Genomic DNA, 230686 nt, shown 5'->3' on the forward strand with positions numbered 1-230686 from the left:
CTGACCCCATGCCGAACTCAGAAGTGAAACGCCGTAGCGCCGATGGTAGTGTGGGGTCTCCCCATGCGAGAGTAGGACACTGCCAGGCATCAAATAAAGCAACAAGCCCTACGTGAAAGCGTAGGGCTTTTTGTTTTGTCTGCGATAAATATTTGCCTAAATTCTGATCAGTTTTTATCCCAATCTTCAATACGCATCACATAAATCACGCTATATTCTTCGCCCGCTATTTGTTTTAGTTGTTAACCATGCAATAACAATTAAGTTACATTTAATCGGCGGGATGCTGACCTACGATTTATTAGGCTCGGAGAATATAAAATGACAGAAACAACCTCGGTTATTGTGGATGGGGAGGGCGCTGATCTGGTTGTCCAAGATAAAAAGAAGCGCATTTTCGCCATTGTTGGGGCATCGTCGGGAAACCTGGTGGAATGGTTTGATTTTTACGTCTATTCCTTTTGTTCTATTTACTTTGCCGCATCTTTTTTCCCAGCAGGTAATAGCACGACCCAATTACTGCAAACCGCCGGCGTATTTGCTGCTGGTTTCTTTATGCGCCCTATCGGTGGTTGGTTATTCGGTTATATCGCCGACAAGCATGGCCGTAAAAACTCGATGTTGATTTCAGTCTGCATGATGTGTGCAGGATCGCTGGTGATCGCCTGTTTACCGACTTATGAATCCATCGGTAGCTGGGCGCCCGCACTGCTGTTGATCGCACGATTATTCCAGGGATTGTCCGTCGGCGGTGAGTACGGTACCAGTGCCACCTATATGAGTGAGGTGGCAATAAAGGGGCGACGTGGATTCTATGCTTCTTTCCAATATGTGACGCTGATTGGTGGCCAATTACTGGCGCTGCTGGTTCTGGTTGCGTTACAACAAATCCTCTCTGCTGACGAACTCAAGGCGTGGGGGTGGCGTATTCCTTTTGCCATTGGGGCCGTATTGGCCGTGGTGGCGTTGTATCTGCGTCGCTCACTGAATGAAACCTCCGATGCCAAAACGCGTAATCTTAAAGACGCCGGTTCACTGAAAGGATTGTGGAAAAACCGCAAAGCCTTCCTGATGGTACTGGGCTTTACTGCCGGTGGCTCGTTGAGCTTTTATACCTTTACCACCTACATGCAGAAGTATTTGGTTAACACCTCTGGAATGGATGCCAAGTTGGCCAGTGGCATCATGACTGCGGCGCTATTTATCTACATGCTGTTGCAACCGTTGGTCGGGGCATTATCGGACAAGATTGGCCGCCGCAGCTCAATGCTGATCTTCGCCTCGTTTGCGACCTTATTGACGGTGCCGATCCTGCTGACGTTGAAAAATGTCACTAATCCTTATGCCGCCTTCGGTCTGATTGTCCTGGCGCTGTTTATTGTGAGTTTCTATACCTCGATCAGCGGGCTGCTGAAAGCTGAAATGTTCCCGCCGGAAGTGCGGGCATTAGGGGTTGGACTATCCTACGCGGTCGCTAACGCAATGTTTGGTGGGTCAGCAGAATATGTGGCGTTGTCGCTGAAATCCTTCGGCGCGGAAAATGCCTTCTTCTGGTATGTTTCCGGCATGTGTCTACTGGCGTTGATCGTGTCACTTCGCTTGCATCGCAAAGGAAAAGAAATCCAACTGTGAATCAGCGAGTGGCGTGATACAGGCTATAACCGGTCGCGGCGCCCGCGACATCCCAGGCAAAGTCCTTCCAGCTCCAACCGGTGCCGCCTTCACGACTGTCATAGAGTTCTTTGGCGGCACCGAGCCCAATTGAGAACATCAGGCCGAAACTACGGCTACGGGCTTCACTCCAGTTTTGATGATCGCCATACGCAGCACCGGCGGCAGCAAAGGCAGCAGAAGCAACAAAATGCTGCGCTTTGTCCTTACCGGTCCAACTGTCATTGGCCAAATGGGTGCAGCCGCTGGTGAAAAGTAAAAAGGGGAGTACGGCCAGGCTGCGGAGTGGGCGCATAATGAAAACATCCTGTTGTCATGGCATATAAAAAACCCCGACATTGGCCGGGGTCTGCGATAGCTGAATTATAGCGGGATTACAGTATACGGCTAATCAATCTGTCGATGCGGATACGGCGCAGACGACGGATCAGTTTGCGCACTTTAACCGGATACTGCTGAATGCTTTGTAATTCCAGATAGTGCCCCACCACGGTGGTGTGGGTACGGATGCATTCTAACTCTTTGTGTCGCTGCTCACGTAACTCTTGCTTAGGATCGTGAATGAGAATGGCATTCTCCAGATCCAATCGCCACGCCCGCGGGTTAAGGTTATTACCGGTAATCAACTGCCATTCATCATCTACCCACATGCCTTTCAGGTGATAGCTGTTATCGCCGTCTTTCCACAAACGAACAATCAGCTGACCGGTATCGACATAACGCTGCAGGCGACTCAGAAAGCGTCGCAGGTTGATTTCATACAGGTAAGGTAACGCACCGATAATTTTGAACGGCTGATCTTCCGGAATATAGAAGTCATTCGCGGTTTTATCGCCAACAATGATTTCTACCTGTTTGCCTTCGCGCAGCAGAGAAATGATATTGCGTACCAGTAACGCCGGGAGGTTGAAGTAAGGCGTACACAGCGTCAGTTTTTGATCGGCGCAGGACATCAGATGGTGAATCGTTTTATTCAATACGCTTTGCTTGCCCAGCCCAACCAGCGGCGTTACTGCAAGCTCGTCGTTACCTGCCTTATTGCGAAACTGATAGCCGGCGCGGCGCAGGCCAAAGCGGAAAAGGCGAGTTTCGTTTTTGATCTCAGGGCTTTTCGGACGATCGTCACGATCCAATCGTTGTACTGCACCAGCGGACAATAGGTGCTGTTTGATGTAATCGATCAGAGTATTCGCCAATTCGCCGTTGGTGATCAGCTGGTAACGGTCGTAACGGTATTTCTCATGCTGATGTAAGTAAACGTCGTTGATGCTGGCACCGCTATAAATCACGGTATCGTCAATCACAAAGCCTTTCAGGTGCAACACGCCCAAGGCTTCACGGGTATTGACGGGCACGCCATATATCGGCACGGACAGCCCCGGGTGCTGGTTTGCCATGGCGCAGTACCAGTCAGCGTTTGTATTGGCAGCCGCGGCGCCGATGCGCCCACGCTGGGCACGATGCCAGTCAACCAGAATGCAAATCTCCAATTCCGGGCATCGCTGCTTCGCCTGATAAAGGGCATTGAGGATATCGCGTCCGGCGTCGTCGTGCTCCAGATACAAAGCGACCAGATAAATGCGTTTGGTAGCGTGAGCGATTAAGTCCAGCAGCGTAGCGCGGTAATCAGACGGTGTGTACAAGGTACGTACATCAGCTACCGTCTGAGGGAATTTGGGCAGTTGTGCAAGGTGTTGTTGATGTTTGCTACGTTTAAATTTTGACAACATCACAGTGCGCTTCTTCTCTCATGATTAGATGGCCTGAACGCCAAATACGGAAAAACAATAAATCGAATAATCGGGCGATAATACCACTAGTTGCCCCGATTGTGCGTATGTTTTGGCGTTAAGTGGTGGATTCGTAGCGCATTGCGACATAGGTCACTGCGCATCCTCCGCTTGCAACGGCAGGGTCAAATTGACGATGCCATCCTCAAGTTGCACATCGATGCTAAAGCCCAGTCGCTGTGCCAGCCCGATCATTCCGCGGTTGTTTGGCATGGTGATCCCGGTCAGACGGGCCAGCCCGTGGGCGCGAGCATAGGCGATCATTTTCTCAAGCAGTTGGCGCCCCAAACCGAGTCCTTTCAGATCGGACCGTACCAATACGGCGAACTCCGCATCGATATTGTCTGGGTCGGACAGGGCGCGCGTGACACCAATGATATGTTCATCGCGCACGGCAACAAAAGCCATCTCCCGATCGTAGTCGATCTGCGTCATGTTAGCCAAATCGTCATGGGTAAACTCGTTGATCTCGCTGAAGTAGCGATAATAGAGATCTTCTTTGGTCACACGATCGATAAAGTGTTTCAACGCCGGTTCATCCTCCGGCAAGATCGGCCTGAACAGACAGTGTGAACCGTCTTTCAATTCGATGGTTTCTTCCAGCTCGTGTGGATAAGGACGAATGGCCAGACGTGCCTGTGGATCGCCGGTAAAGGGCGCAAGTTGCATGGAGACATCGAGAAGGGTGAACTCGCTGCCGGAGGCCAATACCGGGTGGATGTCCAGCCGAGTAATTTCCGGGCAATCGAGGATCAGGTTGGACACCTGCACCAACAAGCGACTCAACCCTGGAATATCCAGCGGTCTCAGGGCACTGCGTCCGCGGATTTTGCCCCCTTTCACGGCCTGCAACACCAGATAGCGTGCCAGTGCCATATTTAATGGGGGGAGAGCTACAGAAACCTGATTTTCCTGCCGCCATTCAATCCCGCCCTCGCCAAGCATAATCAGTGGGCCAAAAATGGCATCTTGTTCTACAGCAATGCGCAGTTCCTGTGCCCCGGCGCGGTTGGCCATACTCTGTACCAACAGGCCGTGAATGCGGGCCTGCGGATAGGTGCGCTTCACGCGATCGAGAATGGCTTCTGCAGCCCGCTGTACTTCGGTCGCGGTGCGTAAGTAAAGCATGACGCCCTGAACTTCAGACTTATGGGGAATATCGGGTGAACGCAGTTTGAGCGCTACCGGGTAACCAATCTGTTCGGCAATATGCACTGCCTCGGCGCTGTCTTCGGCAATCCAGGTGGGTAAGGTTGTCAGATCATAGGCTTGCAGAATCGATTGTACTTCGTGGGTATCAAGCTGCGTTGCGCCTTCAGACAACGCCTGTTGAATCAGCCGGTGAGCATCTGCGGTATTGGCCGTCAGGCCTATTGGCAATGCCGGGGTCTCTTTTAGCTGTTTCTGATTACGGCGATATTCCACCATGTGCATAAATGCGGTTACCGCACCTTCCGGGGTACGGTAGGTTGGAATACCGGCTTCGGTAAATAGCCGCCGGGCTTCCTGCGACGAATACTCACCACACCAGTTGGTAAGGAGTGTCATTCGTTTGCCGCGGGGGTGTTGGCGAATGGCTTCAATAATGCGTTCAGCGGTGATCGTACCTGGAGCCGCAGCGCTTGGCGCGTGGATCAGCAGTAAAGCGTCGTAGTCATGGCTGTCGAGCAGTGTTTTCACCGCAGCCAAATAACGTTGCGGTGTTGCGTCGTCGCGCAGGTCAATCGGGTTACCGGCAGGGATAAATTCGGGTAGCGCGTCGGTAAGCTGCGCCAGGGTCTCGTCTCCCAACAGTGCCAGCTTACCGTTGCGCCCCAATAATTCATCCAATGCCATCGCAGCAGGTGCGGCCCCGTTACTGACAATCATCAGCCGTTCTCCGCGCAGCGGGTGCATATGGCTCAGGGTTTCTACCGCGGAGAACAGCTCATGGGTATCCTGCACGCGCAATAACCCGGCACGTTGAATGGCCGCATCGTAGGCGGCATCTAACCCTTGCTGGCTGTTGAGCAATAACTGGGCTTGCTGGCTGCGACCACTTTTGACGACCAGAATCGGCTTGTTGCGGGAAGCACTGCGGGATGCAGATAAAAAGCGACGTGCATCGCTGATGTTTTCCAGATACAGCAAGATAGCGCTGGTTTTACTATCGCGAGCCAGAAAGTCCAGCAGGTCGTCGACGTCAATATCCAGGCTGTCGCCCAGCGCAATAAAATAGGAAAAACCGACTTCGCGCTGCTGTGCCCAGTCGAGGATAGTATTGGCCACTGCGGCGGACTGGGAAATGAACGCCAGCTTGCCCTTGAGGATCGGGACCGGCGAGAAACTGGCATTGATACCTTGCCAAGGGGCCAGCAGACCCAGACTGTTTGGTCCTAGCAGGCGCATTGAATAACGCTGCGCATAAGCCTTTAACTCGGCGAACTGCTCTGGAGGAGAAGAGAGAACAATGGCGGTTTTGCATCCGCGCTCACCCAGAGCCTGAATTAGTACGAGGTTGCGTCGTGCATGGGTGCAAAGTATTGCCAGATCGGGGCTGATAGGCAGGCTGGCAACGTCCGGGTACGCCATTACCCCGCAGACGGCCTTGTAGCTTGGCGTGACGGGCATTACGGGCCCGTTGAATCCCCCCGCCAACAGGTTGCTCATCATCAGATTGCCGGCACGGCCAGGTTGTTGTGAAGCGCCGAGAACGGCAATCGATTTGGGACGTAAAAGCGCTTCTAACCCTCGCTGGCTCATGCACGACTCCTTGATGTCCTTCAAAATAACAGGGGGCGTTGGCTGCCGTTGCTGACTTGGCTGCTTTGTAAACTAAACGTCCTGGGGCATGTTCAGTTGTCAGCGGCCTGCATTTCGAATTATTGGCTATAGCTACGTTACTGCCTGATTCTAGACGTTTTGAGACGGCTTTGCTGTGACCGGTGCCTCCGGGCGCGTAGGTTTCCCTGCCAGATACTGTTGGCGGAAATAGCGAAAATGCTCGGCCAGCCCGTCTGCGGCGGCCGCATCACCGGCCTGTTGCAGCAGGGCAGTCGCGACTTCTGCCGTGCAGTGTTGCTCAGTACGGCTGGCTTCGCGCAGTTGGTAGTTCGACGCGGCGGTCACGTTGAGTGAGAACACCGGGAACTGATTGAGGTACGGGCTTTTACGGAACATTTTGCTCGCCTCGGTCCAGGTACCGTCCAGCATAATAAACAGCGGCGGTTTGCCACCGGCAGGCAGTTCGCTGAATACCGGGCGTTCAGGCGCGACATAAGACGCGGGAAACACCACATAAGGCTGGCGCCCGGGATCGTTAATGGCCGTCAACAGGGCTGGGTCAACCTCGGTGCGCGACCAAAGGAACGCCTGCGTTTCTGGCAGTATATCGGCGATCAAGCGGCCGGTATTGCTCGGCTTCAACGGCTCTGCACCAAACATGATTAAGCAGAAACGGCTGGTGGCGGGCTGTGGCTGAATAGTGTCGCACAGGCAGTTTTTTTGCGGCAGCAGGCAACCCTGACAACGCGATATGCGGTTGCCGCGCGCCAGAAAGGGGCGAGTAGAGCGTTCCAGGCGAAACTGGCGCAGGCGAAGTACGGCGTTGTCGGTCATAAGTATTCCGGCGAAAACCGCCATTGTAACGCAGAAAAAAGCCCGACGGGAGCGTTCGGGCTGGATTGCGTCACGGCGATGTCATCCACAATGGGCAACACCGCCTATACTTTCTGCGTTAAACTAGTTCATTGAGCCAGTTATCAAATGGCGCCTTTGGCATGGCGCCGTTGAGCATGTCGACCATTTTTCCTTTACGGAATAGCATGATGGTCGGAATGCTGCGGATGCGGAAGCGAGCGCTCAATTCTGGCTCTGCCTCGGTGTTCACTTTTACGAAGCGAACTTTGCCCGCGCGTTCTTCGGCAACGTCTTCGAAGATCGGCGCAAAATTGACGCAAGGGCCGCACCACGGTGCCCAAAAGTCGACCACGACCGGCAGATCATCCTGCAGCAGCGGGTCCAGTGTCGCGGCGGTGGCATTGATCACCTCACCGTCAAATAGCGCATGGCCGCAGCGGCCGCATTTCGCACCGTCAGCCACGCGTTCTTCAGGGACGCGGTTGGTGGCATTACAAGCTGGACAGACTGTATTCATGATGACCTCGGATACTGAGAAAGCATGACAAACCGCATTCGGGTTGCGGATATGTTTCTTTAATGCTGCTTATTATCGTTAAAAGTGCGGCAAGGAACAAAGAGGTTTGTTCAATGAATACGATAGTTGTTAGCTTTTAGCGCAAGTAGGTGGCTTAGCACCCCAACATCAGGTAATCTTCGCGCCCTGCGCGTTGGTGGAGAAGAAAATGAACGATTCATTTAGTGGCAAGAACGGTAAAGTTAAAGTGATGTACGTCCGCAGCGACGATGACAGCAGCAGCGACGACCGTAACAAGAATAAGCGTCCGGCCGGCAAAGGCCGTCCGGCAGACGGTGCGCGCTCTTCGGGCCGTACCGGTCAGGACAAACCACGTGGCAACAATGATCGCCGTGGCTCTGGTACTGATTCCCGCCGCAGTGAAAGCGATCGTCCTCGCCGTCCAGCGCGTACTGAAGACCGTGGCGGTTATGATTCGCCATGGAAAACCGTGTCACGTGGCCCGGAAGAAGAGCCGGCGTTCGATCACGGCGGTATCAGCGGTAAAAGCTTTATCGATCCGGAGCAGCTGCGTCGTCAACGTGCGGAAGAAACCCGTGTTTACGGTGAGAACGCCTGCCAGGCCCTGTTTGCCAGCCGCCCAGACGCCATCGTCCGTGCGTGGTTCGTGCAGTCGGTCACGCCACGTTTTCGTGAAGCCCTGCGTTGGATGGCGGCGAACCGTAAAGCCTATCACGTCGTAGATGAAGAAGAGCTGGCTAAAGCGTCCGGCACTGAACACCATGGCGGCGTGTGCTTCCTGATCAAAAAGCGTCAGGGGCTGGATGCGCAAACCTATTTGAAAGAAGCACCGGCGAAAGATTGCGTGCTGGCATTGGAAGAAGTGGGCAACCCGCATAACCTGGGGGCTATCGTCCGTTCTTGCGCTCACTTTGGCGTTAACGGCGTGTTGCTGCAGGATCCTGCGTTGCTGGAGTCTGGTGCTGCGGTGCGTACGGCAGAGGGTGGGGCAGAGCACATCAAAGCGATTAGCGCTGATGACTTCCTGTCGGTGCTGGATACCTTCCGCAAAGCGGGTTATGCCATTGTGACCACCTCGAGCCACAAAGGTACCCCACTGGCGCAGGCTAAACTGCCGGCCAAAATGGTACTGGTACTGGGGCAAGAGCGTGACGGTCTGAGCGACAGCGCCTGGCAACAGGGGGATATGAACGTGTCTATCGGCGGTACCGGCAAGGTAGAAAGCCTGAACGTATCGGTCGCGACCGGTATTTTGCTGGCTGACTGGTGGCGTCAAAACCAGGCCTAATATACCCGTCGCCTTTCAAGCTGCAGCGTTGTTAGCTGCACTAACTCACCCCAGTGACTGACTAGAGTAAGCGCCTGGGGATGAGTGAGTGGGTCGCCTAGCTGCAACTTGAAATTCATAGGGTATACATAATGTTATAAAAAAACGGGCGCCCTGGGGCGCCCGTTTTGCTTTCTACTGTTTAGTGAGCGCCGCCGCCCCCGCCGCCAGAACTGAATGGCGGTTTCGCCACCCACACCAGTACCAGCAGGATCAGGAACACCCCAGCAGCCAACCAGAAAATCTCGTTGGCAGAGATGATCAACCCTTGCGCGGTGATCTCGTTGGCAATATAGGCCGACGCCTGCTGCTTGCTCATACCGATCTGTTCCAACTGTCGATACATTTCCTGCGACTGCGGACTGTATGGATTCACAAACTCCGTCAGCTGCGCGTGATGTTGCGATTCGCGCTGGGTCCACAGCGTGGTGGTGATCGACGTACCGATCGACCCCGCCAACGTACGGGTAAAGTTCGACAGGCTCGATGCCGCTGCCATACGTTCCGGCGGCAAGCCGGACAGCGTGATGGTGGTTAACGGCATAAAGAAGCAGGCGATGGCAAAGCCCTGGACAAACTGCGGCCAGGCCGAGGCACCAAAGTCCATTCCCGGCTCAAACGTATAAGCACGCCAGTAAAAGCACACGGCATACATAATGAAGCTAAAGGTCACCAGCCTGCGCATATCGAGTCGGTTGCCGAATTTACCGATGATCGGTGACAGCAATACCGGTATCAACCCGATCGGTGCCGAAGCCAATCCTGCCCAGGTGGCGGTATAGCCATACACCTCCTGTAGCAGCTGCGGCAACAGGACGATAGCGCCGAAGTAGAGCATGTAGGCCAGACTGATGCACAGACAGCCGATGGTAAAGTTGCGTGACTTGAACAGCGACAAGTCTACCACCGGGTGGTCGTCCGTCAGTTCCCAGACCACCAGGAACAGCAGCGCCACCACCGCCACCACCGTCAGCACAATAATCTCGGTCGAGTTGAACCAGTCCAGCTCCTTACCCTGATCGAGCATCACCTGCAGCGAACCAATGCCGACAATCAGCAGCACCAGGCCAACGGTATCGATCGGTTTGATCTCGGTCTTGGTTTCTCTGCCGCGCAACGTCGACAGGGCCGCCATGATCACGAAACCGCCAATCGGAATGTTGATGAAGAAGATCCAGCCCCAGTGATAGTTATCACTGATATAACCCCCGAGGATAGGCCCGAATATTGGCGCGACGATCACCGTCATCGACCAGAGCGCCAGGGCCATCGCTCGCTTGGCGGGCGGATAGTTGTTCAGCAACAGGCTTTGTGACAGCGGGATCAATGGCCCTGCGACCACCCCCTGGATCACGCGGAAGAAGATCAGCATGCCCAGGCTGTTGGAAATGCCACACAGCCAGGAAGCGAGCACGAACAATGCGGTGGACCAAAGGAACAACCGCACTTCACCGACGCGCTTTGCCAGCCAGCCGGTGATCGGGATGGAAATGGCGTTTGCCACGCCAAACGAGGTGATCACCCAGGTGCCCTGCGAGTTGGAAGACCCGAGGTTACCCGCAATTGTTGGGATCGCCACGTTGGCAATGGTAGAGTCCAGCACCTGCATAAAGGTCGCCATGGCGAGCGCGACCGTCATCCAGGCGAGCTGAGCGCCTTCAAGCGGTTTCTGTGCCAAGGTAGCCTCCCGCGCGCTTAGCCGGCATTCGCATGGATCACGTCAGCGATCATCTGGTTAACGGGTGCCAGATTCAACGCCAGTGCGTCGGTCTGGTACAGCGGTTTGTCTCGCACCACATCAGACAGCACGCGGCCATCCAGATTGGTGGTATCGACTTTTACCAGTGTGGATAAGCCAATGCGTAACGGATGATCGGCGATTTGTTTTGCGTCCAGCTCAATACGCACTGGCAGACGCTGAACCACTTTGATCCAGTTACCGGTAGCATTTTGTGCAGGCAGCAGCGAGAAGGCGCTACCGGTGCCCATATCGATACCGACGACTTTGCCGTTATACACCACATCGTCACCGTAAATATCACTGACTACGGTAGCCGACTGCCCAATACGCATATTGGCAATTTGGGTTTCTTTAAAGTTGGCATCAACCCAGATGTGATCGGCTGGCACCACGGCCATTAGCGGGGAGCCGGCGGCGATTTGCGCGCCAACCTGTACGCTACGACGGGACACATAGCCGGTGATCGGGCTGATGATTTGAGTACGTTGCAATGCCAGCCAAGCGTCGCGTACTTGCGCGGCGGACTGTTGGATCGCGGGCTGCTGTTCCAGTGGGGTATTGAGCACCATCGCCTGATTGGCGTTGTATTGCTGTACGGCCACTTCTAACGCGGCCTTGGCACTGTCGACCGCATCACGTGCATGTTGCAGTTCTTCACGGCCAATGGCGTCAACGCTACCCAGCACCACACGGCGCTTTAAATCACTCTCAGCTTTGCTCAAGTCAGATTTGCGCAGGGCAATATTGGCCTGATATTGCTTACTGTTAATGATGAGCTGGTGGGTTTGACGCACGCTGTTAGCCAAGCCGGTTTTGGCGCGTTCAAGCGCTTGCTCGGCATCGGTTGGATCGAGCGTGACCAGTACATCACCCTGTTTTACGTAATCTGTATTGTCGAAGTTGACGCGGTTAACGCTACCGTTCACCTGGGCCATGATCTGCACCTGGTTACCGGACACATAGGCGTCGTCCGTTTCCTGATGATGACGCAGCACCAGGAACCAATACACTAAATATGCCACCCCAATAACAACAAAAATAACCGTTAGCAACAGCAGCCAGAATTTACGCTGCTTCTTCTTACCGACCGGTTGCTGCGGGTTTTGAGTTTCCGCGCTTACACTCATGGTGTTCTCCAAGCTCTCTTTACCCTTCAGACTGAAGCGGCATCGGTATTGGCTCTGCTCACTCGCCCGATGCACTTACAGGAGTAAGTTCATGGGGCTCGTTTCCTTGCCGTCTCGATGCCGCGCCAATTATTTTGGGTCGTTTTATTATGCTTTTGAATCCGCTACGGCCGGAGCTTGATAGCCACCGCCCAGCGCACGGATCAGTCCTATCTTCGCCTGCAACAAGTTGCTGCTGGCATTCAGTTCCGCCTGCTGCTGCTGCAAGAGCTGCGTTTGGCTGGTTAACAACTGGTCGCGCCCGATAATCCCTGCCTGGTATCGAGCGTTAGCGACGTGGTACACCTGCTGCATCGATTGGGACGCGGATGCCGCCTGCAGCTGCTGTTGCGCAGTGCTTTGTTGGACGGTGATGGCATCAGCAGTTTCCTGCACGGCATTCAGGATAGTTTGGTTATAGGACTCGACGGCCTGGTCATACAGTGCAGACTCCTCACCCAGCTTGCTGCGCAGTGCGCCGGCGTGGAAGATCGGTAATGAAATCGCCGGCACCACATTCCAGGCTTGGCTGGCCGCTTCAAACAGGTTCGGGCTGGTGCCACTGGTATTGGTCGTGGTCAGGCCGGCAAAGGCTGAAATGGTTAGGCTAGGGTAAAATTCCTTACGTGCGGCGCTGACGCGTTGGCTGTAGGACTCCACCAACTGGCGCTGTGCGGCGATGTCCGGGCGTTTACCCAGCAAATCGGCAGTGAGCTCACCTTTTGGCGCCATCAAATTACTGGCAGGCAACGCGACTGGACGCAGGTGCTGCATCGCATTCGGGCCCTGGCCAGCCAGTGCGGCCAATTGGTGTCTAAGTTGTTCAATTTGCGACTGCAGTTGAAGGATCTGCTGTTTGGCGCCGTCAGCTTGTGCCTGGGTTTGTTGTGGAACATCAACACCCGTAATGCCGGCTTTATATTGCTGCTGGCGCAGGTCTGCCAGGCGTTGGTTGTTATCCACTTCCTGTTGCAGCAGTTTTTCCAGTGCAAAATTGCTTTGAAGCTGGTAATACGCCGAGGCCACGGAACTGGTCAGCGTCAGTGCCGCCTGTTCCTGTTCGGCGCGTGCCGCATCAACCTGTGCCTTGGCGGCGTTAACCTGATTGCGGTATTTGCCCCACCAGTCAAACTCATAAGCCAGATTCAGGCCCAAAGAGTTAGAGGTTTCATAGATCGGTTGGTGCGGGTAGCCCAGCCCCAGGTTAACGTTCTGTGGAATTTTCTGGCGGTTGCTGCTGGCGTTCAGATCCAGATTGGGGCCATTGGCGGCACTGGCTTCGCCTACGACACTTTGTGCTTCGCGCACGCGACCCGCCGCTTGTCTCAGCGTCGGCGAGCTTTGCAGCGTCTGGGTCATCAGGCTATCGAGCTGCGGGTCATTAAGCGAACGCCACCATTGCGGGCTGACATTCAGCGAACTGACTTTTGGCTGTGACAGTTGCAGGCTCTGCGGATCCATCAGGGTGGATTGCGGGGCAATATTATCGGTAGATGCACACCCGGCCAGCAGCAATACAGCGAACAGCGGGGTGAATCTCCAGTTAAATGGGGATCGCATAGTATGTTACCTGAACAGAAGTTATTGGGATAACTGTCCTGAAACTTCCATCTGGTCCAGACGCGTTAACAGTTTGCGCGTCAGCTTTTCAAGCTGCTGCTGTTCGTCATCGTTCAGCGTGGACCACAGGAAATGCAGACATTTGTGCTGCGGTGGCAGCAACTGGTTGAGAAATTCCTCTCCCTGCGGCGTCATGTGCAAATGCAGGCAACGACGATCATTGTCACTTTCACGGCGCTCAATCCAACCGCGCTTTTCTAACTCATCGGCAATACGTGTGGCATTAGTACGCGACGAACCTAGGGCAGAGCTTAGCTCAGAAGGCTGAATGCTGTGACTTTCCTGTGCATCCAGAGTAATCAGCGCCATAAACAATGTTTCGTTAATCCCTTGTGCTTTGAGCATTTTATTGCGGTTTTCCAGCAGCTTACTTTGCATGTGCATGCACAGCCGGGTCAGCAATATCTCCTGATAAGGGAAATCTTTCTGACGTTTTGCGCGGAAATTAAGCATTTGTTCAATGGGAGTAAACGAGCTTTCCATAATTTGGGGCCTCATTAATTTCGTTCGAGATAGTAACGATAGTGATTAATAATGTAAATGTTCAGCCGTGCGAATAATTTAGCAATTCGTGTCATTTGTAAGTTGTTTGTCAATGACCCATTTTTGAGTAAGTGCTCAGAATGGGGATGACGGACAAAATCAAAGGCTGGCTGGGCCGAGAATCATAAACATTTTTAATGTGATGCCAAAGGCGACTGCGCCGATCAACGTCGACAAAATGATGCTCTTGCTGCGGTAGAAGCACAAACCCAGTGCGGCGAACCCGACCAGTGTTGGCCACAGCTTGTCGGGTTCACGCATCACCACCGGCGTGCTGGATACCACCAGCAACGCACAGATAGAGGCGATGCCGATACTGTCGAGCAGCAGGGCCGTTTTACCTCGCTTGATGCCGGGTTGGGCACGCGCTGGCGCCAGGCGTAATGGTAAGTAGCGGAACAGGTAATTAGCGCAACCCACAACCAGGCCAATGATCAGCACATCAGTGTTCATTGATAACCTCCTGTGTGGTGGGTTGGAACAGCGCGGCGATACAACCGGCACTGATACCCGCTAAAATGGCTACCGGGATGGAAAATAGCACTACGCCGAGCAGTGCACCGGCCAGAGCCGCGGCGATAGTCAGGCTTTGCGGGCGTTTGAATGCAGCAAGCAGGAAACTGAGGAACAGCGCCGGCAGCATAAAGGAGAGTGACGCCTCGATGACGGGATATTGCTCAAGAGGCCCGTTGCCGAAGAGTGCGCCAATCGCGGTGCCTGCGACCCACGACAGCCAGGAGCACAGCGAGATGCCGAGCATCCAGTTTTCGCTCCAACTGCGGTTATTGCGCATTAACTTGGCCGTAGCCGCGGCGAACACTTCATCGGTCAGGCCGAAGGCCCACAGTGCCGTTTTACCGCGCGACATGCGCGAAACGATGCGGTGTCGCAGGGCTGGGCCATACAGCAAATGCCGTATGTCCATGGCCATCACGGTTAGCGCGGAAACCCACAGTGACATACCGGCACTCAACAAGGCAGTGATCACAAACTGACTCGCCCCCGCATAGATAATGCAGGAAAAGAAGATGCTCTCTAGCGGGGAGAATCCCAGCTTAACGGCGCTCAGGCCGAATGCGAAAGCCACCGGCACATAGCCGATGACAATAGGTAAACTGTCGACGATGCCGTGGGTAAAGGTAGAGCTGACGGCAGGAGGATTGAGGTTTTCTGCAGCTTGGCTTTGCATTTTTATGAGTGTCGCAGGATATAGAGATCAATAGTTCATCTGCAGAACATTACCAGAGAGTGAGTAATGTTTATACCCTGCGGCGCTAATAAATTCCTGATATTACTATTCGCTTGCTAATCAGATTGTCGCTGGGCCTTGTGGGTCATGGTGCTTACCGTGCCACCAGGTCAGCAGGTTGAGGAGACATAAAACGCCCCCAGCAGCGGCGACGCCGGTCCAGCCTGCATGTTGGTAAGCGGTGGCTGACAGCAGTGAACCGAGTGCGCCACCGATAAAATAGCTGGTCATGTAGCCTGCCGTCAGGCGATTACGCGCTTCCGGCATGATGCGGTAAATCACGCTTTGATTGGTGACGTGTACGGCTTGCACCGCCAGGTCAAGGATCAGGATGCCGGCGATCAATGCCCATAGCGATTGTTTAGCGAAAGCGATGGGTATCCATGACAGTAACAACAGCACCAGGCCAACGGTGGTGGTTAAACCGGCTTTGCCTTGGTCCGCCATGTGCCCGGCACGTGAGGCGGCTAACGCTCCCGCAGCACCGACTAACCCGAACAGGCCGATGACGCCTTCGGAATAGCCAAAGGGCGGCGCGGCCAGCAGAAAGGCCATGGACGTCCACAGCACGCTAAAGTTGGCGAACGAGAGCGCACCCAGCACCGCACGGGTCCGCAGCAGTGGAGTCCCGCAGAACAGGGTGAAAATTGATTTCAGTAACTGGGGGTAATTCAGCCCTGAGTGCTGTTTATAACGTGGTAGTGCACGCCAGAGGATCAGCGCCATCAGGATCATTAACACACTGGCCACCCAGTAAATGGTGCGCCAACCGCCGAACGACGCAAGTGCCCCGGCGACGGTTCGTGCCAACAGAATACCGAGCAGTAAGCCACTCATGATAATGCCAACGGTTTTACCGCGTTTTTCCGGGTGTGCCAACGTAGCCGCCAACGGCACCAGGATTTGCGCCACCACCGAGAACAGCCCGGTGAGTGCCGTGCCGAGGATCATCATCGGCAAGGTTGAGGAACTGGCCGTGATCAGCATGCCCCCTGCTGCCAGCAGCGTCATAAAGACAATCAACCCGCGGCGTTCAAACATATCGCCGAGCGGCACCAGCAATAGCAGGCCTACGGCGTAGCCCAATTGAGCGGCGGTGACGATAAAACCGGCCTGATTCACTGACAGATCAAAGTTCTGGGCGATGGTTTCCAGCAATGGTTGCGCGTAATAGTTACTGGCGACCGCCAGACCGGTGGCGATGGCAATCAGTACGGTTAACGCTGGGCTTAGACCCGGCTGTGCGTGTTTTTGATTCATAGTTTTTAATCATAAGAAGAAGTGGGGCGAGTATCGTTCAGGACAGCGCGTTAAACCAATGTATAATTTTCATTTGATTAATCTCATTTTGCGATAGATGCCATGAACCTGAAACAAATCCGCTTTGCACTTGCGGTGGCTGAAGAACAGAGCTTTACGCGGGCGGCGCAGCGCTGCCATACGGTACAGTCTGCCCTTAGCCACCAGATTGCCAAACTGGAGGAAGAGCTAGGATGCACATTGTTTGAGCGTACCTCACGCCGGGTAAAATTGACGACTGCCGGGCAGGCATTTATTCAACCTGCACAACGATTACTGGCGGCGAAACAGGCGCTGGTGGAGGAGGTGGTCGCGGCCAGTGGCACAGTGTCCGGTACCCTGACTATTGGCACCATTTCAACCATAAACGCGATTGATCTCACCGAGAAACTGGGTAATTTCCATCGCCATTATCCGGCGGTGAACATCCGGTTGTATGTGGGAATGAGCGAGGAATTGCTGGAGGATGTTCGCCAACAAAAAACCGACGTGGCGTTTGTCGGCATTTGGCCGGGGGATATCGATATGCTGCCGGTATCTCATCGGCAGCTTACCGATGAGCCGCTGGTGGCACTGGTGGCGACACAACATCCGTTAGCCAACCGCCAGCGAGTCAATCTGCAAACCTTGTCGGAAGTGCCGCTGGTGGACTTTTACAGCGGTACAGGGGCTAGGCGCCAAACCGATCGCGCGTTTCAGGCTGCGGGGATTAAGCGGCACGTCAGTTTTGAAATTGATCATATTGAATGGCTGGAAAATTTGGTCCGGCGCGGGCTAGCGACGGGTATCGTACCGATTTCGACGGCACAGCGTTTGAGTTCGCTGGTGTCAATTCCAATCGAGGATGGCCCACGGCGGCAGGTGTACTGCGTATGGCCGCAGTTGCTGTCCAGAACCGCCGAGCGTTTTTTGCAGTTTAGTGGGATAGATATTGTTGAATAAAGAGAGCAGGGGTGCAGTTGCCTGCACCCCTGTGTGATTATTTCTTCGCGGCCTCGGCGGCCGTTTTCACCCAGCCGTCAAAGGTGGCCTGATGCGCCTTGATCCAGCCATTAACGTGACGCTGGATATCGGCTTCAGATGCCTGACCCTCATGCATACGCAGGTTTTGCGCATTCACATCGGCAATGGGCAGCTTCATGATAGCGAACAGCTTGGCGGCAGCCGGGTTGGCTTCGGCCCACTGCTTGTTGGCGGCGATACGCATGGTGTTCACCGGGAAACCATAGTTAGCACCGTTTGGCAGCTTGGTATCCCTGTTTTTCATTTCGCCCGGCATGGCGGAAAACGGCACCTGCAACCAGACGACGTCGCGCCCCGGAACCAACACATCGCTCACCCAGTATGGCGTCCAGGTGTAGTACAACACCGGTTTGCCTTCTTTGTAGCGGGTAATGGTATCGGCAATCATTGCCGCGTAGTTGCCCTGGTTGTGCTCGACGGTCTTATCCAGACCGTAGGCCTTGATGTGGTGGTTAATGGCGGCTTCACAGCCCCAGCCCGGCGTACAACCGGTCAGATCCGCTTTGCCATCCCCGTTGGTGTCGAACAGTTTGGCGATCTTCGGATCTTTCAGCTGTTCAATGTTGGTGATGTGGTATTTATCGGCGGTTTTTTTGTCGATCAGGTAACCCTGTGCTGCCCCGTTGACGTATACCCCCTCGCGGTAAAACTTGGCGTCGCCACCGGCGGCTTTGTACTGATCGGCGTGCAGCGGATCCCAATTGACCGCAAGGAACGTCGCGTCACCGGAGGCGATTGACGTGTAGGCGACGTTATAATCCACTTCGCGCGTGTCTTTCACGTCGTAGCCCAGTTTTTCCAACGCTTTACTGACCAGCAGCGTCTGGAAGGTTTCTTCGGAAATGGTGCTCTGCACCGGTTGCACCCTGATGCCTTTACCTGGCAAGTCCGCGGCAAAAACCGTCTGTGAGCTAATCAGTGTGGTAAGGGCAACGGCCCAGATTCCTGTAGTGCGCATAGTGAAATACCTTTTTATGTTATGAAGCCGGGATTTCCGGCACGTCGGGATTATTTCGCTGCCGCAGCAGCCGTATTGACCCAGCCATCGAAGGTGGCCTGATGGGCTTTAATCCAGCCGTCTACGTGGCGCTGTATATCGCCGGCACTGTTCTCACCGTTATGCATACGCAGATTCTGTGCGTTCACATCTGACAATGGCAGTTTCATGACGGCGAACAGCTTGGCAGCTGCCGGGTTGGCCTGCGCCCATTGTTTGTTGGCGACAATGTGTTCGTTATTGACGAAGAAACCGTAATTTTTACCGTTCGGTAATGCGGTCTCTTTATCTTTCAATGACCCAGGGCTGGCGGAGAATGGAACGGTGAGCCAGACGACGTCGCGGCCGGGCACGAGCTCGTCGCTGACCCAATAGGGTGTCCAGGTAAAATACAGCACCGGTTTGCCCTGTTTATAGCGGGTCAGGGTATCGGCGATGATGGCGGCGTAGTTACCCTGGTTTTGAGTGACGGTGCTACTCAGGCCATAGGCCTTGATGTGGGTGTCGATCACATTGCTGCATGCCCAGCCCGGTTCGCAGCCAGCCAGATCGGCTTTGCCGTCACCGTCAGCGTCAAACAGCTTGGCCAGCTTGGGATCTTTTAGCTGGGCAATATCACTGATGTGGTATTTGTCCGCGGTTTTTTTATCGATCAGATAGCCTTGTGCCGCATTCGTGATATAGGCACCCTGGCGATAGAACGTCTTATCGCCGCCGGCGCTTTGGTACATGTCTGTTTGCAACGGATCCCAATTCACTGCCATATAGGTGGCGTCACCGGAAGCGATGGAGGTATAGGCGACGTTATAGTCCACCTCGGCGGTAGGCTTGACGTCATAGCCCAGCTTGGTCAACGCGCGGTTAACCAGTTCTGTCTGGAAGCTTTCTTCCGCAATGGGGCTTTGCACGGGGTTAACCGTGACGCCTTTGCCGGGAAGTTCGACGGCGAACGCCTGTGTGCTTAGCCATGAAGTCAGGGCAATAGCCCAAATTCCTGTCGAGCGCATAGTGGTTCCTTCGATTTTATGGGGACTGCCGATACCCCCGGCCAACGCCGGGGGAAGGTCATTAAGGCTTTTTGATGAATGGACGGGCGACTAACCCAATCGGGCCGTGAGCATACCAACGACCGATGCCTTTGCTGCGACGATCGCGCCCCAGAGACTGTGTGAGGCGGTCCAGAATAATCGCCAGGATTACGATACCGACCCCCCCAACGGCGGCCAGACCCATATCGAGGCGGCCAATGCCACGCAGTACCATTTGACCCAGCCCCCCGACGGCGATCATCGAGGCAATAACCACCATCGACAACGCCAGCATCAGCGTCTGGTTTACGCCAGCCATGATGGTCGGCATAGCCAGTGGCAACTGCACTTTAAACAGCAGTTGGCGTGGGCTGGCACCGAAGGATTCGGCGGCTTCGATCAGATCTTCTGGCACCTGCTTGATGCCAAGAATGGTCAAACGCACGATCGGCGGCAGAGCAAAGATGATCGTGACCACCACCCCGGGCACGTTGCCGATACCGAACAGCATGACGATGGGCACCAGATAGACGAAGGCGGGTGTGGTCTGCATGGCATCGAGCAGTGGCCGAATAACTTTGCCGGCATGTTTGCTGCGTGCCAACCAGATACCTAGCGGCAAGCCGATGACGATACAGAAGAACAGGGCCGTCAGTACCAGCGCCAGCGTTACCATGGCTTGTGACCAGGCGCCAATTGCACCAATGGCAATCAGCGAGACCAGCGTCGCAGCCCCCATGCCGAGGCTGGAAAGCTGCCAGGCAATCAATGAAAACAGCAGAATGGCGATCGGTGCCGGCATGCCAAGTAGCAATTGTTGGAAGCCACTGAGGATAACGTCGACGGGAACGCGGATCCCCTGAAACAATGGGCGAAAGTGCAGTACGAGCCAATCGATGCCATGCGTTACCCAGGAGTCAAATGGCACCCAGGTCTTGTGGAACGGGTCCAGCAAGTTGAAATGCTCAGGCTGTGCCGGTGCGCTGTTAAGCCAGTCAGCGCCCTGTGCAGCCTGATTAGCGGCGTCATGGGCGGCGGGTGGTGGTGCGCTGGACCAGGCATCACCCGCAGGCGCCGTTGAACTTGCAGCGTCAGTTGCCGGTAGGGTGCTGGGGTCGGTAGGCGCGGTAGCCCAGGGATCCTGTGTCGTATCACTCATTCGTTGGGCCCTCTTTATCTAAAGCCTGCAACAGCATGGCTTTGGAAATAATTCCGATATAGTTATTGTCTTCGCAGACCACGGGGACAGCACAAGGCGCCAGGGCGACCAATGAAATCAGTTCGCTCAGTGGCATATCGGCTGGCACTGGGGCCGGAGCTTCCAGCAGGGCGTCGTCCAACGTTTGATTGGCGGCGAGCGCGTGCTTGAGCGAATCTATCGACACAACGCCGATAAATTTCTTTCCACGTTCAACAACATAACCGTAATCGCGGTCTTCATCGCGCAGCAGCTGCAATGCCGAACGCGGACCAAAACCGGGGGTTTTACGAATAAGCGCGACGGGGCGACGCTTGGCAATATCCTTGGCGCTGAAGACATGGCTGATATCGACGCCGCGGAAGAATGTACGGACATAATCGTTGGCCGGATTATTTAATATTTCCTCCGGCGTACCGACTTGAATCACTTCTCCACCTTGCATAATGGCAATGCGATCGCCAATACGCATTGCCTCATCCAAATCGTGGGAAATAAAGACGATGGTGCGTTGATGTTGAGCCTGTAATTTGACAAGCTCATCCTGCATCTCCGTACGGATTAATGGATCCAGTGCCGAGAAGGCTTCATCCATCAATAATATGTCAGGATTATTCGCCATGGCACGGGCTAATCCCACGCGCTGACGCATCCCGCCGGAAAGTTCATCGGGATAGGAATGCGCATAATTCTCCAGACCGACCTGACGCAGGGCCTCCAGCGCTTTTTCCTGGCGCTCCTGCGGCGGAATACCGGCTAACTCCATACCGAATGCAGTGTTATTCAAGACATTCATATGTGGCATTAAAGCGAATGATTGAAACACCATGCTGATCTTATTTCGACGGACGGTGCGCAGTGCGCTGTCGGATATTTTCGATATATCCTCGCCGTCAATCAGCACCTGCCCGCGGGTGGGTTCTATCAGACGATTGAGAAGGCGTACCAGGGTAGATTTTCCGGAACCGGAAAGCCCCATGATGACAAATATCTCGCCTTCTTCAATGGCCAGAGAGGCGTCTTTTACGCCTAATGATAACCCAGTTTTTTCAAGCAATTGGTCTTTTGTCAGGCCTTTATCAATCAGTTTGAAAGCGCGATCCGGATGTTCGCCAAATATCTTATATAGGTTCTTTACTTCGAGTTTAATTGCCATGCAATTTGCTGTTTCCTCTGATGAATTATCAAACGATAAAAATATCCCAATAGAAAATAATAGTCCTCTATACCCTAACACAGTGAATATCTGAGACAACCCTCAATGTCCGATGAATAGGATATTAGCGATTTACATCAGGTTTTCGATTGGTTATGGTAGTGCGGTGAATATTCAATTATCAACACCTAATATTCCCCGTAACAGGTTGGTTTTAGGTAAAAATAATCCGTTCTGATTATCGCTATTATTTTCCGGTCAAGTTGTCTTCTTGGACAATAAAAAACCCGACCATAGGTCGGGTAAAAGTCATCAGTATTTCATCAGTTTTCAACGACAGGTGCCGATATCGAGGGGGATATCGTCGCAGGCATATTATCCCGTCATTATGACAGCCAGATGTCAGTTTAGGCTTTGCGATACAATCGACGCGGGTGGCCGATATTGCCGTACATCATCTCAACGCGTACAAACTGGGTGGCGACGCAGTATTCCAGATAACGTCGGGCCGTCGTTTTGCTAATACCGACTTTCTCGACAACATCTTCCACCGCGTGGGCAACCTCTGGTTGGTTGATAAACAGCGATTGAACCAGCTCTAACGTGTTGGTTTCGATGCCTTTGGCGCTGGGCTCGCTGGAAAACTGTTTGGATTGCAGGTTATAGAGTGCATCGACGTTGCTTTGGTCGATCACTTTGAACGTCCGCTGGGTTTGCACAAACTGCATAAAGCGTTCCAGCGAGTTGCGTAGGCGCTTGTAGGACACGGGTTTAATGATGTAATCGAAAGCGCCGTTACGGATCGCCTGGCTGCACGTGTTCATGTCACTGGCGGCGGTAATAAAGATCACGGAGCAACCGGGGTTTTTTACCCTGGCCTCTTCCATAAGCTCAATTCCCTGGCCATCCGGCAGAAAGTTATCCAGTAAGATCAGGCGTGGCTGGTGTGCATTGACTTTGGCTCTGGCCTCGGCCAGCGTGGCGGCATAGGCCACCACGCGCAGGGCAAAGTTCTGCTCAATGAACTCGGCGTGCAGCGTGGCCAACTGTGGCTCATCTTCCACGATCAAAACGTCCAGTGCTTCAGGTTGCATTATTCGGGTGCTCAAGATTGTTTAGGGATAAACAAAGAAAAAATAGCGCCGTGTGGCTCGTTGTCCGATACTTCTATGCTGCCATGCGCTTGGGCCACATGGCTGGCAACCAAATGCAAGCCGATGCCGTGGTCACCTTTGTCATCTTTAGTAGTGATGCCTTGCTCAAACAGCGTATCACGGATCTCCGCTGCAATGCCGGTACCGCGATCGGCCACTTCAATCACCAGTTCATTGCTGTTATCACTGATATAGAGTTCTACGGCTTCATGTGGCGGGTCACAACGCAGAGTCGCATCAACCGCATTATCCAGCAAATTCCCGATGATCGACATCAGTTCGGTTTCATTCAGCGCGGCCGGGATTTGCCGCAGCTGACAGGCGGGATCGAATCGCAGCTCAACGCCTTTTTCCTTCGCGCTGGCGTATTTACCCAACAGCAGACCACAGAGCGCCGCAGAGCTGAAACGCTGCGAGATAAAATCGAGAATCTCTTGTGCGCCTTCTGACTGCGCCTCCACATAGCGAATCGCCTCGTCGTAGCGTTGCATATGCAACAGCCCTGCAAGGGTGGCAGTCCAGTTGAGTTGTTCATGGCGCATGATCCGCAAGTTGTCGGCGTAACGTTTAACCTGGCTGAGTTGGCTGCTCAGGGTATTGATGTCGTTCTTGTCGCGGAAGCTGATCACCCAGCCCTGCAGCTCTTCTTCCTGCATGATGCGGACGCGGCTGGCGATGACCCGTACATGGTTGAAACGGCAGACTTCATCGTGGGTATCCTGATCTAACTGCGCAGCGCTGAAAAAGTCAGGTTGAGATTGAATCACCTCACCGATTTCACGTCCCATCAGGGCACTGGCGGGTTGCCGCAAATCCAGTAACTCCCGCGCTGCGTGGTTGATGGTGATGATGCGAAGTTGGGGATCGACGGCAATAACGCCCTCATAAATCGCCTCCAGCAAGGCTTTTTGCTGGCGCACCAATAATGCAATTTCTTTCGGCTCCAACCAGAACATCTGACGTTTTAAATTCTTGGATAACAGCCATGAAAATACAAATAGCGCAATTAAGAGCAATACAATCGATCCTACGATTTGCGTTAGCGTTCTCGCATTCAGGTTGTCGATATGTGATTTAAGGTAGCCGACCGAAACAATACCGATGACATTATTATTTTCATCCATAATGGGTGCTTTGCTGCGCAGTGAAACACCAATGCCGCCTTTGCGGATAGAAATAATGCTTTTCCCTTCCAATACTTCTTTGTTATCACCGCCGACCATGGGCGTTCCAACAATATTGGGGTACTCGGAATGATAAAGATGCCGGGTTTGTTTATCGCCGATAACGATATAGCTGGCATCGCTGCTGGCGCGTATTTTCTTCATCAAGGCGGCAATGTTCACCGGATCATGGTTTTCGACCGCGGTGACCAACGACGGGATCAGGGCAATCTCCCGCGCCTGTACCTGTGCGCGGGCACCGAGGTCTCGGTGTAGCTGGGCATCGAGCTGATAGTAGGTGTAAGCACCAATAAATGTCAGCAGTAGGCAGGAGAAGGCAACCAGGCATAGAAAGAGTTTGATTTGAAATGAGAGTTTTATGCGCATGGCCTGGGGTTCACCCTGAGAGATCCTGAGTGCTTACCCTATCATGAGCCGCCGTTAATGTAATATTGCGCCGGATCAACTTGTGATCGCAGCCACGGGATTATCCTTATCTGGCAGACCGCGGGGCAGTTACAATAAAATGGACAATCCTTGAAGTAAAAATAACATTAACACCATTAAAACCACGCCATATTTTACATAATAACAATTAACACCATAGAAACCATAACCACCATTAAAAACCCTTTTTAATTTTGAACAAAATCACAGCAGATAATCCGTGCGTTTCTCTATGATGGCCGAACAAACTAATAAGAGGCCAGATTATGAGCACAACAGATGATTCTTTCCTCGCTGCCAAAGATAAAACCGCTGAAATACCGTTGCGGGAGAAATGGTGGCAGATACTGGACAATTACAAGGTAGGGATTATTCCGTTGCCGTTCTTTGTTCTGGCCGGCGTACTTATTTTATTGGATTGTCTGGAAGGGAAATTACCCAGCGATATTGTGGTGATGGTTGCCACACTGGCCTTCTTTGGTTTTGCCTGTGGCGAGTTTGGCAAGCGCTTGCCGCTGATCGGTAAAATGGGGGCAGCAGCGATTTGCGCCACCTTTATCCCTTCTGCATTGGTGCACTATGGGCTGTTGCCGGATGTGGTGGTGGAGTCGACCACCAAATTCTATAAGTCGACCAATATCCTTTATCTCTACATCTGCTGCATCATTGTCGGCAGTATTATGAGCATGAACCGACAGGTATTGATCCAGGGCTTCCTGCGTATTTTCGCGCCAATGCTGTGCGGTGAAATTGTCGGCATGTTGGTGGGGATGGCCGTCGGTATGGCATTGGGACTGGAACCGTTCCAGATCTTCTTCTTTCTGATCTTGCCTATCATGGCCGGTGGTGTCGGTGAGGGCGCTATCCCGCTGTCGATGGGTTACGCGGCAATCCTGCATATGGATCAGGGCGTGGCGCTGGGCCGTATTCTGCCGATCGTGATGCTTGGCGGCCTGACGGCGATTGTACTTGCCGGTTTGCTGAACCAACTGGGCAAACGCTACCCGCACTTGACCGGTGAAGGCAGCTTGATGCCGAACAAACAAGGCAATAGCGAAGTGAGCGCGGTGGAAAAATTCAGTGGCAAGGTGGATGTCAGCACCATTGCTTGCGGCGCCTTGCTGGCTATCTTGTTGTACATGGTTGGGATGTTGCTGCACCGCTTGATTGGCCTGCCTGCACCGGTAGGTATGTTGTTTGCCGCGGTGGCGGTGAAGCTGGCACACGGCGTGTCTCCGCGTATTCAGGAAGGTTCTCAAGTGGTTTATAAGTTCTTCCGCACCGCGGTGACTTACCCGATTCTGTTTGCCGTCGGTGTGGCAATCACCCCATGGCAAGAGCTGGTTAATGCCTTCACTCTCCAAAACCTGGTGGTGATTGTGAGCACCGTTAGTGCGTTGGTGGCGACCGGGTTCTTTGTGGGTAAGAAAATTGGTATGCACCCGATCGATGTGGCAATTGTGTCCTGCTGCCAGAGCGGGCAGGGCGGTACCGGTGATGTTGCCATACTTACCGCGGGCAATCGCATGTCGCTGATGCCGTTTGCCCAAATCGCTACCCGTATTGGCGGTGCGATTAACGTCTCCCTCTCATTGTTAGTGCTGGCTAAATTCTTCGTATAACGTAAAAAAGACCTTAGTTTTCTTTGCCTTTCCCCGCCCCCGCGGGGATTTTTTTGCCTGTGTCATGGCCCCGCGGGCAGGTTCAGCGTTTTGCGTTAATACTTAGCGCTGCTGAATTTACAATTAAGGAGTTGTTATGCACTGGAAACACTACCTGTTGGGAGCGGCGTTGGCCGTCATGTCACTGCAGGTTTCGGCCGCTGCGCCGCAGGTGAAAAGCCCCGCGCCAGGCTTCTATCGCATTATGCTGGGCAGTTATGAAATTACCGTATTGTCCGATGGCATCATTCGTTTGCCAGCGGATAAATTGCTGTTGAATAGCTCGCCAAAACAGATTGAAACCGCGTTAGCCGAGCATCACCAGAGCCTGCCTGTCGCCACTTCGGTGAATGCCTATTTGGTCAACACCGGCAGTAAGTTGATTCTGATTGATACCGGTGCCGGCACGTTGCTGGGGGATGGATTGGGCAAATTGGTCGCCAACCTGAAGGCTGCCGGCTATCAGCCGCAGCAGGTGGACGAAATCTATCTGACCCATATGCACCCGGACCATCTCGGTGGCCTCACGCAAAATGGCGTGGCGATGTTCCCGAATGCGGTGGTGCGAGCCAGTCAGCAGGATGTCGATTTTTGGCTGAGCGAGAGCCGATTGAAGCAGGCGAAGACCGAAGACAAGGCGTCGTTCGAAAGAGCGATGGCGGCGATAAAACCTTATCAGGCTGCCGGGCACTTTACACCGTTCAACGGCGACGGTGAGCTGTCTCCGGGGATCAGGGCATTTGCAGCTCACGGCCACACGCCGGGTCACAGCATTTATCAGGTCGATAGCAAAGGAAAAAGTCTGCTGGTGATTGGCGATCTGATCCATGTGGCGGCAGTGCAGCTCCCTCATCCGCGCGTGGCCATTCGCTTTGACAGCGATGCAAAGGCCGCGGTGGCTGAGCGCCTGCGCGTCTTCGGTGATAGCGCCCAGCAGCGTGTGCTGGTGGGCGGGGCGCATCTGTCGTTTCCGGGGTTAGGCTATCTCAATAAACAAGGCGACGGATACGACTGGGTGCCGCTGGACTATGGTGCTCTGTAACTTGCTGGCCGCCTTAACGGGCGGCTTTTTAGCCATTGCGCGCGGCAAATACCTTGCTGAACCAGTCGATAAATACCCGGACCCGAGGCGAAAGTTGACGGTTACGGGGATACAGCAGTGAAACCGGCATCGGCGTGGAAGGGAACTGCGGCAATAGCGGCAACAGGCTGCCCTCGACAAGGCTGTCGCGCAGGTGATAGCGCGGTACCTGAATAATGCCCAACCCCCTGTGTGCCGCTGCGACCAGACTTTCTGCTGCACTCACCGATACAGTGCAGGGCAGTGTTACCTGGCGGGGGTGTCCAGCGACAGTAAACTCCAGGGGCATGATTGTGCCGCTGGCCGAAGAACGGAAACCGACCATTCGGTGCCCGTCAAGTTGGTCGAGGCTCAGTGGCGTACCGAAGCGTTGCAGATAGTCAGGCGCCGCGCAGGTAACCTCTTCCAGCTCACCCAAACGACGAGCCACCATATCACTGTCTTTTAGCCTGCCGACGCGCACCACGCAGTCGATGCCCTCCCGTACCGGATCAACCAGCCTGTCACCTTCGCTCATGAAAAATTCGATGTCTGGGTATTGCGCCAGAAAATCGGGTAGGTCCGGCAAGAGAAAATGACGCGCTAACGTGCCGTGGACATCGATGCGCAGTAACCCGCGCGGCTTGGCGCCGGCAAAAGCCATCTCGGCATCTTCTATATCCGCCAGAATGGTCAGGCAACGCTGATAGTAGGCTTCCCCGTCCAGCGTCGGGCTGACATGGCGGGTGGTGCGTTGCAGCAAACGCACTTGCAGCCGGGCCTCCAGTTGTTTGATGGCATCGGTCACCGTCGAGCGCGGCAGGCCCAGATCCTGCGCAGCCTGCGTAAAGCTACGTTGTTCCACCACGCGGGTGAACAGGCGCATGGCATCAATTCTGTCCATGAGTATTGTTCGTTAAAATCGGATAGTGATAACGAAGAGTAGGGGATTATTCGCCATAGCGAAAGGTGCATGATGATCCGACGCCGGCAAGCCGCAGGCGTATACCTGACGAGGATAGATAAGATGAACACCACTTCACAACGCGTCGCCATCGTAACCGGCGCATCACGTGGCATCGGCGCAGCCATTGCCGAACGCCTGGCTGCCGATGGTTTTACCGTGATCGTCAACTATTCGGGTAATCAGACCTTGGCGGATCAACTGGTGCGTAACATTGAACACAACGGCGGGCGGGCGCTGAGCGCCAAAGCCGACGTCAGTGATGCCACGGCCGTTGCCCAACTGTTTGATCGTGCGGAGCAGGCGTTTGGCGGCGTCGATATCCTGGTGAATAACGCCGGGGTGATTGCATTGGCGCCGGTTGCTGAAATGAGCGACGCCGAGGCTGACAGGCTGATTGATATCAATCTGAAGGGGACGTTCAATACCCTGCGAGAAGCCGCGAAACGGCTGCGTGATAACGGCCGTATCATCAACTTTTCTTCCAGTGTGGTTGGGCTGTTGCAGCCAAGCTATGGCATGTACGCTGCCACTAAGGCCGCGGTTGAGGCATTGACCAGCGTGCTGGCGAAAGAGCTTCGCGGCCGTAATATCACGGTGAATGCCATCGCGCCGGGGCCAACGGCCACCGGATTATTCCTGGACGGGAAAACGCCGGAGCTGATCGCGCGCCTGGCGAACATGGCACCGCTAGAGCGCCTGGGCCAGCCGCAGGATATTGCGGCGGCGGTCTCCTTCCTGGCCGGTGCCGACGGCGCCTGGATCAACGGTCAAACCCTGCGTGCCAATGGCGGTATCATCTGATCGCGTCGGGGCGGTTTCTCTGACGGCAGGATCGGGTATCCTGTTGTCAGACATCCACCGGAGGAAAGCGTCCCATGGTAGGCCGCAGCAGAAGAAGAAAAACCCGCAGTCAAATAGACGACGGTGTCCGTTCGCCCTGTAATAACGTTTGCCAGATCGACACCGATAAATCGTGGTGCCGTGGGTGTTGGCGCACGTTGGATGAAATCGCCGCTTGGTCGAGCGCAGATGACGAGGAAAAACGGGCTATCTGGCAGCGCATCCGACAGCGTGCCGGAAATATCTAAACACCAGGGGCGCGGCATGCTGCGCCCGTTCACCGGCTATCGTTATAGGGCGAAGTTATTCGCCCCTGCATTATGCTTAGAAATCCCAGTCGTCATCTTCGGTATTGACCGCTTTGCCAATCACGTAAGACGAGCCAGAGCCGGAAAAGAAGTCGTGGTTCTCGTCGGCATTCGGTGACAGCGCCGACAAAATAGCCGGATTGACCTCAGCCATTGATGGCGGAAACAACGCTTCGTAACCCAGGTTCATCAATGCCTTGTTGGCGTTATAGTGCAGGAAGGTTTTCACGTCCTCGCTCCAACCGACGCCGTCGTATAACTCCTCGGTGTAACGCACTTCGTTGTCATACAGATCCTGCATGAGATCGAACGCGAAGTTTTTCACCTGTTGACGGCGTGCCGCGTCCACGTTCTCCAATCCCTTCTGGAACTTATAACCAATGTAATAGCCGTGTACCGCTTCGTCACGAATGATCAGACGGATCAAATCGGCGGTGTTGGTCAGTTTGGCACGGCTTGACCAGTACATCGGCAGATAGAAACCCGAATAGAACAGGAATGACTCGAGGAACACGCTGGCGACCTTTTTCATCAGCGGATCGTCACTGCGGTAGTGGGCCAGAATGATGCTGGCCTTTTTCTGCAACGCGCGATTCTCCTCACTCCAGCGGTAGGCATCGTCAACGTCTGGCGTTTGGCACAGCGTGGAGAAAATCGAGCTGTACGAACGTGCGTGCACCGCCTCCATAAAACTGATGTTGGAGTACACCGCTTCTTCGTGCGGCGTGATGGCATCGGCAATCAGTGCCGGTGCCCCGACGGTGTTTTGAATGGTGTCCAGCAGCGTCAGCCCGGTGAACACCCGAATGGTCAGTTGCTGCTCCTTTGGTGTCAGCGTTGCCCACGACGGAATGTCGTTCGACAACGGCACTTTTTCTGGCAGCCAGAAATTGGAGGTCAGGCGGTTCCACACCTCCAGGTCCTTATCGTCTTCAATGATGTTCCAGTTGATTGCGCGTACCAAGGGTGACGGTTTAACGGTATTCATAAGTTGCCTCACAGCGCACAGGACACGCAGCCCTGCACCTCGGTGCCTTCCAGCGCCATCTGGCGCAGACGGATGTAATAGATGGTTTTGATACCTTTACGCCAGGCGTAAATCTGTGCACGGTTGATGTCGCGCGTGCTGGCGGTATCACGGAAGAACAGCGTCAGCGACAGCCCTTGATCGACGTGCTGGCTGGCAGCGGCGTAGGTATCAATGATCTTTTCTGGCCCAATGTCATAGGCATCCTGGTAATACTCCAGATTGTCGTTGGTCATATAAGGCGCGGGATAATACACACGACCGATTTTGCCCTCCTTGCGGATCTCGATGCGCGACACGATCGGATGGATGCTGGAGGTGGAGTTATTGATGTAGGAGATGGAGCCGGTCGGTGGCACCGCCTGTAGGTTTTGGTTGTACAGCCCGTGCATCATCACCGACTGGCGCAATGCCAACCATTCTTCGCGACCGGGAATGGCAATATTGGCGTCGGCGAACAAGGCACGTACCCGCTCAGTCTGTGGCAGCCATTCTTGTTCGGTGTATTTGCTGAAATATTCGCCGGAGGCGTAGGTGGAGTCCTCAAAACCGACGAATGCGCTGCCACGCGCGATCGCTAGCTGGTTAGAGGCACGAATGGCGTGGTAAGCAACGGTGTAGAAATAGATATTGGTGAAATCGATGCCTTCTTCAGATCCATAGAAGATGCGTTCACGTGCCAAATAACCATGCAGGTTCATCTGGCCCAGGCCGATAGCGTGGGAGCAGCGGTTACCCTCGGCAATTGACGGTACAGAACGAATGTCGCTCATGTCGGCCACCGCCGTCAATGCGCGGATCGCGGTGTCGATTGCTTTGCCGAAGTCTGGCGCATCCATAGTTTTGGCGATGTTCAGCGAGCCAAGGTTGCAGGAAATATCCTTGCCTACCTGGTCATAGCTCAGATCGTCGTGATAAGTGCTGGCGCGGTTAACCTGTAAAATCTCCGAACACAGGTTGCTCATATTGATGCGCCCGGCGATCGGGTTTTCGCGGTTGACCGTATCTTCAAACATCATATACGGATAACCGGATTCGAACTGGATCTCCGCCAGCACCTGGAAAAACTCGCGCGCATTGATGCGTGATTTGCGGATGCGTTTGTCATCCACCATCTCGCGGTATTTTTCGCTGACGCTGATTTCCGAGAAAGGTACGCCGTACACCTGTTCGACGTCATACGGCGAGAACAGGTACATCTCTTCGTTATTCTTCGCCAGTTCGAAAGTGATATCCGGGATCACCACCCCTAGCGACAGCGTTTTGATGCGGATTTTCTCGTCGGCGTTTTCACGCTTTGTATCGAGGAACCGTAAAATATCCGGATGATGAGCGTTGAGATAGACCGCACCCGCCCCTTGGCGTGCGCCCAGTTGATTGGCATAAGAGAAGGCGTCTTCCAGCATTTTCATGATCGGTATCACGCCGGAAGACTGGTTTTCAATGCGCTTGATGGGGGCACCGACCTCCCGGATATTGGTCAGCAAAAATGCCACGCCGCCACCGCGTTTCGACAGTTGCAGTGCAGAATTTACCGCCCGGCCGATCGACTCCATGTTGTCTTCAATCCGCAGCAGAAAGCAGGACACCAGCTCACCACGCTGCTGTTTGCCGCAGTTGAGAAAGGTCGGGGTTGCAGGCTGAAAACGCCCGGAAATCATCTCCTCCACCAGATCTTGCGCCAGCGTGGTATCACCTGCCGCCAACGTCAGCGCCACCATACACACCCGGTCTTCATAGCGTTCCAGATAGCGTTTGCCGTCAAACGTTTTCAGCGTGTAGCTGGTGTAGTACTTGAAGGCACCGAGGAACGTCTCGAAGCGAAATTTTTTCGCGTAAGCTTGCTGGAACAGCTGCTTGATAAAAGCGAAGTCGTATTGTGCCAGTACGCTCTGCTCGTAATAGCCTTCTTCTACCAGATAGCGCAGCTTCTCTTCCAGGTTGTGGAAGAACACGGTGTTCTGATTCACGTGTTGCAGGAAATAGTGCCGCGCCGCCAGCCTGTCCTTATCAAACTGGATATGGCCTTCAGCATCATAAAGATTGAGCATCGCGTTGAGCGAATGGTAATCCAGCGCGCTCGTGGCGGGTCTGGTCAGTTCTGTCGTTGCCAAAATGCGGTTACTCCCTGTCGAACGTTTGCAACGTCTTGTGTGGTGCCGAGCAGCTCAAAACGATAGAGAAAAGGCACCTGACATTTCTTGGCGATGATGTCGCCGGCAATGCCGTACGCTGCGCCGAAGTTGGTATTCCCGGCGGCAATCACGCCGCGCAGAAACGCGCGATTCTGTGGAACGTTGAGAAAGCGGATCACCTGGATTGGCACGGCTCCCACGGCGCTACCGCCGCCATAGCTGGGCACAATCAGAATATAAGGTGTTTCCATTAGCAGTTTGCTGCGGGCGCCGGCGATCGGTATGCGCATCGCCGGTAATCCCAACTTTTCAACGAACCTGTGGGTGTTCTCCGAACTGCTGGAGAAGTAGACCAGCGGGTTCATGGTTGACCTCAGGATGCAAGGGCGTGAGCCAGCGCGCCAATTTTATCGGGCCGGAAACCGGACCAATGATCGTCACCGGCAATAATCACCGGAACCTGCTGGTAGCCAAGGGATTTCACATGGCTCAGCGCCTGTTGATCCTGGGTGAGGTCGATCACCTGATAACCAATCCCTTGCTTATCAAATGCGCGATAGGTGGCGTTGCACTGGACACAGTCCGGTTTACTGTAAATAATAATGCTCATGATTCGCATTTACCTTTTGTATTGAAGGAAAGGCGGACAGGTCAGATAACGGAGCATTGAACGGCGTTTCTGACGGGGTTACCGACCGCGACATGTTCCCTGCGGTTGATGGAATAAATACTATATGTTGATATTTAATTTATCAACCACGCTATATATGGTGTTTTGGTGAATTTTGCGCGGAGGCCGCAGCGGGGCTGGAAATGCGGTGAGGAAAATTTTTTTGCGGGCGGTTATCGGTGAAAATCCCCTCTCGCAGCAAGAGGGGAAAGCGCATTTTTATCACTGGCGCATGCTGACGGCCAGGCGGTTAAAGGCATTCATGATGCTGATGGCGAAGGTCAAATCGGCAATTTCTGCGTCGCTGAAATGCGCTTTTAGCGCTTCAAACGCGCTGTCTGGCGCGCCGGTTTCGGCGATCAGCGTGACAGACTCTGCCCATTCCAGTGCCGCACGTTCGCGTGCGCTGAATTCATGGCTGACACGCCAGCCTGCCAAGGTATCCAGTTTAGCGTTGCTAACACCACTTTCACGCAGGGCCTTGCTGTGCATATCCAGGCAGTAGGCACAGCCGTTGATCTGCGATACACGCATGAACATCAGTTCAATTGTTGCCTTGTCCAGGGCACCCTTTTCCAGGGCCATAAGGGCGTTCACCATGCCTTTGTACGGTGCAGGAGAGAGTTCGGAATAGTTCAAACGTTGCTTAATCATGGTCAACCTCGGTTAGCGAGTAGCAGAATCTTGACGCTACTTTAAGGGCAATATGGACTATGCTATAGGGCCATAAAATGATTATTTAATCAGGCCATGATGCGTCAGTTTCTTTCCTCCCTGCGGCTGGACAGCCAGCTTGCCGATCCTTTGTACCGGCAGATTTATCTGCGAATTAAAGACGCCATTACGCAGGGTACCTTGCAAGCCGGCAGCCGATTGCCCTCGGTGCGTGGGCTGGCGAGCGATCTCAGTGTGGCACGCGCCACGGTGGAAAACGCGTATGGTCAGCTGATCGCTGAGGGGGTTGTGCAAAGTCGGGGGCAGGCGGGTACTTATGTTTCGCCACAGGTGCAGAACTTGCCTGTGCGGGCAGCATCGACGGCGGAGCCTTTACCGGCGGTGACGGCGAATCCGTTGCATCCCAATGGGGCTACTCAGCCGTTTCAGCTGGGGTTGCCGGCGCTGGATGTTTTTCCGCGTGCGCTATGGCAGCGGATTGTTGGTCGCCAATTACGGACGAGCCCGCTGGCTTCGCTGGCGCATCCGTCAACTCAGGGTTTGCCTGAACTCCGCGCGGCGATTGTCAATTATTTGCAACTTTCACGTGGCATCAACTGCCGTCCAGAGCAGGTCTTTATCTGCGCCGGGTATCAGGCATTGCTGGATCTGGTGATCGGTACCTTGCTTAAGCCGGGCAATGAGGTGTGGTTGGAAGATCCGGGCTACCCGGTGACGCTGCCGCTGTTCCAGGCCGCGGGTATGCGGCCGGTAGCGGTACCGGTTGATGAAGAGGGAATGGACATTGCCGCCGGCATGGCGAAGGCGCCTTTGGCAAGCATGGCAGTATTGACGCCGACTCACCAAAGCCCACTAGGGGTATCACTCAGCCTGGCGCGGCGTATGGCCTTGCTTGAGTGGGCACAGCAGCAGGCGGCATGGATCCTTGAAGACGATTACGACAGCGAAGTTCGCTATCATGGCCGTCCGCTACCGCCATTGAAAAGCCTCGATCGCCAGGGGCGAGTGCTCTACGCCGGAACCTTCAGCAAAACGCTGTTCCCGGCGCTGCGCATGGCTTATTTGGTCGTGCCCGTTGGGCTGGTGGAGGTTTTTGGCCACGGCAGCCGGCTGCGGGGCTGCGGTTGCCCGCCACTGATGCAGGCCAGCGTGGCAGACTTTATTCATCAGGGGCATTTTTATCGCCACCTGAAACGGATGCGGCCAATCTATCGCCAGCGACGTGCGTGGTTGGTGCAGGCGCTCGAGCAACAATTGGCTGAGCACTTGGCGGTGGTCTCGCAAGCGGGTGGCATTCAGTTGCTGGCACGGTTAGCGGAGCATGGGCAGGACCGGCGTTTGGCGGAGGAGGCCTGGCGGCGCGGATTGTCGGTACAGGCGTTATCGGACTGGCAAATCACAGGACCAACAAGCTCTGGCCTGCTCATGGGCTTTGCCAATTTTACTCAGCAGGGTGAAGCCGAACAGGCGGTGGCCAGGTTGGCTGAATTGTTCAACAGTGGACATTAAACGGCCCGCGGTTTCCCGCGGGCCAGACGCACATCTGTTTTATCTTTATGACTGCAGGGGGTGTTAACGCCGGGCCAGCAGAACGCCAAGGACGATGCCAACCGCGGCCCCGATTCCTACGCCCTGCCAAGGTTTTTCGCGCACGTAGCTATCGGCGTGTTCGACGGCATCGCGAGCATGCTGTGTCAGATTAGTGGAACCATTGAAGCGTGCCCGGGCATCACGTAATACACCTTTTGCCTTACTGTGCAGCTCTTTCAGTTCCTCTTTGGTCTTGTCACCGGACTCCCGTAACACTTCGTCCAGCGTATCGGCCAGAAGGGTAACGTCTTGATCGATGTCGCGTTCTACTTTTTCTGATCTCTTAAACATTCGATTCTCCGTTTCGACACATGTCTATTAAGTGTAGACCATTTTTCAAACTGTGTTGGCGATCACGGAAAAAACTGTCATTAAGCGCTGTTTTCGCGGCGGATAGCGACGCAATAGAAGCCATCAGCAACCGGCGGCAATAAAGTCGCCGTTGGCGCTCACCGGGATGACTGAATTGAACAGCACCAATGCGAACAGGATCAGCAATATCCCCCCTAAAATAACGGCCAGTCGTGATACCTGCGCCAGGCGTTTACCTGTCAAATGGTCGTTGGCAGCGATAAATTTTTCACGTGCATGGTGTACCAGGGTGGCGAGAATCATGATCGACAGCGCCGTTCCCAGCGCCATGCTGAGTGCGGAAATCACGCCCCAGGTGAACATGCCAACGGCGTTGGCAAACACCAAGATGAGGATCGCACCGCTGCAGGGGCGGATACCGATAGAAACGATAAGCCACAGTGCATTGCGCCAGCTCCCCGTCAGGGCTGTTGCATCAGGCAGATGCCGATGGCCGCAGCCACAATCGTCTTCTGGGCTGTGCTGTGTGGTTGTTGTTAACGGCCTCAGTGCCTTGAACGCCAGTCGCTTGCGCTGGGGTAGCCCCACGGCGCGCAGGATCACCACCAGGCCGAACGCGGCGATAAACAGTGCGCTGCCTTTTTCCAGCCAGTAACGGCTCAGGCTCAGATCGCCCATCGACAAATTCAGCGCGATTGCCAGCACCAGCACGAAAAGGATCGCCACAACGCCTTGCATCAGGCTACCGAGCAAAGTGATCAGCCGGCTGGCGTTCAATTGTCTACGGTGGGTCGCCAGATAGGTGGTGATAACAAACTTGCCGTGGCCCGGGCCGACGGAATGCAGGAAACCATAGATAAAGCTGCACAACGCCAGCATCACACCACCGCTGTACTGATGATTGCGCTGTTGCAATAAGTACAGCACCAGATAACGGTGCATATAGATCTGGGCATTGATGCAGTATTGGACGAACTCCGCCCAGTGGCGGGCGAACAGATAGAGCATAACCAGCAGCAACAGAACACCGGCGCCCAGACCGGCAACGTTTGCCGGTGTGACTTTCATCGTTGAGGTTTTCATGGCGCTGCCAGCCTGTAGCAAAAGGGGATCTTCAGCTTCCAGCATAGACTTGTGTACAGGGTTCACAAGCGCTGTACATTTGGTTACTCGGCGAAACCAATCACTCACGGAAGCGGTTCATCGATTCCTCTAGTATCTGCTTCAACGGCCCAACGGGGCTTACTGAAAAAACACTCTGAGGAATTAAAGATGAAAAAAGTATTAGCCCTGATCGTTGCTGCTACCATGGGTCTGTCTTCTGTTGCTTTCGCTGCTGATGCAGTAGCTCCAGCAGCAGCACCTGCTGCAACTGCAACCACGACTACCGCTGCGCCAGCTGCTGCTGAGAAGGCTCCTGCTAAAGCGACTCATCATAAGAAGACGCACCATAAAGCAACCAAGAAAGCCCCAGCACAGAAGGCTCAGGCCGCTAAAAAGCACCACAAAGCGACCAAGAAAGCCCCAGCACAGAAAGCTCAGGCTGCTAAAAAACACCACAAAGTGAGCCACAAAGCCCCAGCACAGAAAGCTCAGGCTGCTAAAACTCACCACAAAGTAAGCAAAAAAGCGCCAGCTCAAAAAGCCCAGGCTGCTAAAAAACACCACAAAAAAGCGCCAGTGCAGAAAGCTCAGGCCGCTAAAAAGCACCACAAAGCGGCTAAAAAATCAGCAACTCCAGCTGCTTAATTGAGTGACAAATGCGGGGCCTGAGGGTGCCGCATCACCCAGACGCGATGCAAACACCCGGTTTTTCCGGGTGTTTTCTTTTGAGGGCTAGCTCATGATGATCAATCGTTATTTGTTCGAAGTGATTTTCAGCGCCGTCACCTTATGCGGACTGATTGTTGCCTGGGAACTGTTCCTGGCAGACGGCTTTCTCTGACGCCTGATTATTGGGTCAGTGTGGTTTCGTGCAGATGCCGCCAACCCAGCCCAGTCTGGGTCTGCGTAAACACCACGGTAGAGTTACGCAGCGTTGCCCCTTGTCCTGGCAGCATTTGCTTTTCGCGATAGCTAACCACCGCCCCCGTTGGCCATTCGGCCACTAACGTCATTTCTTCTATTGTGATAACCAGCCCCGGTTTAACGGCACGATTGGCATGGAAGAATGCGCTAAGCGCAGCGAAATCCAGCCGGTTCCCGTTCAGCGCGATCATGCTGAATGCGGGATCAAAACGCGCCAGCAGCGTCTGTTCTTCCCCTGTACCTTTTTCCAGCCAGTTTTCAATGGCGACATGAGCGTCGATCACTTCGGTAAAATATTGATTCATGAGAGATCCTGTTGAGTCTTAAGGTGGCGCACAATTGCGCGGTTAGCGATGCGCAGGCATAGCAGTAGTGGAATTAACGTGCTGGCGGCGGCCAGGTAGAAACAGCTTTTATAGGCAACGGCCGGGGGAAAATGCTCAAGCAACAGGTTCAGCACTAAGCTGAGCAGGGCGACGCCCAGGCAAAAGCTGAGCTGCCGATTGATGTTCCATAGCGCACTGGCGTCTGCCAATTGTTCATCGGCAATATGCAGAAAGGCGCTGCTCTGCGCTGTGCTGCTGCACAGGCTGCCGCCAAACCCCATAAGGGCGAAAGCCGCTACCTGCAACCCATACTCCCCGGCGTGCGCAATCTGCGATAGCGCCAAAATACCCAGCCCTTGCAGCAGACAGCCGACGATAAACAGGGGGCGTGGGCCAACGCGATTAAATTTTTTGCCGGTTAGTGTGATGGCCAGGAATGAGGCCAAAGACCAAGGTACCATCAGGCTGCCGACTTGCGCGGCACGCATTCCGAGTTGATTTTGCAAATACAACATGGCAACCAGGCTGACTCCGATAAAGACACCCGGTATGCATTGGTAAATGATCATCGAGGTGCGCAGCAGCGGCTCTTGCACCAGTCGCAGGTTCAACAAGGGCTGCGTGATACGCAAACTGCGCCGCAGGTAATAGGTCAGCGTTAATGCCCCTGCGGCCAGCAATAAGAAGCCCTGTAGCAGGCCGCCGGTTTCACCCAGCCGCGTGAGGCCAAGCAGAATCAGTGTCAGGGCCGTGCAGGCGCAGAGCAGCCCGTTAACGTCGAGTGGCCTGGGTTGGGCGTCTGGTGCTTGCGGACGTAACCACAGTGCTGCCAGCAAGAGCGCCAGCGCTGCCAATGGCAAGTTAGCGAAAAAGACCCAGCGCCAGTCAAGCCGATCAACAATGAGTCCACCCAGTGCAGGTGATAACGCGGGTGCCAGCAAGCCGACCAGCATAATGGCGGCGGAAAGCCCCGCACGTTCATGGCTTCTGTACAGTTGATAGGTCAATGTTTGGCCTATCGGGATCAGCAAACCGCCCCCCATGCCTTGCAACACACGCCAGCCAATCAGTTCCCCGATTGAACCCGCATTACCGGCTGCGGCCGTCGCCAGCATAAACAGTGTCAGAGAAACCAAAAATACGCGTTTCCCACCAATGCGTTGCGCCAGCCAGGCGCTGAGTGGGATCACCAGCGTCAGGCCGAGAATATAACCATTGCTGACCCACGCCAATTCACCGACTGAGGCATGAAAGGTATGCCCGATAGACGGGTAAGCGACGTTAGCGATAAACATGTTGATCAGATCGACGAAAAAACCGAGCAGATAGACGATTGCGACTTTGATGCGATAGGGCATGGTGCCTCCGGTTGAAGGCGAGCAGTGTAGCGGGCGGGAAAGTGCGGATAAATCGGCTGCGAGCGATTACACTGTCAAAATAATTTTGACAATAAAGGGCGGTAACATGCTTAACCTGCAGCGTTTGGCTATCTTTGTGGCGGTGGTGGACGCCGGCAGTTTTACCGCTGCTGCGGTAGCGCTCGGGCAAACCAAGGCGGTGGTGAGTTTCAACGTCAAACAGTTGGAAAGTGAGCTAGGCGTATCCTTACTGGTGCGTAGCACCCGGCGGCTGGCACTTACCGATGCGGGTGAACGCTTTTATCAGCGCTGCCTGCGCTTGTTGCAAGATGCCGAGAATGTGTTGGACGACGTACGCCGCGATCACCACGGGTTAAGCGGTGTCTTACGCATCACAACCACGCCTGAATACGGGGCTCAGATCGTGGTACCGGCATTGGCGGCATTTTCCCGCCTGCATCCGCGTTTGCGCATTCAACACGTATCCTCTTCTTATCATGCCGATTTGATTTCAGAGCGCTTTGACGTGGCTATCCGCCTGGGGCAACTGGCAGATTCTAGCCACCGGGCGGCTCTGCTGGACAGTTTTGCCATCTTGCCGGTCGCGTCGCCGGACTATCTGGCGCGACATCCTGTTGAGTCATTAACCCAATTGGCGCAGGCGCAGTGGATCGCCCACAGTCGCCTCAGCTCGCCCTTGAGCTGGCAGGTTGTGACGCCAGAACGGCAAGCGGTGTTGTTCAAAGTTGAAGACACTGCCACGCTAATGGGCGACAGCGCTTCTGCGCTGCTGGCGTTTTCCCTGCATGGCGCTGGAGTGGCACTGCTGCCGGCGTGGCTGGTACAGCCGGCAATAGCATCAGGAAAACTGTGTCATCTGTTGCCAGATCACAGCTTCCCTGAACAGAGTATTTATGCCCTGTACCCCAATACCCGCCATGTGCCGGAAAAGGTACGGGCGTTTATTGATTTTCTGCGTGAACAGGTAACCAGGGGTGAATAAAGCTCAGAATGCTAGCCACCGTTTGCTGGTGTACCCATTCGCGTTGCGCGTTGGAAGAAGCGCATAACACCTCCGCATCTTTCTCTTCTTCTGCCAGGATTTGACGTCCATTGGGCTGGCAAAGCGGAGTAAAATCGAAATGATTGCCTCTGGGCAACCGTAGTGCGTGAATCGGTTGCTGCCCCGCCTCTTTGGCCAGCGCGGCACCGCCAAGGCCGGGGATCTGGCCGTCTGGCTCGAAACGCTGAGGTTCGACGATCAATAAAGGGGCGCTGAGCTGATGCAGGCTGGCAGGCAGCAGATAAGGCACCATACCGGGATCGAGGGCGACGGCAAAGCGGATGCGCGGGTCGGTATAGTCTGCATCAAATTGCTGGGTGGAGAGGGTCCCCAGATCAACCTTGGCCCGAGTATAAAACTGGCAGTTGGGCGAGCGTGGCGCTTGCTGGCAACCGCGAATGAAATCGGTGAGCCGGACTCGACCACCGATGATGGCAATCGCACTGTAACCGCCCTTCGAGTGGCCGATAACACCAATGGCTTTATGATTAATGGCCTTAGCCCAGTGGGGATCTGCCGTGATGGCGCTAATCAAGGCAGAAATATCGTCGGTCTGTAACCACAGCTTGGCGGAGCGTGCGGGGATTGAGTCACCGGTGGTGCTACCGGGATGATTAGCCGCCACCACGACCACGCCTTGCTGGACAAGAGCGGCTGCCAGCCAGGCCTGGCTGCTGTTATTACCACCGCTACCGTGACTGATCACGATCAGCGGAAAGCGCCCATTGGCTATAGGTGCATCAGGCTGGCTTTGAATGCCGGTAAAGACCGGATTCGCACCGATGAGCTGGGGGGAACCTGTCTCGGTGGTGGGGTAGTAAATTCGGCTGGTCAACGTACGTGGACCGTCCTGAAAGACGTCATCCCGGGTGGCAACCTGGTAAGGGGCGGCGCTCGCGGCACCACATAAGACCCACAATAACAACAATGCTCTTTTCATTTTCACTCCTCAATGTATCAACGTCGAGAGAGTGACATTGGCGGGGCAGTCCGGCGACCTCGATCGCGATCCGGGTCGTTAAATGATTGTTTTAACAGTACACTGCCGGTTCTGTGTAAAGACAACAAGATGCTGACGATGCCGCTTATTCCGCTCACTTTTCTGTTTGGTTTATTGTGCCTGGGGCTGCTGTATCGGCTGGGGCGACCACATGCGCAACGCTGGGTCTTTCAGTTATTGCTGCTGTTGTGTGCTTGGCAAAGTGTGCTGGTGGGCATCCGTTACGGCTACGGCCTGGCTCAATTAAATGGGTTGCAACCTTTCAGCGCAGTGGCGATCCCCACGCTAACGTATTTGGCTTTTTTGGCCAGTACCCAAGGCAGGCTAAGGCGGCGAGAACTGTGGCACCTGATGCCACTGTGCCTGACGTTGTTGGCGAGTTTGGCCGCGCCTTTTTGGTTGGATACGTTGATCGTTGGCACTGACCTGGGCTATGGCGTGGCGCTGCTGTATGCGCTGCGGCGTGGTGAGAACAGCCTGCAGCAGGTGGCGCTGGCGGACAGTTGGCTCAGTTATCGGTTGTGGCGCGGTTTGGGCATGTTACTGATCGCGGTAGCGATAGCCGATCTGGTGATCACACTCGATTTTTCACTGTTTGATGGGCGACATGCCGGTTGGATGGCCACCCTCGTTAATGTGCTGGTGGCATTGAGCCTCTGCCTGGTGTTGGCCCGCAGCCGACCCTCGGAAAGCCCGGTGGATGTACTTCCAGAGCCCACGGAAGATGCCGCAGAGGATGAAGAACGGCTGGCCGAGTGGTTTGCGCAGGTACAGCAACGGCTGCGACAGGATGACCTTTATCTGGAACCAGAACTGAATCTGGCGCGGCTGGCGCGAAAAGTTGGCTTACCGGCACGCCGTGTGTCACAAGCCATCAATCGGCATGCGGGCATGAATGTGTCGCAATATGTTAATCAACTGCGTATTTGCCAAGCGGCGCAGTGGTTGCTTGCCGATGACCGTTCGATCACCGAGATCATGCAGGCGGCGGGCTTTACCACCAAGTCGAACTTTAACCGTGAGTTTTTACGCATTTATGGCGTCAATCCGAGCGAATGGCGCAGGCAACAAACGCGTAGTTAAATAATAATTCGTTATAACTCTCACATTTATCATCGGATCCCATCGGGGTATGCTGAACGCTGTTGCCTACCCCGTTCGATGCGAGCCACCGTTGATGACCGCAATCAGTTCCAAAGAAAACAATCTCCAACTGAATAAACGTATTTTGTCGGTCGTGATGTTCACCTTCGTTTGCTACCTGACCATTGGCCTGCCGTTGGCGGTGTTGCCTGGGTTTGTACATAACGATTTGGGGTACAACTCGGTGTTGGCCGGTCTGATCATCAGCGCCCAATATTTCGCTACCTTGTTTAGTCGACCGCATGCCGGACGCTATGCCGATCAGCTTGGGCCGAAAAAAGTGGTGTTGTTCGGGCTGGCTTGCTGCGGGGTGAGCGGTCTGTTTTATGCCCTGGCTTTTTGGTTCGGTGGGGTGCCGTTGTTGAGTTTAATCCTGCTGTGCGTCGGCAGGGTATTTCTCGGTGTCGGCGAAAGCTTTGCCAGTACGGGGTCTACGCTGTGGGGGATTGGCCTGGTGGGGCCGCTGCATACCGCTCGGGTTATCTCGTGGAATGGGGTGGCAACGTACGGTGCGATGGCGGCTGGGGCGCCGCTCGGTGTTTACCTCAACCAGCACTGGGGATTGGCCGGGGTAGCGGCGTTAATCGTGTTGGCGGTGGCGGTTTCACTGTGGCTGGCGAGCGCTAAACCCACCGTTTCAATCACTGCCGGTAAACGCATTGCCTTTAGCGCGGTGTTGGGGCGTATTTGGACCTACGGCGTGGGGCTGGCGATGGGCACCGTGGGGTTTGGGGTTATCGCCACCTTTATTACCCTCTACTATGCTGATAAAGGTTGGAGCGGTGCCGCGTTCTCGCTGACGTTGTTCAGTGGTGCTTTTGTCGGCATTCGTTTGATTTTCAGTAATACCATCAATCGTCACGGTGGGTTAACGGTGACGTTGGTGTCATTCCTGATTGAGATTGCCGGGCTGCTGCTGATTTGGCTGGCGACGGATCCGCTGATGGTGCAGGCCGGCGCGTTGCTGGCAGGAGCCGGTTTTTCTCTGGTTTTCCCCGCGTTGGGCGTGGAGGCGGTGAAGCAAGTGCCACAGCAAAATCAGGGCACCGCACTGGGTACTTACTCCGCGTTTCTTGATTTGGCGCTGGGGATCACCGGGCCATTGGCGGGGTTGTTGATGAGCCATTCGGGGGTGCCATCAATCTATCTGGCGGCTGCGTTGATGGTGTTTACGGGCGCTCTGCTGACGCTGCGTTTGCTGCTGCTAAACCGGCAAAATATATAGTTAAGGATTATTCCTAAACCCACATTCATACCGAAAAATTTATTGTTTCATCTCATGATTGCGGTAAGGTCGCTCAGCGGTCCAGAACGAGAGGAGAAATCGATGTATTTACGGCCGGATGAAGTGGCTAGAGTGTTGGAGAATACTGGCTTTGAGCGTGATTATGTCACCGACCAGTCTTATGGTTACCGCAAGGGTGAGCACTACGTGTATGTGAATCGTGAAGCGCGGATGGGCAGAACCGCGTTGGTGATCCACCCTGCACTGAAAGAGAAAAGCGTGCATTTCGCCACGCCGACCTCGCCGGTGCGCACCAGCGATCAGTACCTTGAGTTTCCCCTGGATTTAAGCAGTGATGCCCCGAGTGCGCGCTACGGCATTCCACACGGCTTCAGCTCGCGTGATGCGCTTTCGCGCTATATCTACAGCATGTTTCAGTAATGCCTCCCCCGCCTGCGGGGGACACTTTCACCCATTCGCGATAGCGTCCTGATTAAAACGCTCGTTGTACGCGCGGCGAAACTGCGCCAATTCGAAGGCGTCTATATCCAGTTCGGCAAAGTAAAACAGGGCGGCTTCAGTGTGTTCGGCATGCAGCTCTGGCGATAGTCCTGCCCGCATCAGCGTTTCCCGCCACAGGGCAATCTGGTGGTCATCCGCCTGTTTGATAAAGGTCAGATAGATAAACAGCAAATAGGCTGCCTGGTGCATCTCTTCGGTGTAGCCGTTGTTTAAAACGCGGATAAAGGTTTGGCTGTTACGGCTGCCCATCTCCTGAATCATCGATTCAACCAACATCGGTTTTACTTTCAGCAAGTGGGCCAGAGAGTCGATGGCTTTGCGCGTATCGGAAGTCAAAATGCGGTAACCAATAATAAATACAACGATCAGGGCTGCGATGATGATCCAGGTCATTTATGATTTATTACACTCTCAGAACGCCAGTATTTGGCAGGAGGCGCTGTGCGACAGCGCCCGGTGTCAACGCTGTTCGCCGCTGAAATTGTCGGCTGCCCGCTGTTGATTGCGCAGGTGGTGGTTGAAGGTGGCTGCATCCTTGGCCAGTGCATCCAGATGGGCGCCCAGCATTTTGATTTGCTTGACCAACGCGTGCTGCTCCGGCACGGAGCTGGCGGTGCTCAGCTTGCGCACCAGCTGCTCATTTTGCATACGTAATGCAACTTCGCGTTGTTTAGCTTCTTCCAGCAACTGCTGCAGTGCCTGATAGCTGTGCTGCCATTCACGGTGCTGCCTTTCGAAGCTGGCCTGCAACTCGCTCATGGCATTTTGAAACTGGGTTTCCAGCTCGCGCATTTTCATGGGATCGATCCTTTGCGGCACTCAATAATGGTTTAGCAGTATAACGAAAACTGCACAGAACCTCACCCGTTGACGACAATTGCGGAAAATTCCCGGCTTGCAACTGGGGTGAGGCGTTTTACAATCAGGGTCATCCCAAGCGTTGAAGGCTTAGGTCCAAGAGTGGCAGTGAGATGAGCAAACAAGACAAAGACTTTTTTGAACAGGCGATGGCGGATGTGACGCCGTTATCCAGCACTTCCCAGACGCTATACCTTAAGCCGCTGGAGAAGACGGACAAAAGTGTGCGTCGTGAAGAGCAGGCGCTGCGACAGGAAAACTTTCTCAGCACCGGCTTTCTCGAACTGATCCCCTGCGAGCTGCCGTTGGAATACAAAGGCGAGGGCATTCAGCAAGGCGTATTGGATAAGCTAAGCCATGGCCGCTACCCACCGCAGGCCAGCCTTAATCTACTGAAACAGCCGGTAGAGGCGTGCCGAGAAGCCCTGTTCCGTTTTATTTTGCAGGCGGAAAAGCAAAACCTGCGTTCGTTGCTGATTGTTCATGGTCGTGGGCGGGGGAATGAGAGCCACGCCAACATAATCCGCAGTTTTATCGCCAAATGGTTGGCGCAGTTTGAACAGGTACAGGCTTTTTGCCGAGCGCTACCGCGTGATGGGGGCGACGGGGCTTGTTATGTCACATTGCGCAAGTCAGCGCAGGCCAGGCTTGATAACTTCGAACGTCATGCCAAACGCAGCCGCTAGCGTGGGAGTTGAGGAGGAGGCAGGAACAACCGGCAGCGTTGCGGCTGCCGGCTGAAGAAAATTATTTACCAAAGAACTTATAATCCAGTGAATAACGCCCGGCACCGGTGACGGCCAGTAACAACAGCCCGCCGATTATGCTGATATTTTTGAAGAAGTTTATTTCATTGCCCATCATTTCCATGCCGGTCATTTTCCAGAACGGGTGACCGATAAATGCGGTACCGAGGACATAGACAGCAAAAATAACCGCGATAGGACGGGTAAATAACCCGAGAATAAGTGCGATGCCAAAAAAGAATTCAACGACTACAGCGATAATGGCCGCCAAATAAGGCATTGGTGTGCCATACCCTTCCATTGACGTAACGCTTGCACCAAAGTTGGTTAACTTCATCCAGCCGAAAATAATAAACAAAATCATCAATAATATTCGGGATAGCAGAATAACGCCGTCTTTTGAACTTTCACCCATTTTGAACTCCTTAGCCACTGTCAAAATTATGTCGTGTTACTGATTAAATAGTAGACTAATATCAGATTTGTTCTAGACCCGTCATCTTTCAAGTTGCAGCGTTGTTACCTGCACTCGCTTACCCCAGTTACTTACTCAAGTAAGCGCCTGGGGATGAGCGAGCTGGCCGCCTAGCTGCAGCTTGAAATCTATAGGGTATAAATTTATGTATTTTTAAGATGGGATAAATTTATGGATTTTGAAATTCTGGCAGATGAGAAACGTTTCTATATAAACGATTCGCAGGGAAAAATGATCGCAGAGATATCCTTTGTGCCGAGTGGGGATAAATTAACGATTATCGATCACACCTGGGTGGACGAGGTGTTGAAGGGCCAGGGCGTGGGTAAAAAGCTGGTGGCATTGGTGGTGGCGAAAATGCGCGCGGAAAACCGTAAAATTATTCCGTTGTGCCCGTTTGCCAAACACGAGTTCGATACGACCCCCGAATACCAGGATATCCGCGCGTAACGGCCTTGCTGGTGTAAACCTGTCTTGAGCGTTGTGGTGGTTGGCAGAATAATCGTTATATATTATGTTATATAGCGATTATTAAAACAGGGAGATAACACGATAATGCCGGGACTATTGATGTTCTATGTGGGCGGCACGGCGCCGGGCGCCAATATCGAACTGCACGATGTGCAGTTTGTCGCAGCAGACCAGCCTGAAGAGGCTCACCCTTTACTGCGAGAAAAATGGTTTGGGGATAAGAGCAAGGTGCATATTGATGGCTATGCGCGTATTGAATGGGCGGATGGCTACGACGTAATGTTGCATCCAGCCCCCTTTAACGGTCCCGAGAAGCTGTTCTTTGTCAATGTGGGGGGCTACCGCAGTGACGAGCTGGCTGAGTTGCATCAGTTTGGCTTGTTTGTGGCACACAATGCCGATGAGGCCAAAGAAAAAGCCAAGCAGGTGCTGCTGACCGGCAGTTTCCAACAGCATAAGGATGATTTGGCGGACGTCGACGACTGCCTGCTGCTGCACTCACTGCAGGGGTACCATGTTCATCTGCAGGCCAATGCGCAAGGGGAACCGGCACGGCCGCTGTGGCAGGGATATTTGCCAATAGGCGCATAATGCCACCTGGGGAGGATCTCATGGGGGAGGTGACCTCCCCATATTGGATAGAGTAAGCATTTATGCGGTGCCGGGTAATTATGTGGGCTTATGTGCGGCGAGAATAAAGAGCATCGGGCGCTCTTTCTCTTCGTCGAGCGCCGGGTTTTCTGCTATTTGCTGCGCCGAAGGGCCCCATTCATTGAGGTAGGTGACGACAAAACCTTGTTGTACCAGCAGATTAATGTAGCTGCCGAGCATACGATGCTGTTTGATCACACCTTCCGCCAGCCAGTTTGAGATCCGTTGGCCCTCTTTCTGATAACCATTGACCGGCCAGGATTTCTGCCCGTTCTGATCCACCAACCAGCCCTGATGCTGCGGCGCAGTATAAATGGGGTGTTCGGCGGTGAAGACAAACTGACCACCGGGCACCAGTGCCTGATAGACCGTAGCAAACAACCGGGCCAGATCGTCTATGTAATGCAGCGTCAGTGAGCTGTAGGCAAAATCGTAGGAAGCAGGGGGAAGTTGAAGCTGCTCCAGATCCTGCTGGCAGTATTCAATGCCGTCATCCTGTGTCAATGTCCGTGCCTGGTTAAGCATTTTTTCCGATAGGTCCAAGCCCAGGACGCTGGCAGCGTTCTGTTCACGGGCACTGCGGCAAAACCAGCCATAACCACAGCCCAGATCGACCACTTTCTTTCCGTGTAAATCCGGCAATATGCTGCGGATGGTCGGCCACTCCGGCGCACCGTCCAAGCCGTTCACGGAACGGTTAAGCTGTGCATATCCATCGAAAAATGCCTGATTATCATAAATATTTTGAGCCATTACGATTCCTGTATTGGGGTTGTGTCTCCGCCATGGTATGCGCTGATGGCGTTGTTTTCCAATATAAACGGGTGTTAAAACAGAGGCATTGCTGCATAATTTTAAACCGACCAGATAATGAAAAATAACAGGTGTTGAGATGGACATTATTTCGGTGCGTCAGTCACCCGAATTTAAACAACAGGCTATTCGCTACTTCCAGCAACAGTGGGCGTCGGAGGAGACCTTGATAATGTATGAGGATGCTATCTCCCGCTGTATTGGTGCAGCCAACCCGTTACCTCAGTGGTATTTGTTAATGGAAAAGACTGAGATCCTTGGCTGTGCGGGGCTGATCACCAATGATTTTATCAGCCGGGGCGAACTCTATCCTTGGCTATGTGCGCTGTATGTGGAGGACGCGCACCGTGGGTGCGGTTATGGCACATTGTTGATTAATCATGTGGCCGCGGAGACGCGCAGACTGGGGTTTCCACAGTTACATTTATGCACCGATCTGGAAGGTTATTACGAAAAGCAGGGTTTTGCCTTTAACGGGCTGGGTTATCACCCCTGGGGGGAGGCGTCGAGGGTGTATACGCGGACGCTGTGAGGATAGGGCCACCTTTATTGAATAGCAGGGTTTTCATCAGGGTGTCTGGTCATGGTGGTGACAGCTTTCTTAGATCAAACGGTGCTCGTGTAGTTTGATGGTGTCCATGATGCTGTCCATCAATACTTGTACCCGATGAGGCAACACACCCCGTTGGCGGTAAATGAGATAAGCCTGCATATCGATGCACCGCTTACGTTCAATACAAGGTAGCAATGAACCGGACTCCAATGCCGAGGCCACTGAGTAATAAGGGGCATAAATAATGCCCAATCCCTGCTTGGCTAACTCAATGGCCGGCAAAATATTGTCACAGATGCTGGCACCGTTGACCGTCACTTGCACTAACTGACCTTGTGAATCATAGCTGCTCCAGGTGTTGCGGCTTCCGCCTAACACCCGCAAAGTAATACAGCGATGCTGCGTCAGTTCCATCGGCTCGGTAAGCGGTGAATGAGCAATGTAATCCGGTGATGAAAACAACCCGACGCGAAAACGGGTCAATGGCCGGGCAATCAGGTTCTCGTTTTGCGGCTGGAATAGGCTAATTAACAGATCACAGTCGCTGTCGAAAACGGCGCCATATTTCTTCTCACGTTCATCCGGATTACGAGTCACTAAATCAACGATCAGTTCTGGAGATTCACGTAACAGGGGCGGCAATAGATAACGCGTCAGGAATGAATGAATGCCAATGGGCGCCCCAAGCGTCACCGTGCCGTTCAGGCTGCGTTTATAGGTGCCGGACATGTCGAGCAAGTCGTTATGCTCATCGAGTAAAAAGGCGGCGCGACGTAAAAACTGCTCACCGAACTCGGTTAAAGACAGCGTTCGCGGGCTGCGCAAAAAGATTTCCAGACCAAGCCGCCGCTCAAGTGCCGTCAGCGTGCGTGACACATTGGATTGCGGCATATCCAACAGCTGTGCCGCCTTGCTGACGCTGGCGGTTTCGGCGATTAAGCGAACAATCCTGAGTTCGTCTATCTTGAAGTCTTTTGCTTTCACGCGGTGAACCATTCTTGGTTTGTATATCAAAAATGATATACATTTTTGCCGGTATTGTCATATGACTTATCACTGAGCGGCGGGTATTCTTTTGGTCAATTATTTGCTATGCATTAAAATTGACATGGAAGATTATTATGAAAATAACCTGCGCGATAATTTTACCCGTGACGTTAACGTTGACCGCCTGTTCATCATCGGTCACTGAAAAAGAGAAATACTCAACGTTTCTGCCGAATTATAATGATATTACCAAGAGCCAATCGGCGTCTGGCAAGGATGTATTATATTGGAAGGATAGCAACGTTGATTTTTCCAAATATAAATATCTGGTTTACCAGCCGATGATCTACTTTCCACGACCAAAACCTAGCGAGATGGTGAGCCAGCAGGCGCTTGATAATATCCTCCGATACACCAACAGACAGTTCAAGCAGGCAATGGGCTCTCACTTCATTTTAGAGGATGTACCGCGCGAAAATACGCTGATTTTCCGTGGGGCGATCACGGCGATAGACACGCAGAAGAAGGGGCTACAGGTGTATGAGGTACTGCCGATTACGCTGCTGGTTGCCGCAACGCAAAGCGTGACTGGCCACCGTACCATGGAAAGCGCCGTTTATATGGAAGGTGAGTTTATTGACGCCTCAACCCACCAGCCGGTAATCAAAGTGGTGAGGAAGGCGTCCGGAGAAAATCTGAATAATGAAAAGTCGCAGTTAAAAGTGGCCGATGTTAAAAATGCCATAGATACCATTGCCAATGATATTAAATCCTATAAGACGTCATAGACGTCGGTAATTAGTTTAGCCTTATTAACCAGGGTTTCGCATGTTTCTAGATTACTTCGCTTTAGGCGTATTGATCGCCGTGTTTTTAATTCTGTTTTACGGTGTGATCATTATTCACGATATTCCTTATCTGCTGGCCAAAAAACGCCAGCACCCGCATCAGGATGCCATTCATGTGGCGGGCTGGGTAAGCCTGTTTACCCTACATGCCATTTGGCCACTGTTATGGATTTGGGCGACCTTATACCGGCCGGAACGGGGCTGGGGAATGGGGGATAAGGTTGAACAACCTGACGCTTTGCAGGCGCGAATTAACAAGCTTGAAAGCGAGTTGCAACGTATGCAGATGCAAGTGGCGGATCAATGTTTGTCGTCTACGAAAGGTTGAGAAAACAGTATGGATCTCTTAATTATTCTCAGCTACGTCGCGCTGAGCTACGGCGTATTCAAACTGTTCCGTATTCCTGTCAATAAGTGGACGGTACCGACCGCAGTGCTTGGCGGTATTTTTATTGTGGGTGTCTTAATCTTGGGCATGAACTATAACCATCCTTATACCTACCGGGCACAGAAGATTGCGATTTCTGTCCCGATCGTCCCGCAGGTTTCGGGAATGATTGTTGAAGTCACCGATAAAACCAACGTGTTATTGCGTAAAGGGGAGGTTCTGTTTCGTCTTGATGATACCCGCTACCGCGCCCGACTGAACAAGCTGCAGGCAGAACTTGCTGGCGCACAAGCGGATGTACGAGTACGTCAGGCAACATTGAATGAGTCCGCAGCAAATGTTCAGCGTGTGAATGCTGAGTACGAGCGTGCTCGCAAGGATTATCAGCGCTATGCCAAGGGCGCGACCATGACGGTCAATCCTTTTTCTGAGCAAGACATTAGCCATGCACAACAACAATATCAGGCACAATCTGCCGCATTGCAGGCCGCCAAGGCCCAGCATCAACAGGCGCGGGAACAACTTTCAGGCCACTACAAGGGCGAAGATACCCACATCGCCAGCCTGAAATCGCAGATTGCAGAGGCAACGTATAATCTGGAACAAGCCACGGTACATGCGCCAAGCGACGGTTATGTGACGCAAGTGTTGGCCAGACCGGGCACTACGGCGGTACGGCTGCCTTTCAAGCCAGTGATGATTTTTATTCCACAGCAAAAGCGGCAAGTGGTGGCGGTATTCCGTCAGAACTCGATCCTGCGTTTAACCGAGGGCGATAAGGCCGAGGTGGTATTCAACGGTTTGCCAGGCAAGGTTTATGGTGGTTTGGTGACGCGGGTACTGCCCGTCGTGCCTGACGGCAGCTATCAGGCCAGCGGTGCATTGCAGGGATTAAATGTCGGTGCAATGCAGGAAGGGGTTTACGTGATGATCGATCTGGCACCTAGCCCAGAACTCGACAAACTCCCCGACGGTGTGACGGCACAGACTGCGGTCTATACCGAGCACTTTGAGCATCTTTCCATCATGCGTAAGGTTCTGTTACGCATGACCAGTTGGCTGCATTATCTGTATTTGGATCACTAGCGGTGAGTTGTTTGGCGGGTTAGCGCTGCCGATAAGAAAACCCGCAACCTGGGTCGCGGGTTTTTCGTTATTGTCACCCGATCTATCATCACTTTCAGTGGTGCAGCATATCGTCGACGACCTGTTCCGTTGTCAGTTGGAAGGGGTAGTAAGTCGGCCAGTTATCCATTTCCGCCAGCAATGCTTCCTGGGATGTATTTCCCATAAATATGTGGAAATGGGCCGATTTGCGTGGCGCGATGGTGTGATCGCTGAATTGAACATATTTCGGCGCTTGGCTACCGGCATCTTTACATTCAAACAGGTAGCGAACCCCTTTTTTGCCCGAGGTGTAAGTCAGGATTTTATAGCCGGCATAGTCGTACTTGCAGGAGCTCTCTTCGTTGCCTTTATGGAAGGCCATAACGCCGTTTTCAATCCCAATAGTGTCTATATCGCCAGCGTACCCTTTGCGGTAATACGCTTTGATCTGTTCGAAGGTTTTACCCGGTTCTTTTTCTGCCTTCTTCTTGAACACCGGATCAAGGTCCCCATTTTGCAAATAAGGATAAACCGACTGCCATACGCCATCCCAATCCGACAGGTTTCTATCCTTCACGTTCTTATCATCGAAAACACCGACAGCGGCCTTTTGCTCGATGTCCGTCAAAGGTTTGCCATGCGAATGATGGCCATGGGCTGACACGTAGCCACACACCAAGAACGCACCCAGCGCCAATGAAAGTTTACCAAGATAACGTCCCAAAATATCACTCTCCTTAGGATTGCAAAAAAACAAAACGTTACAATATAACATAACAATTATTGATTCAATGCGATCTTCAGTTACCTGAGGCATCCCTCCACAAAGACGCGTTTCCCAACGAACCCATCATCAGTATTTTCCGAGGGGCGATTTTAGAATCCGGCATCAGCAGGTAACGCCTCATTGCGTTGATTTCTGGCAAGAGTCATGGGGGGATGGCCCATTTCAATTATCATTATTGTCAGTAACGGGGCTAAAATGAAGGTGTCTATGAATACCCTTCATAAGTTCTCTTTGGGGGGCGATGCTTGAACAAGGAAATAACAATGCTCAAAGAAAACTTCAATGAACTCCAAATCTTTCTTGTGGTGGCAAGAGAGCGAAGTTTTACCAAAGCTGCTGGTAAGCTTGGTGTTTCCCAGTCAGCCCTTAGCCATGCCATGAAAGCTCTGGAAGAACGACTGAATCTCCGTCTTTTAACCCGAACCACGCGAAGCGTTGCCCCCACAGAAGCCGGCGAGAGAATTATTGCCTGCCTTGAACCTCGTATTGCCGATCTTGAGCAGGAGCTGGAGTCGCTTGTGCAACTGAATGGCAGAGCCTCCGGCAACATCCGTTTATCTGCGGGAGAACACGCTGCGCGGAGTCTGGTATGGCCGAAGCTAAAACCTTTTCTCAAGGAATATCCGGAAATCAATGTCGAGTTGTTGGTCGATAACGGCTTCGTCAATATCGTCGATGGCCGCTTTGATGCCGGGATCCGCCTGGGCGAAAGCGTGGATAAAGACATGATCGCTGTGAAGATTGGTCCGGATATGCGAATGGCCGTGGTGGGCGCACCGTCATATTTTGCAGCTAACCCTGCGCCTGAGACGCCGCATGAGCTACAAAATCATCGCTGCATCAATATGCGCTTGCCGACTGCCGGCGGCCTTTATCACTGGGAGTTTGAGAGGGAAGGGAAGCCGCTGCGTGTGAGAGTTGAAGGACAGGTAACGTTTAATCTGCTGGCGGAAAGGATCGATGCGGTGTTATCGGGTTTTGGCATCGCCTGTGTTCCCGAGGATGTGGTTCAGGATCATGTAAAGTCAGGAGAACTTATTCAGGTTCTGCAGGACTGGTGCCCTTCTTTCCCCGGGTACTACCTTTATTACCCCAGCCGCAAACAGCACCCACCTGCTTTTGCGCTGATGATCGATGCGCTTCGGTACTCGCAATAGCGGCTCCGCAATGTGCAGCGGACCCGCCTGAGTTTTAACGAAGCGCCATGTAACCGAATCCAGAGATACCCGGATAACATTTTTGCATTTAATAAGCGCTTCTTTTGTCCTGGCTTAAACGTCGAGTTTGCGGCCAGTCAGCCATTCAACCATGGCTGGATCGCGATGAGAAAAGAATGCGCTGGTGGCTGTATCAAGAGCGGCAATCTGCAGCATATCTGCAGAGTTGAGTTCAAAATCGAGAATATTGATGTTCTCTTCCATGCGTTCTTTTCGCACTGATTTTGCCAGCGAAACGATGCCGCGCTGGTATATCCACCGCAGAACAACCTGACCTACACTTTTTCCGTATTTTTGACCAATCGCCGTTAACACGGGGTGTTGGAACAGACCATTTTTACCCTCCGCAAAGGGTGCCCAGGCCTCCGGCTGAATGCCACGGCTTTGCATCCAGGGAGCGGCATGCAATTGTTGGTTGAAGGGGTTTACTTCAATCTGGTTGACCGCAGGGACCACTTTGTTAAAGGCGATAAGATCGGCGAGCCTGTCAGGGTGGAAGTTACTGACGCCTATTGCACGAATTTTGCCTGCCTGTTGGAGTTCTTCCATTGCACGCCAGGCACCATGCACATCACCGTATGGCTGGTGAATCAGGCACAGGTCAACATAGTCCAGCTGCAGTCGGTTCAGAGAACGTTCGAACTGCGCTTTAGCACCTTCGTAATGGGTACCCTGTAGCCAAAGTTTAGTGGTAACAAAGAGTTCGTTACGTGCGATCCCGCTCTGTTTCAGTGCGTTGCCGACCTGGGTTTCATTCTGGTAAGACGCGGCGGTATCGATCAGGCGGTATCCTGTATCGATGGCGTCAATAACGGCTCTTTCGCATTCGGCGGCATCAGACATCTGAAACACGCCAAAACCCAGCAGGGGCATTTCAATGCCGTTATTCAGTTTTACAGTTTGCATGACGTTATCCTTCAGCTGTTGTGTAGGAAAGCATAACGCAAAGCGGTTTATTCGATTAGAGGGGGTAATTAACTAGGGTTTATTAGACATATTCATTAATTATGCCAACGCCTGGTGCCAATCGCGGAGGTTGCAATGTGGTTCATTGGCGGGCTCAGAACGTGAGAAATATCATCACAAGGCGTGGCTAAGCAGATCCCTTATATTTGAGCTCATCAATGAATAAGGAGAAGGCAGAGCCAGGATGGCGCCGGTGTGGATAGTACAGGTGGTATCCAGGCAAATCAGGGGTAAATTTCTCCAGAACGCGAATCAGTTTTTTTTCTTCAATGGCATTCTGTACCTGGTCATAAGGTAGGTAGGCCAGCCCGTGTCCGTTAAGCACGGCATCAACAATCAAATCTAGCGTATTTAGCAGTAGTTGACCTTCCATGTGAACCCGGACTTCTCGCCCCCCGCGGATGAGTCGCCAGCGGTTTGCTGTACCTGATGTCGGAAGATACAGGTTGATAGCCTGGTGATCGACCAAGTGCGCGACAGATGTTGGGGTTCCCCGTCGCGCAAGATAATCTGGTGCACCCACTATCGCCATTGGAATATCAGGCCCAATACGCACTGCAATCATATCTTTGTCCATTTCGCCACCCAGGCGTACACCGGCGTCAAAACGTTCAGATACCACGTCAGTCAGGCCATAATCGATGATGAGTTGTACATTGATTTCGGGGTGAGATTTCAACAAATTGTGCATGGCAGGCAGCAGTATGGTCTTTGCTGCATGTTCAACCGTTGTGATACGTATCGTGCCGGAAGGTCGGTCGCGTAAATCCCCCAGAGAGGCCACGGCAGAATCAAGATCATGCAGCATGGGGCCCAGTACGGACAACAGTTGCTCTCCGGCCTCGGTAGTTACAACGCTGCGGGTCGTTCGCGTCAAAAGACGAAACCCCAGTCGTTCTTCAATGCGCCGGACAATCTGGCTTAATGCCGACTGCGCCATATTCAGACGAGACGCGGCCCGGGTAAAACTGCGTTCTTCAGCGACGACCACAAATGCCACCAGATCCGCTATCTCATCACGCTTCATCTCTGCCTTTATTTTCGTTAATTAATCATTTAAATGATAGGTCCTATCGTGATTTTGGGTCTAATCATCTTAATGGTCAATGACTATAGTGATATCACCAGGCGTTACTGCTAACCGAAGCCCTATGAGGAACCGGATGATGAACCAGAAAATCAGCTTCACTAATACCAATATCCCGACTATTTCTTTATCTGCTGTGATCTATTTCCCCCCAGCATTTGATGAGAACCGTGAGTATCCGGCTATCGTCGTTTCCCACCCGGGTGGCGGTGTTAAAGAACAAACTGCCGGAACCTATGCTGAAAAGCTGGCAGAAAATGGATTTGTGACCATTGCCTACGACGCATCCTACCAGGGGGAAAGTGGCGGTGAGCCGCGTCAGTTAGAAAATCCGTATATTCGTACCGAAGACATTAGCGCTGTGATTGATTATCTGACCACGCTGCCGTATGTCGACAATGCGCGAGTGGGGGCAATGGGGATTTGTGCTGGTGCGGGTTATACCGCAAATGCTGCAATTCAGGATCGCCGCATAAAAGCGATAGGTACCGTAAGTGCGGTAAATATTGGCTCGATGTTCCGTAACGGCTGGGAAAACAATGTGAAATCCATTGACGCATTGCCGTACGTAGAGGCGGGCTCAAACGCCCGTACCGGTGATATTACCAGTGGTAACTATACCACCATGCCACTGGCACCGATGAAAGAGTCCGATGCCCCAAACGAAGAATTACGCCAAGCCTGGGAATATTACCATACGCAACGCGCGCAATATCCAACCGCTCCTGGGTTCGCCACGCTGCGCAGCCTGAACCAGATTATTACCTATGATGCCTATTCTATGGCCGAAGTTTATCTGACCCAGCCGATACAGGTTGTGGCGGGCAGCATGGCTGGGAGTAAATGGATGAGTGACGATTTGTATGACCGTGCCTCAAGCACCGACAAGCGCTATCACATTGTAGAAGGCGCTAACCACATGGAACTGTATGACGGTAAAGAGTACGTCGCTGAAGCGGTTTCGGTATTAGCCCCATTCTTTAAAGGAACACTGTAATGAAACATGTGCATATTCAGAATACCGACATGGCCTGGCACATTGCAGCCGATATTCAGTTCCCACTGGATTTTGATGAGTCCAGACAATACCCGACGATTATCAGCGTCCATCCTTTTGGCAGTTGTAAGGAGCAGACATCCGGCAATGTTTACGGCAAAGCGCTGGCTGAAGCGGGTTACGTCGTTATCGCCTATGACGCCAGTTTCCAGGGGGAGTCTGGTGGTACTCCACGTTGGGTAGAAGATCCGACCCAGCGTGTAGAGGATATTAGCCGAGTGATTGATTACGCCGTCACTCTGCCCTACGTCAATGCTGAACTTATCGGCGTGTTGGGTATCTGCGGCGGTGGCGGCTATGCCATCAATGCCACCCTGACAGAAAAACGAATCAAGGCCGTAGTGAGCATTACCGGCGTTAATATCGGCCGACTTTTCCGCGAAGGTTTCAGTAATTACGACCCGATTGGCGCTCTGAATGCGATGGCTGCACAGCGCACAATCGAAGCACTGGGGGGCGAGCTTCACATTAACGAACTGCTACCTGCCAGCCTTGATATGGCGAAAGCCCATGGGCTGACCGAGCGTGATGTCTATGAGGCCACTGACTACTACAAGACATCTCGCGGTCAACAACCCGGTGGCGCAACGCGAATGCTGTTTTCGCATGCTCAGAAAACGCTGGCCTGGGATGCCTTTGCGTATGCTGAGGTGTTACTGACGCAGCCAGTGATGGTCGTTGTCGGAGAGAAAGTCGGTGCCTTTGGCGCCTATCGCGATGGCATGGAGATTTATGGACGAGCAACAATCTCGAAGCAGCGCGAACTGGTTTCCTTGCCTGATTTCTCACATTACGAGCTGTATGACAAACCTGAAGCCGTTCGTGAAGCACTGGCCAGGGTGCTGCCGTTTTTTGCCGCACACCTGGGATAAGACCAGACGCCTCTATGAGTAGGCCGCTGACTAATAGGTGGCGCCAGTGGCCGGGTTGTTCGCGACCCTGGAAATATTCGACACCCGCACCCGGCAAACCGCCGGGTGATCATGGGCGACGTGTTGAACCCGTCGGTTCTCGAACAGGCCCTGTAGGGGCAGGATCTTGTCTATGCCAACTTGGCGGGGGAGGGCCAGGATCTGATCTTCAGGCGAAGGCCGTGATAGAGGCTCCGGGCTAGATTAAACCTTATCTACCGAACAACGCTGCCAATCTGCCTATTTAAGACCCTGGAGCACTCGCGTGGCCAGAATGGCAACGGCCAATGCCAGAATGACGGCGCCAAAGAACTTATTAATATAGATACCGATTGCCGGGCTGGTTTTTATTTTCAGTGCAATTTTACCTGCCAGAAATACCAGGGGAATTTCAATGAGGAACATAATGACGATGAGCTCAATGCCCAATATCAGCATCTGCATACCCGGCATGCCCGCTTCAACCCGAATGAACTGCGGGATAAATGCCAATGTAAAGATGATGGCCTTAGGGTTCAGCAAGTTGGTCAGTAATCCTTGCGAATAAAGTTTATGCAGGCTTTTCCGCTCGCTGTTGTTTTGAAGGCTGATCGCGTTTTTGTTGTTAAAGATGCCAAAGCCTACCCACATAATATAGAGCGCGCCGCCGACGACAAAAAAACCATATAACACAGGCGAAGAGGCGATCAGCGCCGTAACGCCGGCAATCGCAAGGCCGATGTGACACGTCACCCCAGTGACAGCGCCAAATACGGTGATTAGCCCCGCTTTCGTTCCCTGGCTGATGGCGTTAGACAATGCGCAAAGCATGTCGGCACCCGGAATAAGCGTTAGCGCGGCAGCCGAAAGAGCAAATAAACCCAGCGTGGTAAGATCGATGAACATGTTTTCTTCTCGTCGTCAAAAAGGCATATTCTTAGCGCCTCTTCGTCAGCGAGATAGAACGATATTGCTCAAATGCGCCGATCGCGGTAGCTACGCGGCGTGACGCCGTACGTCGACTTAAATATTCTGCCCATGTGCGACTGATCGGCAAATCCGCAAGCGATAGCGATTTCCGCGATATCTCCGCCCCTGGAAAGCAAGGCCTTAGCCTGTTGCAATCTAAGCTGCCGCTGATAGCGACTCGGCGATAAACCAAATTTTGCCGAGAACTGGCGGCAAAGGTGGAACTTCGATATGCCGACTGCCTGCGCCAGCATATCCAGACGTACTTCCTGCGCATTATGATCGTGCAGATACTCTTTTGCCCTTCGCAAACCTGGCGTGATGTCGCCAGCCTCAGTCAATGACTGCCACGGGGAAAACACCTGGAGCAGCTCCGCCACACAGTGGCTCCAGGCCACTTCACGATCAAAATGGCTAGATTGCATGTCAGTTAATACCGTAGCGGTTTCACACAATTTTTTGGCTAACACCGCATGTTCGATGTGCTTTCCCTTGATCGCCGGTAATTGCATTGCCATGCTCTCCGCTGCGCCGAGCAGCATCTCGTGGCTGGGATAAAACATAAAATAGTGGCAACCCTCTACACCCAGAGTGGTCCCGGCATGCATCTGCCCTGGGGAGATGACGCTGATTTGCCCACGGCAGACGATACCCTCGGCGTCGCCTTTGGCACTGTTGTTATTGGCGCCGCGCAGGACAACGCCAATCGACCAGGTATCATGCCAGTGCACGTCAAATCGGTGGTCCGAAAAATCTGCAATGAGCAGCTCAAGCCCGCCCAACGCGTCAAAACGATGCATGAATGCCGAATTCCCCATAGCCTTTCTACCTGCTTAATCGCTGCCACCGGTGACCAAAATAACACACAACACGCAGCGTGAAAGCCAGCGGTTCAACATTGAAAATGTGTCCTTTGCATCATAAAAAAGGGGCCATTCGGCCCCATAACATCATGTTCGCATTCATTCTTTATTAACTATCGGGCAGATTAATGTTGATTCATTGCGCCGTAGTTTAAAGGGTGCCAGCCATAGCCATCACCGCTTTTACTGATGTAGCCCAGGCCAGGGAAGGACAGATGCGCGCCCGCGACAAGTGCTCTTTGCTGAGCAAGACTGTCAAACAGCCTCTTGCGCTGTGCAACGGCGGCAGGGACATCAATATCATAGGCGATAGCGACATTCGGGTCAGGGAATTGTACGGAAGCGACGTGGATCATATCGCCCAGTATCACCATCTTTTTCCCTTTGCTTTCGACGGCAAACACGCTGTGTCCTGGCGTGTGCCCACGCGTATCGATAGCCGAAATACCCGGTGTTAATTCCTTGTCGCCTTCGAACGTCTTCAGTTTTCCCGCCGTTTCGTAAGGCTTTAATGAAACGGATGCGGCATCAAAGAAGCGCTTATCTTTCTCTTCCGCCTGTTGTTTTTTCTCTTCGCTAAGCCAAAAAGCGACTTCTTCTTTCTCCACTCTGACGATGGCGTTCGGGAAAGCGATTTTATTCTGCGCCATCAGTCCCCCCACATGATCGGGGTGTAAATGGGTTAAATAAATCTCATCCACCTGTTCCGCCTTATAGCCCGAAGCATTTAAATTTTTCATCATCTTGCCCAGCGTTTCGCCATGCAGCATGCCGGTGCCAACGTCGATTAAAATCAACTTGCCTCCGGTGTTAATCAGATAGGCATTCACCGATGTCGGCAAGGGTAACGACAGGTTATTGAGCGCCATCGCCTTTTCGAGCTGCTTCAACTGAGTGTTGATCAATATTTTATCTGCGGGCATCGGGCTTATTCCGTCAGACAACGCCGTCACTTCGAAGTCGCCAAGCATTATCCTGTAGAACCCGGGATTTTCTATTTTAGAAAAAGGCGCCATGGCGGTTGAAGCAGCGGAAAAAACGGCGAGAAACGCGCCAATGAGTATATTGCGACGCATAGAAGACCTCGTTAATGTAAGAAAAAATACCTAAGAACCCCTATGAAATAGGGGTAATGAACGTTGAATCTTCCTACCGATGATTTAGAACTCTTGCACTGTCGGCCTGATAACAATTTCACTTACGTCCACGTCTGAAGGCTGCTCGATCGCATACGCTATGGCACGCGCGATTGCATCGGCAGAAATCGCCTGGCTCTGATAGAGCTCGACAACGGCCTTCGAGCTTTCTGCGTGCGAGCTGCCCATCTTCAATTCAGTATCGATCAGGCCGGGAGAGATGGTGGTGGTTCTGATCTTCCCGCCGACTTCATGGCGTAAACCTTCGGTTATGGCGCTTACCGCGAATTTTGTGCCGCTATAGACCGTCCCTCCGGGACTGAATACCTTCTTGCCGGCGATGGACGAAATTGTGATGTAATGACCGAATTGCTGTTTTTCGAACAGAGGCAGCGTCGCGGCGATGCCGTAAAGCACCCCTTTCACATTGATATCAATCATTCGCTCCCACTCATCAACCTTCACGGCATTGAGCGGGGCGATCGACATTAGCCCTGCGTTGTTGACCAATACATCAATCTTGCCAAATTGCTTTACGGCCTGGGCGATCATCGCTTCGACATCCAGGCGGTTTGTCACATCCACCTGCAGCGCTAATGCGCTCCCTCCGGCATCAACGATTTGCTGGACCAACGCATCAAGACGCGCTTTTCTGCGTGCCGCAACGACCACCGTGGCCCCCTTTGCAGCCAGGTGCTTTGCGGTTGCTTCACCAAGCCCACTGCTGGCGCCGGTGATCACGACGACTTTACCTGCAATACTGTTCATCTTTCTTTCCTCCTGTATTTGTCTGTGCGAATACTTTATCCGCAGTTTAAAATCAGTAAATGGAAGTGTTATGCTTTTAGAATTCCATTTTTTGGAATAAAGAGGTGATGGTGCAAAACAGACAAGAAGCATTACGTATTTTCTGCTGTGCCGCAGAGGAGATGAACTTTAAACACACGGCGACCAGGCTTGGTATTTCCCCGCAAAAAGTCACAAGAGCCATCAAAGAGTTAGAGTCGTTGCTCGGGGAGCAGCTATTTCACCGCAGCACCCGAAGCGTAAAACTCACGGATTTTGGCCTCGGTTTTTTTGAGCAGGCAAAAATAGCCATGGAACAGATGAACAGGCTGTTTCAGGAAAAAAAGAAGAGTACAGAAGATATCAATGGCGTTGTACGCATCACGGCACCACATACCTATGGCAGTGAAATCATCATGCCAATATTGGCGGAGATTACACGTTTGTATCCCGCAATTACGCTCGAACTCCACCTGTCAAATATACACAGCGACCTGGTTGATGAAAAAATCGATATCGGCATACGCATAGGCTTTTTGCATGACCAAACCTGCATCGTTCGCCAACCCTGTACCATGCCTTTCCATCTGGTTGCATCACCGAAGCTGCTTGAACATATGCCGCCGCCTGCCAACGTTGATGATCTTGTCCGCCTGCCGATTGTGGCGCTGCTTAACCGTAAAACCGGGCGCTACTGGCCATGGGAGTTTAGTCAAAAACGCAATTTCTATCCGAAATCCGCCGCATTTGTCACTGACACACCCGATATTGAACGCAAAGCGGTACTCGCCGGTTTAGGGTTTGCCCAACTGGCGGGGTATTTGGTAGAAGACCACATCGCGTCAGGTGAGCTGGTCTCCGTTCTCCGTGACGATGCACCGCCTCCGTGGCCGGTCAATCTCTACCACACACATCAGACCCCTTATCCAATGAGAGTGCGTTTGGTTTTTGATTATCTTTTCAAAAAATTGAGTCAGGGCTAGATGCGCCAAGGTTATCGAACCTCGCGAACCAGGCACGGATTACCCAACCGGCCTGGGCCGGTTCTCGAAGTGCTTCTGACGGTAATATCTGCCTTGCTACAAGAGGGCTGAACGTTCATTCATTTCACGCTATGGCTGACTCTGGATAAGGCCTATTATTATACGGTCTCTATACCGATGGTTACGAATGCTGGGGTTGCGGTATTACAATGCAACCAGCGGCATGGGAAAAAGATAAGAAGGTCAGGGCATATTTTAAAAAGAAGCGCCACACCAAGCATCTTCCTGATTGTGATGCAGATGCTGAAAACGCCGTTGTTCGTCAAGGACAGAAGAAGAGCGTTCGCCACATACTGGACAGTGCCCCAGGCTTATCACCTTCAGGTTTGAAACTCATAGATAAGCGGCCCACTATCGACCTCGATTTAACTGGTGGAGCAAGCAAGCCAAGTTCTACACGTCCGGCATCTTCATCGCCGAGTGAAGGCAATGCTCCCACGAGAGAATCACGTCGTCAGGTTAATTCAATTCGTCAGATTTGCCGCGCATTTATCCGTTTTCCTCATGACCGCGATATGTCACTTAGTGTGCCCGGCGTTGCTGGACATAACTACATGACTATCTTCAAAAAAATCAAACCTCCGATACAACCCTATCCTGACGCAAAGATTTTTTATGCTCAGCTTTTGTGGCAGAGATTAAGCTACGATGACGAAATGCTCATTATTCCTTTGTCCGGTGAATGGGAAGGCGGCAAACCATCGAGAATTTACCAGACCCATATTGAATGGGCGCACTGGTCTAAAGCTAAACGCACCGTGCTTCGTAAGGAACTGGAGGCCGCTCAAGCAGAAGCGAAAGAGGCCAAAGATAAGGGGCAGCAGGATAAAGCATGGGTCTTTTTCATGGGTGAACAAGACGTTGATAATCAGGAGATCTTTTATGTGATCGACTACAGATTAATCTGTTCTATTATGGGGTATATCACTTATTCCTGAAGAGAAAATCTGCTTCGTAAGTGATTGTCGGAAAACAAGCTAACCAACATTAGAATGCAAGACTCCGACATTAGCTGTCGAAATAGAAAGTCAGGATTGAGTTGAGGTCACCTATATACGCTTGAGGTTTTATTGTTATTTTTGACAACTTAATACGCAGGAAGCAGAGCATATGCTAGTTAAAAATATTGAAATAGAAAATTTCCGGCTTCTAAAAAATGTATCTCTTGGGCTTGAAGAAAAAATTACACTAATCGTCGGTCGTAATAACAGTGGTAAAACTTCAATTGCTGAATTATTTCGTAGACTTTTATCTGATAAAGGCCCTTCGTTCAGGCTTGAAGATTTTTCGCTTGGAAGTCATGAGGGCTTTTGGTCTGCATTTGAGGCACTGCGAGCAGGAGAATCACGTGAGGATATTTATCATCATTTGCCGTCAATTATAATTAAGCTTGATGTGGAGTATGACGTTGAGTCCCCGGACTTAGGGCCAATAAGTGACTGCATAATCGACCTTAACCCTGATTGTAACTTTGTACGCATGGTTCTCACTTTTGGGCCTAACTCGGTAGCCACTGAATCACTTTTTGCTGACCTTACTGTACTTCCTGAGGGAATGAATATTGAGCGTACAGCTCTATTCCGCGCAGTTGAGACGCGTTTACCCCAGTCGTATGAATGCAAGCTTGAGGCTGTTGATCCAAATGATTCAACCAACCGTAAAAATCTTGACCTAAAAACGATTAAGTTTTTGATAAATGGTGGATTTATTAATGCTCAGCGTGGTCTGGATGATGATACTCACCGTGAACGCGATGTACTAGGAAAGATTATTGAAGTTCTTTTTCAATCAGCTTTAACTGATCCGATAGATAGTAATAAACGTACAACTGCGGCACAACTCAAAACGGCTGTTGAGCAGATTCAGACAGAGCTTCATGCTGGCTTCAATGAAAAACTGACCTCCCTATTACCCACATTTGATTTATTCGGATATCCTGGCTTAGCTGATCCTGGGCTTGTAACTGAGACCAGCTTTGATGTCGATAAGTTGCTAAATAATCACACGAAAGTCCGCTATGTCGGTGTTAATGGGATTACTCTGCCTGAGACTTATAATGGGCTCGGAATGCGTAATCTCGTTTATATTTTGCTCCAACTCCTGCGTTTTTTCCGTGAATATCAGGCAACTCCAACCGCTGCGGGAGTGCATCTCATCTTTGTTGAGGAGCCAGAAGCCCATATGCATCCACAGATGCAAGAAGTCTTTATTCGCCAACTGAGCAAAATAACAAAAGCTTTCGAAACACAGCTCAATGAGAACAGACCCTGGCCGGTTCAGTTTGTCATTAGCACCCATTCGCCACATATGGCGAATGAAGCACGTTTTGAGTCAATGCGATATTTTCTTACTCGGGAAGGCAATGATGGTTTCCGACAGTCGGTAGTCAAAGATTTGCGTAAGGGGATGGGGGATGCACCTGTTCCTGAACGTGATTTTTTATATCAATATTTGACTTTGACTAGATGCGACTTGTTCTTTGCAGATAAAGCCGTCTTGATTGAGGGCACTTCTGAACGACTGCTATTACCTGCGATGATTCGTAAAACTGATGCTGCAGCTCCAGGTGAACCACAACTTGGTAGCCAGTATCTGACAGTTATGGAGGTTGGAGGGGCTTACGCACACCGATTTTTTGACCTCTTGTCATTTCTCGAATTACGAACGCTGATAATTACCGATATTGATTCGGTGAAGCGTAATGCAGACAACAAACGCGTTGCAACACCTGTTGCAAATGGTGAATTCACGAGTAACGGCTGCATCAAAGCTTGGTTTTCCAATAATGAAATTACACCGACTCAATTATTAGCTCAGTCTCATGTGGATAAGATTGTTGATAGCCGTCGCCTTGCATATCAGGTACCTGAAATGGATGGTGGGCCATGTGCGCGCAGCTTCGAAGATGCTTTTATCTTAGCTAATTTCGAAAGCTTCGCACTTGGTGACGGTGATCGCGCAACACTTGCTTACGACCATGCTTCTGACCAAAAAAAATCAACTTTTGCATTGACCTATGCAATTGAAAATACCATGTGGAATGTGCCGCGTTATATTTCAGAAGGTTTAAGATGGCTTGCTGAAGGCAATCCAGTTGTAGTGATACCACAAGTTACACCATCAGATATTGTCGCTGCTGTAACTGGGATTGAGATGAGTGGTGAGGGGGCTTAATGACTACTGAAATTCATGAAAGCCCAGCAGATACTGCGGGACGGTTGGCATTAGAACGCATGTTTGATTGCCTTGAACAAGATCGAAGTTTTCGTCTTGAGGCTGGTGCAGGTGCAGGCAAGACATTCTCTTTGGAAAAAGCCCTCCGTTGGCTAATCGATAAACGCGGTAGCGAGTTGATTCGTAAGCGTCAACAAGTTGGCTGCATTACATACACGAATGTTGCTAAAGACGAAATTATCTCGCGAATTAAATCGCACCCAGCAGTATGCCCTGAGACCGTACATGGATTTTGCTGGTCAATCTTGAAAGATTTTCAGGCAATGCTGCGTGAGTTTGTTCCTCTTCTCCCTAGCTGGGCTGAGCGCCTTGAGCAAGTAAATGGCATCGGTGTTCGGCGAGTTCATTATGAATTGGGGTATCCGAGTGTTTCTGACCATCAAGTCTCGATCCGCCATGAAGATGTGTTGGCTTTGATGATTAAAGCAATGGATTTACCAAAATTCCGTACTGTTCTTTGTGCTCGTTACCCAATTTTGTTAATCGACGAATACCAAGATACTGATGCTGCATTTATTACTGCTTTGAAAGATTGGTTCCTGGATCACCCTGAAGGGCCAGTCATTGGTCTTTTTGGTGATCATTGGCAGAAAATTTATGGAGAAGGTTGTGGTTTAGTCGAGCATGCTTCTCTTGTAATCATTGATAAAAATGCCAATTTTCGATCGGTTGATCCGATTGTGCGTGTGTTAAATCGCATGCGTCCAGCTTTACCTCAGATGGTTAGTGATCCTGACGCGCCTGGCGAGGCCCGTGTATTCCATACTAATCAGTGGGTAGGCCAGCGGCGTACTGGGAGAGGTGGTGGTCACTGGACAGGCGATACGACTCCCGAAGCAGCCAAAGCGTACTTTAACTACGTTAAATCTCATCTCATTTCTGATGGCTGGGCCTTTTCGATCGAAAATACTAAAATTCTCATGCTTAGCCACAGTGTGCTGGCCCGCGAACAAGGTTATGCCTCTATTCCAACTATTTACGGTCAATACAACGATCCATGGCTCAAGAAGGAAGATCCGCATATCAAGTTTTTGACCGATCAGCTCGAGCCTGCCTGCTCGGCTTTTGTTGATCGCCGCTATAGTGACATGTTTGAGTCTTTTGGGACCAGCATGCCCCATATTCGCAGGCATCAAGACAAGATCGCTTGGACTGAATCCATGAATTCTTTAATTGAGCTCAGGTTGAGAGGATCAATTGGTGAGGTTGTGGATTTTATCGCGGCACAGCCACACATGCGGTTACCTCGAGCGGTTGAAGAACGTGAGCTTAAGCTGGCGGAGATCGGTGCCGAACCAGTAGATGAAGAACCCCGCCGAGTGACGCAATTACGCAAATTGCGGAATGTTTCCTATACCGAAATTATTGCGCTGGACTGCTTTATTGATGGCAACACCCCATTTGCAACTAAACATGGTGTAAAGGGCGCGGAGTTTGAAAACGTGCTCGTCATTATTGGACGTGGTTGGAATAAATACAACTTCGTACAAATGTTAGAATGGATTGATGCAGGGCCACCGGCGGATAAGGTAGAGTTTTTTGAGAACAACCGTAATCTTTTTTATGTTGCTTGCTCGCGTCCTAAAAGACGTCTTGCGGTTCTATTTACTCAAGAGCTAAGTGCCAACGCTACGGTTAAGCTGACAGAATGGTTTGGTAGAGAAAATATTGTGGCGCTTCCCGCTAATCCAGAGTTGCAAGAGTTGCATTAGCTAGTCTTCTCAATGAGAGGACTATTATCGGTGATCCTGAGATATTTTTTCATCACGATTTTTTCGTGAAGGCACCCGCTGTGTTGGCTTATGGATTAAAACCTAGTTTTAAGTCATGATTTAAAACACCTTTGTAAGTTAATCTGAAGACACTCACCATCGTTGGGAACTCTGCTATGGCTGGCGTTAACAAAACTCATCTGACCGAAACTGACATCATCACAAAATTCATCCTGCCTGCGATTCAAGAGGCGGGTTGGGATGTGATGACGCAGATACGCCAGGAGGTAAAACTCCGCGATGGCAAGGTTGTAGTGCGAGGAAAGCTAGCGGCACGCCTGACGGTGAAGTCTGCTGATATCGTGCTCTACCATAAGCCGGGTTTACCGCTTGCGGTTGTAGAAGCAAAAGCGAATAAGCATGAGATCGGCAAGGGTATGCAGCAAGGGCTGGATTATGCTCGTTTGCTTGATGTGCCTTTTGTGTTTGCTTCCAACGGCGACGGTTTTATTTTTCACGACAAAACCAATCCCTCACAACTCGAATCAGAAATTTCACTTGCCGATTTCCCGACACCACAGCAGCTTTGGGAAAAATATTGCGTCTGGAAAGGATTTACCGCTGAGCAGCTACCGGTCATTAGTCAGGATTATTACGATGACAGCACCGGTAAATCCCCGCGTTATTATCAGCTTCAGGCGATTAACAAAACCATAGCCGCCGTCTCTGCCGGACAAAAGCGGGTACTGCTGGTGATGGCGACCGGTACCGGTAAAACCTACACCGCATTTCAAATCATCTGGCGTTTATGGAAGGCAAAAAATAAGAAACGCATTTTGTTCCTTGCCGACCGCAATATCCTCGTCGACCAATCCAAAAATAATGATTTCCAGCCTTTTGGTACCGCGATGGCAAAAGTCACGGGAAGAAATATCGACCCGGCGTATGAAATTCAGCTGGCGCTTTATCAGGCTATTACCGGGCCGGAAGAACATCAGAAAGCTTATAAACAGGTCGCTCCTGATTTCTTCGATTTGATTGTCATCGACGAATGCCATCGCGGTAGCGCATCGGAAGACAGCGCCTGGCGCGAAATTCTTGATTATTTCAGCAGCGCCACGCAGATCGGCCTGACGGCAACCCCTAAAGAAACTGACGAAGTGTCCAATACCGATTACTTCGGTGAGCCGGTTTATACCTATTCGCTGAAAGAAGGGATCGAAGACGGTTTTCTCGCGCCTTATAAAGTGGTGCGCGTGGATATCGACGTCGATTTGCAAGGCTGGCGTCCTACTATCGGGCAGATGGATAAAAACGGTGAGCTGGTGGATGACCGCATCTATAACCAGAAAGATTTTGACCGCACGCTGGTGATTGATGAACGCACGCAACTGGTGGCACAGACCATCACCGATTATTTAAAACGCACTAATCCGATGGATAAAACCATCGTCTTCTGCAACGACATCGATCATGCAGAACGCATGTGCAGGGCGCTGGTGAATCTGAATCCAGAGCAGGTCGCCAAGAATGAAAAGTATGTGATGAAAATTACCGGTGACGACGATAGCTTCAAGCGAGCTGCGCAGTTGTTCTTGTTGATGCTCCTGAGGATCGATCTGTTTCGTCAGAAGAGAACGAGACTCTGCACGATAGTTTCGGGCATCAGCGAGGGTAACTGACGGGTAGGGGCCAATACTCTTCTTTGCACGTTTCTTGGTGACAGGACGAATGTAGCGAAACTGCCATATTTTGCTGCCGGTGGATTTGATGAGTAGCTCAAGGCCATCGCCATCATAGAGAACGTAGTCCGCTTCCTTGGGTTTGGCGGATTCGATTTCCTTGACGGATAAAGGTTTGGTTTGTCTTGCCATTGCCGGGTTTCCATAGTTTTAGGCACCTCAAAAACAAAAATGCTTTATGAGGTGCCTAACAAGGTGCCTAAAAGGTTCGGATTTAATTAGTTTGCGTCAGACTCAGCAGGACAAATTGCAGGCACAAAAAAGCCCGCAGGGCTTGCGCCGTGCGGGCTCTTTAGACTTAATCGGATGACTCTGGTAATCATCGATTGAAGATTTTGGTGGAGCTGGGGGAATCTGAATAAATTGATTAGTTTATTGTATTTATTGATAAAAATAGAATTCAGACTTGTTGCGTATACCTAAGCGTATACCAATGGATGGAAGTGATACTTGACTCGGTCAAATTACAACCAGTTGATATTCTTGGAAATCAGCGTTGTTTACCCCATGCCTGTTGGATTAGTCCTATGTCGGGTTTAAAGCGCGACATGCGTCGAATGCCAACTACAGGAACATCTAGCTGCTTAAATCGAGCTGTAAAACTAAAGGTGGAGAGATAGCTCTTCTGACTGACATATTCAGGCTTTGAGCCCTTACCGAAGGTTGTCAGCAACAATCTTGCCGCTGAGGGATTAGTTCAGGCCTGAACTGACAGTTTCCGCGGATAGAACACGATCTTATCTGACAGTCGGGCTTTGAGCGAAAAGCTGACATTAACGCTGAATTAATGAACAACCGCAATTGGTAACATTTTTTTGTGCTAGCGTGTCTTAATTAGAAAGTATACAGGCTTATATTGGCTACCATACATCCTGTCAGGTTGAGTTTCTTTTGCATATCGAAAAAAATCTTCAAAAGACTCTAAATTGAAAATAGCACTTTTCCTTACAAGAGTTAGAATGTCTTCTTTTTCTAGCAAATATCCATTTTTTTTCAGCTTACTTATTGGATTTAAATACTCATTATAGTTAGCTTGGCCAAGATTTATCCATGCGTGAGTATTACAACTCGATAAATCCCATATATTTACAGCTATAGGGCAACCAGCTATTACTGGAACTCCTTTTTCCTTGCCTGCTTTATTGAAATCTTCTAGTTCCGTATTAATGGTAACATATACTTCACAATCACCAGGTTCATTAATTTTCGGTCTGCGAGGAAACATTACTAGCACATGAAACTGGTCATCTTTATGAAGATGTTTTGAGATATTACTAAGCTCTCTAGATATCCACGGAAACACTGGAGCAATATGATTATACTGTTCCAGTAAAATCGTCTTTAATGCTGGTACTAAATAGTACTCAGCGCTGTGTTCACTAATGTAACTAGTCGCCATACATCTCCTTGCACACTAAGGTTCCACTCATCGGTGTTTCAGGATTGAAGCAAGTGAAATTTCCGAGAGCAGTTGCTTGTTAATTTTTACACACCGACATATCTTTTTGTTTTAAAATACATTTTACCCAATGGAGTATCCCATAAATCTATATGATACCCCAAACTAAGAGACTCGATATCAATCACTTGCTGCCGATCTTGAGGACTTATTTTGTAACCGATGTCAGACAAATATTGATACATCAATTGCATTCCTTCTTGAGATGTTCTTGCATTTTTAAAGAAATAAGCATCTTTTATACTCTTACCATCTCCAATTGGAATAGCTTTTTTTACAGCGAAGATACCACCTAGTGTCGCCTTTCGCATCATGCATAATTCAACATAATGTTCTAATTGCCATGTTACAGTTGGATTTATGATTTTTTTAACATTTAAATGTCCAAGAACCGAACAAATAATATTTAGCATGTTTTCAACATTTTTGTCCTCTAGCCTTCTAGCAGCAATTATTCCATTACCAAGATCGCCTGAAGAAACTAAAAGATTGCTACCGTAATTGGGGTGTACAAACTCGCATAAGTAATCATATACTTCGAGTGCATCTGTAATCTCAGCACTAAGTGATTTGATTGCCTCATTTACATGGATTGCTTTAGCACCATCTTCCGCATACGATTTACCTTGCCCTGCGTAAGTGCGTTGTAAAATTTTTTCGCACTTCCCTATAATTTCACTTATCTTTTCCAGCACACCCTGATCTTTTAAACTTTCAAGAAAATTTTCAATTGAATTTATACAGTAATGATACACAGCCATTTGTTCGATAATTGCTCTTGTATTATTGGCAAGCGTGAGAGGATTACTCGTCTCGATACTACTCAGGATCCCCTTAGCTAGAAGGTAAATTTTGTAGTCAAACAACTCGATTAAATAAAAAGTATTTTTTGATATTATATAAAGCCGCTCGGATATTACATTCAAAGGTGGGGTAAGTTTTTTAAACTGAAGTTTTAATCGCTTAGTCTGCGCACCAAACCTCTTATCGTGATCTCTCAGACTATCATTATTTTCAATATCTTCAATGAAACTCTTCAGAAGATCCTCTGCTGTTTCAATTATTTTCATCGCAAATACTCAGCTCTATTGCCTAAGCAATACAATCGATTAGGTCATTAAGGCAAGTCGATCATTAATCCGCCTACCTCCCTATTTTTTACGTATATCAACTTAACGTTGATATGCCTATATTTCAACAAGTTCCTCTGAAATCGATACATAGTCCGTGAACTGGTGCCGGGGCGGAGGTAGCGGAAGCGCCACAATTTCTTGCCGGTGGTTTTGACTAACAGGAACAGGCCGTCACCGTCGTGTAGGGTGAGGTCTTTCTCGATTGCTTTGGCTTTTTGTACTTCGGTATGTGTGAGGGGGCGTGTAGTCCGCGCCATGTAAGGATTCTTCCATAATTGGTATACGTTTATGGCATACATTTTAACGTATACCTAAACGTATACCAATAAATCCCGGATTTAGCTGGATGTTCTCGGACTACTACAGATACAAAAAAGCCCGCAAACCTAGGTGGGATGCGGGCTTTTCGTACTTCTCCGGACTTATCTGGTAATACCCGGATCATCATTTGGTGGAGCTGGGGGGATTTGAACCCCCGTCCGAAATTACTACACCGTCGGCACTACATGCTTAGTCCAATCTTTACATTCGCCGGTCAGCTGCGGATGGACACGCCACTAACAAACTAGCCTGATTGGATTTAACGCTTCAGCCCCAGGCAGGACATCTGCGCGATCTCTTTTGGGTTTGACCTCTCTTGATCCCCGTCCTAAGAGCGGAGGCTAGGGAGAGAGGGCTCTGAGCAGGGTATTAAGCTGCTAGTGCGTAGTTTTCGTCGTTTGCGACTATTTTTTTGCGGCTTTTTACGAGGCCAACCGCCCCTCGGCATGCTCCTAGGGCTTCGCAAATCCCGTCGAATCCAGAATCAGCCCCAAGTAACTTTGTGCAGTATACCAGAAGTTTAGCCCGTTAAGCCAGAGGCTTATCGGTTTGCGTGCTTCATGATACGGGCTTTCGCCGTCTGCCATTCACGATCTTTGATGTCATCGCGCTTATCGTGTTCTTTCTTGCCTTTGGCTACGCCGATTTTGACTTTGACCCAGGCATTTTTCCAATACATGGACAAGGCAACCACGGTATAACCTTCGCGGTTAACACGGCCGAATAATGAATCCAGCTCGCGTTTGTTCAACAGCAGTTTACGGGTACGCGTCGGATCGCAAACCACATGCGACGAAGCCACGCTAAGCGGCGTGATAGTGGCGCCAAACAGATAGGCTTCACCATCGCGGAATGTTACGTAGCTGTCGCTGAGGTTGGCTTTGCCGGCACGCAGCGATTTTACTTCCCACCCTTGCAGGGACAGGCCCGCTTCGATTTCTTCTTCAATGAAGTATTCGAAACGCGCTCGCTTGTTTTGCGCAATGGTGGCAGAACCGGGTTTGTGTGCTTTTTTCTTTGTCATAGTGTGTTCATTATACTGGATGCGCCAGCGAAAGAAATCCTTTACCGCTCAGCACCTGCGCAATTTTTCGCATTTTTGGCCCCTTCGTTGCATAGCAGATTTTTTGTTTGCTGATAGATAAATGATATGATTTGTATGTTTTGTGTCTCACAGGAAATGATATGCCCCAGATCAGTCGGTCTGCGTTGGTGCCGTTCAGCGCCGAGCAGATGTATCAGTTGGTAAACGATGTTCACTCTTATCCCGATTTTCTGCCTGGTTGTACCGGTAGCCGGGTGATTGACGCGTCCAACAATGAAATGACCGCCGCAGTGGATGTTGCCAAAGCCGGTATCAGCAAAACGTTTACTACGCGTAATACGCTGCTGGATAACCAGAGCATCAATATGCAACTGGTGGATGGTCCCTTCCGTAAGCTGATGGGGGGCTGGCATTTTACGCCGCTCAGCCCGGAAGCCTGCAAGGTTGAGCTGCACCTCGATTTCGAATTTACCAACAAGCTGATCGAGTTGGCATTCGGAAAGGTGTTTAAAGAGCTGGCCGGCAATATGGTGCAAGCATTCACCCAGCGGGCAAAAGAGGTTTACAGTGTCAGATATACGGGTTGAGGTGGTTTACGCCCTGCCGGAACGCCAATATCTGCGCAATGTCACGCTGGCAGAAGGCAGCAGCGTTGAACAGGCGATAATTGCCTCTGGGCTGCTTGAACTGCGTAGTGACATTGACCTGCAAAGTAACAAGGTGGGCATCTATAGCCGACCAGCCAAGTTGGGTGATGTGCTCAACGATGGCGACCGGGTGGAGATTTACCGCCCCTTGATTGCCGATCCTAAAGAACTGCGCCGCCAACGGGCAGAAAAGGCAAAAAAATAAGGCGCTGAATGCGCCTTATTTTTTATCAGAATGTTATCTTCCGAGTTGCAGCCTGTGACTGTCATGAAGAACGTGACGCATCCCTCATGGGCCGGACGATAATTCCCCCGCTGATTATTTGGTCAACGCAGGTTTGTTCTGAATATCGGTCAACACGCCAGCGCTGTTGAAGGTCAACGTCAGGGTCTGCTGAGTGATATCTTCATGGCCTGGTTGCTGACGGAACACATAGAACCATGTCTGAGTACCGAACGGGTCCTGCAGCATTGGGGTACCCAATGTGTAAGCGACCTGTTGCTGGGTCATACCTTTCTGAATTTTAGCTACGTCGGTTGACGTCAGGTAGTTCCCTTGGTTGATGTCAGGCCGGTAAACCACCTTCTCAAAAGTAGAACAGCCTGCAGTCAGCATCACAAGAACTACAGCGGCGGCAGTCAGCGTTTTACAGCGCATAGTAATCACATTCCTTTAGGGCATAGGTTGCCGATGATAATAGACCTTGGTGCTGTTGGAAACCCTTATACCCTTCATCTTTCAAGTTGTCGCTGTGTTGGCTGCCCTCGTTCACCCCAGTCACTTAGTTAACTAAGCTCCCGGGGATTCCCTTGGTTGCCGCCTTGCTACAACGTGAAATCTATTGGGTATACCCGTGATCCTTCAAGTTGTCGCGGTGTTGGCTACCCTCGTTTATCCCAGCCACTGAGGTGACTAAGCTTCCTGGGATTCCCTTGGTTGCCGCCTTGCTACAACGTGAAATCTATTGGGTATACCCGTGATCCTTCAAATTGTCGCGGTGTTGGCTACCCTCGTTGACCTCAGTCACTGAGGGTGACTAAGTTCCCGGAGGGGCTTAATTGTGACGTTGCTACAATTTGAGGTCTGTCGGGCAAACAGCGCCAAAGTCAGACCTCAATAAAGTAAAAAAGTTGAGCTTTTTTATGCAGCAAGCAGTTCTTTTGCATTTGCCAGCGTGTTCCGGGTGACTTCACTGCCACCAAGAAGGCGTGCCAATTCCTGTAAACGGGCTCGTTTATCCAATGGCGACATCTGTGTTTCGGTTTCTGTGCCGTCGGTCTGCTTGCTGACAAATAGGTGCTGATGACCGCAGCCTGCGACTTGCGGCAGGTGAGTGACGCACATCACCTGCGTGGATTCGCCTAACTGGCGAAGCAGGCGGCCAACAATGGCGGCGGTTGGGCCACTGATACCGACGTCCACTTCGTCGAAAATCAGTGCCGGCGTTTCCATTTTGCGCGCCGTGATAACTTGGATCGCCAATGCGATACGGGATAATTCGCCACCAGAGGCTACTTTCGCTAATGCCTGTAGCGGTTGGCCTGGGTTGGTGGACACACAAAACTCGGTGCGCGTTGCACCTTCCGCACTCAAATATTGCGGCTCAAAGCGCACATCAATATTGAATTTACCGTGCGGCATAGAGAGCGCCTGCATGCTGTCAGTAATCAACGTGGTCAGTTCGGCGGCATAATGCTGGCGCTTTTGGTGCAATTGCTCTGCCAACAGCAGGGCGTGCTGATGGTGCTGCGTGACTGCTTCGTTCAGGTGTTCGTGATCGTTTTCTTGCTGTGATAGCCGTTGTTGCTCATCCAGCATCTGTTGGTGCAATTGAGGCAGCTCTTCTGGTGCCACGTGATGCTTACGTGACAGATTAATTTGCCGTGACAGGCGTTGCTCCAGTTCTTGCAGGCGGTTCGGATCCAAATCCATGCGATCGGCATAATGGCGCAGTTCATCACTGGCCTCACTGATTTGGATTGAAGCCTCTTCCAGCATGTCCAGCAGACCGCTTAGCTTTTCATCCATCCCGATCAACTCAACCAGCAAATGTTTGGCGGTATAAAGCTGGCTCAGCATGTTGTTTTCTTCGTCATCGGCCAGTAATTGCAGCGTTTGCTGGCTGATCGTCAACAACTGGCCGCTATTGGCCAGGCGTTTGAACTCAGAATCGATTTGTTCAAATTCGCCCGCCTGCGGTGCAAACTCGTTCAGCTCTTTTAATTGGTATTGCAGCAGCTGTTTACGTGCATCACGCTCGATGGATTGTTGCTGATGGTGAGCCAGTTCTCGGCAGCTTTGGTGCCACCGCTGATAAGCCTGCTGCATCTGGATCAGCAGAGCAGGTTCGTCGGCATAGGCGTCGAGCAGTTGTTTTTGATGCTCGGGCTTGAGCAGTAATTGGTGAGCATGCTGGCCGTGGATTTGAATCAAACGCTGACCGAGTTCGCGCAGTTGCGAAAGGGGGACGGCAGTGCCATTGATAAAACCGCGTGAGCGGCCATCTGCATTGATCACCCGGCGCAGCAGGCACTCATTACTGTCGTCTAATTGATTTTGCTCTAGCCATTGGCGGGCAGACGGGGTGTCTGCCAGCGAAAAGCGAGCACAGATATCGGCACGGGCGGCTCCCAAGCGAACGACGTTACCGTCGGCACGGTTACCGAGGCATAGCCCCAGCGCGTCGATGGCGATCGATTTACCGGCGCCGGTTTCACCGGTAATCGCAGTCATACCCGGTTGAAAATCTATTTCCAACTCACGAACGATAGCAAAATTGCTGATGGTCAATTGCGCCAGCATGGGAACCTTCCTGTGTATAAACACATAACTGTAGTTTCATACAGTATAAACTGGTTTTATATACAGTAAAGAGGCTGGCGCAATTTTTAGAATAATTTTTTTGACCAACCGAGCTTGGTGCTTAACGTATTGAAATAGCTGTAGTCCTTCGGATGAATAAGATTCAAATGGAAATCACTACGGCGTATCAAAACCTCTTCACCTTCCTGAATAGGCAGCGCGATTTGACTGTCGCAGCTGATTTCCAGATCGCTACCAATTTGTGAAAACTTCAATCGGATAGTGCTGTTGCCGTTGATCACCAGCGGGCGGGCCGAAAGGGTGTGCGGGAACATCGGCACCAGCGCAATGGCCTCCAGCGACGGCGTCAGGATCGGCCCACCGGCGGAAAGCGAGTAGGCGGTCGAACCGGTCGGCGTAGCGATAATCAGGCCATCGGAACGTTGCGAGAAGGCAAAGCGATCGTCGATATACACTTCGAACTCAATCATGTGCGCCACTTTGCCGGGGTGCAGTACCACTTCGTTGATGGCGGTGCTGATACGGCACTGTTGGTTCTCTTTGTGCACGATGGTTTCCAGCAGGAAGCGCTGTTCATCGATGTACTCGCCTTCCAGCACGTCGGCCAGTTGCTGCAATGCGTTATCGGGATCGAGATCGGTCAGGAAACCGAGATTGCCGCGGTTAACACCGATCACTTTAATATCGTAACGGGCCAATACGCGCGCAGCGCCAAGCATATTGCCGTCACCGCCAACGACCACGGCCAAATCGGCCTTTTGGCCAATATCGGCCAGGCTACCGGTTACGGCGTCTTTTAGCCCCAAATCCTGGGCAATCTGCCGTTCAACCATCACTGAATAGCCTCGGGCAACCAGCCAGTGAAATAACATCTCATGCGTTGCCAGCGCCGAAGGGTGACGCGGGTGGCCAACAATGCCAATACAGCCGAATTTTTTATTCATTGTTGTGATTTTCCTCACCGGGACCAGTTTATGCCCCACATTGTGACCGGTTGACTTGAAACCCCGGTTTTGATCCCCATAATAAGCCAAGTTGCGAGATTAATGCTAAAACGCGGAGATATTCATGAGTAGTAAAGAACAGAAGACGCCAAACGAGCAAGTCTCGGAAGAAATGGAACAGCAGGAAGCCCTGCCGGAAGCGGCTGAGGGCGTCGATCTGCGGGATGAGCGCATTGCTGAGCTGGAAGCTCAACTGGCCGAATCCCAGCAGCATGAACGCGACAGCCTGCTGCGTGCCAAAGCGGAGATGGAAAATGTTCGTCGCCGTACTGAACTGGATATCGAAAAAGCGCACAAATTTGCGCTGGAGAAATTCTCCGGCGATCTGTTGCCAGTGCTTGATAACCTGGAACGCGCGCTGGAAATGGCGGATAAAAACAATCCGGAACTGACAGCGATGATCGAAGGTATCGAACTGACGCTGAAGTCCCTGCAGGACGTCGTGCGTAAGTACGGGATCGAAATTGTTGGTGACATTAACGTGCCGTTCAACCCGGACGTGCACCAGGCCATGAGCCTGATGGAATCAGCCGATCACCAGCCAAACCATGTCATGATGGTGATGCAGAAAGGCTATACGCTGAATGGCCGTCTGTTGCGCCCAGCGATGGTTGCGGTTTCCAAAGCCAAGGCTTAAGCGAAATTAAGTAAAGAAAAGGCACCCTCGGGTGCCTTTTGTGCATCTGGTGTTATGCCTGTGGCAGTCGGGGCATCCAGTCGATAGGTTTTAACCCCTGCTGCTCCAACAATTGGTTGGTTTGCGAAAAGTGGTGACAGCCGAGAAAACCGCGATGGGCGGACAGGGGTGAAGGGTGTGGCGCTTTCAACACATGGTGGCGGTTACGATCGATAAAGTTGCCTTTCTTCTGGGCATGCGAACCCCACAGCAGGAATATCACGCCTTCGCGGTTTTCGTTCAACGCCGCAATCACTCTGTCGGTAAAGGTTTCCCAACCAAGCTTGGCGTGGGAGTGCGCCTGGCCACCTTCCACGGTTAATACCGTATTCAGCAGCAGCACTCCCTGTTCCGCCCAGCTTTGCAGGCAGCCATGATTAGGGCGTTCAAAACCAGGGATATCCGTCGCCAGTTCTTTATACATGTTCACTAACGAAGGGGGGGCGGGAACGCCGGGCAGTACGGAGAAAGACAAGCCGTGCGCCTGATTCGGGCCGTGGTAGGGATCCTGACCGAGAATCACCACCTTCACGTCCGCCAGTTCGGTAAAACGGAACGCGTTGAACACATCTTTTTGCGGTGGGTAAATGGTCTTACCGGCCTGACGTTCAGCAGCAACAAAGGCAAGCGTTTCATGAAAATAGGGCTGCTCTTTCTCCTTGCCGATGACGTCATGCCAGGTGAGGGAGGTGGACATAAACGCTCTCCTTTGTTTTCGTTAACAATTCACTGGGCATAGCTTACCGTTTAGCTTCACACAGTGAAACCCGCTTTTATTTTTACGTTACTGTGGTGAATGCAAAAATTTTTGAAAATTTACAAAAATAATTGCGGTGCGCTTTATGGGGAAAATTGACATAAAACATAAACTTGCCCACTTGTGCCCTGTGGGTGCCCCGTAAAAATTGACTTAAATCAAAGAATTGCCCACTCCAGGCTGGTATACAGAACAACAAGACAACAATGGTTTTACCAAATGGCCGAAACCAACATTGGGTTTTTTCGACGTAGAATTTTTCGCCCTTGTACGGAGGCAACAAAATGATTACTGGTATTCAAATTACTAAAGCAAACGACCAGGCGCTGGTGAACTCTTTCTGGCTGCTGGACGATGAAACATCAGAAGCTCGCTGTGTTTGCGCCAAAGCGAACTATGCGGAAGACCAGGTTGTACCGGTCAGCGAACTGGGCCAGATCGAGTACCGTGAAGTGCCGCTGGAAATGCAATCTACCGTGCGCGTAGAAGGCGGTCAGCACCTGAACGTAAACGTACTGCGCCGCGAAACGCTGGAAGATGCGGTGAAGCACCCAGAAAAATACCCGCAATTGACCATTCGTGTGTCTGGCTATGCGGTGCGTTTCAACTCGTTGACGCCAGAACAGCAGCGTGACGTGATTACACGTACCTTTACAGAAAGCCTGTAATTACCCGTATTGTTGACAAGGGAGCTTCGGCTCCCTTTTTTATGTGGTGGTCGAAACCGGACAGAAAGTGAATCCGGATCACATTCCTTGCAAAGATAACCGCCTGCATTACAGAACTGCTCCGACCTGCCGATAGCTACAACAGCACACATAAGGTGCGCTAATTAATAAGTCTATCGACAAGGAGTCGGCATGAGTATGTCTTTGAGCTTTACCTCTGCGGTCAGTCCCTCGGCTATTCAGCTCCCGCCAACACGCACGGCACAGGAACCGCTGAATGCTCCCCAACCTGTTGAATCCACCCCGGTAAACGCCCCCGCGACCACAGTGTCGTCGCACACTGTAAATGCACAGAATCTACTGAATACGCTGGTGAGCGACATGTCGGTAACGGCGCCGGCTGCAGCGCATTCGGGCGTGACGCGTGGTCAGCAATCGCAACAAGGGGATTACACGCTAGCGCTGTTGGCCAAAGACGTTTACAGCACCACTAGCCAGGGTGTTGACGGGTTCAGCCGCTTGAGTGACAGCGCCTTGCTCGGCGCGGGTATTGATCCTGCCAGCCTGCATGACACAGCATCGGGTTTTCAGGCTGGGATCTACAGTGACAATCAACAGTACGTATTGGCCTTTGCGGGCACCAATGATATGCGCGACTGGCTAAGCAATGTACGCCAAGCGACGGGGTATGATGATGTGCAGTACAATCAGGCCGTCGCGGTCGCTAAGAGTGCCAAGGCGGCGTTTGGCGATGCGTTGGTCATTGCCGGCCATTCACTGGGTGGTGGCCTTGCGGCAACGGCGGCGCTGGCGACGGGCACGGTGGCGGTTACCTTTAACGCTGCGGGAGTGTCCGATTACACGTTGAACCGTATGGGGATTGATCCAGCTGCAGCAAAACAGGATGCGCAAGCCGGCGGGATCCGTCGTTATAGCGAACAATATGACATGCTGACCGGGGCACAGGAATCCACTTCGCTAATCCCTGATGCCATAGGACATAAAATCACGCTGGCCAATAACGACACCTTAAGCGGTATTGACGACTGGAGACCGAGCAAACATGTCGATCGCAGCCTGACGGCGCACGGTATCGACAAGGTCATCAGTTCGATGGCGGAGCAAAAGCCATGGGAGACCAAAGCCAATGCCTGACGGGCGGCGGGCATGGTGGCAGGCGGTGATGATTGCCATACTGGCGCTGATCGCGATTGTCGGTTTACTGATGATGGCTAAGGGACAACAGATGAATCAGGATATGACCCCGTTCAACGGGCACAGCAATGCGGCATTGGCTCAGGCCGTTGCACGTGGCGATGTAAAGGGTATTGCTGAACAGGCAACGCAGGCGCGTTTGCATGAGCAGGGCGATCATCAGGTCACCCTGTTGCAGTGGGCAATACTGTCACAACAACCGCAAAGCCTAAGCGCGTTGTTGGCGCTGGGGGCAGATGCTTCTACCCCGGGTTTGGATGGAAACAGCGCATTGCATACGGCTGCGGCAGTGCAAGACCCACAGTATCTGCGCTTGCTGTTGGCTTGTGGTGTGCCGGTTAACCTACGTCATGCGGTAACCGGGGCCACGCCATTGGCCGTTGCGGTATTGGCGGGAAGGGAGGAGCAACTGCGACTGTTGCTGGTGTCCGGTGCGGATGTCACGCTAAGCGATCGGCTAGGGGATACCCCTTTGCACGTAGCGGCAAAAATCAATGCACCGCAATTGGCGCTGATGCTGTTGCAGGCAGGGGCGGATGCCAAAGCCCGTAATCAGCAAGGGATGACTTTCCAGTTCTATTTCTCGCAGACGCCGACGGCATTGCAGAATGAGGAAATGCGCGATCGTTATCATCAACTGAATACGTGGCTGAAAGCCCATCAGCAGGCAACGCATTATACGCAGCTATAAACGGGCATAAAAAAACCGCCTTCAGATAACTGGAGGCGGTTTTTATTTACAGCGACGGCATTACTTCGCGCCGTTGTCTTCAGGTTTGGCCTTTGGCTGGCGGCGTTTGCCGACGTTTTTCGCATCGCGATGACGCACTTTTACCTTGGCTTTTTCTTTGTTCTTCTCTTTGTCGGCGGCACGTTTGGCAATTACCTTCTTCGACGGCTTGCCGTTGCTTTTCTCGCTTGGCACTTTGGTCGACGGTCGCAGCTCTTCGATGACCCGTGCTTTCAATGGCTCGTTCAGGTAACGCCCGACTTTGCCCAGCAGCAGGTGGTCATGTGCTTCAACCAGCGAGATTGCCGTCCCCTTGCGCCCAGCACGACCGGTTCGGCCAATGCGGTGCAGGTAGGTGTCTGCGGTGCGCGGCATATCGAAGTTGAACACGTGGGTGATATCCAGGATATCCAGACCACGGGCAGCAACGTCGGTCGCAACCAGCACGTTGACGCGGCCATCCATCATGCGTTTTACCGCTTCGTTACGCTTGGCCTGCACCATTTCGCCTTCGAGGTAGCAGGTATTGATACCCGCCTCGCGCAGCCAGGCCGCCAGCTCATGTACACGTTCACGTTTACGCACGAAGATGACGGATTTCTGTACGTCCGGTTGTTGCAGCAAATGCACCAACAGGGCGGTTTTATGCTGCACGTCGTCGGCACGGTAGTACCACTGCAGGATCTTTTTGCGTTCGCGGCGTGATGGATCCGCTTCGACTTCTACCGGCTCTTTCAGAATGCGCTCGGCGAATTCGCGGATAGCATCGCCTTCCAACGTTGCGGAGAACAGCAACGTCTGGTTACGCCAGCGCGTCTCGGCAGAGATCGTTTCGATGTCCTGTGCGAAGCCCATGTCAAGCATGCGGTCGGCTTCATCGAGGATCAGTGTCTCTACTGCGCGGCAGTCAAAGTTTTCTTCTTTAATGTATTGCAGCAGACGACCAGTGGTGGCGACGACCACGTCCTGGTTTTCGCTGAAGACTTCCGCGTGGTTCATGTACGCGACGCCGCCAGTAATGGTGGCGATATCCAGCGAAGTATGAGCAGCCAGTTCACGTGCCTGATCGGCTACCTGCATCGCCAGCTCGCGCGTCGGGGTGAGGATCAGTACGCGCGGTGGCCCGGACTTCTTGCGTGGGAAGTCGAGCAGATGCTGCAATACCGGCAGCAAAAATGCGGCGGTCTTGCCGGTGCCGGTTGGCGCCGAACCCAATACGTCGCGCCCATCCATCGCAGGCGGGATCGCCTCGGCTTGAATGGCGGTTGGGCGTTCGTAGCCTTTATCGCGCAGGGCGTTTATCAGGCGTTCATCGAGTTCGAGCTCGGAAAAATTGGTTACTGTCATGGTCTACCTCTACTTGGGGCGCCGATTATAGACGGGTTGGCCGCTTTCTTCACCTATTTAAGCGGAAAGCATCTCTTTTCCCAAAAATCAGATTGCCTTATGCTACGCCAGTTTTGTATCCAGGTGGTTATTGTGAGCACTCAATCGAAAGCGAATTTTACGCCACGTCGCGGTGGTTTTACCTTTAAACAATTTTTTGTTGCTCACGATCGCTGCGCAATGAAAGTGGGCACGGACGGTGTGCTGCTGGGGGCATGGGCGCCGTTGGCACAGGCACAGCGAGTGCTGGATATCGGCAGTGGCAGCGGATTAATTGCGCTGATGCTGGCGCAACGTTCAAGCGACAGCGTGCTGATCGACGCGGTCGAGCTTGATGAGGCGGCAGCGGGTCAGGCACGTGATAACGTTTTGGCATCACCGTGGTCGCCGCGTATTGAGGTGCATGCGCAAGACATTCACGATTTCGCGCAGCATCATGCCGGTGAATACGATTTGATCGTCAGCAATCCGCCGTATTTTGAGCCGGCGGTCGCCTGCCGCGATCAGGCACGCCACAATGCACGTTATACGGAAACCCTGACCCACGATGCCTTGTTGGCCAGTGCAGAACAGTTGCTCGCGCCGAGCGGGGCTTTTTGCGTGGTGTTGCCGCATGATATTGGTGAAGCTTTCGAAACCAATGCGCATGAGCGAGGTTGGTACACAGCGCAGCGGCTGAATGTCAGCGATCGCGCAGATACGCCGTTGCACCGGGTATTGTTGGCCCTGACGCGTCAGCCGACGGATGCAAATGTAGAGCAGAAGCTGGCAATTAAACTGGCTGATGGCAGCTATACGGATGATTTTCGCCGTCTGATAACTGATTTTTATCTGTTTTACTGAAATGAAAAAGGCGCCATTTCGGGCGCCTTGGTAAAACTTTTAGGGTTGCAGGATGGTCGGTAGCGCTTCCGGCAGCAGATCCGGGTAGTCCAGCGTATAGTGCAGCCCGCGGCTTTCTTTGCGTTCCATAGCGCTGCGGACGATCAATTCCGCCACCTGCACCAAATTCCGCAGTTCCAGCAAATTGTTGGAGATACGGAAGTTTGCGTAGTACTCGTCAATTTCCGCCTGCAGCGTATTGATACGGCGCAGTGCGCGCTCCAGGCGTTTGGTCGTGCGCACAATCCCCACGTAGTCCCACATAAACAGCCGCAGCTCATGCCAGTTGTGTTGGATCACGACCCGTTCATCGGCATCGTCTACGCGGCTTTCATCCCACTGGGGGAGTTGCTTCGCCAACGTGATAAACGGCAGACGCATCTTGATGTCCTCCGCCGCGGACCAACCATAGACCAGGCATTCCAGCAAGGAGTTGGACGCCATACGGTTAGCACCGTGCAGACCGGTGTAGCTGACTTCTCCAATGGCGTACAACCCGTCGAGATCGGTACGGCCGTGCTGATCAACCATAACGCCGCCACAGGTGTAGTGCGCTGCAGGGACGATGGGGATCGGTTGTGTGGTGAGATCGAAACCCAGCGTCAGCAGTTTTTCATGGATCATTGGGAAATGCTGAGTAATGAATTCAGCCGGTTTATGGCTGATGTCCAAATACATGCAGTCGGCACCCAGACGTTTCATCTCGTGATCGATGGCGCGCGCAACGATGTCACGCGGTCCCAGTTCGCCCCGTGGGTCAAAATCGGGCATGAAGCGGCTGCCGTCCGGGCGCTTGAGGTAGGCACCTTCACCGCGCAATGCTTCGGTCAGCAGGAAGTTGCGTGCCTGCGGATGGAACAGGCAGGTTGGGTGGAACTGGTTAAATTCCAGGTTGGCGACCCGGCAACCAGCTCGCCAGGCCATGGCAATGCCGTCGCCAGAAGAAATATCCGGGTTGGTGGTGTACTGGTACACCTTGGCGGCACCGCCGGTAGCCAGCACGACCGTCTTGGCGCGGTAGGTTTCTACCTGTTCCAATTCACGGTTCCAGACATAGGCACCGACAACCCGGCGCGTGCCTGGTAGGCCAATTTTGTTTGATGTGATCAGATCAACCGCATTGCGGCGTTCCATCACGCAAATATTCGGGTGGTTGCTTGCTTTCCCTACCAGGGTGGTCTCTACTTCTTTACCTGTGGCGTCGGCGGCATGCAGAATACGGCGGTGGCTATGTCCACCTTCTCGTGTCAGGTGGTAATGTTCTTCGCCCTGAGCGTTGATTTCAGTGTCGAACAAGACGCCCTGATCGATCAACCATTGCACGCAGTGGCGCGCATTGCCGGCGATAAACTCAACGGCGTCTTTGTCACACAGGCCGGCTCCGGCAATCAAAGTGTCATCAACGTGTGAGGCAATGCTGTCCGTTTCATCGAAAACCGCGGCGATCCCGCCTTGGGCATAAAATGTGGCGCCTTCGTTGAGAGGCCCCTTGCTGAGTACGGTAACCTTGCAATGCTGCGCCAGACGCAACGCCAATGACAGGCCTGCAGCGCCGCTGCCGACAATCAGTACATCGCTAACATGTTCAGATGATGGTTGCATAACGTATGATGTGTGCAGAAGAAGAGTGAAATTCATGTTAGCCTAATTGTCCGGGCAAAAGCCACGGATGGGTGACATCAACATAAAAAACAATGGCAATACGGAACTTCGTGTTCTGTATGAACTCCAAGCGAGTGCTTGCTCAGGAAAATCATGTATGGCTGGCAGTACAATTTTACGCGTGGAGACGGATTTGGGGAGAGTTTACCTCGGATGAGCGAGCAGTTAACGGATCAAGTTCTGGTTGAGCGGGTCCAAAAGGGCGATCAGAAGTCGTTTAACTTACTGGTAATTCGTTACCAGCACAAAGTTGCGAGCCTCGTTTCCCGGTATGTGCCACAAGGCGATGTGCCTGATGTGGTGCAGGAGTCGTTTATTAAAGCCTATCGCGCACTGGAATCGTTCCGTGGGGATAGCGCTTTCTATACCTGGTTGTATCGAATTGCTGTGAATACGGCAAAGAATTATTTGGTTGCTCAAGGTCGTCGTCCGCCATCGAGCGATGTGGATGCCAACGACGCCGAAAATTACGAAAGTGCGGGCGCACTAAAAGAAATTTCGAACCCTGAGAACTTAATGTTGTCAGAAGAGCTGAGACAGATAGTTTTCCGTACCATTGAGTCTCTCCCTGAGGATCTTCGCATGGCGATTACCCTGAGGGAGCTGGATGGTCTAAGCTACGAAGAGATAGCTGCCATCATGGATTGCCCGGTCGGAACCGTACGTTCGCGTATTTTCCGCGCCAGGGAGGCTATCGATAATAAAGTTCAACCGCTGATTCAACGTTAGCAATGGCGGACACAGGAAGGGTACTTAGACATGCAGAAAGAAAAGCTTTCCGCTCTGATGGATGGAGAATCGCTCGACAATGAGCTGCTGAGTTCATTGTCTAAAGACAGAGCGCTTCAACAAAGCTGGCAGAGCTATCACCTGATACGTGACACACTACGGGGTGATATCGGACAAGTGATGCATTTCGATATCGCAGATCGTGTAGCTGCTGCGTTAGAGAAAGAACCGGCACGCCTGGTTCCTTCTGCAGTTCCGGAATCTCAGCCGCAGCCACATACCTGGCAGAAAATGCCGTTCTGGGACAAAGTCCGTCCTTGGGCCAGCCAGATCACACAGATTGGCATGGCGGCCTGCGTGTCGCTGGCAGTGATTGTAGGCGTACAGCAATACAATCAACCGGCTGCACAATCTGGTGCCGCTGAATCACCGGCATTCAATACCCTGCCGATCATGGGGCAGGCGTCACCGGTTAGCCTTGGCGTACCGGCAGACAGTTTCTCAACCGGCAGCGGTCAACAGCAGCAGGTGCAGGAACAACGTAAACGCATTAACGCTATGCTGCAAGATTATGAGTTGCAACGCCGTTTGCATTCCGATCAGCTGCAGCTTGAGCAAAGCACACCACAACAGGCTGCCGTCCAGGTTCCTGGAACCCAGTCTTTAGGAATGCAACAGCAGTAATGAAGCAACTTTGGTTCTCCGTCTGTCTATTGACGGGCAGCCTGCTCTACTCAAACATCGCCCCGGCGCAGCCCACTGCGTCCGGGGCGTTGTTACAACAGATGAGCAGTGCTAGCCGTTCGCTCAATTATGAACTCGCCTATATCAGCATTAGCAAGCAGGGGATCGAGTCGCTGCGTTATCGTCATGCGGTGATCGACCAGCAGCCTCTTGGTCAATTGCTGCATATGGATGGCCCACGTCGCGAAGTGCTGCAACGCGGTGGTGGGATCAGCTATTTTGAACCCGGTCTGGAACCCTTTACGTTATCTGGCGATCATATCGTCGATGCGTTACCGGCCATTGTTTATGCTGATTTCAACCGTCTGGCGAAATACTACGACTTCATCTCCGTTGGCAGCACGCGTATTTCCGATCGTCCTTGTGAAGTCCTCCGCGTGGTTGCACGCGATGGTTCTCGCTATAGCTATATTGTCTGGATGGACGAAGATACCAAGCTGCCGCTGCGGGTGGATCTGATCGATCGCGACGGCGAAACGCTGGAGCAATATCGGGTGATTTCGTTCGTGGTTGGGCCGCAAGTGCAAAGCGCCATGCAGGGGCTGATCAAGGCTAACCTGCCGCCGTTGCTGTCACTCCCGGCTGTAGAGAATATCAAGTTGGGGTGGAGTACGGGCTGGCTACCGGCCGGGGTTGATGAGGTCGCGCGCAACCGCCGTAAATTGCCTAATGTGTCGGAACCTGTTGAGTCGCGGCTATATAGCGATGGCTTGTTCAGTTTCTCGGTCAATGTCAGTCCCGCGGGCAGCGGTGCTGGCCAGCAGTATTATCGCCAGGGCCGGCGGACTATCCAGACCGAAGTGCGCAGCGGCAACGAGATCACCATCGTTGGCGAACTGCCGCCAGCGACGGCCAAACGTATTGCTGACAGTATTTCCTTCAAGGTATCACCATAATGATGAAAGAGTGGGCCACGGTGGTTTCGTGGCAGCAGGGTGTGGCGCTGCTGCGTTGTGAGCCGAAAGCAGGATGTGGCAGTTGCACCGCCCGCTCAGGTTGTGGCGCACGTGCATTGAATGAACTGGTGCCGGAAACCGAACACCAACTGCAAGTGCGTATCGAGCAACCACTCGAGCCGGGTCAGCGGGTTGAGGTGGGCATTGCCGAAGGCAGTCTGTTACGTTCGGCAATGCTGGTTTATTTGACGCCGTTGCTGGGTATGATGCTCGGCGGCAGTGTGCTGCAATATTGGTTGGGTACCGATGCTTCAGCCGCGCTTGGCGCACTGCTTGGTGGCGGCGCGGCCTTTATGTTGGCGCGCAGCCTGGCGCATCGCCTCGGCGAGCAAGCCAATTACCAACCCATCGTTCTGCAAATTGGTTTACCGCCTGGGGCTATGCGCCTGCAAACGGACAACGAACCTCTGCGTTAAAACGGCTGCCGCGTCATCGCCGGGTTATGGTAGGCGGGGATGCGGTTGTAGATCATGTGCTCCAACAGTGCCATAAACAGATCGGCACTGATCAGCGAAAAATAACCTATTGTAAACAATGTATTGCCCTGGTTATCCAGCAGGTGAATGGTGCCGCGTTGCGGGTTATTTTCCATTTCGCGTATCTGTTCTATCGGAATTGCCCCCTGTGAGGTGATCAGCGCTGTCGCACTTAGCCGTAGCGTTTGAGCTGATTGCCCTTTCCGGTAACCAGGAAACATATGGTTCAACCAACGCGCCCCGCAGCGGAGGTAGTGAAAGGACAGCACCTCCCCTTGGTAGAGGGCATTTAACGCCTGTGGCCCGCGTTGCTGGATCTGCTGATTGATAATAGTATCCGCCAGCCGCCAGGAATGAGACAGATTGCTGAAGACCGGGCACCAAGGCTGATCGGCTGAGGTGCGAAATGCCATCACATCGAACAATCCGCCAAACAGACGCCCCCCTCGGAAACGATAAATATCCTCAATTTTTTCAAAGGGGATAAACCGTTCTTTGTGGCTATGGTCGTTAATCACCCGAACACCTTGTTCGTACAGGCGATAGGTTAGCGCTGGCCGCAGATAGTGGCGCAGCGCCAGCAAAATACAGCCGAGTAAAATAGTGGCTGCGCCGGTTTGCAGTAAGGTCAGAACCGCATTTTCATCCATATTGCTCAGCAGGGGCAGCAATATCAGCGCCGCCCCTGTGGTTAATAGCAGCGCTGCGGCTGCCAGAATGCCCCAATTGACCTTTGAAAAATCGTGCCGGCTCAGCATTTGCCCTTTATCGATCATTGTGCACCTTCCAATCAACATGCAGAGATATGCTGGTGAACCCCGCTGGGCGTGCCGATGTAGTGCCCTGAATTATGTTTTATCGCGGTGTTCACCCCCATTTCTATAGAAGCCGTTGAGAAGCGTATATGGGTTTTTTCCTAAACCCCTCGGGTCAAATTACAATTCTAAGATATTGATACGGATATTATTTTATCCAGAATTAGGAGCGGGTTTATTGCGTTATTTGCGGTTATGTATTAACGCGGGATCCTGACGATAGCCCCTGAGGGAAGGGAGGCGGTATGGGCTGCTGAAACTTAGCGTTATAACGGCGTTGGGTTTTGTTAACATCCGCTTTCATAACCCGGAGCGCTCTGTAACATTAAAGTCTACATAATAGAATGCCTTCACTGCACCGATCGCTAGGTTTTCAGTGTTGTGACATGTAGAATGCAGCGATTCAGGCGCAAGACGGCCGAACCCATTCACTGTCGCTTTAGGTCCATGCGGGTTTCTATAGGCGAGTAATTCAGAAATACCAAGGCAGAAAAACTTTTATAATGAAGCATATACGAAATTTCTCCATTATTGCCCACATTGACCACGGTAAGTCGACGCTGTCCGACCGTATTATCCAAATTTGCGGTGGCTTGACTGAACGTGAAATGGCTGCGCAGGTGCTCGATTCTATGGATCTGGAGCGTGAGCGTGGCATTACCATTAAAGCCCAAAGCGTGACGCTGGACTATAAAGCGCTAGACGGCCAAACCTATCAGCTCAACTTTATCGACACGCCAGGGCACGTTGACTTCTCCTATGAAGTTTCTCGTTCACTGGCCGCTTGTGAAGGTGCACTGCTGGTGGTTGATGCCGGGCAGGGCGTAGAAGCTCAGACGTTGGCTAACTGCTACACCGCGCTGGATATGAATCTGGAAGTGGTGCCGGTACTGAACAAGATTGACTTGCCGGCTGCCGATCCCGATCGCGCTGCGCAGGAAATTGAAGACATCGTGGGTATTGATGCGACCGACGCAGTGCGTTGCTCGGCCAAGACCGGCGTGGGTGTACCCGACGTTCTGGAACGTCTGGTGCGCGATATCCCAGGGCCAGAAGGCGATCCAGACGCGCCATTGCAGGCATTGATCATCGACTCTTGGTTCGATAACTACCTGGGCGTTGTTTCCCTGGTGCGTGTCAAGAACGGCACCATGCGTAAGGGCGACAAGATCAAGGTCATGAGCACCGGCCAAACCTATAATGCCGATCGTCTGGGTATCTTCACGCCAAAGCGTGTTGATCGTGACGTATTGAACTGCGGCGAAGTAGGCTGGTTGGTTTGTGCTATCAAAGACATTCTTGGCGCGCCGGTAGGCGATACCCTGACGTTGGCACGTCAGCCGGCAGACAAAGCCTTGCCAGGTTTCAAAAAAGTGAAGCCACAGGTTTACGCGGGTCTGTTCCCAATCAGCTCTGACGACTATGAGTCCTTCCGCGATGCGTTGGGCAAACTGAGCCTGAACGACGCCTCCCTGTTCTATGAGCCAGAGAGCTCCACCGCGTTGGGCTTCGGTTTCCGCTGTGGCTTCCTTGGCCTGCTGCACATGGAGATCATCCAGGAACGTCTGGAACGTGAATACGATCTGGAGCTGATCACCACCGCACCGACGGTAGTGTATGAAGTGGAAACCACCAGCAAAGAGACTATCTACGTTGATAGCCCGTCCAAGCTGCCTCCGCTCAATAATATCGAAGAGTTGCGTGAACCGATCGCCGAATGTCACATGCTGATGCCGCAGGAATACCTGGGCAGTGTGATTACCCTGTGTATCGAAAAGCGTGGCGTGCAGACCAACATGGTTTATCACGGTAACCAGGTTGCGCTGACTTACGAAATCCCGATGGCGGAAGTGGTGCTCGACTTCTTCGATCGCCTGAAGTCCACCTCCCGTGGCTATGCGTCGCTGGATTACAACTTCAAGCGGTTCCAGACCTCCGACATGGTGCGCGTCGACGTGCTGATCAACAACGAGCGCGTGGATGCGTTGGCGTTGATCACTCACCGTGACAATGCGCAGTATCGCGGTCGCGAACTGGTCGAGAAGATGAAAGAGCTGATCCCACGCCAGCAGTTCGATATTGCCATCCAGGCCGCTATCGGTACGCATATCATCGCGCGTTCAACGGTGAAACAGCTGCGTAAAAACGTGTTGGCAAAATGCTACGGCGGTGACGTTAGCCGTAAGAAAAAACTGCTGCAGAAACAGAAAGACGGTAAGAAACGCATGAAGCAGGTGGGTAACGTTGAGTTGCCACAAGAGGCGTTCCTGGCCATTCTGCACGTTGGCAAAGACAGTAAGTAACAGCGACAAGTTCGCGTAACTAGGGAGTTTGCATGGCGAATATGTTTGCCCTGATCCTGGCACTGGCAACGTTAGTCACCGGGATCATTTGGGCCTTTGAGCGCTTCAGATGGGCGCCGGCTCGCCGGGCGAAAATTGCGGCGGTGAATGCACAAACTGCAGGCGCTGTAGACGATAAAACGTTGGCGAAAGTGGCGAAGCAGCCAGGCTGGGTTGAAACCGGTGCATCCGTTTTCCCGGTATTGCTGTTGGTCTTTGTGGTGCGTTCGTTTATTTACGAACCCTTCCAGATCCCGTCGGGCTCAATGATGCCGACGTTGTTAATTGGCGATTTTATTCTGGTGGAGAAATATGCTTACGGCATTAAAGATCCTATTACCCAGACGACGCTAATTGAAACCGGCCATCCGAAGCGTGGTGATATTGCGGTATTTAAATATCCATTGGATCCAAAGCTGGATTATATCAAACGCGTCATTGGCTTGCCGGGCGACCGTGTAAGTTACGATCCCGTCAATAAGCGTGTGACCGTCCAGCCTTCGTGTAATAGCGGTCAATCATGCGATACCGCATTGGCGGTGACTTACAACGATGCGCAACCGAGCGACTTTGTGCAGCTGTTTAGCCGCAGCGGCATGGGCGAGGCCAGCAACGGCTTCTACCAGATTCCGTTGAGCGACAATGTGCCGCAGGGTGGCATCCGTCTGCGTGAGCGTCAGGAAACGCTGGGGACTGTTTCTCACCATATTCTGACCGTGCCGGGCACGCAGGATCAGGTGGGGGCTTATTACCAGCAGCCAGGTAAACCGCTGGCGGAGTGGGTTGTGCCTGCGGGTCATTACTTCATGATGGGTGATAACCGCGACAACAGCGCTGACAGCCGTTATTGGGGCTTCGTACCGGAGAAAAATCTGGTGGGTAAAGCCACGGCTATCTGGATGAGTTTTGAAAAGCAGGAAGGCGAATGGCCTACCGGCGTAAGATTTAGCCGCATCGGTGGAATTCATTAATCAGGCGTCTATTAACGCAGCATTATATTTCCACTCGTTGTAGAATACCGGCTCGAGCGATAAAAAGTTGGCTCCCTGTTGGGAGCCACTGCAAACGAAACAGCTTTGGATTGGCTTTCGGCGAAGCAGGCCTGTTCCGTATGCTGCAAGTTTTTGACGCATTCTTGATCTATTGGTAACTCATGAACCCCATCGTAATAAATAGGCTGCAGCGGAAGCTGGGCTACACTTTTCAACAGCAGGAGCTCTTACTGCAAGCGTTAACTCACCGTAGCGCCAGCAGTAAACACAATGAACGTCTTGAGTTTCTGGGTGACTCTATTCTTAGTTTTGTCATCGCCAACGCGCTCTACCATCGTTTTCCTCGCGTAGACGAGGGCGATATGAGCCGCATGCGTGCCACGCTGGTGCGTGGTAATACGTTGGCGGAGATGGGACGCGAGTTCGATCTGGGAGAATGTCTGCGTCTGGGCCCGGGTGAGTTGAAAAGCGGTGGGTTCCGCCGCGAATCAATCCTGGCGGACACGGTAGAGGCATTAATTGGCGGCGTGTTCCTGGATAGCGATATCCAAACTGTTGAACGACTGATTTTGGACTGGTATCGCAGCCGGTTGGACGAAATCAGCCCTGGTGATAAGCAGAAAGATCCAAAAACCCGTTTACAGGAGTTTTTGCAAGGTCGTCATCTGCCGTTACCTTCTTATCTGGTGGTGCAGGTTCGCGGTGAGGCGCACGATCAGGAGTTTACTATCCACTGTCAGGTGAGTGGTTTGAGCGAACCCGTCGTGGGAACAGGCTCAAGCCGCCGTAAAGCTGAACAGGCGGCAGCGGAACAAGCGCTGAAAAAGCTGGAGCTTGAATGAGCGAAGAAAAACAATACTGTGGTTTTATCGCGATAGTCGGTCGTCCCAACGTGGGCAAATCCACGTTGCTGAACCAACTGTTGGGGCAAAAAGTCTCCATCACCTCGCGTAAACCGCAGACGACCCGTCACCGCATCATGGGTATCGACACCGATGGCGCCTATCAGGCGATTTACGTCGATACCCCGGGTCTGCACATCGAAGAAAAACGCGCCATCAACCGTTTGATGAACCGCGCAGCCAGCAGCTCAATCGGCGACGTCGAGCTGGTGATCTTCGTTGTGGAAGGAACTAACTGGACCCCTGATGATGAAATGGTGGTCAATAAGCTGCGTAGTTTGAAATGTCCGGTACTGCTGGCGATCAACAAGGTCGACAACGTTACCGACAAATCCAAACTGTTGCCGCATATCGCGTTCCTTAGCCAGCAGATGAACTTCCTCGACGTGGTGCCAATCTCTGCCGAGAAAGGCATGAACGTGGACACTATCGCGGCTATTGCACGCAAGTTATTGCCGGAAGCGGAACACCACTTCCCGGACGATTACATTACCGATCGTTCCCAGCGTTTTATGGCGTCGGAAATCATCCGTGAAAAGCTGATGCGTTTCCTGGGTGAAGAACTGCCTTACTCTGTGACGGTTGAGATCGAACAGTTTGTACCGAACGAGCGCGGTGGTTACAACGTACACGGTCTGATTCTGGTCGAGCGTGAAGGCCAGAAGAAAATGGTCATCGGTAACAAAGGTGCGAAGATCAAAACGATCGGCATCGAAGCCCGCCAGGATATGGAACAGATGTTTGAAACCAAAGTGCATCTGGAACTGTGGGTGAAAGTGAAATCGGGCTGGGCGGATGACGAACGTGCGCTGCGTAGCCTGGGCTATACCGACGATCTGAAATAACCTATCCAATGGACGGCTGGGAGCGCGCTTTCGTCCTGCATGGACGACCGTACAGTGAAACCAGTCTCATGCTGGATATGTTCACAGAAGGTCATGGGCGGGTGCGTTTGCTGGCAAAAGGCGCGCGCAGCCGCCGCTCCAATTTAAAGGGTTGCCTGCAACCCTTTACTCCTCTCTTGGTACGCTGGGGTGGTCGTGGCGAAGTCAAAACGCTGCGCAACGCCGAAGCGGTCTCCCTGGGTTTACCTCTCAGTGGCATGATGCTGTACAGCGGCCTGTACGTGAACGAATTGCTGTCACGGGTGTTAGAACAAGAAGCCAACTACTCGGTATTGTTCTTCGATTACTTACAGTGTTTGCAGGCGCTGGCGGCTGAAGAGGTTTCGCCGGAGCTGGCATTGCGTCAGTTTGAATTAGCGTTGTTGAACCATCTGGGATACGGTCTGGATTTTCTGCATTGCGCCGGCAGCGGGTTGCCGGTGGATGAGGGTATGACCTACCGTTACCGCGAAGAAAAAGGTTTTATCGCCAGTCTGGTGGTAGACCATTACAGCTTTACCGGTCGTGAGCTACGTGCGTTGGCAGAGCGTCAGTTCCCTGATGTGTCGACATTACGTGCGGCCAAGCGTTTCACGCGTATGGCACTCAAGCCCTATCTGGGTGGAAAGCCGTTGAAGAGCCGTGAACTATTTCGTCAGTTCGTCCGTAAACAGCCGGATACCCCGGTCGACGACGCCTGACCTTTTCCCCTTTTGCCGCGCAGCCCCCACGTGTAAACTACGGCCACTGAAAATCAATTCTTTAGAGGGTTGTCATGGCTGATTTGCTGCTGGGCGTCAATATCGATCACATCGCCACGTTACGTAACGCGCGCGGAACCCAATACCCGGATCCGGTTCAGGCCGCATTTATTGCCGAGCAAGCAGGAGCCGATGGGATCACGGTACACCTTCGTGAAGATCGTCGTCATATCACCGATCGCGACGTTCGCATTTTGCGTCAGACCATCCAGACACGCATGAATCTGGAAATGGCCGTGACGGATGAAATGCTGGATATCGCGATTGAGCTGAAGCCGCATTTTTGTTGCCTGGTGCCGGAAAAACGTGAAGAAGTGACCACTGAAGGTGGGCTGGATGTTGCCGGACAACAGGACAAAATGTCCGTTGCAGTTGAGCGACTGGCGCAGGCCGGCATTTTGGTATCGCTGTTTATCGATCCTGACCATCGGCAGATCGATGCCGCGGTGGCGGTAGGAGCCCCTTACATTGAAATCCATACCGGCGCTTATGCGGAAGCCGAAGGCGAGCTGGCGGTGAAAGCCGAGCTGCATCGTATTGCGGTTGCTGCAACTTACGCGGCAGAAAAAGGCCTGAAGGTGAATGCCGGACATGGCCTGACTTACCATAACGTTCAGCCTATCGCGGCACTGCCGGAAATGCATGAGTTGAATATCGGCCACGCGATTATCGGGCAGGCGGTGATGTGTGGTCTACCTGCTGCCGTCGCGGATATGAAACAGCTGATGCGCGAAGCACGTCGCTAATGGCCGTGCTGGGGCTGGGCACCGACATTGTCGAAATGGCGCGTATCGAAGCCGTCGTCGAGCGCAGCGGCGATCGTCTGGCGCGGCGCGTGCTGAGCGATGCCGAGTGGGCGCTGTATCAGCAGCATCAGCAGCCGGTGCGTTTCCTGGCCAAAAGGTTTGCGGTGAAAGAGGCCGTTGCCAAGGCATTTGGTACCGGTATTCGCAATGGCTTGGCGTTTAATCAGTTTGAAGTTTTTAACGACGGTCTCGGCAAGCCAAATATTCGTCTGCACGCGCGTGCTGCCGAATTGGCACAGGAAATGGGGGTGACATCCATCCACGTTTCGCTGGCCGATGAACGGCGTTACGCCTGCGCTACGGTGATTATCGAAGGATAACGGCCTGGCTTTGCCACAAAAAAAGGGCGCCTGTTGGCGCCCTTTTCGATCTGGAACCTGGGCCGTTACAGCTGCTCGGCGTGGTGCAGCACCACAAACTTGTCCCACAGCTGTTCGTTGGTTTCGCGGTGCTGAGGGTTAACGACAATGGTATTGTCGATGGGGCACACCTGCTGGCAGGTGGGCGTATCGTAATGACCGACACATTCGGTGCAGCGATCGGTATCAATCTGGTAGATATCATCACCCATCGAAATCGCCTGATTGGGGCATTCCGGCTCGCACATGTCGCAGTTGATGCATTTGCGCGTAATTAGCAGGGCCATGACTTATCTCTCAACGTTAATAGGGGTATTTTTTGCAGCGCCGATTATACCCTTTAAACCAACTTTTTCACTAACTGTTCGCTGTGTTTGATGCGGTCTCGTGCGTGATCGAGATCGTGCTGAATCAAGGCCATGAACAGCAGATCGGTAAGAGCATATTGAGCGGTGCTGGAAGAAATAGCGGCGCTGCGGGTGTTGGGTTCTTCGGCGATGGTATACAAACAATGGTCGGCGCGTTGCTGCAGGCCATTGGGCGAGAAACTGGTTAGCGCCAACACTTTCGCGCCTGCCATACGGGCTTCTTCGGCCGCCAGATTGATTTCTCTGCGTTCACCGCTAAACGAAATGGCCAGCAGTAAATCCCGTTTATCCAGTGCCTGAACCGCTGCCAATTGGACGTGCATATCCGGTTCGGCAACGGCCATAACGCCAATTTTCAGCAGCTTGTAAGAGAAGTCTTTGGCAACCAGCCCGGAAGCGCCAATCCCCAGCAAGATGACCCTTCGCGCCTGGCGCAGCATTTCCAGCCCCTGATGAAGGCGTTCCTCACTGTTGATATCCAGTGTAGCCCGCAGAGCCGCCTGCTTTTCTACCAGTAACTTTTCACCGACGGTTTTCAATGCATCGCTGCTGAGGATCTGGTTATGCACCGTAACGACGGGTTCTGCTTGTGGGTGAGCCAGCGTTTCGCTCAACGCCAGCTTTAGCGCAGGAAAGCCTTTGTAACCCATTTTCTGCGCAAACTTCACGACGCTCGACTGACTGACCCCAGCCAACTGGGCCAGCTTTTGTGAGCTAAGGTGGCGCGCCTGCTCGGCGTTATGCAGCAGGAAATCCGCCAGCTTGCGGTCATTTTGAGCCAGTGTTGGATACATCTGGCGAATACGAAGAAGAGTACTCATTCATCTTTCTCTGGAGGCCAGCGGCCATTCTGCCACGTGGGCGGCGAAAACGCGCAGTGAAAATTTTTGTGACCGAGTCTTTAAAATAGCAAAAAACGCTCGCTTTGTTGAATAAAATATTCAGATAATAAATTAGTTTGTGAATTAAAAATTCAAAGGTGAAGAAATGAACTTAGGCGCATTGGTATCCGAAACCCGCAACCCAGCCACCATGGGGCTGGATGAAATGTCGACGCTGGAGATGGTGAGTTGTTTTAACCGGGAAGACCGAAAGGTGCCAGAGGCAATTGAGAAGGTGTTGCCTGCTATTGCTCAAGCGGTGGATTTGGCTGCGGCCGCGCTGAAGGCTGGTGGCCGGCTGATTTATCTGGGGGCAGGGACCAGCGGCCGTCTTGGCGTGCTGGATGCGTCTGAATGCCCACCGACATTCGGTGTGCCCCATGGCATGGTGATCGGACTGATTGCCGGTGGCCCAGGGGCGTTGCTCAAAGCGGTAGAAGGCGCGGAGGACGATGCCGCACTGGGTGAGGCCGATCTCTTGGCATTGAATTTGACGGCGACCGACATCGTGGTGGGGTTGGCGGCGTCTGGGCGCACACCCTATGTGATCGGTGCGTTGCGCTACGCAAGGCAACTGGGTTGCCCAACGGTAGCCATCTCCTGCAACCCGGATTCACCGATCGCGCATGAGGCGCAGGTGGCAATTTCGCCCGTCGTGGGGCCGGAAGCCTTGACCGGCTCAACGCGCATGAAATCCGGCACTGCGCAGAAGCTGGTGCTGAATATGTTGTCGACAGGTGCGATGGTCAAGCTCGGTAAGGTGTATGAAAATCTGATGGTGGATGTGAAAGCCACCAACGTAAAACTGGTGGATCGTGCCTGTCGCATCGTGATGGAAGCCACCGGAGCCGAGCGCAGTCAGGCTGAAACTGCACTGAAGCAGACCCGCTTTGAGGTCAAACCGGCAATCCTGATGATTCTGGCTGGCGTTGATGCAGATGAGGCGCAGCAGCGCTTACAGCAACATGACGGCTATTTGCGCGCGGCACTGACGCGCTAAACCATACCTGGGGCGGGCGATGGACAAAACAACGGCACTGGCAACACAGATTCTGGCGGGGATTGGCGGTGAGGGGAATATCCTCCGGCTGGAAAACTGCATGACACGGGTTCGCGTTGAGGTTAACGATGAGCAACGTCTTGATTTAGCGCTGCTCAAGCAGTTACCGGGTATTAAGGGCTACATCAAGCAAGGCGAACAGCATCAATTCATCGTTGGCCCCGGTGCCGCGGCCAAGGTGGTGGACGCCATGCGTACACTGCTCAGCGGTGCCCCTGCGGCCGCTGAGGACAGTATCGCCCGCAACAAGGCGCAGGCTAAGCAAAAGTATTCGGCACCAATGAGCGGAGCGCTGAAAAAACTGGCCGATGTCTTTATTCCCCTGATACCGGCGTTTATCGCTTCCGGTCTGATTACCGGCATTATCAACGTGCTGAAGCGGCCGGATATTGCCGGCGATCTGGCGGTGAATTATCCCAACGTGCTGGGGTTGCTGGCGATTTTCGGCAGCGCGGTGTTCGCCATCATGAATATTTTGGTGGGGGTGAATGCCGCACGGGTGTTTGGCGGTTCCCAGGCCATGGGCGGCGTGATGGCCGGTATTCTCTCTAGCCCGGCGTTGGCGCAGATCACTTTGTTTGGCGAAGCGTTGCAACCCGGGCGCGGTGGGGTAATTGCGGTGCTGTTGGTGGTGGCATTGATGTGCTGGGTGGAAAAACGCCTGCGCAATTGGCTGCCGGAATCCATTGAGTTGATCCTCAATCCGCTGATTACCACGTTGGTGACGGCGTCGTTGGCCATTGTGATCCTGCAGCCGCTGGGGGGTTACATCTCTGATGCCATTGCCCACGGTGCCAATCTGGCGATCGACAAGGGTGGCTTGCTGGTGGGGGCGGTGTTGTCCGGGCTGTTCTTGCCGCTGGTGTTGTCCGGTTTGCATCAAGGGCTGGTGCCGATCCACGTCGAACTGGTGCAGGCCCACGGTTCCAACCCACTGTTGCCGATTTTAGCGATGGCGGGAGTCGGTCAGGTGGGGGCCGCGTTGGCGGTATTAATGAAAACCCGCAATGCGCGCCTAAAAAAGGTGATCAAAGGGGCGTTGCCGGTCGGCATTCTCGGCATTGGCGAACCCTTGATTTTCGGTGTGACGCTGCCGTTGGGTAAACCCTTTATCGCCGCCTGCCTCGGTGGTGCGGTCGGAGGGGCGCTGATCAGCTACTGGAAAGTGGCGACGGTGATCACCTTCGGTATCTCAGGTTTACCTTTGGCGTTAACCATTGTCTCGGGTAAGGTGATGTTGTATCTGGCTGGTCTGGTGATTACCATTGCCGCTGGATTTATTTTCACCTGGATAATGGGATTCAACGATCCTGAGGAGTAGCGTTTGAGCGAGAAGCAAAGCCAACAGGCCGTGGAAGGTCGCCGCGTGGTGTTCTTTGATCTGGACGGGACGCTGCATCAGGAAGATATGTTTGGCAGTTTCTTGCGCTTCTTGTTACGTCATTTGCCGCTCAATCTGTTGCTGGTGGTGCCCTTGCTGCCGGTTATTGGAGTAACGCTGTTGGTGATGGGGCGTGCCGCGCGCTGGCCCATGAGTGTACTGCTGTGGGCGATCACCTTTGGTCGAACGGAGGCCAGCCTAAAGGCGCTGGAGCGGCGTTTCGTCAGTGATTTCCGGCAAAGAGTGACGGCTTTTCCGGTGGTGCAAATGCGCTTGCGGCAATACCTCGATGCCCAGGATGCGCAAGTATGGTTGATCACGGGCTCACCAGAACGGCTTGTGGAACAGGTTTATCAGGATTCCGCTTTCTTGCCGCAGGTGCAATTGGTCGGTAGCCGTATTGTACGGCGTTACGGTGGTTGGGTTCTGACTCTACGCTGTTTAGGTGAACAGAAGGTCACCCAGTTGGAGCAGCGTCTTGGCGCACCGCTCAAGCTCTACAGCGGCTACAGCGACAGCAAGCAGGATAACCCCTTGTTGTATTTCTGCGAGCACCGTTGGCGGGTCAGTAAGCTGGGTGAGCTGCAACAGTTGGAATAACAGTAAAGGGCGGAATCTCCGCCCTTTACTGTTTCTGATGGCTTACATTGCCGCGCGGAAGATGGCGACAATCTGTTTGTGGGTCGCTTGTATCGGGTTGGTGAAGCCGCAAGCGTCATTCAATGCGTTGGTTGCCAGCGTATCAAAGTCCTGTTCCTTCACCTTTAAATCACGCAGCCCAGCCGGGATGCCGACGTCTTGCGCCAGTAAACGGATGGCAGCGATACAGGCGACGGCACCTTGTTGGCTATTGAGGTGCGTCACGTCGAGGCCCATGGCGGCAGCGATGTCTTTTAGCCGTGGTGCACAAACGCTCGCATTGAACTCCTGCACATGCGGCAACAGCACGGCATTACACACCCCGTGTGGCAGGTCGTAGAAACCGCCGAGCTGGTGCGCCATGGCGTGCACATAGCCGAGCGAGGCGTTATTGAAGGCCATCCCAGCCAGGAACTGGGCGTAGGCCATGTTTTCACGCGCCTGCATATTGTTGCCGTCGGCGACTGCGTCACGCAGCGACTCGCTGATCATGGTGACGGCTTTCAGTGCGCAAGCATCGGTAATCGGGTTAGCCGCGCTGGAAACATAGGCCTCTATCGCGTGGGTGAGCGCATCCATCCCGGTCGCGGCGGTTAGCCCTTTTGGCATGCCAGCCATCAGGTGTGGATCGTTGACGGACAGGATTGGGGTAACGTGTTTGTCGACAATCGCCATTTTGATGTGACGCGCTTCATCAGTAATGATGCAAAAACGGGTCATTTCAGAGGCGGTACCTGCGGTGGTGTTAATGGCAATCATCGGTAGCTGCGGTTTGGCAGAACGATCAACACCTTCATAATCCTTGATGTCCCCACCGTTAGTCGCCAGCAGTGCAATACCTTTGGCACAATCGTGCGGTGAGCCCCCACCGAGCGAGACGACACAATCGCACTGGTGTTCTTGCAGCAAGGCCAAGCCTTGTTTCACGTTCAGGGTGGTTGGATTTGGATGCGTGCCGTCATAAACGCAGCTTTCGATGTGCTGTGCGGCGAGTAATTGTTGAACCTGGGCGACCACGCCAATGTTATTCAATACTTTGTCGGTCACGATCAGTGCGTAACCCAGCCCCTGTTGTTTCATGGTGTTCGCTGCTTCTTCCAGACAGCCAGAACCAATCATATTGACGGAGGGGATAAAGAAAGTTGAAGCAGCCATAACTCACTCCTTGATAAACGCTTTATTGCTTGCCTCAAACACTACTATGCTAATTATTCAATTATCATGATCTATCGCAATATCGAGGTGGATAAGTCAGGTGATTGATTTTATTTTAATTTAACCATTTACAAGGTGTGGATTTGGCTCGTTCCGAACCAAATCCAGTAGTAAATTTAACCGTTAAGCTGGTGGGCCTTAATCATCTGTTTGATCATGAGGTTTACGGCCCAGTTGCCATATCTTCTCTGCGTAATGTCCCAATGCCCACAGACTGAGGCCAAGTAGCACAAAGAAAATAGCCTTCGGCATGGCATCCCAGAAAAACTCGAAAAAACGCGTGTAGAGGTTAATACCAAGAAAGGTCAGGCCGAACCCGCGCAACATGGCGTCGTCACGTTTGAGTCCCAACCCAATACACCCCACCGCGGCGATACCAAACAACAGACTCCAGTGGAACAGTTCGATCTGGCGTGCGCTGTACCAACTGTCAAGATCGCCATAGTTGCCAAAGATCGACAGTAACCAGAGGGCAATAAATAGGTATAACAACCCCATCGCCAGTGAAACCCGCTCCAGACCACGGCGAGCGAGCTGCGGTTGCAGCAGCAATGCGGCAGCGATCAGTACGGCACCGAAGGCGATAAAGCGAATAGGGAAACTCATGCCCAGCCAGTAGGCACCCCAGCCCGACAGATATCCGGTTTCCGCGCCGAAGGCGTTACCGAGCGACAGCAGAGCAAACCACCACACCAGTCCCGAGCGGCTGAACCAGCCAATCACGCCATACAGCAGGGCGGCAAACATCAGCAGGAGTGAAATTCGGCCGCTGCCATTATCCAGCCAAACGCCCATCTGCCACAGGGCGCAGGCGGTCAGCAATACGGCAACAAATAACGCAGCTTCATTGCCGTAACGTTTTTCCGGATACCTTTGACGTCGGCGCAATGCCCAGGCATAGCCAAGGGCAGCGAGTATGGCGGCAATCGTCATACGCACGGGGGCATCAAAGCGGAACAGCTCACTGAGCCGATAAAGCAGCGCGCTGTCGGCGAACAGGCTACTGACGGCGATAACCAGTGAAGCCAGTGCGGCAAGAAACGCATAGCGTGCCAGCCGCCGCCAGTCGAAGGGCTGTACTTCGACATGCTGGAGCAGTTGTTGCTGTTGCTGTGTCGTCAGTGCGCCTTCACTCACCCAGCCGTCCAGTGCTTTACGCACTACGGCGGCATTTTTTTTATTGAATTTCATGTTTCCTGTCCCTGAAAAACACCGTTATTGACTCAGTATATACCCGCTGCAATGCAAGCTGCAGACTTCACCTTGGCACCTGCTTACCGGTGGCGAATATCTTCGTTCCGGTTAACGCGGGCGCAGCATGCAGCGCCCCTAGTGTGTATAATGCCCGCCGCAAAGTGCACGAGGAATGATGCAATGACTGAATATAACGATGAATACTGGATGCGTCAGGCATTGCAGCTGGCCTTGCGTGCGCAAGAAGAAGGTGAAGTCCCCGTGGGAGCATTGCTGGTGCTGGATAACCAGGTCATTGGCGAAGGCTGGAATCGGCCGATTGGTCGCCACGATCCCACGGCGCATGCAGAGATCATGGCTCTGAGGCAGGGGGGCTCGGTATTGCAGAACTACCGTCTGCTGAACGCCACGCTGTATGTGACACTGGAGCCTTGTGTGATGTGTGCCGGGGCAATGGTGCATAGCCGCATTCGCCGGTTGGTATACGGCGCACCCGATGTAAAAACCGGTGCGGCAGGATCCCTGGTGGATATTTTGCGTCACCCTGGCATGAATCATCAGGTGGAAATTCTGTCCGGCGTGTTGGCCGAGGAGTGCGCTGCCACGTTGAGCAACTTTTTCCGCATGCGCCGTGAGCAGCAAAAAGCATTGAAACTGGCACAGCGCACAGGTCTGGATAAGATCCCAGATTAATCAGAAGTTAAGTGCCAGTTCCGGTGTGACGGCCGGATAGCCTTTCCCCAGTTCAGCCTGTTCGGCTGCTTCCTGTGCCGCCTTTCTCTCTTTTTCCAGTAGATAACCCACCAAACTGACCTGATAGCGCCGGATGTTCTCTACGTAGTTATAGGCTTCACGCCCGCGTGCATAACCGTAGGTCAACTGCGGGTAGTAGCGTTTTTGGCTGAGCATCGGCAGCCGTTGTTTAACGTCCACCCAGCTATCCGGGTTGCCTTTTTGCATCTTGGTCAGCTTACGGGCATCAAGCATATGGCCCCAGCCCATGTTGTAGGCCGCCAGTGAGAACCAGATGCGTTCATCTTCCGGCACGCTGTCAGGGACCTTGGCCATCAACCTTTGCAGATAGAGTGCGCCACCCTGGATGCTTTCCTCGGGATCGAGACGATCATTAACCCCCAGACCGTCGGCAGTGGCCCGCGTGAGCATCATGAGGCCGCGTACACCCGTCGGTGAGGTTGCCTGGGGATTCCAGTGCGATTCCTGATAGGCAATGGCAGCCAGCAGTTTCCAGTCGATCTCGTTGGCATATTTTTCAAACAGCGAGCGGAATGTCGGCAGGACTGAGTCGATAGCTGACAGGAAGGTTTTGGTATCAACGTAATCGAAGCTGCCGACGTGGCCGAGATATTTCTCTTCCAGCCGTGCCAACGTCCCGTCGTCAACCATCTGGCTGTAGAAGTCCAACATGGCTGCATACAGGCTGTCGTCAGTGCCGCGTTTCAAATACCAGGTGACAGGTTCTTCGTCAGTAACATCGAAGGCGACCGCCAGCTGCGGGTGGATACGTTGCAGCAGGGCAATGGTCACTGAATCCCCGAGGGTATAGTCCAGCTTGCCGTCAGCGACCTGCTCCAACAGCTCCTTTGAGGTGAGGTCGCTGGAGGATTCCCAACTGAGGTTCGGGAACTTACTTTGCTTAAGCTGCTTCAGCGTGCTGACGTGCGCGGAGCCAGAGGCAACGGCCAGCTTGCCTTTAATATCGGCAAAGGTTTTTGGCCGCGCTGTTCCCAAGCGGTAGACCAACTGTTGGGAGACGGAATAATACGCCGGACCGGTGCGCGCACGGCTCAGGCGATCCTGATTGTAGATCAGGCCCGCAGCCAGCAGGTCTGCATCGTCGTCGTCTAAATCGTCAAAAAGGTCATTGATATTCTTATGTGGGATCACCACCAGTTTCACACCCAGATAGTTGGCGAAGCGTTTTGCCAACTCATAGTCGAGACCACTCGGCCCCTGTTTGGTCGTGAAATAGGTTAACGGCGAGTTTAGCGTACTGATACGCAACTCTCCGCGGGATTTAATCTCTTCGAGTTGCCCACCCTGACCGCCGCGCCAGGTAATATTGGGCCACAGGGCGAGCGCCAGAAGCAAGGTAACAACACCGATTAGAATGTAGTTTATTTTAAGGCGTTTCAAATAGTTATCCAGTGGTGGCACACGTACACTGCCGACAGCAAACCAGTATTTTCTTATGGTTAAATCACCAGTGCGGGGGCATTTTGCGCAACAAAACGCCAGCGTGCAACTTTATTGACACGTTATGACAATTCGATGGCGCAAACAGCTTTTATCAATAATAGCTACGCAAACGGTTTCGTCTGCGGCGTAGATTCTCTATAATGGCGCGCGTTTTCCCCCTGTTGCGCCCAATGAAGTGCTGAAGTCAGTTGCTTCGAAGACGAGAGAACTTTGATTATGGAAATACTGCGTGGTTCGCCCGCTTTGTCGGCTTTTCGTGTTACCAAACTGCTGTCCCGCTGTCAGGACGCTCAACTTCCTGTTAGTGATATCTACGCCGAGTACGTCCACTTTGCTGATGTTAGCGCGCCGCTAAACGCCGAAGAGCATGCCAAGCTCCAGCGTCTACTCAAGTACGGCCCCTCTCTCGCCGAACATGCCCCTGAAGGCCGCTTGCTGCTGGTGACGCCGCGTCCGGGCACTATTTCTCCATGGTCTTCCAAAGCCAGCGACATCGCCCATAACTGCGGTTTGACGCAGGTATTGCGGTTGGAGCGTGGCCTGGCGTTCTACGTCAAAGCGCCGACCTTGACCGAAGCGCAATGGCAGCAGCTTGCTGTACTGTTGCACGATCGCATGATGGAAACCGTCTTCAGCAGTTTGCAACAGGCGGAACAACTGTTCGCTCAGCATCAGCCTGCGCCTTACCAGGCAATCGATATGCTGGGTGAAGGGCGCAGCGCGCTGGAACAGGCCAACATCAAGTTGGGTCTGGCGCTGGCCGAGGATGAAATTGACTATCTTCTGAATGCCTTTACCGGTCTGGGGCGCAACCCGACGGATATCGAACTCTATATGTTTGCGCAGGCCAACTCTGAGCACTGCCGCCATAAAATTTTCAACGCCGATTGGATCATCGACGGTGTGCAACAGCCGAAGTCGCTGTTCAAAATGATCAAAAACACGTTTGAGCAGACGCCGGATTATGTGCTGTCGGCTTATAAAGATAACGCCGCAGTGATGGAGGGATCGCAGGTCGGGCGCTTCTTCGCTGAGTCGGCAAGCGGTCAATATGATTATCATCAGGAAGAAGCACATATTCTGATGAAGGTAGAAACCCATAACCACCCGACAGCAATCTCCCCATGGCCTGGCGCAGCTACCGGCTCCGGCGGTGAGATCCGTGACGAGGGGGCTACCGGTCGCGGTGCAAAACCCAAGGCGGGTCTGGTCGGTTTCTCGGTCTCCAACCTGCGTATTCCTGGCTTTGAACAGCCGTGGGAGCAGGATTTCGGTAAACCTGATCGCATCGTTACCGCACTGGACATCATGACCGAAGGCCCATTAGGCGGCGCGGCATTCAACAACGAATTTGGCCGCCCGGCGCTGGTGGGTTACTTCCGTACCTATGAAGAGCAGGTCAACAGCCATAACGGCGTGGAACTGCGTGGCTACCACAAGCCGATCATGCTGGCGGGCGGTATCGGCAACATTCGCGCCGATCACGTGCAAAAAGGGGAAATCACCGTAGGCGCCAAACTGGTGGTGCTGGGTGGCCCGGCAATGAACATCGGTTTGGGCGGTGGTGCTGCTTCTTCGATGGCGTCCGGCCAGTCCGACGCCGATCTGGATTTCGCCTCAGTACAGCGCGACAACCCGGAAATGGAGCGTCGTTGCCAGGAAGTGATCGACCGCTGCTGGCAGCTGGGCGCACAAAACCCCATTCTGTTTATTCACGATGTAGGTGCTGGTGGCTTGTCCAACGCCATGCCTGAGCTGGTCAGTGACGGTGGCCGCGGTGGCCGTTTCGAACTGCGCGATATTCTGAACGACGAACCGGGCATGAGCCCGCTGGAAGTCTGGTGTAACGAATCTCAAGAACGTTATGTCATGGCGATTGCGCCAGCACAGATGGCGCAGTTTGATGAGATTTGCCGCCGTGAACGCGCCCCTTATGCCGTGATTGGTGAAGCGACCGAAGAACAGCATTTGACGCTGAACGACAGTCATTTCGACAATCAACCGATCGATATGCCTTTGGACGTGCTGCTGGGCAAAACGCCGAAGATGACCCGCGACGTAACGCGTCTGCAGGCCAAAGGCCAGCCGGTACAGCGCGACAACATCACGGTGGCTGATGCGGTCAAACGCGTTCTGCACCTGCCGGCCGTCGCCGAGAAAACTTTCCTGATCACCATTGGCGACCGTACCGTGACCGGTATGGTAGCGCGTGATCAGATGGTAGGTCCGTGGCAGATCCCGGTAGCGGACTGTGCGGTTACGACCGCCAGCCTGGACAGTTACTACGGTGAAGCGATGTCGATCGGCGAGCGTGCACCGGTTGCTCTGCTGGACTTCGCCGCCTCCGGCCGTCTGGCGGTAGGGGAAGCCCTGACCAACCTGGCAGCAACTGAGATTGGTTCGCTCAAACGTGTGAAGCTTTCCGCAAACTGGATGGCAGCGGCAGGTCACCCGGGTGAAGATGCCGGTCTGTATGAAGCCGTGAAAGCCGTCGGCGAAGAGCTTTGCCCAGCGCTGGGTATCACGATTCCCGTGGGCAAAGACTCAATGTCGATGAAAACTCGCTGGCAGGAAGGTAACGAACAGCGCGAAATGACCTCGCCGTTGTCGTTGGTCATCACTGGTTTTGCCCGCGTGGAAGACGTGCGTCACACCGTGACGCCGCAGTTGCGTACCGATAAAGGCGACAGCGCGCTGTTGTTGATCGACTTGGGTAACGGGCATAACGCGCTGGGCGCCACCGCATTGGCACAGGTTTACCGTCAGTTAGGCGATAAACCGGCCGACGTGCGTAACGTCGAGCAATTGGCGGGCTTCTTTAACGCCATGCAAAAACTGGTGGCCGATCGCGCACTGTTGGCCTATCACGACCGCTCTGACGGTGGCCTTCTGGTCACGTTGGCAGAAATGGCGTTTGCCGGCCATTGCGGTGTGCAGGCGGATATTAAAGCGCTGGGCGATGATGCACTGGCTGCGTTGTTCAACGAAGAGTTGGGCGCGGTGATCCAGGTCACGGCTGACCAGCTTGACGCGGTGCAACAGGTGTTTGCCCAACATGGTTTGACGGACAATGTGCACCACATCGGCAGCGTACAGGCTGGCGACCGCTTTGTGATCACTCAGGGCGATAAAACGGTGTACAGCGAAAGCCGCGCGACGTTGCGTACCTGGTGGGCGGAAACGACCTGGCAGATGCAGCGCCTGCGTGATAACCCTGAGTGTGCCGATCAGGAGCACAAGGCCAAGCAGGATGAACGCGATCCTGGCCTGAACGTCAAACTGAGCTTCGCGCCAGAAGAAGACATTGCAGCGCCGTACATTGCCAAGGGCGCACGTCCTAAAGTGGCGGTGCTGCGTGAGCAGGGGGTTAACTCCCATGTTGAAATGGCAGCAGCATTCCATCGCGCCGGTTTTGATGCGGTAGATGTGCATATGAGCGATTTGCTCGAAGGGCGCCGCGATCTACAGGACTTCCATACCCTGGTCGCCTGTGGTGGCTTCTCGTACGGCGACGTATTGGGTGCCGGTGAAGGTTGGGCGAAGTCGATTCTGTTCAACGATCGCGTTCGCGACGAGTTTGAATCTTTCTTCCACCGTCCGCAAACCCTGGCATTGGGTGTGTGTAACGGCTGCCAGATGATGTCTAACCTGCGTGATCTGATCCCAGGGGCAGAACATTGGCCTCGCTTTGTACGCAACCTGTCTGACCGCTTCGAAGCGCGTTTTAGCCTGGTGGAAGTGGCGGCCAGCCCGTCACTGTTCATGCAAGGTATGGCGGGTTCACGCATGCCGATCGCCGTGTCTCACGGTGAAGGGCATGTCGAGGTGCGCGATGCTGCACACCTGGCGGCGTTGGAGCACCATGGTCTGGTAGCCTTGCGATTTGTTGATAATATGGGCCACGTGACGGAAACCTACCCTGCTAACCCGAACGGTTCGCCGAACGGTATCACCGCGGTAACCAGCACTAATGGCCGTGCGACGGTGATGATGCCGCATCCAGAGCGTGTATTCCGCACCGTCAGTAACTCATGGCATCCAGAAGAGTGGGGCGAAGACAGCCCGTGGATGCGCATGTTCCGTAATGCCCGTAAACAGCTGGGCTAAGCGATAACGCTGTAGTGCCAAAGGGGGAGCAAGAGATTGCTCCCCCTTTCTCTATCATGATGTCGGTGAGTTGTCTGCATTTTGCGACAGGCGGTATTTTCATTGTCTCTAAAAAGAGACACATAACTTATTGATTTTTAATGGTGAAAAATTAATTGCGTTAAGTTGTCGGGTTTTGGAGACAGGGTGGTGTTTTTTTCCTCATCCAATGCCGTGGTAAAGCGGCCGTTTTAGCATTGAATTAATTTATTATTGTTTAATTTCATATGCTTAATAAATTTGTTGAAAAGTTGGCACGATAAGTGCATTATTCTCTTCAGTTGCTCATTCACCTTTTTATGACGGCCCCGTAATTAAACGGAATAGTTGCCTCATAAGCCTCCGAATGATGCCAAAGAAATGGTGCCTATCGTCCAACCAAACCGATAATAGACGCGCAAGCGCTTTATCAAGCATCGGGCGACACGTGGAGTGAGGCACCGCCTGTATCCACCTGTGATGAGTCTTCATCAATTACGGATACTTACGGATGCTATTCGTCCTGTTCGATGCCAGCTTTGTGCTACATCACCCTGGGGACGAGGTTAAGGGCATCCACACTTTCTTGCGTGGGGCAGTTCTGCCCCAACGTCAAATACCCATCATAGATGCAACGCCAATTATTTTGGGTATCACGATAGCCCCAATCGCAGACATCACTCACGCACGGCACGCTTGCCTGGATTTTCCTGACGCTCCGCTGAACGCCGGGCTTTCCTCTCATCGGCGACTCGGTTAGCATCAAAGCAGACTAGAGACAATGAGATGATTTCGTTGAAAAGATGGCGTTTATTTCCCCGCTCACTGCGTCAACTGGTGCTGATGGCGTTCCTGCTGGTGCTGTTGCCGCTGCTGGTGTTGGCTTATCAGGCCTACCAGAGCCTGGATCACCTCAGCGCGCAGGCGGCTGACATCAACCGCACCACGCTGGTGGATGCGCGACGCAGCGAGGCCATGACCAGCGTGGCGCTGGAAATGGAGCGCAGCTATCGCCAGTATTGTGTACTGGTCGATCCGACCCTGGAGAAGCTGTATCAGAACCAACGAAAACAGTATTCGCAGATGCTCGACGCACATGCCCCCATCCTGCCTGATAAACGTTATTATCAAACCTTGCGTAATTTGCTGACCCAGCTTGCGGCGATCAAATGTCAAAGCAGCGGCCCGGACGCACAGGCGTCGGCACTGCTGGAGTCATTTTCACGCTCAAATGCCGAAATGGTGCAGGCCACGCGTGCCGTGGTGTATTCCCGTGGCCAACAGTTGCAGCAGGCGATTGCCGAACGCGGCCAGTTCTTCGGCTGGCAGGCGCTAATGCTGTTTCTGGTCAGTGTGATGCTGGTGGTGCTGTTTACCCGCATGATTATCGGCCCGGTAAAAGCGGTAGAGCGGATGATCAACCGATTAGGGGAAGGGCGAGCATTAGGGAGTACCGCGTCTTTTAAAGGGCCGCGTGAACTACGTTCGCTGGCGCAACGCATCATTTGGCTGAGCGAGCGGTTAGCCTGGTTGGAATCGCAGCGCCATGAGTTTTTGCGCCATATCTCGCATGAATTGAAGACGCCGCTGGCCAGCATGCGCGAGGGGACGGAGTTGCTGGCGGACGAAGTCGCCGGCCCGTTAACCTCCGATCAAAAAGAAGTGGTGACCATTCTCGATCAGAGTAGCCGTCACTTGCAGCAACTGATCGAACAACTGCTGGATTACAACCGTAAACTGGCGGATGGCCCGGCGGAACATGAGAATGTTGCGTTGGAGGAGATGGTCGAAATGGTCGTTGCTGCGCACAGTTTACCGGCCCGGGCAAAAATGATCCGCACCGAGATCCAACTGGATGCGGAAATCTGCTGGGCAGAGCCTACGCTATTAATGCGCGTACTGGATAATCTCTACTCCAATGCGGTGCACTACGGTAAGGAATCCGGTAACATTTGGATCCGCAGCCGTCAGGTTGGGCAACGGGTACAGATTGATGTCGCCAATAGCGGCACGCCGATCCCCGACGCTGAGAAAATCATGATTTTTGAGCCTTTTTTCCAAGGTAGTCACCAGCGAAAAGGGGCGGTAAAAGGAAGCGGTCTTGGGCTAAGTATCGCGCAGGATTGTATCCGCCGGATGCGCGGGGAGCTGCAGCTGGTTGAAGTCGCTGGCGCAGACGTCTGCTTCCGCATTGAATTGCCATTAACCGCCGAGAATGAATAATAATGTACACATGGTCTAAACGCCTTCGTCTCTCACAGACCGAACGTTCACCGCGTGCCACACTGGGTACGCCGCTCGGCAAGCGTCGTTTTTCCTTTTTAGGCAGCGTTCTTTTTGTCCCTTTTCTACTGGCTGGGTGTGTTGATCGCGCGGTCAGCGGCGGCTTAAGCCAGCCGCAGCAGGAAGCGATCCCGGACACAAAAGTGGTGGATTACCGCATTGCGGCGTGTGACACCCTGTGGCCTCTCGACGAAAAAGATGCGTTGAATAACTCTCTTTACTGGCTGCGCGCCATGGATTGTGCCGATCGTATCGGTTCCACTCAGGCGCGTGCACTGGCGAAAACCCTGCCTGGAGACAGTTGGGATGGGATTTTCAAACAAAGCATCCTGTTGGGTAGCGCTGAGCCAACCTCGGGTGAGCGCCGCCAGATGATCGATCGCCTGAACAGCTACCGCCTGGAGTTCCCAAGTTCATTGCGCCCGTTGTTGCAATTGTGGCGTCAGCAGCAGGTCCTACAGATAACGCTGTTTGATGAAAAGGCTCGCTACCAACATCTGCAGGAAAGCTCCGACAGCCAGATAGATCAGTTGCGCCAGAGCCAGATACGTTTACAGGCACAGTTGCAGGATACGTCGCGCAAGCTGGAAAACCTGACCGATATTGAGCGTCAGCTCTCTTCGCGCAAGCAGCTGCAAACTGACATCCCGGACAATAGCGCGACGCAACAAAAAACCGACTCCGCGAAGAAAGTGACCCCAAACAAAGCCGCAGAGTCGGACGCGGAACCGGAGAAGGGCACAGCCTTGCCGGTGGAACCGGAAGATACTTATGCGCCGTCCCCTGCTAACAAGGAGTCCCACGCGCAATGACAGCACGCAAACCGGCCAATCTATTATTGGTTGACGACGATCCCAGCCTGCTCAAGCTGTTGGGAATGCGCCTGACCAGCGAAGGTTTTCATGTCACCACCGCGGAAAGCGGTCAGGAAGCGCTGCGCCTGTTAGGGCGCGAAAAAATCGATCTGGTGATAAGCGATCTACGGATGGATGAAATGGACGGCATGGCGCTGTTTGCCGAGATCCAGAAACATCAGCCCGGCATGCCGGTGATCATCCTTACCGCCCACGGCTCTATCCCGGATGCGGTGGCCGCCACCCAGCAAGGGGTGTTCAGCTTCCTGACCAAGCCGGTGGATCGCGATGCGTTGTATAAGGCCATCGACGAAGCGCTGTCATTGTCGTTACCTGCGGGTGATGACAGCTGGCGTGAAGAGATAGTCACCCGCAGCCCGATTATGCTGCGCTTGCTAGAGCAGGCAAAAATGGTGGCGCAGTCCGATGTCAGCGTCTTGATCAACGGTCACAGCGGTACCGGTAAAGAGGTGCTGGCGCAAGCGATCCACGGTGCCAGCCCGCGGGGTAAAAAGGCGTTTATTGCCATTAACTGCGGCGCATTGCCCGAGCAATTGCTGGAGTCTGAGCTGTTCGGCCATGCCAAAGGGGCATTTACCGGTGCAGTCAGCAGCCGTGAAGGGCTATTCCAGGCGGCAGCTGGCGGTACGCTGTTTCTCGATGAGATCGGCGATATGCCGCTTTCGCTCCAGGTTAAACTGTTGCGTGTGCTGCAAGAGCGCAAGGTCCGCCCGTTGGGCAGCAACCGTGACCTGGACATTGACGTTCGTATTATTTCCGCCACTCACCGCGATCTGCAAAAGGCGATGGCGAAAAACGAATTCCGTGAGGATTTGTACTACCGCCTGAATGTGGTGAACCTGAAAATCCCTGCGCTGAATGAGCGCGCTGAGGATATTCCATTATTGGCTAATCATCTGCTGCGCGAGTCTGCCAAACGCCACAAACCCTTTGTCCGTAGCTTCTCTTCGGACGCCATGAAACGCCTGATGACCGCGACCTGGCCGGGTAACGTGCGCCAACTTGTGAACGTAATCGAACAGTGTGTGGCCTTGACCTCCGCGCCGGTGATCAGTGAAGCGCTGGTGGAACAGGCGCTGGAAGGGGAAAACACCGCCTTGCCGACCTTTGTCGAGGCGCGTAATCAGTTTGAATTACATTATTTGCGCAAGCTGTTGCAGATCACCAAAGGTAACGTGACTCAGGCCGCACGTATGGCAGGCCGCAACCGTACCGAGTTTTATAAATTGCTGTCGCGTCATGAACTGGACGCCAACGATTTTAAAGAATGATGTTTTCCGCTGCGGCCTGCTTACGCAGGTTCTCAACAAACGCAGCGGAATGATTTACACTCCGTTCTCTTGTTTGTGGCGCGGCCCAACACAGAGAACCATGGAACGTATTAAGCGGGATCCTAAACAATGAGCAGATCACTATCCATCGCACTGGCCCAGTTAAACCTGCTGGTCGGTGACATTGAAGGCAACACCGAGCGCATGTTGCAAACGGTGCAAGAGCAGCAGAAGGCGGGAGCCGATCTGGTCATGTTCACCGAACTGGCGCTGTCTGGCTATCCGCCGGAAGACCTGTTGTATCGCAATGATTTTTATCAGCGCTGTGACGCGCAGTTGCATCGTTTGCAGCAGGCGTCGGTTGATGTCGCCATTCTGGTCGGCCACCCGTGGCGTGAAGGCGACAAACTCTATAATGCGCTGTCGCTGTTCTCCGAAGGGACGCTGCTGGCGCGTTACTTCAAGCAGCAGTTGCCGAACTACGGTGTTTTCGATGAGAAACGCTACTTCCAGGCGGGTAATGAAACCTGCGTGATCGAGCTGAAAGGCTATCGCCTGGGTCTGCTGATTTGTGAAGACCTGTGGTTCCCGGAGCCGGTCGATGCTGCCAAGGCGGCTGGCGCCGAAATGATTTTGTCGATCAATGCCTCACCCTACAATCGTGAAAAGCCGTATATCCGCAAAACGCTGATGGCTGGCCATTGCCAACGCACCCATTTGCCTCTGGTGTACCTGAACCAGATTGGTGGGCAGGATGAATTGATTTTTGACGGCTGTTCGAAGGTATTTGATGCTGCCGGCAACATGACCCACCGTCTGGCGGCATTCGCCGAACAGGTGACGTTGCTTGAGTTCAATGAGCTGGACGTCGTGCCCATGACGGCACCGGCCGCCGAGTTACCGCAGTTGGCGCAGGTGTACGAAGCCCTGGTGTTGGCGGTGCGCGACTATGTGACGAAAAATGGCTTCAAGGGCGCAGTGCTGGGGTTGTCTGGCGGTATCGATTCGGCGCTGACGCTGGCGATTGCCGTCGATGCATTGGGCAAAGACAAGGTGCAGGCGCTCATGATGCCGTTCCGCTACACCGCGGATATCAGCATTGCCGACGCTAAAGAAGAAGCCGAAATCCTGGGTATTGAATTTGATATCGTCTCCATTGAGCCTATGTTTGATGCCTTTATGGGCCAACTGACGCCAATGTTTGCCGGTACCGAACGCGATACCACGGAAGAAAACCTGCAGGCACGCTGCCGTGGTGTGGTGCTGATGGCGCTGTCCAATAAGCGCCGTAGTATCGTGTTGACGACGGGCAATAAAAGCGAGATGGCCGTAGGTTACGCCACGCTGTATGGTGATATGGCGGGGGGATTCGACGTACTGAAAGACGTCCCGAAAACACTGGTATTCAAGTTATCCGAATACCGCAATACCGTCTCCTACGTGATCCCGCAGCGCGTTATTGATCGTCCGCCGTCCGCTGAGCTGGCGCCGGATCAGCTCGATCAGGACAGCTTGCCTCCGTACGACATTCTGGATGCGATTCTTGAAGGCTACGTCGAACGCGATAAGTCCGTTGCCGATCTGGTGGCTGAAGGCTTCGACGAAGCGATAGTACGCAAGGTTATTCGCCTGGTAGATATTAACGAATACAAACGGCGTCAGGCCGCCGTCGGGCCGCGTATTACCGCCCGCAATTTCGGCAAAGACCGCCGCTACCCAATCACATCCGGCTTTGGCCGCAAAAATTGGTAAAGGAAAGAAGATGAAAAAGATCGACGCTATTATCAAACCGTTCAAACTGGATGATGTTCGTGAAGCGCTGGCTGAGGTGGGCATTACCGGGATGACCGTCACCGAAGTGAAAGGCTTCGGCCGCCAGAAAGGCCACACTGAGCTGTACCGTGGCGCAGAGTATATGGTCGACTTCCTGCCGAAGGTGAAAATTGAAATCGTGGTGGCCGACGATATCGTCGATACCTGCGTAGAAACCATCATGCAGACTGCGCAAACCGGTAAAATCGGCGACGGTAAGATTTTTGTCTTCGATGTGGCGCGCGTAGTCCGTATTCGTACCGGCGAACAGGACGAAGAAGCGATTTAATGTGATCGTCTACCGAGCACCGCCAGATTGAGCTTGGGCGGTGCTCGGCCTCCTCACGTACTACGTGTACGCCCCAAATTCCCGTGAACGTCTCCCGCCTCTCCACCGTTTTGATTATTCTCATCATAAGCATTCTAAAAAAGCGAAGGCTATCGCGTTTTTGATACTTTTCTCGATCGCTTCACTGCACCCATAGCTACACTTAACTCAATTCCACTATTTTGATTAAGGCAATCCCCAATGAATGTCACGTTGCGGCCAGGCGGCAAGTGCACGCAGACAACAACGCAGTGGCTTGGAAGGCAATGCGGATGATGACGCTGCGCCAAATCCGCCATTTTATCGCCGTGGCCGAAACCGGTTCGATCTCCGCCGCCGCCCAGGCGGTGTTTGTTTCCCAGTCCTCGTTGACGTTGGCTATCCAGCAATTGGAAACCGACATCGGTGTGCGATTGTTCGATCGCCACGCCAAGGGCATGAACCTGACACATCAGGGGCACCAATTTTTACGCCAGTCTTATCTGATCCTCGCCACGGTGGATAACGCCAAACGCAGCCTGCAATTGGGGACTGAAAGCCTGACGGGCAAGCTGACTATCGGCGTGACCAGTCTGGTGGCCGGGTACTTCTTGGTCGAGCTGCTCAAGCGGTTTAAATCGGCTTACCCCAACGTCACCATCCAGATGATCGAAGATGAACGTCCTTATATTGAGCACCTGCTGGTAAGCGGGGAGATCGATATCGGCGTCCTGATCCTGTCCAATATCGAAGACCGTGACGCGTTGCAGACCGAAGTGCTGATGCATTCGCCTTATCGCCTGTGGCTGCCACCGCTGCATCCGCTGCTGGATCACGAAAGCATCAGCTTGGCAGATGTGGCGAAGTTGCCGCTTATCCAGCTTAATGCCGACGAAATGGACGTACATGCGCGCCGTATCTGGGCTCGCGCGGGATTGAAACCGGAGATCGCCATGAAAACCGGTTCGACGGAGGCGGTACGCAGCCTGGTGGCGGCAGGGATGGGGGTCTCAATCTTGCCGGATATGGCTTACCGCGCCTGGTCGCTGGAAGGCAATATGATTGAAGCGCGTAAGCTGGTGGATCTGTTGGAGCCGCTGGACATCGGCTTGGCATGGCGGCGCGGTAGCGCACGGCCGGAATTGGTCACTCCTTTCCTGACCATTGCGCGTGAGAACGGGAATATGCACGCCGCTGGGCTGAAGCATTCGATTTAATCGAACGCGGCGTTCAGTATTTAGAATTTGTTGGCTGCCTGATGCTCGCTTAGTCTGATTGAAACTAACTTATTCACATTTAGTTAACGTTTTTGTCACTTAGAGGCGATTCGCGATGGCAGATGTGCACCTCCTTTCAGGTTTATCCTGTCAGCAATTCATTAACGGTCAGTCGGTCGAAGGTGAAGGCCAGCAAGAGTGCATCGTTAATCCGGCTAATGGCGAAACGCTGATTTCCATCACCGAAGCCTCATCCGCGCAGGTTGGCAGCGCCGTTAAAGCGGCCCAGCAAGCCTTCGGCCACTGGTCGCGCACTACGCCAGCCTACCGTGCATCTCTTCTTCTGCGCATTGCCGACGCCATAGAGCGGCAGGCCGAGCGGTTAGCCGGTCTGGAAGCCCTCAACTGCGGCAAGCCGTTGCATCAGGCGCTCAATGATGATCTGCCGGCGGCCGTCGACGTCTTTCGTTTCTTTGCCGGCGCGGTGCGTACCCAGCAAGGGCAACTGGCTGGTGAATACATTGAAGGACACACCTCGATGATTCGCCGTGATCCGATCGGTGTGGTGGCCTCGATTGCGCCATGGAACTACCCGCTAATGATGGCGGCATGGAAGATCGCGCCCGCGCTGGCGGCGGGCAACACCGTGGTATTCAAACCTTCCGAACATACTCCCCTGACGATTTTGGCGCTGGTGCCAGCGCTGCAAGATATCCTGCCGCCGGGTGTGCTGAATATTGTCTATGGCGGCGGAGAAGGGGTCGGCAGCCATTTGGTCGGACATCCGCAGGTGCGTCTGGTGTCGGTGACCGGCGATATCGTCACCGGGCAAAAAATCTTGCAGGCGGCAGCTAAAAGCGTCAAACGCACCCACCTGGAATTGGGGGGGAAAGCACCGGTGATCGTCTGCGACGACGCGGATCTGGACGAAGTGGTCAACAGCATCCGCACCTATGGCTACTACAACGCCGGGCAAGACTGCACCGCCGCCTGCCGCATCTACGCGCAGGCGGGGATCTATCCAAAACTGGTAGAAGCGCTGGGTGAGGCGGTGGCCAGCCTGCGTTTTGCCCGCAAACGCGATGAAGATAACGAAATTGGCCCGCTGATCAGTAACCGGCAGCGTGATCGTGTCGCCAGCTTTGTCGAACGGGCGCTCAGTCAGCCGCACATTGAATTGATCACCGGCGCCGCCGCGCATTCGGGCCCCGGTTTCTATTACCAACCCACGCTGCTGGCCGGCTGCCTGCAAAGCGACGAAATCGTCCAGCGTGAAGTGTTTGGCCCGGTAGTGAGCGTTACCCGTTTCGAACATCTGGAGCAGGCGGTCAACTGGGCCAATGATTCCGAATACGGTCTGGCTTCGTCGGTCTGGACGCAAAATATCGATCGGGCGCTGCACATCGCTGCGCATCTGCAATACGGCAGCACCTGGATCAACACCCATTTCACCCTGGCGAGTGAGATGCCACACGGGGGCCTGAAACGTTCCGGTTACGGCAAGGATCTCTCCAGTGATTCACTGCAGGACTACAGCGTAGTCAGACATGTAATGGCGAAGTTTAAAGCCAGCTTTTAATGAGATTAGGGCGGCAGCCGTTCCCTGCCGCATACAGATACGCAACACAGGGGTAATTACGATGGGAAAAACTACCGCAGTCACCACCACAGTTTCCGCGCTCTGTCTCACTGTGCTTTGCAGCCTGGCTCATGCGGCCGAGTTGCCACAGGCTCTGGGTAAAGGCGAAGGACGACTGGATATCATTGCCTGGCCCGGCTATATCGAACGCGGCCAATCCGATAAAAATTATGACTGGGTCACCCAGTTTGAAAAACAAACCAGCTGTGCAGTGAATGTGAAAACGGCTGCCACGTCAGACGAAATGGTCAGCCTGATGGCTAAGGGCGGTTACGACTTGGTGACCGCTTCCGGCGATGCTTCACTGCGACTGATCTTCGGCAAACGGGTGCAGCCAATTAACACGGCACTGATCCCCAACTGGAAAAACATCGACCCGCGCCTGTTGAAGGGCGCCTGGTATACCGTGGACGGTAAAACCTACGGTACCCCCTATCAGTGGGGGCCAAACCTGCTGATGTACAACACCAAAACCTTCCCAACGCCACCGGATAGCTGGGCTGTCGTGTTCCAGCAACAGAACCTGCCAGACGGCAAAACCAATCAGGGGCGGGTGCAGGCCTATGATGGCCCTATTTACATCGCCGACGCGGCGCTGTTCCTGAAGGCGACACAACCCCAGCTTGGCATCAGCGATCCGTATCAATTAAACGAAGAGCAATATCAGGCGGCACTGAAACTGTTGCGCACTCAGCATGCGTTGATTCATCGCTACTGGCATGACACCTCAGTGCAGATGAGCGATTTCAAAAATGAAGGCGTGGTCGCCTCCAGCGCCTGGCCGTATCAGGCCAATGCCCTGAAAGGGGAAGGCCAGCCGATTGGCACCGTGTTCCCGAAAGAGGGCGTTACCGGTTGGGCGGATACCACCATGCTGCACGCCGACGCCAAACACCCCAACTGTGCTTACCTGTGGATGAACTGGTCGCTGGAGCCGAAAGTGCAGGGTGACGTTGCTGCCTGGTTCGGTTCTGTACCGGCATCACCGGCAGGCTGTAAGGCCAGTACGCTGTTAGGCGATAAAGGGTGTGAGACCAATGGTTTCAACCAGTTCGACAAGATTGCCTTCTGGAAAACGCCACAGGCGCAGGGCGGCAAGTTCGTCCCCTATAGCCGCTGGACTCAGGATTATATCGCCATCATGGGCGGCCGCTAATATCACCTTCATATTTCAAGCTGCCTCTTTGCTGGCTGCCAGCACGAACCCCGGTTGCGTACGACCAGTACGCACTCGGGGATGCGTTGGGTTGTCGCTTTGATGTAGCCCGAACTATTTTGGCGATAGGTCTGTGTCGGGGGTAGCCAAACTGGCTTTGCTGACTACACCTGATGAGTTTACGCCATGTTTAGGAGAGCAGATCATGACCATTGCCGTGCAGTTTATCGATGTTTCTCGGAGTTTTGGCGATGTTCGCGCCGTGGACAGGGTTTCTATCGAAATACAGGATGGGGAATTCTTCTCCATGCTCGGGCCTTCAGGTTCGGGCAAAACCACATGCCTGCGATTGATCGCCGGTTTTGAACAGCTCAGTGCCGGTTCGATTCGTATTCACGGCCAGGAAGCCGCCAATCTGCCACCGTATCAACGTGACGTGAATACCGTCTTCCAGGATTACGCGTTGTTCCCGCATATGTCAGTGCTGGAAAACGTCGCCTACGGGCTGATGGTTAAAGGCGTGGCCAAACGTGAACGCCTGGCGCGGGCGCAGGAAGCGCTGGACAGTGTGGCGCTGGGATTTGTGGCCGAACGTAAACCGGCACACCTTTCAGGCGGTCAGCGGCAGCGTGTTGCACTGGCGCGCGCGTTGGTCAATCGGCCACGGGTGCTGTTGCTGGATGAACCGCTTGGCGCGCTGGATCTCAAGCTGCGTGAGCAGATGCAGGGCGAGCTGAAAAAGCTGCAGCGCCAACTGGGGATCACCTTTATTTTCGTCACCCACGATCAGAGCGAAGCGCTATCGATGTCCGATCGGGTGGCGGTGTTCAACAATGGGCGTATTGAGCAGGTGGATGCGCCTCGCGAGTTGTACATGCGGCCGAAGACACCCTTTGTTGCCGAGTTTGTCGGCACGTCCAATGTGGTACGCAGCGATCTGGCGCAGCGGTTACTGGGCCAGGCCGCCACCTTCTCAATCCGTCCCGAGCATATCCGTTTAGCCAATCAGGCCGGCGCGGCACAGGGTGACGTCCAGGTGCAGGGCACGCTGCAAGAGATCCATTATCAAGGCGCCGCAACGCGCTATGAAATTGCGTTGAACAGCGGGGAGAAACTGCTGGTCAGCGAGGCGAATCCTCAGTGGCATGCCGACGGGCAGCGACACCTGATCGGTCAGCCGGTCACCGCTTGCTGGTCACGCGAGGCGATGGTGCCACTGCTGGAGGAGAGGTGAGATGGAGATGAGCATTGACTATCCCGCGCCGCGCCGCGGTACCTTGCGCGCGCTGTCGACCTGGCTGTATCGCCGACCGACGCTGTACCTGCTGTTGTTATTGGTCCCACCGCTGTTGTGGTTCGGCGCGGTGTACCTTGGCTCATTATTGACGCTGTTGTGGCAGGGGTTCTACACCTTCGACGATTTCACCATGACGGTGACGCCGGATCTGACCTTCGACAACCTGCGGGCGCTGTTCAACCCGGCCAATTACGACATCATTCTTCGCACATTGACCATGGCGGTGCTGGTGTCCCTGGCCAGCGCGATGTTGGCATTTCCGATTGCCTACTACATGGCACGTTACACCAGTGGCCGCGTCAAAGCGTTCTTCTATATCGCGGTGATGATGCCAATGTGGGCCAGTTACATAGTTAAGGCCTACGCCTGGACGCTATTGCTGGCAAAGGATGGCGTGGCGCAGTGGTTCCTACAGCATCTTGGGCTGGAGCCGGTGTTGGCGGCAATCCTGACCGTGCCGGGCGTAGGGGGCAATACCTTGTCGACCTCCGGGTTGGGGCGTTTTCTGGTGTTTGTGTATATCTGGCTGCCGTTCATGATCTTACCGATCCAGGCGGCGCTGGAACGTCTGCCACCTTCGTTGCTGCATGCTTCGGCGGATTTGGGCGCACGCCCGTCGCAGACCTTTCGTTATGTGATCCTGCCGTTGGCGGTGCCGGGCATTGCCGCCGGGTCGATCTTCACCTTCTCACTGACGCTGGGGGACTTTATTGTGCCGCAGCTGGTGGGCCCGCCGGGCTATTTCATCGGCAGCATGGTGTACGCCCAGCAAGGGGCGATCGGGAATATGCCGATGGCTGCGGCCTTTACTCTGGTGCCGATTGTGTTAATCGCGATTTATCTATCCATTGTGAAACGTCTGGGGGCCTTCGATGCACTCTGAGCGCGCGCCGTTAGGGCTGAAATTGGCCGCCTGGGGCGGTCTGATTTTCCTGCATTTCCCCCTGGCGATTATCGCCATTTACGCCTTCAACACCGAGGACGCGGCGTTCAGCTTCCCGCCGAAGGGGTTCACGTTGCATTGGTTCAGCGTTGCCGCCGGGCGGCAGGACATTATCGATGCGATGCTACTTTCCGCGCAGATTGCTGCAATGGCCACGGCTGTGGCGCTGGTACTGGGCACCCTGGCGGCTGCGGCGCTGTACCGGCGTGATTTCTTCGGTAAAGACAGCATTTCACTGTTGCTGCTGTTACCGATCGCGCTGCCGGGCATTGTTACCGGTCTGGCGTTGCTGGCCGCGTTCAAGGCGCTGAATATCGAACCGGGCGTACTGACCATCGTTATCGGGCATGCCACTTTCTGCGTGGTGATCGTATTCAACAACGTCATCGCTCGTTTCCGCCGGACTTCCCATAGCCTGATTGAAGCGTCAATGGATCTGGGTGCTGACGGCTGGCAAACCTTCCGCTACGTCATGTTACCCAATCTGGGTTCAGCGTTGCTGGCCGGTGGCATGTTGGCCTTCGCGCTGTCGTTTGATGAAATCATTGTCACCACCTTTACCGCCGGGCATGAGCGCACGCTGCCGCTGTGGCTGCTCAATCAGCTCGGCCGCCCGCGTGATGTGCCGATCACCAACGTGGTCGCGCTGTCGGTGATGTTGCTGACCATGATCCCGATTTTGGGGGCTTATTACCTGACTAAGGGTGGCGAGAGCGTCGCCGGCAGTGGCAAATAGAATTCAGGCCCACTGGGCGACTGCGCTTGGCATCCTGAGATTGGGCAGTGCTCGGCCTCCTCACGTACTTCGTGTACGCTCCGGGGCCCTGCGCGCTGTCCGCACTCAGCCTGCCTACGCTCGTTACGCTCAGTGAACCTTAATTAACATTTTGAATTGTAAAATTTAAAAGGATAACCCTATGCAAAGCCAATTGTTGATTAACGGCCAACTGGTGACCGGCCAGGGCACGTTGTTGCCGGTGTATAACCCGGCGAGCGGAGAAGTAGTGTTACAGGTGGCTGAAGCCAGCGCAGAGCAGGTTGATCAGGCGGTGCTGGCGGCCGACGCCGCATTTGCCGAATGGGGACAAACCACGCCGAAAGCGCGTTCCGAATATTTGTTGAAGCTGGCGGATATGATTGACAACCATGCGGAAACCTTTGCTCGCCTTGAGTCGCTTAACTGCGGCAAACCCTACCACTGTGTATTGAACGACGAACTGCCGGCCGTAGCCGATGTTTTCCGTTTTTTCGCCGGTGCGAGCCGCTGTCTGAGCGGGCTGGCGGCGGGTGAATATCTTGCGGGACACACCTCAATGATCCGCCGTGACCCTTTGGGCGTGGTGGCTTCGATTGCCCCTTGGAACTATCCGCTGATGATGGCGGCATGGAAGTTGGCCCCGGCCTTGGCGGCGGGTAACTGCGTTGTGCTTAAGCCATCGGAACAAACCCCGCTAACCACGTTCAAGTTGGCTGAATTGGCCGCCGGCGTGTTCCCGCCGGGTGTGTTCAACGTGCTGTTCGGCCGCGGCGCCAGCGTTGGCGACCGGCTGACCGGCCATGACAAAGTGCGCATGGTGTCACTCACCGGATCCATCGCCACCGGGGAACACATTATTGCGCATACTGCACCCGGCATTAAACGCACCCATATGGAATTGGGGGGGAAAGCGCCGGTGCTGGTATTTGACGATGCCGATCTGCAACAGGTGGTGGACGGGATCCGTAGCTTCGGCTTCTACAACGCGGGTCAGGACTGCACCGCTGCCTGCCGCATTTATGCGCAGAAAGACATCTACCCACAGTTGGTGAAGGCGTTGGGCGAGGCCATTGGCAGCCTAAAGATCGGGCCGCCGGAAGATCAAAGCAGTGAACTGGGCCCATTGATTACCGCCCAGCATTTGGAGCGGGTTGTGGGCTTTGTCGAGCGAGCAAAAGCCTTGCCGCATGTACAGGTCGTGACGGGCGGTGGGCGGGTCGACGGCCCTGGCTACTATTTCCAGCCGACATTGTTAGCCGGCGCGCGTCAGGAAGATGAGATTGTGCAGCGTGAAGTGTTCGGCCCGGTCGTGACCGTAACGCCATTCGACGATGAGGCGCAGGTGTTGGCCTGGGCTAATGAGTCTACTTACGGACTGGCGTCGTCGCTGTGGACGCGGGATGTTGGTCGGGCACACCGTTTAAGCGCCCGTTTGCAGTATGGCTGCACCTGGGTAAATACCCATTTCATGCTGGTGAGTGAAATGCCGCACGGGGGGCAGAAGCTGTCTGGCTACGGCAAGGATATGTCGATGTATGGATTGGAAGACTATACTGCTATACGGCATGTGATGTTTAAACATTGATTCATTAGGTTTTATCTGCAAAATAACGCGGCTTTCAGGCTGGTTACTACTGGCCTGATAATAATAATATCCCCTATGGATTTTAAGCTACAGCTAGGTGGCCCAGGTCAGGTAGGGGCGCTGCATACTGCGCCCGTATCAATTGGGGCTAAGGTATTCGCCCCCTACGGTGAGCAAGTGCAGGTAACCACGCTGTAGCTTTAAATACGACGGGGAAAAACTGAAAGGAAGCCAATTATGAGCATCACCCGACGCGATTTTCTTAACGGGGTGGCGATCACTATCGCCGCCGGGTTGACGCCGATGCAGATCTTAAGAGCGTCGCCGCAAACCGCCAATCAAACCCTTTATTACCCGCCGACGCTGACTGGGCTTCGTGGTAACCATCCTGGTTCATTCGAGCATGCGCACCAACTGGGGCGCGATGGCAAGGCCTTCGATTTTGCCGCCGTGCCAGCGACGGAAGAGTTCGATTTGGTGGTCGTGGGTGCCGGTATCAGCGGGCTGGCTGCGGCCTGCTTCTGGCAGCAAATGAAGGGCCCGCAGCAACGTATTTTGCTGATAGACAACCACGATGACTTCGGCGGGCACGCCAAGCGCAATGAATTCAGCAGTGAAAACGGCACTATTCTTGGTTATGGCGGTAGCGAGTCATTGCAGTCACCGCGATCCAACTTTAGCCCGGTGGCGATGGGCCTGCTGCAAAAGCTGGGTGTCAGCATCGACAATCTTGAAAAAGCGTTCGATACCACCTTCTACCCGAACCTGAATTTGAGTCGCGGTGTCTATTTCGATCGTAAAAACTTCGGCGTCGACAAAGTCGTGAGTGGCGATCCGGGCCGCATGGTCGCCGACGACATCCCACACGATCGTCTTAATGGTCGCTCCTACGAAGCCTTTATTGGTGATTTCCCACTGCCGGAAACTGATCGTCAGGCGCTGATTGCGCTGCACACGGTGGATAAGGATTACCTGCCGGAGATGAATCAGGAACAGAAAAGTGAATGGCTCGACAAGCACAGCTATACCGAATTCCTGCGTGATAAGGTCGGCCTGAGCGAAATGGCGATCCGTTATTTCCAGCAAACCACCAGTGACTTCCAGGCTGTGGGCATTGATGCGACATCATGCAGTGACGCACGCATCTGCGACTTGCCTGGGCTCAATGGCATGAATTTACCGCCGCTGGACGAAGAGTCGCAGGCGGATCTCGACGATCCCTACGTGTTCCATTTCCCTGACGGCAACGCCACATTGACGCGCTTGATGGTGCGTCATTTGATCCCGGCGGTTTCACCGGGCGGTAAGGACATGAATGACATCGTGTTGGCGACGTTCGACTACAGCCAGCTTGATCGCGCGGCGTCACCGGTAAAACTGCGGCTCAATAGCACGGGCCTGCATGCGGCTAACGTCGGCGACAAGGTTGAAGTGACCTATATGACCGGCGAGAAAATGACCAAGGTACGCGCCGGACAGGTCGTGATGGCCGGGTACAATATGATGATCCCGTATCTGGTGCCGGAAATGTCGTCGGAACAGCAAGAAGCGCTCAAGCAGAACGTGAAGTCACCGTTGGTGTACAGCAAAGTGGTGATCCGCAACTGGCAGCCATTTATCAAACTTGGCGTGCATGAGGTGTACTCGCCAACGGCACCGTATTGCCGCGTGAAGTTGGATTACCCGGTGAGCATGGGCGGCTATCAGCACCCGCGCGATCCGAACCAACCGATCGGCCTGCACATGGTGTATGTGCCGACGCTGGCGGGTAGCGGGTTAAGCCCACGTGAGCAGTCTCGCAAGGGGCGCGCCTTACTGCTGGGCACGCCGTTTGAGGTGCATGAGCAGATGATCCGTGAGCAGCTACAGGGCATGCTCGGTTCTGCCGGGTTCGATCATCAGCGAGATATTGAAGCCATTACCGTAAACCGCTGGTCACATGGCTATTCCTACTTCCTCAATGGGCTGTTTGATGATGAGGATGAAGCAAAGAAAATCATTGCGACAGCGCGTAAGCCGATCGGCAAGATTGTGATTGCCAACTCGGACTCTGACTGGAGTCCGTATGCCAACTCGGCGATCGACCAGGCATGGCGTGCGGTCAATGAGTTGGCCTTCAGCCATGTTGCGGCGAAGGAGGGAGCATGAGAATGCGTTCACTGTATTTGCTGACCTTACTGGCAGCGGGCGGTTCGGCCCAGGCAATGTCGGTGGGGGAGTATGTGGCTAAGGCCGGGGACTGTACCGCCTGTCATACCACGCCGGGTGGCGCTCTGTTTGCTGGTGGGATGAAGTTCCCCACACCGTTGGGCAACATTTACGCCACCAATATCACCCCGGACAAACAGCAAGGCATCGGTGCCTATTCTTTTGACGAGTTTGATCGCGCTATGCGCCAGGGGATCGCCAAAGATGGCCATCGGTTGTATCCCGCGATGCCGTATACCTCTTACGCCAAAATGAACGCGGAAGATATGCGTGCGCTGTATGACTACCTGATGAAGGAAGTCCCGGCGCAGAATACGGCCAACCGTGCCAGTGATATCAGCTGGCCGTTGTCGATGCGTTGGCCGCTGGCGGTCTGGAACCAACTGTTCCATGACGATACGCCTTACCAGCCGGACAGCAGTCAGAGTGCCGAATGGAATCGTGGTGCTTATTTGGTGCAAGGGGCTGGGCACTGTGGCAGTTGCCATACGCCGCGCGGCTGGGCGATGCAAGAGAAAGGGCTGGACAGCAAAGAACCTGCCTTCCTGAGTGGCGCTGAGCTGGATGGTTGGTACGCATCGGGATTACGCGGTCTGAAGCAGGACGAGGTGGTGTCTTTGCTGAAAACAGGGCGCAGCCAACATGCTGCGGTCGCCGGGCCGATGAGTGAGGTGGTAAGCCACAGCACGCAGTACCTCACGGACGGCGATCTGAATGCCATTGCCATCTATTTGCACAGCCTGGCGGCAGAAAAACCGTCGGCGGAAAAACCTGTCGCAATGGCGGTCGACAACTGGAAAGCGGGGCAAAGCACCTACGCCATGTACTGTTCAACCTGCCATGGCAATAAGGGCGAGGGGAGCGACAACACCATTCCGGCACTGGCGGGCAATGCAACGGTCACGGCGGAGAACCCACTCACCGCGCTGCGCGTGGTGTTGGAAGGCGCGCATACGCCTATCACACAACACGCCACGGCGATCGCCATGCCGGGTTACGCTTGGGCATTGGATGACCAGCAAACTGCCGATCTGATGAGCTATTTACGAGGAAGTTGGGGCAACCAGTCGGCACCGGTTACGGCGCAGCAGGTGCAGGAGACGCGCAAGCTGGCGGAGAAATAACCAGACACTGTCCTATTTGAAGCGGCTTCATTGTTGGCTGCCTGCGCTTCCCCCGTCATGGACTATTTGTACGTTCTTGGGGATTCGCTGGGGTGCCGTCGCGAGGCAATGCCAATTATGCGCAATACGGGCGCGGCTCATAGGGGCCGCGCCCTTTTCAATTACATCACTTTATGTGGGCCGAAGCATTCGTAGTGGATGCGATCGGCATCTACCCCCATCTCCAGCAACTGCTTGGCCACATACTGCATGAAGGGGACCGGGCCGCAGAAATAGTAATGCATCTGTGGGGTGCTGAGCGTTTCGCGTAGAGCACTCAGATTCATCAGACCACGGCTCTGGTAGTCACGGCCTTCTACATCGTCTGCACCTGGTTGGTTGTACCACACGTGACGGCTCAGGTTTGGCATACGTTTGGCAATATCCGCAACTTCATCGGCAAAGGCGTGAACGCTGCCGTTTTCCGCTGCATGCAGCCAGTGTATATCCGCCGGATGCTGGCTATCGTGCAGGGTATTTAGCATGCCGAGCATCGGGGTCTGGCCAACACCGGCGGAAATCAGCGCCACAGGTGTTTCCGGCTGCGCGTCGAGGAAGAAGTCCCCGTGCGGTGGGGCGAGGTAAATCACGTCGCCTTCTTTGGCTTGCTGATGCAGGAAATTAGAGACTTTCCCCTGATCTTCACGTTTGACTGCGATACGGTAGTATTCGCCGTTAGGTGAGGTGGTCAGTGAGTATTGGCGTATTTCCTGGTTTTCCATGCTGTCATGTTTGATGTAGACCGCCAGATATTGGCCCGGCTTGAAGTCGATCACTTTGCCGCCGTCAACGGGCGCCAAGACGAAACTGCAAATCACGTCGCTTTGCGGCTGTTTTTTGACGATGCGGAAAGCTCGCAGGTCACGCCAGCCACCGTTGGCGGTTGCACTGGCCTGATAAATTTGGTCTTCGCGCTGGATAAACACATTCGCCAACACGCCATAGGCTTTGCCCCAGGCATCCAGTACCTCTTGGCCCGGGCTGAACATTTCGTCCAATGTGGCCAGCAGATGACCGCCGACAATTTGATATTGATCCGGTTGAATATTCAGGCTGGTGTGTTTGTGGGCAATACGCTCTACGGCAGGCAGCAGGGCCGCCAGATTTTCGATATTCGCGGCGTAGGCACAAATTGCGTCGAACAGTGCCTGGCGTTGATCGCCATTGCGCTGGTTGTTCATGTTGAACACATCTTTTAATTCGGGGTTGTGTTCGAACATGCGGTCGTAGAAATGCGCGGTCAGTTTCGGCCCGGTAGCGGCCAGCAGGGGAATAGTAGATTTTACGGTGGCGATGGTTTGGCTATCCAGCATGGTAGCGCTCCTTGGTCGATCATTATTGGTGTTTTGTAATGATGCATTTTAAATACATCTTTAAGTTTGAATGCATCCTAGCGGTTTCTGTTGCGGCTGTAAATACCCCTGATTTTTTTGCGGGGTCGCTCAGCGGCGATCCCGCTCACAGAACATGAAAAAACCGCATTCTTAGCATGAGTAAAAGTCCGTTGCCCAATGGCACTGTTTATCGGATCAAAACCTTGCTGCGCCTAAAGCCAATCGTTTGCGTAAAAACCTCTGTCAAGACCTATCCTCGGTAGGGGGAAACAGTTTACACTGTGTCCCAGAGCCCAAACGGGTGGTGATTTTTTAGTTAGCCGATTTAAGTCAGGAGAAGCCGGATGTTAAAGCGTGAAATGAACATTGCTGATTACGATGCCGAACTGTGGCGTGCAATGGAGCAAGAAGTTGTGCGCCAGGAAGAGCACATTGAGCTGATTGCGTCTGAGAACTACACCAGCCCGCGTGTTATGCAGGCTCAGGGTTCCCAGTTGACCAACAAATACGCTGAAGGCTATCCAGGCAAGCGTTATTACGGCGGCTGCGAATACGTGGATATCGTTGAGCAACTGGCTATCGACCGTGCTAAAGCACTGTTCGGTGCCGATTATGCCAACGTACAGCCGCACTCCGGCTCTCAGGCAAACTTTGCTGTTTATACCGCGCTGCTGCAGCCGGGCGACACCATTTTGGGGATGAACCTGGCACACGGCGGTCACCTGACTCATGGTTCACCTGTCAACCTGTCCGGCAAGCTGTATAACGTGGTGCCTTACGGCATCGACGAAAAAGGCCAAATCGACTACGCAGATCTGGCCAAACAGGCACAGACTCACAAACCAAAAATGATCATCGGTGGCTTCTCGGCCTTCTCCGGTATCGTTGATTGGGCAAAAATGCGTGAAATCGCCGACAGCATTGGTGCTTACCTGTTCGTTGACATGGCGCACGTTGCAGGCCTGATCGCCGCTGGCGTTTATCCTAACCCGGTACCACACGCACACATCGTCACCACCACAACGCATAAAACCCTGGCGGGTCCGCGTGGCGGCCTGATCCTGGCGAAAGGCGGTGATGAAGAGCTGTACAAGAAACTGAACTCTGCAGTGTTCCCTGGCGGCCAGGGTGGCCCGCTGATGCACGTGATTGCCGGTAAAGCGGTAGCGCTGAAAGAAGCGATGGAGCCTGAGTTCAAGATTTACCAGCAACAAGTGGCTGATAACGCCAAAGCCATGGTGCAAGTGTTCCTGGACCGCGGCTACAAAGTGGTTTCCGGCGGTACGCATAACCACCTGTTCCTGCTGGATCTGGTTGACAAGAACCTGACCGGTAAAGAAGCTGACGCAGCCTTGGGCCGTGCCAACATCACCGTGAACAAAAACAGCGTGCCAAACGATCCTAAGAGCCCATTCGTCACCTCCGGTGTGCGTATCGGTACGCCAGCAGTGACTCGCCGTGGCTTCAAAGAAGCTGAAGTGCGTGAATTGGCGGGTTGGATTTGTGATGTGTTGGACAACATCAACGATGAAGCCACCATCGAACGTACCAAGAAGAAAGTATTGGATATTTGCGCCCGCCTGCCGGTTTACGCATAACTCTGCTTTCCCTTTAAAAACCCGCTTCGGCGGGTTTTTTTATACCTGTTGCAGACAAACTGTGAACTACCTAGCACTCTACCCCCTAGACGGTGAATGTACATTGCTAGCCAGTGTGACCTCTGTCAAAGTATCGCCTTCACACCGGAGGGATCATGGTTTTGCAATCAACGCGTTGGCTCGCTCTTAGCTATTTCACCTACTTCTTTTCTTATGGCATCTTCTTACCTTTTTGGGGCGTTTGGTTAAAAGGTGAGGGCATACCGCCTGAAACTATCGGTATTCTGCTTGGCGCAGGTCTGGTTGCACGTTTCCTGGGAAGTTTGCTGATAGCCCCCCGGGTAAAAGATCCCTCTCATCTGGTGACGGCACTGCGCCTGCTGGCATTGCTGACACTGGCTTTCGCCATCGGGTTTTGTTTTGGTAATGGCTGGGGCTGGCTAATGTTAGTGATCGCCGGCTTCAATCTGTTCTTTTCGCCGTTAGTCCCGCTTACAGACGCGTTGGCCGGTACCTGGCAAAAACAGATCGCTATGGATTACGGTCGTGTCAGGCTGTGGGGATCGCTGGCGTTTGTGATTGGTTCGGCGTTGACCGGTCAGATGGTTTCCGTTTGGGGCCATAACGCTATTCTCTACAGCTTGATTATCAGCATATTAGCCATGCTGTTGGGCATGATGCTGAAACCGAGCGTGATGCCACAGGGCGAAGCGCGTATCCACAATGAAGCAGATCGTTCATTGCGGGAGATGCTTAAAGAAGGGCCGGTTTGGCGCTTCTTGTTGTGCGTAACCCTGTTGCAAGGTGCACACGCCGGTTATTACAGTTTTGGGTCCATTTATTGGCAAGAGGCAGGTTATTCGGCATCGACCATCGGTTACTTGTGGTCGCTGGGCGTCGTGGCAGAGGTGATCATTTTCGCCAGCAGCAATTTCCTGTTCCGTCGCTGGAATGCGCGCAATTTGCTGCTGCTTTCCGCCTGTTGCGGAATATTGCGCTGGAGCCTGATGGCCACCAGCACCGAGTTGGGGTGGCTACTGGTGATTCAGATTCTGCACTGCGGCACCTTTACGGTTTGCCATCTGGCGGCAATGCGCTTTATCGCGGCGCGCAAAGGGCCGGAAGTGATCCGCCTGCAGGCGGTTTACTCGGCACTGGCGATGGGGGGCGGGATTGCGATTATGACCGTGATTGCCGGCTTCCTGTTCGAGCATCTGCATGGCGGGGTGTTCTGGGTGATGGCGGCAGTGGCGTTGCCGGCGCTGTTTATTCGTCCGCCGGCCGTTGCAATCAGCGGCAACCGCTAAGAGGTTTCCAGCAGCGCACGTATGGCTTTGCGCTGCTGGCGTTCTAGCGGTAATTCAGTGTAAATCAGTGGCGGTTGCAGTGCACCGTGCTCCGTGGCGTACGGGGTGATGACCAGCGTTACCCCCTGTGGGGCACCGGAGTGCAGGTAATCACGCAGCGGTAAATATTTGATATTCAATGGCAGTAGCGTTAATTCGCGAATTTGATATTCCACTTCCTCTTCCAATTGCGGATTGTCCAGCGTCAGCAACAGTACCTGCTTTTCTTGTAACGCATTGCCTTGCATCAACCAGGCACCAAAACTGATCGCAACCAGCCCGGCTTCTTCACTGGAGAAGTGAATGCCGTACTCCTGTTCAAGGGGGGCCAGCGCTTCCTGGGCAGTACGCATCAGGCGCGGATATTTGCGTTCGACCTCTTCCAGCAGTGTGTTGTCGATACCAATTTCAAAGCGACAACGCTCCACCGCTGGTGCCAGATGCGCAAACAGCTGGCTGATCAAATCGTCTTTACTGCTGAAGGTCATACCGGATATCTGTTGGAAGCGTTCGACCATATTTTCAATCGCAGCCATCAGCCGCAGGTCTTCTGCAGAGTCGTTACTGTGATAGCTGTGGTTTTTCAGCATGGTGAACATCAACACAAGAAAGTCGCTTTCGCTGTCTTCGGGTTGCAGGGCAAAAAGCTGATTCAGCGATTGAAGCAACCTGCTCGCCACCTGATGTTCTGGCTTCTGATGAAGCCAGTCGCGCTGGGCAGGATTAAACATGGGATGCCGCTGGCTCCGAGCTTCCCACGCGCAATACAGAAGGTAGTGCTGCAAGAACTGACGATCGCGCCGATCAAAGCTGCGGTTGATCAGCGGTTCACATGCACTGATGTATTGCTCCAACGGCGTGGTCAGATCCTGGCTTATTCCCAGCGCCTGCCGTAGCCAGGGGGAAAAATGCCGCTCGATAAATTCTGGGCTACAGCGCAGAGCTCGTCGCAGCCAGTGGAGCAGGCAGAGGCGTTGATTGAGCGTAGTGCCCCGAATCCGGTATCCCTCGTCGGGATTGCCGTCGATCTCCAGATGGTGGAAACGCTGGATTTCACTGGCAACCTCGGCTATATCTTGCCGGGTGATAGGGGGGGCGACGCCATTAATTTGGCTGATGGTCTCCAGTTGTACTGCGGGCACCGGCGCATACAGCATCAATAGTAGATGGCAGCGTCGTTGTTGACCGGAGAGCTCAGGCACAGGGGCAGTGTCCAGGCTCATATCACCTTCAGGCAGGTAACGTTTAAATTATGAATAAGCATAGCAAAAGGCGATGCGCGGCGTGGCTACGGCACCCGGTTTTACTTCGGCTTACAACTTTCGTCACAATTATTGGGCGGAATAGCGGTGGTTTAAGATTGGTTGATGTTACTTTATAACAATAATGAGTATCGTTTGATGATGAAGTTACGTTTTATTCTGGCTGGTTTTCTACTGTTATGCAGTGCCGGCGCTGTCGCTCACCCGCACAGCTTTATTGATATGAACACCACCTTTGTGGTGAAGGATCAACAGCTGGTTGGCTTGAAAATGGTTTGGGTTATGGATGAAATCACCTCGGCAGATTTGCTGTACGACGCGGAGAATGCCAAAAGCGATTCAGAGGTATGGAAAAAGCTGGCAGCGCAGGTCATGGCCAATGTACTTGGTCAGCATTATTTCACGGATATGTACCGCGACGGTAAGCGGGTGAAATATTTGAATTTGCCGACGGAATACCATTTGTCACGCCAGGGGCACCAGGCGGTGCTGGAGTTTGTGTTACCGCTGGCCGAGCCGCAAGCGCTGGCGGGCAAACCGTTTGAAATCTCTACGTATGACCCAACCTATTTTGTCGATATGACCTACAAAGATAAGGCCGCACTGCACTTGCCGCCAGAAATGGCATCGCAATGCAAGTTCAAGCTGATGACACCTAAACCCAATTCGTCTTTGCAGGCCTATGCCTTGTCCCTCGATAAGAACGATTCACCCGGCGAAGATATGGCGCTGGGGCAACAGTTCGCCCAACGGGTCAGTCTGCAATGTCAATAAACCTCAGCCAGCAGGCGGCGCGTAAGCGACACTGGGCTTTCAGTCTGTGGCCATTGCTTTTGTTTGCACTGTTGCTGGCGTTGGGTGCGCAGTTGGCGTGGCACTATTGGCCGCAGTTGTTGATGCAAAGTGTGGTGTGGCAGAAAGGGCTGCACCAGCAGTTGGCCGGTCTGCTACAGCAGGTAAAAGCTGCACCGCAGCAGGCCGGGCTGGCGTTGATGCTGTTTAGCCTAAGCTACGGCGTGCTGCATGCGCTGGGGCCTGGTCACGGCAAGGTGGTGATTGCCACCTATTTGGCTACCCATCCGGCACGGCTGAAAAGCAGCCTGAAACTGACCTTTGCTGCGTCGTTGGTACAGGGGTTGGTGGCGATTGCACTGGTGACGCTGATGCTGGTGGTGTTGCAACTGTCATCACGGCAACTGCACCAAAGTAGCTTCTGGCTAGAGAAGGGCAGTTTTATTCTGGTGATGCTGCTTGGGGTATTACTGAGCTGGCGTGCCTTGAAGCGACTTTACCGCGCGGTGAAAACCCTGCGTCCGTCGCCGTCGCTGCGAATTAACAGCCTGCAACCGTTGCCGGCGGATCACGTTCACGATGAACATTGCGGCTGTGGCCACCGGCATATGCCAAGCGACAGCGAATTACAGGCGGGCAGCGACTGGCGCACACAGGCCGCTATCGTGCTGGCTATGGGGATGCGCCCATGTTCGGGGGCGATATTGGTGTTGCTGTTTTCCAAAGTGATTGGTGTCTTTATCTGGGGCGTTGTTTCGGCGTTGGCGATGGCGCTGGGCACCTCGCTGACCATTTCATTGTTGGCTCTACTGGTGCATTACAGCCGTCGACTGGCGGTGCGCCTAAGCCGTTCACGTGCCCCTGCTGCCTGGAGTGCCGTGGCGTGGGGGGCGTTGGCACTGGCCGGTGGTTTGATTTTGTTATTCGCTGGGCTGCTGTTATACGTCAGTGCCCAACCGGAGTTCGGTGGCGGTATCCGGCCTTTCTCCCGCTAACGGGCATAAAATAAGCGCTGCAATCATTGCAGCGCTTCAATATTCAAAACAGGTTCAGGCGTCGTGAGCGCCGGCAGTTTGCGGACGGCCAGCGTAATAGCCTGAATTAACGCTTCAGCGCTTCGCTCAGTTCTTCACGCATGGTAGAAAGCATGGCTTTCACTACGCGCGGGTTACCCGCTACCACGTTGCCGGAGCTTAAGTGGTTGTGTCCGCCGACGAAGTCGGTCACCAGGCCGCCAGATTCACGCACCAGCAGTTCGCCTGCGGCGAAATCCCATGGCTTCAGGCCAATCTCGAAGAAACCGTCAACGCGACCGGCAGCCACATAGGCCAGATCCAGCGCGGCAGAACCGGTGCGACGGAAGTCGGCACACTGAGTGAACAGTTTACCCACGATGTTGATGTAAGGTGTTGCGTGCTGCTTAACCTTGAACGGGAAGCCGGTAGCCAGGATGGTGCCATCCAAATCTTTGGCATTGGTGCCACGCAGGCGGTAACCGTTGAGCTGCGCGCCCTGGCCGCGAGTTGCGGTGAACAGTTCGTTACGCATTGGATCGTATACCACAGCGACTTCAGTACGGCCTTTAATGCGTACGGCGATGGAAACTGAGAAGTGTGGGAAACGTTTGATGAAGTTTGATGTGCCATCCAGTGGATCGATCACCCATTGTACATCTTTGTCTTCGCCGACCAATTCGCCGCGTTCTTCGGTAACAATGCTATGTTGCGGATAGGACTTGCGGATGACGTCGATGATCAGATGCTCTGCATCGCGATCGACGTTAGTGACGAAGTCATTGGTCCCTTTCTGGCTCGCTTCTACAGCGTCCGGGGTTTCGTAGTTTTTGGCAATCAGGTTACCGGCCTTGCGCGCAGCGCGCACGGCGATAGTCAGCATCGGATGCATGGGTATCTTCCAACTAGGATGTTAAAGAACAGGAAACGGCGCGAAGTATAGCAGGTGTTCGGCAAATTGCCTATGGCTGTGTTAAGATGCTGTGATTTTCCGCTACGCTCAGAGTTTGTATGCTGCATAACATCCGCATTGTTCTGGTAGAAACCTCCCATACCGGCAACATGGGCTCGACCGCCAGAGCCATGAAAACCATGGGGTTAACCAACCTTTATCTGGTTAATCCACTGATAAAACCTGATTCTCAGGCGATCGCCCTGGCCGCAGGGGCCAGTGACGTGATTGGCAACGCCACTATCGTTGATACGTTAGATGACGCCATAGCCGGTTGTAGCCTGGTGGTCGGCACCAGCGCGCGTTCACGTACCTTGCCATGGCCGATGCTGGAACCGCGTGAATGCGGCGTACGCGCCGTGCACGAAGGTGAGCACGCGCCAGTCGCGTTGGTATTTGGTCGTGAACGTGTCGGTCTGACGAATGATGAGCTGCAAAAATGCCATTATCACGTCGCCATTCCGGCTAACCCAGATTACAGCTCGCTGAATTTGGCGATGGCAGTGCAGATCCTGGCGTACGAAGTCCGTGTGGCTTACCTCGATCGCCAACAGGCAGGCGTGCCGCCGTTGGAAGAGACGCCATATCCGCTGGTGGACGATCTTGAACGTTTCTATCAGCATCTGGAACAAACGCTGCAGCACAGTGGCTTTATTCGCCCGTCACATCCGGGGCAGGTCATGAGCCGTTTGCGTCGTTTATTCACCCGCGCGCGACCAGAAGCGCAAGAGCTGAATATCCTGCGCGGTATGCTGACGTCGATCGAGAAACAGGACAAACATCAAGGTAATTAATTTGATGCGTTGTAACGGCTCGCGGTAATAGTATTAGTTATCCAATGGTTATAATATGTATTTTTTATGCATATTATCTAGCTTAGTTCAAAATGTGCTAATACTTGAGTAAATTACTAGGTTAAATAGTTGACTGATTTACTCGGGAATGTCAGACTTTCGGCCATGTTTGACCAACAGGTAACCATTAGCTATGAGACTGACATCCAAAGGCCGTTATGCCGTAACCGCTATGCTTGACGTGGCATTGCACTCCCAGGAAGGGCCCGTACCTCTGGCGGATATTTCTGAGCGCCAAGGTATCTCGCTCTCTTATCTGGAACAATTATTCTCCCGTCTGCGTAAGAATGGCCTGGTGGCCAGCGTACGTGGGCCGGGCGGTGGTTATCTGCTGGGGAAAGACGCGAGTGAGATTGCCGTTGGTGCAGTCATCACTGCTGTCGATGAATCGGTAGATGCAACCCGTTGCCAGGGTAAAGAAGGCTGTCAGGGTGGCGATCGCTGCCTGACCCATACCCTGTGGCGCGATCTGAGCGAGCGCATCAGCGGGTTCCTGAACAACATTACGCTGGCTGAACTGGTGAACAACCAGGAAGTGCTGGTGGTGGCGGATCGTCAAAATAATGATACCCGTCGCACGGCCAACGGTCGTCCGCAAGAAACTATCAACGTTAATCTGCGCGCATAAGCAGCTGGCGATATTTTTTTAGTTTTTGGAAGTGATGTACGGAGCACAAGAGCAATGAAATTACCGATTTATTTGGACTACTCAGCAACGACGCCGGTTGATCCGCGCGTTGCTGAGAAAATGATGCAGTGTTTGACTCTGGACGGGACTTTCGGTAACCCGGCTTCCCGTTCCCACCGTTTCGGTTGGCAGGCGGAAGAGGCGGTAGATATCGCCCGTAACCAAATTGCTGAACTGGTTGGCGCTGACCCGCGTGAAATCGTGTTCACTTCCGGGGCAACCGAATCCGACAACCTGGCGATCAAAGGTGCGGCCAATTTCTATCAAAAGAAAGGCAAGCACATCATCACCAGCAAAACCGAACACAAAGCCGTGCTGGACACCTGTCGCCAGCTCGAGCGTGAAGGCTTTGAAGTGACCTACCTGGCACCGCAGAGCAACGGTATCATCAGCCTGCAGGATCTCGAAGCGGCGATGCGTGAAGACACCATTCTGGTCTCTATCATGCACGTGAACAACGAAATCGGCGTGGTGCAGGATATCGAAGCCATCGGCGAAATGTGCCGTGCACGCGGTGTCATTTATCACGTTGATGCGACCCAGAGCGTAGGTAAATTGCCTATCGATCTGAGCAAATTGAAAGTCGACCTGATGTCGTTCTCCGGCCACAAAATTTATGGCCCGAAAGGCATTGGTGCGCTGTACGTGCGTCGTAAACCACGTATCCGTATCGAAGCCCAGATCCACGGCGGTGGCCACGAGCGCGGTATGCGTTCCGGCACGTTGCCTGTGCATCAGATCGTCGGTATGGGCGAAGCTTACCGTATCGCCAAAGAAGAAATGCCGACAGAAATGGCACGCTTGCGCACACTGCGCGATCGTCTGTGGAACGGCGTGAAAGATATGGAAGAAGTGTATCTGAACGGTTCGCTGGAGAACGGCGTTCCTAACATCCTGAACGTCAGCTTCAACTATGTTGAAGGTGAATCGCTGATCATGGCCTTGAAAGACCTGGCCGTATCTTCGGGTTCTGCCTGTACCTCCGCTAGCCTTGAGCCATCTTACGTGCTGCGCGCGTTGGGAATGACCGACGAGTTAGCGCATAGCTCGATCCGTTTCTCTCTGGGGCGTTTCACCACAGAAGAAGAGATCGATTACACCATTCAACTGGTGCGTAAATCCATCGGCCGTCTGCGCGATCTGTCTCCACTGTGGGACATGTTCAAGCAGGGCGTGGATATCAACAGCATCGAATGGGCACATCATTAATTCTCAGGATTCAGGAGCAAGGTCATGGCTTACAGCGAAAAAGTAATCGATCATTATGAAAACCCGCGTAACGTGGGTTCCTTCGACAACGAAGATCCTAGCGTTGGCAGCGGCATGGTGGGTGCACCGGCCTGTGGCGACGTGATGAAGTTGCAGATCAAGGTCAACAATGAAGGTATCATTGAAGACGCGCGTTTCAAGACTTACGGCTGCGGTTCCGCCATCGCTTCCAGCTCGCTGGTGACCGAATGGATGAAAGGCAAGTCTCTTGATCAGGCTGAAGCGATCAAAAACACCCAGATCGCCGAAGAGCTGGAATTACCGCCGGTAAAAATTCACTGCTCTATCCTGGCTGAAGACGCCATTAAAGCAGCGATTGCCGACTACAAGAGCAAACATAGCGCCAAGTAATCATTGTGTAGGGGCGTTGCATGTCGCGCCCGCATTCAGCGGGGCGAGTCTATTCACCCCCTGCACCGGTTAGCTCCCCACACCTGTTTTGCTACGGGTTGGGGATATTAAGTATGAGGTTGTGATGTCAATTACCATGAGCGACAGCGCTGCACAGCGCGTTCAGGCATTTATGGATAACCGTGGCAAAGGCCTTGGCCTGCGTCTGGGGGTGAGAACCTCTGGCTGCTCCGGGATGGCGTACGTGCTGGAATTTGTTGACGAAATGAACGATGACGACATCGTTTTTGAAAACAAAGGCGTTAAGGTGATCATTGACGGCAAGAGCCTGGTCTACCTTGACGGCACCGAGCTTGATTTCGTTAAGGAAGGTCTGAACGAAGGCTTCAAGTTCAACAACCCAAATGTCTCAAGCGAGTGCGGCTGCGGCGAAAGTTTCAACGTCTGACAGTCCATCGTGCTCCCCCGCCAGGCGCGGGGGAACTTCATCCGATAACGCCCAGAGCACGCTATGGATTACTTTACTTTATTCGGGCTGCCAGTTCGCTATCCCGTGGACGGCAGCCTGCTTGCATCTCGCTATCAGGATCTGCAGCGCCAATTCCATCCCGATCGTTTTGCCAGTCAGCCAGAACGCGAACGCCTGATGGCGTTGCAACAGGCGGCAACGATCAATGAAGCCTACCAAACGCTGAAGCACCCATTAAAACGCGCGGAGTATATGCTATCTTTGCACGGTTTTGATTTGAGCAACGAGCAGCACACTCTGCGTGATACCGCGTTTCTGATGGAACAGCTTGAGTTACGTGAAGAGCTCGATGCCATTGAGCGCAAAGCGGACGCGGAAAGCCTGTTGGCCAGCTTTGGTGCACGGGTGAATGAGACGGTCAAACAGCGCAGTGCGCTGATGGTGCAACAGCTGGATAGCCAGCAGTGGGTTGATGCCGCCGATACCGTGCGTAAGCTGCGCTTTTTGGACAAACTCCAGCAACAGGTTGAACAACTCGAAGAAAAACTGCTGGGTTTTGAGTAATTCTTTTCATTTATACCCAAAATAATTGGCGTTGCATCAAGGCGGAAAATTTGTGAGTCCCCAGGAGCATAGGTCACTATGTGACTGGCGCGAATAAATGCAGCCAACAAAGATGCAGCTTCAAGTATGAAGGATATGGGAAGCTTCAATATGGCCTTATTACAAATTAGTGAACCCGGCCTCAGCGCCGCGCCACACCAGCGTCGTCTGGCAGCCGGTATTGATCTGGGCACCACCAATTCTCTGGTCGCTACCGTGCGCAGTGGGCAGGCGGAAACGCTGGCCGATGCCGAAGGGCGCGATTTGCTGCCGTCGGTGGTGCACTACCAGGCAGACAGGTTGCGTGTTGGCTGGGATGCCCGTCAGCAGGCGGCACAGGATCCTGCCAACACTATCAGCTCAATCAAGCGCATGATGGGCCGCTCCCTGGCCGACGTGCAGCAGCGTTACCCGAACCTGCCGTACCAGTTCCAGGCCAGCGAAAATGGCTTGCCGATGATCCTTACCGCCGCCGGTCCGGTTAACCCGGTTGGCGTTTCCGCCGATATCCTCAGAGCGCTTGCCGCTCGCGCACAAACCGCGCTGGAAGGAGATCTCGATGGCGTGGTGATCACGGTTCCTGCCTATTTTGATGATGCACAGCGTCAGGGGACCAAAGACGCGGCGCGTCTGGCCGGGCTGCACGTACTGCGTTTGCTGAATGAACCTACGGCTGCGGCAATTGCCTACGGTCTGGATTCTGGGCAAGAAGGCATCATCGCGGTTTATGATTTGGGCGGTGGTACCTTTGATATTTCTATTCTGCGGTTGAGCCGTGGCGTGTTCGAAGTGTTGGCTACCGGCGGCGATTCTGCGCTGGGCGGCGACGACTTTGACCATTTGCTGGCCGACTGGCTGCGTGAGCAAGCCGGTGTGGCTGACCGTAGCGATCACGGTGTGCAGCGCCAATTGTTGGATGCCGCCATCGCCGCCAAGATTGCGCTGAGCGATGCCGACAGCACCACCGTTGAGATCGCCGGCTGGCAGGGGGAAGTGACCCGCGCGCAGTTTGACGCGTTAATCGCCACTCTGGTTAAGCGCACCCTGATGGCCTGCCGACGTGCGCTGAAAGACGCAGGTGTGAGTGCCGAAGACGTGTTGGAAGTGGTGATGGTTGGCGGTTCTACCCGCGTGCCATTAGTGCGTGAGCAGGTAGGTACGTTCTTCGGCCGTACGCCGTTGACGTCGATCGACCCAGATAAAGTGGTCGCCATTGGCGCCGCGATCCAGGCTGATATTTTGGTGGGCAACAAGCCAGACAGCGACATGCTGCTGCTGGACGTGATCCCATTGTCACTCGGTCTGGAAACCATGGGCGGTCTGGTTGAGAAAGTGATCCCGCGTAACACCACCATTCCGGTGGCGCGTGCGCAGGAGTTCACCACCTTTAAAGACGGCCAAAGCGCGATGATGATCCACGTGCTGCAGGGCGAGCGTGAGCTGGTGCAAGATTGCCGTTCGCTGGCCCGCTTCTCGCTGCGTGGTCTGCCACCATTGCCTGCTGGCGGCGCGCATATTCGCGTCACCTTCCAGGTGGATGCCGATGGCTTGCTGAGCGTCACCGCGATGGAGAAATCCACCGGCGTTGAGGCATCGATTCAGGTGAAGCCGTCGTATGGCCTGTCTGACGCCGAAATCGCCGGGATGATCAAAGATTCGATGGCCAATGCGCAGAGCGACGTTGGCGCACGCATGCTGGCCGAACAGCGGGTCGAGGCATCCCGGGTGCTGGAAAGCCTGCAGGGTGCACTGGCTAGCGACGCCGCGTTGCTGAGCGACGCCGAAAGTACGGCAATTACCGCAGCGGTGGAAGCGTTGCAACAGGCGACGCAGGGCACCGATCCTGCCGCTATCGAAGCCGCAATAAAAACACTAGATGCACAAACGCAAGACTTTGCCGCGCGCCGCATGGATGCTTCCATTCGCCGTGCGCTGGCTGGCCATTCTGTGGATGAGGTTTAATCATGCCTAAAATTGTTTTCCTGCCCCATCAAGATTTATGCCCGGAGGGGGCAGTACTGGAAGCCGAACAAGGGGAGTCAATCCTCAACGTTGCGCTGCGCAACGGTATCGATATTGAGCATGCCTGTGAGAAATCCTGCGCCTGCACCACCTGTCACTGCATCGTGCGTGAAGGTTTCGATTCTCTCGAAGAGAGCAGCGAACTGGAAGACGACATGCTGGACAAGGCCTGGGGGCTGGAGCCGGAAAGCCGTCTGAGCTGTCAGGCGCTGGTGGCTGACGAAGATCTGGTGGTTGAAATGCCACGCTACACCGTCAACCATGCGCGTGAAGGGTGAGGAGACAGTAGAAATGGGACTGAAGTGGACCGACAGCCGTGACATCGGCGAAGCCCTGTACGACCAATACCCGGATACCGATCCGAAAACCGTACGTTTTACCGACATGCACCAGTGGATTTGCGATCTGGAAGATTTTGACGACGATCCACAGGCTTCCAATGAAAAAATACTGGAAGCGATCCTGCTGGTCTGGTTAGATGAAGCGGAGTAAATAGCGTAACGGGCTGCCAATGGCGGCCCGTTTATTTTGTATCCGACACTATTAATAAAAGAATAATCCGGAGTAAGAAGGCTATGACAACTGAATTCATGCTGGTAACGCTGTCGAACCAACCTGCCGACGCTCGCTGGGGCGAAAAAGCGCTGCTGAGCACCGGTGCAGAAGGGATGACCATCCATCTGACCGGTAACGACAAACTGGGTGGCATTCAACGTGCCGCCCGCAAGATCGACGGCCAGGGCGTCAAAAACGTCAAACTGGCGGGAGAAGGCTGGGATCTGGAAAACAGCTGGGCTTTTTGGCAGGGTTTCCGTGGGCCGAAAGGCAAGCGCACCGTTGAGTGGGCAGAGTTGCCGGAAGCAGACCGCAAAGAGCTGGAACAGCGCCTGAAGATCGTTGATTGGGTGCGCGACACCATCAATATGTCGGCAGAAGAGTTGGGGCCAGAGCAACTGGCTACCCGTGCGGTCGACTTGATGTGCGACGTCGGTTGCGACGCCGTCAGCTACCGCATTACCAAGGGTGAGGACCTGCGTGAGCAAAACTACGCTGGTATTCACACCGTGGGCCGGGGTTCTGATCGCTCACCTGTGCTGTTGGCGCTGGACTTCAACCCGACCGGCAACCCGGAAGCGCCTGTGTTTGCCTGCCTGGTGGGTAAAGGTATCACCTTTGACACTGGCGGCTACAGCCTGAAACAAAGCGCCTTTATGGACTCCATGAAAGCGGATATGGGCGGCGCGGCGACCATTACCGGTGCATTGGCGTTGGCGGCGGCTCGTGGTCTGAAGCAACGTGTGAAACTGTACCTGTGTTGTGCCGACAACATGGTCAGCGGTAACGCCTTCAAACTGGGTGACATCATTCGTTACCGTAACGGCAAAACCGTTGAAGTGATGAACACCGATGCAGAAGGGCGTCTGGTGTTGGCCGACGGTCTGATCGACGCGTCTGAGCAAAACCCACAGCTGATCATCGACTGCGCCACTCTGACCGGGGCGGCGAAAACGGCGGTGGGTAACGACTACCATGCGCTGTTCAGCTTTGATGACGCTCTGGCACAAGAACTGCTGGCCAGTGCTGCCGCTGAGCAAGAGCCTTTCTGGCGTCTGCCGCTGGCTGAGTTCCACCGCAGCCAACTGCCGTCTAACTTTGCTGAATTGAACAACATTGCCGGTCCTGCCTACACTGCGGGTGCCAGCACCGCTGCCGCATTCCTGTCACACTTCGTGAAAAACTACCAGCAAGGCTGGGTGCACATCGACTGTTCTGCGACTTACCGTAAAGGCGCGGTGGAGCAATGGTCAGCGGGCGCAACCGGTTTGGGTGTCCGTGCCCTGGCCAACTTGCTGCTGAGTAAAGCCAAATAATTGAATGCCCACCCAGGTGGGCGTTATACCCGTCATCTTTCACGTTGCAGCGTTGTTACCTGCGCTAGCTGGGCGCCAGGCTGCAAAATGAAAGCTATAAGGTATAGAATGCCGTTTACCCTCGGGGCCCAGCATGCTGGGCCCCGTTATTTGATTGCTGGAGTTTGCATGAGTTCTCACCATCACGATACCGCCGCAGGCGAAAACGAACTTGAACGCCTGTTGAAGCTGGCGGTGTCAGAGCCGGCCCACCGTCCGGCATTCTTCCGCGAATTGCTTGACGCTACGGTACTGATCCTCGGTGACAGCGAACAGGTACAGCAGGGTGGTGACATCACATTGAACGCCGATACACCGGTGAATATTCAACACTGGGAGAAACAAGACGGCGGGAGCATCATTCCATTCTTTACCTCGGTCGACGTGCTGCAAAAGGCCGTTGAGGATGAACAGCCGTTCATCGCTATGCCGGCCCGGGTATTATTTGAGATTACCCAGGGTGCGGATCTGTTCCTCAACCCGAAGGCCGAGTACGGCAAAGAGTTTTATCCTGAAGAAGTGGCAATGCTGTTGGCGACTGGCGGTGTCAGCAAACCCGCAGAACGCTATATCGACAAGGATACGCAGATCCTGCTGGGCCAGCCGGAAGAGTACCCGTCGGCGATGATCGATGCCTTGACCACGCTTTTCAGTCAACGCAAGCCGGTACGCCGCGCCTTTTTGGCACTGATGCATGATCAGGCGGTGGATGAAAAACCGAATCTGCTGATTGGGCTGGAAGTGGATGGCGAGCAAGGCGATATCGAAGCACTGATCAACGAAGCGGGTAGCGTAGCCAGCGAAACGGCGCCTAATGATGAACCCGTGGATTTTTGTCTGGTGTCGGAAAAGGAGCGCGGGGTCAGCCACTACCTGATCACCCACACTCAGCCTTTCTATCAACGCCGCTGGGGCAGCTGGTTGCGTAACATTATCCCGTCGACCGATAAGACGCAGTAACCTCTTTGGCCTACCGAGCGGCGCGCAGGCCGCCGGTAGCCGTTATGTCGTTGTACCAAACGGCATTAAGGTTTTAACCGGGCAAGCCCCTCAATGGCCCTTTCAAGATATTGACGCGGGCAACCGAGGTTGATGCGTATAAACCCTTTTCCCTGCTCACCGAAGCTGATGCCCATTGAGGCGGCGATCTTTGAATGCTGGATCAGCGCTTGTTGTAGGGCGTTATCATCCAGGCCCAAAGCGCGACAATCCAGCCAGGCAAGGTAAGTGCCTTCGGCTCGAGTCATTTTGCACCATGGCGCGGTATGGGCTAACGCTTGTTCAAACCAACGCCGGTTATCGGCCAGATAACCTTGCAAGTCATCAAGCCAAGCTTCGCCCTGTTGATACGCGGCCGTTGCGGCGGTCATCGACAGCGCATTGAATACATCTAAGCCATGCGCATTGAGGCGTTCGATAAACGCATTTCTGGTGTGAACATTGGGTATGAGGAAGTTTGAGATACGCAGTGACGACAAGCCGAAGCTCTTGCTGGCGGACGTCGCCGAAATCAGATTGTCATGCCAGGCGTTGTCCAGATGCAGTACCGAGGTGAAGGTCTCGCCCGGCAGCAATAAATCGGCCCAAATTTCATCGGAAATAACCGTTACGCCATAGCGGCTGCACAGCGTCATCAACTGAGTCAGTTCACTATGGGTCCAGCAGCGCCCCGTCGGGTTATGCGGGTTGCAAAGCAGCAGCAGCGGTGGTTTCCGCTGCTCGAAACAGGCCTCCAGATGATCGAAGTCGAACTGATAGCCTTGTGCGCTTTCTCTCAACGGATTTTCAAGGACTTCTCGGCCATTCATGGAAATTATTTTGGCGAAAGATCCATAGTAAGGGCCCTGGATCACGACCGGATCTCCAGGCTGACTGAGCAGTTGGATCAAGATCGCCAAGCCTGGGACGACACCCTCGATAGAAGTGAACCACTCACGTTGCAAAGGCAGATTGTGCCGGTTAGCGAACCAATCCATAGCTGCCTGGTAGTACTGAGCGTCACGTTCACTGTAGCCAAATATGCCGTGTTCAACACGGTTGTACAGCGCTTGCCGGACTTCCATAGGGCACTGGAAGTCAAAATCAGAGACCCACATCGGCAAAAGGTCTGTTTCATCGAGTTGCAGATAGCGATCGATAAAGTCCCATTTCACCGATCCGGTATTATGGCGGTTGATGATCTGATTAAAATCGGTCTGTTTCACGTCAGGCTTCCTCACGCTGTAAATCGTTCTGTGGCTGTATTTTGGCAATCCCGAATCCGGTAAACCCATAAATCAAAGCGAATACCACGGCGGCGTAGCATTGGATTGCCCAAGGGAGTAAATCCAGTGTGCTGACACCCAAGGTAGTTGCCATATAAATGCCGGCGGCGGTCCATGGGATTAAAGGTTCGATGACGGTGCCTGCATCTTCCACGGTTCGTGACAGATTCTTATTGTCTAAACCCATGCGGCGATAGGCTCCTTTGAAAAGCTCGGCAGGGATGAGCAAGGCCAGCTTTCCATCGCTGGTGGCACCGGTAACCAGGATCGTGGTCGCAACCGTTGCGGCGATCAGTTGGCCGGTGGTATGAACCACTTTCAGCAACCGATTGATGATCACGGTCAGCGCTCCGGTTAGCGTTAATGCACCCGCAAAGGAAAATGCGCAGAAGACCAGCAGAATGGTGCTCATCATGGAGAACATACCGCCCCGGTTGAGCAGACGTGGAACATCCTCGACGATGCCGGTAATGCTTTGCCCCTGCACTGTAAACATTGAAAGATTAAAACCATCCATCAACGCGTTTAGGCCTTGTTGCAGATTGAACCCCTGAAGGAATACACCAATGGCAATCGCCAGAGTGCAGGCCGCCAGCATTACGGGGATCACGGGACGTTTGGTGACGGCGCCCCACAGTACTAAGGCCGGCGGCAAGATTAACAGCAAGTTGAAGTGATACAGACCTTCCAGCGCCGTGACGATCTCGGTCACTTTTTCCGGCGTAGCCGCGCTGCCAACGGCGCTGGTGTGCCCGGCGATCAGATACACCACCGCGGCTAAAACGAAACTCGGTAATGTTGTATACATCAGGTGCTGAATATGGCTGTAGAGATCGGTATCCGCGACGATAGCCGCGAAATTGGTGGAGTCAGACAACGGGGAGATTTTGTCGCCAAAGTAGGCGCCGGAAACCACTGCGCCGGCAGCGGCGGCCAAGGGCACATCCAGGCCGGCAGCGACGCCCATCAACGCGACCCCCACGGTCCCTGCGGCGCCCCAGGACGTCCCGGTACATACGGAGATCACACTGGTAATGAAGAACGCGGCGATCAGGATATATTGTGGGCTGATCAGTTTTAAGCCCCAATACACCATGTAAGGAATGGTGCCACTGAACATCCAGGTACCGATCAGCCCACCAACACAGATCAATATCATGATCACCGGCATTGCCTTGGCTAACTTGGCAACGATAGCGTCAATAATGTCGTTCCATTCGTATCCTTGCCAGTAGGCCAGGGCGGCGGCGATACCGGCGGAGACCAACAGTAACGGCTCGATACGCAGGCCAAACTGACCGTAGCCTACGATGAGCAGCAGTAGCATCGCCACAATGGGCAGCATCGCTAGCCCCAGGTTGAGTTTCTTCTTGTCATTCATTTACAACTCCGGTTAGGGATGAGGGTGTGATGCAAGCCTAGTGAATTCGTTATGAATGAATTGTGAGCGCGGGCAACTGTCCATGTAATCGGTTTCATGGCATGGGGTTCTGTGAGCCATCTCTCGCTTAATGACCTTGTTTTCTTGATTTGGCCTATTTTTCGAGGCAAGCGACCGAGTCTCGCAGGATAAGCTCAGCGGTAAACATGTTGTTCTGGGGGGTTACAGCGGTACCGGAATTAAGCTGCAGTGCCAAATTAGCTGCGCGTCGGGCCATTTTTTCAACTGGGTAATGCACGGTGGTGAGTGACGGATGAAGGTATTTTGCTAAAGCGACATCATCAAACCCGACGATCGAGAGATCCCCTGGCAGGTTCATGTGATGTTGGCGGAAGGTGCGCATCATGCCAGCGGCCATCACGTCATTGAATGTCAGTGCTGCGGTGAACGGGTGCTTGCTGGCCCGTATTTTTTCCGCGGCTAATTCACCCCCCTGTTCGTTGAAGGGGACGCTGATGATCCAAGAACCCGGTACCGAGATCCCGGCATGGGCCATGGCCCCTCGATACCCTTCCAGACGCTGTTTTCGGTCATCGATCGGTAAGTCTGTGGTGATACAGGCGATATTCCTGTGACCATGCTCGATAAGCATTTGGGTGGCGGCCCGCGAGGCACTGACATTGTCCAGCCAAATGCAGCGATTGGCGATGGCGGGCAAATAGCGATTAATCACCACCATGGCAGGGGTATGGGCGGCGTAGCGCAAAACGTCGGCATCGCTCATTCGAGTAACGTGAGCAACAATGGATTCGCAACCCTGATTAATCAGAAAGTCGAGGCCGTTCTTCTCCAGCTCGGCTTGATGCCCCCCACTGCAGACCATCAGTTTTACACCGCCTCTGCGGGTGACATCCTCCACACCTCGTGCGAGCCGTGAAAAAAAAGGGTCGTCGAGATTACCGGTCAATAAACCCAGCATATTCCCACTTCTTTTGGCCAGAGCCAGCGCGGCGGCATTACGGTGGTAATTAAACTCACGCATGGCCTTCTCAACGCGCTCGCGGGTTACCGGCTCAACATAGGCGGTGTTATTGATCACCCTGCTGACGGTGGCTGTTGATACGCCAGCGCGTCGGGCAACCTCTTTCATCGTGGCCATATCGTCTCCTGCACAAGGCTGTGGTTGCGCTTTCCATTAAAGGGGAAATTGGGCTGGGTCTGATGCTAACAGCACTGCTATTATTCATCCATATTCGGATATTGCGTATACCCGTCATATTTCAAGCTGCATCTTTGTTGGCTACGCTTGCTCACCCGAATCACTTACTTGCGTAAGTTCATCGGGCCTCGCGCTCTTGCCGTCTCGATGCAACTCGAACTATTTAGGGTATAGATCTATGTCGCGCAAACGCTGCCAGGGAGTTAAACGATGAAACCATGCCGTTCAGGGGCATTCGCATCAGGCAAGAAACTTTGTCAGGGGATCGCATTGGCGGGGGGCCTGCTGCTGCTGGCCGCCTGTGATGACGGTGGTAAAACGCCAACAGCAGCGCAAGCTGATGCACAGGCAAGCGGCGTCACGCAGGCCAAACGGCCTGATGCTGCTGCGCTGGCGGCGTTGGCGAAGCGCGATGCCGGCAAGCCACTGACGTTGCTTGATGCCTCCGAACTGCAACTCGACGGTGCGAGTGCCATGGTGTTGACGTTTTCTTTGCCGTTGGAGCCTAATCAGGATTTTGCCGCACGCGTCCATTTGGTCGACAGTGTCAGCGGTAAAATTGACGGTGCCTGGGAACTGTCAGACAACCTGATGGAGCTGCGGCTGCGTCATTTGCAGCCTAACCGCAAACTGGTGCTGACCATTGAGAGTGGCCTTAAAGCGGTCAATGGTGCTGAGCTGGGTAAACAGCAGGAACAGACCATTGCCACCCGCGACATCAAACCGAGCGTCGGTTTTGCCGGGAAAGGTTCATTGCTGCCGACTAAGTTGGCTGCAGGTTTGCCGGTCATGGCGTTGAACGTCGACAATGTCGACGTTAATTTCTTCAGGGTGAAAGCGGATGCCTTACCGGCATTTCTGGCTAACTGGGAATACCGCAACGCGCTTTCCAGCTGGGAGTCGGAAGAGCTGCTGAAAATGGCCGACCTGGTCTACAGCGGTCGGTTTGATCTTAACCCGCAACGTAATACCCGCGAACGCCTGCTATTGCCGCTCAGTGGCATCGAAGCCTTGCAGCAGCCAGGGGTTTATCTGGCGGTGATGCAACAGGCCGGGCATTACGGTTATACCAATCCGGCGACCCTGTTTACCCTCAGTGATATCGGCGTTTCACTCCACAGCTATCACGACCGTCTGGACGTGTTCACCCAGGCGCTGGACGGCGGCGCAGCATTGGGTGCCGTTGAACTGCGCCTGTTGGATGAAAAAGGCCAAACGCTGGCTCAAGGTTCCACCGATAAGCAAGGGCATGCTCAACTGGCGAAAAGCAGTAAGGCGCGTTTGTTGTTGGCGACCCAGCAGGGCCAGACCAGCATGATTGATCTGTCGACGCCGGCATTGGATTTGGCTGAGTTCGACATTGCCGGGCCTGAAGGTTACAACAAGCAGTTCTTCGCCTTCGGTCCGCGCGATTTATACCGTCCAGGTGAAACACTGATCGTTAATGGCCTGCTGCGTGACGCTGACGGCAAGCCCTTGCCGGCTCAGCCGGTGAAGGTGGATATCGTCAAGCCGGACGATCAGGTGGCGCGGAGCTTTGTCTGGCAGCCGCAGGATGGCCTGTACCAATACCAATATCAAATCCCCGAAAATGGGCCGACAGGCAACTGGTCGCTGCGCTTTAATCTGGGCGATAACCAGCCGCGGCTGTACAGCTTTAAGGTAGAGGATTTCCTGCCGGAGCGTATGGCGCTGGACATCACCGCAGAGAAAACCCCGCTGAGTCCTGACGCGCAGCTGGTGTTCGATATTACCGGCCGTTACCTCTACGGCGCTCCTGCTTCGGGCAATCGCCTGCAAGGGCAGGTATTCCTGCGGCCACAGCGTGAAGCGGTCAGTAGCCTGCCGGGGTATGAATTCGGGTCGGTGACAGAAGAAAGCCTGTCACGCAATATGGATGAGTTCGATCAGGCGTTGGATAATGCCGGCAAGGCACAGGTGGCGATAGACAGCAGCTGGGCAGAGGTGAAATCACCACTGAAGGCCATCTTGCAGGCCAGCTTGCTGGAGTCTGGGGGGCGTCCGGTAACCCGCCGCGCCGAGCAGGCGATCTGGCCTGCCGATGCGCTGCCTGGCATTCGGCCATTGTTCAACAAACAACAGATTTATGATTATCGTAGCAACAGCTATCAGGCCCAGCCCGTGGTGGATGAAAATACCCAGGCCGGTTTTGATATCGTCTATGCCAATGCTGCCGGTGAAAAGCTGGCGGTCAATGGATTGAAAGCCCGCTTGGTGCGTGAACGTCGCGACTATTACTGGCAGTGGTCAGAAGGTGAGGGCTGGCAGTCGTTGTACGACAAGAAAGATCTGCCGTTGGCGGAGCAAACCATCGATATTGCTGCCAATGGCAGCGCCAAGGTCAGCTTCCCGGTGGAGTGGGGCACCTATCGCATTGAGGTGGTGGATCCGCAAAGCAATCTGATCAGCAGCCTGCGTTTTTGGGCTGGCTACAGCTGGCAGGACAACACCAACGGCAGTGGCGCAGTGCGCCCGGACCAAGTGAAGCTGAAGTTGGATAAGCCGGCCTACAAGCCGGGCGAAAAAGTGAAACTGCATATCGAAGCGCCCGCCGCCGGTAAGGGGTATCTGTTGGTGGAATCCAGTGACGGCCCGTTGTGGTGGCAGGAGCTGGACGTACCTGCCAAGGGGATTGATGTTGAGGTGCCAATCAACCAAGACTGGAAACGCCACGATCTGTATCTCAGCGCATTGGTGATCCGCCCGGGCGATAAACAACAGCAGTCGACGCCGAAACGAGCCGTAGGGTTGTTGCATCTGCCATTGGTGGATGAGGGGCGCAAGCTGGCGCTGACGCTGGACGCTCCGCAGCGTATGCGCCCGAACCAGATGCTGACGGTAAAAGTGAAGGCCGCTCACAGCAATGGTAAACCGCCGCAACAAATCAACGTGCTGCTTTCCGCGGTGGACAGCGGCATCCTCAATATCACTGACTATGCGACGCCGGATCCGTATCAGGCCTTCTTTGGCCGCAAGCGCTACAGTGCCGATCAGTACGATGTTTACGGCCAACTGATCGAAGGCAAAGGGCGCTTGGCTAACCTGCGTTACGGCGGCGACGGCGATGACGAAGATGCATTGTCGCGTGGCGGGAAAAAGCCGATCACCGCGGTAACCATTGTCGCCCAGCAGGCGCAGCCGGTTAAGCTGGACGCCAACGGTGAAGGTGAAATCCAGATCGCGATTCCGGACTTCAACGGTGAATTACGCCTGATGGCGCAGGCGTGGAGCGACGAAGACTTTGGCAAGGCGGAAAGCAAGACCGTTGTTGCCGCACCGGTGGTGGCCGAATTGGCGACACCGCGCTTCCTGGCGGGGGGCGATACCACCCAATTGGCGCTGGATGTCAGCAACCTGTCCGGGCAACCGCAAACCTTGGCGGTAAAATTGGCTTCCAGTGGGTTGGTGGCATTGCAGGGGAGCGCGGAGCAACAGGTTAGCCTGGAAAATGGCCAGCGCACCACGCTACACATTCCTGTGCAGGCGTTGGCGGGCTTTGGGCAGGGCGACGTGTCGCTGACGGTCAGCGGTTTGGTGCTACCGGGAGAAACGTTAAAAGACTACCAGCATACCTGGAAGATTGGCGTGCGGCCGGCCTATCCGGCACAAACCCGCCAGTTCGCTAGCGTCATTCATGCCGGTGAAAGCTGGGGTCTACCGGCAGATGCCGCAGCAGGGCTTGTGCAGGCGACAACGGAAGGGCAGTTGTTGTTGACCAGCCGTCCTCCAATCAACCTCGCCCGCTATATCAGCGAGCTTTATGCTTATCCTTACGGCTGCCTGGAACAAACGACCAGTGGGCTTTATCCGTCGCTGTATACCAACCGGGCACAGCTTAGTGCGCTGGGCATCAAATCCGGCAGCGATGAAAGCCGGCGCAGCAGTATCGATGCAGGTATCGAGCATCTGCTCAGCATGCAGCGCTATAACGGCGGTTTTGGCTTATGGAACCGCGACAGCCAAGAGGAGTTTTGGCTGACGGCTTATGCCACTGATTTCTTGTTCCGCGCCAGTGAGCAAAACTACAGCGTACCGGCTGACGCCCTGACGGCGGCCAACAACCGCCTGCAGCGCTATTTGCAGGATCGCAGCCAGATCGACGTTGCTTCCACTCAGTACCCGGATCACACCCGGTTTGCTGTGCAGGCCTATGCTGGTTTGGTACTGGCGCGCCAGCAACAGGCTCCTCTGGGTGCGCTGCGACAGCTGTACGAACGCCGTGCGGATGCTCGCTCTGGCCTGCCGTTGGTGCAACTTGGCGTGGCGCTGAAGTTGATGGGGGATATGCCGCGAGCCAATCAGGCGATCGAACAAGGGTTGGCTACGCAGCGTAATGCCAAGGATTACTGGCTGGAAGATTACGGCAGTCCATTGCGTGATGATGCGATGATCCTGGCGCTGTTGACCGAAAATAATCTGCTGCCGGCCGAGCGTGACCAGCGTTTACTGACGTTGTCAGAGCGGCTTAACGGTGAACGTTATCTGTCTACGCAGGAGAGCAATGCGTTATTCCTGGCTGCGCGCAACCTGATTGGCAGTGCGGAAACGCCATGGCAAGCGCAAACGGCGCAGGGCAAGACCCTGTCTGGCAGCCAGGCGCTGACGCAGAACCTCTCTGCGGAACAACTATCCGCCGGATTACCGCTCACAAATACCGGCAAGGGTACGCTGTACAGCCGCGTTGATCTGGTCGGTTATCCGCAGCAAGCACCACAGCCGCAAAGCAATGTGCTTAACATTCGTCGTGAGTTCCTTGGGCTTGACGGCAAAGCGGTGGATCTGACCCAACTGAAAAGTGGCCAATTGATCTTGGTACACCTGGATGTCTGGGCGGATAACCAGGTACCGGATGCGCTGGTGGTTGATCTGCTGCCCGCCGGGCTGGAACTGGAGAACCAGAACCTGGGCGACAGCAGCGCCAGCTTGGGTGAAAGCGCCAGCAGCGTGACTGAGCTGTTGCAGGACATGCAGCAGGCCGACATCAAACATCAGGAGTTCCGTGACGATCGCTATGTGGCGGCGGTGAATATTGACGGTTACCGTCATACCACGTTGCTGTATTTAGCGCGTGCGGTGACGCCGGGCAGTTATCTGGTGCCAGCACCGCAGGTGGAGTCGATGTATGTTCCTGCCTGGCGTGCGCTGGGTGCGACGCCGCAACGGCTTGATATCGCCCAATAATCCCTTTTGCCCCGCCCCGGTAGCTTCTCCGGCGGCGGGGTAAGAGAGTGATGCCTTATCGATGAAACGATTTTTCACCCCTCTACGACGCCGTGGCGCAATCGGGTTGCTGGCGATTTTCCTGCTGCCCGCTTTGCTGTGGCTGGCGGACCGGCTGTGGCCGCTCCCCTTAAAAGATGCCGAGATGGCGCGCGTCGTCGTCGCGGAAGACGGCACGCCACTGTGGCGTTATGCAGACAGTGACGGCGTATGGCGTTATCCGGTCAGCCTGCAACAGGTATCGCCCTATTATCTGCAGGCGCTGTTGACCTATGAGGATCGTTGGTTCTATCAGCACCCAGGTATTAACCCCTTGTCGCTGGCCCGTGCGGCCTGGCAGGATTTGCACAATGGACAAATTGTCTCTGGCGGCAGCACCTTGTCGATGCAGGTTGCGCGTCTGATTGATCCCCATTCACGTACGCTGGGCGGTAAAATGCGGCAGGTGTGGCGCACAGCGCAGCTTGAATGGCATTTGTCGAAGGATCAGATCCTCGAAATCTACCTGAACCGCGCACCTTATGGCGGCACGTTGCAGGGCATCGGTGCCGCGAGTTGGACTTATCTGGGCAAGCCCCCCTCGGAACTGACACGCGGTGAAGCGGCATTGCTGGCGGTACTGCCCCAGGCACCCAGCCGTTTACGGCCGGACCGCTACCCGGAGCGGGCACAGGCTGCGCGTGACAAAGTGTTGGAACGGCTGGCGTATTACCAGGTTTGGCCGGCTCAGCAAGTGGCTGAAATTCGTCAGGAAGCATTGTGGCTTGCCCCGCGTCAGGTGCCGCAATTGGCTCCGTTACTGGCGAGGCGCATGACACAGGGCAACCACAATCAGGTTGTCACCACCACGCTGGATGCCACGTTACAGCGGCGGCTGGAGGAGTTGGCGCGCGGCTGGAAGAGCCAATTGCCTGAGAAAACCTCTGTGGGCGTGCTGGTGGTTGATCACGCCAATATGAAAGTGCGTGCCTATCTGGGCTCGTTAGACTTGAACGATAACAGCCGTTTTGGTCATGTCGATATGGTTTCAGCCTGGCGTTCGCCGGGATCAACGCTCAAACCGTTTTTGTATGGGTTGGCGATGGATGACGGCCTGATCCACGCCGAGTCGTTGTTGCAGGACGTGCCACGCCGTTTTGGCGACTATCGGCCCGGCAATTTTGATACCGGTTTCCACGGCCCGGTCAGCGCCAGTGACGCACTGTCGCGTTCGCTTAATCTGCCTGCGGTACAACTGCTGGAGGCCTATGGGCCGAAACGCTTTGCTGCCAACCTGCGTAATGTAGGCGTTGAACTGCGCCTGCCTGCGCACGCCGACCCGAGTCTGGCATTGATTTTGGGCGGGGCCGGTGCACGGTTGGATCAGTTGGTCGCCGGGTTCAGTTCTCTGGCTCGGCAAGGCAGGGTGGCACCGCTGCGTTTTACGCCTCAGCAAGGGTTGTCTGATCGTCAATTGATGTCACCGGGGGCCGCCTGGATTGTGCGGCGAATCCTGGCGGGAGAGGCTCGCCCGTTGCCGGATGATGCATTGCCCGCCACTGTCCCCCTGGCATGGAAAACCGGCACCAGTTACGGGTATCGCGATGCCTGGGCCATCGGTGTCAATGCGCGCTATACCCTGGGGATTTGGGTGGGGCGGCCTGATGGGACACCCGTCGCCGGGCAGTTCGGCTTTGCCACGGCGGTGCCACTGCTGAATCAGGTCAATAACCTGCTGCTGACCTCCTTACGGCAGCGTGGCGAAGGGATCCCGGTGGATCCACGCCCAGCCAGCGTCAGTCGTGCGGTGATTTGCTGGCCGGGCGGTCAACCGCTCCCCGCGGGTGACAGTAACTGTCGCCAGCGTCGCCTGAGTTGGATCCTTGACGGAACTATTCCCCCTACGTTGCCCGCACCGGGCCAGGAAAGCATTCTGGGCAGCCAACCGCTGGTATGGTTAAACCCGCGTGGACAACGGGTTGCCGCAGATTGTCCGGGGGCAACGCCGCGGCGGTTGGCGCTGTGGCCCACGCCATTGGAACCCTGGCTGCCTTTGGCTGAACGCCGTGCTCAGCGTTTACCGGCGGTTGATCCACAGTGCCCGCCGTTGCAGCAGCAGGAAGCGCCACCGTTACTGATGCTGGGTATGCGCGACGGCGCATTGCTGCGTCGCTTGCCCGGTAAGCACGCGCTGGATTTGCGGGTCAGTGCTCAGGGGGGCAGTGGGCAGCGTTGGTGGTTCCTGAACGGCCAGTTAGCCGGGGAAGGGGAGTCGTTGTTGCAGACACTGACACAACCGGGCCGCTATCAGCTCAGCGTGTTGGATGAAAGCGGCCAGGTCGCGCTGCGTGAATTTACGCTCGATTAGGCGGGATTTTGGCAACCTGGGCATTGGGCCGCAAAGTGAAGAATGAAGATAATAATTTTTTAATGAAATGTTGATTTTCCCGTAGGCAAGCGTTAACAGCACACATATAATCTGCGCCACTTGAGAAGGCCGGCACCCTGTTTGCAGACCGGTCTATTTTGGAAGTTATTATAGAGGCCATCATGACTGTAGAACGTACCTTTTCCATCATTAAACCAAACGCTGTAGCTAACAACGACATCGGCGCAATCTATGCGCGTTTTGAGCGCGCGGGTTTCAAAATCATCGCATCCAAAATGCTGCGTCTGACTCGCGAGCAAGCAGAAGGCTTCTACGCTGAGCACAAAGGTCGCCCATTCTTCGATGGTCTGGTTGAGTTCATGACTTCTGGCCCGATCGTGGTTCAGGTTCTGGAAGCGGAAAACGCAGTACAGCGCAACCGTGACATCATGGGCGCAACCAACCCAGACAACGCACTGGCCGGCACCCTGCGTGCTGACTACGCGGACAGCTTCACGGCTAACGCCGTGCACGGTTCTGACGCAGTAGAATCTGCTCAGCGTGAAATCGCTTACTTCTTCAACGAAAGCGAAATCTGCGCACGTTAATATAGCCGCCGCCCTTCAGGTCGCGGGAGCGAAGATATTCGCCCCGATTGGCACGGGCGCAGCCTGCAGCGTCTCCACTCAACAAGGCATTCACCGGCTGAAACAATAAAAATGCCTTGAATGCCTTTCAGACGTGGAAAGCTGCTACTAAAATTTGTACAATGCCGCGCCCCTGATGAGTCGTCTTGTCAGGGGCGCGCTTTTAGCGCCGTCTCCGCAATCTATGCGGGTTGAACGACGCACTTACTTTCAACTCTTTCGCGCCATAAAGTGTAACAACGAGGCCAGAGATCAATTATGTTAGAACCCATCACGTCCGAGCACATCGTGTCTGAAAATAATTCGCTGACTACTCAATCCGTTAACGCGGAAACACCGGCTGTGGCCAAAATTAACCTGCTGGATTTGAACCGTCAGCAATTACGTGAATTCTTCGCCAAAATGGGCGAGAAACCCTTCCGTGCCGATCAGGTAATGAAGTGGATGTACCACTATTGCTGCGATGATTTTGAGCAGATGACCGACATTAACAAGGTCCTGCGCAATAAATTGCAAAGCGTTGCCGAGATCCGCGCACCTGAAGTGGCGGAAGAACAACGTTCAGCCGATGGCACCATTAAATGGGCGATCAAAGTTGGCGACCAGCAGGTCGAAACCGTGTATATCCCGGACGGCGACCGTGCGACCCTGTGTGTGTCTTCCCAGGTGGGTTGTGCGCTGGAATGCAAATTCTGTTCGACTGCGCAGCAGGGCTTCAACCGTAACCTGCGCGTGTCCGAAATCATTGGCCAGGTGTGGCGTGCGGCTAAAATCATCGGTGCACTGAAAGTCACCGGCGAACGCCCGATCACCAACGTGGTGATGATGGGCATGGGCGAGCCATTGCTCAACCTGAACAACGTGGTTCCGGCGATGGAAATCATGCTGGACGACTTCGGTTTTGGCCTGTCCAAGCGCCGCGTGACCCTGTCTACTTCGGGTGTGGTGCCTGCGTTGGATAAATTGGGTGATATGATCGACGTTGCTTTGGCGATCTCCCTGCATGCGCCGAACGACAAGATCCGCGATGATATCGTGCCGATCAACCGCAAATACAATATCGAAACCTTCCTGGCTGCGGTCCGCCGTTATTTGGAAAAATCCAATGCAAATCAGGGGCGAGTGACGGTCGAGTATGTCATGTTGGATCATATCAACGACAGCACTGACGACGCTCACCAACTGGCGGAAGTCCTCAAGGATACGCCGTGCAAGATCAACCTGATCCCATGGAACCCGTTCCCTGGCGCACCTTATGGCCGCAGCTCCAACAGCCGCGTGGATCGTTTTTCCAAAGTGTTGATGGAATACGGCTTTACGACTATTGTTCGTAAAACCCGTGGTGATGATATTGATGCCGCCTGCGGGCAATTGGCGGGTGAAGTGATCGACCGCACCAAGCGTACCCTGAAAAAGAAAATGGCCGGGGAACCTATCAACGTGCGTGCGGTCTGAATCCTATAGCATGATTTTTTTGTTATCTTACAGTCTGTTATGCGAATGGACGCCAAGGTAACATTAGACAAGGAAATGAATGCAGGCATGAAGCTGACTCTGTGGGGTACGTTGCTGGCGGCTGGTTTACTGGCTGGCTGTTCCGGTTCAGCACCGGAAGAAAAAAACGCGCAGCCGGAAGCGGGCCAAACGCGTTTGCAACTGGGTTTGGAATATCTGAAGCAGGGCGATTTAAATGCCGCGCGACAGAATCTGGAGAAAGCGGCGGACGCTGCCCCACAGGATTACCGGACCCAATTGGGGATGGCGCTCTACGAGCAGCAGATTGGCGAGAATGTCGCAGCTGAACAACGCTATCAGCAGGCGCTCAAACTTGCGCCGGGCAATGGCACTGTGCTGAATAATTACGGTGCGTTTCTTTGCAGTTTAGGGCAGTATGTACCGGCACAACAGCAGTTTAGCGCTGCGGCAGTAGCACCGGATTACGGTCAGGTTGCCGACAGCCTGGAAAACGCAGGTTACTGTTTTCTCAAGGCCGGACAGAACGACGAAGCACGCATCTTGTTGACGCGTGCGCTGAAGGTCGATCCGGACAAAGGCACTCCACTGTTGGTGGAAGCAGAAAAGCAATTTGGAGAAGGGAAGCGCGCGCAGTCGCAACTTTTATTGGATAGTTATCAACATGTTTTGCCGGCTAGCGCCGACAGCTTATGGTTACAGATTCGTTTCGCCGCGTTAGCCGGGCGCCAAGATAGCGTGCAACGCTATGGCAAGCAGTTATCGCGAAGTTTTCCACAATCCAAACAGTACCAGCAGTTCTTAGCTAATGAATACTGAAGCCTCCCAAGATAAAACCGTATCAATGACGACAGGCGAACGTCTGCGTCAGGCCCGTGAACAACTCGGGTTGAGTCAACAGGCCGTTGCAGAACGCCTGTGCCTCAAAATGTCTACCGTGCGCGACATCGAAGAAGACAATCTTTCCGCAGATTTGGCTTCTACGTTTGTGCGCGGTTATATCCGTTCTTACGCCAAGCTGGTGCGTTTGCCAGAGGATGAACTGCTGCCGATGCTGGCCAAGCAGGCTCCGTTGAAGGTGGCAAAGGTTGCGCCAATGCAGAGTTTCTCATTGGGCAAGCGTCGCAAGAAACGCGACGGTTGGTTGATGAGCTTCACGTGGTTGATCGTGTTCGTGGTGGTTGGCCTGACCGGCGCCTGGTGGTGGCAAAACCACAAGGCCCAGCAGGAAGAGATCGTCACGATGGCTGATCAATCCTCTGCCCAGCTTTCACAAAACAGTGAAGGCCAATCAGTGCCGTTGACCGACAGCAATGCGGACAACAGTGCACCTTTGGCTGACAATGGTTCTACGCCGGTTGATACCGGCGTTGTTTCACAACCGTCACAGACTCCGGCCGTTACCGGCGGTGCAACTGCGCAGCAGCCTGCTGTCGTTTCACCAAGCCAGACGACGCTGCCTGAGACAACACCTGCAACGCCAGCCTCACCGTTGCCGACCGCAGACGCGGGCGTGGCTGCAGCGGCTGTTGATCCTAACGCATTGGTGATGAACTTTACCGCCGATTGTTGGCTGCAGGTGACCGATGCTAGCGGTAAAACGCTGTACAGCGGCAGCCAGAAGAATGGCGGTAAGCTGAGCCTGGCAGGCACCGCGCCGTACAAATTGACCATCGGCGCACCGGCCGCAGTACAGATTCAATATCAAGGTAAGCCGGTTGATTTAAGCCGGTTTGTTAAGTCAAACCGTGTTGCTCGTCTGACCGTTGCCGCGCAGTAATTGCGCGGCCATTGTCGTTGAGTCAGGGCAACAATGGAGAGTAAGTAATGCATAACCAAGCGCCCATCAACCGTCGAAAATCAACGCGAATTTACGTCGGCAATGTGCCTATTGGTGATGGTGCGCCGATTGCCGTGCAATCGATGACTAACACCCGTACCACCGATGTTGAAGCAACGGTTAATCAGATCAAAGCGCTGGAGCGTGTGGGCGTTGATATTGTCCGCGTTTCAGTTCCCACCATGGATGCCGCTGAGGCGTTCAAGCTGATCAAGCAGCAGGTTAACGTGCCGCTGGTCGCTGATATCCACTTCGATTACCGCATTGCGCTGCAAGTTGCTGAATACGGCGTTGACTGCCTGCGCATCAACCCAGGCAATATCGGTAACGAGTCGCGTATCCGTTCAGTCGTGGACTGCGCACGCGATAAAAATATCCCGATCCGTATCGGGGTAAATGGTGGCTCGCTGGAAAAAGACATCCAGGAAAAGTACGGCGAACCTACGCCGGAAGCGCTGCTCGAATCTGCCATGCGTCACGTGGATATCCTCGATCGTCTCAACTTTGACCAGTTTAAAGTTAGCGTCAAGGCATCCGATGTGTTCCTGGCCGTGCAATCCTACCGCCTGTTGGCCGCACGCATCGATCAACCGCTGCATCTGGGCATCACCGAAGCGGGCGGTGCTCGCAGTGGCTCAGTGAAGTCGGCAATCGGTTTGGGGCTGCTGCTGTCAGAAGGCATTGGCGATACCCTGCGTATTTCATTAGCCGCCGATCCCGTAGAAGAAGTGAAGGTCGGTTTCGACATTCTGAAATCTCTGCGTATTCGCGCTCGCGGCATTAACTTCATCGCGTGCCCAACCTGTTCACGCCAGGAGTTTGACGTTATCGGCACGGTGAACGCGCTGGAACAGCGTCTGGAAGACATCATCACCCCGATGGACATTTCAATTATCGGTTGTGTGGTCAATGGCCCGGGCGAAGCGTTGGTTTCCACGCTGGGTGTAACCGGTGGCCATAAAAAGAGCGGCTTCTACGAAGACGGTGTGCGTCAGAGAGAACGCTTTGACAACGAACAGATGATTGACCAACTGGAAGCCAAAATCCGCGCCAAGGCGTCGATGATGGATGAAAGCAATCGCATCGCGGTCAACTTGCTGGAAAAATAAGCATTATATCGATACGGCGGGCTTTTTAGCCCGCTTGTTTATGAACCCGGGAGCAGAACGCTGTATTCGCGTTGAATACAGGGCGGCAAAGTCCCTATAATCGGGTTCATTTTTATAGACAACGGACAGAGAACTCACGTGGCAAAGAACATTCAAGCCATTCGCGGCATGAACGACTACCTGCCGGAAGAAACGGCATTATGGCAGCGTATTGAAGGCATCCTGAAACAGGTGCTTAGCGGCTACGGTTACAGCGAAATCCGCTTGCCGATTGTAGAGCAGACCCCGTTATTCAAACGCGCGATCGGCGAAGTGACCGACGTCGTAGAAAAAGAGATGTATACCTTCGACGATCGCAACGGCGAAAGCCTGACGCTGCGTCCAGAAGGGACTGCTGGCTGCGTACGCGCCGGCATTGAACATGGTCTGCTGTACAATCAGGAGCAGCGTCTGTGGTACGTCGGTCCGATGTTCCGCTACGAGCGCCCGCAAAAAGGCCGTTATCGCCAGTTCCATCAATTGGGTGCAGAAGTGTTTGGCCTGCAAGGCCCGGATATCGACGCCGAGCTGATTTTGCTCAGCGCCCGCTGGTGGAAAGCCCTGGGCATCTCCGAGCACGTCAAGCTGGAGCTGAACTCTATCGGTTCGCTGGAAGCGCGTGCGAACTACCGTGATGCTTTAGTGGCGTTCCTGGAACAGCATCAAGAGAAGCTGGACGACGATTGCAAACGCCGCATGTACAGCAACCCGCTGCGCGTTCTGGACTCGAAAAACCCGGAAGTGCAGGCGCTGTTGAACGACGCGCCACGTCTTTCCGAGTACCTGGATGAAGAATCCAAGGCTCACTTCGACGGCCTGTGTGAACTTTTAGCTCAGGCGGGTATCCCATATACCATCAATGAACGCCTGGTGCGTGGTCTGGACTATTACAACCGTACCGTATTTGAATGGGTGACCAACAGTTTGGGGGCTCAGGGTACGGTGTGTGCCGGTGGTCGTTATGACGGGCTGGTCGAACAACTGGGCGGGCGTGCAACGCCGGCTGTCGGTTTCGCGATGGGCCTGGAGCGTTTGGTGCTGCTGGTTCAGGCAGTTAACCCAGAGTTTAAAGCCGCGGCGACCATTGACGTGTACGTGATCTCCTCCGGTGCCGGTACCCAAAGTGCGGCGATGCAGTTGGCTGAACGTGTGCGTGATGAGGCGCCACAGCTGAAACTGATGACCAACTACGGTGGCGGCAACTTTAAGAAGCAGATCACCCGTGCAGACAAGTGGGGCGCGCGCATTGCTCTGATCCTGGGCGAGAACGAAGTCGCGGCCCAGCAGGTTGTCGTCAAAGACCTGCGCAGTGGTGAACAAGAAACGCTGGCGCAAAGCGAAGTCGCTGCGCGCCTGGCTTTGATGTTAGGTTAAGGAGAAGGACACCGTGGAAGTCTATACCACTGAAAACGAACAAGTCGACGCCGTGCGTCGGTTCTTTGCCGAAAATGGCAAAGCGCTGGCAGTGGGCGTGGTGCTCGGAATTGGTGCCCTGGTCGGCTGGCGTTACTGGCAGAGCCACGAAAATGCCAACATGATGGTTGCGTCCCAATCCTATCAGGAAGCCAGCGATCGTCTGGCTGACGGTAAGCCGGACGACGTGGCCGCTGCGCAGAAGTTTGCTCAGGCCAACAGCAACAGCTACGGCGTGCTGGCCTCGCTGGAGCTGGCGAAGCATTTTGTTGAGCAGAATGACTTTGCCAAAGCGGATCAACAACTGGTGCTGGCTCAAGGTCAGACCAAAGACGAAAACCTGCTTGCGATAATCAATCTGCGTCTGGCTCGTGTTCAGATGCAGGAGAAAAAGCTGGATGACGCGCTGGAAACGCTGGATGGCGTGAAAGGCGAAGGCTGGGCGGCGATGGCGCAAGATACGCGCGGCGACGTGCTGTTGGCTAAAGGTGACACCAAAGGTGCACGCGAGGCTTACAGTAAAGGCATTGAGTCTAACGCTTCTCAGGCGCTGCAGGTTCTGCTGCGCATGAAATTGAATAACTTGTCCAGCTAAGGGGAATTCCCATGCAATTGCGTAAAACACTCTTGGTCGGACTGGTTTCCGTTGCCTTGTTGAGTGGTTGCTCACTGTTTAACAGTGAAGAAGACGTGGTTACCATGTCGCCGCTGCCGAAAGTTGAAAATCAGTTCACGCCAAACAAAGCGTGGAGCACCTCGGTGGGTGATGGTATTGGTGAGTTTTATTCTCATCTGCGTCCCGCTTTCCAGGACAACACTATTTATGCCGCCGATCGCCATGGCATCGTGAAAGCGCTGGACGCGGACAGTGGTAATGAAAAGTGGAAGGTCGATCTCTCTGAGAAAACCGGTTTCTTGTCCAGCAACCTGCCGGCGCTGCTGTCAGGTGGCATGGCGGTAGCCGGCGACAAAGTCTATGTTGGCAGTGAGAAAGCCGTCGTTTACGCACTCAATACCGCAGATGGTAAAGTGGCGTGGCAGACCAAGGTTGCCGGTGAAGCGATTTCGCGTCCGGTGATCAGCGACGGTATGGTACTGATCCACACCTCGAACGGTTTGCTGCAGGCGCTGAACGAATCTGACGGTGCGGTGAAGTGGACAGTTAATCTGGATATGCCTTCGCTGTCACTGCGCGGTGAGTCTGCACCGGCCGTTGCCTTTGGCGCAGCCATTGTTGGCGGTGATAACGGCCGCGTCAGCGCAGTGCTGATGCAGCAGGGCCAGTTGATCTGGCAGCAACGTATTTCTCAACCGAGCGGCGCGACTGAAATCGATCGTTTGAACGATGTCGACACGACGCCGGTGATTGTTGAAGGCGTTGTCTACGCATTAGGTTACAATGGTAACCTGACGGCGTTGGATCTGCGTTCCGGTCAGATCATGTGGAAGCGTGAACTGGGCTCCGTGAACGATTTCATCGTTGATGCCGGTCGCATCTACCTGGTGGATCAAAACGACCGCGTAGTGGCGTTGAGCACCGAAGGCGGCGTGACCGTGTGGACGCAGAGCGATTTGCTGCACCGCAACCTGACCCCGCCAGTCATGTATAATGGTTTCCTGGTGACGGGTGACTCTGAAGGTTACTTGCACTGGATCAACACCACGGACGGCCGTTTTGTTGCTCAGCAGGAAGTGGACAGCTCCGGCTTCCTGTCTGCACCGATGGTCGCTGGCGATAAGCTGGTCATCCAGGCGAAGGGCGGAAAAGTTTACGCTTTCACCCGATAACGCCGATCGTCGCAACCTTTTCAGTACCCAAAATTTCGGGGTGCAGTCAACGCCGCTGCGACACGAAAGATAAAGGGGAAAACGGCTCCTGAGGGTTCAGGGGCCGTTTCGTATTTTATAAGCTGCACTCTTGGTGTCTATCCATAGTGCAGTAACGCATTGATTATTAAGTAATGAGGCTTCACAATGATACCTGTCGTCGCGCTAGTTGGGCGCCCGAATGTGGGTAAATCCACCTTGTTTAACCGTTTAACACATACGCGCGATGCGCTGGTGGCGGATTTCCCCGGGCTAACGCGAGACCGCAAGTATGGTCGTGCAGAAGTTGAGGGTAATGAATTTATCATCGTCGATACCGGCGGTATTGACGGTACCGAAGACGGCGTTGAAACACGCATGGCCGGTCAGTCGCTGTTGGCGATCGAAGAAGCAGACATCGTGCTGTTCATGGTCGATGCCCGCGCCGGTCTGATGCCTGCCGATCTCGGCATTGCCCAGCACTTACGTAACCGCCAGAAGGCCACCTTCCTGGTCGCGAACAAAACCGACGGTATGGATCCTGACATGGCCACCGCCGATTTCTACTCGCTGGGCCTGGGTGATGTGCATGCGATCGCCGCTTCCCACGGCCGTGGTGTCGCGCAGTTGATCGAACACGTGCTGGTGCCGTTTGTTGGTGAAAAGCCGGAAGAAGTTGAGCTGACTGAAGAAGAGGCTAACGCCGCTTATTGGGCTGAGCAAGAAGGTGAAATACCAGCAGACGAAGAAGAGCCGGAAGACGACTTCAACCCGCAAGATTTGCCGATCAAACTGGCTATCGTTGGCCGCCCTAACGTGGGTAAGTCCACACTGACTAACCGTATCCTCGGCGAGGAACGTGTTGTGGTGTACGACATGCCGGGCACCACTCGTGACAGCATTTATATCCCGATGGTACGCGACGAACGCGAATACGTGTTGATCGACACCGCCGGGGTGCGCAAACGCGGCAAGGTAACGGAAACCGTAGAGAAATTCTCAGTCATCAAAACCCTGCAAGCGATCGAAGACGCTAACGTGGTATTGCTGGTGGTGGATGCACGCGAAGGCATCTCCGATCAGGATCTCTCGCTGCTTGGCTTTATCCTCAATAGTGGGCGCTCACTGGTGATTGCGGTCAACAAGTGGGACGGCATGAGCGAGGAAGATCGTGATCACGTGAAAGAGATGCTTGATCTACGCCTGGGCTTTGTTGATTTCGCCCGTATTCACTTCATTTCTGCGCTGCACGGTAGCGGTGTTGGCAATCTGTTCGTATCGATACTGGAAGCCTACGAGTGTGCGACCCGTCGCGTGAACACCTCAATGCTGACCAAAATCATGCAGATGGCTGCCGACGATCACCAGCCACCGCTGGTGCGTGGCCGCCGCGTGAAGCTGAAATATGCGCACGCCGGTGGTTATAACCCACCGATTGTCGTGATCCACGGCAACCAGGTGACGGATCTGTCCGATTCGTACAAACGTTACCTGATGAACTACTTCCGTCGTTCTTTGAAGGTGATGGGTACGCCAATCCGCATCCAGTTCAAAGAGGGTGAGAACCCGTTTGCCGGCAAGCGTAACCTGCTGACGCCGAACCAGATGCGCAAGCGTAAACGCTTGATGAGCCACCTGAAGAAAAGCAAATAATCAGTATGAGGGGCGCGGTAGTGATACCGCGCCCCTTTTTTATTGGTCTGAAATCGTTTTATTATCCGTAGATTATCGCCATCAGCTGAAGGAACGCCATGTCCTGGGAAACCTGGAGTTTTGCATTCAACGTCACCGTACCGAATCTCTTAATGATGTTGTTGGGCATACTGTTACGCCATTGGCGTTTGATGGACGATCGCTTTATCGACGGTGCTACCAGGTTGGTGTTCAATTTGGCGTTGCCCTGCCTGCTGTTCTTTAGTATCGCCACCAACCACCCGCAATTGTTGGGCAACCTGCCGCTGGTGATCTTTGGCGCGGTTGGGACCTTGGCCACTTTCTTGTTACTGGAGATGGCGGCGGTGTGGTTGGTTAAGGAGCCGCGCGAACGGGGTGTGTTCGTGCAAGGTGGCTTCCGCGCCAATACTGCCATTGTTGGATTGGCATACGCCATGACGGCCTATGGCAGCGAAGGGATCGCGCTGGGCTCGCTATACCTGACGGTGACGGTGATCCTGTTCAACGTACTGTCTGTAATTACGCTGACGCGCAGCTTACAAGGCGGGCAGGGGAAGCGCATCAGCCGCTTATCGCTGTTGCGCAGCATAGTGACTAACCCGTTAATCATCGGTTTGGTGTGCGGTCTGGTGTATGCGCAGACGGGCTTGGGTATTCCGCAAGTGATCAAGCAGACCGGCAGTTATATCTCTGCACTGTCGCTGCCGCTGGCGTTGCTGTGTACCGGTGCCAGTCTTGATCTGCGCGCCATGTTCCGTTCTTCCAATGTGGCGGCGCTGTCCTCGTCGGCCAAGCTGTTCGTGGTGCCGATGCTGATGACCCTCGGCGGTTGGTTGTGCGGTTTTCACGGCGCGGCGTTGGGGATTATTTTCCTTTTCTCGGCCACGCCAACCGCCTCCGGCAGTTATGTGATGACGCGCGCTATGGGTGGCAACGCGACCCTGGCAGCAAACATTATCGCCATCACCACGGTGGGTTCGTTTTTCACCACCGCGCTGGGAATATACTTCTTACGCTCATGGGGCGTGATCTAACGCCTGCACACCAGGCTATTTTAATGGCCACTCTGGGATTGCGGTAGCGCTCGCGACGGGCTGCCCGCACTCAAATTGGCTGCGACAATGACGCCTATTGATTAGGCTTCGGGAGTTTTTATGGAAGCGCACTGTCCGCAATGCGATCAAACGATGGAGTGGATGAAGGGTCACTACCATTGCGCCGCCTGTAACAGCGACTACCAGCAGTTGGCCACTTGCCCGGATTGTGGGCAGCCGTTGCAAGAGCTGAAGGCCTGCGGTGCGGTGGACTACCTGTGCCAGAACGGCCACGGGCTGATATCCAAAAAGCGGGTGTTATTCAGTTATCAGCCGTTGTAAGCATTCACTCATCCACTTGTCCGGTCTTCCACAGATCGACCAGCGCCTGTGGGGCGTTGGTTTCAGGAATTAACAACACGATTTCGCTGCTCAGCGTTTGGCTGTAATAGTTTATCTGCACGCGAAAATAGCGTTGGTCACCGCAGCCGGGCGAATCCGGTTTGCCTTCTTCTTGCGCGTAGGGCAGCGTCTGGTTCAACAACTGGTTTAGGCGCTGCCGTTGTTCCGGCGTAATGTCGGCCAGCGCAATGCGCCGCTGGCCTGCCAGTTTGGGAATAAAGGCAAAGCCACCTTCACGTGCCAGCTCAATGACGGTGTCCTGATTGAGCGCCGGTAAAGGTTTCACTCTTCCACTCCTACCTGGTGCCAAGCCTGCTGTACCTTGTCCGCAACCGTGCTGTCGAAGCGCTGTTTAGCCTGTTTCACCGTGGTACGCGCAAAGGTGGCGAAGTCAGCGTCCTGCGGCAGTGCCTTATCGCAAAGCGTGTCATACCAGATATAACCGGCTTTCTCCCAGGCAAAACCCCCTAGGGCGGTTGCCGCCAGATAAAAAGCACGATTGGGAATGCCGGAATTAAGGTGGACGCCGCCGTTATCTTCTTTGGTCTGGATATAGTCTTTCATGCTGGCCGGCTGCGGATCTTTCCCCAGCAGTGGATCGTCATAGGCAGTGCCAGGTGCCGACATTGAACGCAGGCCTTTACCGTTGATGCTTTTTGCCAACAGCCCCTCGCCAATCAGCCAGTCGGCTTTGTCAGCAGTTTGCTGCAGATGGAACTGTTTGACCAGGGAGCCGAACACGTCAGACAGAGACTCATTCAGCGCGCCGGCCTGCTGGAAGTAAATCAACCCGGCTTCGCTTTCAGTCACACCGTGCGCCAGTTCGTGGCCAACCACGTCGATGGCGATGGTAAAGCGGTTAAAGATCTCCCCGTCACCGTCGCCGAAGACCATCTGCTGGCCGTTCCAAAAGGCGTTCTGGTATTCCTTACCGTAATGCACACTACCGGTCAGCGGCAGTCCCTTATTGTCCAACGAGTTGCGCTTGAATGCTTGCCAGAAGAAATCGTAGGTGACACCCAGATAGTCATAGGCTTCGTCCACCGCTACGTCATGATTACTGGCCTGGCCCTCATTACGCACCTGTTTGCCGGGCAGTTGAGTGCCGTTTTCGGCATCAAAAATATCGCGGATGACGACGCTGGCGCGGGAGGTTTTCGCACCGGGTGCGCGCAGCGGCTTGTTACCGAGCAGGCTCTGGACATGGTTCAGGGTGTGCAATGCGCAGTCGCGCTGCGGCAGGCTGCCGTGTTCAATGATGCGTCGCAACATATAGGGGGGGATGACCGATCGCGCTGTCAGGCTTGGCATAGTGGCTCTCCTTAGGCAAAAGAATTCCCGGTTGTCTTTCTAGCGACTGCGTTTACATCTGTTCCCGACAGATTTGTCGCCCCAGTTACTGTTGGGGGCGAATAAATTCGCCCTGATGAGTGTGGGCGCAGCATATAGCGCCCCAACATTAAAATATGAAGATAAGCGAGCTGATCGCCGGGCTGTCGCGTGAAAGCTATAGGGTATCTATAAAGATTCTGCCACTAAGTGTAGTTCAGACATCGTAAAGGCGGTGATCGTGAGTGCTCACCGCCGGGCTGGTTTTATGGGCACTGATGCGTTTGACCGACGCGCGTACCGCCAGCTTGCCGTGCAGCAGCAGGTTGCACGGTGGCGCATCGGCCCGCAGCATGCGGCGCTGGAGTAGCTGAATGGCCTCATAGCCCAGTTCGTCGCGTGGCACATGTACCGAGGTGAGGGGAACGTCGTGAATCTCTGCCAGATTAAAACCATCGGTGCTCATTACCGAAATATCGCCTGGCACGCTCAACTGCAATGTGTTGAGCGCCTTGACTGCGCCAACGGCCATGTAATCGCCACCGGCGAGAATGGCCGTGGGTAGCTGCGAACGGTCGCTGACCCGGTTGATAAAGGTGGTAAGCGCTTGTTCAGCCTCTTCGCTGCCAAAACCAGAGGTTGTCACCAGGTGGCGCCCATCATCAAAGGCGATATTATGCCGCGCGAAGGCGTGCTTAATGCCTGTCAGCCGCAGCTCCATGGTGTGTCGGCGCAGGCATTGCAGGTTAAGAATATGGCTGTGTCCCTGCTGGATCAGATAGTTGGCAGAAAATTCCCCAATCAGTTGATGGTCGGGTGAGACGCTATCGAGCCGCATTTGGCGGTCAGTGCAGTTAATCAAGACGCAGGGTTTGTTCAGGTCGGCGGCCAATTGATGAATGTGTTCATCATCGATGCCGATAATCAGCGCGGCTTGTGTCTGCGGATCGCTCATTTTTTCCAAAAACAGTGCGCCGTCGCTGTGCAATTCTTCGAGCCCGCAATAGCGGATACGCACCTCATGTTCCGCCAATGCGGCGGTGATCCCCTGGATCACCTTGTAGTAAAAGATGTCTGTACGAACGTCAAAAGCACGCTGTGGGGCAAAGACCATGACGCTGTTCAGCATCAGTCGCCCGCTGGATATCCCTTGCAGGATGCCATTTTGTTGCGCGCAGGCCAGCACCTTCTGGCGGGCCTCGGCGCTGGTGTTGGATTTGCCCGCGAGTACGCGTGAAACGGTGCTGATCGATAGCCCCGTTTGGTGGGCGATTTCCTGTATTTTCAGCTTTCCGTTCATTCTGTGATCTCCTTCAAATTTGGCTGTGAAAATATTTTCACAGTGTTTTTTCAGCGTACTGTCAGGTTTCTCTCGCCATTATGGCGATCTTTCAGCCTATGCATGAAAATTTTTGCAAAAAACTACGTTTCGCTCTCGTTCTCTGCTAGATAGTCTGAATTGGTATGCCAACTTTATAGATTTATCAGTCCAATTACTCGACTGAATTATAAATAAAATGAAAATAAATCATGTGGTTGTGATCATGGTGCACCCGTCTCTCTGAAGTGCAACGCCGTTTTCACCGATCCATACCTTCAATACCAAAACGTACCCTACCAAAAAACGCGCTGTTTCACCGGGCAGCCGTTGTGGAGAGCAGACAGATGAGTGTGGAAATTAATCAGACGACCGTGGCGAGCGGTCGGCGCAAATTTAAATCTCTGCGCTGGTGGATGCTGGCGCTATTTTTACTGGGTGTAACGGTTAACTACATCACCCGCAACTCGCTGGGTATTCTGGCACCAGAGTTGAAAACCAGCCTGAATATGACCACCGAGCAATACTCCTGGGTCGTTGCGTCTTTCCAATTGGCCTATACGGTGTTTCAACCCATTTGTGGTTGGTTGATCGACGTGATCGGCCTGAAAATGGGCTTTTTAATCTGCGCCAGTATCTGGGCAGTGGTCTGCATGATGCATGCCGGGGCGGGTACCTGGGTGCAGTTGGCTATCTTGCGGTTCTTTATGGGCGGCGCGGAGGCGGCGGCGACACCTGCTAACGCCAAAGCGATTTCTGATTGGTTCCCCAAAAAGGAACGGCCAATTGCCGCCGGTTGGGCGGGGGTCGGTTTTTCTATTGGTGCCATGTTGGCACCGCCGATCATCGTGATCGCTCACGTTTCTTTTGGTTGGCAGGGGGCCTTTTTGTTCTCTGGCGCGTTGGCGCTGATCTGGGTGGTGCTGTGGTGGCTGTTCTACCACTCACCGCAACAACATCCCAATTTGAGCCAGCAGGAGCTGGATCTGATCCGCGAAGATAACGAGCCCGTGTTACCCAGATTACCCTTCTTCAAGTCTCTGGCCATTTTGTGCCGTAACAAGAAGTTTTACGGTATCGCTATACCAGCTTTTCTCGCCGAACCCGCTTGGGCGGTGTTCAGTTTTTGGGTTCCGCTCTACCTGGCCACTGAACGCGGCATGGACTTAAAACACATCGCCATGTTTGCCTGGTTGCCATTTCTGGCGGCGGATATCGGCAGCGTTGCCAGTGGTTATCTCACGACGCTGTACCGCAAATGGTTCGGCTGTAGCCGGGTCAACTCGGTGGTTGCCAGCTCGGTCACTGGCGCATTTATGATGGTTTCGCTGGCGTTTGTCGCGATCACTAAAGATCCCTACGTGGCGATCGCCCTGATCTCGATCGGCGGTTTCGGCCATCAGGTGATCTCCTGCATGCTCAGTGCGCTGGTGGTGGAGTCGTTCGATAAAAACCAGATGGCGACCGTCAACGGCATGCGCGGCTCCAGCGCCTGGATCGCCAGCTTCCTGTTCACGCTGCTGATTGGTGCCGTCTCCGATACTGTCGGCTTCAATCCGCTGTTTATCGCCATGGGCTTCTTCGACCTGATAGGCGCCCTGTTCCTGATTGCTTTGATCGCCGAACGCGGCGGCAAAAAAACACGTAATAGCTAAGTTGGATGCCTATGAAAACCTTAAAGAATTGGACGTTGGCGGGTCAGTACGCCGATCGCATTGAGTTGTTGGTCGACGAGCGCCACTTATTTTGCCTGTACGTGCTGGAAAACAACCTGTTTCGCGTGTTGATCAAACGCAACGGAGAGCTGGCACTGGATCGTACCTGGAGCATTGCGCCGGAAAATGATGTGCCGTGGGAAGGGCGCGATCGGTTAAGCGTGGCGGGTTTCGGCTTGCCGGGTTATCAGATGCAGCAGCAAGGCGATCGTTTGGTCGTGGCAACGCCAATGTTACGCGTTACCGTACATCAGCCGCTGTGGCTGGAGTGGGAACATTGCAACGCCGCCGGAGAATGGCGGCCATTGGCGGCCGATCGCCCCACCAGCGCTTACCTGCTTAATCCACAGGGTGACGGCGTGGCTCATTATCAGCGCCGCTATGCCCGCGAGCGTTACTATGGCTTGGGTGAAAAGGCCGGAGACCTGGAGCGCAGTGGACGCCGTTTTGAAATGCGCAACCTGGACGCGATGGGGTATAACGCAGCCAGTACGGATCCGCTGTACAAGCATATTCCGTTCACCATCACCCGTGGTGAAGAGGCCAGCTTTGGGTTGTTTTACGACAATCTGAGCAGCTGCTGGCTGGATCTGGGCAACGAGATAGACAACTACCATCTGGCTTATCGTCGTTACCAGGCCGAAGCGGGGGATCTGGATTATTACCTGTTCCTCGGGCCAAGGGTGTTGGATGTGACCAAGGCATTTGTGCGCCTGACGGGGAAAAGCCACTTCGGGCCGAAATGGAGTCTGGGCTACAGCGGTTCCACCATGCACTACACCGATGCGCCGGACGCCCAGCAGCAGTTGCAGCAGTTCATCGCCTTGTGCAAGCAGCACGATATTCCCTGCGACTCGTTCCAACTGTCTTCGGGCTACACCTCGATCGGCAACAAGCGCTACGTGTTCAACTGGAACTACGACAAGGTGCCGCAGCCGAAGCTACTGAGCCAGGCGTTCCACGACGCCGGGTTAAAACTGGCAGCTAACATCAAGCCGTGCCTGTTGCAGGATCACCCGCAGTATCAGCAGGTGGCAGAGCAGGGGTTGTTTATTCGCGATTCTGAATGCGATCGGCCGGAGCGCTCCAGTTTTTGGGATGATGAGGGGTCACACCTCGACTTCACTAACCCGGCGGCGGTGCACTGGTGGCAACAGGGCGTGACGCAGCAGTTGCTGGAGATGGGGATCGATGCCACCTGGAATGACAATAACGAATACGAAGTGTGGGACGGGGAAGCACGTTGCCAGGGTTTCGGCCGACCGATTGCCATCAAGCATATTCGGCCGGTGATGCCGTTGCTGATGATGCGCGCGTCGATGGAGGCTCAGCAGCGCTTTGCCCCCACGCTGCGCCCCTACCTGATCTCACGCTCCGGCTGTGCAGGCATGCAGCGCTATGTACAGACCTGGAGCGGAGACAACCGCACCAGTTGGCAGACCTTGCGTTATAACATACGCATGGGATTGGGGATGAGCCTGTCCGGGCTGTATAACCTGGGGCACGACGTTGGCGGTTTCTCTGGCGACAAGCCGGACGCCGAACTCTTGGTGCGTTGGGTACAAAACGGCGTGATGCATCCGCGTTTCACCATTCACTCCTGGAACGACGACGCCACGGTTAACGAACCCTGGATGTACCCGGCTGCCACCCCGGCGGTGCGCGAGGCGATCAACCTGCGTTACCGATTGATGCCGTATTTCTACACGCTGCTGTGGCAGGCCAGCGCGGATGACGAACCGATGCTGCGCCCGACCTTCCTGGACCATGAGCATGATGAACAGACGCTGAAAGAAACCGATGACTTTATGATTGGCCGCGATCTGCTGGTGGCTAGCGTCGTGGAGCAGGGGCAGCGTCAGCGACCGGTTTATCTGCCGGATAACGGCGATGGCTGGTATTGCTTTTACAGCGGCCAATGGTTCACTGGCGGCCAGACGGTGGTGTTGGAAGCCCCGCTGGAACGTTTGCCGTTGCTGGTCCGTGCTGGAGCGGCATTGCCGCTGTCATCCCGGTTGGCGCATGTTGACGTGGAGGCAGACGATCGACGTGAGCTTAAACTGTATCCACTAAAAGGCTGTGGCAGCACTTCAGGGCTGTTATTTGAAGATGACGGGGAAAGTTATGGCTGGCAGCGGGGCGACGCGCTGTGGCTGCGCTGGGAGATGCTTAGTGACAATCAACGCATCATGCTGAACATCACCACCGAAGGGCGGTTCAAACCGGCATGGCGCACTTTGACCTTCAGTTTGCCTGCCGGAGAAACGCGCGAGCTGTGGATCAACGGTGTACCGGGCGACAGTTTTACGTTGGAATAGGGCGGTTATTGGGCTGCGCGCTTCTTGCGTAATGCTGGTCAGTTAGCGTTTTTCTGCAGGTATACAGGTATTAGTGACGTTTTCGGTCGATAAAGGTGATATGCACCCTGAGGCTCACGCGCCTCGACCGAGCAAGGGCCGTAGGCGCGGCCCTTGCAACCCGCGCCTTTGCCCTGTCAGACGGTTGGCTGCGCCAACTTCCCTCCCTTCGTCACGTCGCATCACGGCCGGCTACGACAGGCGTCCCTGCCTGTCTCGCCTGAAACCGCCGTCCATGGCGGTTTCGCCTATGCGCCGCGCCTGCGTTCGGCGTCTTCAAGGGCGGCCAACACCCTGCTCATCTCACTATTTTCACTGCCTTTCATCACGCAATATCAAACGAAGAGGATAAGGTGCCCGGTGGCTGCAAATTCGGATGTTGACACTGGCACGCATCACCGGCTGCCGCTCATTGCGGCAGCAGAGAAATTCGGTGTATTTACGGCACTGCTTCCTGCACGAGACGCACAGAGATGGGATAAAAAAATGCCAGTCAGGCTTAACTAACTGCGCGCTTCTTGCGCGGCTTCTTGGCGACGATGACGGTTTTCACCTCACTTTCCACCCAGCCATCCTGCAGACGGGTTTTCAGCAATTCCCCCACCTGCGCCTGCTTGGTGGTTTTCAGCAGTTCGCCGCGCGGGGTTTGCGTTACGCTGTAGCCACGCGCCAGCGTGGCCAATGGGCTGACCGCCTCAAGCTGGCTGCAGGCCACGCCAAAGCGCTGGCGCCAGGCGTTGAGCTGGCGATCCAGGGCCTGTTGCAAACGGTACTCCTGCTGTTGTACGCGCTGCTGGTAGCGGTGAATGCGTGCCTGCGGTTGCATTTGCGCCAGGCGCTGTTGCGCGCGTTCGCTGCGGCGTGAGGACAGACGCAGTTGGTTCTGCATACCCTCTTCTAACCGGCGTTGCAGTTTGAACAACAACGTTTGCTGACGCGCCAGACGCAGGTGCGGATGCTGTTGCTGCAAACGGTGGTTGATGCGGGTGAACTGCTGCTGGCGCTGCGCCAGATAGTAATCCATCGCCATTTCCATACGCTGCTGCTGGGCCTGCAATTGGCGCAGCAGCTCCAACTGGTTGCGGCTGACCAGTTCGGCGGCGGCAGAAGGGGTTGGCGCACGCAGGTCAGCGACAAAATCGGCAATGGTGACGTCGGTTTCATGGCCGACGGCGCTGACGATCGGAATACGGCTGGCGAAAATCGCGCGTGCCACACGTTCGTCGTTGAAACTCCACAGATCTTCCAGCGAACCGCCACCACGGCCGACGATCAACACGTCACATTCGTCGCGGCGGTTGGCCGTTTCGATGGCGCGCACTATCTGCAAGGGCGCTTCTGCACCCTGCACTGACGTCGGGTAAATAACGATGGGCAGTGAAGGATCTCGACGTTGCAGTACCTGCAGCACATCGTGCAGCGCCGCACCGCTGGCGGAGGTGATCACCCCGACGCGTTTGGCCGGGCTGGGCAGAGGCTGTTTGAACTGCTGATCGAATAACCCTTCAGCGCTCAGGCGTGCTTTCAACTGTTCGAACTGTTGTTGCAGCAGGCCGTCGCCGGCGGGCTGCATGCTTTCGGCAATAAGCTGATAGTCGCCCCGCGGTTCATACAGCGTGATGCTGGCACGAACCAGAACCTGCTGGCCATTTTGCGGACGGAAAGTGGTGCGGCGGTTGCTGTTGCGGAACATGGCACAACGCACCTGCGCGCGGTCGTCTTTCAGCGTGAAATACCAGTGGCCAGAAGACGGCTGGGAGAAGTTGGAGATCTCGGCGGAGAGCCAAATCTGGCCCATTTCCATTTCCAGCAGCTGTCGAACCGTCTGATTTAGGCGGCTTACGGTAAAAATAGACGGCGAAACAGGTAGCGACATGTGACCCAGATCAAATTTCAAAACAAGCACTTAATTGGTCGATACTACATGGCTGAAAAAGGTAATCAAGAGTTTTTGTGAGAAAGTGCTGGAGGCAACCGATTACGCTCTGTATAATGCCGCGGCAATATTTTATCTTTTTCACAGCCCACTCTGGTGAGATATTGCCCATGCTACGTATCGCAAAAGAAGCACTAACGTTCGACGACGTTCTCCTGGTTCCAGCTCACTCTACGGTTCTGCCTAATACCGCTGAGCTCGGCACCCAATTGACCAAAACTATCCGCCTGAACATCCCTATGCTGTCCGCAGCCATGGATACCGTAACCGAGTCCGGTCTGGCCATTGCGCTGGCACAGGAAGGCGGTCTGGGCTTCATTCACAAGAACATGTCCATCGAGCGTCAGGCTGAAGAAGTCCGCCGCGTGAAAAAACATGAGAGCGGCGTGGTTACCGATCCACAGTCCGTAACGCCTGCCACCACCCTGAAAGAAGTGAAAGAGCTGACCGCGCGTAACGGCTTTGCCGGTTACCCGGTCGTGACCGAAGAAAACGAACTGGTTGGTATCATTACCGGCCGTGACGTTCGCTTCGTGACCGATCTGAACCAGCCTGTTACCGCCGTGATGACGCCAAAAGAGCGCTTGGTTACGGTGAAAGAAGGCGAAGCGCGTGAAGTTGTACTGCAGAAAATGCACGAAAAGCGCGTTGAGAAAGCGTTGGTCGTGGATGACCAGTTCCACCTGCTGGGCATGATCACCGTAAAAGACTTCCAAAAAGCAGAACGTAAGCCAAACGCCTGTAAAGACGAGCATGGCCGCCTGCGCGTAGGTGCCGCAGTTGGCGCCGGTGCCGGTAACGAAGAGCGTGTTGATGCGCTGGTTGCTGCCGGTGTTGACGTCCTGCTGATTGACTCCTCTCATGGCCATTCCGAAGGCGTATTGCAGCGCATTCGCGAAACCCGTGCAAAATACCCTGATCTGCAGATCGTTGGCGGTAACGTCGCGACCGCTTCCGGCGCTAAAGCGCTGGCGGATGCCGGTGTTAGCGCAGTTAAAGTGGGTATCGGCCCGGGCTCTATCTGTACCACCCGTATCGTAACCGGCGTAGGCGTTCCGCAGATCACCGCTATCGCTGACGCGGTTGAAGCGCTGGAAGGCACCGGCATCCCGGTTATCGCCGACGGCGGTATCCGTTTCTCCGGTGACATTGCTAAAGCCATCGCGGCGGGTGCTTCTTGCGTTATGGTCGGCTCCATGCTGGCGGGTACCGAAGAATCTCCAGGCGAAATCGAGCTGTATCAGGGCCGTTCGTTCAAATCCTACCGTGGGATGGGTTCACTGGGGGCGATGTCCAAAGGCTCTTCCGACCGTTACTTCCAGACCGATAACGCTGCTGACAAACTGGTGCCGGAAGGTATCGAAGGCCGCGTGGCTTACAAAGGCATGCTGAAAGCCATTGTTCACCAGCAAATGGGCGGTCTGCGCTCTTGTATGGGCCTGACAGGCTGCGCCACCATCGACGATCTGCGCACCAAGGCTGAATTTGTGCGCATCAGCGGCGCCGGCATTCAGGAAAGCCACGTGCATGATGTGACCATCACCAAAGAGTCACCGAACTACCGCATGGGTTAATTTCAGGGGCTGCGGCCGGCGCATTTGTTTGCCGTCCGCTGCTCGCATTGCTCATTGACTTTATGTCAACTGCGCATGCTGTGCTGCGGGCGACAATCAACCGTTTGGCCTCGCCGACTGAAACCGTCCTAACGATTTAGATTTTCCTTTTTCTCTGTTGCTGGAATTCGCCTCACATGACAAAAAATATCCATAAGCATCGCATCCTGATTCTGGACTTTGGTTCGCAATACACTCAACTGGTAGCACGCCGCGTGCGCGAAATCGGCGTTTACTGCGAGCTGTGGGCCTGGGACGTTAGCGAAGAGCAAATCCGCGAATTCAATCCAAGCGGCATCATCCTGTCCGGCGGCCCGGAAAGCACTACCGAAGCCAACAGCCCACGCGCACCAGAATACGTGTTCACCGCAGGCGTGCCTGTGCTGGGCGTATGCTACGGCATGCAGACTATGGCAATGCAGTTGGGTGGCCAGGTAGAAGGTTCCAATGAGCGCGAGTTCGGCTATGCGCAGGTGGAAATCACCACCGACAGCGCGCTGGTTCGCGATATCGAAGACGCGCTGAGCCCGGCAGGCAAACCGCTGCTGGACGTGTGGATGAGCCATGGCGACAAAGTGACCGCTATCCCGTCTGACTTCGTGACCGTTGCCAGCACCGATACCTGCCCGTTTGCCATTATGGCCAACGAAGAAAAACGCTTCTATGGCGTGCAGTTCCACCCAGAAGTGACTCATACCCGTCAGGGCCAGCGTATGCTGGAGCGTTTCGTTCTGGATATCTGTCAGTGTGAAGCGCTGTGGACCCCGGCAACCATCATTGAAGATGCGGTTGAACGCATTCGCCAGCAGGTGGGTGAAGATCACGTGATCCTTGGCCTGTCAGGCGGCGTTGATTCCTCTGTGACTGCGATGCTGTTGCACCGTGCCATTGGCAAACGCCTGACCTGTGTGTTCGTCGACAACGGCTTGCTGCGTCTGAATGAAGCAGACCAGGTGCTGGAAATGTTTGGTGACCACTTCGGCTTGAACATTGTTCACGTGGCGGCAGAAGATCGCTTCCTGAGTGCACTGGCTGGCGTTGATGAGCCAGAAGCCAAGCGCAAGATCATTGGTCGCGTGTTCGTTGAGCTGTTTGACGAAGAAGCCTGCAAGCAAGCTGACGTGAAATGGCTGGCGCAGGGCACCATCTACCCGGACGTGATCGAGTCCGCCGCTTCTGCTACCGGCAAAGCGCACGTGATCAAGTCGCACCACAACGTGGGTGGCCTGCCTAAAGAGATGAAGCTGGGCCTGGTCGAGCCGCTGAAAGAGCTGTTCAAAGACGAAGTGCGCAAGATTGGTCTGGAACTGGGCCTGCCGTACGACATGCTGTACCGTCACCCGTTCCCAGGCCCAGGTCTGGGTGTGCGTGTACTGGGCGAAGTGAAGAAAGAGTACTGCGACCTGCTGCGCCGTGCTGACGCTATCTTCATTGAGGAACTGCACAAAGCTGACCTGTACAACAAAGTCAGCCAGGCATTCACCGTGTTCCTGCCGGTACGTTCGGTTGGCGTGATGGGCGATGGCCGTAAATACGACTGGGTTGTTTCACTGCGCGCAGTGGAAACCATCGACTTTATGACCGCGCATTGGGCACACCTGCCGTATGATTTCCTCGGTCGTGTATCCAACCGCATCATCAACGAAGTGAACGGTATTTCCCGCGTCGTTTATGACATCAGCGGTAAGCCACCGGCGACCATTGAGTGGGAATGATTTGGTCGCTGGCTTAGGCTGGCGCTGAATAATAAAAAATACACTTAAGCCCGCGTAACTGCGGGCTTTTTTGTTTTTGTGTCTGGCACTTTCTGGCAGCTGTTAGCAACGGGAAGCACGGTTTTTTCAATGGAATTTTTGATGGTACTCTCTGGTTTTGAATTCAGGTTTGAAAAAGTACCATGTGATAAATTTCGGTTGAGTTATGGTATTTGTTTTTTATAACTCTATTAAAAACAGATGGTTAAATAACTTTTCTGAGCTTTTTGCAACATGGTATTAATTTATATAGGAAAACAATAAACCATGTTGACTGATACCAGACTGCGTTAACGATGTAAGTAATCAATCTGCATCCACCTCATGTTGCATCATGCTAGCCGCTCCTCAAGGGGCATGAAAGTTAGAATATTTGTTCAAAGTCATTTCCCGGAGCAACATTCTCAATAAAGGCTGGAAAAATGCAAAATAAACGAAGCGAATACGCAAACGCCTTGAAACGCAGTAATATCATTCCACCACACTGGCAGCTCGCTAACGGTGAAAGGAGTTCATGTGAGCCAAGAAGATGATGAGAAGTACCCAGCCAGCGCCGTATCCTCGTGGAGCGGCTTCGTTTATCAAGGGAAAGTTGCACTATATCACTGCCTCAAGATGATTCACGATGGTGACTTAGACTTCGAGCTTCAGCTAGACAGTAGTGATGACTTCGCTATTTATAAAAATGGAAAACTACAAACTGCCCATCAAGTCAAAGCTAAGATAAGTCAATATCGAAGTGGTTACACCACGGCGTTGGAACAGTCTACTTTAATCGAATACGACAAAATCAAGGGTACAACGCGTTACTTCCATGTATCCGTCCGACTAAACAATACAGATGATCACAGAGGCGCTAGCGGAGAAACAGTAAAATTCTACCGCTACGGAGACAACTTTCATTGCAGCTTGGGTGAAATCGAAGGACTGACCAAAGAAATCATAAAAAAAATATGTGAGAAACAGTCCATCACTGTCAGTGATAACCTTATAAATTTTAACTACTGCTTACTGTCAGAAAAAATAAGCACTAAGGCAATACATAACCATAAATTAAATCAAGTCGACGGAATCCCAGAAGACAGAGCCGCATACGAGGGCCGCATTAAAGCCAAAGACATTTTAGATGACTTGCTGGCCGAAAACCCCTATCAGAACAGGGCCTACTATGCAGTTGAATTAAAGGCCAGGCTCCAAACCCATTTAGAAGAAAGATTGGATCAGGCGCTACCAACAATGAGTGACGCCAATTATGAGAGAGCTAGGCGTCTGTGTGAGCACATTCGCGAAACGCACATCAACGAATTAAAAACCCTATGCCAGATGATGAAACCATCCGAGCGGTTTCAAGACGTTCAGACGAACGACATCAGGAGGTACACCAAGCTAATACAGGCTATTTCGGTGGAGCCCATATTCAACCATCTTCCGCATTACCTCGACAGCGAAAATCGGTTTTACGTACCTACAGCTCTTGACGTAGATGAAAGCGAAGAGTGTGAGTCTGACATGATCCATGAAATGAAAAACAACGGTGATCTGCTGAGACTACTTTTTGAGTACAACCATTTAATCGCCAGCAAAGCGGGAGCCTCATTCACCTTTAATACAAAATTTACAAACTCGGATGACTACGACAACAAGCAGACCACTGAAAAGCTTGAAAGCAACATCACCAAGTCGCTATGCATTAGCGTGATAACAAAAGACGACGCGGAGGAACGATTGAATGATAAAGCAACTCATTGATGAAGCACTTATTGCCCATGACTTTGTGAGTAAACGTGACCTGGACAGCACAAGCTTTTATATTCGGGAGTCTGGATCTGCTATCAGGTTCGCAGTCCTACATAATCTTGACGGCCTCCCTGACCCAGCCGAACTGAATAATAGAATCAATCATCTTGCTCCTGAGGAATTTCTCAGAAACCCAAGTTTTAAGAAAAACTGCGACTTGATTTGTATTCATCGCCTTGACGTTCTGTCCAAGTTCAAGGATCACGAAGAAGAAATCTTCGCAATTGAGGAAGACCCGCACTTTTATAAAAAATATGTCCTCTATTACAGTATTGCGGAAGAAAGTGCGCTCACTAATTTCACCTACGACAAACTGGTATCTGTGATTTCTGACAAAAAGGAATTTCTTGAATACAAAGAAAACCCTCTTGTTGCCACACAATACAGCTTCGCGGCGAAGACCTTTATCAAGCTTCCTTTCTTAGAGTTACCTAGCCATCAAGAAAACCTTGTATCCTTGAGGCTACAGGCAGCAGAGGCCGTTGCAGAGGCCGGCCTGAACGATACGTATTTGACTATTCAGAAAGTCACAGACAAAAACGCCGACGATTTTATCAAGGAAATGATTCGCAATGAAATGGCAAATATCCAAGATTGAAGTCTCTAGTTTCAAAGCATTCAAGCATATTTTATTGGATCTTGGCGAGTCGTCCTTGCTAACTCTGGACGGTCCTAACGGTTATGGCAAAACAAGTATATTCGACGCCATCGAACTGCTGCTCACAGGCCAGATCAATCGAATACAAAACCTATTCTCTATATTGTTAACCAGGAACAAGAGAGACTACGCGGACAATCTATTTTGGAACAGTCGCTCCGGCGAGAACGACCTCTGTATTAAAATTGAATTCATTAATGCTGACCGAAAACTTGTTTTAGCCAGACATTGCCCAGTTGCGATATTCAAAAAACCGGCAAACAATCGTGCAGACAAGTACGAAAACTTCAGGCTTTATGAGCTACCAGAATTCGAATCATCTGACTTCACGAAGCTCAATCAGCGTGACAATAACTTCCTTGATGAAATTTTCGGAAAAAACTTCAGGGAAAACTTCTCCTTCCTTAACTATCTGGAGCAAGGACAAAACCGGCTGTTACACACTCGGGTAGATGAACGTAAGGATAAACTTGGAAACCTCTTTAACATCAGCGATATCGAAGCCGAGATCGGAAGCTGCAACACCATATACAGTAAACTCACAAGGTATATCAACAATCCTGAACGCACGGCAAAAGCTGTATCACTTAAAGAAGAGATAGCCGCCCTGAGAGACACATTGCAGGCAGAGGCTGGGACCATTGAGTTCAAAAAGCTCTCGACGACTGATGTCCAACCAGGATGGGACAAGGAGATACTGTTCTCAACGTATTCAGTGGTAGACCATGCTGCCTACCAGGAGTCAGTTCGCAAGATTATTGCCCTTCTGCCACTCAAAGCCACGATAAAAACCAGAGTTCACAACGAGACAATCGATGCCGACATTGATCGTAACGAGGAATCTCTGAGAAGTCTGGCTCGATTCGGTAAAGACCTTGGCAAGCTTGATGGACTTGAAGCTATCAAGAAGGGGATTGATGAATTAGAGCGCTCAGCAAACATCATCAAACGCGGTGCCACGGTCATTAAGGTCGAAGAAGCCCGATCACTACCAAACTGGGAAAATGGGCTCCTTGAGTGGTTTGAGTTACAAATTGAATCCCGAAACAGACTAGGAGAAAAAAGCAGCACCAACGCGAGCGTCGTAGCCGAATTGGAACGCCTGAAAAAGCAGCTGCTTGAGGAACATAAAAAGTCCTATCCCAACGATCAGTTGTGCCCTATCTGTGGCGCTGACTGGGAAGATCACAAATCAATGGTGGATGCCATTGAAGCAAGAACTCAGCAGATCTCTGATTCGCTAGGCCAGGACGGTAAGGACTTAGTTAACCTTATCGCTGCTATGGACGCTGAGCTGAAACTCATCGACACCCATATACAAGACAGCCTGAAACTTCTCACGCCTACATTTGAACCAAATCTTCATGCAGCACTGACGAAAATTAAGCTTCGGCTCCCGGCAATAAACCTGCTGCTGGAGAAGCTACAAAGCGAAAACATTCAATTTATTGACTCATTTACGGAAATTGATGACGTAGTAGATGAGCGGCTTGAAAAGCTCAAGGAGATTCTAAGAAATAAAAAACAGGTTGAAGCTGATGCTTTAGCGCTGCCGGAGGACTGGCGAGAAACCACAAACAGCGCCTTCAAAGACCTGCAGGACTTCTACATAGCCACGGCTGAAGACCTGAAGGACAAAGTGCAGTACATATCGATTAAAGCTAACGAGGCTCAAAACTCCAGGCTCAAAACCTGTATTACCGATCTTAAGCTTATCGAAAAAGAAACCCAGGCAGCCCAAAAAGCACAAGGTAAAATCGAAAAACTCCGCAGCACACTGAAGAAGACAGAGCAGAGTTATACCGACCAGACAATTTCGGCTATTGAGTTCATATTCCACATCTACAGTGGCCGGCTGATCCAAAACTACCAGCGTGGCCTTGGCTTGTTTATCGAGAGTCGCGAAGGTACTCAGTTGAGGTTCCTGACTGCCGAGAAGTCTGAACACGACGCAGTCATGTCCATGAGTTCTGGTCAGGTGTCTGCCCTCAGCCTTGCCTTCTTCCTCTCGCTCAACAAGGTCTATGCTAGGGTGCCTCTCATCCTGATTGATGACCCGTCGCAATCCCTGGATGAAGTAAACGTTGCTTCCTTGACCGACTTACTCCGTTGCGAACTCAAGCATTGTCAGTTAGTAGTATCCTCCCACGAGGACGATATCTCGGCCTATATGCGCTACCGGTTCGACAGAGCAGGTTTGACAACAAGTTCGCTCAACATGCAGCTTTTGGCGAAAGAAGCTTCGTAAAAGTCGCCCGTGGTCACCTAGTAGAGCTGGGTGGCCACAGACAGGAATGGGATAGCATCGTGGTCTTCCTGAGGCTTAGCGCTCAAGTCGCTCAGGGGCCGTCCGTAGTGCTACCTCCCAAGTCCTAAAAGAAACTGGTCAACGCGTTCGAACAGGTAGGTGTTCGGATCTGAGCCTTCATCCTTGGTGTTCAGCAAATCGATTATCTCTGGCACAGACAGGGGGATGATCAGCTTCCCATGCTCTCGCATTGCCCCAGCAATTACGGTCTTAGCAGAGTCCGCGCAGTCCTCATGTGAAATCACAATCGCAACCTTCCTGAGGGCTGATGGGTATAAATAACGCTCTGTGGTGACAATCTCGTTTTGAGTAATGGGCTTGCTATAGTTCTTAAATTCAAAGACCACATATCTGCTTCCTAGGTCTTCGAGCATCAGACGCCACACATCGGCTGCCTTTGCCAATATCCGGCACACCAGATCCCTGCGATGCAAAGTATCTACGGTACGAGACTGCTCGTGCCAGCCGTGTAGATCTTTTTCGAAGAGATATTTTAGGGCATTAATGCAGGCATTCTCGAAATCTGTAGCCATAGGCCGGCCACGCTTGATTGCTGCTAAGGCCTCGGCCAACACCTTACCTTTATTAGGCTCCAATGCCGGTTTATCAGCACCGGGCATCGTGGGTGTTGGCGAACTAAGGCCCAGAGTTTCAGCACTCTTAGGTGTGTCAGCTTCGAATATCTCTTCAAACAGGGTCAAGATCTCAGGGTACGGGGCTGCCATCTCAAATAGCTTCGTTTCATCCCAAACTTCAACAGCTGGGAATGCCTGTGCCACATTCAAAAAACGCTCACCCATGGGGCAGGAGATTGCCAGTATAATGTTGACAGCACCGATCCTACTACCTCTTTCATGTGTGTACTCTAAAGCGCGTTTAAAAATAGAAGGTGGCGGTGGAGAACTGCGACGATAAAACTTTGTTTCAATCATAGTCAGCGAGTCTTGCAGGCCATATGTGATATCAGGTTCCATACCCAGTATAATTGGCCCCTCCATGACATTGTGCTTATCCAAACGTTTCAAAAGAAGTGCCAAGGCAGAAGTAAAGGCATAAGCAGCCTTGGCAACTCCGTGTCGGTGTAGTGCAGCCATAAGTCTCCCTTACTAAATAAACGTCTTTAACCTAGCACTGGTGTTGTGGTGCATGCCATCCCACCGCATGGGGGCTTGAATACTGCGGGAAGGCCGTTCCAGCCCACCAGAATACCACCAAGATTTGCGCCAGTGGCTCCAGCAACAGTATGTCGTGCGGTAGCTCTGACGTCATCGCCGGAGTTAGGGGCCTTTTCAGCCGGAGTGGGTAAGTGCCATGCTCCATGAACCCACCCAGCCCCTAAATTTAGCGTCGCCGCGTTGAGTGTCGGGTGGCGGACACCTGTTGACCCGTGTGCATTGTCGGGGCCAAACGAATAGAGCAGGCGGCAGTACCCGTCAACACCGCGGAATGGATTTGATGCAGCGCCCCCTCCACTAAGGTTTGCTCCATGATGAGGGACTATCACAGCAATAGGGTTCGTAGGCGCCAATAAGGGCTCGATATGCTTATAGTTGCAGTCGCCAGTTAGAAGCCAAGTTCTACTAGGACTTAGATTTCTGTTCTCCACTACGGCAACAATTCCGGTGTCATTTCTGCCACTCCCAGTTCCGAGCGCCAATCGGAGTTCAGTCTTCCTAGAGAGTGCGACCGTATCAACCGTTCCCCGGGGCGGTTTGTAGATGAAGAGGCTGCCCCCCTGGGCAATGATGTCATTTGCGAAGGCAATGTGCAGTGGTCCGACGGTTTGTAGCGGCGCAATCCATGTGCGCAGAAGTGCGGGATAGGTTGGCGGAATACTGACTCCAGTCGCGTACGCTCCAGCCCAATGATCTGCATCCCAGTGTGACAGCAAAATTGGCGGGCGGAGTGTAAAGCAAAAAAGCAGGGGAGTCGGCGTTGTGTGCTTGTTTCGATATACCCCAGCGCCAAGGTCAAAGTAGAGCGTTGGCAGCGGATGACAAGACGCGGATAAATTCGAGCCGAGTAAAGCGTTTGCGTTTCCCTGTCCGACATCGTAGACAGCGAGCGTGTCTGCGATAGTTCCGTTGAGAGTAGCTTGAAGGCTAGCCCCCGATATCTTTGGGAAATGCTGCAGCGAAAATATTCCTGCCAGAGCATTGGCGTGAACAGGTGTCGGCATCATTCCCTGAACAAACGCGGAAATTGGTGGGGCGAACAAGCCCGGATAGATTAGCGCAGGCGTGAAGCCTTCACGGTTGGTTGCAGACACCTCGAACCTAAACCATACGCCCTCTAAAGCCTGCACACCCGTGTTCGCATTTACTCCGTCGTAGTCAGGCAAGAATGGCAGTCCAAATGGATTTGTTCCGGCATCTAATTCTACTTCGATGCGAAATAGTGGGGCGCTTTCAAAGATGCTCGGAGCTTTAGGTGCCGCGAAACCTTGGCGCTTCCAGGCCGCCGCTGCTTTTATTGGCCTATCGATGTCAAATCGCGGGTCTTGTATTGCCTGGTCGTTCAGCCACTTGACGTCAATTGCATCAACTGCAATTAGCACAATGTTGGCCGGAGGCCCGGACGTAACGACATGGTCTACCCGCCCAAATACACTTGGTGGCAAGTTGACACGTTCGTCAAAGTCCCTTTTGAAATGTCGATTCATGCGACTCCTTTTTTTGAATTGTTGAGTCATCGAGTAATGTCGGATATATTATATTGTGTGGGCCGTGCGACGTCACCCGCTAGAGGTACTCGGGCGGGCTTGTCGCCGCGCAATAAGCACTGGTTATGCTAAGAAAGGTCGGGTTAAAAGCCCTGGATAACGACACCTATTGCGGCGAACGCGAAGTCTACGAACGTCCGATGACTGGGTCACAGGATAACTTCTAGTAAGCAGACATTCGCAAACGACTGGCGTCGCCTCATACTTGCCTTCTGATGCACAGTCTGAAAAACCGCAATCAGTCTGGTCCGGACATTCGGGCTTTGAATGCTAGTTCCCGTGGTTGGCGGACGTGTGAGACTATGCGTCGACCATAAGGTCGGCCACACTCCGTTACGATCCTATCCTTACTGCAATGTGCATATTTATATCATGGTATTTTTCATGGTAGAGAACAGTAGGTTGTTTTTAACTTATTATTTTATAATTTTTAATGATTGAGTGGGAATAAGCAGATAACTCCTCCTACCTATTCATGATAAGGGAGGGGGGCTAACTATCTGCTTTTACATATGACTTTTATTTATATATGACCATTATTTTTTTTGGCTCTCCACGAATTTAAAATATGACTGTTTGATGGGTAAGTTATGTCATCTATAGTTGAGTGTTTTTTTTAAATTAAACCCCATGCAAGTGATGTGCGGTTTAAATTATATTTTTAGATCGCGTCTTGGTTAAGACAATTAACAAAACCTCTCTTCTTGTTCAGGAGATATAAGTATAATTATATATTAATTCAAAGCATGTTTTAATTGGATGAATTTTCTATCAATTGCATTAAGTGCTGTAGTAAATCATCATATGTTAGTATTTTTACAGTTCTGTTGTTATTTATTGATTTAAGTCTTAGCTTGTCTTCCATGCTCAGCATATTCGAACGTCCTATAATAACCATGCCTTCTGGAGTATATTCGTTTTTTAACCAATTTGGTATGTTTGGTTTGTTTTCGCGTATTTCTTTTATCCAATCTTCAACTTGTTGTAATGCATGTGTTACTTTACTTCTGAGTCTTCCTTTCTTTGTAAATATAATATCGCTTTGTCGTTCTAACTCTATTAATAGAATTCCTTTGTGTAGATAATGATATTCTAAAACTAAGTCAGCTATATAATCCCCTATTTTTACCTCTGAGTGAATCATAACATGGGTACCATTAATATCTATAAGTCTTGGGTGGTTAAGTAGAAAATTATGTAAATCCCTCTCTTTTGTTTTTTCGTTTTTTAGTAGCCTACAAAACTCTATGAATGAAAACATTAAATTGTTTTCATCGTTTTTAATTGGTTCCTTTGCTAGTTTCTTTATTTTAGCGTCTAATAGTTCTTTTTTTGATATTTGTCTGGGGGATTTTTCTTCCTGATATAAAATAATTGCGGGGATTAGATTACCATTACCAATAGAGATGGTTTTTATATGATCTTTGTTCTTGTCGTATTTACCAACTATTACAGATCTAATGGTTTTTTTGTTTATTGCTTTATAGGCTAGAAAGATAGAATAGTCATCATCCATGACTAACTTTCCTTTATTATCTTCATATAATAGTATTTCGATGTCACAGCTCCTGTTTCTTTGGATGCTATTGATCATGGTTTCAATTAATGATTGAGGTATTGATAGCGCATAATCTATATCTTTTATTTCTATCAATTCGATAGGTACCTCTACTCTTGCACACTGTATGGAGCCAGTGTAGGCATCTGCTATTAATTTTTCTAATTTTAAATTTCTATTTTTTCTAGGAATAATGGATCCCTTTATTGAGCTTAAAGGTACAGTTGGTCTTCTATTATTTTTATAAGCTAGTAAGGATTTTAATATCACACGGAGTAATGAGTCTTCCATGGATTCATTTTTAGTAAGATAAATATATCCGTCAGTGCTCAGTAGCGATAGAAATGGTTCAGGATCATCTTGTCTCATTCTTAACTCTGTTCTGACTATTCCATTACTTAGTGAGGGTTCAAAGAAGACTGTAGCTGTATATACTATACCTTTAGGAGAAAGCTTTTCAGTATTGAAAATTATTCCTAGCCTATTTTTATTGTATGGAGTATTTACAAAGAAATTATTGTCAAGTGGATGTAACTCCAATTGATAAAAATGTTCATCTAAATCCTCTAATAATGGAAGATCATTATCTTTAAGATATAATTCCCCTTTGATATCCATCAATGAAATTATTAAATCAGCTAAGGTGGGGTTTTCTTGATATTTCCTTAGTATGTATTCTTTTGTTTCTTTAATAGTTGCTTTTGCATTGTTATTTATCTCAGTAACTATTTTATTCTGGATATCACCTATAAATGTTCTAGCTTTCATTTATTATCCTTTTGGTTAATTTGAATTTATTATTCACCGTCTAAATGTTTTTATATTAACTTAATTTGATAATGATTGGAATTTAATTTTTCATGCTGTTAAAGGTGCTGTTAAAGGTGCTGTTAAAGGTGCTGTTAAAAGTGTTCTCCTTTTTTAATTCTACATTATTTTGATATTTCCGGTTACTCGAGTACTTCTCAATTCAGCAACAGGTTAAATTGTAAGTGTCCAACTTAAACGAACCATTTACTCTTAGATATCTTCCGATATACTGATTATGTACTCGAAGAAGATATAGGATCATCTAAGTAAAATGAACTAATATCTGCTATTGGCTGATTGGAATTTTTATATGCTTAGCTCTACATTGTCAGGGTGCTTTATTGGGTTTTGGCTCTAATATCAGTAATAATCTTCGCTAATTCCGAAAATGTTTTCGGTACTCGTGATGCCGTGGAGGCCATATTCCCCGAGATCTCAAATTTATTTATAGAGCCTGGTTTTTCTCCATTATCTAAAATGAATTTTGCCCGCTGTGAAATTCATGGTTTTTTGGGGTTAAATATTTATTTAAAATAAGATGATTTTGTTAACATATTACTATCTATAGCTTTTGGTTTAATGCTGGCGTCAATAAAGCAATCTGGTGTAAAGCACTATTAAAATGACCCACCTCTAGAATAAATTATCATAAGCACTCCTGAATTAGGCAGTTTTAATTATTATTTTTTAAATTTACTGAAATTTGAACAATACAGCCAATTCAATTTCCAACCCATCAGCAATCACCCCAAGCACTTCTAAGGTAGGGTTTCTAACCCCTCGTTCAATACCACTAATATAAGTGCGATCTAATCCACACTTATCGGCAAAGGCTTCTTGTGATAGCCCTGCCTGTAAGCGCAATGCTTTTACTCGTTGTCCAAAGAGAACTGTAATTTCTTTTGATTTTTTCATGTCGATAAGCATTATTCTTTGTTGCCTATCAGACCACGGACGATGAGTCACAAATGGTGTTTTTTTGTTGATGGGGTTAAAAGTCTAAAAATTAGACGGAATGATCAAATACAAACAGTGTAGGCAGATCAATACTTAAACCAGTGGCAATGATATAGAGCACTTCCAGCGTAGGATTTCTGACCCCGCGCTCGATACCACTGATATAGGTTCGATCTAACCCACACCGATCGGCAAAGGCTTCCTGGGACAGGCCTGCCTGCAATCTGAGTAACTTAACACGCTGTCCTAAGTGGACTTTGATGGAATCGGATGCTTTCATCCGACAATGATTCTTCTTTGATGATTATCAGTCCACGGACTATTAGTCACGATCGTCAATTTTTGTGCTATAAATGTGACTCATAGTCAACTAAAGGTGAGGTTCGTATGGAAACAAATGACTGGCATCCGGCTGATATTATTGCAAGTTTGAGGAAGAAAGGGACTACATTGGCAGCTGTATCCAGAGAGGCTGGGCTTGCTTCCTCGACACTAGCGAATGCATTGGTTCGGCACTGGCCTAAAGGGGAGAGGCTCATAGCTGCGGCGTTAGATAAACGCCCTGATGAAATCTGGCCATCGCGTTATTAGCATGTGTCTGTACTCCGGACTGGGTTTACGTAGAATAAAAATCCAGTCCGGAATTGACTAGTGTCATTTTTCTTTATTCTCATACTCTTTTAATTAATTATGTGAATTATTTTTTTTGATAGGTTATAGATTTAAATTTAATTAATTTCCTTGGTAATTAAATCTGAGTGTTAGTAATGCATTAAATAAATTTATTTTTATTCTTTTTATGATTTAATTGACACTCGTCATGGCATTGTTCTCGATTATCAATTCATATTGAATTATTACTTAGGAGAGTAAAATGCAAATTTATAAAGATATTAATCATGATTCAGGTGTCAGAGGTTATGAGATTGGGGATACATACATAACTGTATGGTTCGACGGTACTGCTAGATCTTATACCTATAGTTACGCAAGTGCTGGTGCTGCAAATGTAGAGACGATGAAGAAGCTTGCCGAGAATGGTGATGGGCTTAATGCTTATATAAACAAAGTTGTTAAGTTCAAATTTGTACGGTGATGCTCTTTTATATATGATTTTTATGATGACCGTTTAAAACGGTCATCTAATGTATATGTTACTGATGGTGTGATTTAAATTATTTTTTCTATTCTCTATGGAAGAGAGCATCAATCGCTCTGCTCATCATACTTGCGCTGGCAGCCCTGAATCGCGTCTATATTCCCGAGCGTCCAATTGAACAGTATCGAGAACGGCCCTTGTAACGATTCACCGAGCGGCGTCAGTGAGTATTCGACGCCGAGCACCCGCCCATCCAACACCTTGCGCGTCACCATACCGTTGCGTTCCAACTTGCGCAGCGTCTGGGTCAGCACACGCTGGGTGACGCCATCCAGACGGCGCTTGATAGCGTTGAAACGCCGTGGTTCACGCAACACTTCCAGCACCATCATTGACCACTTATCTGCGATCTGATCGAGAATAATTCGGCTTGGGCAATCGGCCCTGTAGATAGGATCGGTCTCTTTCATCGGTATCCTCCAGTATCCCTGGGATGGTTAAAGTGCGTAATTGACCCTAGGTATGCAAAGTATACCATGTGGTGAAGAGCACCAAAACGCGGTGCTCATTTCTCTCAAACGATAAAGGAAATTGACATGACGGATACCGATTTTGACCGACTGAGTATTTCCCATAACGGTGGCGTGTCGACGGTTACGATCGACAATCCTCCGGTAAACGTTCTTGATGTGTCTCTGATGTCGGAAATCAGTCGCTTTCTGGTTTCTGTGCGAAATGATCCTGATGTGAAAGTGCTGGTTTTTCAGAGCGCGAATCCAGATTTTTTTATTGCTCATGTCGATATGACCTTAATTGATGAGCCGCATGCCTTTGACGAGCTGGCGCGTAACGCGCCGGAAGGGCTAAACCCATTCCAGGCATTCGGGGAGCTGCTGCGCAGCCAGCCGCAGGTCACGATCGTTAAACTGGCTGGGTTGGCGCGTGGCGGCGGTGCCGAATTTGTTGCGGCGGCCGATATGGCATTTGCCGCTGAAGGGCATGCAGGCCTTGCCCAGTGCGAAGCCTTGATGGGTATCACACCTGGCGGCGGTGCGACGCAGTACCTGACCAGTCGAATGACGCGCGGCCGCGCGCTTGAAGTGATCCTGGGTGCCGATCTTATTGATGCAGTGACCGCAGAACGCTACGGCTGGGTTAATCGTGCATTGCCCGCCGCCGAACTCGATGATTTCGTCACTCGGCTAGCGCGTAATATCGCGGCCTTGCCAGAAGGGGTTATCGCAGCGGCCAAGCAGGCGATGCCCGCGCCAGACTTGCGGGAGGGTTTTCATCGTGAACACGATGCCTGGGCGGGATTGTTTGCACGCCCAGCAGCGGAAAGGCTTATTCGCGGTGGGCTACAAGCGGGGGCCCAAACGCCGGACGGTGAGCGTAACCTTGAGGAGCTGCTGCGTAATCTTGGTGTTGCACGGGTCTGAACATCAGCCCCGTGCAGACAGGGCGTTTCGGCATGGGGCGTTTACGTAAAGCGTCGCTAGCAAGATACCCACTGGGTTAACAGTGCGTACAGTTTGGCAGGCTCCAGCGGCTTTCTTAATACCAGGTAACCTTCCTGCTCGGCTTCTTGCAGAATAGGGGAGTTGAACTCCCCACTGACCATCGCACCGCTGATATTCGGCAAACGTTCAAACAGCGCTTTCAGTATGTCGAAGCCGCTCTCACCAGAGCGGAGCCGCTGATCGCACAGCACGGCGAAGGGCCTGAAGCCTTCATCAACGATAGCGAAAGCCTCTTCGGCGGAAGCGGCGCAGCGCACGGTTATACCCCATGTGCTCATCAAGCTCGACCAGGCGGAGGTGACCAGCGGATCATCGTCCACGACCAGACAGGCGCCGGACAGAGGGGCATAGCGGGCAGGTGTGACGGTGTTTGAGTATGTGTTGGTGCTTTCTTGTCGTGGGTGTTCGCCGGTGTAGAGGGCAAAACGCATCCAGAAACGGGATCCTTTACCTTCAACGGAGTGCATGCCGTACTTCACCTTCATCAATTTTGCGCAGCGCGCCACTACCGCCAACCCCAACCCATGGCCGGCACTGTCGATTTTCCACGCCAGTTCGGGGCGATAATAGGGGGAGAATATTTTGCCTTTTTCTTCGTCGGCAATGCCAACACCGGTATCCCAAACCTCGATTAAACATTCCCCACCATGAGGGCGGATGGCTATCAGAACTCCCCCTTTTTGTGTGTAACGCAAGGCATTTTGTATCAGGTTAATCAGGGATTGTCGGATAAGTAATTGATCGCCCATGACGAGAACTCTTCGCTTTGGCCGCCATGTTCGCAATGATAGCGTCCGGCTGTTTGCTTCTTCACGAAATAGGGTAATGACGGAATCAAGCAGCGTTCCAATATCCACATGGGTGGTCGCTGTGCTGACGTTTCCGGATTCAATCTTGCTGAGGTCCAGTAAAGAATTAAACATGAGATGCACCGACCGCACGCTTTGTTGTAAATCCAGGAGTTGAGGGATAAGTGTGGTATCGCGATTTTTATGAATAATGGCTTCAATCAGAAAACCCATGGCATGCACCGGTTGGCGTAAATCATGGCTGGCAGTAGTAAGAAATTGATTCTTATCCAGCAATGCCTGTTCCGCTTCTTCTTTGGCCTGCCTAAATTGCTCTGCAAGACGGGAACTGCGCTCTTCAAGACGGGCCTGCTGGATAAAGAATTTATGAGAGCTAAGTGCATGACGGTAAATGGCGAATCCATAAAGCAAATTGAGCATCAGCACAATGAGCATGACATCGTTTAAACGCCAGATAATGCCAATATTAAGCATTCCCCAACAGGAGAAGAAGAAAAGTGTAAAGGTGCTAATTATTGGTGTCAGGTGCGTCGCATTTGCTGCGACGATTGCCGCGATACTGATGTTTAATAATAAGAAAAAATCAAAATTATTTATTTGTGGGGTAATTAAATATAATGATGAAATACCCAGCCCATGCACAAAGGCGACTTTATTAATATGGGGTAACCAGCGATTGAGAATAACCTCTGCATCTTTTTTCTTTGCTTCATTTCGATAGCTGCGGTGCCAAAACCTAATGGCTAATGCGCAGAGAAAATACAACAGGATCCAGATGATGATGGGCCACAGGTTTTCCCCCAGCAAATAAATCCAGATCGCAAAAGGGATGCCAACAAAAGGCACCGCAGTAAAGCTAAAGACTAACCGTATAAACGTGTTGTCTAGCAGGCGAATTTGCGCGCGTGGAGAGATTCCATCATCTTGTAAAGATTGAAGTAGCTTCATGCTATTGGCCCGGTCTGCCATGCAGCAAGGTAATGGCTTCCACCCGGCTGCTAACACCTATTTTCTTTAAAATGTTACCGATGTGTTCCTTGACCGTGGGTTCTGAAATAGAAAGCTCTGAGGCTATTCTTTTATTGGGGAAACCACGCATCATCATGGTTAATACATCCACTTGTCGTGGGGTTAAGTTGAATTTTTGTAGATGGTTTTGTGTGCTGTTTAGGGTATTGTCATTATCAAGAGGGAACCACGGTTGATTATTCATAAGCGCGGTGACCGCTCTCGCAAATAATTCTGGCGGTTCATTTTTAAGCACGAAACCATGGCCGCCGGTATCACGGACTTTTTGCCATATTTCATTGTTCTCATCACCACTGACTACCAGCAAACGCACGTTAGGGTAGAGCTGTTTGATCTCTTTGAGTAATTTTAATGCCGTACCATCGGAAAGCCAAAAATCGATAACGATTAAGCCTGGGGCGCCATGTTCAAGAATGTGGCGATAACAGTGACCTTCGTTGGTCGCCACATGAACATGCTTAAATCGACAATGCGTATTAAGGAAATTGGCGATACCACTCGCCACCAAAGGATGGTCATCAACGACCAGTGCATAACCCTGCCCCAAAGCAATCTCCTTTCGCATAAACATATCAGACGGGTTCTGATAATTTTTTATTATTGACCCTCCCTACTTTAGGAGGGTTTTTTCGTTTAGGAAAGAGAAATATATTATTCGGGGACTTTGATAAGACAAAACATAGAACCATTCAGCATTTGGATCTGTTTGGTTGAAAAGGATAATTTATGAGAAAACCACTTATTGCTTTGGCCGTTACTTTCCTGGTAGCCGGGTGTTCAACATTGAAAACCGATCAGGCAATACCGCTACTGCAGGCCGAAACGGCTAAAATGCTGGGCCTGGGATCGTCGGATGAAATTACCGTAACCAATGTTAATGGCGGCCAACCCGATGCATTGGGCGGACAAAAACTTTCTTACCGCGCGACCACGGAAAAAGGGCGTATTTTCGATTGCTCATCGCTGATGATGCCGGGAATCTTAGGCTCTGCGCCTTCTCTAAGCGCGCCGACCTGTACCCCGGTGGTCACACATAAATAATTCGCCTAGCAGGTATTGACGCTTCTTGGTTTTCCGATGTCGGAGCGTCAGTGTCAGCGTCGGGGAGAAATACGCCTCTACTTCGATGTTAAATAAACAAGCTTGTGCGAAATAATGTCTTATAATTCCACTGGTTCATTGATTTTTTATATAACAATGGTTTAGCGACATCGCGCTAATAATTAGTACGGAGATAACCCGTGAATGACATTAGATTGCAACCTTTAGCGGTCAAAACACCGCTTTCCAAACTTTACCTCGCTCTATTTTCCGCGCCACTGTTGATGCTGGCGCCCGTCGATATTGCTCGTGCAGACGATGTGATTTTTGACGGCTACTCAATTATTTCCGAATCATTGGCTTACGATGAGGATGTTTACGTCGGCCGTAATCGAATGGGAAACCTTAAAATCGATAATGGCCAGCTCACTGCTTATAACATCCACATCGGTCGGATGTTCAACGGTCAAATTTATAACAGCACGGTCACGGTCCGCGGACCGAGAGCTGAATTGAACGTGGTGAACGATCAATCAGTATTGCGCGGCAATTTGAACTTGGGGTGGGGTACCTTGTGGGTCGATGAAGGCGGCCAGGTCAGAGCGAAAAATATCGTAGTGGGCACCACCCGCGGCTACGACAGCAGGATTGAGATAACGGGCATTGAATTCGGTTCTCAAATCACCAGCGATTTTCTCCGCGTCGGCACCGAGTTGGGTGCGCGATCTACCGTGTCGATTTCAGAATACGCGGTTTTGAATACCATCTATGATGCATATGTTGGCAATGGTTCCGGGCCTGATGAGCTCGATAAGCTGAGCCCGAAAGTCACCGTCACGGGAGCCCCGGCCCAGTGGAAAGTCGGCCGCGCGCTCACGCTTTATGGCGATCTGGATGTACTAAACGGTGGAGTGGTCAACGTTGGCAGCGCAGAGATTGCCGGTGTTTCAGGTTCACGCAAAACCGCCGAGTTGTATATCGCTGGCGAGGGCTCGCGCTTTACCAGCGGCAGCAGCGTCAACGTGGGGGATTATGGTAACGGTGTGCTGTCGGTGGTAGACGGCGGCGTATTTTCCGCTGGCGCTAACGAGTTGCGGCTGGGGGATACCGGCTCCGGCTCGAACCGTGGCGCGTTAATCATCGGCAGCCGCGGCAATATGGATACCGGTACCGGATTGACCGATCCCACGATAGGTGCGGCGGGTGGTGCGGGCACCGTTGACGCACAGACGACGATCAACCTGCGGGGTGGGCTGTTCGGCAGCTATGTGTACTTTAACCATACCTCCGACAACTACGATTTCCGCAACAAGATGGTTGGCGAAGGCGAGGTCATCAATACTGCCGGGCAAACGACGTTGAGCGGCGATCTTACCGGGCTCAAGGCCAATGTGGGCGCCCGGGGCGGAAAAATCATCATCGCCAGCGATATCAATACGCTGAAAGAAGACAACATTTTTGATATTCAAACGCTTAGCGCCGAAAATGGCGGCACGCTGATCCTCAATGCGACAGCCGGTTCCGATGTTAACAACGGTCAAGGTTACAGCAGTGCGGCCTCGATAAAAGCCGGCGGTACGCTGGGAGGCAACGGTACTCTGGGCCAAACGGAAATTCTGTCTGGCGGCCATATTTCGCCCGGTGACGGCAACATCGGCACCTTGACGCTGCAACGCTATCTGAACTTCATCGGTGAGTCCTTCTACGACGTCGATATTGCTGGCGACGGCAGCAGTGACAAATTGGTGGTCGCCGGGAAGACCACCATCAGTGATCAAGCCAAAGTGCAGGTGACTGCGCTGGATCCACAAACCAGCTATCAGACGGGCCAAAGCTACCGCATTTTAACGTCGCAAGGCGGAATTGACGGTCAGTTTGCTGAAGCTATCTCAAAATCTGCTTTCCTCGACGTTGCGCTTCATCACAGCGCCAACGCCGTGGATCTGACCATTGCGCAAAAGGGCGGCGGCGAGAACCCGGGCGGTGAAAATCCAGGCGGTGAGAATCCGGGGGGCGAGAACCCTGGTGGTGAAAACCCAGGCGGTGAAAATCCGGGGGGCGAGAACCCAGGCGGTGAAAATCCGGGCGGCGAGAATCCGGGCGGTGAGAATCCAGGTGGCGAGAATCCAGGTGGCGAAAATCCGGGGGGTGAAAACCCGGGCGAACCAGGTATTTTCCAGACGGTCGCGCAAACCCATAATCAGTGGAATACTGCGGGTGCACTTTCGTCATTGACACAAAGTGGCCCTTCACTGGCGCTGTATAATTCCGTGTTGTTATTGAGTGCACCGGAAGCGCGCGAGGCGTTCAATCAGTTGTCTGGCGAAGTGTATCCGTCCATGCAGTCCAATTTGATCGCAGGCAGCACCATGCTGTTCAATGTGCTGAATCAACGCATGTTACGCGTGTTTGATAATGATCCGTTACCTGTGCCGTCGCTGGCGATGACGCTGGTTCGGCCGGCTCAAACTGAAAATAATGGTGTATGGGGGCAGACGTTTGGATCATGGGCAAGAAACAGCGGCAATGAGAACGTCGGAAAACTCGATGGCAACACCAGTGGTTTCCTGCTGGGCGCGGATCATAAATTAGCCGATCACAGCGTTCGCGTTGGGGGATATTTTGGTTATAGCCGCGGTGATTACAAGATTGACAGCCGTCGTTCCAAGTCTGACAGCGATAATTACCACCTCGGCCTTTACGCCGCAGGGCAGCAGGATGCCTTCTCGCTACGTGGTGCTCTGGGCTACACCTGGCACCGTCTGGAAAATGAACGCAACGTTAACTTTGGCAATTACTCGGATCGGCTCAAGGCTGACTATGATGCAGACTCACTGCTGGCGTTTACCGAAGCGGGTTACCGTTTTGGACAATCGGATGCGAACATTGAGCCCTTCGTCAATCTGAGCTATATCCGCCTGCATACCGATAATTTCCAGGAAAAGGGCGGGGCTGCAGCACTTAGCGTACGTAATGACACGATGAATACCTTCTATTCAACGTTGGGTGTGCGCGGCTTCACCGAGCTGCCGAAGAACGTCAGCTTATACGGTTCATTAGGCTGGCAGCATGCCTACGGTGATAAATCCACGTCTTCACGTATGGCCTTTGCCGGCAGCGACGCATTTATCACCCAAGGCACTGCGGTTGATGACAACCTGATGGTGGCGGACGTCGGGGTGAGTGTGAAACTGACGCGTTCCACCACCTTGGATCTCGGTTATCAGGGGCAATATGGCGCTGATACCCAGGTGAATGCGGTCAATGCCAATATCAGATGGTCATTCTGATTTTCTGAAAAGTGAGGTATTGGTTAAAGCGGAATATCGTTAGGCAACAGACCCTCGTTGCCTGGCGATATCTCGGCGTTCTGGGGCAGGCTGTGGTCTTCGGACGTGGAATGCTCTAGCAATTTGAATAGGGTAGTTCGCTCATCACGGGTTAAATCCCGCCACTCGCCCAGCGGCAGTCCTGTCAGATCAATATTCATGATGCGCACGCGCTCAAGTTTAGTGACCTCATAACCAAAATATTTGCACATGCGGCGGATCTGGCGGTTAAGCCCTTGTACCAATGTGATGCGGAATACCTGTTCGGTCTCTTTCTCCACCCGGCATTCTTTTGTCACTTTGCCCAGTACGGGCACACCTGCGCTCATGCCTTGAATAAATGCGTCGGTCAGCGGTTTGTCGACGGTAACCAGATACTCTTTTTCGTGATTGTTGCCGGCACGGAGGATTTTATTGACCAGCTCACCGTTATTGGTCAGGAAAATTAGCCCCTGAGAAGCCTTGTCCAGGCGGCCGACAGGAAAGGTACGTTGACGGTGGTTAACAAAATCGCCGATGTTATCTCGCTCATGCTTTCCCATGCTGGTGAGGATACCAACAGGTTTATTCAGTGCGATCAGCACCAAATCATCAGCATCACGAGGTTCTATCTGCTGCCCGTTCACCTTCACGCTATCCCCGAGAAACACCTGCGCACCTACGTCAGCCAGTTTGTCGTTGATGAAGACATTGCCCTGTTTGATATGACGATCGGCTTGGCGACGGGAACAGATGCCGCTGTCGCTAATGTACTTATTAACGCGAATGGATGAGTGAGTCAGCATAGTTACCCCGTAAAACGCGGACTATACCTTACCCGGGGTGTATTGCGAAGGCTACGCCAGTTCATCAACCTTCACCACACGCGTATTCAGTGGTGTCAGCGTTTGCCCGTCACTGCCCGTCGGCGTCATGCGCGGTATCGTTAACCCACTGTCGCTTTCTACCAGCGTTGACCTTGTTTCTCCCTCTTTAAACAGATAATCCTCACCCCACTGGCGCAATCCGACGATCACCGGGAACAGAGCTTGTCCCTTATCCGTGAGGAGATATTCCTGATAGGCGCTGCCATCCGAAGCAGGCGCAATTTCCAGAATGCCGTGCGCCACCAGCGTGCGTAGACGGGTGGAGAGAATATTCTTCGCCATCCCCAATCCCTTCTGAAACTCACTGAAGCGACGCACGCCGTCGAAGGCGTCGCGCACGATCAGCAGCGACCACCAATCGCCAATCACATCAAGCGTGCGCGCGACCGGGCACTGCGCATCTTCCATACTTTTACGTTTCACAGCGTTCAACTCCTGCAGCAAGATCTGGTTGCATTATAAAACCTCTGTGCGTAAAGTTCATTGGGTTTAATAATGAAACCACTTTGGGGTGAAGGATGAGTGATAAAGCACTGGATCCGATCTGTACGTCACAGGGGGAAGTGCTGGGCCGGCTTCCTGCGTCGTTGGTGTTGTTGCTGGCGGGAGCCAGTGCCTTTAGCGTGGCAAACGTGTATTACGCTCAGCCTTTGCTGGACGCCATTGCCCACGATTTTACTATCAGCCTGGCCTCGGTTGGCATGGTGATCACCGCAACCCAGTTGGGGTGTGCGCTGGCATTATTGCTGGTGGTGCCATTGGGGGATCGGATTAATCGCCACCGGCTGTTGGCGGTTCAACAACTGCTGTTGATTGCTGCCCTGTGCGTGGTCGGCTGGGCGGACAACAGCCTGTTACTGCTGAGTGGCATGCTGCTGGTGGGGCTGTTTGGCACCGCGATGACGCAGGGGCTTATCGCTTTTGCCGCGACATTGGCAGCGCCGCATGAGCGAGGGCGGGTGGTGGGGGCTGCACAGGGAGGGGTGGTATTGGGCTTGTTGCTGGCGCGAACGCTTTCTGGCGCACTGGCGGATATGGGGGGCTGGCGAGCCGTCTATTTCTTCTCCGCTGCGGTAACCTTGGTTCTGCTGCCGGTGTTGGCGCGTTTGTTACCCGCCCCCGACACAGCGCCTTCAACACTCCGTTATCCGGCGTTGTTGCGTTCAATGCTGACGTTGTTATGGGGTGATCGCACCTTGCAGATCCGGGGTATGTTGGCGCTGCTGATGTTTGCGGCATTCAGTATTTTCTGGAGTGCGCTGGTACTGCCACTCAGTCAGGCCCCGTTTAACTTTTCGCATTCGGTGATCGGTGCGTTTGGTCTGGTGGGGGCGGTGGGTGCGCTGGCGGCGGTGCGTGCCGGGCATCTGGCCGATCGCGGTTTGGGGCAGGTGGCGAGCGGTGTCTGCCTGTTACTGTTGGTGGCGGCTTGGGTCCCCCTGAGCATGTTGAGTTACGGTTTGGGCTGGCTGATTATGGGTATTGTGTTGCTCGATCTGGCGGGTCAGGCCATTCACGTACTGAATCAGAGCCTGATTTTCAATGCATATCCGCAGGCCCACAGCCGATTGGTCGGTGGTTACATGCTGTTCTACGCCGTGGGGAGTGGGCTGGGGGCCTTCGCCAGCACGCATGCTTACGCTTGGGCGGGGTGGAGTGGTGTGTGTTGGCTCGGTGCGGGCGTTAGCCTGGTCGCCTTGCTGTTCTGGTGGCTGACATTACGCGGCATGCCGGCCTCAGGCGCGGTGGTAGAGCAATAACAGTTGGGAAATCAGTGCGTCGCACAGTAATTGCAATTGCGGCGCGCCGAGGGTTATCCCACTCATTTCCCCCTCTTTCTCCTTAGATTTTGTCTGGTGCACCACACAAACCCAACCGCATGCATTAGCAAAACCGATTTAGCAATATAGCGGCACGGCCACTCATCAGCCGCAGCGGTCACATTTTACCGCGCCCATCGCTCCTGCCGCCGTCGTTCCCGGCATGGGGGAGCTTACTTGCTAAGAGGAAATCATTATGACAAACCTAAATTACAAACCGACCATTTGGACCCGCGCAGAGGCGCTGAAAGTCAACGAAAACGATCCGACCACCACGCAACCTTTGGTGAGCGCCGATTTTCCGGTAATGAGTGACAGCGTGTTCATCTGGGACACCATGCCGCTGCGCACCCTGGAGGGCGCCGTGGTTTCCGTCAACGGCTGGTCAGTGATTTTAACGCTGACCGCCGATCGCCATCCTCATGACCCGCAGTATATTGATGGCAACGGCAATTACGACATCAAGCGCGACTGGGAAGATCGTCACGGCAGTGCGCGCATGTGCTACTGGTATTCCCGTACGGGTAAAGACTGGATCTTCGGCGGCCGGGTGATGGCGGAAGGGGTTTCACCGACGACGCGTGAATGGGCGGGTACTCCTATCCTGTTGAATAACGAAGGCGATATCGATCTGTATTACACCTGCGTGACGCCGGGTGCCACCATTGCCAAAGTGCGCGGCCGCATTGTGACGTCGGATGACGGCGTGCAACTGCAGGATTTCAACGAAGTGAAATCGCTGTTCGAGGCCGACGGGGTGTATTACCAGACCGAAGCGCAGAATCCCTACTGGAACTTCCGCGACCCCAGCCCGTTTATTGATCCGCAGGACGGCAAACTGTATATGGTGTTCGAGGGTAACGTAGCCGGCGATCGCGGTTCGCATGTGGTTGGCCCGCAAGAGCTGGGGCTGGTGCCGCCGGGCCATGAAGAGGTGGGCGGCGCACGTTTCCAGGTGGGCTGTATCGGCCTGGCGGTGGCGAAGGATAATCGCGGTGAAGAGTGGGAGATTTTGCCGCCGCTGGTTACGGCTATGGGCGTCAACGATCAGACCGAACGACCGCACTATGTGTTCCAGGACGGCAAATATTACCTGTTCACCATCAGCCATAAATTCACCTATGCCGAAGGGTTGACCGGGCCGGATGGGGTGTACGGTTTCGTCAGCGATAGTCTGACCGGGCCTTACACGCCGATGAACGCCTCAGGCCTGGTGCTGGGTAACCCGCCGGAGCAGCCTTTCCAGACGTATTCACACTGCGTGATGCCAAATGGTTTGGTGACGTCGTTCATCGACAGCGTGCCAACCAGCGGCCAGGATTACCGTATCGGCGGGACGGAAGCGCCAACGGTGCGGATTGTGCTGGAAGGCGACCGCTCCTTTGTGCGCGAGGTGTACGATTACGGTTATATCCCGGCGATGCAGGATATCGTTTTGCAAGGGTAACCGGCGGTTTGTAGCCTGAACCGTTTTAGAGGCCTGACGATGTCAGGCCTTTTCAGGTTTGGCTCACAGCGGATGACGCTATTTTTTAGGCGAGTGCAGCAGGTAGTAGTCTTCCGCGCCGTCGTTGCCGGTGGTTATCTTTTGCCAGCCGTGTTTATGGTAAAACGCCAACGCCTTTTCGTTCTTCACCAGACATTTCAATGAACCGGTGGCAGTAAATGTCTGTTCTGCCGCCTGCAGTAAGGCACTGCCTACGCCTAGGGGCGGCAGGTGAGGATCAACATACAGATTATGGATAAAATTATCTTGGCGATAAATCGATACAAATCCCAGTAGCGTCCCCTGATCCTCCGCTACCCAGATATCCTCACCCAACGTCGAACGATCGAAATCCTCTAGTCGGTAATCGTCGGTATCGCGCCACGGAAACGCCGCTTTGCGTGATGCCAAATACAGCGTGCGCAGGAAGGGGCGGTCGGCTTCTTGGTAGGGTCTTATCTGCATGGCATCTCCTTTTTATTTTTTTGACACTATAGCGCAATTGACCTCACCGTCAGCAACCCCACTAATTTTCGCCTTGACTCGGGGTACCCTGTGCAATGGCTTTTAGCACTGAAAAAGGAGCATTGCATGAGGTTTTCAAGTGGATGGTTGAACTTGCAAAGGTGTTTAAAAGTGATGGTTACGTTATCTCACGGCAGACCACAACAGAGGGTGACATGATCAGTAAATACAAGAAGCTAAGTAACCCTTTACCAATGACAAAATAAAGAGCTGTCAACTGCTGGATTTATTATTTTAGCTCCAAATCCATGGAGGTAAGTAGTAGATTGCCAGCATCGTAATCAATAAGATAAAACCAACAATGGATATCCTAACTTTCATCCGTAGCCAATTAGTATACTGCTTAGGGAGCTCCTTAATAAAGCGGATCTGGTTATTATCCATCCCCCGAGTGTGGAATGAATTCTCTTTGAAATATAATGCTTTAATGAAGAAAGCATCACGCATAAAAGAGAAGAAAACACCACCACTCTGATAAATGAGAACTTCCGCAGGTCTTGCTCCAAATTTTTCAACAAATAAAGAACATAGGGTAACAAATCTTCTCTTGTTCAATTTGTCGTAAATTGCGTAGGTGGCGTATGTTATCATTCCACAAATCAATAAGATTCCAGAAATTTGAATTCGATAGGTAATGATAAAATCAATTGCCGAAAGTTTCATACAATTGCTCCCCACCTAATTCTCCAAGAGCACTGCCTGCGGTACTTCCTGCATATCCCAAACTTGCACCAGCAATCACCGTACAAGCGAGTCCTCCGATACCAGTAGAACCGATTCCAATAGCAACACAAAGAGGAATAGCAAAACCGCCAGCGAAAAGACCTCCACCAGTACCACCAGCAAAGCTACCTACCTCAGTGTACTTTTTCCTTGTACACTGATCTTCACGACCAACAGAACAAGCCTCATGTATTTCGTTCAAAGAGTGAAGGGCACTAAAGCCAATTCCGACATAACCAACATATCTCATGGCCTCAACATATTTAGCCGCCCGATCTATGTGCGTAGCATAGCCATCAATGTCACCGATCCCCGTTTCATTCCATTTATGAGTGATGGAACTTGTGGATAGGCCAAGGGCATTTTTTATCTTCGTGTATTCGCCAAACTTCATTGCTTTATTCAAGAAGCCAACCTTAAGTACGGTTTCAAGTTCCTTGAACAACTGGGCGCGCCTCACATAGAACTGCTCACCAATCAACGCACCGCGGGTTAAGTAGGTGTTTTTGTAGGTGGTTTGGATCTCATGGAGGATCTTTCCGATATTTTCAAAATACTTTCCAACGGGTTCAGCAGCAAGGCCAATCCCTTTATCAGCAATATTGGTGAAGTTGGCTATTGTGGCGTAATGCTGATGCAGGAAGTTAGCTTCCTTGTGCGTCAGTGGTTCCAGTGCCGCGTCAATACGAGCTTTAGCGTCTTGCATGTGGGCGATCTGTTCGTCGTCCTGTTTTTCAGGATCAACTACCAGCATAATGGAACCCGCTTTGTATTCTTTCCCTGCGCCGTTCAGCGTTGTGAACAGTTCTTTAACACCTGCGGGCGGATGCTCAGTGAACAGAAGGCGCTGCCAGCCTTCTGTTGTGCCGCCACAAGGGATAACGGCAAAACCTGCATCGATCCCAGCTTTCTTCTTTGCTGTTTGTGCATGTTGTTCAGGCTCTGTTGTGTTCAGAGGCATCAGTGTGGCTGGCAAAGGTGTCGCAGCCGTTAAACCTGTATTTCTGAATGCTGGGGATACTTTGTTTGCATAGCGTGGGTAAGCGTTAGAGGGCAGGATTTTTGCCTTGCAGGGGCATGAACTAACGCTATCCAGCGAGCCGGCTACGCGTTTATTGTCGGAGCCCGTGGTATAAAAAGAGATACCCCCAATGATCTTATAGGTCTTACCATCCTTGCCACAGGTGACGGGATCGCCTTCCTTTGCTTGTGGTTTGTTGAAAGCAATACCATGAGCAGAACCCACGGTTATTTTTCCTCCGCATGTGGTTCTATCCCCCTGACAAAGCACGATACCTTCTCTCATAATTCCCTCTATTTGTTACGTAAAACTCCTTTTCGGCATTGTACAAAAAACACCCGCATGATCAATAAGTATCAAACCAGTAGGGGACAAAATGAGGGACAACGCGAAGAAGCGTAACCGAGAAGGGAAGCTTGCATCAGTGAGCCACTTTCCTTAATCTGGCAAAAATTAAAGACAAACAACCAACATGACTCGGGGTGCCTCTAGGGGCTGAGATTTTACCCGTATTACCTGATCTGGATTATGCCAGCGTAGGGAAGTCTCGGTGCCCCAACCGGTACCCGCCTTCTTGAACGCCGGTTGGGAGGAATATGTTCGCTCGACCTGATGCTTTACCCGGCGCCCGTGCCGCGGCCTGTTTGACCCAATTTAAGCACCAACCCCCATTGATTCACTGCCTGACCAACGAAGTGGTGCAGGAGCTGACGGCTAACGTGTTGCTGGCGCTCGGCGCTTCCCCTGCGATGGTGGTGGAACCGACAGAGGCAGCGCAGTTCAGCCTGCTGGCGAATGCTTTGCTGATTAACATCGGTACTCTCAATGCCTCACGTGCCGAATCCATGCTGGCGGCGGTGGAGGCCGCCAATACGGCGGGAACGCCATGGACGCTGGATCCGGTGGCGGTTGGTGGGTTGGTGTACCGCACTGCCTTTGCCCATTGCCTGTTAGGTAAAAAACCCGCGGCGATCCGCGGTAATGCTTCCGAAATCATGGCGCTGAGCGGTCTGCAGACCAGTGGGCGCGGCGTAGACAGCACGGACGATTCGCTGGCGGCTTTACCCGCCGCGCGTGAGCTGGCACGGAGCAGTGGCGCTGTCGTGGCGGTAACCGGGGTCGTGGATTATGTCACCGACGGCCAGCGTGAGTGGGCCGTCGCAGGGGGGGACGCACTGATGACGCGGGTCGTGGGAACCGGCTGTGCCTTATCGGCCGTAGTGGCGGCATTTTGCAGCCTGCCGGGCGATCGGCTGGACAACGTCGCGACTGCCTGCCGGGTGATGTCGCTGTGTGGTGAACGTGCCACGCGCGATGCCGCAGGGCCGGGCAGTTTCACCCCTGCGTTCCTCGACGCGTTGTATCAACTGCGGCCGGAGGATCTGCAATGAAACGAATTAACACATTGACCATCGCGGGTACCGATCCGAGCGGCGGTGCAGGTATCCAGGCTGACCTGAAAGCCTTCTCTGCGCTGGGTGCCTACGGGGCCTCCGTTATTACGGCACTGGTGGCGCAAAATACCCGCGGGGTGCAGTCGGTTTACAATATTGACCCTGCTTTTGTCGCCGCTCAGCTTGATTCCGTGTTCAGCGATGTGCGTATCGACAGCACCAAAATCGGTATGCTGGCTAACACTGACATTGTGCAGGCGGTGGCGGAGCGTTTGCGTCATTACCAACCGGCATTTGTGGTGCTGGATACCGTGATGTTGGCGAAAAGTGGTGATCCCCTGTTGGCGCCAGAGGCCGTGGACTCTATTCGTCGCGAACTGTTGCCGTTGGTGTCGATTATTACGCCGAACCTGCCGGAAGCTGCGGCTTTGCTGGAATGTGCGCCGGCGGAGAATGAACGGCAAATGCGTGAGCAAGGCCAGGCGCTGCTGGCAATGGGCTGTCGGGCGGTGCTGATGAAGGGCGGTCATCTGAGTGAAAGTGAGAGCCCGGACTGGTTGTTTAGCGATGGGCAGGAACTGCGTTTCACTGCGCCACGTGTGGCGACCCGTCATACGCACGGTACCGGTTGTACACTTTCCGCCGCGTTAGCCGCATTGCGCCCGCGCCATGATGATTGGGCCAGCACGGTGGCGTCGGCCAAAGATTATCTACAAAAAGCGTTGCAGCAAGCCGACACCCTGGAAGTGGGGCAGGGTATCGGACCGGTGCATCATTTTCACGCCTGGTGGTGAGTCAACTTTTTGCCGTCACTGTGGTCTGACTAGATTCAGGCCCGGTTTTGGCCGGGTGCGGACGAATTTTATTAAAGGAGAAGGCCATGACAGGACAAAACGCACTTCGCGGTGCCATCTTCGGCGTGTTACTCAGCTTCAGCGTGGGCAGCGTTGCCCAACAAATTGTCACTACCTCCGATGTGATCCAGCAGCCGGGCTACCAGACAAGTTGGCAGAACATGGTGAAAGGCCAGGCCCGTTTACCGGGGTGGGCGCGTAAGGGAATGGGGACATCAACCCCGGCGCAAAGCCTGAGTTGGAAGGGCCAAAATTATTTGGTGGGCAATGTGTGCAAACCCCACGACTGTGCCAACAATTTTATGATGGTGGCGTTTAAAGAAGACAAGTCACAGGCATGGGCGGTGCGCGTCGAAGTGGCGAACAAACCGGAAGCGGTTGATCATCCGAAGAAATACGCTAAATACCAATGGTTGGGCAAGCCGGACGAGGACATGAAGGCGCTGTTGAAACAACAGTTTGAGAATAATCCAGACTGGAAATAATCAGTATTCGGCTGAATGCTGACGCATTTGGCCGTTTTTTTGCGATGAATATAGAACATTAAAATTAAACCCATATAAAACAATGTCTAAATAGGATAAATGTTATTTCATAATGATTTTATTATTTGGTTATATCTGTTTTGTATTATTTTTTTGTGCGTAATTATATTTATCTCCTTAGTATTTAATGGGTTGTGAGTTTTATTTTCTTTCTTAAATAATAACCACTTTTATTTTATGGTTTTATTTTATTTAGTGTCTATGATCTTGTTTGGCGAATTTATTTTCACCGGAAAAATAGGCATTGCAGCTTTTTGCAATGGTGTCTGGAGATAAATATGTAAGCGGAGCATTATGATCATGGAAACAAATCACATTACTCTTTCTGAAGATGAAAAAGCGTCATTATACTTGTTGGATCAGGCGATGGGGTTCACCGTGCAGGCCGCATTACGGGTCGCGACGGAGCTGAATGTGGCCGACGCTCTGATTGATACGCCCAAAACGTCCCGGGAGCTGGCGAGTCAGCTGGCGGTGGATCAGGACTTATTGCATCGCGTTATGCGCACGCTGGTATCTCGCAATATTTTTACCGTTTCTAACGACGGCCATTTCGCGCTAAATTCGGTGGCGCAATGCCTGCGCTCCGATGCCAGGGATTCTTTGCGTGCTGCAGTCATCATGCTTACTGATGACACATTCTGGCTGCCTTTGGGCAAGTTGACGGGAACTGTTCGGGGTGACCCGGTGTTCAAACAGCTGTTCGGAATGTCTTTTTATGAATATTGGTCGAGGGAAAATATTCCCGCGTCGGAAAATGACTTTCATGCCGGAATGTCGTCCATGTCATCGGTGGAAAATAAATTTCTGGTGCGAAATTATCATTTCCCAGAAAATGCGACGGTGGTGGATATTGCGGGGGGATTGGGCGGATTGCTGCTGAGCGTATTGCGTGCTAACCCGACGCTCAAAGGTATCCTTTTCGATCAGCCGCAGATCTTGCCGAGAAATCGGCTCGGTGAACTCGGGGACGATTCTCGTTGGGAAACCTGTGCCGGCAGCTTCTTCGAGTCGTGTCCGACGGCGGACTTTTATTTATTGAAATACATCACCATGGACTGGCCGGACGAACCGGCCAGCCGGATATTACGCAGCTGCCGCAATGCTATGCATCCTGATTCGACACTGTTGATCATGGAACCGGTGATCCCAGAAGGTCATGATTGGGACAGTGCCAGAGAGATCGATCTGCTGCTCATGGGGAGTTTTGACGGCGGGAAAGCGCGTACCGAAGAAGAACTGAGGGCGTTGCTGGCCACTGCCGGTCTGAAGCTGAACCGGATAATCAACACCGGTTGTTATGTCTCGATCGTTGAGGCAGTGCCCAGCTAAGTCAACGCTGAGGATAGAAAGAAACCCGCAGACAGTGCGGGTTTCTGTCCTTTTCGTCAGCCGATGCCCGCCTGATGCAGGTCGTGCAGGTTGATCGCGCCCACCAGTACGCCGTCCAAATTGACCACCGGGGCAGCGCTGATATGCTGTTCGTGTAACGCCTCAAGCGCTTCTCCGGCGCGCCACTGTTCTGGCAAGCGGTAGCCGGGGCGGGTAATCGCCGGGCTTAACGCATCCTGCAGGCTATTCCCTTTCACCAGCCAGCGACGCAGGTCACCATCGGTAAAGACGCCGACCACTTTCTGCTGTGCGTTACACACGGGCACCAAGCCCAGCCCGGTGCGGCTCAGTTCAAGCATCGCTTCCATGACGTTGGCATTTTCACTGACCTGAGGCAGGCGATCGCCTGTGCGCATCAGGTGATGTACCCGATTCAGTAAACGTGCGCCCAGACTGCCGCCAGGATGTGAGCGGGCAAAATCTTCGGCATTGAAACCGCGTTGACGCATCAGCGCCATGGCCAATGCATCACCCATCATCAGCGTATTGACTGCGCTGGAGGTCGGAGCCAGCCCCATTGGGCAAGCTTCACGTTCAACGCTGATATCCAGCACGCAGGCCGCTGCCTGTGCTAACGGTGACTCTTTACCGCCTGTGATGGCGATCACCGGGATAGTATTTTCCGCCAGTAGCGGCAGGATAAGATCCAGCTCTTTGGCTCGGCCTGAATAAGAGATAAAGATCACCACGTCATCGGCACCGATCATTCCGAGATCGCCGTGCAGCGCTTCCGCCGGGTGTACGAAGAACGACGGTGTGCCGGTACTGGCCAGAGAGGCGGCGATTTTTTTGCCGATGTGACCGGACTTGCCAATGCCGGAAACCACGGCCTTGCCACGGCAGTTCAGCAGCAGTTCGCAGGCGCGGACGAAATTATCGTCCAGCCGTTCCAGCAGACGTTGTGCTTCTGTCAGCTCAATTTCCAGTGTTTCACGGGCAAAGGCCAGAAGGGCCGAGGCGTTACTCATCAGAATCTCCTACCAGAATGATATTGATACCTTTCGCTTGCAGCGCGGCGAGATAATCCGGGTTGATGTTTTTATCCGTAATCAGCGTGTCTACGGCGGCCAGGTCGCAGACCACGTTCGGGCTTTTACGGCCGAATTTCGACGAGTCTACCAGAAGAATAATGCGGCTGGCGGCCTCGCACATCGCTTTACTGACGTTATGCACCTCATTAAAGGTGGTAACGCCTGCGTTGAGGTCTACACCATCTGCGCCGATAAACAGTTTGTCGAAACTGAACTGTTGGAAAGCGGATTCTGCCAGGCTGCCGTGGAATGAGGCCGATTTTTTGCGATAGGTACCGCCGGGCATCAGGATAGTCTGGTCGTTGTCCAGCTCCACGAGCGCATTGACGATATGCAAGCTGTTGGTCATCACGGTGATGTTATTGAACTGCGCCAGATGCGGCACCATTTGCAGCACGGTACTGCCGGCGTCAAAAATCAGTGAATCGCCGTCGTTGATAAGCCCAATGGCGGCGTAGGCGATCTGGCGTTTCTTTTCGGTATTGATATGGGTTTTACGGTCGATCGGTTGATCGCCATCGTCACGGCTGAGGACGACACCGCCATACGTACGGATCACTTCGCCTTCGTCCTCCAGCAGAGTGAGGTCTTTACGAATGGTGGTGCCCGTGGTGGCGAAGTGTGCTGCCAGGGCATCCACTGCCGTTTTGCCATGCCGCTGCAGATATTCAAGGATAGCGGCCTGCCGCTGCTTTGGTTTCATAGCCTGTCCTGTTCACAAGAGTTGAGCATTTCCCTTCAATGAATAATTCAATATGAAAGGTAATGTCTTTTAATGTGAAAATATCATGATTTAGGGGCAATCGCTAACGATAGTGCAGTCTGGCATGCGCGATCCTCGGGGAAGATCACATCCGGGATAAGGTCTCTCTGATGAAGCCCGTGCAGACGGGCGAGCTGTCGCGGTTGCGCAAAAATGGTCAGGCCACGCATGAGCATGCTGCCGCAGACCCGCTGCTCGGTATCGAAAGCCAGTGCCAAGACCACCCGTGGCCGAAAGTGCCCGCCAGAACGCCCGACACCGACGGTGCCCAGCTGGCATAGGCCGTCGAAGGCGCGGTTAAAACGTTGAAGTTGCCACCAGCCGAAAGCAATTTGCAGTAGCCAGGCCAGCACGGCAAAAATAATGAATGCCTGGGTCATGTCGTCTCCTGTTTGGTTTCCCTCTCCCGAAGGAGAGGGAGGGATAATCCGATCAGAACATCACCTGACCGCCGGTAATATTGATTGATTGGCCCGTGCAGTAAGACGCCTTATCACTGGCATAGAACAGCAGGGTATTCAGGACATCCTGATAGTCGCAGCCGCGTTTCAGAGGCACTTTATCGGTGTAATACTTTTCAACCTGATCGGGTGCGATCCCCAGTTTCTGTGCGTACTGCGGCAGCAGCGACTGGAACATCGGCGACTTCAGCAGATTACCGAGCATCAGCGAATGGACGGTAATGCCGTACTCCGCCAGATCAAGCGCCAGTGATTGGGTCAGCCCGACGCCGCCAAACTTGGCAGCGCTGTAGCCTGAATTGTGCTTGCTGCCGACCTTGCCGGATTTGGAGTTGATCTGAATGATGCGCCCGGCAATGCCGTCGCGGATCATCAGGCGGGAAAACTCGCGGGCGCAAAGAAAATAGCCCACCAGATTCACTTGCAGCGAGCGGTCGAAATCCCCCAACGGAAAATCGGTGATTGGTGCCGCCTTGGCGATCCCCGCGCTGTACACCAGCAGGTTGGTCTGTCCAAATGCACCATCCACTGCCGCTGCCAGTTTCATCACGCTTTGTTCATCGGTGGCATCGGCCTGAAAGCCCTGCGCACAGCCTGCGCCGTATTGATCGTTAATCTGCTGCGCCACGTTTTGGGCGTTCCCCGCGTTTAAATCGGCCACCGCCACGCGGTAACCCGCCTGCGCCAGTCCCAGGCACAAGAATGCGCCTAATGTTTGGCCACCGCCAATCACTACTGCTACTTCAGACATGGTCTACTCCTTATGCGATAAATTTCAGCGTACTGCCTATCGGAATATCAATCGGCGTGGTGCCGGAAACATGGATCGAGCCGGGAAATTCGGCCTGGGTTTCCCCGTCAAAACGCACGGTAAGGTGGCCCAATTCACGCAAATTCTGGTTAGCGACGCTGCCGACGGCTGTGATCGGGTAGCGTTGATCCGCCAACTCCATCCATCCACCCGCGAGCAGTTCACCAAGGGTATTGCCGTGCTGGTGGATAAAACAAAACTCTTCGATGTCTGCCGGTGCTCCTTCACGAAAGGTGATCAGCATGTCATCACACAGCGCATCGCGAGCAGAGCCGCCAATCTGGGTGATGGTGGTTTGAAAAATGGTGTTCATAACTAGCCCCTGGCGGTAAGTGTTATTGATAGATGAAGGCCGAGGCGGCCCAGGCGATCAGCACGGTGGGCGCGCCGGTCAGGAAACGCCCGACCAATACCGAAGGCACACCGACCCGCACCGTGTCCTGTTTGGCTTCTGCCAGCGACAGGCCCACGGGAATAAAGTCGCAGGCGGCTTGCGCATTGATCGCGAACAGGGCGGGCAGTGCCAGCTGCGGCGGGATATGGCCCAGGCCAATCTGTACCCCGACCAGCACACCGATTACCTGAGCGATCACCGCGCCGGGACCCAGGAAAGGGGACAGCAGCGGGAAGGAGCAAATCAGCGCCAGCGTCACCAGGCCAATGGGGCTGTTGGCTAACGGTGTCAGACCGTGGGCGATAAAATCCCCAAGACCGGACGCCATGATGATGCCGATTAGCGCCGAGACGAACGCCATAAACGGCAGAATGGTTTTCAGGACGGTGTCGATGGTGTCGCGACCCGCCTGGAAAAACACGGCCACCACAGATCCCATGCCCATGCCGACTTTTGCCAAGAGGCCGTCACTCTGCTCGGTGATTTTTTTACTGGTGTCGTAATCCCGTCCCCTTGACTGAGTGGCGGGGGCGGCTTGCACCGCATCTGTTTCCGACGCTACCAGGCTGATGTTGTTATCGCGCACCCCAGAAACGTAGATGTCCTCGAGAATAAACTTTGCCAGTGGGCCGGATTGTCCGGTGGCGTGGATATTGACCGTCGGAATACGGCGTTTAGGGTACAGGCCACAGCGTAGGGTACCGCCGCAGTCAATCACCATCACACCAATCTCGTCCGCCGGCGGTTCACCTTCCTTGAAGCCGTCGACGGCGGGCCAGCCAGTCAGTTCGCTAAGCCGGTCGACGATCGATGGGCGGGTGCCCGCAGTGATGTACACCACTTTTTTGCCCGGCTCGATCGGCAACTGTAATGGGCCGCCCCAGCCGCTGGCGCCTTTCTCAATACGGATATAAGCACTCATGCTGCACTCCACGGGTTAAAGTTGCACCTGACGATCCAGGCGGATGCCCATCTTGCGTTCAAACAGGCTGGTGGTGAGATCGGTTACCCAACCGCGGAAGAAGTTGGTAAACAGCCCGACCAGAAAATAGCTCACGGCCAGTGGCCCCAGCGGCAGGCCGAGGGTGGTCAGCCCGCTGGCGATGCCGAGATAAACGAACAGTTCGCCGGGATTGATATGCGGGAACAGGCCATTCATGGAGTGGCAGCTGTAAGATGCTGCTGCGTAGTAGCTGGGTTTATATTTCTCGGGCATAAAACGGCCGAGGCTGAGGGTCATCGGGTTACAAAAAACAAAGGTGCCGAGCAGCGGCAGCAGCAGATAACGTGAAACCGGGTTTCCCGCGCAGCGCTGCGCCAAGCGTTCAATACGTTCCTGGCCAACAAATTTAATCAGCGCGTTCATAATGACCAACAAGCTGATTAACAAAGGTAAAATGCCTGTCACCATGCCGACAAACACCTCACCGCCTTTCTGAAACAGGCCGATAAACCATTCGGCACCCTGAGTGATTAGCTCAATCATTATTGTTCTCCTGTGATGGAAGGTATGGCCTGGAGCAAAACGGCAGCTCTGTCGCCATGGGCCTTACACTAATCACTTCACGGATTCATTTGTTTTAAATAGATCACATTTTGAAAGATAAATATTTTATTGTGAAAGTTTCTTATGAAAGAAAAATAACATCGAAGCACGGTGACCGTGAGAATGGAAAGGGGAATCAGCAGATAAAAGACATGAAAAAGCCCGGCGTACCGGGCTGGAGAGAACTCTACTTGCTGTCGCCGTGATCAGGCGATGGTCACTTTCTTGTCCAGATAGGTGTCCTGAACGGCATTGATCAACGCTACACCTTCTTTCATCGATTTCTTGAACGCTTTACGCCCCAGGATCAGGCCCATGCCGCCGGCACGTTTGTTGATAACGGCAGTACGCACCGATTCTTGAAGGTCGTTTTCACCGGCAGCGCCGCCGGAGTTAATCAGCCCGGCGCGGCCCATATAGCAGTTGGCCAACTGGTAACGCACCAGATCGATCGGGTGGTCAGTGGTCAGCTTGCTGTAGACGCGGTCATCGGTATAACCGAATTTCACCGCGCGGTAGCCGCCGTTATTTTCCGCCATTTTCTGCTTAACGATATCGGCGCCAATGGTGGCGGCAATATGGTTGGCCTGACCGGTAAGATCGGCGCTGGAATGATAATCCACCCCGTCTTTATTGAATGCCGGATTACGCAGATAGGCCCACAGCACGGTGACCATACCCAGCTCATGAGCACGCTCAAAGGCGCTAGAAATTTCCTCAATCTGGCGGCGTGACTGTTCAGAACCAAAGTAAATGGTGGCCCCGACCGCGACGGCACCCATGTTGAAAGCCTGCTCGACGCTGGCATACAGCGTCTGGTCGTATTGGGTTGGGTAGCTCAGGGTTTCGTTATGGTTCAGTTTGACCAGGAACGGAATTTTGTGCGCATAGCGGCGTGACACGGACGCCAGCACGCCGTAAGTGGAGGCGACGCAGTTACAACCGGCCTCAATGGCCAGTTCGACGATATTTTTCGGATCGAAGTACAACGGGTTGGCAGCAAACGACGCGCCGGCAGAATGCTCAATGCCCTGATCAACCGGCAAAATTGACAGGTAGCCGGTGCCAGCTAAACGACCGTGATTAAGCAGGCTTTGCATGGAACGCAAAACGGTGTTGGGACGGTTGTTATCGATCATTATCCGGTCAACAAAGTCGGCGCCCGGTAGGTAGAGATTCTCAGCAGGGATGGTAGTACAGCGGTGTTGCAACAGGTCTTCCGCTTCCTTTCCTAACAACTGTGCAATATCAGTCATGATTAACTCCCGATTAGCTTCTTCATAACACCGGTAGGGCAAGGTATCTGACCACCGGCGCAGTAAAAAGCGGTGATTGAAGCTGATAGAACGATATTAATGAAATCCTGACAGCAAGGAGAAACAATAGATGCGATTGAGAGGAAATGCCATTTGCATGGCCAAATACGTGGGGGCGATCGCCCCCTTGACGGCCAGGCCGCTGATTATTCTGCGTCGAACCACTCGGTATTTTGCAGGGCGATAGGGGTGATTGAGTAAATCATTTCTTGTAGATGCTCGTGGATGGCACGCTCGGCGGCGTCTGCATCCTGCGCCTTCAGCGCGGCAAAAATACGGTAGTGCTGTTGGATTAGGCTCTCCGGTGGTGAGACCTCACTCAGGCTGAGAAAACGCACTCGGTCCATGGTGGCCTTGATGGTTTCGATGGTCTCCCAGGCCAACGGGCAGTCCGCGAACTGGGTCAACAGTTGGTGAAATTCATCGTCCAACGTCAGAAACTCACGCGTCTGCTGGTTTTGTGCCGCCAGCTCCTGACGATGCAAGTTATGCTCCAGCGTCATCAGTTGTTCCGGTGTGATCCGTTCCGCCGCACGCCGCACGATCGCGCATTCCACCGCCTGACGGATAAAGCGCCCGTCGGCCACCCGCTTGGCAGAAATCTTCATCACAAACGTCCCGCGTTGCGGCAGGATCTGCACCAATCCAGCCTCTGCCAATTTGATAAAGGCTTCGCGCACCGGTTGGCGAGAAACACTAAAGCGGGTAGAAATCTCTTTCTCGGACAACAGTGTACCGGGGGGAATGGTGCAATCGACGATATCCTTGCGCAGGAAACGGTAGACTTGCTGATTGACCGGGAGATTATTGGTGAGGCTGTAGGATTCAGACATGGTGACAACGCATTACCAAGCTTGAGTGTGAATGCCACCATACTAGCAGATTATCCGCTGGCTGCGGACGGATAAATCCTTCCGCAGCTTGTCGAACAAAGCCATTTTACGCTGTCGGTGAGGAACAGCCGAGCGGCAATCCTGCCACGCAAGCCTTGGCACCTTGTGTCAGCAGTTGCCGATAGGCATCGGTCACCGCCCCGACAAAACGCGGATCATCGGGCAGATCATGGCCGAAGACGGTATCAAGTTGCAGTAAGGCCAGCACCCGTTCAGGGCCTTCGCGACTGTTGCTGACCACATTGGCGAGGCGTTCCCGTAATGGATCGCTTATCTCGATGGCCTGACCTTGCTCATCCTGACCGCCGACGTATCGCATCCAACCGGCAACGCCTAACGCCAGGCAGTCAACGTTGCCGTCGCGTGCCAGATGCCAGCGAACGGCGTCCAGCAAGCGCTGCGGCAGTTTTTGGGTACCGTCCATGGCGATCTGCCAGGTTCGGTGTTTCAGTGCGGTGTTGCGGTAACGCGCCAGCAGCGACTCAGCGTACTGCGCCAGATCCACGCCGCAGACTTGCAGCGTCGGGGCCTGTTCCGCCAGCATCAGATGGCGCGCCGCACGCTCGAAATAGGCATCCTGCATACTGTCGCTGATGTGGGTATAGCCTGCCAAATAGCCCAAATAAGCGAGGAACGAGTGGCTGCCGTTGAGCATCCGCAGCTTCATTTCTTCGTAGGGCAGCACGTCGCTCACCAACTCGGCACCGGCTTTTTCCCACTGGGGGCGGCCCTGTGGGAAGTTATCTTCGATCACCCATTGGCGGAACGGCTCGCAGGCGACACCGAGCAGATCGGCTACGCCACCCAGCAATGCCTCCGTATGTTGCTGGGTTTCTGCCGTGACCGCCGGGACAATGCGGTCGACCATCGTTGAGGGAAACGCGACATGCTGTGCGATCCACGCTGTTTGGCCATTGTCTTGCCGTTGTGCCAGCTGCGTTAACACGTTGCGAGTCATCTGACCGTTGGCGGGCATATTGTCGCAGGACATCACGGCAAACGCAGGCAACCCACGTTCCCGGCGCAGACGCAGTGCGGCCAGGATCAACCCCGGCGCGGAACGTGGTTGCTGTGGATGAACAATATCATGCTGAATATCCGGGTGTTCTGACAGCAACTGGCCGTTGGCGGGGTGATAACAATAGCCTTTCTCGCTGATTGTTAACGAAACGATGGCCACTTCCGGTTGCGCCATGGCGTCCAACACGGCGTCCAATCCGTCGACCTGCAGGTGCAGAGCCTGCCTGACAACGCCAATCACTTGACCGTGCCAATCGGTATCGTTCATTTCGGCAACCGTATACAGCAAATCCTGCCGCTGTAGATCGGCGATTTTTTGCCTGCCGTTGTGCATGCTGATCACGCAGTAACCCCAGTCGCTGGCGTGATCGTTAGCCAGTTGTTCGGCATACACAGCCTGATGCGCGCGGAAAAATGCGCCAAAGCCAACGTGCACGATGCGTGGTTTAAGCCGTTCTCGATCGTAATCCGGCTGGGCAATTGCCGCCGGCAGTGCGCTGTTAGGGGAAAGTATCATGCTGGAATTCCTGACAGAGGGACAGGGCGGCGATGGCCGCCCGATTGCATTAGGATTTTGAGATTTGCGGTTGCGCGGTATTGCGCGGTGCTTTGATCACCAACAAGACCAGTACCGCACCGAGCGCCGCCACGCCGCCTGCCAGCATAAAGGCGCTGTCGAATTTGCCGGTGTTTTGCACAATATAGCCGGTAACTATCGGGCCGATAATGCCGGAAACGCTACCGACCAGGTGGATGAAGCCGCTGGCACCCCCGACGCGGGATTTATGCACAACGTCTTGAATGATTGCCCAGTAAATAGCGCCGGTGATGTACAGGAAGAAGATCGACACTGACATCAGCATTACCGCCGGGACCACACTGCTGACGGTACCAGCCAGTGCGACGCAGATAGCTGCCGCCAGCAAGCTGGTGACCAACACAATCTTGCGCGACAGCAGCAGCTTGCCGGTAATATTGAAAATCTTGTCAGAGATATACCCGCCGAGCGCCAACCCGACAAAACCGACAATCCACGGAATCATGGTGGTGAGGCTCATTTCCTTGATGTTCAGGTTATGTGCCTGCACCAAATAGGACGGAAACCAGCTCAGGAAGAAGAACAGGATATAGTTGTAGCAGAAGAAGGCGAATGCAGTGACCAAGATAATCGGTTGTTTCAGGTAGTAGCCCAGGCCGTGTGCGGCATGGCTCAGTTCTTCCTCTGCACTGTGAGTCTCTTCTTTCATTTGGTTAATCAGCGCGAGTTCTTCATCGCTGACGCGTTTACTTTTCGCCGGGTTATCTGCCACCACAAAGAACCACACCAGCATCCAGACAATGCCGATCGAGCAGATAATCATAAACGCGGGCCGCCAACCGAACGCCAGCGCCAGATAACCGACGATCGGCCCCGCGACGGCACCGCCCAAAGGGGAACCGGCGCTGAGCAGGCCCATTGCGGTCGCCGCCTGTTTTTTCGGGAACCAGCCGTTGATCATTTTATTGGCGGAGGCGCAGATCGGCCCTTCGGCCATGCCGAACAGCACGCGCAAGATCAGCATGGAATAGAAGCCGGTGGCTAACGCCGTCATGCCGCAGAAGATTGACCACAGGCCAACGGCGATGCCGAGAACCAACGTTGGGCCGAATTTGTCTACTGCCAGCCCGCCGATAAAGTTAAAGATGGCGTAACCGAAGAAGAAGCTGCCAAAGATGATGCCGAACTGTTCGGCATTCAGCATCAGATCTTTCTCGATCATTGGCACGGTAATCGACAGCGCGACGCGGTCGAGGTAGTTGATCATGTAAACCATAAACAGCAGGAATACGATGGTCCAACGCAGATTCTTAAACATGAAAGCACTCCACTTGATGTTGTTTTAATCGCGATGCTTTGTTGTCTGCAAGGGCGGTATCACCGCCCGATGCCCCGGTGAAAAAACTAACTAAATTGCAGTAACACTTTGCAGCAGGTGCGCTGGTCTTGTTCGAACATCAACATTGCCTGCTCGACGTCTTCGGCGGGTACGCAATGGGTGATTAATTTCTGTGGGCTGATTTTCCCGCTGGCCATCCAATCGATGACCTGCGGGAAGCGTGCACTGTTTAGGCGTGAGGAGAAAATCGACAGCTCTTTACTGGTGATGCTTTGTTGGGTCAGGGTACAGGCGTCACCGGAGAACCCCATAATACCGATACGCGCTGCCGGTGAAGCAAGATGAATGGCCTCCTGCAAAATACTCGGGTGGCAGGCTGCGTCAACAATCAACGTCGGGCGGATACCACGTTGTTCCAGTTCTGCAGACAGCGACGCGTCGGCGTTATTGAATGTCCAGTCGGCCCCGTTCTCCTGTGCCATCATCAGGCGTTCAGGAATACGATCGGTGACGATCACGTGCTTCACGCCGTAAACGCCTTTCAGCGTTTGGATCACCGTTAACCCCATTGGCCCGGCCCCGTAGATCAACGCAATATCGTCGGCGTTGGGTTGCAGGTGGGCAGTAATATTGGCGGCAATGGTGAAGGGTTCTATCATGGCGGCGTGACGGTCGCTGATGTTATCTGCAATAGGGTAGGCATTGCGCGCCGGGGCACAGGCATAATCGCTGAACCCGCCGTCCCGATGTACGCCGATCACCTGTAGTTCGGTACAAACGTTGGGGCGACCGATAGAACACGGGTAGCAATGACCACAGCTGACGACCGGATCGACGGAAACGCGTTCGCCAAGGCGTTGTGGATCAACCTCGCTACCGACCTGGTCAATCACGCCAAAAAATTCATGACCGATCACGCGCGGATAGCGGGCGAACGGGTTGTGACCATGATAAATATGTACATCAGAACCACAAATACCGGCAAATTTAACCTTTACGCGTACTTCATCGGCGGCGGGCTGCGGCAAGGGGCGCTGTTGGATAGTCAGCCGACCGGGCTGTTCAATAACCACGCTGTGCATGGTGCGTCCTCCTGTTACCAATTCCATAAGGTGCCATCCTCCAGGCGTGCGACCGGCAGATAAGCGGGCTCGTAGGGATAACGGGCAGCCCGTTTTTCATCGAACTCAATGCCCAGGCCCGGTTTGTTGCCGGGGTGCATATAACCGTCGTTGAAACTCCAGTTATGTGGGAAGACCTCGAGCATTTGCTCGGAATAACCCATGTATTCCTGAACGCCGAAGTTCGGTACCCACAGATCAAAGTGCAGCGCCGCCGCCATGCAGATGGGCGACAGATCGGAGGGGCCGTGTGAGCCGGTACGCACTTGATACAGCGAAGCAAAATCGGCAATGCGGCGCATGCCGGTGATCCCGCCAGCGTGGGTGAGGGTGGTACGGATATAATCGATCAGTTGTTCTTCAATCAGTTGCTTGCAGTCCCAGATGCTGTTGAACACTTCGCCGACGGCGATGGGTGTGACGGTATGCTGGCGGATCAGGCGGAAGCATTCCTGGTTTTCCGCAGGCGTTGGATCCTCCATCCAGAACAGCCGGTACTGCTCAATGCTTTTACCAAAGCGCGCAGCCTCAATGGGCGTTAGCCGGTGGTGCATGTCGTGCAGCAAATGCTCATCGAAGCCGAACCGGTTGCGCACGGCGTCGAACAGCTTGGGGGTGAAGTCGAGGTACTTTTCCGTTGACCACAACTGCTCTTCCGGCCAGTTGCCCTTGGTGGCCGGCTCATACGCCAACCCCTTGCCCTTGGCCATGCCATAAGTGGTTTTCATGCCCGGTACGCCGCACTGCGCGCGGATGGCCTTAAAGCCCAATTCTTTATGCTTGGCGTAGTCATCGAGGACTTCGTCGATGGAATGACCGGTGGTATGGCAGTAAACCATCACGCCGGTGCGTGATGCGCCGCCCAATAACTGATACAGCGGCATGTTGGCGGCCTTACCCTTGATGTCCCACAAGGCCATGTCTACGGCGGAGATGGCAGACATGGTGACGGGGCCGCGCCGCCAGTAGGCGCCTTTGTAGAAGAATTGCCAGATGTCTTCGATCTGGTGTGCGTCTCGCCCGATCAATTGTGGGCAGACGTGATCTTTCAGATAGGACGCAACCGGCAGTTCACGGCCATTAAGCGTTGCGTCGCCGATACCGGTAATTCCGTCGTCAGTGGTGATCTTTAGCGTGACAAAATTCCTGCCTGGGCAGGTCACAAATACCTCTGCGTTAATGATCTTCATAACGGCTAATCCTCTTCCCAAGGGTGATTCGAATGGGCAAAAAATACGCCATGAACTAACTACCATACAAGTATGATTTAAAGGATTTGCCGGAGAAGATCACATTTCATCGCAGAATAAAGTGCAGAGGACAGGGGGATGTTAAGGGGGGCGGCACAGAGGCTGTGCCAGCCTACCTGGGGCGCTCAACGTTCTGCTGGGCGCCGCTGGCAGCGATTAACGTGAAGACGTCTGTCCGAGTAGTTCGCAATTAGGGGGCAGGCGGCACTCGATGGCATTGGGCAGGACTTCAATGCGGAAGCGGGTTCCCTTCAGCGGTTCTCCGTCGAGATTAAACGTCATCTCATGGGGGGCACTGATTTCCAACCAGGGTAACGCGGCGCCGATAACGTTTTTGTTTTCTTCACCGTTAAACAGGCTAGCCACCAATGCCGGCAATAACTCGTCCGCGATCAGTAGGCGTAGTTGCAGCAATCCGTCGTTGATAAGGGCATCTGGGCACAATTGCTGTCCACCTCCGGCCTGTTTGCCGTTACCGATGCCAATCACCAACGCATCACCGGCCCAATGGAAATCCGGCCCACGGATTTCGCAGCGATCGGCCTTGAGCGTATCCATGCGCAACAGGCCGTGGATAAAGTAGGAAACACCGCCCAGCACCGCCTTTAGCTTTTCTGGCGTCTCGGTAGTGATTCGGGTGCCGAAGCCGCCCGTCGCCATATTGATAAAATAGCGTTTATCATTCACCTTCGCCAAATCGATAGGGACGGCGCGGCCTTTCATCGCCAACCGTAGCGCCTGTTCCGGCATCGGTGGGATATTGCAGGCCATGGCGAAGTCGTTGGCCGTGCCCAGAGGCACAATACCCAGCGCGGGCCGTTTATCTGCGGGTAAGGCGGTCAGCGCGGCGGCAACTTCGTTGATCGTGCCATCGCCCCCGCCGGCAATCAGCGTGGCTACCCCCAGTTGCCAGGCTTCCTGTGCATAACGCGCGGCGTCCCCATATTCCCAGGTAACGCGAACATGCAGTGTCAGGCCTTCATCCCGCAGCGTTTGTACTGCAATACGGAGCTCTTCGTTGCCGGCGCTTTTACCATTAATGATAAGAAGCGCGGGTGCTGATGGATGCATTCCTGATATCTCCCGGCTAAAAACAGATAGTGATCAACGATAAACTACCTATCGGCGGCAGACCATAAGAATATTCAGTTAATTCGGATGAATAACCATTACACAGTGGTTATCTCTGAATGATTGGCTTAATTTGAGATATATGTCGTAGCCGTGTTAACGATTTTAGTTAATGAATTAACTTATCGCTGTAGCATTATTTTTATATCGAAATAGTTGTGAGCGTTATTAAAGACAGAGGTGGCATGTAATTGAAATATCATGGATATATTTTTATCGATATTTCTTTTCTACCAAAGAAAAAGCCAGTCCAAGGGAGATTGGACCGGCTAAGGAGGTGGTTCCTAGTATTGCTATGCAAATATTTTTCGTTCTTAGTTTTAAGCAGCCTGATGGTAACCAAGCTGCGAACTAATTGATGTGATCCAATTCTAATATTTGCTAAAAAACGCCCTTAAAGCCGCGTAATCTGCATTTTATGCCGCAGGACTATTGGTATCCGGCAAATTTCTGATCAGCAGCGCGTAATTGAGATCGATATCTTGTGGGATCGGCAAATAAACGATATGCCCATTGCCAGGCGCCACGTCGATCGCCTCGCCTTTCTTATTTTGCATGCTCTCCAGGGTAAACAGGACGTTACCGCCGGGGGTCATCATTTCTACGCTATCACCGAGCAGGAACTTGTTTTTCACATCGACTTCAGCCCAACCGTCACGGCGCACGCCGGTAAATTCACCGACAAACTGCTGACGTTCAGACAATGAAGAGCCGTAATCGTAATTTTGCTGCGCGTCATGCACGTGGCGACGCAGGAAACCTTCGGTGTAACCGCGATGCGCCAGGCCTTCCAGCGTGGTGAGCAATGTGGCATCGAACGGTTTGCCGGCAACCGCGTCGTCGATAGCGCGGCGGTAGACTTGTGCAGTGCGGGCGCAGTAGTAGAAGGATTTGGTGCGGCCTTCGATTTTAAGCGAATGTACGCCGAGCTGTGTCAGACGTTCCACGTGCTGAATGGCACGCAGATCTTTCGAGTTCATGATGTAAGTGCCGTGTTCATCCTCGAAGGCGCTCATATACTCGCCCGGTTTTTGGGCTTCTGAGAGCATGAACACTTTGTCGGTTGGCGCACCGATACCCAATGTTGGTTCAACGGTTTGTACCGGGATAGGCTCATGGATATGCACGATATTACCGGTATCGTCTTCTTTGCCTTCTTCCGCTTTGTACTGCCAGCGACAGGCGTTGGTGCATGTGCCCTGATTCGGATCGCGTTTGTTGATATAACCGGACAACAGGCAGCGGCCGGAGTAGGCCATGCACAGGGCGCCATGAACGAAAATCTCCAGCTCCATGTCTGGCACTTGAGTGCGGATCTCGGCGATCTCTTCGAGCGACAGTTCACGCGACAAGATCACCCGCGTCAGCCCCATTTGCTGCCAGAATTTCACCGTTGCCCAGTTCACCGCATTTGCCTGCACAGACAGGTGAATATCCATGTGCGGGAAGGCCTCACGCACCATCATGATCAGGCCGGGATCGGACATGATCAGCGCGTCGGGGCCCATGTCGATCACAGGTTTAAGATCGCGCAAGAAGGTTTTCAGTTTGGCATTGTGCGGAGCGATATTCACGACCACGTAGAATTTCTTACCCAGTGCGTGGGCTTCGTTAATGCCCTGCGCCAGGTTCTCGTGATTGAATTCGTTGTTGCGCACCCGCAGGCTGTAACGTGGCTGGCCGGCATACACCGCGTCAGCACCATAGGCAAAGGCGTAACGCATGTTTTTCAGCGTGCCGGCCGGGGAGAGGAGTTCCGGAGTAAACATAATGAGTCTCGGTCTGATTTCAGGTCAGTATACCTCTGTCTTTATAACCGCAGCGCTGTTGGCGGTATTCGTTCATCCTGGTCACTGGGTTTACCAAGCGCCTGGAGACTCACGAATTTGCCGCCTGGCTGCGGTAGGAAAGCCAGTGGGTATAACGCGCCCCAAATGGCGCAGTAAAAGCGGGGAATTGTAGCGGTAGCGCGGCAAGAAATCAGCAGGTAACCGGATTTATTACAGGGAGATTGATCCTGGTCATAAGAAAAACGCGCGATGGCGGCCATCGCGCGCCGCACAGATGCTGTTATGCGCTTACATCGCGCACGTCGGTGCTCGGGCCATTCTTGATCACCGACTGAATACCGTTTTTTGCCGCAGTTTCAGAGCTGTACATTTCGCTGACGCCGATTACCTGATGGTTTTTGGCTTTCAGGACAAAGTAAGGCTGATTGCTGGTGCTGTGTTTCAGTTCATATTGCGCTTCGTGAGGTGAATTGGTTTGCACAGAGGCAATGCCATTTTCCGCCGAGGCTTTGCTGGCGTACATCTCACTGGCCAAAATGATTTCGCCATTACTGGCTTTCAGGTTGAAGTGGTACTGTCCATTCTTTGCTTTTTTCAGCTCATAGTGACCGATTGCCATGGTTCCTCTCCTGTGGGTTCCGATAAGTGATGTAAGTGTAGCCAATAGCGTGAAACTGAGCGGCTAACAAACCTTATCTGAGAAGCGTAGCGCAAAAAATACGCAATTTTTTTGCGCTGGCGTTGAGTTTCAATCAGCGAATCGTGCTGTAGCACAGGAAGCTAACGGAGGATTGTGATGGCACAAGGCGGCGTGGCTTACCGCCGCACACGCGCAGAGCCGCGGTGCGACGTGAGTGACTCACTACCGGGCATTCGGCATGCTGCCGGGGTTGGCGGTAGAGGACCGGACGTCCGGCCGGTTAAAGTCCATTTACCAGCCGACAGGCCTCGGCTTCCCAGCGGTATCCCACACCGTATACCGAACGGATGAAGGATTTTTCTCCGTCGATCAGCTCCAGCTTACGCCGCAGGTTTTTGATATGGCTGTCGATGGTGCGATCGGTCACTACTCGGTAGTCGTCATACAGGTTGTTCAACAGCTGTTCGCGTGAGAATACGTTACCTGGCTGGCTGGCGAGGGTTTTCAGCAGACGAAATTCTGCGGGCGTGAGATCCAGCATATGGTTCTGATAGCTGGCCTGAAAACGCGGTTCATCGATGTGAAGCTGCGTTTCTTCCTGCGAATTATCCAGCGGGCGATGGCAGCGGCGCAGGATGGTTTTTACTCGAGCGACCACTTCACGCGGGCTGTAAGGCTTGCAGATATAATCGTCTGCACCGATCTCCAGCCCCAGCAAGCGATCGATCTCCTCAATCTTCGCCGTCACCATCACAACCGGGACATCGGTAAAGCGGCGCAGTTCGCGGCAAACCGTCAACCCATCGGCCCCCGGTAGCATCAGATCCAACAGGATCAGTGCAGGGCTATGCTCATGTACCGCAGGCACCACCTCGCTGCCGTTGGTCAGCCAATGCGTGGCGTACCCTGCAGCCTGCAGATAATCCACCAACAGCTGACCGAGTTTGGGTTCATCTTCAACAATCATAATCTGCAACGGTTGATTCTGGGTTTCCATCATGACGCCTTATTCATTAACGGGGTGGCAAATTCTACTGTAATCCGCACGCCGCCTAAAGGCGAGTGCTGTGCGTGGATCGTCCCGTTGTGCGCTTCCACAATATTTTGACAGATCGACAGCCCCAGACCCGAGCCGCCGCTGGCGCGATTGCGCGAACCTTCGGTGCGGTAGAAACGTTCAAAAATACGCGCCAACTGTTCGTCAGTGACGCCAGGTGCACTGTCTTGCCAGTAAACACGCAAGCAGTCTGGCGATTGTTCAGCGCCGATTTCCAACTTACCGCCCGCGTCGGTGTACCGCAGGCTGTTTTCCAGCAGGTTATTAAATAGCTGGTTGAGGCGATCGGGATCGCCAAACAGCGGTGCCTGTTCAGGCAGCAGAGTCACAATCTCCAGCCCCTTGGCACGAAACCGCTCGCGGAAACTGGCAACCGCAATTTGCAGTAGATGCACACAGTCGACCGGGGATTTACGGTAGGCGAGTGCGCCCAGATCGGATAACGACAGCTGATGCAGATCGTCCACCAGCTTGGTCAGGGTAGAGACTTCTGCCTGCAACGAATTGAGTGAAGCGGGGGTGGGTTGGCGCACGCCGTCCTGTAACGCTTCCAGTTCGCCGCGCAATACCGCCAACGGGGTGCGCAACTCGTGCGAGACGTCAGCCATAACGGCGCGCCGCATCTGTTCGTTTTTTTCCAGAGAGGTGGCAAGCTGGTTAAAGTCCTGTGCCAGCCGCCCTAACTCATCCTGGCTGCTGACCGCCACACGGGTGCTGAAATCCCCCGCGGCCAGCCGATGAGTACCGGCAACCAACCGTTTGACCGGGGCCAGCAACCCGCGCGACATTAGCCAGGTAACGGCCGCCGCTAACAGTGTGGAAAGGGCGACAATCATCCAACTGGTGCGCCTTTGCTGTTGATCGAAATTAATGTCGGTGTTGCGCGTTAGCCTCTCTATTGGGGTGGTGATCACCCAACCGACAATTTCATTGTTGTAACGAATAGGATGGCGCGGGCCTTCTTTCGGCACCGGGCCTGAATGGCCCACCAGGCGGTTAAACTGGCTGTCTACCACCCAGAACTGGGTGCGCCACCCCTTGGGCGGCAAGTTGTGGCTGCTGTCGCTGTTTTGTTCGAACGAGCGCATGATCTGGTAAATCACCTGATCGTTATTGCGCAGAAAAACCCAGTTGCCGTGGCGACTGTATTGTTCTTCCAGCGCTTCACTCAGCATGTTGATACGTTGTTCGTTGCTGTTCTTGATGTAGTCGATAAAGCCGCGTTCAAAGCTAACACGAACGCCCCAATGCATGGTGATTAACACCAGCATGCAGGTGGCGAAAATGGCCATGAACAGCTTGCCGGTAATGCCTAGTTTCATTATTGCAACCTCGTGGTGCCGGTCCCCGGCTCTTTGGTCAGCGTACGGTTGGGCGCGGTATCAGCCGGGACGCGGGCGAAGGCCAGTGCGGGCAGGGCAATGATCAATGCCATGCAGCAGTAGCTGTAAATAAATGCGCTGTGAATTGCCGGGCTGTCGGTGACCACCTGATGATGGGCAAAGCTGCCAATAAGAATACCGGCGAGGCTGACGCCGAGGCTCATCGACAGTTGCATCACCATCGAAAGCAGGCTGTTCCCACTGCTGGCTAGCCTGTCCGGCAGGTCCTTGAGCGTGAGGGTGTTCATTGCCGAGAAGCGCAGTGAATTGACCATTCCCTGGAAGAACAGCACCACGGGCAAAAGCCAGATCCAGCCGATCATCGCCACCAACGGGAAACTGAGGCTGACCAGCGCCAGCATCAGCGTGGCGGCCACCAGCACATTGCGGTACCCAAAACGGTTAACGACCCGTACCACAATCCGCTTCATTCCCATACTGCCGATGATCATCGGGATCATCATCAATCCGGCGTGGAACGGGGAAAACCCCATGCCAACTTGCATAAATAGCGGGGTCATAAACGGCAACATACCGCTGCCGATACGGCCCAGCAGGCTTGCCGTCAGCCCCACCTTGTAGGTCTGCGTTTTGAACAGCCTGAGTGAGAATAACGCGCGACTGTTGCCGTGCGCATGCCACCAATAGCCGGCCAATGCCGCCACACCGGCTGCAACCAGGCCTGAGATAGCGGTCGCCGACAGCCCCATCCCTTTGTGTCCATCAAGCGCCAGGGTCAGCGTCGCCATGCCGATCGCCAGCATGATAAAACCG

General features: G+C 53.2%; 208 protein-coding genes, 1 rRNA gene, 1 other RNA gene, 3 pseudogenes and 1 riboswitch (1 of these 214 cut by a window edge). Of the genes and pseudogenes, 112 read left to right on the plus strand and 101 right to left on the minus strand.

Going from position 1 to position 230686, the window contains the following annotated elements:
* Together rrf and ACI2J2_RS19580 are read left to right on the plus strand one after the other, a co-directional pair.
* Positions 1–88: ribosomal RNA gene (gene rrf, locus ACI2J2_RS19575) — 5S ribosomal RNA — on the plus strand; the annotation flags it as partial.
* Between the two features lie 233 nt (positions 89–321).
* The gene (locus ACI2J2_RS19580) at positions 322–1632 is read left to right on the plus strand and encodes an MFS family transporter (protein ID WP_404760663.1); all 1311 of its coding nucleotides are present in this window, start codon (positions 322–324) and stop codon (positions 1630–1632) included.
* A gap of 1 nt (position 1633) precedes the next feature.
* Here the strand turns inward: ACI2J2_RS19580 and ACI2J2_RS19585 are convergent, their stop codons facing one another.
* The 5 genes from ACI2J2_RS19585 to trxC form a co-directional block, all read right to left on the minus strand.
* A complete protein-coding gene (locus ACI2J2_RS19585; RefSeq protein ID WP_209640406.1) occupies positions 1634–1966 on the minus strand; it encodes a YfiM family lipoprotein in 333 nt (110 codons plus the stop codon).
* A gap of 79 nt (positions 1967–2045) precedes the next feature.
* Positions 2046–3401: a CDP-diacylglycerol--serine O-phosphatidyltransferase gene (gene pssA / locus ACI2J2_RS19590; protein WP_265557048.1), complete on the minus strand. Its 1356-nt coding sequence runs from the start codon at positions 3399–3401 to the stop codon at positions 2046–2048.
* Positions 3402–3554: 153 nt separating this feature from the next.
* Positions 3555–6203: a bifunctional acetate--CoA ligase family protein/GNAT family N-acetyltransferase gene (locus tag ACI2J2_RS19595; RefSeq protein WP_209640400.1), complete on the minus strand. Its 2649-nt coding sequence runs from the start codon at positions 6201–6203 to the stop codon at positions 3555–3557.
* Between the two features lie 150 nt (positions 6204–6353).
* The gene (locus ACI2J2_RS19600) at positions 6354–7058 is read right to left on the minus strand and encodes a tRNA-uridine aminocarboxypropyltransferase (RefSeq protein ID WP_404760664.1); all 705 of its coding nucleotides are present in this window, start codon (positions 7056–7058) and stop codon (positions 6354–6356) included.
* 118 nt (positions 7059–7176) lie between these two features.
* Positions 7177–7596 (minus strand): thioredoxin TrxC, encoded by a 420-nt coding sequence (gene trxC, locus ACI2J2_RS19605; RefSeq protein ID WP_209640396.1) that lies wholly within the window; start codon positions 7594–7596, stop codon positions 7177–7179.
* Between the two features lie 208 nt (positions 7597–7804).
* Between trxC and ACI2J2_RS19610 the strand changes: the two genes are divergently transcribed.
* Positions 7805–8905 carry a tRNA/rRNA methyltransferase gene (locus ACI2J2_RS19610; RefSeq protein ID WP_061808384.1) on the plus strand — a complete coding sequence of 367 codons (1101 nt, stop codon included), beginning with the start codon at positions 7805–7807 and terminating at the stop codon, positions 8903–8905.
* A gap of 181 nt (positions 8906–9086) precedes the next feature.
* Here the strand turns inward: ACI2J2_RS19610 and emrB are convergent, their stop codons facing one another.
* The 7 genes from emrB to ACI2J2_RS19645 all read right to left on the minus strand — a co-directional run bounded on the left by emrB (position 9087) and on the right by ACI2J2_RS19645 (position 16523).
* Positions 9087–10622 carry a multidrug efflux MFS transporter permease subunit EmrB gene (gene emrB / locus ACI2J2_RS19615; RefSeq protein WP_209640393.1) on the minus strand — a complete coding sequence of 512 codons (1536 nt, stop codon included), beginning with the start codon at positions 10620–10622 and terminating at the stop codon, positions 9087–9089.
* 17 nt (positions 10623–10639) lie between these two features.
* A complete protein-coding gene (emrA, locus tag ACI2J2_RS19620) occupies positions 10640–11812 on the minus strand; it encodes a multidrug efflux MFS transporter periplasmic adaptor subunit EmrA (RefSeq protein ID WP_209640392.1) in 1173 nt (390 codons plus the stop codon).
* Between the two features lie 147 nt (positions 11813–11959).
* Entirely contained in the window at positions 11960–13411 is a 1452-nt protein-coding gene (locus ACI2J2_RS19625; RefSeq protein WP_404760665.1) for an efflux transporter outer membrane subunit, read from the minus strand.
* Between the two features lie 21 nt (positions 13412–13432).
* Positions 13433–13954: a transcriptional repressor MprA gene (mprA, locus tag ACI2J2_RS19630; protein ID WP_037422292.1), complete on the minus strand. Its 522-nt coding sequence runs from the start codon at positions 13952–13954 to the stop codon at positions 13433–13435.
* A 159-nt stretch (positions 13955–14113) separates the two neighbouring features.
* Entirely contained in the window at positions 14114–14467 is a 354-nt protein-coding gene (gene ygaH / locus ACI2J2_RS19635) for an L-valine transporter subunit YgaH (RefSeq protein WP_209640388.1), read from the minus strand.
* Entirely contained in the window at positions 14457–15203 is a 747-nt protein-coding gene (locus ACI2J2_RS19640; protein ID WP_404760666.1) for an AzlC family ABC transporter permease, read from the minus strand. Before ACI2J2_RS19640 ends, ygaH begins: the two co-directional genes overlap by 11 nt.
* A 120-nt stretch (positions 15204–15323) precedes the next feature.
* On the minus strand, positions 15324–16523 hold the full coding sequence (locus ACI2J2_RS19645) for an MFS transporter (protein WP_209640382.1): 1200 nt from the start codon (positions 16521–16523) through the stop codon (positions 15324–15326).
* A gap of 102 nt (positions 16524–16625) precedes the next feature.
* On the opposite strand from ACI2J2_RS19645, the gene ACI2J2_RS19650 reads away from it, so the two are divergent.
* Positions 16626–17504 carry a LysR family transcriptional regulator gene (locus tag ACI2J2_RS19650; protein ID WP_209640379.1) on the plus strand — a complete coding sequence of 293 codons (879 nt, stop codon included), beginning with the start codon at positions 16626–16628 and terminating at the stop codon, positions 17502–17504.
* Positions 17505–17541: 37 nt separating this feature from the next.
* On the opposite strand, the gene proX (ACI2J2_RS19655) is transcribed toward ACI2J2_RS19650, so the two are convergent.
* From proX (ACI2J2_RS19655) to ACI2J2_RS19680, 6 genes are all read right to left on the minus strand, one after another.
* Positions 17542–18543 carry a glycine betaine/L-proline ABC transporter substrate-binding protein ProX gene (gene proX / locus ACI2J2_RS19655; RefSeq protein ID WP_404760667.1) on the minus strand — a complete coding sequence of 334 codons (1002 nt, stop codon included), beginning with the start codon at positions 18541–18543 and terminating at the stop codon, positions 17542–17544.
* A 50-nt stretch (positions 18544–18593) separates the two neighbouring features.
* Positions 18594–19589 carry a glycine betaine/L-proline ABC transporter substrate-binding protein ProX gene (gene proX, locus ACI2J2_RS19660; RefSeq protein ID WP_404760668.1) on the minus strand — a complete coding sequence of 332 codons (996 nt, stop codon included), beginning with the start codon at positions 19587–19589 and terminating at the stop codon, positions 18594–18596.
* Between the two features lie 61 nt (positions 19590–19650).
* Complete coding sequence (gene proW / locus ACI2J2_RS19665; protein ID WP_209640371.1) at positions 19651–20769, minus strand: glycine betaine/L-proline ABC transporter permease ProW; 1119 nt, start codon at positions 20767–20769, stop codon at positions 19651–19653.
* Complete coding sequence (gene proV, locus ACI2J2_RS19670; RefSeq protein ID WP_209640368.1) at positions 20762–21964, minus strand: glycine betaine/L-proline ABC transporter ATP-binding protein ProV; 1203 nt, start codon at positions 21962–21964, stop codon at positions 20762–20764. The genes proW and proV overlap by 8 nt, the downstream gene beginning before the upstream one ends.
* Positions 21965–22371: 407 nt before the next feature.
* The gene (locus tag ACI2J2_RS19675; RefSeq protein ID WP_209640365.1) at positions 22372–23058 is read right to left on the minus strand and encodes a response regulator; all 687 of its coding nucleotides are present in this window, start codon (positions 23056–23058) and stop codon (positions 22372–22374) included.
* Between the two features lie 11 nt (positions 23059–23069).
* Positions 23070–24668: an ATP-binding protein gene (locus tag ACI2J2_RS19680; RefSeq protein WP_404760669.1), complete on the minus strand. Its 1599-nt coding sequence runs from the start codon at positions 24666–24668 to the stop codon at positions 23070–23072.
* Positions 24669–24994: 326 nt separating this feature from the next.
* Between ACI2J2_RS19680 and ACI2J2_RS19685 the strand changes: the two genes are divergently transcribed.
* Positions 24995–26350, plus strand: coding sequence for a 2-hydroxycarboxylate transporter family protein (locus ACI2J2_RS19685; RefSeq protein ID WP_209640358.1), 1356 nt, complete (start codon positions 24995–24997; stop codon positions 26348–26350).
* 136 nt (positions 26351–26486) lie between these two features.
* On the plus strand, positions 26487–27431 hold the full coding sequence (locus ACI2J2_RS19690; protein WP_209640355.1) for an MBL fold metallo-hydrolase: 945 nt from the start codon (positions 26487–26489) through the stop codon (positions 27429–27431).
* Positions 27432–27459: 28 nt separating this feature from the next.
* Here the strand turns inward: ACI2J2_RS19690 and ACI2J2_RS19695 are convergent, their stop codons facing one another.
* On the minus strand, positions 27460–28353 hold the full coding sequence (locus ACI2J2_RS19695; protein ID WP_404760670.1) for a LysR family transcriptional regulator: 894 nt from the start codon (positions 28351–28353) through the stop codon (positions 27460–27462).
* Positions 28354–28476: 123 nt separating this feature from the next.
* On the opposite strand from ACI2J2_RS19695, the gene ACI2J2_RS19700 reads away from it, so the two are divergent.
* Both ACI2J2_RS19700 and ACI2J2_RS19705 read left to right on the plus strand, forming a co-directional pair.
* On the plus strand, positions 28477–29217 hold the full coding sequence (locus tag ACI2J2_RS19700) for an SDR family oxidoreductase (RefSeq protein ID WP_209640349.1): 741 nt from the start codon (positions 28477–28479) through the stop codon (positions 29215–29217).
* A 74-nt stretch (positions 29218–29291) separates the two neighbouring features.
* Positions 29292–29504, plus strand: a complete 213-nt coding sequence (locus tag ACI2J2_RS19705; RefSeq protein WP_209640346.1) for a DUF1289 domain-containing protein — start codon at positions 29292–29294, stop codon at positions 29502–29504.
* Positions 29505–29580: 76 nt separating this feature from the next.
* On the opposite strand, the gene nrdF is transcribed toward ACI2J2_RS19705, so the two are convergent.
* The 5 genes from nrdF to ACI2J2_RS19730 all read right to left on the minus strand — a co-directional run bounded on the left by nrdF (position 29581) and on the right by ACI2J2_RS19730 (position 34050).
* Positions 29581–30552: a class 1b ribonucleoside-diphosphate reductase subunit beta gene (nrdF, locus tag ACI2J2_RS19710; RefSeq protein WP_209640343.1), complete on the minus strand. Its 972-nt coding sequence runs from the start codon at positions 30550–30552 to the stop codon at positions 29581–29583.
* Positions 30553–30560: 8 nt separating this feature from the next.
* Positions 30561–32705: a class 1b ribonucleoside-diphosphate reductase subunit alpha gene (nrdE, locus tag ACI2J2_RS19715; protein ID WP_404760671.1), complete on the minus strand. Its 2145-nt coding sequence runs from the start codon at positions 32703–32705 to the stop codon at positions 30561–30563.
* Positions 32687–33091: a class Ib ribonucleoside-diphosphate reductase assembly flavoprotein NrdI gene (gene nrdI / locus ACI2J2_RS19720; RefSeq protein ID WP_209640336.1), complete on the minus strand. Its 405-nt coding sequence runs from the start codon at positions 33089–33091 to the stop codon at positions 32687–32689. The genes nrdE and nrdI overlap by 19 nt, the downstream gene beginning before the upstream one ends.
* Before the next feature lie 8 nt (positions 33092–33099).
* Entirely contained in the window at positions 33100–33336 is a 237-nt protein-coding gene (nrdH, locus tag ACI2J2_RS19725) for a glutaredoxin-like protein NrdH (protein ID WP_037422220.1), read from the minus strand.
* 282 nt (positions 33337–33618) lie between these two features.
* Positions 33619–34050: a carboxymuconolactone decarboxylase family protein gene (locus tag ACI2J2_RS19730; protein ID WP_404760672.1), complete on the minus strand. Its 432-nt coding sequence runs from the start codon at positions 34048–34050 to the stop codon at positions 33619–33621.
* 96 nt (positions 34051–34146) lie between these two features.
* Between ACI2J2_RS19730 and ACI2J2_RS19735 the strand changes: the two genes are divergently transcribed.
* A complete protein-coding gene (locus ACI2J2_RS19735) occupies positions 34147–35580 on the plus strand; it encodes a PLP-dependent aminotransferase family protein (RefSeq protein ID WP_404760673.1) in 1434 nt (477 codons plus the stop codon).
* A 63-nt stretch (positions 35581–35643) separates the two neighbouring features.
* Here the strand turns inward: ACI2J2_RS19735 and ACI2J2_RS19740 are convergent, their stop codons facing one another.
* Positions 35644–35952 (minus strand): YqjD family protein, encoded by a 309-nt coding sequence (locus ACI2J2_RS19740; protein ID WP_209640324.1) that lies wholly within the window; start codon positions 35950–35952, stop codon positions 35644–35646.
* A 123-nt stretch (positions 35953–36075) separates the two neighbouring features.
* The gene (locus tag ACI2J2_RS19745) at positions 36076–37056 is read right to left on the minus strand and encodes a nickel/cobalt transporter (protein WP_404760774.1); all 981 of its coding nucleotides are present in this window, start codon (positions 37054–37056) and stop codon (positions 36076–36078) included.
* Positions 37057–37245: 189 nt separating this feature from the next.
* Here ACI2J2_RS19745 and asr point away from each other — a divergent pair, with 189 nt between their 5' ends.
* On the plus strand, positions 37246–37722 hold the full coding sequence (asr, locus tag ACI2J2_RS19750) for an acid resistance repetitive basic protein Asr (RefSeq protein ID WP_209640321.1): 477 nt from the start codon (positions 37246–37248) through the stop codon (positions 37720–37722).
* Positions 37723–37925: 203 nt separating this feature from the next.
* Here the strand turns inward: asr and ACI2J2_RS19755 are convergent, their stop codons facing one another.
* Both ACI2J2_RS19755 and ACI2J2_RS19760 read right to left on the minus strand, forming a co-directional pair.
* Positions 37926–38306 carry a DUF4440 domain-containing protein gene (locus tag ACI2J2_RS19755; RefSeq protein WP_265557060.1) on the minus strand — a complete coding sequence of 127 codons (381 nt, stop codon included), beginning with the start codon at positions 38304–38306 and terminating at the stop codon, positions 37926–37928.
* Positions 38303–39685: an MFS transporter gene (locus tag ACI2J2_RS19760; protein WP_404760674.1), complete on the minus strand. Its 1383-nt coding sequence runs from the start codon at positions 39683–39685 to the stop codon at positions 38303–38305. Before ACI2J2_RS19760 ends, ACI2J2_RS19755 begins: the two co-directional genes overlap by 4 nt.
* Before the next feature lie 106 nt (positions 39686–39791).
* Here ACI2J2_RS19760 and ACI2J2_RS19765 point away from each other — a divergent pair, with 106 nt between their 5' ends.
* The gene (locus tag ACI2J2_RS19765; RefSeq protein WP_265557062.1) at positions 39792–40688 is read left to right on the plus strand and encodes a LysR family transcriptional regulator; all 897 of its coding nucleotides are present in this window, start codon (positions 39792–39794) and stop codon (positions 40686–40688) included.
* Here ACI2J2_RS19765 and ACI2J2_RS19770 read toward each other — a convergent pair.
* Complete coding sequence (locus ACI2J2_RS19770) at positions 40648–41688, minus strand: alpha/beta hydrolase family protein (protein WP_404760675.1); 1041 nt, start codon at positions 41686–41688, stop codon at positions 40648–40650. The two genes, ACI2J2_RS19765 and ACI2J2_RS19770, sit on opposite strands and share 41 nt — an antisense overlap.
* A gap of 129 nt (positions 41689–41817) precedes the next feature.
* Between ACI2J2_RS19770 and ACI2J2_RS19775 the strand changes: the two genes are divergently transcribed.
* The 3 genes from ACI2J2_RS19775 to ACI2J2_RS19785 all read left to right on the plus strand — a co-directional run bounded on the left by ACI2J2_RS19775 (position 41818) and on the right by ACI2J2_RS19785 (position 44557).
* Positions 41818–42831, plus strand: a complete 1014-nt coding sequence (locus tag ACI2J2_RS19775) for a helix-turn-helix domain-containing protein (protein WP_404760676.1) — start codon at positions 41818–41820, stop codon at positions 42829–42831.
* Between the two features lie 94 nt (positions 42832–42925).
* Positions 42926–44116: an MFS transporter gene (locus ACI2J2_RS19780; protein ID WP_404760677.1), complete on the plus strand. Its 1191-nt coding sequence runs from the start codon at positions 42926–42928 to the stop codon at positions 44114–44116.
* Between the two features lie 102 nt (positions 44117–44218).
* A complete protein-coding gene (locus ACI2J2_RS19785) occupies positions 44219–44557 on the plus strand; it encodes a DUF2002 family protein (RefSeq protein ID WP_037422190.1) in 339 nt (112 codons plus the stop codon).
* A gap of 27 nt (positions 44558–44584) precedes the next feature.
* Here ACI2J2_RS19785 and ACI2J2_RS19790 read toward each other — a convergent pair whose 3' ends face one another.
* Together ACI2J2_RS19790 and ACI2J2_RS19795 are read right to left on the minus strand one after the other, a co-directional pair.
* The gene (locus ACI2J2_RS19790) at positions 44585–45031 is read right to left on the minus strand and encodes a DUF1198 family protein (RefSeq protein WP_404760678.1); all 447 of its coding nucleotides are present in this window, start codon (positions 45029–45031) and stop codon (positions 44585–44587) included.
* Positions 45032–45097: 66 nt separating this feature from the next.
* The gene (locus ACI2J2_RS19795) at positions 45098–45436 is read right to left on the minus strand and encodes an MbeD/MobD family mobilization/exclusion protein (protein ID WP_209640299.1); all 339 of its coding nucleotides are present in this window, start codon (positions 45434–45436) and stop codon (positions 45098–45100) included.
* A 173-nt stretch (positions 45437–45609) separates the two neighbouring features.
* On the opposite strand from ACI2J2_RS19795, the gene smrA reads away from it, so the two are divergent.
* On the plus strand, positions 45610–46182 hold the full coding sequence (smrA, locus tag ACI2J2_RS19800; protein WP_209640296.1) for a DNA endonuclease SmrA: 573 nt from the start codon (positions 45610–45612) through the stop codon (positions 46180–46182).
* 61 nt (positions 46183–46243) lie between these two features.
* On the opposite strand, the gene ACI2J2_RS19805 is transcribed toward smrA, so the two are convergent.
* The gene (locus tag ACI2J2_RS19805; protein ID WP_209640293.1) at positions 46244–46657 is read right to left on the minus strand and encodes a DoxX family protein; all 414 of its coding nucleotides are present in this window, start codon (positions 46655–46657) and stop codon (positions 46244–46246) included.
* A gap of 231 nt (positions 46658–46888) precedes the next feature.
* Here ACI2J2_RS19805 and ACI2J2_RS19810 point away from each other — a divergent pair, with 231 nt between their 5' ends.
* On the plus strand, positions 46889–47167 hold the full coding sequence (locus tag ACI2J2_RS19810; RefSeq protein ID WP_404760679.1) for a GNAT family N-acetyltransferase: 279 nt from the start codon (positions 46889–46891) through the stop codon (positions 47165–47167).
* A gap of 105 nt (positions 47168–47272) precedes the next feature.
* Positions 47273–47779 (plus strand): DUF1543 domain-containing protein, encoded by a 507-nt coding sequence (locus ACI2J2_RS19815; RefSeq protein WP_209640287.1) that lies wholly within the window; start codon positions 47273–47275, stop codon positions 47777–47779.
* Positions 47780–47857: 78 nt separating this feature from the next.
* On the opposite strand, the gene ACI2J2_RS19820 is transcribed toward ACI2J2_RS19815, so the two are convergent.
* Positions 47858–48592, minus strand: coding sequence for a bifunctional 2-polyprenyl-6-hydroxyphenol methylase/3-demethylubiquinol 3-O-methyltransferase UbiG (locus ACI2J2_RS19820; protein ID WP_209640284.1), 735 nt, complete (start codon positions 48590–48592; stop codon positions 47858–47860).
* 139 nt (positions 48593–48731) lie between these two features.
* On the opposite strand from ACI2J2_RS19820, the gene ACI2J2_RS19825 reads away from it, so the two are divergent.
* Positions 48732–49184 (plus strand): GNAT family N-acetyltransferase, encoded by a 453-nt coding sequence (locus tag ACI2J2_RS19825; protein ID WP_209640282.1) that lies wholly within the window; start codon positions 48732–48734, stop codon positions 49182–49184.
* Positions 49185–49253: 69 nt separating this feature from the next.
* Here ACI2J2_RS19825 and ACI2J2_RS19830 read toward each other — a convergent pair whose 3' ends face one another.
* The gene (locus tag ACI2J2_RS19830; protein WP_404760680.1) at positions 49254–50201 is read right to left on the minus strand and encodes a LysR family transcriptional regulator; all 948 of its coding nucleotides are present in this window, start codon (positions 50199–50201) and stop codon (positions 49254–49256) included.
* Positions 50202–50326: 125 nt separating this feature from the next.
* On the opposite strand from ACI2J2_RS19830, the gene ACI2J2_RS19835 reads away from it, so the two are divergent.
* The 3 genes from ACI2J2_RS19835 to ACI2J2_RS19845 are packed head-to-tail and all read left to right on the plus strand — an operon-like array spanning position 50327 to position 52514.
* Positions 50327–50980, plus strand: a complete 654-nt coding sequence (locus ACI2J2_RS19835) for a DUF3313 domain-containing protein (protein WP_404760681.1) — start codon at positions 50327–50329, stop codon at positions 50978–50980.
* Positions 50981–51020: 40 nt separating this feature from the next.
* Positions 51021–51368, plus strand: coding sequence for a DUF3302 domain-containing protein (locus ACI2J2_RS19840; RefSeq protein WP_404760682.1), 348 nt, complete (start codon positions 51021–51023; stop codon positions 51366–51368).
* Positions 51369–51377: 9 nt separating this feature from the next.
* Positions 51378–52514: an HlyD family secretion protein gene (locus ACI2J2_RS19845; RefSeq protein WP_404760683.1), complete on the plus strand. Its 1137-nt coding sequence runs from the start codon at positions 51378–51380 to the stop codon at positions 52512–52514.
* Positions 52515–52608: 94 nt separating this feature from the next.
* Here the strand turns inward: ACI2J2_RS19845 and zinT are convergent, their stop codons facing one another.
* On the minus strand, positions 52609–53259 hold the full coding sequence (gene zinT / locus ACI2J2_RS19850; RefSeq protein ID WP_404760684.1) for a metal-binding protein ZinT: 651 nt from the start codon (positions 53257–53259) through the stop codon (positions 52609–52611).
* A 326-nt stretch (positions 53260–53585) separates the two neighbouring features.
* Between zinT and ACI2J2_RS19855 the strand changes: the two genes are divergently transcribed.
* Complete coding sequence (locus ACI2J2_RS19855; protein ID WP_265557071.1) at positions 53586–54479, plus strand: LysR family transcriptional regulator; 894 nt, start codon at positions 53586–53588, stop codon at positions 54477–54479.
* 114 nt (positions 54480–54593) lie between these two features.
* Here the strand turns inward: ACI2J2_RS19855 and ACI2J2_RS19860 are convergent, their stop codons facing one another.
* Both ACI2J2_RS19860 and ACI2J2_RS19865 read right to left on the minus strand, forming a co-directional pair.
* Positions 54594–55445 (minus strand): aldo/keto reductase, encoded by an 852-nt coding sequence (locus tag ACI2J2_RS19860; RefSeq protein ID WP_404760685.1) that lies wholly within the window; start codon positions 55443–55445, stop codon positions 54594–54596.
* Between the two features lie 187 nt (positions 55446–55632).
* Complete coding sequence (locus ACI2J2_RS19865) at positions 55633–56532, minus strand: LysR family transcriptional regulator (RefSeq protein ID WP_404760686.1); 900 nt, start codon at positions 56530–56532, stop codon at positions 55633–55635.
* A 136-nt stretch (positions 56533–56668) separates the two neighbouring features.
* Here ACI2J2_RS19865 and ACI2J2_RS19870 point away from each other — a divergent pair, with 136 nt between their 5' ends.
* Positions 56669–57589 (plus strand): alpha/beta hydrolase, encoded by a 921-nt coding sequence (locus ACI2J2_RS19870; RefSeq protein ID WP_404760687.1) that lies wholly within the window; start codon positions 56669–56671, stop codon positions 57587–57589.
* Positions 57589–58521 carry an alpha/beta hydrolase gene (locus tag ACI2J2_RS19875; protein WP_404760688.1) on the plus strand — a complete coding sequence of 311 codons (933 nt, stop codon included), beginning with the start codon at positions 57589–57591 and terminating at the stop codon, positions 58519–58521. The genes ACI2J2_RS19870 and ACI2J2_RS19875 overlap by 1 nt, the downstream gene beginning before the upstream one ends.
* A 279-nt stretch (positions 58522–58800) precedes the next feature.
* Here the strand turns inward: ACI2J2_RS19875 and ACI2J2_RS19880 are convergent, their stop codons facing one another.
* From ACI2J2_RS19880 to ACI2J2_RS19895, 4 genes are all read right to left on the minus strand, one after another.
* Positions 58801–59445, minus strand: a complete 645-nt coding sequence (locus ACI2J2_RS19880) for a LysE family translocator (protein ID WP_404760689.1) — start codon at positions 59443–59445, stop codon at positions 58801–58803.
* Positions 59446–59513: 68 nt separating this feature from the next.
* A complete protein-coding gene (locus ACI2J2_RS19885) occupies positions 59514–60308 on the minus strand; it encodes an AraC family transcriptional regulator (protein ID WP_404760690.1) in 795 nt (264 codons plus the stop codon).
* A 188-nt stretch (positions 60309–60496) separates the two neighbouring features.
* The gene (locus ACI2J2_RS19890) at positions 60497–61294 is read right to left on the minus strand and encodes an MBL fold metallo-hydrolase (RefSeq protein WP_404760691.1); all 798 of its coding nucleotides are present in this window, start codon (positions 61292–61294) and stop codon (positions 60497–60499) included.
* A 237-nt stretch (positions 61295–61531) separates the two neighbouring features.
* A complete protein-coding gene (locus ACI2J2_RS19895) occupies positions 61532–62275 on the minus strand; it encodes an SDR family oxidoreductase (protein ID WP_209640251.1) in 744 nt (247 codons plus the stop codon).
* Positions 62276–62382: 107 nt separating this feature from the next.
* Here ACI2J2_RS19895 and ACI2J2_RS19900 point away from each other — a divergent pair, with 107 nt between their 5' ends.
* The 5 genes and pseudogenes from ACI2J2_RS19900 to hsdR all read left to right on the plus strand — a co-directional run.
* Positions 62383–63276: a LysR family transcriptional regulator gene (locus tag ACI2J2_RS19900; protein ID WP_404760775.1), complete on the plus strand. Its 894-nt coding sequence runs from the start codon at positions 62383–62385 to the stop codon at positions 63274–63276.
* 209 nt (positions 63277–63485) lie between these two features.
* Entirely contained in the window at positions 63486–64274 is a 789-nt protein-coding gene (locus tag ACI2J2_RS19905) for a hypothetical protein (RefSeq protein ID WP_404760692.1), read from the plus strand.
* A gap of 172 nt (positions 64275–64446) precedes the next feature.
* A complete protein-coding gene (locus tag ACI2J2_RS19910) occupies positions 64447–66510 on the plus strand; it encodes an ATP-dependent nuclease (protein WP_404760693.1) in 2064 nt (687 codons plus the stop codon).
* Entirely contained in the window at positions 66510–68282 is a 1773-nt protein-coding gene (locus ACI2J2_RS19915; RefSeq protein ID WP_404760694.1) for a UvrD-helicase domain-containing protein, read from the plus strand. The genes ACI2J2_RS19910 and ACI2J2_RS19915 overlap by 1 nt, the downstream gene beginning before the upstream one ends.
* A gap of 176 nt (positions 68283–68458) precedes the next feature.
* A pseudogene (hsdR, locus tag ACI2J2_RS19920) lies at positions 68459–69880 on the plus strand (EcoAI/FtnUII family type I restriction enzme subunit R); the annotation flags it as partial.
* On the opposite strand, the pseudogene ACI2J2_RS19925 reads toward hsdR, so the two are convergent.
* The 6 genes and pseudogenes from ACI2J2_RS19925 to smpB all read right to left on the minus strand — a co-directional run.
* Positions 69851–70156: pseudogene (locus ACI2J2_RS19925) on the minus strand (integrase arm-type DNA-binding domain-containing protein); the annotation flags it as partial. The pseudogenes hsdR and ACI2J2_RS19925 sit on opposite strands and share 30 nt — an antisense overlap.
* Before the next feature lie 688 nt (positions 70157–70844).
* Entirely contained in the window at positions 70845–71423 is a 579-nt protein-coding gene (locus ACI2J2_RS19930) for a hypothetical protein (protein WP_404760695.1), read from the minus strand.
* An 86-nt stretch (positions 71424–71509) separates the two neighbouring features.
* The gene (locus ACI2J2_RS19935; RefSeq protein WP_404760696.1) at positions 71510–72553 is read right to left on the minus strand and encodes a hypothetical protein; all 1044 of its coding nucleotides are present in this window, start codon (positions 72551–72553) and stop codon (positions 71510–71512) included.
* Positions 72554–72702: 149 nt separating this feature from the next.
* Positions 72703–72873: pseudogene (locus tag ACI2J2_RS19940) on the minus strand (integrase arm-type DNA-binding domain-containing protein); the annotation flags it as partial.
* 192 nt (positions 72874–73065) lie between these two features.
* Positions 73066–73429, minus strand: a transfer-messenger RNA (tmRNA) gene (gene ssrA, locus ACI2J2_RS19945).
* Between the two features lie 49 nt (positions 73430–73478).
* Complete coding sequence (gene smpB, locus ACI2J2_RS19950) at positions 73479–73961, minus strand: SsrA-binding protein SmpB (protein ID WP_020828274.1); 483 nt, start codon at positions 73959–73961, stop codon at positions 73479–73481.
* A 161-nt stretch (positions 73962–74122) separates the two neighbouring features.
* On the opposite strand from smpB, the gene ACI2J2_RS19955 reads away from it, so the two are divergent.
* Positions 74123–74569 (plus strand): type II toxin-antitoxin system RatA family toxin, encoded by a 447-nt coding sequence (locus tag ACI2J2_RS19955; RefSeq protein ID WP_037422140.1) that lies wholly within the window; start codon positions 74123–74125, stop codon positions 74567–74569.
* Positions 74550–74834 carry an RnfH family protein gene (locus ACI2J2_RS19960; RefSeq protein WP_404760697.1) on the plus strand — a complete coding sequence of 95 codons (285 nt, stop codon included), beginning with the start codon at positions 74550–74552 and terminating at the stop codon, positions 74832–74834. The genes ACI2J2_RS19955 and ACI2J2_RS19960 overlap by 20 nt, the downstream gene beginning before the upstream one ends.
* Positions 74835–74948: 114 nt before the next feature.
* Here the strand turns inward: ACI2J2_RS19960 and bamE are convergent, their stop codons facing one another.
* From bamE to nadK, 3 genes are all read right to left on the minus strand, one after another.
* Entirely contained in the window at positions 74949–75287 is a 339-nt protein-coding gene (gene bamE / locus ACI2J2_RS19965) for an outer membrane protein assembly factor BamE (RefSeq protein WP_037422134.1), read from the minus strand.
* A 483-nt stretch (positions 75288–75770) separates the two neighbouring features.
* On the minus strand, positions 75771–77432 hold the full coding sequence (gene recN / locus ACI2J2_RS19970) for a DNA repair protein RecN (RefSeq protein ID WP_404760698.1): 1662 nt from the start codon (positions 77430–77432) through the stop codon (positions 75771–75773).
* An 86-nt stretch (positions 77433–77518) separates the two neighbouring features.
* Positions 77519–78397, minus strand: coding sequence for an NAD(+) kinase (nadK, locus tag ACI2J2_RS19975; RefSeq protein WP_209638573.1), 879 nt, complete (start codon positions 78395–78397; stop codon positions 77519–77521).
* Between the two features lie 124 nt (positions 78398–78521).
* On the opposite strand from nadK, the gene grpE reads away from it, so the two are divergent.
* Positions 78522–79094: a nucleotide exchange factor GrpE gene (grpE, locus tag ACI2J2_RS19980; RefSeq protein ID WP_037422128.1), complete on the plus strand. Its 573-nt coding sequence runs from the start codon at positions 78522–78524 to the stop codon at positions 79092–79094.
* A gap of 52 nt (positions 79095–79146) precedes the next feature.
* On the opposite strand, the gene ung is transcribed toward grpE, so the two are convergent.
* Positions 79147–79830 carry a uracil-DNA glycosylase gene (ung, locus tag ACI2J2_RS19985; protein WP_209638570.1) on the minus strand — a complete coding sequence of 228 codons (684 nt, stop codon included), beginning with the start codon at positions 79828–79830 and terminating at the stop codon, positions 79147–79149.
* Between the two features lie 344 nt (positions 79831–80174).
* Between ung and grcA the strand changes: the two genes are divergently transcribed.
* The 3 genes from grcA to ACI2J2_RS20000 all read left to right on the plus strand — a co-directional run bounded on the left by grcA (position 80175) and on the right by ACI2J2_RS20000 (position 82464).
* The gene (gene grcA, locus ACI2J2_RS19990; RefSeq protein ID WP_020828267.1) at positions 80175–80558 is read left to right on the plus strand and encodes an autonomous glycyl radical cofactor GrcA; all 384 of its coding nucleotides are present in this window, start codon (positions 80175–80177) and stop codon (positions 80556–80558) included.
* Positions 80559–80750: 192 nt separating this feature from the next.
* Complete coding sequence (locus ACI2J2_RS19995; protein ID WP_404760699.1) at positions 80751–81713, plus strand: phospholipase; 963 nt, start codon at positions 80751–80753, stop codon at positions 81711–81713.
* On the plus strand, positions 81706–82464 hold the full coding sequence (locus ACI2J2_RS20000) for an ankyrin repeat domain-containing protein (protein WP_404760700.1): 759 nt from the start codon (positions 81706–81708) through the stop codon (positions 82462–82464). The genes ACI2J2_RS19995 and ACI2J2_RS20000 overlap by 8 nt, the downstream gene beginning before the upstream one ends.
* A 60-nt stretch (positions 82465–82524) precedes the next feature.
* Here ACI2J2_RS20000 and srmB read toward each other — a convergent pair whose 3' ends face one another.
* Entirely contained in the window at positions 82525–83850 is a 1326-nt protein-coding gene (gene srmB / locus ACI2J2_RS20005; protein ID WP_037422118.1) for an ATP-dependent RNA helicase SrmB, read from the minus strand.
* A gap of 99 nt (positions 83851–83949) precedes the next feature.
* Here srmB and ACI2J2_RS20010 point away from each other — a divergent pair, with 99 nt between their 5' ends.
* Positions 83950–84732 (plus strand): tRNA1(Val) (adenine(37)-N6)-methyltransferase, encoded by a 783-nt coding sequence (locus ACI2J2_RS20010; RefSeq protein WP_245210037.1) that lies wholly within the window; start codon positions 83950–83952, stop codon positions 84730–84732.
* Between the two features lie 39 nt (positions 84733–84771).
* On the opposite strand, the gene nadB is transcribed toward ACI2J2_RS20010, so the two are convergent.
* On the minus strand, positions 84772–86373 hold the full coding sequence (gene nadB, locus ACI2J2_RS20015; protein WP_404760701.1) for an L-aspartate oxidase: 1602 nt from the start codon (positions 86371–86373) through the stop codon (positions 84772–84774).
* Between the two features lie 213 nt (positions 86374–86586).
* Here nadB and rpoE point away from each other — a divergent pair, with 213 nt between their 5' ends.
* Genes rpoE through rseC form a run of 4 tightly spaced genes read left to right on the plus strand, consistent with a single transcriptional unit; the run spans position 86587 to position 89278 of the window.
* The gene (gene rpoE / locus ACI2J2_RS20020) at positions 86587–87162 is read left to right on the plus strand and encodes an RNA polymerase sigma factor RpoE (RefSeq protein ID WP_012146382.1); all 576 of its coding nucleotides are present in this window, start codon (positions 86587–86589) and stop codon (positions 87160–87162) included.
* Between the two features lie 30 nt (positions 87163–87192).
* Entirely contained in the window at positions 87193–87846 is a 654-nt protein-coding gene (rseA, locus tag ACI2J2_RS20025; protein WP_037422105.1) for an anti-sigma-E factor RseA, read from the plus strand.
* The gene (gene rseB, locus ACI2J2_RS20030; protein WP_037422102.1) at positions 87846–88802 is read left to right on the plus strand and encodes a sigma-E factor regulatory protein RseB; all 957 of its coding nucleotides are present in this window, start codon (positions 87846–87848) and stop codon (positions 88800–88802) included. Before rseA ends, rseB begins: the two co-directional genes overlap by 1 nt.
* The gene (rseC, locus tag ACI2J2_RS20035; protein WP_209638561.1) at positions 88802–89278 is read left to right on the plus strand and encodes a SoxR-reducing system protein RseC; all 477 of its coding nucleotides are present in this window, start codon (positions 88802–88804) and stop codon (positions 89276–89278) included. The genes rseB and rseC overlap by 1 nt, the downstream gene beginning before the upstream one ends.
* Here rseC and ACI2J2_RS20040 read toward each other — a convergent pair.
* Positions 89275–90114: a hypothetical protein gene (locus tag ACI2J2_RS20040; protein WP_404760702.1), complete on the minus strand. Its 840-nt coding sequence runs from the start codon at positions 90112–90114 to the stop codon at positions 89275–89277. The genes rseC and ACI2J2_RS20040 overlap by 4 nt on opposite strands.
* 542 nt (positions 90115–90656) lie before the next feature.
* Here ACI2J2_RS20040 and lepA point away from each other — a divergent pair.
* The 7 genes from lepA (at position 90657) to acpS (ending at position 97160) form a co-directional block, all read left to right on the plus strand.
* A complete protein-coding gene (gene lepA / locus ACI2J2_RS20045) occupies positions 90657–92456 on the plus strand; it encodes a translation elongation factor 4 (RefSeq protein ID WP_209638458.1) in 1800 nt (599 codons plus the stop codon).
* 32 nt (positions 92457–92488) lie between these two features.
* Positions 92489–93466: a signal peptidase I gene (gene lepB / locus ACI2J2_RS20050; RefSeq protein WP_209638456.1), complete on the plus strand. Its 978-nt coding sequence runs from the start codon at positions 92489–92491 to the stop codon at positions 93464–93466.
* Between the two features lie 182 nt (positions 93467–93648).
* Positions 93649–94329, plus strand: coding sequence for a ribonuclease III (gene rnc, locus ACI2J2_RS20055; protein WP_037422087.1), 681 nt, complete (start codon positions 93649–93651; stop codon positions 94327–94329).
* Positions 94326–95234, plus strand: a complete 909-nt coding sequence (gene era / locus ACI2J2_RS20060) for a GTPase Era (protein ID WP_209638454.1) — start codon at positions 94326–94328, stop codon at positions 95232–95234. The genes rnc and era overlap by 4 nt, the downstream gene beginning before the upstream one ends.
* A gap of 8 nt (positions 95235–95242) precedes the next feature.
* On the plus strand, positions 95243–95974 hold the full coding sequence (recO, locus tag ACI2J2_RS20065; protein WP_209638452.1) for a DNA repair protein RecO: 732 nt from the start codon (positions 95243–95245) through the stop codon (positions 95972–95974).
* A gap of 74 nt (positions 95975–96048) precedes the next feature.
* Positions 96049–96780 carry a pyridoxine 5'-phosphate synthase gene (pdxJ, locus tag ACI2J2_RS20070; RefSeq protein WP_209638450.1) on the plus strand — a complete coding sequence of 244 codons (732 nt, stop codon included), beginning with the start codon at positions 96049–96051 and terminating at the stop codon, positions 96778–96780.
* Positions 96780–97160 carry a holo-ACP synthase gene (gene acpS, locus ACI2J2_RS20075; RefSeq protein WP_209638448.1) on the plus strand — a complete coding sequence of 127 codons (381 nt, stop codon included), beginning with the start codon at positions 96780–96782 and terminating at the stop codon, positions 97158–97160. Before pdxJ ends, acpS begins: the two co-directional genes overlap by 1 nt.
* A 65-nt stretch (positions 97161–97225) precedes the next feature.
* On the opposite strand, the gene ACI2J2_RS20080 is transcribed toward acpS, so the two are convergent.
* Positions 97226–97486, minus strand: a complete 261-nt coding sequence (locus ACI2J2_RS20080; protein ID WP_037422071.1) for a YfhL family 4Fe-4S dicluster ferredoxin — start codon at positions 97484–97486, stop codon at positions 97226–97228.
* A 53-nt stretch (positions 97487–97539) separates the two neighbouring features.
* A complete protein-coding gene (locus ACI2J2_RS20085) occupies positions 97540–98388 on the minus strand; it encodes a MurR/RpiR family transcriptional regulator (protein WP_209638443.1) in 849 nt (282 codons plus the stop codon).
* A 166-nt stretch (positions 98389–98554) separates the two neighbouring features.
* On the opposite strand from ACI2J2_RS20085, the gene murQ reads away from it, so the two are divergent.
* The 3 genes from murQ to yfhb are packed head-to-tail and all read left to right on the plus strand — an operon-like array spanning position 98555 to position 101489.
* Positions 98555–99448 (plus strand): N-acetylmuramic acid 6-phosphate etherase, encoded by an 894-nt coding sequence (murQ, locus tag ACI2J2_RS20090; protein ID WP_209638441.1) that lies wholly within the window; start codon positions 98555–98557, stop codon positions 99446–99448.
* A 19-nt stretch (positions 99449–99467) separates the two neighbouring features.
* Positions 99468–100829 (plus strand): PTS transporter subunit EIIC, encoded by a 1362-nt coding sequence (locus ACI2J2_RS20095; protein ID WP_404760703.1) that lies wholly within the window; start codon positions 99468–99470, stop codon positions 100827–100829.
* Between the two features lie 3 nt (positions 100830–100832).
* On the plus strand, positions 100833–101489 hold the full coding sequence (yfhb, locus tag ACI2J2_RS20100; protein ID WP_209638437.1) for a phosphatidylglycerophosphatase C: 657 nt from the start codon (positions 100833–100835) through the stop codon (positions 101487–101489).
* Between the two features lie 42 nt (positions 101490–101531).
* Here yfhb and yiaY read toward each other — a convergent pair whose 3' ends face one another.
* Positions 101532–102683 carry an L-threonine dehydrogenase gene (gene yiaY / locus ACI2J2_RS20105; protein WP_209638435.1) on the minus strand — a complete coding sequence of 384 codons (1152 nt, stop codon included), beginning with the start codon at positions 102681–102683 and terminating at the stop codon, positions 101532–101534.
* A gap of 198 nt (positions 102684–102881) precedes the next feature.
* A complete protein-coding gene (locus ACI2J2_RS20110; RefSeq protein WP_209638433.1) occupies positions 102882–103934 on the minus strand; it encodes a DUF2157 domain-containing protein in 1053 nt (350 codons plus the stop codon).
* 183 nt (positions 103935–104117) lie between these two features.
* Here ACI2J2_RS20110 and tadA point away from each other — a divergent pair, with 183 nt between their 5' ends.
* A complete protein-coding gene (gene tadA, locus ACI2J2_RS20115; protein ID WP_404760704.1) occupies positions 104118–104630 on the plus strand; it encodes a tRNA adenosine(34) deaminase TadA in 513 nt (170 codons plus the stop codon).
* Here tadA and mltF read toward each other — a convergent pair whose 3' ends face one another.
* A complete protein-coding gene (mltF, locus tag ACI2J2_RS20120) occupies positions 104631–106091 on the minus strand; it encodes a membrane-bound lytic murein transglycosylase MltF (protein ID WP_209638430.1) in 1461 nt (486 codons plus the stop codon).
* 276 nt (positions 106092–106367) lie between these two features.
* Here mltF and purL point away from each other — a divergent pair, with 276 nt between their 5' ends.
* From purL to ACI2J2_RS20195, 15 genes are all read left to right on the plus strand, one after another.
* Positions 106368–110261, plus strand: a complete 3894-nt coding sequence (gene purL / locus ACI2J2_RS20125; RefSeq protein WP_404760776.1) for a phosphoribosylformylglycinamidine synthase — start codon at positions 106368–106370, stop codon at positions 110259–110261.
* 804 nt (positions 110262–111065) lie between these two features.
* Entirely contained in the window at positions 111066–112502 is a 1437-nt protein-coding gene (locus ACI2J2_RS20130; RefSeq protein ID WP_404760705.1) for an ATP-binding protein, read from the plus strand.
* Positions 112503–112504: 2 nt separating this feature from the next.
* Positions 112505–113374, plus strand: coding sequence for a two-component system QseEF-associated lipoprotein QseG (gene qseG, locus ACI2J2_RS20135; protein WP_265556709.1), 870 nt, complete (start codon positions 112505–112507; stop codon positions 113372–113374).
* Positions 113371–114708 (plus strand): two-component system response regulator GlrR, encoded by a 1338-nt coding sequence (gene glrR / locus ACI2J2_RS20140; protein ID WP_209638424.1) that lies wholly within the window; start codon positions 113371–113373, stop codon positions 114706–114708. The genes qseG and glrR overlap by 4 nt, the downstream gene beginning before the upstream one ends.
* 129 nt (positions 114709–114837) lie before the next feature.
* On the plus strand, positions 114838–116460 hold the full coding sequence (locus ACI2J2_RS20145; protein ID WP_209638406.1) for an NAD+ synthase: 1623 nt from the start codon (positions 114838–114840) through the stop codon (positions 116458–116460).
* Between the two features lie 10 nt (positions 116461–116470).
* Complete coding sequence (gene glnB / locus ACI2J2_RS20150; RefSeq protein WP_004847623.1) at positions 116471–116809, plus strand: nitrogen regulatory protein P-II; 339 nt, start codon at positions 116471–116473, stop codon at positions 116807–116809.
* 311 nt (positions 116810–117120) lie between these two features.
* Positions 117121–118044 carry a LysR substrate-binding domain-containing protein gene (locus ACI2J2_RS20155; RefSeq protein WP_404760706.1) on the plus strand — a complete coding sequence of 308 codons (924 nt, stop codon included), beginning with the start codon at positions 117121–117123 and terminating at the stop codon, positions 118042–118044.
* Positions 118045–118159: 115 nt separating this feature from the next.
* A complete protein-coding gene (locus tag ACI2J2_RS20160; protein WP_404760707.1) occupies positions 118160–119623 on the plus strand; it encodes a gamma-aminobutyraldehyde dehydrogenase in 1464 nt (487 codons plus the stop codon).
* A 61-nt stretch (positions 119624–119684) separates the two neighbouring features.
* Positions 119685–120839, plus strand: coding sequence for a putative ABC transporter substrate-binding protein YdcS (ydcS, locus tag ACI2J2_RS20165; RefSeq protein ID WP_265556706.1), 1155 nt, complete (start codon positions 119685–119687; stop codon positions 120837–120839).
* A 205-nt stretch (positions 120840–121044) separates the two neighbouring features.
* Positions 121045–122073 (plus strand): ABC transporter ATP-binding protein, encoded by a 1029-nt coding sequence (locus ACI2J2_RS20170; protein WP_209638398.1) that lies wholly within the window; start codon positions 121045–121047, stop codon positions 122071–122073.
* A gap of 1 nt (position 122074) precedes the next feature.
* Positions 122075–123019 (plus strand): ABC transporter permease, encoded by a 945-nt coding sequence (locus ACI2J2_RS20175; protein ID WP_209638396.1) that lies wholly within the window; start codon positions 122075–122077, stop codon positions 123017–123019.
* Positions 123009–123815 carry an ABC transporter permease gene (locus tag ACI2J2_RS20180; protein WP_404760708.1) on the plus strand — a complete coding sequence of 269 codons (807 nt, stop codon included), beginning with the start codon at positions 123009–123011 and terminating at the stop codon, positions 123813–123815. Before ACI2J2_RS20175 ends, ACI2J2_RS20180 begins: the two co-directional genes overlap by 11 nt.
* 181 nt (positions 123816–123996) lie before the next feature.
* Complete coding sequence (patD, locus tag ACI2J2_RS20185) at positions 123997–125421, plus strand: aminobutyraldehyde dehydrogenase (RefSeq protein WP_404760709.1); 1425 nt, start codon at positions 123997–123999, stop codon at positions 125419–125421.
* Between the two features lie 237 nt (positions 125422–125658).
* Complete coding sequence (locus ACI2J2_RS20190) at positions 125659–127569, plus strand: NAD(P)-binding protein (RefSeq protein ID WP_404760710.1); 1911 nt, start codon at positions 125659–125661, stop codon at positions 127567–127569.
* Positions 127566–128753, plus strand: coding sequence for a c-type cytochrome (locus ACI2J2_RS20195; RefSeq protein WP_404760711.1), 1188 nt, complete (start codon positions 127566–127568; stop codon positions 128751–128753). The genes ACI2J2_RS20190 and ACI2J2_RS20195 overlap by 4 nt, the downstream gene beginning before the upstream one ends.
* A gap of 161 nt (positions 128754–128914) precedes the next feature.
* Here ACI2J2_RS20195 and hmpA read toward each other — a convergent pair whose 3' ends face one another.
* Positions 128915–130105 carry an NO-inducible flavohemoprotein gene (gene hmpA / locus ACI2J2_RS20200; RefSeq protein ID WP_209638388.1) on the minus strand — a complete coding sequence of 397 codons (1191 nt, stop codon included), beginning with the start codon at positions 130103–130105 and terminating at the stop codon, positions 128915–128917.
* A 365-nt stretch (positions 130106–130470) separates the two neighbouring features.
* Between hmpA and glyA the strand changes: the two genes are divergently transcribed.
* The gene (glyA, locus tag ACI2J2_RS20205; RefSeq protein WP_209638386.1) at positions 130471–131724 is read left to right on the plus strand and encodes a serine hydroxymethyltransferase; all 1254 of its coding nucleotides are present in this window, start codon (positions 130471–130473) and stop codon (positions 131722–131724) included.
* A gap of 155 nt (positions 131725–131879) precedes the next feature.
* Positions 131880–133031, plus strand: coding sequence for a 3-phenylpropionate MFS transporter (locus tag ACI2J2_RS20210; RefSeq protein WP_209638384.1), 1152 nt, complete (start codon positions 131880–131882; stop codon positions 133029–133031).
* Here ACI2J2_RS20210 and csiE read toward each other — a convergent pair.
* A complete protein-coding gene (gene csiE / locus ACI2J2_RS20215) occupies positions 133028–134293 on the minus strand; it encodes a stationary phase inducible protein CsiE (RefSeq protein ID WP_209638382.1) in 1266 nt (421 codons plus the stop codon). The two genes, ACI2J2_RS20210 and csiE, sit on opposite strands and share 4 nt — an antisense overlap.
* A 144-nt stretch (positions 134294–134437) precedes the next feature.
* Between csiE and ACI2J2_RS20220 the strand changes: the two genes are divergently transcribed.
* On the plus strand, positions 134438–135106 hold the full coding sequence (locus ACI2J2_RS20220) for a DUF1007 family protein (RefSeq protein ID WP_404760712.1): 669 nt from the start codon (positions 134438–134440) through the stop codon (positions 135104–135106).
* On the plus strand, positions 135097–136119 hold the full coding sequence (locus ACI2J2_RS20225; RefSeq protein WP_404760713.1) for a nickel/cobalt transporter: 1023 nt from the start codon (positions 135097–135099) through the stop codon (positions 136117–136119). The genes ACI2J2_RS20220 and ACI2J2_RS20225 overlap by 10 nt, the downstream gene beginning before the upstream one ends.
* 106 nt (positions 136120–136225) lie before the next feature.
* On the opposite strand, the gene suhB is transcribed toward ACI2J2_RS20225, so the two are convergent.
* The gene (gene suhB / locus ACI2J2_RS20230) at positions 136226–137029 is read right to left on the minus strand and encodes an inositol-1-monophosphatase (RefSeq protein ID WP_209638376.1); all 804 of its coding nucleotides are present in this window, start codon (positions 137027–137029) and stop codon (positions 136226–136228) included.
* 119 nt (positions 137030–137148) lie between these two features.
* Between suhB and trmJ the strand changes: the two genes are divergently transcribed.
* From trmJ to sseB, 11 genes are all read left to right on the plus strand, one after another.
* Positions 137149–137883 (plus strand): tRNA (cytosine(32)/uridine(32)-2'-O)-methyltransferase TrmJ, encoded by a 735-nt coding sequence (gene trmJ / locus ACI2J2_RS20235; protein ID WP_037417502.1) that lies wholly within the window; start codon positions 137149–137151, stop codon positions 137881–137883.
* A gap of 193 nt (positions 137884–138076) precedes the next feature.
* Positions 138077–138571 (plus strand): Fe-S cluster assembly transcriptional regulator IscR, encoded by a 495-nt coding sequence (gene iscR / locus ACI2J2_RS20240; protein WP_006318200.1) that lies wholly within the window; start codon positions 138077–138079, stop codon positions 138569–138571.
* A gap of 54 nt (positions 138572–138625) precedes the next feature.
* The gene (locus ACI2J2_RS20245) at positions 138626–139840 is read left to right on the plus strand and encodes an IscS subfamily cysteine desulfurase (protein WP_209638374.1); all 1215 of its coding nucleotides are present in this window, start codon (positions 138626–138628) and stop codon (positions 139838–139840) included.
* 24 nt (positions 139841–139864) lie between these two features.
* Positions 139865–140251 carry a Fe-S cluster assembly scaffold IscU gene (iscU, locus tag ACI2J2_RS20250; RefSeq protein ID WP_012146333.1) on the plus strand — a complete coding sequence of 129 codons (387 nt, stop codon included), beginning with the start codon at positions 139865–139867 and terminating at the stop codon, positions 140249–140251.
* Positions 140252–140375: 124 nt separating this feature from the next.
* Positions 140376–140699 carry an iron-sulfur cluster assembly protein IscA gene (iscA, locus tag ACI2J2_RS20255; protein ID WP_037417508.1) on the plus strand — a complete coding sequence of 108 codons (324 nt, stop codon included), beginning with the start codon at positions 140376–140378 and terminating at the stop codon, positions 140697–140699.
* A gap of 63 nt (positions 140700–140762) precedes the next feature.
* On the plus strand, positions 140763–141284 hold the full coding sequence (hscB, locus tag ACI2J2_RS20260; protein WP_209638372.1) for a co-chaperone HscB: 522 nt from the start codon (positions 140763–140765) through the stop codon (positions 141282–141284).
* A 150-nt stretch (positions 141285–141434) separates the two neighbouring features.
* Positions 141435–143285, plus strand: a complete 1851-nt coding sequence (gene hscA / locus ACI2J2_RS20265) for a Fe-S protein assembly chaperone HscA (protein WP_209638370.1) — start codon at positions 141435–141437, stop codon at positions 143283–143285.
* Positions 143286–143287: 2 nt separating this feature from the next.
* Positions 143288–143623: an ISC system 2Fe-2S type ferredoxin gene (gene fdx / locus ACI2J2_RS20270; RefSeq protein ID WP_061808324.1), complete on the plus strand. Its 336-nt coding sequence runs from the start codon at positions 143288–143290 to the stop codon at positions 143621–143623.
* 13 nt (positions 143624–143636) lie between these two features.
* On the plus strand, positions 143637–143837 hold the full coding sequence (iscX, locus tag ACI2J2_RS20275; protein WP_209638368.1) for a Fe-S cluster assembly protein IscX: 201 nt from the start codon (positions 143637–143639) through the stop codon (positions 143835–143837).
* Between the two features lie 83 nt (positions 143838–143920).
* A complete protein-coding gene (pepB, locus tag ACI2J2_RS20280; protein ID WP_404760714.1) occupies positions 143921–145216 on the plus strand; it encodes an aminopeptidase PepB in 1296 nt (431 codons plus the stop codon).
* Between the two features lie 168 nt (positions 145217–145384).
* A complete protein-coding gene (sseB, locus tag ACI2J2_RS20285) occupies positions 145385–146215 on the plus strand; it encodes an enhanced serine sensitivity protein SseB (protein ID WP_209638356.1) in 831 nt (276 codons plus the stop codon).
* A gap of 65 nt (positions 146216–146280) precedes the next feature.
* Here the strand turns inward: sseB and ACI2J2_RS20290 are convergent, their stop codons facing one another.
* The 3 genes from ACI2J2_RS20290 to ACI2J2_RS20300 all read right to left on the minus strand — a co-directional run bounded on the left by ACI2J2_RS20290 (position 146281) and on the right by ACI2J2_RS20300 (position 150059).
* Positions 146281–147459: a MalY/PatB family protein gene (locus ACI2J2_RS20290; protein ID WP_404760715.1), complete on the minus strand. Its 1179-nt coding sequence runs from the start codon at positions 147457–147459 to the stop codon at positions 146281–146283.
* A 1-nt stretch (position 147460) separates the two neighbouring features.
* Entirely contained in the window at positions 147461–148900 is a 1440-nt protein-coding gene (nhaC, locus tag ACI2J2_RS20295) for a Na+/H+ antiporter NhaC (protein ID WP_209638353.1), read from the minus strand.
* Between the two features lie 154 nt (positions 148901–149054).
* Complete coding sequence (locus ACI2J2_RS20300) at positions 149055–150059, minus strand: LacI family DNA-binding transcriptional regulator (RefSeq protein WP_265556697.1); 1005 nt, start codon at positions 150057–150059, stop codon at positions 149055–149057.
* A gap of 270 nt (positions 150060–150329) precedes the next feature.
* Between ACI2J2_RS20300 and ACI2J2_RS20305 the strand changes: the two genes are divergently transcribed.
* The 13 genes from ACI2J2_RS20305 to ACI2J2_RS20365 all read left to right on the plus strand — a co-directional run bounded on the left by ACI2J2_RS20305 (position 150330) and on the right by ACI2J2_RS20365 (position 169084).
* Positions 150330–155321, plus strand: coding sequence for an alpha-2-macroglobulin family protein (locus ACI2J2_RS20305; RefSeq protein ID WP_404760716.1), 4992 nt, complete (start codon positions 150330–150332; stop codon positions 155319–155321).
* A gap of 61 nt (positions 155322–155382) precedes the next feature.
* Positions 155383–157707 carry a peptidoglycan glycosyltransferase PbpC gene (gene pbpC / locus ACI2J2_RS20310; RefSeq protein ID WP_404760717.1) on the plus strand — a complete coding sequence of 775 codons (2325 nt, stop codon included), beginning with the start codon at positions 155383–155385 and terminating at the stop codon, positions 157705–157707.
* Between the two features lie 182 nt (positions 157708–157889).
* Positions 157890–158315: a nucleoside-diphosphate kinase gene (ndk, locus tag ACI2J2_RS20315; RefSeq protein WP_202671266.1), complete on the plus strand. Its 426-nt coding sequence runs from the start codon at positions 157890–157892 to the stop codon at positions 158313–158315.
* Positions 158316–158612: 297 nt separating this feature from the next.
* Positions 158613–159809 carry a bifunctional tRNA (adenosine(37)-C2)-methyltransferase TrmG/ribosomal RNA large subunit methyltransferase RlmN gene (locus ACI2J2_RS20320; protein ID WP_209638348.1) on the plus strand — a complete coding sequence of 399 codons (1197 nt, stop codon included), beginning with the start codon at positions 158613–158615 and terminating at the stop codon, positions 159807–159809.
* Between the two features lie 87 nt (positions 159810–159896).
* Positions 159897–160646 carry a type IV pilus biogenesis/stability protein PilW gene (gene pilW / locus ACI2J2_RS20325; protein WP_209638346.1) on the plus strand — a complete coding sequence of 250 codons (750 nt, stop codon included), beginning with the start codon at positions 159897–159899 and terminating at the stop codon, positions 160644–160646.
* A complete protein-coding gene (rodZ, locus tag ACI2J2_RS20330) occupies positions 160636–161607 on the plus strand; it encodes a cytoskeleton protein RodZ (RefSeq protein ID WP_209638344.1) in 972 nt (323 codons plus the stop codon). Before pilW ends, rodZ begins: the two co-directional genes overlap by 11 nt.
* Positions 161608–161654: 47 nt before the next feature.
* Positions 161655–162776, plus strand: a complete 1122-nt coding sequence (ispG, locus tag ACI2J2_RS20335) for a flavodoxin-dependent (E)-4-hydroxy-3-methylbut-2-enyl-diphosphate synthase (RefSeq protein WP_209638342.1) — start codon at positions 161655–161657, stop codon at positions 162774–162776.
* Between the two features lie 138 nt (positions 162777–162914).
* Complete coding sequence (gene hisS / locus ACI2J2_RS20340) at positions 162915–164189, plus strand: histidine--tRNA ligase (RefSeq protein WP_209638340.1); 1275 nt, start codon at positions 162915–162917, stop codon at positions 164187–164189.
* Between the two features lie 13 nt (positions 164190–164202).
* Complete coding sequence (locus tag ACI2J2_RS20345) at positions 164203–164823, plus strand: YfgM family protein (protein WP_404760718.1); 621 nt, start codon at positions 164203–164205, stop codon at positions 164821–164823.
* 11 nt (positions 164824–164834) lie between these two features.
* Entirely contained in the window at positions 164835–166016 is a 1182-nt protein-coding gene (gene bamB / locus ACI2J2_RS20350) for an outer membrane protein assembly factor BamB (protein WP_209638338.1), read from the plus strand.
* 186 nt (positions 166017–166202) lie between these two features.
* Positions 166203–167687: a ribosome biogenesis GTPase Der gene (der, locus tag ACI2J2_RS20355; RefSeq protein WP_209638336.1), complete on the plus strand. Its 1485-nt coding sequence runs from the start codon at positions 166203–166205 to the stop codon at positions 167685–167687.
* Between the two features lie 98 nt (positions 167688–167785).
* On the plus strand, positions 167786–168742 hold the full coding sequence (locus ACI2J2_RS20360; protein WP_265556692.1) for an AEC family transporter: 957 nt from the start codon (positions 167786–167788) through the stop codon (positions 168740–168742).
* A 120-nt stretch (positions 168743–168862) separates the two neighbouring features.
* On the plus strand, positions 168863–169084 hold the full coding sequence (locus tag ACI2J2_RS20365) for a zinc ribbon domain-containing protein (protein WP_209638332.1): 222 nt from the start codon (positions 168863–168865) through the stop codon (positions 169082–169084).
* Between the two features lie 4 nt (positions 169085–169088).
* Here ACI2J2_RS20365 and ACI2J2_RS20370 read toward each other — a convergent pair whose 3' ends face one another.
* The 3 genes from ACI2J2_RS20370 to ACI2J2_RS20380 all read right to left on the minus strand — a co-directional run bounded on the left by ACI2J2_RS20370 (position 169089) and on the right by ACI2J2_RS20380 (position 171773).
* Positions 169089–169430, minus strand: coding sequence for a protealysin inhibitor emfourin (locus ACI2J2_RS20370; protein ID WP_209638330.1), 342 nt, complete (start codon positions 169428–169430; stop codon positions 169089–169091).
* Complete coding sequence (locus ACI2J2_RS20375; protein ID WP_404760719.1) at positions 169427–170455, minus strand: M4 family metallopeptidase; 1029 nt, start codon at positions 170453–170455, stop codon at positions 169427–169429. The genes ACI2J2_RS20370 and ACI2J2_RS20375 overlap by 4 nt, the downstream gene beginning before the upstream one ends.
* A gap of 235 nt (positions 170456–170690) precedes the next feature.
* Entirely contained in the window at positions 170691–171773 is a 1083-nt protein-coding gene (locus ACI2J2_RS20380; RefSeq protein WP_209638327.1) for a LacI family DNA-binding transcriptional regulator, read from the minus strand.
* 365 nt (positions 171774–172138) lie between these two features.
* Between ACI2J2_RS20380 and ACI2J2_RS20385 the strand changes: the two genes are divergently transcribed.
* Positions 172139–173446: an MFS transporter gene (locus tag ACI2J2_RS20385; protein WP_404760720.1), complete on the plus strand. Its 1308-nt coding sequence runs from the start codon at positions 172139–172141 to the stop codon at positions 173444–173446.
* Positions 173447–173457: 11 nt separating this feature from the next.
* On the plus strand, positions 173458–175824 hold the full coding sequence (locus ACI2J2_RS20390; RefSeq protein ID WP_404760721.1) for a TIM-barrel domain-containing protein: 2367 nt from the start codon (positions 173458–173460) through the stop codon (positions 175822–175824).
* 538 nt (positions 175825–176362) lie between these two features.
* Here ACI2J2_RS20390 and xseA read toward each other — a convergent pair.
* A complete protein-coding gene (gene xseA / locus ACI2J2_RS20395) occupies positions 176363–177739 on the minus strand; it encodes an exodeoxyribonuclease VII large subunit (protein WP_404760722.1) in 1377 nt (458 codons plus the stop codon).
* A 170-nt stretch (positions 177740–177909) separates the two neighbouring features.
* Between xseA and guaB the strand changes: the two genes are divergently transcribed.
* The 5 genes from guaB to ACI2J2_RS20420 all read left to right on the plus strand — a co-directional run bounded on the left by guaB (position 177910) and on the right by ACI2J2_RS20420 (position 185869).
* Positions 177910–179373 carry an IMP dehydrogenase gene (gene guaB / locus ACI2J2_RS20400; protein WP_209638321.1) on the plus strand — a complete coding sequence of 488 codons (1464 nt, stop codon included), beginning with the start codon at positions 177910–177912 and terminating at the stop codon, positions 179371–179373.
* A gap of 176 nt (positions 179374–179549) precedes the next feature.
* Complete coding sequence (gene guaA, locus ACI2J2_RS20405; protein WP_404760723.1) at positions 179550–181127, plus strand: glutamine-hydrolyzing GMP synthase; 1578 nt, start codon at positions 179550–179552, stop codon at positions 181125–181127.
* 555 nt (positions 181128–181682) lie between these two features.
* Positions 181683–182915, plus strand: coding sequence for an ABC-three component system protein (locus ACI2J2_RS20410; protein ID WP_404760724.1), 1233 nt, complete (start codon positions 181683–181685; stop codon positions 182913–182915).
* The gene (locus tag ACI2J2_RS20415; protein ID WP_404760725.1) at positions 182896–183561 is read left to right on the plus strand and encodes an ABC-three component system middle component 1; all 666 of its coding nucleotides are present in this window, start codon (positions 182896–182898) and stop codon (positions 183559–183561) included. Before ACI2J2_RS20410 ends, ACI2J2_RS20415 begins: the two co-directional genes overlap by 20 nt.
* A complete protein-coding gene (locus tag ACI2J2_RS20420) occupies positions 183536–185869 on the plus strand; it encodes an AAA family ATPase (protein ID WP_404760726.1) in 2334 nt (777 codons plus the stop codon). Before ACI2J2_RS20415 ends, ACI2J2_RS20420 begins: the two co-directional genes overlap by 26 nt.
* A 110-nt stretch (positions 185870–185979) precedes the next feature.
* On the opposite strand, the gene ACI2J2_RS20425 is transcribed toward ACI2J2_RS20420, so the two are convergent.
* From ACI2J2_RS20425 to ACI2J2_RS20445, 5 genes are all read right to left on the minus strand, one after another.
* Positions 185980–187023: a hypothetical protein gene (locus tag ACI2J2_RS20425; RefSeq protein ID WP_404760727.1), complete on the minus strand. Its 1044-nt coding sequence runs from the start codon at positions 187021–187023 to the stop codon at positions 185980–185982.
* A 31-nt stretch (positions 187024–187054) separates the two neighbouring features.
* Positions 187055–187249 carry a hypothetical protein gene (locus ACI2J2_RS20430; protein WP_404760728.1) on the minus strand — a complete coding sequence of 65 codons (195 nt, stop codon included), beginning with the start codon at positions 187247–187249 and terminating at the stop codon, positions 187055–187057.
* Positions 187250–189402: 2153 nt separating this feature from the next.
* On the minus strand, positions 189403–190977 hold the full coding sequence (locus ACI2J2_RS20435) for a Shedu anti-phage system protein SduA domain-containing protein (RefSeq protein ID WP_404760729.1): 1575 nt from the start codon (positions 190975–190977) through the stop codon (positions 189403–189405).
* Between the two features lie 735 nt (positions 190978–191712).
* Positions 191713–191934, minus strand: coding sequence for a helix-turn-helix domain-containing protein (locus ACI2J2_RS20440; RefSeq protein WP_404760730.1), 222 nt, complete (start codon positions 191932–191934; stop codon positions 191713–191715).
* A 91-nt stretch (positions 191935–192025) separates the two neighbouring features.
* Positions 192026–192256 (minus strand): helix-turn-helix domain-containing protein, encoded by a 231-nt coding sequence (locus tag ACI2J2_RS20445; RefSeq protein ID WP_404760731.1) that lies wholly within the window; start codon positions 192254–192256, stop codon positions 192026–192028.
* 107 nt (positions 192257–192363) lie between these two features.
* Here ACI2J2_RS20445 and ACI2J2_RS20450 point away from each other — a divergent pair, with 107 nt between their 5' ends.
* Complete coding sequence (locus ACI2J2_RS20450) at positions 192364–192567, plus strand: helix-turn-helix transcriptional regulator (RefSeq protein ID WP_073970271.1); 204 nt, start codon at positions 192364–192366, stop codon at positions 192565–192567.
* A 283-nt stretch (positions 192568–192850) separates the two neighbouring features.
* Positions 192851–193072 carry a hypothetical protein gene (locus ACI2J2_RS20455; RefSeq protein WP_404760732.1) on the plus strand — a complete coding sequence of 74 codons (222 nt, stop codon included), beginning with the start codon at positions 192851–192853 and terminating at the stop codon, positions 193070–193072.
* A 110-nt stretch (positions 193073–193182) separates the two neighbouring features.
* Here ACI2J2_RS20455 and ACI2J2_RS20460 read toward each other — a convergent pair whose 3' ends face one another.
* On the minus strand, positions 193183–193545 hold the full coding sequence (locus tag ACI2J2_RS20460) for a winged helix-turn-helix transcriptional regulator (protein WP_404760733.1): 363 nt from the start codon (positions 193543–193545) through the stop codon (positions 193183–193185).
* Positions 193546–193671: 126 nt separating this feature from the next.
* Here ACI2J2_RS20460 and ACI2J2_RS20465 point away from each other — a divergent pair, with 126 nt between their 5' ends.
* Positions 193672–194514 carry an enoyl-CoA hydratase/isomerase family protein gene (locus tag ACI2J2_RS20465; protein ID WP_404760734.1) on the plus strand — a complete coding sequence of 281 codons (843 nt, stop codon included), beginning with the start codon at positions 193672–193674 and terminating at the stop codon, positions 194512–194514.
* 56 nt (positions 194515–194570) lie between these two features.
* Here the strand turns inward: ACI2J2_RS20465 and ACI2J2_RS20470 are convergent, their stop codons facing one another.
* Both ACI2J2_RS20470 and ACI2J2_RS20475 read right to left on the minus strand, forming a co-directional pair.
* Positions 194571–196352, minus strand: a complete 1782-nt coding sequence (locus ACI2J2_RS20470; protein WP_404760735.1) for an ATP-binding protein — start codon at positions 196350–196352, stop codon at positions 194571–194573.
* A 1-nt stretch (position 196353) separates the two neighbouring features.
* Entirely contained in the window at positions 196354–196980 is a 627-nt protein-coding gene (locus ACI2J2_RS20475; protein WP_404760777.1) for a response regulator transcription factor, read from the minus strand.
* A 179-nt stretch (positions 196981–197159) separates the two neighbouring features.
* Here ACI2J2_RS20475 and ACI2J2_RS20480 point away from each other — a divergent pair, with 179 nt between their 5' ends.
* Positions 197160–197474 (plus strand): hypothetical protein, encoded by a 315-nt coding sequence (locus ACI2J2_RS20480; RefSeq protein WP_404760736.1) that lies wholly within the window; start codon positions 197160–197162, stop codon positions 197472–197474.
* A gap of 284 nt (positions 197475–197758) precedes the next feature.
* Positions 197759–200764 (plus strand): autotransporter domain-containing protein, encoded by a 3006-nt coding sequence (locus ACI2J2_RS20485; protein ID WP_404760778.1) that lies wholly within the window; start codon positions 197759–197761, stop codon positions 200762–200764.
* A 23-nt stretch (positions 200765–200787) separates the two neighbouring features.
* Here the strand turns inward: ACI2J2_RS20485 and rluF are convergent, their stop codons facing one another.
* Together rluF and ACI2J2_RS20495 are read right to left on the minus strand one after the other, a co-directional pair.
* Positions 200788–201588 carry a 23S rRNA pseudouridine(2604) synthase RluF gene (gene rluF / locus ACI2J2_RS20490; RefSeq protein WP_404760737.1) on the minus strand — a complete coding sequence of 267 codons (801 nt, stop codon included), beginning with the start codon at positions 201586–201588 and terminating at the stop codon, positions 200788–200790.
* A gap of 51 nt (positions 201589–201639) precedes the next feature.
* Positions 201640–202092: a helix-turn-helix domain-containing protein gene (locus tag ACI2J2_RS20495; RefSeq protein ID WP_265556678.1), complete on the minus strand. Its 453-nt coding sequence runs from the start codon at positions 202090–202092 to the stop codon at positions 201640–201642.
* 95 nt (positions 202093–202187) lie between these two features.
* Between ACI2J2_RS20495 and ACI2J2_RS20500 the strand changes: the two genes are divergently transcribed.
* Both ACI2J2_RS20500 and ACI2J2_RS20505 read left to right on the plus strand, forming a co-directional pair.
* On the plus strand, positions 202188–203429 hold the full coding sequence (locus ACI2J2_RS20500) for an MFS transporter (protein ID WP_404760738.1): 1242 nt from the start codon (positions 202188–202190) through the stop codon (positions 203427–203429).
* Positions 203430–203685: 256 nt separating this feature from the next.
* Positions 203686–204936 (plus strand): glycoside hydrolase family 68 protein, encoded by a 1251-nt coding sequence (locus tag ACI2J2_RS20505; protein ID WP_404760739.1) that lies wholly within the window; start codon positions 203686–203688, stop codon positions 204934–204936.
* A 78-nt stretch (positions 204937–205014) separates the two neighbouring features.
* Here ACI2J2_RS20505 and ACI2J2_RS20510 read toward each other — a convergent pair whose 3' ends face one another.
* From ACI2J2_RS20510 to ACI2J2_RS20520, 3 genes are all read right to left on the minus strand, one after another.
* Positions 205015–205440: a GNAT family N-acetyltransferase gene (locus tag ACI2J2_RS20510; protein ID WP_209638292.1), complete on the minus strand. Its 426-nt coding sequence runs from the start codon at positions 205438–205440 to the stop codon at positions 205015–205017.
* A gap of 294 nt (positions 205441–205734) precedes the next feature.
* Positions 205735–206163, minus strand: coding sequence for a hypothetical protein (locus ACI2J2_RS20515; protein ID WP_404760740.1), 429 nt, complete (start codon positions 206161–206163; stop codon positions 205735–205737).
* On the minus strand, positions 206144–207529 hold the full coding sequence (locus ACI2J2_RS20520) for a PAAR domain-containing protein (RefSeq protein ID WP_404760741.1): 1386 nt from the start codon (positions 207527–207529) through the stop codon (positions 206144–206146). Before ACI2J2_RS20520 ends, ACI2J2_RS20515 begins: the two co-directional genes overlap by 20 nt.
* A gap of 183 nt (positions 207530–207712) precedes the next feature.
* A riboswitch (TPP riboswitch) is annotated at positions 207713–207804 on the plus strand.
* Positions 207805–207840: 36 nt separating this feature from the next.
* On the opposite strand from ACI2J2_RS20520, the gene thiM reads away from it, so the two are divergent.
* The 4 genes from thiM (at position 207841) to ACI2J2_RS20540 (ending at position 211369) form a co-directional block, all read left to right on the plus strand.
* Positions 207841–208635, plus strand: coding sequence for a hydroxyethylthiazole kinase (thiM, locus tag ACI2J2_RS20525; RefSeq protein ID WP_209638271.1), 795 nt, complete (start codon positions 207841–207843; stop codon positions 208633–208635).
* Positions 208632–209432: a bifunctional hydroxymethylpyrimidine kinase/phosphomethylpyrimidine kinase gene (gene thiD / locus ACI2J2_RS20530; RefSeq protein WP_404760742.1), complete on the plus strand. Its 801-nt coding sequence runs from the start codon at positions 208632–208634 to the stop codon at positions 209430–209432. Before thiM ends, thiD begins: the two co-directional genes overlap by 4 nt.
* 86 nt (positions 209433–209518) lie before the next feature.
* Positions 209519–209977, plus strand: coding sequence for an inhibitor of vertebrate lysozyme family protein (locus ACI2J2_RS20535; protein ID WP_265555379.1), 459 nt, complete (start codon positions 209519–209521; stop codon positions 209975–209977).
* A 360-nt stretch (positions 209978–210337) separates the two neighbouring features.
* Entirely contained in the window at positions 210338–211369 is a 1032-nt protein-coding gene (locus ACI2J2_RS20540; RefSeq protein WP_404760743.1) for a methyltransferase, read from the plus strand.
* Positions 211370–211425: 56 nt separating this feature from the next.
* On the opposite strand, the gene gutQ is transcribed toward ACI2J2_RS20540, so the two are convergent.
* From gutQ to ACI2J2_RS20635, 19 genes are all read right to left on the minus strand, one after another.
* Positions 211426–212397 carry an arabinose-5-phosphate isomerase GutQ gene (gutQ, locus tag ACI2J2_RS20545; RefSeq protein WP_209638264.1) on the minus strand — a complete coding sequence of 324 codons (972 nt, stop codon included), beginning with the start codon at positions 212395–212397 and terminating at the stop codon, positions 211426–211428.
* Entirely contained in the window at positions 212390–213163 is a 774-nt protein-coding gene (locus ACI2J2_RS20550; RefSeq protein WP_209638262.1) for a DNA-binding transcriptional repressor, read from the minus strand. Before ACI2J2_RS20550 ends, gutQ begins: the two co-directional genes overlap by 8 nt.
* Positions 213164–213246: 83 nt before the next feature.
* Positions 213247–213603 (minus strand): transcriptional regulator GutM, encoded by a 357-nt coding sequence (gutM, locus tag ACI2J2_RS20555; protein ID WP_404760744.1) that lies wholly within the window; start codon positions 213601–213603, stop codon positions 213247–213249.
* A 52-nt stretch (positions 213604–213655) separates the two neighbouring features.
* Positions 213656–214435: a sorbitol-6-phosphate dehydrogenase gene (srlD, locus tag ACI2J2_RS20560; RefSeq protein WP_404760745.1), complete on the minus strand. Its 780-nt coding sequence runs from the start codon at positions 214433–214435 to the stop codon at positions 213656–213658.
* 10 nt (positions 214436–214445) lie between these two features.
* Positions 214446–214808: a PTS glucitol/sorbitol transporter subunit IIA gene (srlB, locus tag ACI2J2_RS20565; RefSeq protein WP_209638258.1), complete on the minus strand. Its 363-nt coding sequence runs from the start codon at positions 214806–214808 to the stop codon at positions 214446–214448.
* 22 nt (positions 214809–214830) lie between these two features.
* Positions 214831–215811 (minus strand): PTS glucitol/sorbitol transporter subunit IIB, encoded by a 981-nt coding sequence (locus ACI2J2_RS20570; protein WP_404760746.1) that lies wholly within the window; start codon positions 215809–215811, stop codon positions 214831–214833.
* A 15-nt stretch (positions 215812–215826) separates the two neighbouring features.
* Positions 215827–216375 carry a PTS glucitol/sorbitol transporter subunit IIC gene (locus ACI2J2_RS20575; protein ID WP_209638254.1) on the minus strand — a complete coding sequence of 183 codons (549 nt, stop codon included), beginning with the start codon at positions 216373–216375 and terminating at the stop codon, positions 215827–215829.
* Between the two features lie 266 nt (positions 216376–216641).
* Positions 216642–217691, minus strand: a complete 1050-nt coding sequence (gene fbaB / locus ACI2J2_RS20580) for a class I fructose-bisphosphate aldolase (RefSeq protein WP_012146277.1) — start codon at positions 217689–217691, stop codon at positions 216642–216644.
* A 206-nt stretch (positions 217692–217897) separates the two neighbouring features.
* Complete coding sequence (locus tag ACI2J2_RS20585) at positions 217898–218584, minus strand: GntR family transcriptional regulator (protein WP_209638250.1); 687 nt, start codon at positions 218582–218584, stop codon at positions 217898–217900.
* A 106-nt stretch (positions 218585–218690) separates the two neighbouring features.
* The gene (locus ACI2J2_RS20590) at positions 218691–220181 is read right to left on the minus strand and encodes a mannitol dehydrogenase family protein (protein WP_404760747.1); all 1491 of its coding nucleotides are present in this window, start codon (positions 220179–220181) and stop codon (positions 218691–218693) included.
* 49 nt (positions 220182–220230) lie between these two features.
* A complete protein-coding gene (locus ACI2J2_RS20595; protein WP_265555391.1) occupies positions 220231–221520 on the minus strand; it encodes an MFS transporter in 1290 nt (429 codons plus the stop codon).
* An 86-nt stretch (positions 221521–221606) separates the two neighbouring features.
* Positions 221607–222623 (minus strand): Zn-dependent oxidoreductase, encoded by a 1017-nt coding sequence (locus ACI2J2_RS20600; protein WP_404760779.1) that lies wholly within the window; start codon positions 222621–222623, stop codon positions 221607–221609.
* Positions 222624–222637: 14 nt separating this feature from the next.
* Positions 222638–223852 carry a D-mannonate dehydratase ManD gene (manD, locus tag ACI2J2_RS20605; RefSeq protein WP_209638245.1) on the minus strand — a complete coding sequence of 405 codons (1215 nt, stop codon included), beginning with the start codon at positions 223850–223852 and terminating at the stop codon, positions 222638–222640.
* Positions 223853–224068: 216 nt separating this feature from the next.
* Positions 224069–224983: a lipid kinase YegS gene (yegS, locus tag ACI2J2_RS20610; RefSeq protein ID WP_404760748.1), complete on the minus strand. Its 915-nt coding sequence runs from the start codon at positions 224981–224983 to the stop codon at positions 224069–224071.
* A gap of 476 nt (positions 224984–225459) precedes the next feature.
* Complete coding sequence (gene yegQ, locus ACI2J2_RS20615; RefSeq protein ID WP_209638243.1) at positions 225460–226812, minus strand: tRNA 5-hydroxyuridine modification protein YegQ; 1353 nt, start codon at positions 226810–226812, stop codon at positions 225460–225462.
* A 301-nt stretch (positions 226813–227113) separates the two neighbouring features.
* The gene (locus tag ACI2J2_RS20620; protein WP_209638242.1) at positions 227114–227452 is read right to left on the minus strand and encodes a YegP family protein; all 339 of its coding nucleotides are present in this window, start codon (positions 227450–227452) and stop codon (positions 227114–227116) included.
* Between the two features lie 301 nt (positions 227453–227753).
* Positions 227754–228470 (minus strand): two-component system response regulator BaeR, encoded by a 717-nt coding sequence (baeR, locus tag ACI2J2_RS20625; protein WP_209638241.1) that lies wholly within the window; start codon positions 228468–228470, stop codon positions 227754–227756.
* Positions 228470–229852: a two-component system sensor histidine kinase BaeS gene (gene baeS / locus ACI2J2_RS20630; RefSeq protein ID WP_265555396.1), complete on the minus strand. Its 1383-nt coding sequence runs from the start codon at positions 229850–229852 to the stop codon at positions 228470–228472. The genes baeR and baeS overlap by 1 nt, the downstream gene beginning before the upstream one ends.
* Positions 229852–230686, minus strand: the 3' portion of a protein-coding gene (locus ACI2J2_RS20635; protein WP_265555397.1) for an MFS transporter. The gene runs 596 nt beyond the window's last position; 835 of the gene's 1431 nt are visible here — the last part of the coding sequence; the start codon falls outside the window, past its right edge; the stop codon is at positions 229852–229854. Before ACI2J2_RS20635 ends, baeS begins: the two co-directional genes overlap by 1 nt.

Origin of the sequence: Serratia sp. NPDC087055 (genome assembly GCF_044900985.1) — a bacterium.
Lineage (GTDB): Bacteria > Pseudomonadota > Gammaproteobacteria > Enterobacterales > Enterobacteriaceae > Serratia.

Excerpts from the sequence above, each read along its gene's own strand:
- ACI2J2_RS19580 (WP_404760663.1), top strand. The coding sequence starts at position 322 with ATGACAGAAACAACCTCGGTTATTGTGGATGGGGAGGGCGCTGATCTG.
- ACI2J2_RS19585 (WP_209640406.1), bottom strand. The coding sequence starts at position 1,966 with ATGCGCCCACTCCGCAGCCTGGCCGTACTCCCCTTTTTACTTTTCACC.
- pssA (WP_265557048.1), bottom strand. The coding sequence starts at position 3,401 with ATGTTGTCAAAATTTAAACGTAGCAAACATCAACAACACCTTGCACAA.
- ACI2J2_RS19595 (WP_209640400.1), bottom strand. The coding sequence starts at position 6,203 with ATGAGCCAGCGAGGGTTAGAAGCGCTTTTACGTCCCAAATCGATTGCC.
- ACI2J2_RS19600 (WP_404760664.1), bottom strand. The coding sequence starts at position 7,058 with ATGACCGACAACGCCGTACTTCGCCTGCGCCAGTTTCGCCTGGAACGC.
- trxC (WP_209640396.1), bottom strand. The coding sequence starts at position 7,596 with ATGAATACAGTCTGTCCAGCTTGTAATGCCACCAACCGCGTCCCTGAA.
- ACI2J2_RS19610 (WP_061808384.1), top strand. The coding sequence starts at position 7,805 with ATGAACGATTCATTTAGTGGCAAGAACGGTAAAGTTAAAGTGATGTAC.
- emrA (WP_209640392.1), bottom strand. The coding sequence starts at position 11,812 with ATGAGTGTAAGCGCGGAAACTCAAAACCCGCAGCAACCGGTCGGTAAG.
- ACI2J2_RS19625 (WP_404760665.1), bottom strand. The coding sequence starts at position 13,411 with ATGCGATCCCCATTTAACTGGAGATTCACCCCGCTGTTCGCTGTATTG.
- mprA (WP_037422292.1), bottom strand. The coding sequence starts at position 13,954 with ATGGAAAGCTCGTTTACTCCCATTGAACAAATGCTTAATTTCCGCGCA.
- ygaH (WP_209640388.1), bottom strand. The coding sequence starts at position 14,467 with ATGAACACTGATGTGCTGATCATTGGCCTGGTTGTGGGTTGCGCTAAT.
- ACI2J2_RS19640 (WP_404760666.1), bottom strand. The coding sequence starts at position 15,203 with ATGCAAAGCCAAGCTGCAGAAAACCTCAATCCTCCTGCCGTCAGCTCT.
- ACI2J2_RS19645 (WP_209640382.1), bottom strand. The coding sequence starts at position 16,523 with ATGAATCAAAAACACGCACAGCCGGGTCTAAGCCCAGCGTTAACCGTA.
- ACI2J2_RS19650 (WP_209640379.1), top strand. The coding sequence starts at position 16,626 with ATGAACCTGAAACAAATCCGCTTTGCACTTGCGGTGGCTGAAGAACAG.
- proX (WP_404760667.1), bottom strand. The coding sequence starts at position 18,543 with ATGCGCACTACAGGAATCTGGGCCGTTGCCCTTACCACACTGATTAGC.
- proX (WP_404760668.1), bottom strand. The coding sequence starts at position 19,589 with ATGCGCTCGACAGGAATTTGGGCTATTGCCCTGACTTCATGGCTAAGC.
- proW (WP_209640371.1), bottom strand. The coding sequence starts at position 20,769 with ATGAGTGATACGACACAGGATCCCTGGGCTACCGCGCCTACCGACCCC.
- proV (WP_209640368.1), bottom strand. The coding sequence starts at position 21,964 with ATGGCAATTAAACTCGAAGTAAAGAACCTATATAAGATATTTGGCGAA.
- ACI2J2_RS19675 (WP_209640365.1), bottom strand. The coding sequence starts at position 23,058 with ATGCAACCTGAAGCACTGGACGTTTTGATCGTGGAAGATGAGCCACAG.
- ACI2J2_RS19680 (WP_404760669.1), bottom strand. The coding sequence starts at position 24,668 with ATGCGCATAAAACTCTCATTTCAAATCAAACTCTTTCTATGCCTGGTT.
- ACI2J2_RS19685 (WP_209640358.1), top strand. The coding sequence starts at position 24,995 with ATGAGCACAACAGATGATTCTTTCCTCGCTGCCAAAGATAAAACCGCT.
- ACI2J2_RS19690 (WP_209640355.1), top strand. The coding sequence starts at position 26,487 with ATGCACTGGAAACACTACCTGTTGGGAGCGGCGTTGGCCGTCATGTCA.
- ACI2J2_RS19695 (WP_404760670.1), bottom strand. The coding sequence starts at position 28,353 with ATGGACAGAATTGATGCCATGCGCCTGTTCACCCGCGTGGTGGAACAA.
- ACI2J2_RS19700 (WP_209640349.1), top strand. The coding sequence starts at position 28,477 with ATGAACACCACTTCACAACGCGTCGCCATCGTAACCGGCGCATCACGT.
- ACI2J2_RS19705 (WP_209640346.1), top strand. The coding sequence starts at position 29,292 with ATGGTAGGCCGCAGCAGAAGAAGAAAAACCCGCAGTCAAATAGACGAC.
- nrdF (WP_209640343.1), bottom strand. The coding sequence starts at position 30,552 with ATGAATACCGTTAAACCGTCACCCTTGGTACGCGCAATCAACTGGAAC.
- nrdI (WP_209640336.1), bottom strand. The coding sequence starts at position 33,091 with ATGAACCCGCTGGTCTACTTCTCCAGCAGTTCGGAGAACACCCACAGG.
- nrdH (WP_037422220.1), bottom strand. The coding sequence starts at position 33,336 with ATGAGCATTATTATTTACAGTAAACCGGACTGTGTCCAGTGCAACGCC.
- ACI2J2_RS19730 (WP_404760672.1), bottom strand. The coding sequence starts at position 34,050 with ATGATTAAGCAACGTTTGAACTATTCCGAACTCTCTCCTGCACCGTAC.
- ACI2J2_RS19735 (WP_404760673.1), top strand. The coding sequence starts at position 34,147 with ATGATGCGTCAGTTTCTTTCCTCCCTGCGGCTGGACAGCCAGCTTGCC.
- ACI2J2_RS19740 (WP_209640324.1), bottom strand. The coding sequence starts at position 35,952 with ATGTTTAAGAGATCAGAAAAAGTAGAACGCGACATCGATCAAGACGTT.
- ACI2J2_RS19745 (WP_404760774.1), bottom strand. The coding sequence starts at position 37,056 with ATGAAAACCTCAACGATGAAAGTCACACCGGCAAACGTTGCCGGTCTG.
- asr (WP_209640321.1), top strand. The coding sequence starts at position 37,246 with ATGAAAAAAGTATTAGCCCTGATCGTTGCTGCTACCATGGGTCTGTCT.
- ACI2J2_RS19755 (WP_265557060.1), bottom strand. The coding sequence starts at position 38,306 with ATGAATCAATATTTTACCGAAGTGATCGACGCTCATGTCGCCATTGAA.
- ACI2J2_RS19760 (WP_404760674.1), bottom strand. The coding sequence starts at position 39,685 with ATGCCCTATCGCATCAAAGTCGCAATCGTCTATCTGCTCGGTTTTTTC.
- ACI2J2_RS19765 (WP_265557062.1), top strand. The coding sequence starts at position 39,792 with ATGCTTAACCTGCAGCGTTTGGCTATCTTTGTGGCGGTGGTGGACGCC.
- ACI2J2_RS19770 (WP_404760675.1), bottom strand. The coding sequence starts at position 41,688 with ATGAAAAGAGCATTGTTGTTATTGTGGGTCTTATGTGGTGCCGCGAGC.
- ACI2J2_RS19775 (WP_404760676.1), top strand. The coding sequence starts at position 41,818 with ATGCTGACGATGCCGCTTATTCCGCTCACTTTTCTGTTTGGTTTATTG.
- ACI2J2_RS19780 (WP_404760677.1), top strand. The coding sequence starts at position 42,926 with ATGACCGCAATCAGTTCCAAAGAAAACAATCTCCAACTGAATAAACGT.
- ACI2J2_RS19785 (WP_037422190.1), top strand. The coding sequence starts at position 44,219 with ATGTATTTACGGCCGGATGAAGTGGCTAGAGTGTTGGAGAATACTGGC.
- ACI2J2_RS19790 (WP_404760678.1), bottom strand. The coding sequence starts at position 45,031 with ATGACCTGGATCATCATCGCAGCCCTGATCGTTGTATTTATTATTGGT.
- ACI2J2_RS19795 (WP_209640299.1), bottom strand. The coding sequence starts at position 45,436 with ATGAAAATGCGCGAGCTGGAAACCCAGTTTCAAAATGCCATGAGCGAG.
- smrA (WP_209640296.1), top strand. The coding sequence starts at position 45,610 with ATGAGCAAACAAGACAAAGACTTTTTTGAACAGGCGATGGCGGATGTG.
- ACI2J2_RS19805 (WP_209640293.1), bottom strand. The coding sequence starts at position 46,657 with ATGGGTGAAAGTTCAAAAGACGGCGTTATTCTGCTATCCCGAATATTA.
- ACI2J2_RS19810 (WP_404760679.1), top strand. The coding sequence starts at position 46,889 with ATGGATTTTGAAATTCTGGCAGATGAGAAACGTTTCTATATAAACGAT.
- ACI2J2_RS19815 (WP_209640287.1), top strand. The coding sequence starts at position 47,273 with ATGCCGGGACTATTGATGTTCTATGTGGGCGGCACGGCGCCGGGCGCC.
- ACI2J2_RS19820 (WP_209640284.1), bottom strand. The coding sequence starts at position 48,592 with ATGGCTCAAAATATTTATGATAATCAGGCATTTTTCGATGGATATGCA.
- ACI2J2_RS19825 (WP_209640282.1), top strand. The coding sequence starts at position 48,732 with ATGGACATTATTTCGGTGCGTCAGTCACCCGAATTTAAACAACAGGCT.
- ACI2J2_RS19830 (WP_404760680.1), bottom strand. The coding sequence starts at position 50,201 with ATGGTTCACCGCGTGAAAGCAAAAGACTTCAAGATAGACGAACTCAGG.
- ACI2J2_RS19835 (WP_404760681.1), top strand. The coding sequence starts at position 50,327 with ATGAAAATAACCTGCGCGATAATTTTACCCGTGACGTTAACGTTGACC.
- ACI2J2_RS19840 (WP_404760682.1), top strand. The coding sequence starts at position 51,021 with ATGTTTCTAGATTACTTCGCTTTAGGCGTATTGATCGCCGTGTTTTTA.
- ACI2J2_RS19845 (WP_404760683.1), top strand. The coding sequence starts at position 51,378 with ATGGATCTCTTAATTATTCTCAGCTACGTCGCGCTGAGCTACGGCGTA.
- ACI2J2_RS19855 (WP_265557071.1), top strand. The coding sequence starts at position 53,586 with ATGCTCAAAGAAAACTTCAATGAACTCCAAATCTTTCTTGTGGTGGCA.
- ACI2J2_RS19860 (WP_404760685.1), bottom strand. The coding sequence starts at position 55,445 with ATGCAAACTGTAAAACTGAATAACGGCATTGAAATGCCCCTGCTGGGT.
- ACI2J2_RS19865 (WP_404760686.1), bottom strand. The coding sequence starts at position 56,532 with ATGAAGCGTGATGAGATAGCGGATCTGGTGGCATTTGTGGTCGTCGCT.
- ACI2J2_RS19870 (WP_404760687.1), top strand. The coding sequence starts at position 56,669 with ATGATGAACCAGAAAATCAGCTTCACTAATACCAATATCCCGACTATT.
- ACI2J2_RS19875 (WP_404760688.1), top strand. The coding sequence starts at position 57,589 with ATGAAACATGTGCATATTCAGAATACCGACATGGCCTGGCACATTGCA.
- ACI2J2_RS19880 (WP_404760689.1), bottom strand. The coding sequence starts at position 59,445 with ATGTTCATCGATCTTACCACGCTGGGTTTATTTGCTCTTTCGGCTGCC.
- ACI2J2_RS19885 (WP_404760690.1), bottom strand. The coding sequence starts at position 60,308 with ATGCATCGTTTTGACGCGTTGGGCGGGCTTGAGCTGCTCATTGCAGAT.
- ACI2J2_RS19890 (WP_404760691.1), bottom strand. The coding sequence starts at position 61,294 with ATGCCCGCAGATAAAATATTGATCAACACTCAGTTGAAGCAGCTCGAA.
- ACI2J2_RS19895 (WP_209640251.1), bottom strand. The coding sequence starts at position 62,275 with ATGAACAGTATTGCAGGTAAAGTCGTCGTGATCACCGGCGCCAGCAGT.
- ACI2J2_RS19900 (WP_404760775.1), top strand. The coding sequence starts at position 62,383 with ATGGTGCAAAACAGACAAGAAGCATTACGTATTTTCTGCTGTGCCGCA.
- ACI2J2_RS19905 (WP_404760692.1), top strand. The coding sequence starts at position 63,486 with ATGCAACCAGCGGCATGGGAAAAAGATAAGAAGGTCAGGGCATATTTT.
- ACI2J2_RS19910 (WP_404760693.1), top strand. The coding sequence starts at position 64,447 with ATGCTAGTTAAAAATATTGAAATAGAAAATTTCCGGCTTCTAAAAAAT.
- ACI2J2_RS19915 (WP_404760694.1), top strand. The coding sequence starts at position 66,510 with ATGACTACTGAAATTCATGAAAGCCCAGCAGATACTGCGGGACGGTTG.
- ACI2J2_RS19930 (WP_404760695.1), bottom strand. The coding sequence starts at position 71,423 with ATGGCGACTAGTTACATTAGTGAACACAGCGCTGAGTACTATTTAGTA.
- ACI2J2_RS19935 (WP_404760696.1), bottom strand. The coding sequence starts at position 72,553 with ATGAAAATAATTGAAACAGCAGAGGATCTTCTGAAGAGTTTCATTGAA.
- smpB (WP_020828274.1), bottom strand. The coding sequence starts at position 73,961 with ATGACAAAGAAAAAAGCACACAAACCCGGTTCTGCCACCATTGCGCAA.
- ACI2J2_RS19955 (WP_037422140.1), top strand. The coding sequence starts at position 74,123 with ATGCCCCAGATCAGTCGGTCTGCGTTGGTGCCGTTCAGCGCCGAGCAG.
- bamE (WP_037422134.1), bottom strand. The coding sequence starts at position 75,287 with ATGCGCTGTAAAACGCTGACTGCCGCCGCTGTAGTTCTTGTGATGCTG.
- recN (WP_404760698.1), bottom strand. The coding sequence starts at position 77,432 with ATGCTGGCGCAATTGACCATCAGCAATTTTGCTATCGTTCGTGAGTTG.
- nadK (WP_209638573.1), bottom strand. The coding sequence starts at position 78,397 with ATGAATAAAAAATTCGGCTGTATTGGCATTGTTGGCCACCCGCGTCAC.
- grpE (WP_037422128.1), top strand. The coding sequence starts at position 78,522 with ATGAGTAGTAAAGAACAGAAGACGCCAAACGAGCAAGTCTCGGAAGAA.
- ung (WP_209638570.1), bottom strand. The coding sequence starts at position 79,830 with ATGTCCACCTCCCTCACCTGGCATGACGTCATCGGCAAGGAGAAAGAG.
- grcA (WP_020828267.1), top strand. The coding sequence starts at position 80,175 with ATGATTACTGGTATTCAAATTACTAAAGCAAACGACCAGGCGCTGGTG.
- ACI2J2_RS19995 (WP_404760699.1), top strand. The coding sequence starts at position 80,751 with ATGAGTATGTCTTTGAGCTTTACCTCTGCGGTCAGTCCCTCGGCTATT.
- ACI2J2_RS20000 (WP_404760700.1), top strand. The coding sequence starts at position 81,706 with ATGCCTGACGGGCGGCGGGCATGGTGGCAGGCGGTGATGATTGCCATA.
- srmB (WP_037422118.1), bottom strand. The coding sequence starts at position 83,850 with ATGACAGTAACCAATTTTTCCGAGCTCGAACTCGATGAACGCCTGATA.
- ACI2J2_RS20010 (WP_245210037.1), top strand. The coding sequence starts at position 83,950 with ATGCTACGCCAGTTTTGTATCCAGGTGGTTATTGTGAGCACTCAATCG.
- nadB (WP_404760701.1), bottom strand. The coding sequence starts at position 86,373 with ATGCAACCATCATCTGAACATGTTAGCGATGTACTGATTGTCGGCAGC.
- rpoE (WP_012146382.1), top strand. The coding sequence starts at position 86,587 with ATGAGCGAGCAGTTAACGGATCAAGTTCTGGTTGAGCGGGTCCAAAAG.
- rseA (WP_037422105.1), top strand. The coding sequence starts at position 87,193 with ATGCAGAAAGAAAAGCTTTCCGCTCTGATGGATGGAGAATCGCTCGAC.
- rseB (WP_037422102.1), top strand. The coding sequence starts at position 87,846 with ATGAAGCAACTTTGGTTCTCCGTCTGTCTATTGACGGGCAGCCTGCTC.
- rseC (WP_209638561.1), top strand. The coding sequence starts at position 88,802 with ATGATGAAAGAGTGGGCCACGGTGGTTTCGTGGCAGCAGGGTGTGGCG.
- ACI2J2_RS20040 (WP_404760702.1), bottom strand. The coding sequence starts at position 90,114 with ATGATCGATAAAGGGCAAATGCTGAGCCGGCACGATTTTTCAAAGGTC.
- lepA (WP_209638458.1), top strand. The coding sequence starts at position 90,657 with ATGAAGCATATACGAAATTTCTCCATTATTGCCCACATTGACCACGGT.
- lepB (WP_209638456.1), top strand. The coding sequence starts at position 92,489 with ATGGCGAATATGTTTGCCCTGATCCTGGCACTGGCAACGTTAGTCACC.
- rnc (WP_037422087.1), top strand. The coding sequence starts at position 93,649 with ATGAACCCCATCGTAATAAATAGGCTGCAGCGGAAGCTGGGCTACACT.
- era (WP_209638454.1), top strand. The coding sequence starts at position 94,326 with ATGAGCGAAGAAAAACAATACTGTGGTTTTATCGCGATAGTCGGTCGT.
- recO (WP_209638452.1), top strand. The coding sequence starts at position 95,243 with ATGGACGGCTGGGAGCGCGCTTTCGTCCTGCATGGACGACCGTACAGT.
- pdxJ (WP_209638450.1), top strand. The coding sequence starts at position 96,049 with ATGGCTGATTTGCTGCTGGGCGTCAATATCGATCACATCGCCACGTTA.
- acpS (WP_209638448.1), top strand. The coding sequence starts at position 96,780 with ATGGCCGTGCTGGGGCTGGGCACCGACATTGTCGAAATGGCGCGTATC.
- ACI2J2_RS20080 (WP_037422071.1), bottom strand. The coding sequence starts at position 97,486 with ATGGCCCTGCTAATTACGCGCAAATGCATCAACTGCGACATGTGCGAG.
- ACI2J2_RS20085 (WP_209638443.1), bottom strand. The coding sequence starts at position 98,388 with ATGAGTACTCTTCTTCGTATTCGCCAGATGTATCCAACACTGGCTCAA.
- murQ (WP_209638441.1), top strand. The coding sequence starts at position 98,555 with ATGAACTTAGGCGCATTGGTATCCGAAACCCGCAACCCAGCCACCATG.
- ACI2J2_RS20095 (WP_404760703.1), top strand. The coding sequence starts at position 99,468 with ATGGACAAAACAACGGCACTGGCAACACAGATTCTGGCGGGGATTGGC.
- yiaY (WP_209638435.1), bottom strand. The coding sequence starts at position 102,683 with ATGGCTGCTTCAACTTTCTTTATCCCCTCCGTCAATATGATTGGTTCT.
- ACI2J2_RS20110 (WP_209638433.1), bottom strand. The coding sequence starts at position 103,934 with ATGAAATTCAATAAAAAAAATGCCGCCGTAGTGCGTAAAGCACTGGAC.
- tadA (WP_404760704.1), top strand. The coding sequence starts at position 104,118 with ATGACTGAATATAACGATGAATACTGGATGCGTCAGGCATTGCAGCTG.
- ACI2J2_RS20130 (WP_404760705.1), top strand. The coding sequence starts at position 111,066 with ATGATTTCGTTGAAAAGATGGCGTTTATTTCCCCGCTCACTGCGTCAA.
- qseG (WP_265556709.1), top strand. The coding sequence starts at position 112,505 with ATGTACACATGGTCTAAACGCCTTCGTCTCTCACAGACCGAACGTTCA.
- glrR (WP_209638424.1), top strand. The coding sequence starts at position 113,371 with ATGACAGCACGCAAACCGGCCAATCTATTATTGGTTGACGACGATCCC.
- ACI2J2_RS20145 (WP_209638406.1), top strand. The coding sequence starts at position 114,838 with ATGAGCAGATCACTATCCATCGCACTGGCCCAGTTAAACCTGCTGGTC.
- glnB (WP_004847623.1), top strand. The coding sequence starts at position 116,471 with ATGAAAAAGATCGACGCTATTATCAAACCGTTCAAACTGGATGATGTT.
- ACI2J2_RS20155 (WP_404760706.1), top strand. The coding sequence starts at position 117,121 with ATGATGACGCTGCGCCAAATCCGCCATTTTATCGCCGTGGCCGAAACC.
- ACI2J2_RS20160 (WP_404760707.1), top strand. The coding sequence starts at position 118,160 with ATGGCAGATGTGCACCTCCTTTCAGGTTTATCCTGTCAGCAATTCATT.
- ydcS (WP_265556706.1), top strand. The coding sequence starts at position 119,685 with ATGGGAAAAACTACCGCAGTCACCACCACAGTTTCCGCGCTCTGTCTC.
- ACI2J2_RS20170 (WP_209638398.1), top strand. The coding sequence starts at position 121,045 with ATGACCATTGCCGTGCAGTTTATCGATGTTTCTCGGAGTTTTGGCGAT.
- ACI2J2_RS20175 (WP_209638396.1), top strand. The coding sequence starts at position 122,075 with ATGGAGATGAGCATTGACTATCCCGCGCCGCGCCGCGGTACCTTGCGC.
- ACI2J2_RS20180 (WP_404760708.1), top strand. The coding sequence starts at position 123,009 with ATGCACTCTGAGCGCGCGCCGTTAGGGCTGAAATTGGCCGCCTGGGGC.
- patD (WP_404760709.1), top strand. The coding sequence starts at position 123,997 with ATGCAAAGCCAATTGTTGATTAACGGCCAACTGGTGACCGGCCAGGGC.
- ACI2J2_RS20190 (WP_404760710.1), top strand. The coding sequence starts at position 125,659 with ATGAGCATCACCCGACGCGATTTTCTTAACGGGGTGGCGATCACTATC.
- ACI2J2_RS20195 (WP_404760711.1), top strand. The coding sequence starts at position 127,566 with ATGAGAATGCGTTCACTGTATTTGCTGACCTTACTGGCAGCGGGCGGT.
- hmpA (WP_209638388.1), bottom strand. The coding sequence starts at position 130,105 with ATGCTGGATAGCCAAACCATCGCCACCGTAAAATCTACTATTCCCCTG.
- glyA (WP_209638386.1), top strand. The coding sequence starts at position 130,471 with ATGTTAAAGCGTGAAATGAACATTGCTGATTACGATGCCGAACTGTGG.
- ACI2J2_RS20210 (WP_209638384.1), top strand. The coding sequence starts at position 131,880 with ATGGTTTTGCAATCAACGCGTTGGCTCGCTCTTAGCTATTTCACCTAC.
- csiE (WP_209638382.1), bottom strand. The coding sequence starts at position 134,293 with ATGAGCCTGGACACTGCCCCTGTGCCTGAGCTCTCCGGTCAACAACGA.
- ACI2J2_RS20220 (WP_404760712.1), top strand. The coding sequence starts at position 134,438 with ATGTTACTTTATAACAATAATGAGTATCGTTTGATGATGAAGTTACGT.
- ACI2J2_RS20225 (WP_404760713.1), top strand. The coding sequence starts at position 135,097 with ATGTCAATAAACCTCAGCCAGCAGGCGGCGCGTAAGCGACACTGGGCT.
- suhB (WP_209638376.1), bottom strand. The coding sequence starts at position 137,029 with ATGCATCCGATGCTGACTATCGCCGTGCGCGCTGCGCGCAAGGCCGGT.
- trmJ (WP_037417502.1), top strand. The coding sequence starts at position 137,149 with ATGCTGCATAACATCCGCATTGTTCTGGTAGAAACCTCCCATACCGGC.
- iscR (WP_006318200.1), top strand. The coding sequence starts at position 138,077 with ATGAGACTGACATCCAAAGGCCGTTATGCCGTAACCGCTATGCTTGAC.
- ACI2J2_RS20245 (WP_209638374.1), top strand. The coding sequence starts at position 138,626 with ATGAAATTACCGATTTATTTGGACTACTCAGCAACGACGCCGGTTGAT.
- iscU (WP_012146333.1), top strand. The coding sequence starts at position 139,865 with ATGGCTTACAGCGAAAAAGTAATCGATCATTATGAAAACCCGCGTAAC.
- iscA (WP_037417508.1), top strand. The coding sequence starts at position 140,376 with ATGTCAATTACCATGAGCGACAGCGCTGCACAGCGCGTTCAGGCATTT.
- hscB (WP_209638372.1), top strand. The coding sequence starts at position 140,763 with ATGGATTACTTTACTTTATTCGGGCTGCCAGTTCGCTATCCCGTGGAC.
- hscA (WP_209638370.1), top strand. The coding sequence starts at position 141,435 with ATGGCCTTATTACAAATTAGTGAACCCGGCCTCAGCGCCGCGCCACAC.
- fdx (WP_061808324.1), top strand. The coding sequence starts at position 143,288 with ATGCCTAAAATTGTTTTCCTGCCCCATCAAGATTTATGCCCGGAGGGG.
- iscX (WP_209638368.1), top strand. The coding sequence starts at position 143,637 with ATGGGACTGAAGTGGACCGACAGCCGTGACATCGGCGAAGCCCTGTAC.
- pepB (WP_404760714.1), top strand. The coding sequence starts at position 143,921 with ATGACAACTGAATTCATGCTGGTAACGCTGTCGAACCAACCTGCCGAC.
- sseB (WP_209638356.1), top strand. The coding sequence starts at position 145,385 with ATGAGTTCTCACCATCACGATACCGCCGCAGGCGAAAACGAACTTGAA.
- nhaC (WP_209638353.1), bottom strand. The coding sequence starts at position 148,900 with ATGAATGACAAGAAGAAACTCAACCTGGGGCTAGCGATGCTGCCCATT.
- ACI2J2_RS20300 (WP_265556697.1), bottom strand. The coding sequence starts at position 150,059 with ATGGCCACGATGAAAGAGGTTGCCCGACGCGCTGGCGTATCAACAGCC.
- ACI2J2_RS20305 (WP_404760716.1), top strand. The coding sequence starts at position 150,330 with ATGAAACCATGCCGTTCAGGGGCATTCGCATCAGGCAAGAAACTTTGT.
- pbpC (WP_404760717.1), top strand. The coding sequence starts at position 155,383 with ATGAAACGATTTTTCACCCCTCTACGACGCCGTGGCGCAATCGGGTTG.
- ndk (WP_202671266.1), top strand. The coding sequence starts at position 157,890 with ATGACTGTAGAACGTACCTTTTCCATCATTAAACCAAACGCTGTAGCT.
- ACI2J2_RS20320 (WP_209638348.1), top strand. The coding sequence starts at position 158,613 with ATGTTAGAACCCATCACGTCCGAGCACATCGTGTCTGAAAATAATTCG.
- pilW (WP_209638346.1), top strand. The coding sequence starts at position 159,897 with ATGAAGCTGACTCTGTGGGGTACGTTGCTGGCGGCTGGTTTACTGGCT.
- rodZ (WP_209638344.1), top strand. The coding sequence starts at position 160,636 with ATGAATACTGAAGCCTCCCAAGATAAAACCGTATCAATGACGACAGGC.
- ispG (WP_209638342.1), top strand. The coding sequence starts at position 161,655 with ATGCATAACCAAGCGCCCATCAACCGTCGAAAATCAACGCGAATTTAC.
- bamB (WP_209638338.1), top strand. The coding sequence starts at position 164,835 with ATGCAATTGCGTAAAACACTCTTGGTCGGACTGGTTTCCGTTGCCTTG.
- der (WP_209638336.1), top strand. The coding sequence starts at position 166,203 with ATGATACCTGTCGTCGCGCTAGTTGGGCGCCCGAATGTGGGTAAATCC.
- ACI2J2_RS20360 (WP_265556692.1), top strand. The coding sequence starts at position 167,786 with ATGTCCTGGGAAACCTGGAGTTTTGCATTCAACGTCACCGTACCGAAT.
- ACI2J2_RS20365 (WP_209638332.1), top strand. The coding sequence starts at position 168,863 with ATGGAAGCGCACTGTCCGCAATGCGATCAAACGATGGAGTGGATGAAG.
- ACI2J2_RS20375 (WP_404760719.1), bottom strand. The coding sequence starts at position 170,455 with ATGCCAAGCCTGACAGCGCGATCGGTCATCCCCCCCTATATGTTGCGA.
- ACI2J2_RS20380 (WP_209638327.1), bottom strand. The coding sequence starts at position 171,773 with ATGAACGGAAAGCTGAAAATACAGGAAATCGCCCACCAAACGGGGCTA.
- ACI2J2_RS20385 (WP_404760720.1), top strand. The coding sequence starts at position 172,139 with ATGAGTGTGGAAATTAATCAGACGACCGTGGCGAGCGGTCGGCGCAAA.
- ACI2J2_RS20390 (WP_404760721.1), top strand. The coding sequence starts at position 173,458 with ATGAAAACCTTAAAGAATTGGACGTTGGCGGGTCAGTACGCCGATCGC.
- xseA (WP_404760722.1), bottom strand. The coding sequence starts at position 177,739 with ATGTCGCTACCTGTTTCGCCGTCTATTTTTACCGTAAGCCGCCTAAAT.
- guaB (WP_209638321.1), top strand. The coding sequence starts at position 177,910 with ATGCTACGTATCGCAAAAGAAGCACTAACGTTCGACGACGTTCTCCTG.
- guaA (WP_404760723.1), top strand. The coding sequence starts at position 179,550 with ATGACAAAAAATATCCATAAGCATCGCATCCTGATTCTGGACTTTGGT.
- ACI2J2_RS20415 (WP_404760725.1), top strand. The coding sequence starts at position 182,896 with ATGATAAAGCAACTCATTGATGAAGCACTTATTGCCCATGACTTTGTG.
- ACI2J2_RS20420 (WP_404760726.1), top strand. The coding sequence starts at position 183,536 with ATGAAATGGCAAATATCCAAGATTGAAGTCTCTAGTTTCAAAGCATTC.
- ACI2J2_RS20425 (WP_404760727.1), bottom strand. The coding sequence starts at position 187,023 with ATGGCTGCACTACACCGACACGGAGTTGCCAAGGCTGCTTATGCCTTT.
- ACI2J2_RS20430 (WP_404760728.1), bottom strand. The coding sequence starts at position 187,249 with ATGGAGCATGGCACTTACCCACTCCGGCTGAAAAGGCCCCTAACTCCG.
- ACI2J2_RS20435 (WP_404760729.1), bottom strand. The coding sequence starts at position 190,977 with ATGAAAGCTAGAACATTTATAGGTGATATCCAGAATAAAATAGTTACT.
- ACI2J2_RS20440 (WP_404760730.1), bottom strand. The coding sequence starts at position 191,934 with ATGAAAAAATCAAAAGAAATTACAGTTCTCTTTGGACAACGAGTAAAA.
- ACI2J2_RS20445 (WP_404760731.1), bottom strand. The coding sequence starts at position 192,256 with ATGAAAGCATCCGATTCCATCAAAGTCCACTTAGGACAGCGTGTTAAG.
- ACI2J2_RS20450 (WP_073970271.1), top strand. The coding sequence starts at position 192,364 with ATGGAAACAAATGACTGGCATCCGGCTGATATTATTGCAAGTTTGAGG.
- ACI2J2_RS20455 (WP_404760732.1), top strand. The coding sequence starts at position 192,851 with ATGCAAATTTATAAAGATATTAATCATGATTCAGGTGTCAGAGGTTAT.
- ACI2J2_RS20460 (WP_404760733.1), bottom strand. The coding sequence starts at position 193,545 with ATGAAAGAGACCGATCCTATCTACAGGGCCGATTGCCCAAGCCGAATT.
- ACI2J2_RS20465 (WP_404760734.1), top strand. The coding sequence starts at position 193,672 with ATGACGGATACCGATTTTGACCGACTGAGTATTTCCCATAACGGTGGC.
- ACI2J2_RS20470 (WP_404760735.1), bottom strand. The coding sequence starts at position 196,352 with ATGAAGCTACTTCAATCTTTACAAGATGATGGAATCTCTCCACGCGCG.
- ACI2J2_RS20480 (WP_404760736.1), top strand. The coding sequence starts at position 197,160 with ATGAGAAAACCACTTATTGCTTTGGCCGTTACTTTCCTGGTAGCCGGG.
- ACI2J2_RS20485 (WP_404760778.1), top strand. The coding sequence starts at position 197,759 with ATGCTGGCGCCCGTCGATATTGCTCGTGCAGACGATGTGATTTTTGAC.
- rluF (WP_404760737.1), bottom strand. The coding sequence starts at position 201,588 with ATGCTGACTCACTCATCCATTCGCGTTAATAAGTACATTAGCGACAGC.
- ACI2J2_RS20500 (WP_404760738.1), top strand. The coding sequence starts at position 202,188 with ATGAGTGATAAAGCACTGGATCCGATCTGTACGTCACAGGGGGAAGTG.
- ACI2J2_RS20505 (WP_404760739.1), top strand. The coding sequence starts at position 203,686 with ATGACAAACCTAAATTACAAACCGACCATTTGGACCCGCGCAGAGGCG.
- ACI2J2_RS20510 (WP_209638292.1), bottom strand. The coding sequence starts at position 205,440 with ATGCAGATAAGACCCTACCAAGAAGCCGACCGCCCCTTCCTGCGCACG.
- ACI2J2_RS20515 (WP_404760740.1), bottom strand. The coding sequence starts at position 206,163 with ATGAAACTTTCGGCAATTGATTTTATCATTACCTATCGAATTCAAATT.
- ACI2J2_RS20520 (WP_404760741.1), bottom strand. The coding sequence starts at position 207,529 with ATGAGAGAAGGTATCGTGCTTTGTCAGGGGGATAGAACCACATGCGGA.
- thiM (WP_209638271.1), top strand. The coding sequence starts at position 207,841 with ATGTTCGCTCGACCTGATGCTTTACCCGGCGCCCGTGCCGCGGCCTGT.
- thiD (WP_404760742.1), top strand. The coding sequence starts at position 208,632 with ATGAAACGAATTAACACATTGACCATCGCGGGTACCGATCCGAGCGGC.
- ACI2J2_RS20535 (WP_265555379.1), top strand. The coding sequence starts at position 209,519 with ATGACAGGACAAAACGCACTTCGCGGTGCCATCTTCGGCGTGTTACTC.
- ACI2J2_RS20540 (WP_404760743.1), top strand. The coding sequence starts at position 210,338 with ATGGAAACAAATCACATTACTCTTTCTGAAGATGAAAAAGCGTCATTA.
- gutQ (WP_209638264.1), bottom strand. The coding sequence starts at position 212,397 with ATGAGTAACGCCTCGGCCCTTCTGGCCTTTGCCCGTGAAACACTGGAA.
- ACI2J2_RS20550 (WP_209638262.1), bottom strand. The coding sequence starts at position 213,163 with ATGAAACCAAAGCAGCGGCAGGCCGCTATCCTTGAATATCTGCAGCGG.
- gutM (WP_404760744.1), bottom strand. The coding sequence starts at position 213,603 with ATGACCCAGGCATTCATTATTTTTGCCGTGCTGGCCTGGCTACTGCAA.
- srlD (WP_404760745.1), bottom strand. The coding sequence starts at position 214,435 with ATGTCTGAAGTAGCAGTAGTGATTGGCGGTGGCCAAACATTAGGCGCA.
- srlB (WP_209638258.1), bottom strand. The coding sequence starts at position 214,808 with ATGAACACCATTTTTCAAACCACCATCACCCAGATTGGCGGCTCTGCT.
- ACI2J2_RS20570 (WP_404760746.1), bottom strand. The coding sequence starts at position 215,811 with ATGAGTGCTTATATCCGTATTGAGAAAGGCGCCAGCGGCTGGGGCGGC.
- ACI2J2_RS20575 (WP_209638254.1), bottom strand. The coding sequence starts at position 216,375 with ATGATTGAGCTAATCACTCAGGGTGCCGAATGGTTTATCGGCCTGTTT.
- fbaB (WP_012146277.1), bottom strand. The coding sequence starts at position 217,691 with ATGACTGATATTGCACAGTTGTTAGGAAAGGAAGCGGAAGACCTGTTG.
- ACI2J2_RS20585 (WP_209638250.1), bottom strand. The coding sequence starts at position 218,584 with ATGTCTGAATCCTACAGCCTCACCAATAATCTCCCGGTCAATCAGCAA.
- ACI2J2_RS20590 (WP_404760747.1), bottom strand. The coding sequence starts at position 220,181 with ATGATACTTTCCCCTAACAGCGCACTGCCGGCGGCAATTGCCCAGCCG.
- ACI2J2_RS20595 (WP_265555391.1), bottom strand. The coding sequence starts at position 221,520 with ATGTTTAAGAATCTGCGTTGGACCATCGTATTCCTGCTGTTTATGGTT.
- ACI2J2_RS20600 (WP_404760779.1), bottom strand. The coding sequence starts at position 222,623 with ATGCACAGCGTGGTTATTGAACAGCCCGGTCGGCTGACTATCCAACAG.
- manD (WP_209638245.1), bottom strand. The coding sequence starts at position 223,852 with ATGAAGATCATTAACGCAGAGGTATTTGTGACCTGCCCAGGCAGGAAT.
- yegS (WP_404760748.1), bottom strand. The coding sequence starts at position 224,983 with ATGCATCCATCAGCACCCGCGCTTCTTATCATTAATGGTAAAAGCGCC.
- yegQ (WP_209638243.1), bottom strand. The coding sequence starts at position 226,812 with ATGTTTACTCCGGAACTCCTCTCCCCGGCCGGCACGCTGAAAAACATG.
- ACI2J2_RS20620 (WP_209638242.1), bottom strand. The coding sequence starts at position 227,452 with ATGGCAATCGGTCACTATGAGCTGAAAAAAGCAAAGAATGGACAGTAC.
- baeR (WP_209638241.1), bottom strand. The coding sequence starts at position 228,470 with ATGGAAACCCAGAATCAACCGTTGCAGATTATGATTGTTGAAGATGAA.
- baeS (WP_265555396.1), bottom strand. The coding sequence starts at position 229,852 with ATGAAACTAGGCATTACCGGCAAGCTGTTCATGGCCATTTTCGCCACC.